Below are 226,639 nucleotides of genomic sequence, written 5' to 3' on the forward strand. Positions count from 1 at the left end.
GACGAGCGGCATCCCGACGCCGAGTCCGTGCTGCTCTTCATCGACCGCGCCACCGCCGCGGGCACCCGGCTGAGCCAGGCGAGCCTGGGCGACGTCATACGGCTGTGCCGGGCGCTCGACGGGCTGCCGCTCGCGCTGGAGCTGGCCGCGGCCCGCACCAGCCTGCTCAGCCCCGGGCAGATCGTTGATCGGATCGACGGCCGCTTCTCGTTGCTCACCACCGGCGGCCGTACGGCGCCGCCCAGGCAGCGCACGCTGCTGGCCGCGGTCGAATGGAGCTACGACCTGCTCTCGGCCAAGGAGCAGGTGCTGCTGCGCAGACTGTCGGTGTTCGCCGGGTCCTTCGACCTCGAACTCGCCGAGCAGATCTGCGCCGACCGGCCCATCTCCGAGGCGGAGATCGTCGACCTGCTCGGCGCCCTGGTCGACAAGTCCCTCGTGCTGTGCGACGAGGAGCGCAGGCGCTACCGGCTGCTGGAGACCATCAAGCACTACGCGGCCGAGCGGCTGGCGGAGGCGGCCGAGCGGGAGGTGCTGCGCGACCGGCACCTGGAGGTGCTGTGCGAGCTCCAGCTGCGCCACTTCGGCACGGAGATGGTCGAGCCCGACCTGCCGTGGCCGGTGCGGCTGGCCGCGCTGACCGCCAGCAGGAGCCTGGTGGACGACCAGCGGGCCGCGCTCGACTGGGCGATCGAGTCCGGTAACGCGCCGCTGGGCCTGCGCCTGTGCGCCTACAGCACCAGCCTGCTCCCGGTCAGCAGCGTCAACCCGGCCGAGATCGTCGGCTGGGTGGAACGCCTGCTGGCCCTCGACCTGACCCAGGTGCCCGACGAGCAGATCGCGCATGCCCACGCGTACCTGGCCTACGGCCTGGAGGGCCGCGACGAGCTGGCCCGTTCGCTGGAGTACGCCACGGCCAGCCTGACGGGCCTGGGCGCCGACAACGTCTTCACCAGCTGCGTCATGCACAGCCTGTCGGTCGTGGTGCTGCTGCGCATCGGACGAGGCGACGAGGCGCTGCACCACGCCGAGACCGGCCTGGCCCTGGCCATCGCCTCCGGCGACCAGTGGAACCAGGCGGCCGGGCTGGCCGGCCTGTCGGCGGTCGCGCTCACCCGCGGCCGGCTGCGCGAGGCCCAGTGTCACGGCGAGGAGGCAGTGGCCAAGGCCCGCCAGCACGGGCACCGCTGGCTGCTGGCCAGGACCGCGACACAGCTCGGCGCGGTCGCCGAGGCGCGCGGCGATCTGGTGAAGGCGATGGCCCAGTACGAGCTGGCGGTCCCGTGGCTGGAGGAGCTCGACGGCACCATCGAGCTGGCCCGCTGCCTGGCCAGGATCGGCCGGGTCGCGGCGCTGCTGCACGAGTTCGAGGTGGCCAGGGAGCGGCTGGCCGCGAGCCTGACGCTGAGCAGGCAGACCGGGCAGCGTCAGAGCGTGGCCCGCTGCCTGGTGAGCCTGTCGGTGCTGGCGGAGGCCGAAGGGGACCTGGAGAGCTCCGTACTGGCCGCCGCCTCGGCCACCGCGCTGCGCGAGTCGATGGGCCAGCACTCCGCCACGATCCGCATCGAGGAGCTGCTCACCCGCGCCCGCGCCAAGCTCGGCGAAGGTCGCACCGCGACGCTCTGGTCACGGGGCAGGACGATGAGCCCCGACGACGCCGCCCGCCAGGTCCTCGCGGGCGAGCGGCCGGTCCCGGCCGGTCCGGTCCCAGACGGGCCGGTGGTGGCCGAGCCCGTCAGGCACTCGCTGCTGACCGCCCGCGAGCAGGAGATCGCGGTCCTGCTGACCAGGGGCCTGTCCAACCGGGCCATCGCCGAGGAGCTCGTCATCAGCCCCGCGACCGTGGCCAGACACATCGCCAACATCATGGAGAAGCTGGGCTACACCTCGCGCGCTCAGATCGCCGTGTGGGCGGCCGAGCAGCCGCGCGGTTCTGCATAGCGATCTGCATATTCCTCCCCATGTGTGCATGAGATGCCCTCCATAGCGTGGGCGCCATGGAGGAGCGCATCGTGATGGTGGACTCTGGCACCGGTCTGTGTCTCACCGAGGGGCAACTGGACGAGAGGTCGGCCGCCGCGACCGTCCAGCTGCGGCGCCGGGGCGTGCGCGCGGGCGACACGGTGCTCATCTGCCTGACCGTCGGTCCCGATCTGCTCGTGGCGACCGACGCGGTGATAGCCGTCGGCGGGATCGCCTGGCCGGTCCCGGCGGAGCTCGACGAGGGCAGACTACGGGATCGGATCATGGCCAGCCGGGCCCGCTTGATGATCTCCGACCTGCCGCGGGCGATGAACGCGGCGCGAGAGTCACGGGTACGCATGGTGGTGAGCGTCGCGGAGCTACATTCGTATCCGGTCAGTCACGAGATCTGCACGGAAAGTGATCCCACCGGGCGGCGAACCAAGGGAGACTGTGAGGGAGTGTGATCCTCCCGCCAACACTTGGACCTCTTTCATGACTGCGCAAGTCCAGCACAACCTCCCCGCCGAACCCAACCGCTTCGTCGGACGGGCGCGCGACGTGGCCGAGCTGTGCGCGCTGGTCCGCGGCGAGCGCGTGGTCACGCTCAGCGGGGTGGGCGGCATCGGCAAGACCCGCCTGTCGCTGCGGGTCGCGGCCAGCGCCCTGCCCGGCTTCACCGACGGCGTGTGGCTGGTCCAGCTCGCCCGCGTCAGCGACCCCGAGCTGATCGTGAAGGAGATGGCCGACGTGCTCGGCGTCCGCGAGGAAGGCTCCGAACGGCTGCTCGACGGGCTCCGGATCCGGCTGCGCGGCACCAGGACGCTGCTCCTGCTCGACAACTGCGAGCACCTCGTCGAGCCGTGCGCCGAGCTGGTCGCCGGCCTGCTCGCCGACTGCCCCGAGCTGAGATTCCTGCTCACCAGCCGCGAGCCGCTGCGCATCCCCGGCGAGCTGATCTGGCGGGTGCCGCCGCTCGACCTGCCCGACGAGCGGCATCCCGACGCCGAGTCGGTGCTGTTCTTCGTCGAGCGGGCGGCCGCGGCCGGAGCCCGCGCCGTGACCGACAGCATGCCCGACGTCATCCGGCTGTGCCGGGCGCTCGACGGCCTGCCGCTCGCGCTGGAACTGGCCGCGGCCCGCAGCAGCCTGCTCAGCCCGGGGCGCATCGCCGACCGGATCGGTGACCGGTTCAAGCTGCTGACCACCGGCGACCGCACCGCCCACGCCCGCCAGCGCACGCTGCTGGCCACGGTCGAGTGGAGTCACGACCTGCTCGCCCGCAAGGAGCGGGTGCTGCTGCGGCGGCTGTCGGTGTTCGCCGGGCGCTTCGACCTCGACCTGGCCGAGCAGGTGTGCGCCGACGGCGACCTGCTCGGCCGCGGCGAGGTGCTCGACGTGCTCAGCGGCCTGGTCGACAAGTCACTGGTGCTCCACCACGGCGACGGCGGCCGCTACCACCTGCTCGACACCATCAGGCACTACGCCGCCGAGCGATTGCGCGAGGCGGGCGAGGAGGCGCGGCTGCGCGGCGGCCACCTCAAGGTGATCTGCGCCGAGATGGAGCGCTGCCACGAGGCCGGTCCGCTCGGCCGCCGGCTGTCGTGGCCGGCCCGCGCCGTCCACTTCGCCAGGGGGCGCCGCCTGCTCGACGACTGCCGGGCGGCGATCGACTGGGCCGCCGAGTCCGGCAGTGCCGAGCTGGGGCTGCGGCTGGCTCACGCGGCGCTGACCATCCTGGCGGTGCGCGGCGATCTGGGGGAGGGCGTCGGCTGGTACGAACGGCTGCTCGGCCTCGACCTGGCGGGCGTGCCCGACCAGCTGATCGGCGTGGCCAAGGGCGGCCTCGCCTACGGGCTCGAAACGCGCGACGAGCTGGAGCGGGCCGCGGCGCTCATCGAGGAGAGCATCGAGGAGCAGCGGCGGCACCCCTATACGCACTGGCTCGGCGTCACCTACGGCGTGGCCCTGACCGTCTTCTTCCGCACCGGCCAGACCGGCACGGCCCTGCGCTACCTGCGCGAGCTCGAAGTGGCGGCCGCCGAGCACGACGACCTGTTCAACCTGACGACCGCCCGCATCGCCCGGCTCAACCTGGCGCTCTTCCAGGGGCAGCCGCGCCAGGCGCAGCGCTTCGGCGAGGAGGCGCTGGCCCTGGCCGTGGAGACCGGCCACCACTGGACCCTGGCCAGGGCCCTGACCCACCTGGGCGCGGTGGCCGAGGCCAGGGGCGACCTGGCGGCCGCCATGCGGCACCACACGGCGGCGCTGCCCATCCTCGAGGAGCTCGACAACCGGGTCGAGCTGGCCCGCTGCCAGGCCAAGGTCGGCAGGGTGGCGGCCAGGCTGCACGACTTCCCCGCCGCCCGGCGCAGCCTGGCCGCCAGCCTGGTGCTGAGCACGCAGACCGGCCGGCGCAGCGGCGTCGTCCGCGCACTGGTCGCCCTGTCCGTGCTGGCGCAGGCCGAGGGCGATCTGGACGGGGCCGTCGTCGCGGCCGCGGCGGCGAGCGCGTTGCGCGAGTCGATCGGCCAGCACGACGCCCCGGCCCGCACCCAGGAGCTGCTCTCACTCGCCCGCGACAAGCTCGGCGAGGGCCGGGTGGCGCTGCTCTGGGCCAGTGGGATCGCACAGGAGCCCGGTGCGGTGGCCCGGTGGATCCTCGACCAGAAGGCCGATGCCGGCGACGTTCGCGAGCCCGCCGCCCTGCTCCCGTCCCTGCCCGCCACGCTGTTCGTGTCCTCGCCGGGCCCGGCCGTCCGCGAGCCGCGCTACGCGACGCTGACGGCGCGCGAGCGGGAGATCGCCGGGCTGCTGACCGAGGGCCTGAGCAACCGGGCCGTCGCGGCGCAGCTGGTGATCAGTCCCGCCACGGTCGCCAGGCACGTGGCCAACATCATGGAGAAGCTCGGCTTCGGTTCGCGCGCCCAGATCGCGGTATGGGCCGCCGAACACGGCCTCGACAACCGGTGACCATAAGCGCGGTATGGGCGGCCGAACACGGCCTCGACAACCGGTGACCATAAGCGCGGTATGGGCGGCCGAACACGGCCTCGACAACCGGTGACCATAAGCTCGGGAACATGCCGCTCGCTCCAAACTTCCCGGTCATGCTCCGTACCGAGGACGGCGTCCGCATCGACGCCGCGCACACCCCGTCCACCCACTCCGGCCTCGCCATCGTGGTGGCGCACGGGTTCACCGGCTCGTGGCGCGACCCGGCCACGCGGCGCATCGCGCATGTGCTGAGCGGCTACGGCGGCGTGCTCGCGTTGGACTTCCGGGGGCACGGCCGGTCCGGTGGCGAGTCCACCGTGGGGGACAAGGAGATCCTCGACGTCGACGCCGCCGTACGGCACGCGCGGGTGATCGGCTATTCCAAGGTCGCCGTGGTCGGCTTCTCCATGGGGGCCGCCGTGGCCGTACGCCACGCGGGACTGCTCGGCGGTATCGACGCGGTGGTGTCGGTGAGCGGCCCGGCCCGCTGGCACTACCGCGGCACCAAGCCGATGCGCCAGGTGCACTGGGCCATCGAGCAGCCGATCGGCCGGTGGGCGGCCAGGATGGCCAAGCGCACCAGGATCGCCCGCGGCGCGTGGAACCCGATTCCGGTGCCGCCCCACGAGGCCGCCGCGCTGATCTCCCCGACGCCGCTGCTGATCGTCCACGGCGACGCCGACGCCTTCTTCCCGCTCGAACACGCGCACCAGCTCTACGCGGGCGCCCGCGAGCCCAAGAGGCTCTGGATCGAGCGGGGCTACGGCCACGCGGAGTCCGCCGCGACCCCGGAACTCATCCGCCGAATCGGAAAGTGGATCAGTACGAACCTTTTCTGAGTAATAGACGTCTATCTAGGGCGTAAGGAAGAAATCCACCGGGAGAAAGTCCTACGGGAAGGAAACCGTCGAGGCGGTGGACGTAGGACATACTTCGTGGAGTAGCGGAGAGCACACCAAGCGTTGCGGGGGCGCGCTGGGTGGGGGGCTCCGCGAGCGGGGCTCCGGTACGCCGTACCGGAGCCCTGTTCTCAGCCCAGGCGCGCGATCGTCTTGTACTCCAGGTAGCTGCTGAGGCCCTCGGGGCCCAGCTCACGGCCCACGCCGCTGGCCTTGTAGCCGCCGAAGGGCGCGTTCGACTCCAGCATGAAGCAGTTGATCCCGTAGGTGCCGGTGCGGACCTGGCGGGCCACCTCCATGCCGTGGTCGGCGTCGGCCGTCCAGACCGTGCCGGCCAGGCCGTAGTCGCTGTCGTTGGCGATGCGGATCGCGTCCGCCTCGTCCTCGTACGGGATCACCGACAGCACCGGGCCGAAGATCTCCTCGCGGGCGATGCGCATCTCGTTGGTGACGCCCGCGAAGACGGTCGGGGAGACGTACCAGCCGTGGTCCATCGGCCGGTCCAGGCCGCCGACGACGAGCTTGGCGCCCTCGTCCATGCCGGCCTGGATGTAGCCCTCGACGCGCTCCTGCTGCCGCTTGGCGACCAGCGGGCCGATGCCGGTGCCCGGGTCGGCGGGGTCGCCGACGGGCTGGGAGGTGACCATGTTCGCGACCGCGTCCACGACCTCGTCGTAGCGGGTCCGCGAGGCCAGGATGCGGGTCTGGGCGACGCACGCCTGGCCGTTGTTCATCAGCGAGGCGATCGCCAGCATGCCCATGCTGGAGGGCAGGTCGGCGTCGTCGAGGATGATCGCCGCCGACTTGCCGCCGAGCTCCAGGCTGACCCGCTTGAGCTGCTCGCCGCAGATGGCGGCGATGCGGCGGCCCGCGGCGGTCGAGCCGGTGAAGGCCACCTTGTCCACGCCCGGGTGGGAGACCAGGTGCTCGCCGGCCTCGCGGCCCGCGGGCACGATGTTGAGCACGCCGGCCGGGATCCCGGCCTCGGCCACCATCTCGGCCAGCAGGTACGCGTCGAGCGGCGTCTCCGGCGCGGGCTTGAGCACGATCGCGCAGCCGGCCAGCAGCGCGGGCGCGATCTTGGTCATGGCGACGAACTGCGGGACGTTCCACGGGACGATGGCCGCCACCACGCCCACCGGCTCCCGCCGCACGGTCGTCGGCCCGAACAGGCCGGGCCGCTGCTCCTCCTGGGCGAAGGTCTTGCCGAGGTCGGCGTAGTACTGCAGCATGCCGAGCGGCTGCGGCGCCTGCGCCAGGTTGGAGAAGGTGATCGGCGAACCCATCTCCTCGGTGATGAGCGCGGCCATCTCGCCCTGCCGGCTGGCGTAGATCTCGGCCAGCCTGCCGATCACCTCGGCCCGCTCGGCGAACGTCATGCGCGGCCACGGACCGTGGTCGAACGCCTGCCGTGCCGCGGCCACCGCGCGATCCATGTCCTCGGGGGTGCCGTCGGGCACGCGGCCCACGACCTCTTCGGTGTGGGGGGAGATGACGTCGATGGTGCCGGTCCCGGCCGGGGCCACCCATTCGCCCCCGATGAACAGCGTGTCGTGCTGGCGCATGTCGTGAGCCTCCTGCTTGACCGAATGCCTTCTTAGCCAAATGCTTTCTTAGCCGAATGCTTGCTTGGCTGCCCTGCTCCTCAAGGTGACCGAACCATGTTCTGTCTACGCGCGCAAGAGGGGTCCGGCACGCGCGTACAGGTGCCGGACCCCTCAGGGTCGATCAGCCGAGCAGGTGCCGCAAGGACCGCTTGACCAGGTCCGTGCGCATGGCCTGGGTCGTCAGGCTCTCCACGCCGAAGCCTAGGTAGACGGTGTCCTTGGTGGCGATGCCGCCGCCCTCCTCGAACACCTGGTCCGTGCGGGCCCAGTTGTTGATCGAGGGTGAGGTGCCCTCAGGAGGCGCCGCCGCGCTCCAGCCGCCCAGGTCGCTCTCGAACGAGGTCTGCTCCGCCGTCGCGCCGTTCAGCGTGATGGTGAAGTCGTCGAGGAAGACGCCCGCGCCCTGGGTGCTCCAGTCGCTGATGTACGAGACGGACAGCTCCACCTTCTTGCCCGCGTACGGGGTCAGGTCGACCTTCCACTGCTGCCAGCCGGCCGAGTTGCCCGAGGCCGCGTTCCACGAGCCGGAGGTGCCGGTCGGCGCGCAGTCAGGGCCCTGGTAGCGCTGGGTGAACGGGTGGAGCGCGCGCCAGCCCTCGCCGCCGCTGGGCGGGTCGCAGCTGCTGCCGGTGCTCTGCGTGGTGTGACCGTTGACGTCCGGCAGCGTGGTCCAGTCGTCGCCGCCCGCGGTGTGCGCCTCGACGGTCAGGAAGTCCCAGTCGGCCTCGGTGTCGTAGGAGGTCCAGAACGACAGGTCGCCGCCGGTCTTGCCGGTCAGGTCGACGGTCTTGGTCAGCCGCTTCCAGGAGGCGTCGGCGATGCCGCTGTAGACGTCCCAGGAACCGGTGTGCGGGTCGAAAGGTCCGCCAGGCCGTGCCCACTTGACCGGTGCGGAGCTGGCGAACTGCGGGAACTGGGCGGCCGGCAGAATCGCCGAGGTCGCCACGAACGAGTTGGTGTGGCTCGGCTCCAGCGTGCCGGTGAAGCCCTTGAACCGGCCGCTCGCGCCCTGCAGCGCGTACGGAAGGCCCGTGTCCTGGTTGGTGCCCGAGTCGTCGAAGAAGACGTAGGCGCCCAGCCAGTACTGCTGGAAGTCGTTGAACACCTGGATGCACGGCGGGTCGTTGGGATCGGCGCATTCGGGCTGGGCCGGTTGGTCGGGCTGGTAGTAGTAGGCGCCGTTGTTGTTGGCCGTGTACGACGGGTACTTGCCCGTGTGCAGGAGCTTGCCGCCCTCGTTCAGGTAGTCGCGCACGGCCAGCTCGGTGTCGACGCCGCCCTTGGAGGTGGTGCCGGCCACCTGGCCGACCGATCTCGGGATGATGTCGTCGCCCGTCTCCCAGACCACCGCCTTGTAGTGGCTGAGCACGCCGAGCGGATGGGGCGCCTTGCGGCCCATCTTGTCCATGTCGTAGACGTCGGAGCTGTAACCGGCCTCGTCCAGCGCCTTGACGTAGTCGTCGGCGTACTTGGCCTCGGTCACGCCCTGGACGGGGCTGAGACCCGTCACGTCCTCGGTGGCCAGCACCAGCACCTTGCCGCCGATGTCACTGGAGACTTGGTAGGTGAAGTCCCCGCTCTTCCTGCCGATCGAGCTGAACCAGACCTTGACCTTGTCCCCGGGCCCGGTGCCGGTGATCTTGCCGCGCATCCAGTGGTAGTAGGTGTCGTAGCCCTTGCCGTAGCGCTCGCCGCCCCGCCACTCGCCCGTCGGTACGGTCTTGGTCCGGCCGCCGTTGACCTGGTAGTTCAGGAAGATCGGGCCGAGCTTGCGCTTGGCGTCCACCTGGACCACCTGGTCCCTGCCGTAGCTGACCTCGAACGGGTCGAGCACGAAGTCGGCCGTCGCGTTGCCGAGGTGGTTGACCGGCTCGGACCAGTTGGTGGCCGACTTGGCCACGTCCAGGGCGAACGGGATGTTCTTCTCGAACTCCGCCTGGACCAGCGCCTCGTCGTCGGGGAAGACGAACCCGCAGCCGTCACAGCCCTCGTCGAGCTCCGGCGTCCAGGCCAGCGTGCCGTACGAGGCGTGGGCGTGGTCGGTCGTCTCGCCGTTGGTGGTGTAGAGCTCCGCCGACAGGTCCGGGTCGAAGCCCGGGATGGCCGGCTTGGCGTCGTTTCCGGAGATGGCCTCGTAGATCGGGTTGTCCGCGGTCTTGGTGGCGACCTGCCAGCCGATCGGGTAGAGCAGCAGTGGGCCGAAGGAGTGGTAGTTCACCTGGCCCTTGAACCTGATCCGCCTGAGCAGCCCGTCGAGCGCCCGGGTCTCGGGCTCGCTGGCGGGCGCCGCGCCCCGGTAGGTCTCGCTGCTCGGGATCGACGAGGAGCCCTCCTCGTCGTAGTGGAAGTTGGTGGGGTAGTTGCGGTTCGGGTCGACGCCGTCGCCGGTGGTGATCCGCCCGTCGCCGTCGTTGTCGCGCAGGTTCTTGCGCCACAGGCGGTTGCCCTCGGTGAAGGTGAAGTCGTAGCCGTCGGGGTTGGCGACCGGCACGAACCAGAGCTCGGTCCTGTTCAGCAGGTCCTTGAGCGCGGACCTGTTGGCGATCACGTGCTTCAGCAGCCGCATGTCGACCTCGGTGGAGATCCACTCGCGGGCGTGCTGCGTCGCCGAGTACAGCGTCGCCGGCTTGATGCCGTCGGGCAGCACCCTGGCCAGGGCGGTGACCTTGACGGCGAGGATGTCCTGGCCCTTCAGCGTCTTGCCGAGGGACTCGATCTTCACTATGTCCTTGTTCGCGTTGGCGATGGCCTTGAGCTGGTCGGCGATGCCGCCGGGCGCGGAGTAGGACTTCCAGACGGTGTAGCCGCCGGCGGCCTGCGCCTTGGCGGCCTCCAACTGGGTCTGGCCCTGCGGGTTGCGTACGGGCTCCGGCCGGTAGCCGAGCTTGCGCAGGCCGTCGAGGTCGGTCTGGGCGGCGGTCACCTCGACGTGCTCCTTGCCGCCCGCGGTGTCCTGCTGGACGACGTCGAAGCCCTTCTCCTTCAGGGCCTGCCCGGTGCCGGGCGTGCTCTCCAGCTGGTAGAGCTCGATCCTGTCACGGGGTGGCAGGGGGTCCACCGACGCCTGGGCCTCCAGGGCGACGAGGGACGTGCCGAGGCCGAGGACGACGGCGGTGGACAGGGTCAGTAATCGAGACACGAGGTCTGCCCCTTCGCAGAGACCAGTTTCGTCGCCATCTCAGACCGTTCCGCCGCGCTCGGCAAGGCCCAATCTTTATCTCTGTCTTAGATCGGACAATCCTCAGATAATTCGCCAAAGGGGCGCGACTTGCCGCGTTCAGGTGACAATATTCAAGATCATCTTCTATAGTTTCGGTCCGTCTATGAGGGGAGGACGGACGTGAAAATCAGTCGCTTCGCCCTATTCGCCATCGTCCTGGTGGGGCTCTTCGCGTTCCCTCTCCCGGTCTTCGCGGATCCCAACCCGGCCGAGCTGCGCAAGCTGACCAAGCAGGCGTCCCAGCTCAACGAGCTCTATCGGGGCCAGATCCAGAGCCTGGAGGAGGTCCGGATCCAGGCCAAGAACGCCACCGACAACTCCGGCGACCTGGAGGCCCGGCTCGCCAGGGCCAAGGCCGAGGTGTCCTCGATCGCCCAGAGCACCTACATCGCGGGATCGCTTGACGGCACCCAGCTGTTCAGCCTGAGCGGCGACCCCTCCATCGCGCTCGGCCAGGCGGCGAACATGACCTATCTGGCCAACGAGCGCGTCAACAAGGTCAAGAGCATTCAGACGTTGATCGACAAGTCGGCGGAGGCCAAGCGGACCGTCGCCGAGAAGATCAGCAAGCTGAAGAAAGAGATCAAGACCATGCAGGGCAAGCGCCGCCAGATCGAGCGGCTCCTCGCCAAGTACGGTTTCCAGCAGCCGGGCGGCTCCTCGGGGCTCACGCCGCGCCTGATCGCGGTGCGCGCCGAGATCATGCGGAACTTCCCCATGCCGTACGGGGTGGGCTGCCTGCGTCCTGGTGACCCCGGCGAGCACGGCAAGGGGCGGGCCTGCGACTTCATGATGTCGAGCGGTGGCCGGGCGGCCTCGGGGGCCGACGCCGACCGGGGTGACGCGCTGGCCGAATGGCTGATCAAGAACGGGCCCCGGATCGGGGTGATGTACATCATCTGGAAGCAGCGCTACTACGACATCCGGTCGGGCGGCGGCTGGGACCCCATGTCAGACCGGGGCGGGGTCACCGCCAACCACTACGACCACGTGCACGTGTCGGTGTTCTAGCGCTTGGCCGCCAGGAGGTCGCGGAGCCAGGTGTATGACGCCTTCGGGGTGCGGCGCTGGGTGGCGAAGTCCACATGCACCAGGCCGAAGCGCTGGTGGTAGCCCTCGGCCCACTCGAAGTTGTCCAGCAGCGACCAGACGAAGTAGCCCCGCACGTCGACGCCCTCCGCCGCCGCCTGCTCCACCGCCCTGATGTGGCCGTCCAGGAAGGCGATGCGGCCCTGGTCGTCGATCGTGCCGTCCGGGCCGGGGACGTCGTCCTGGGAGCAGCCGTTCTCGGTGACGTACACCGGCGGCAGTGCGGTGCCGTACCTGGCGCGCAGGCCCGTCAGGAGCTCGCGCAGGCCGTCGGGGACGACCGGCCAGCCGAAGGCGGTGGTGGGGTAGCCGGTGATGCCGTGATCGGTGAAGGGCAGGCCGTCGTCCGTGGGCGCGCCGACGCGGGTGGGATTGTAGTAGTTGATGCCCAGGCCGTCCAGGGGTGTGGAGATGACGGCCAGGTCGCCGTCGCGGACCACGTCCATGGCGCCGATGGCCTTCAGGTCCGGATACTCGCCCAGCAGGATCGGGTCGTTGAACAGGCGGTTGTGCAGGGTGTCGTACGCGTCGGCCGCCGCCAGGTCCGCGGCCTCCTCCGAGACGGGCCAGACGGGGGTGCAGTTGTTCGTGATCAGCACCTGCCGCGCGCCGGCCGCGCGCAGCGCCTGTACGGCCAGGCCGTGGCCGAGCAGCTGGTGGTGGGCGACGGGCAGGGCGTCGAACAGCAGGGCCTGGCCGGGAGCGTGGACGCCCATGCCGTACCCGAAGGCCATGTGCACGAACGGCTCGTTCAGCGTGATCCACATGGGCACGCGGTCGGCGAGGCGCTCGGCCACTATCGCCGCGTAATCGGCGAAGTAGTAGGAAATATCACGGTTCATCCACCCGCCCATGTCCTGCAGCGCCTGCGGCAGGTCCCAGTGGAACAGGGTCGGCACCGGAGTGATCCCCGCCGCCAGCAGGCCGTCGACCAGCCGGTCGTAGAAGTCGAGGCCCCTCGGCTCCACCCGGCCCGTGCCCAGCGGCAGCACGCGGGGCCAGGCGATCGAGAAGCGGTAGGCGTTGACGCCCAGGTCGGCCATGAGCGCGACGTCCTCGGGCCAGCGGTGGTAGTGGTCGCACGCGACGTCCCCGGTGCGCCCGTCCCGGATGCGTCCCGGCTCGTGGGCGAAGGTGTCCCAGACGGAGGCGCCCCTGCCGTCATCCTTGACGGCGCCCTCGATCTGGTAGCCGGCCGTGGCCGTACCCCACAGGAACATGCGCACTCCTAAGCGATCATCCGAGTGGCACTCATGTTAACTCGCGGAGGCTCGGGGAACCCTACCTGGCGGTAATACGCCAAGATGGGGGGCATGACGAGTACCCTGCGTCGGCGTCCAGCCCAACGCCGCAGCGTGGAGCGAGTCGAACGGATGCTCGACGAGTGCGCACACCTGCTCGACGAGGTCGGTTACGAGGCGCTGACCACCAAAGAGGTCGCGCGCCGGGCCGAGGTGCCGATAGGCACGTTCTACCAGTTCTTCTCCGACAAGCAGGGCCTGGTGCGAGCGCTGGCCCTGCGCAACCTCGACGCCTTCCTGCGGCGCATCACCGAGCGGCTCACGGAGCGGATCGCCGAGTCCGGCCTCGACCACTGGACCGACCTGGTCGACCTGGCCATCGACGAGTTCGTGGTGATGAAGCGGACCACCGCGGGGTTCGCGGTGGTCGACTTCGGAGAGGTGCTGACGGCGCCGGGCGGGCCGGCGCTCAAGGGCACCAACCGGATGCTCGACGCCGCGCTGGAGAACAACGTCGTGGTCGCCGACCGGCTGCGGGCCCTCACGGTCGACCTGCTCGACGCGCCTGTCGGGCCGGGGCTCGACCGCGCCCTGCTGGTGGCGGTCGAGGCTACCGACGCGGTGCTCAAGCTGGCGTTCCGGGTGCGTCCCGACGGCGACTCCGACCTGATCGCCGAGTGCAAGCAGCTGGTCCACCGTTACCTGGCCGACCACCTGCCCTGACCGGCTCGCCGAGTGCGAGCAGCTGGTCCACCGTTACCTGGCCGACCACCTGCCCTGACCGGCTCGCCGGGTCGTGGTGCCGGTCTCAGGACGCCGCGTCCAGCCGGGCGCGCAGTTCGTCGTCCAGCCGTACATCGGCCGCGCCCAGGGCCTCGTCGAGCTGGGCCATCGTGGAGACGCCGACGATCGGGACGTGCCCGTCGGCCAGCAGCCAGGCCAGCACCACCTGGTTGGGCGTCGCCCCCACCTCCGCCGCCACCTCTTGCAGGACCGCGAGCCGCCGGGTCGTACCCGGATGGTGGTAGATGTCGGGGATCGGGCGATCGGTCCGTGTGTAGGCGCCCGCCATCAGCGTGTTGTACGCCCACAGCGTCACGTCGGGCTCGGCGCGTACATAATCCAGCGTCTCGTCCGTCGCCAGCGCGTGGCCCGCCTCGGCCAGCCGGGTGAGCGGTCGCGGGCGCAGGTAGGTGTGCCGGAGCTGCAGGCAGGTGTAGGGCAGCCAGCCCCGCGCCGCCGACAGGTTCCTGGCCCGCTCGGCCCGCCAGGCGGCCAGGTTGCTGGCCCCTGCGCTGCGGATCCTGCCCTGCCGGGCCAGGTCGTCGAATGCCCCCAGGGTCTCCTCCAGGGGTACGGAGCGGTCCTCGATGTGCGACCAATACACATCGATGTAGTCCGTCCGCAATCTCCGCAGGCTGCCCTCGATCGCCTTGCCGATGGCGGCGGCCGACAGCCCCTCCGCCGAGGCGAGCGTGTCGTCGCCGGGGACGGTGGGCCGGGCGCCGGTCTTCGTGCTCAGGAACATCCGCTCCCGGTTGCCGCGCGCCGCGAGCCAGGAGCCGATGGCCAGCTCGCTCTCGTCGCCCGTGCACCCCGGCACCCAGAACGGATAGTTGTTGGACGTGTCCAGCATGGTGCCCCCGGCCTCGGCGAACCGGTCCAGAATGGCGAAAGTGTCCTTCTCGTCGACCGCGGTGCCGAACGGGATCGTGCCCAGTGCGATGTTCATGGTGGTGATCGTGAAAGCTGGAGTGCGCTCCATGTCAAGCCGGCCTTTCCAGCCGGTGCTACCGCGAACTGGTTGACCTGGAGTCGGCTCCAGGTGCGATGCTTCTGCCGTGAGCGTCTACACACCCGCGGAAGTGGTCGAGGAGACCGGCTTCACCCTGGACACGTTGCGCTACTACGAGAAGATCGGCCTGCTGGAGCCCGTCGGCCGCAACGCCGCAGGTCAGCGCAGGTTCACCGAGGAGGACGTGGGCTGGCTCGGCACGATCCGCTGCCTGCGTGACACCGGCATGCCGATCGCCGAGATGCTCCGTTTCGCCGACCTGGTCCGGCAGGGCGACCACACGATCGCCGACCGCATCAAGCTGCTGGAGGAGCATGACGGCCGCGTCCAGGACCAGATCGCCAACCTCACCGAGCGCCAGCGCTACATCCACGACAAGATTTCCTACTACCGCAGAGTCGTCTAGCCCTGTCTTTGGGGTCCGGTTGTTAGACCGGGACCATGGCCGGACCCAGGGCGAAACGGATCAACATCCCCCTGCGCCGCGTCGCCAAGGGGTGCGCGATGCTGCTGTTCGCGGTGCTGGCCAACATCACGGTGATCCAGGGGTTCGGGGGGCGGGGACTCAACGCGGATCCGCGCAACCAGCGCTCGGCCATCGCCAGGTTCGACCATCCGCGCGGCGACATCCTCACCTACGACGGCACGACCGTCGCGACGAGCCGGGCGACGGCCCACGGGCCGTACGCGTATCGCCGCGCCTACCCCGAGGGCGAGCGGTACGCCCCCGTGACCGGGACGGCGTCGCTCAGCCGGACCACGGGCATCGAGGGGGCCGCGGACGACGTCCTGTCCGGCGACGACCCGAGGATCGAGGTCCGCTCGCTCGTCAGGCACGGCAAGGCCCGCGGCGCCGACGTCCGGCTGACGATCATCGACCGCGCGCAGGCGGCCGCGTACGAGGGCCTCAAGGCGGCGGGCCGGCCGGGCGCCGCGGTCGCCCTCAACCCGGCGACCGGTGCGATCCTCGCCCTGGCCAGCTACCCGTCGTACGACCCCAACGCCTACACCACCACCAACCCCACCGAGCTGGCCAAGACGGACCGGCGCCTGCGCGGTGACCCCACCGGGCCGCTGCTCAACCGGGCGGTCAGCCTGAGATATCCGCCCGGCTCCGCGTTCAAGCTGGTCACCGCGGCCGCCGCGCTGTCGTCGGGCGAGTACTCGCCCACCTCGCGGGTCAACGCCCCCGCCCGGCTGCGGCTGCCCGGCAGCACGGCCTACCTGCCCGACACGGGCGGGCACTGCGGCGATACCCATCCGACACTGCCGGACGCCTTCCGGTCCTCCTGCGACACCGCCTTCGCCGGCATCGGCCTCCAGCTGGGGCAGGACATCCTGCGCGACCAGGCGGAGGCGTTCGGCTTCAACGACCGCGGCCTCACGATTCCGTTGCAGGTCATCGCCAGCACCTATCCCCCGAACATGGACCGGGCCCAGACCGCCCTGTCGGCCATCGGGCGGCATGACGTCCGGGTCACCCCGCTGATGATCGCCATGCTGTCGGCCGCCGTCGCCAACCACGGCGTCCTCATGCGGCCGTACCTGGTGGAGGACGTCCGCCTTCCGGACGGCTCGCTCATCGACCGGGCCGACCCGGCGCCGTACCGGGTGACCATGCCCGCCGCCCTGGCCGGCCAGCTCACGTCGATGATGCTCACGGTCACCGGCGCCGGCGGTTCCGGTACGGCGGCCGCCATCCCGGGGGTGGAGGTGGCGGCCAAGTCGGGGGCCGGGGAGGATCACGCGCTCTTCACGGCGTTCGCCCCGGCGGACACGCCGGAGGTGGCCGTGGGCGTGGTCCTGGAGCACGCCGCCCCGTCGACCGCCGCCCTCATCGCCCGCGCCGTCCTGGAGGCGGCACTGTCCTGAAGGCGGCACTGTCCTGAAGGCGGAACTGTCCTGAAGGCCCCTCATGGGTACGCCGGCGCGCTCACCGGAGTGACCTCGGCACCCTACATAGCGGGCTGCGCAGACCTCTCTACACATCTCCGGGGTCGAACGGTTACATCCTCGAATGGCCATCTCGACGCATGCGGCATCCGGTCCGCATGTCTAACGTTCTGCATGTGATCGACCGCACCTTGCGATCTCGCCTCTCAGTCAGGGGGCGTCGTGGCTCGATCCAATGGGGCGTCGCGTGTCCAGGCGGAGCTTGGCCTCCTCGGAGGGGTGGGGGTCTGGTTCCGGACGCGTGACAGCGGGCTCGAGCCGCGCAGGGCTCGGGCCCGCCCACCACCTGCTGGTCGTCGCGCCTATGCGGACCTGTTACCAGCACATGCCTTGACGGCTCCAAGTGCGAAGTGGGTTGATGGCCCTACTGACAACGTTGTCAACCTTCACCACTCGGGGTTTCGAAGGGACGGTGTGCGATGCGACGACGGTGGTTGGCGGCCGTCGCGATCACTATGGCGAGCGTGCTCGGCCTGGCCGGCTGCGGTGGTAGCGGCGGCGGCGCAACGGCGAGCCCGCAGGCCACGGGTGGCGGCGAGAAGAAGCAGGTCGAGGTGTTCTCGTGGTGGACCGGGCCGGGTGAGGCCGACGGTCTGAAGGCGATGCGGGAGATCTTCGAGAAGCAGAACCCGAACTACACCTTCTTCGACGCGGCGGTCGCGGGCGGCTCCGGCGACAAGGCCAAGGCGCTGCTGCAGTCGAAATTGCAGGCGGACACCCCGCCGGACACCTTCCAGGGTCACGCGGGCGCCGAATTGCAGGGCTACATCAAGGCGGGCGACCTGGAGGACCTCAACTCCCTCTATGACGAGTTGAAGCTGAAGGACGTCTTCCCCTCCCAGCTGATCGACCAGATCAGCGTGGACGGCAAGATCTATTCGGTGCCGGTCAACATCCACCGCTCGAACGTGCTGTGGTTCAACCCGAAGCTGCTTAAGGACGCGGGGATCGCGGCCGCGCCCAAGTCGGTCGACGAGTTCATCGCCGATCTGGGCAAGGTCAAGGCCAAGGGCAAGATCCCGCTGTCCATCGGCTCGGAGTGGACCGTGGTGCACCTGATGGAGAGCGTGCTGCTCGGCTCGCTCGGCACCGACGCCTACAACGCGCTGTTCAAGCCGGGCGCCAACTGGGGCAGCCCCGAGGTGAAGAAGGCGCTGGAGAGCTTCAAGACGATCATGTCCTACGCGGGCGACCCGCAGGACGACTGGCAGCCCGCGGCCAAGCAGGTGGCCGACGGCGAGGCCGCGTTCAACGTCATGGGCGACTGGGCCTACGGCTACTTCCACAACCCGCCGGACGGCGGCCTGGGCAAGAAGTCGAAGGAGGACTTCGACTGGGCGCCCTCTCCCGGAACCGAGGGCACCTACCTGTGGCTGTCCGACAGCTTCACGCTGCCCAAGGGCGCCAAGAACCGTGACGGGGCCATCGCCTGGCTCAAGGTCGCGGCCAGCAAGGAGGGACAGGACGCCTTCAACCCGAAGAAGGGCTCCATCCCCGCCCGTAAGGACGCCGACCAGTCGCTTTACACCGACTACCTGGCGGACGCGCTGAAGGACTGGTCGAGCAACAAGCTGGCCGGCTCCATCCAGCACGGGGTGTCGGTGAACCAGCCGTGGCTGGCCTCGATCACCGAGGCGGTCGGCCTGTTCATCGGCAGCAAGGACGTCGCGGCCCTGCAGAAGGGGCTCGTCGACGCGGCAGCGGCCAACGCGCAGTAAGTGCGGTCACCCGGGTACGGCAGGCGTTTCGCGCCTGCCGTACCTCTTGGAGGGACCTTCGGGAGAGGAATGTTGTGAGGCGGGCACGTACCTGGCTGCCTGGGTTACTCCTCGTCACGCCGTCCATCATCGCGATCGGCGTGTTCGTGTACGGCATGCTGGGCTGGAACTTCCAGCTGGCCATGACCGACAAGCACGACGAGGTGTCCGAGGGCAAGTTCGTCGGGCTGAAGAACTTCGTCGACATCTGGGACCTGCCGCGATGGCACCTCTCGGTGCAGCACGCGATCATGTTCACGCTCGTGTTCGTGCTGGGCGCGCTGGTGCTCGGCTGGTTCCTGGCCTTTCTCATGGAGAAGGGGATCAGGGGCGAGGGGACGTTCCGGGCGATCTATCTGTTCCCGATGGCCATCTCGTTCGTCGCGACCGGCATCGTGTGGCGGTGGCTGATGAACTCGGGGATGGAGCAGCGGGCGGTCGGGCTCAACCGGCTCTTCGACTGGATCGGGCTGCCGCAGTGGCAGTGGTTCCGGGATCCGGACTGGGGGATGGCCGCGATGGCCCTTCCGGCAGTCTGGCAAATGTCCGGATATGTCATGGCACTGTTCCTGGCGGGGTTCCGTGGCGTGCCGGAGGAGCTGCGCGAGGCGGCGCGGGTCGACGGGTGCAACGAGTGGGGCGTCTACCGGTACGTCGTGCTGCCGATGCTCCGGCCCGTGACACTGTCGGCGCTGATCATCCTCGGGCACATCTCGCTCAAGGTGTTCGACCTGATCGTGGCGGTGTCGGGCAAGCAGATCATCACCGACGTGCCCGCCGTGTTCATGTGGGTGGCGGTGTTCGACTCCCACGACCCGGCCAAGGGCGCCACCATCGCCTCGTACATCGTGCTGAGCGTGGCCATCTTCGTCATCCCGTACCTGATCTGGTCCGTGCGTAAGGAGAGGCGTTCATGACCGCGGTGATCGGGCGCCGGCGGGTGTCCAGCGGGGTGCGGCTCGTCCTGCTGATCGCCTTCGTGGTGATCTTCCTGATCCCGATCTACGTCCTGCTGGTCACCAGCTTCAAGCCGCTCACCGAGGCGGATCCCGGCCAGGCGTGGAACCTGCCGCGGACCTGGACCTTCGAGGCGTGGCGCGTGGCGTGGGAGAAGCTGGCCCCCGGCCTGTGGAACTCCGTCCTGCTGGCCGTGCCGGGCTCGCTGCTGTCCTGCGTGCTGGGCTCCATGAACGGCTATGTGCTGTCGAAATGGCGCTTCCCGGGCGCCGACCTGCTGTTCACGCTGTTCCTGTTCGGCATGTTCATCCCCTACCAGGGGGTGATGATCCCGCTGGTGCAGCTCCTGGTGAAGCTCAACGAGGTGACCGGGCTGCAGGGCGTCTTCTACGGCGGCATCCCCGGGCTGACGCTGGCGCATGTGGTCTACGGCATCCCGATCTGCACGCTGATCTTCCGCAACTACTACGTCACCATCCCGGACGAGCTCATCGAGGCCTCGCGGGTGGACGGCGCGGGGATGCTGCGTACGTACTGGTCAGTAGTGCTGCCGGTGTCCGCGCCGGCGATCGCGGTGGTGATCATCTGGCAGTTCACCTCGATGTGGAACGACTTCCTGTTCGCCGTCTTCCTCACCGGGCCGACGAGCTGGCCGACGACCGTCATGCTCAACAACATCGCCGGCGCCCAGGCCACGCCGTACAGCCAGCAGATGGCGGCGGCGATCCTGGCGTCCGTGCCGACGATGCTGATCTACGTGCTGCTCGGCCGGTTCTTCATGCGCGGGCTGATGGCGGGCGCGCTCAAGGGATGAGTTCTAAGGGATGAGCGCCCCGGGGTTGGCCCAGTGCTTGAGCGGTTCCTTGCGGACGTAGCGGGCCACGTCCTCGGCGACGATCGCGGCGGCGTTCATGGCCGTCTCCTTGCTGGCGCCGGCCAGGTGCGGGGTCATCACCAGGTTCGGGGTCGTGAGGAGCCGCGACCCCGCCGGGATGGGCTCCTCGGGGAAGACGTCCACCGCCGCGCCGAACAGGTGACCCGACTCCAGCGCGTCGCACAGGGCGTCGTAGTCGAGCAGCGAGCCGCGCGCGCAGTTGACGATGACCGACCCCCGGGGCATCGCGGCGATCTGCGGGGCGCCGATCATGCCGATGGTCTCGGGGGTGGCTCGCGCGTGCAGGGAGAGGAACTGGGAGCGTTCGAGCAGCTCGTCCAACTCCACCTGTCCTGAAATTTCCACGTAAGGGTCGTAGACCAGGACCTCCGCCCCGAAGCCCTCCAGCATGCGGGCCACCCGGCGGCCGATCGCGCCGTAGCCGACCAGACCCGCCGTGGAGCCCTCCAGCTCGGGCCCGACGTTGTCATAGGTGTAGTAGTCGCCCCGCCAGAGGCCCCCCGCCAGGTCGGCGTGCGTCTGGGGGATGCGGCGGGTGGCGGCGAGGAGCATGGCCAGGGTGTGCTCGGCGGTGGCCACGGCGTTGCGTCCCGGCGCGAACGTGACCGCGACCCCCGCCTCGGTGGCCGCGTCCAGGTTGGCGTTGACCGGGCCGCCCCGGCTGACACAGAACAGCTTGAGCTCCGGGCACGCGTCCAGCACCCGCTTCGTCAGGGGGGCCATCTGGGTCACGCAGATCTCGACGCCGCGCAGCGCCTCGATCAGCTCGTCCTCCACATCGGAGGCCTCGTCCACCTCGCTCACCCGGCCGAAGGGCACCTCCGGCCACGGCAGCGTCAGCTCGCTGATCTCCACGTCACCGGGAACCGCGTGCCGGAGCGCGTCGATGAAGAGGCGGTTCTGGACGAAGTGGTCGCCGGCGGCGAGGACTCGGATGGTCAACGAAGAGCTCCAATCGGGGAGTTGTACCGCAGGATCGCCACCTGGCCGTCCCGCGGGCGGATCTCGGTGATGGCGCAGTTGTCCAGCTTCGGGAAGAGCCGCCGGTACTCGTCCAGTGGCACGCCCATGAGCCGGCACAGCGCGATCCTGATGACGGTCGTGTGGGCGACGACCATCACCCGGCTGTCCGGCTGGGCCGCGGCGATGTCCCGCAGGCACTCGGTGAACCGGTCGGCCGCCAGCTTGGGGTCCTCGCCGCCCGGCAGCGGGTTCGTGGCGGGCCCGGCCTCGAAGGCGGCGCGGGCCTCGGGGAACCGCTCGCGCATCTCCGCCGCGGTCAGCCCGTCGGCCTGGCCGAAGTCGAGCTCCCGCAGCCGCTCGTCCACCCGCAGCTCGACACCCGCCGCCTCGGCGCTGGCGATGGCGGTGACGCGGGCCCTGCTCAGGGTGGACGCCCAGACGGCCGACAGCCCGGCCCGACCGGCCCAGGAGGCCAGCTGCCCGGCCTGGTCGAGGCCGCGCGGGGTCAGCTCGATGTCGCTGAGCCCGGCGTAGCGGTTCTCGGCATGCCAGACGGACTCGCCATGGCGCACCAGTGCGATGTGGGTCATGGCGCGGTCCTCTCACGGGCGTGGTCGGCGGCGCTCGCGGGCAGCCAGCCGCGTCCTTCCAGTTCGGTGACGAAGCGTAGGTAGGTCTCGTCCATGCGGGGTCCGGCCGGGTCCACGACCGCGCGGGTGCGGATCATCCCGGCCGCGTCGCCCTTGTCTCCCGCGGCCAGTACGGCCATGCCGAGCGCCGGCTCGGCGTTCTCCCGCAGCGTGACGGGACGTCCGAGGACGTCGGCGCGCAGCTGGGTCCAGTAGGCGCTCCTGGTGGCTCCGCCGGTCAGCACGATCTCCCCGTCCGCCGGGGCGCCCAGCAGGTCGAGATAGTCGAAGCAGAGCCGCTCGACGAACGCCGCGCCGCGCAGGATCGCCACGTAGCGCTCGACGTCGTCGGCGGGCCGGCCGAGCGTGAACCCCTCGGCCTCGGGCGCCACGAACGGGAACCGCTCGCCGCGCGACACCAGCGGATAGGTGACCACCGGCTCCGTGGCGGTGACGACCGGCTCCCCGGCGCCGCCGGTGGTGGTGGGGCCGAAGCGGGAGATGGAGCCGTAGCGGGCGGCGGCCTGGGCGCTCAGCGCGTCGAGGTCCTGCCCGGCGAACTCGCGGGTCAGCACCCCCGCGCCCGTGCTCGACGCGCCCCCCGGCAGCCACGAGCCGTCCGGCGCGCGGTGGGAGTAGACGACGCCCAGCGGGTCGTGGATCAGCTCCCTGGTGACGCCCTTGAGCACCAGGGTGGTGCCCATGACGGAGTTCCAGCTGCCCGGCGTCATGGCCCCGGCGCCGAGCTGCGCCGCGCACCCGTCGGTGGTCCCGGCGATCACCGGGGTGCCGAGCGGGATGCCGGTGCTCGCGGCGGCCTCGGCGCAGACCGTGCCGAGCGTGGTGCCGGGCCGTACGACGTCGGGCAGCGCCTCGGCGGGCACCCCCAGCTCGTCGAACACCTCGTACGGCCACCGCTCCTCGATCAGGTCCACGCCGGTCTTGAGCGCGTTGCTCAGGTCGGTGGCCACGTCGCGCCCGACCAGGCGCCGGTTCACGAAGTCGTTCTGGTGGGCCAGCCGGGCACCGGGCGGGGCGTCAGGCAGCAGCCACAGCAGCTTGGGCAGCGCCCAGTTGGCCTGCATGCGCTGGTAGCCGAGCCGCTGCCAGACGGCCGCGCCGACCGAGTCGATCCGCGCCACCTCGGCCGCCGCCCGCCGGTCGTCGTACATCAGACCAGGGGTCAGCGGGGCGCCGTCGGGGCCGGTCAGCAGGATCGTGCCGGAGGTCGCGGCCACGGCGACGCCGCGGATCCGCTCCGGCGGCACGTCGCGCAGCGCCTCGCGGGTGGCGGCGGCGAGCTGCCGCCACCACTCCTCAGGGTCCTGCTCGTGCCGGGGCCCGTCGCGGTGGCTGGTCAGCGGCCTGCTCGCCGCGCCGAGCACCTCGCCGCCGTCCGTGACGGCCATCGCCCGGACGCTCTGCGTGCCCAGGTCCACACCGATCCAGACGCTCACGAGCGCCCCCGCATCTCGGCGAGCAGCGGCCATGATCGGGCGCTGGTCTCGCGCAGGGACAGGAAGTCCTGGTACGCCGTGCCGTACGCGCCGGACTCGGGTCGTACGGCATCCCGTAGCCGGACGAACCGGTCCGCCGCGGCCTCGATGCTCGTGGCCGCGCCCGTGGCTACCAGGCCGACCAGGAAGGCGCCCCTGGCGCCGACCTCGGCGTCACCCGATCGGAAGACCGGCAGGCCGGTGACGTCGGAGATCATCCGCAGCCACAGCGCGCTGGCCGAGCCGCCGCCGCACACCCGCAGCTCGTGCGGCCCCTCGCCGGAGGCGGCCAGGCAGTCCTGGATGACCAGCGTGAGCCCTTCGAGCACGGCCCGGGCGACGTGCTCGCGCCCGTGCTCGAAGGACAGGCCGAGGAAGGCGCCCCTGGCCAGCGGATCGGAGAACGGCGCGCGCTCACCGGCCGGGGAGAAGTAGGGCTGGAAGGACAGTCCGCCCGCGCCCGGCGGGCCGGTGGCGGCCAGCTCACTCAGCTCGGCCGGGCCGTCCAGGCCGAGCAGCCGGCAGGCCCACTGGAGGACTTCGGTCCCGGCGAAGGTGGGGAAGGCGCGCAGGTAGCCGTCGGGCATCGCGATCGTGATGCCGACGGGCTCGCCGTCCAGGTCGGGCCGCTCGACGACGGTCTCCGTGCACAGCGTGGTGCCCAGGATGCTGCACGCCTGACCGGGGCCCACGGTGCCGGCGCCGATCGCGGTGGCGGCGATGTCGTAGGGCGCCATCACGACCGGTGTCCCGGCGGGCAGCCCGAGGAGCTCGGCGGCCTCGCGCGTCAGGGCGCCCACGCGGCGCGTGTCGTCGCGCAGTTCGGGCAGCAGGTGTCCGGCCCACTCCAGGCCGAACATGGCCAGGAGCGCGGGGGAGTAGGCGCGGGTGCGCAGGTCCATGAAGGGGGCCGAGCCGTCGGACTCGTCGGCGGCCAGTTCGCCGGTCAGCCGGGAGAAGATCCAGCCGCCGCACGACAGGTTGGCCGCCGAGCGGGCCAGCCGGTCGGGATCGTGCTCGTTCAGCCAGGTCAGGATCGCGTGGGGGAGACCGGAGGCGGCGGAGGAGCCGTTGACGCGGAAGGCGTCGGTGGCCAGCCCCGAGCGGTTCCAGCGGTCGACCGTCGCGGCGGCCCGGCCGTCGTTCCACAGGATCGCCGGACCGGTGGGCCGGCCCGCCGCGTCGACCAGCCAGCAGCCGTCTCCCTGCGCGGTCACGGCGACGAAGTCCGGCGCGGTGCCGAGCCGGGAGGCCACTTCACGGACCGTGCCGGCGACCGCGTCCCAGACGGAGTCCATGTCCTGCTCGGCCTGGCCGGGTGCGGGCCTGGAGACGGTGGTGCCGTGCCGGGCGACGGCCGTCTCGGTGCCTGTCTCGTCGTACCCGACGGCCTTGATGACCGTGGTCCCCGCATCGACGCAGATGACCGCCATCAGGCGCGTCCGTGGGAGGTCCGCGACTTGCGGGCGATCGAGTCGACCACGACCGCGAGCAGCAGGACGATGCCCGTGACCACGAAGCGGATGGAGGAGTCGAGGTTGAGCAGGGTCAGCCCGCTGGAGATCGACTGGATGACGATGATGCCGAGCAGCGCGCCGAAGGCCGTGCCGCGCCCGCCGAACAGGCTCGTCCCGCCGATCACGGCCGCCGCGATGGCGTTGAGGTTGACGTCGCCCGAGCCGCTGCTCTGGTTCGCCGCGGCCAGCCTGGCCGCCGCGAGGATGCCGCCCACCGCCGCGAACGACGAGCAGAGCACGAACACCGAGGTGTAGACGGCCTTGACGTTGATGCCCGCGCGGCGCGCGGCCTCGACGTTGCCGCCGACCGCGTAGACGGCCCGTCCCCACTTGGTACGCGACAGCATGTAGTGCATGATCAGCACCAGCGCCACGAAGAAGATGAACATCCAGCCGACGCCGCGGGTCTGCCCGAGGTAGTAGACCACGAAGGCCAGCACGGCCAGCAGCGCCGCGCTCCTGATGAGCAGCATGGACAGGCTCCTGGCCGACAGCCCGGCCCGCCGCCGCTCCTGGGCGTGCAGGTAGCCGCTGGCGAACAGCCAGACCGCCGCGATCACCGCGAAGCAGTACGACAGCCACGCCGGTACGAAGTCGAGCTGCGCGAAGTTCACCAGGCCCGAGTCGAACGGCAGGTTGATCGAGCCCTTGGTGCCCAGCACGTAGAGCTGCAGTCCGAGGAAGGCCAGCAGCCCGGCCATCGTGATGACGAAGCTCGGCACCCCGAACCGGTTGAACAGCTGCGCGTACACCCAGCCGATCACCGCGCCCATGATGACCGCGGCCAGGATGGCCACCCATATCGGCAGCCCGTTGCTCACGAAGAGCACGGCGAGCACGGCGCCCGACAGGCCGCTGACCGAGCCGACCGACAGGTCGATCTGGCCGACCAGCAGCACGCAGACGATGCCCAGCGCGATGATGCCGGTCGCGGCCGACTCCAGCGTGAGGTTCACCAGGTTCGCGCTGGACAGGAAGATCGGGTTGAGGATCTGCAGCACCGTCCAGATGACGATGAGCCCCACCACGACGGGGATCACACCCAGGTCGCCGCCACGGGCCCGCTCGAGCACGTCGGCGATCGCGCCGCGCAGCCCTTCGTTCCCGCTCAGCCGCTCGTCCTGGCGGTCCGTGGTGAGCGTGCTGTTCATGAGGGCAGACCTTCCTTGCGGCGCGCCTGGCGCTGGGAGACCGCATTGTCGGTGGCGCCGGTGATGGCGGCGATGATCTCTTCGGTGGAGACCGCGCCCACGTCGAACACCCCGTTGTTGCGGCCGAGCCGGAGCACGGCCACGGTGTCGGCCACGGCCTGCACGTCGGCCATGTTGTGGCTGATCATGATGACGCCGAGGCCGTTCTCGCGGAGTCGCTCGACCAGGTTGAGCACCTCCGCCGTCTGGGCGACGCCCAGGGCGGCGGTCGGCTCGTCGAGGATGATCACCTTGGGGTCGCCGAGCAGCGACCTGGCGATGGCCACCGTCTGCCGCTGGCCGCCGGAGAGCGCGGCCACCGGCACGCGGACACTCGGGATCTTCGCCGACAGCTGGCGCAGCAGGTCCCAGGAACGGGTCTCCATCGCCACGTCGTTCAGCCGGAGCGGGCGGACCTCCTGGCCCAGGAACAGGTTCTGGATCACGTTGAGGTTCTCGCACAGGGCGAGGTCCTGGAACACGGTGGCGATGCCGAGCTTGTGCGCCGCCGCCGGCGTCGGGATGTGGATGTCCCGCGACTCGAAGGTGATCGTCCCCGAATCGGGCGGATGCACCCCCGACAGGATCTTGACCAGCGTCGACTTGCCCGCGCCGTTGTCACCGACGATGGCCATGACCTGGCCCGCCGCGACATCGAGGTCGATGTCGGTGAGCGCGGCGACCGCTCCGAACGTCTTGCTGATCCCCCGCAGGGACAGAACGCTGTCCGCTTGCTGTGTGGGCGACAAGGCCGCTCCTCCCTAGCCTTACTTGATGCCGAGCTCGGCGCAGCCCTTGGCGTATTCGCCGGTGCACACTTCGCCGGCCTTCATGATGCCGCTGTCGAACAGGACCGCCTTGATGTTCTCCTTGGTCACGACCGTGGGGACGAACAGCTGGGACGGAGTGTTGTAGAGCGTGGTCTTGCCCGCGGGCTTCTTGCCCTGCATGAACTGGTAGGCGACGTCGGCCGACGCCTCCGCCACGATCTTGATCGGCTTGGAGATCGTGTTGTACTGGTCGCCCGCGATGATCCGCTGGGCTGCGGCCGGCTCGGCGTCGTTGCCCGTGACCGGCGGTACCTTCACGCCGGCCGCCTTGAACGCGGCGATCGAGCCGCCGCCGGTGCCGTCATTGGCCGCGACCACGCCGGCGATCTGGTCCTTGAACTGCGTGATCTGGCCGCTGACCCAGGTCTGGGCCTTCTCCGGCTGCCAGTCGGGGGTGTCGTACTCGGCCAGCAGCTTGAAGCCGCTCGGGTCGATCGCGCTGTGGATGCCCTTCTTGATCAGGCCGGCCGCCGCGTCCGTGGGCGAGCCGTTGACCTCCAGGAGGCCGCCCTGGATGTTCTCCTTCTTGAGGTGGTCGACCAGGGACTGGGCGATCATGTTGCCGATCTTCTCGTTGTCGAACGAGATGTAGTAGTCGGCGGGCGTGGCCGGGATCGGCCGGTCGTAGGCGATGACCGCCACACCCTGCGACTGCGCCGTCTTGACCATCGTGGCCGCGGCGGCCGAGTCGACCGGGTCGAGCACGATGGCCTTGACGCCCTGCGCCATGGCCGAGTTCGCCTGTTGCTGCTGCTTGGCCGCATCGGAGTCGGCGTTCTGGTAGATGACCGTGCAACTCGGGCAGAGCTGCTTCATCTTGGCCTCGAACAGCGGCTTGTCCTGCAGTTCGTACCTGGTGGAGGCGAGGTCGGGCATGAGGAAGGCCACCTTGGCGTTCTCCGCGCCGCCGCCCGCCTTGGTGCCGCTGGAGCCGCTGTCACCACCGGTGGAACCGGAGCCGCAGGCGGCCAGCGCCGACCCTGCGATGACTACAACCGCGGCGAACGCGGAGGTCCGCATCTGAACTCTCTTCACGGGTTCTTTCCTCACTCACTACGTCCTCACGGACTCGCTGATCGCGTCGCTCCCCCGAAAACGCCACGGGAGACAAGCCGCTCACAACCGGCCACGTCCTGTGGTGCGGCTCACGCTAGCGCGAGGTCTGAATAATTGTCCAGCAAAAGTGTTCAGGGGCTGAGCCTGGTTTTAGTCAAGAAGTGGTCGTTTGGGGTTCGTTCCCGGTTTGTCGGCTGTTTATCAGGGACGTCGTTGTCAGGAGCGTCGGGCGGCGGCGAGGAGGCCCTCGGCGGTCAGGACGTCGGTGACCAGCTGGTTGAAGTAGCCGCCCCTGGCGCCCGCGATGATGGACAGCACCTTCTCGGCGCCCACCGCGACGGCGATCGAGGACGGGATGCGGCGTAGTTCGTGCAGGCCGGGGGCCACCAGGCGCTCGCTGCCCGGGTAGGAGACCGGCTCGCCGGCGCGGTCGTAGACGCGCATGCAGACGTCGCCCACGGCCTCGCGCAGGCTCTCCGCGTCGCGCGGCATGAAGGCGGGCACGACCTGCCGCATCAGCGGCGCGGAGCCGACGCCGACGATGGCGCACTTGGCGTGCGCCCACAGGTCCATGACCTTGCGCACCGACGGCTCGTGCTGGAGCGAGTAGAACAGCTCGGGCCCCGGCAGCGCGGGTGCGTACAGGTAGCTGGGCACACCGCCGACGCGTTCGGCCAGGATGCGGGTGGTCTCGTTGGTCTGGAACCACGGCTGCGGCTCCTCCTGCCCGCCCACGGCCGGTGCGATGGTGACGCCGGGGAACTGCCCGAGCCCTTCGCGCGCGCACTCGTACACCGTGCTGCCGGACGAGACCAGTACCACGTCGCCCGACTCCAGCCCGACCCCGGCCAGGGCACGGGCCAGCGCCGGAGCCAGCCAGGGGCCCAGCGCCGGGCCGCTTACCTTGGGGACCAGATGGACGCGCCGCAGCCGCAGCGCCTCGGCCACGCTGGCGGCCAGAGGGCCGTCCTCGAGGGTGGCGGGCCGGTGCACCTTGATCTCGACGATGCCCTGGCGGCGGGCCTCGGTGAGCAGCCGGCTCACGGTCGCCCTGCTGACGCCCAGCCGCTTGGCGATGTCGGCCTGGGTGGCGTCCTCGAGGTAGTACTGGGTCGCTGCCGCGTACATGAGATCGTGCGGGAACCGGGCCTGCGCCTCTGGCGCGACATCGGCGGCCTTCATGCGCGCGCTCCCTCGGGCCTGAACACTTGTGCTGGACGGATGTGACTATACCTTCGTGCCCTCGGGGCAAGGGGGTATCGAGTCCGCCGAACTATCATCGGTCCTCGCGCGCGTCCCGAATACCGCGGATCACCTCACGCCTCCGGGCCCGCGCTTCCGGCGCCTCCGATACCTGCGGCGCTTCCCATGACGAGGGCGTCGCCGAGTGAGGTGCGGGCGTAGAGGACGGCGCGGCCGGTGCGGGTGCCCGCGATGAGGCCGGTGCGGCGCAGGGCGGCCAGATGGCCGCCGGTGGTGCCGAGGCTGTGCCCGAGCAGGGCGGCGAGGTGGGTGGTCGTGGCGGGCACGGCGAGTTCGGCGAGGATGCGGGCCCGGGTCCGGCCGATCAGCCCCGCCAGGCCCGCTCCCGCGCCCGTCACGGGCGCCTCGACGGCCGTGCCGCGGGCCGGGTACGTGAGCGCGTACGGCCAGGCGTCCTCCAGGTAGGCGCCCACGGCGGGTACGAACGCCGACGGCAGGAACAGCAGCCCCTTGCCGCCGAGCCGGTGCCGCTCGTCGCTCCGGCCCATCCGGACCTCGATGTACCCGTCGCCGTGCCACCGGACCTGCTCGCTCAGGTCGTCGAGCGCGGCCGCCCAGCCGTAGGCCGCGAGCCGGCCCGCCCGCTGCACCACGTCGCGCTCCAGGATCGCCTGGAAGCGCGGCCAGTCCGCGGAGAGGATCTCCGTCCACAGCACCTCGTAGGCGTCGGCCAGCACCTGGACTACGTCGGGTCCGAGCAGCAACTCCCTGGTCCACTCCGGCACGGGCGGCCGCTGGGCCAGGACGGAAGCGATCTCGCCGTGCGCCTGTTCGACCGGAGTCGTGCGCATGGCCGCCAGTTCGGTCTCGAACGGCACGCTCATCCCGGCGGGCGGCGGCGCGATGAAGTCGACGTTGTCGCTGCCCTTGTTACCGGTGATCGCCGCCATGGCGCGCAGGGCGGGGTGACGGCCGGCGAGCTCCTTGTACCGCTCGCGCCACCTGTCCACCCAGCGCCGGTGCGCGCCCGCCCTGGTACGGCCTTCGAGCACCCACTGCGCGTGCATGGTCTCGATCAGCGGCGAGATGGCGAACCGGCTGGCCACCAGGTCCTGCGGGGTGACCTCGATCCTGAACACCTTTCGTTTATATCCGAAAGCTTCGCCTTCGCCGGGCATGGTCGCGCAGCATCGTGACCGGCGATTCCGAGACCTCCCTCCGGAGCCGCCCTTTCGATGTGGGGGTGCGGGTTGACCGAGCGTGGGGCCACCTTCGGGCAGGTGTTCGCGGTACGGGAGTTCCGGGTGCTGTTCGGCAGCTTCGCGCTGCTGATCTCCGGGGACTCGATCAAGATGCTGGCGCTGTCGGTGCTGGTGTACGCGGAGACGGGGTCGCCTGGGCTCTCGGCCGCCGCGTACATGGCCGGGTGGCTGCCGTACATCCTGGGCGGGATGTTCCTGCTCTCGCTGGCCGATCGGCTGCCCCCTCGGGCGGTGATGGTCGTGGGCGAGCTGGTCAGGGTGGTGGTGTGCCTGCTGCTGGCCTTCGCCGGACTGCCGGTGCCGGTGATGCTCGGGCTGGTGCTGGTGACGGGGCTGTTCGCGCCGGTGTTCGGGGCGGCGCGCAGTGCGTTGCTGCCCGACATACTGCCCGGGGACGCGTTCGTGCTGGCGCGGTCGCTGATGGGGGTCACCTCGGCGGGCGCCCAGATCGCGGGGCTGGCCGTGGGGGGTGCCTTCCTGGCGGTCACGGGGCCGCGCGGGGCGCTGGCGGTCACGGCGGCGCTCTCGGCGGTGGCCGCCCTGGTGCTCCGGTACGGCCTGCCTCACCGTCCCGGCCGGAGCGCGGCTGCCAGTGGTACGGCGGCTGCCGGTAGTACGGCGGCTGGTGGCGCGGCGGTGGGTGGTGCGGAGGCGGCTCGCGGCGCGGGCGGTGGGGCCGTGCGGGTGACTCTGCGGGTGAATCGGTCGCTGATGGTCGATCGGCGGGTGCGGGGGCTGGTGCTGGCGAGTTGGCTGCCGATCATGTGCCTGGCCGGGGCCGAGGCGATGGTCGTGCCCTATCTGGGTGGTCAGGGGCAGGCGGGGGTGGTGCTGGCGGCGGCGGCCGGCGGGATGGCGGTCGGGGAGTTCACTGTGGGGCGGTTCGCGGCTCCGGCGGTCAGGGAGCGGCTGTCGCTGCCGTTGGCGGTGCTGATCGGGCTGCCGTGGCTGGCCTTCCTGATGGCGCCTGGCGTGGCGTGGGCGGCGGTGCTGGCCGCCGTGTCCGCCGCCGGGGTGTCCTACCAGCTCGGGTTGCAGCGGCGCTTCGTGGACGCGGTGCCGGAGGAGGTGCGCGGCCAGGCGTTCGGGCTGCTGTCGGCCGGGCTGATGACCGGGCAGGCGATCGGCGCGGCGGTGATCGGCGTCCTGAGTGAGGCGATCGGCCCGGGACCGGCGATCTTCGCGGCGGGCATCGCGGGCGTCCTCGTCGCCCTGGCCCTGTCAGGCGCACTACGCCCGGAAGCTCGCCCGGCCGGAGACCTCAGCCCGGCTCCGGCTGGAGATCTCCGCCCCGCCGCCGCCGCCGGAGACGCGACGCCAGGGCGGGCGTCCCCGCCTCCGCCGGAGACGCCCGCCCTGGCGTCGGCGGAGACGCTGGTCCCGAGGCGGGTCCGGAGGTCACGGAGGTAGTTCGCCCGAGCCGCGGGGGATGAGGCGCACCGGCAGCTCGACGTGCTCCGACGGCCCTCCGTCCCCTGCCAGGCGGCGGAACAGCAGCTCGGCGGCCACCCGGCCCATCCCGGCCGGGTCCTGGGCCACCACCGTCACCCCGGGCGTCAGCAGGTCGGCCAGTTCGAAGTCGTCGAACCCGACCAGCCCCATCCGCCGCCCGCCCAGGACGCGCAGCGCGGTCACGGTGAGCCGCCCGTTGCCGGTGAACAGGGCGGTCGGCGGCGAGTCCAGCGCCAGCATGCGCTCCAGGTCGTCCCGGACCGTATCGGGCGCGGGCCCGCGCATCGCCACCAGCCGGGGGTCGAAGAGCGGGCCGAGGGCCGCGCGGTAACCCGCCAGCCGCTCGGCCGCCGTGAAGATCGACGGATGGTCGCCGAGCATGGCGATCCGGCGGTGACCGTGCGCCAGGAGGTGGCCGACGGCCTCCCTGGCGCCGCCCGCGTTGTCGCTGAGCACGGTGTCGACGTCCAGCCCGGGCCCGGGCGGTCGGTCCGCGAACACCGCGGGCGTCCCGGCGTCGAGCTCGGCACGCAGGTAGGAGTGGTCGTCACCGGCGGGCACCACGATCAGACCGTCGACCCGGCGGGCGCAGAAGGTGCGCACCAGCTCGCGCTCCCTGGCCGGCTTCTCGCCGGACGAGCCGCTCAACAGCAGGCAGCCCTCAACGATGACCACCTCCTCCACCGCCCGGCTCAGCCCCGCGTAGAACGGGTCGGCGACGTCCTCGATGACCAGCCCGACGGTCGAGGTGCGGCCCCTGCGCAGCACTCTGGCGCTCTCGTTGCGGCTGTAGCCCAGCCGGTCGATGGCCTCGCGCACCCGTTGGGCCGTCGCCGGGTTGACGCCCGGCTCGCCGTTCACGACGCGCGAGACGGTCTTGAGTGCCACCCCGGCTGCCAGGGCGACATCCTTCATCGTCGGTCTCACCCTTGGATCCTTTCCCAAGTAGGACGCCTAGACAACGTTGTCAAAGGGTTATGGGAGAGTAGAGGTTCTATGTCGTTGAGATCCGCACTCCTCATCGCCGGGTTCGTGCTGGCCGCGCTGAACCTGCGGCCCGCGATCGCCGGCGTCTCCCCGCTCCTCGACGAGATCATGAACGACGTCGGCCTCACGCCCGCCGCCGGCGGCGGGATCACCACGGTGATGGTGGTCTGCCTGGGCGTGTTCGGGCCGATCGCGCCGCTGCTCGCGCGCCGGATCGGGCTGGACCGTACGCTGCTCGCCGGGCTCCTCGTGCTGGCCGCCGGCGTGGTGCTGCGCGGCCTCGACGGCGTCCCCGCGCTGTATGTGGGCTCGGCGATCGCGGCCACCGCCATCGCCGTGATGAACGTGGCCATGCCCGGCATCACCAAGGAGTACTTCCCCGACCGGGTCAACCTGATGACCGGCGTCTACAGCTCCGCGATCGTCGGCGGCGCCGCGTCCGCCTCGGCGCTGGTGATCCCCATTGAGCATGCCACGGGCTACGGCTGGCGGGGGGTGTCGGCGCTGATGGCCGTGCCCGCGCTGCTGGCCGCGCTGCTCTGGCTGCCGCAGGCGCTGCGCGGGCAGGCCGGGCCGCAGGGCGGGCCGCGGCCGTTCGGGGTGGTGCTGCGCAGCCGGGTCACCTGGTACGTGACCGCGCTGATGGGTCTGCAGTCGTTCACCTTCTACGTGCTGCTGGCCTGGCTGCCGACGATCTTCCATGACGCCGGCCTGCCCGCCGACCAGGCCGGCTACCTGCTCAGCGTGACGAACCTGGTCCAGGTGGGCGCCACGCTGGCCGTGCCGGTCCTGGCCGGGCGGCGGCCGTCGCAGGTGCCGTTCGTGATCGGGGCGGGGCTGCTGACTGTGGCCGGGTACCTCGGCATGTTGCTGGCCCCGGTCGCCGCGCCGTGGCTGCCGTGGCTGTGGATGGTCGTGCTCGGGGTCGGGCAGGGGGGCTCGTTCGCGCTGGCGCTGCTGCTGATCGCGCTGCGTGCGCCCGACCCGGCGTCGGTGACCGCGCTGTCGTCGGTCGCCCAGTCGGTGGGGTACGCGGTGGCCGCGCTGGGGCCGGTGCTGTTCGGGCTGCTCAGGCAGGTCTCCGGCGGGTGGACGGTGCCCTTGCTGACAGGGCTCGGGGTGCTGGGGGCGCAGCTCCTGGCCGGCTGGTTCGCGGGGCGCCCTGCTACGTTGGACAAGGCTTACCGGTAGCGGAAGGACTCACGTGCTGACGGAGGCGCTGCAGCGGTTGGCCGACGAGCGCGGCGGGGTGATCGGGGTCGAACCCGGCCTGGTCATCACGCCGGACGAGACCTGGACGGCCGCCTCGGAGCTGCTGCGCCCGCCGTACACACTGCTGGCGGAGCTGGTCGACGAGACGGCGGCGCGCTGGAGCGCTCCGCGCCACGTCGGTGCCGCGCTGTTCTGGAAGACCTACGGCTATTGGCACACGATGCCGATGGCGCTCGGCTGGGCGCTCGATGGGCGGGTGCCGACCATGCGGCCGGCCGACACGTACTTCAAGGTGTCCGGGGCGGGGGTGACGATCGCGGCCTCCCGCGTGAGCTGGGGCTCCGGCGTCGCGCCGATCAGGCAGGCGCTGGCCGAGTCGCAGGAGCCGCTCGTACGCGTGCTCAGCCGGATGGCCAGAGTGGGTGAGCGGACGCTCTGGGGCTCGACCGCGGAGGCGTTCGCCCACCCGTTGACGCAGTTCGTGGCGGGTGACTACATGGCGCTGCTGGCCGAGATCGGCAAGCCGGTCGACGGGCTGATCGAGCCCGCCGACGACGGCTATTTCCGCAAAACCTGCTGCCTGTGGATCGCGCTGCCCGACGTGGAGCCCTGCGCGAGCTGCTGCGTGCTCAGGCCACGACCGCGTCGTCCATCGGACGAAGCTCGTCGGCGTAGCTGACCGAGACGCGGCGCATGACGCCGGTGTCGTCGATGGAGTACTGGCCGAGCCGCCACAACGGCGGCGAGTAGGCGTGGATCGAGACGCTGTTGTCCACGGTGCCGTTGAGCCGGTGGATGTGGTCCGGGCCGAAGGAGAACGACTGGCCCTCCGACACCACGGTCTCCAGGTGCTCGCCGCCGATGCGCGGGTTGCACTCCAGCAGCGCGCCCTGAACCACGTGGACCGCGCCCGAGGAGATGTCGTGGTCGTGCCAGCCGGTGTCGTCCTCGGGCCGCCAGCACAGCAGCCAGACGTCGACGTAGGCGTCACGGTAGAGCGAGGCGTAGTGCCGGCCGCCGTCGGCGGGGAACTCCACCTGGTCGCGCCACTCGGCCGGGTCGGCTGCCAGGTCGTTCACCAGCTTGCGCAGCTCGCGCCGGTCCAGTGTGCGCTCCGGGAGCCGAGCACAGGCACCCCCGTCCTGGGTTCGATTCATGCCGGGGTGCTCGAGGACTTGCTCGCTCACGTACGGGTCTCCTTTCGGCCGAGTAGACGACGGGGGTTGGTGACCCGGATGGCGTGGGCGGCTGCCTCGCCGAGTCCCGGGTCGGGTGCGGTGGCGTAGGGGGCGTCGGAGCCGTTGACCACGACGTCGACGCCGAGCTCGCGGACGATCGCGTCGATCGCGCGCGGGCCGTACGAGGAGGTCTCCACGAAGCAGCCGGGGTCCACCAGGCCGCGGCCCGTCCCGCCCCTCGCGATCAGTCGCTCCGAGTGGAGCGGGGCCAGCCCGGCCAGCAGCGCGAAGCACACGCGCAGCCTGGGATGGCGCGGCCGGACGACCGCGTGGAAGTAGTGCCACGACGCGTGCATCTGCTGGACGTACGGCACGAGCGCGGGCCACCAGGACGGTGTGCCGGGCGTGGCGGCGGCCGGGCCCGGATGGATGAACAGCGGCAGGTCCCGGTCCGTGAGCACGCCCAGCAGGCGGTCGTCGGGCAGGGCCGTCGCGGGGATCTGCAGCCCGGCGAACCCGCGGTCGAGGTCCTTGGCCAGGCGGTCGGGGTCGGGCTCGCTGTGGCAGGTCGAGGCCCATGCGCCGAACGGCTCGGGCAGCCCGAGCGCGCCCTCGTGGTAGGCGTCGAGCAGCGGCCACGCCTCCTCCGGAGGCAGGAACTCGATGCCGAGCGGGCTGGACAGCGAGACCAGGGCCAGCTCCAGCCCGGTGACGTCCCGGTCGGTGTGGTCGGCGGGGTCGACCTCGTAGGGCGGCTCGCCGTCGAGGATCAGCGTCCAGCCGTCGAGGTAGGGGGGCGTGGTCCGGGCGCGGAGCGCTTCGACGAATGTTCCGGTCCACAAATGCTGATGGATGTCGATGATCACGACCACACCTCCCTCTATTTCCTACTAGTATTGCAGGTAAACCTATCACGCTGGAACTTCAAGGTTGTGAACCGTTTCAGTGATACGGTTCAGTGAACCGCTTCACCGGACAAATGTCAACGGTTGGCCGCATGCCCCCCGAGGGGGACGAACCCCGCCGGCGGTCTCTTCGGCATGCGAGCTTCTGTCGGTGCCACGCAATAGGCTGGCTGGATGCCGCGGAAGAGAGCGACGATCCGGGAAGTGGCCCAGGCGACCGGTCTGTCGCCGGCCGCTGTCTCCTACGCGCTGCGTGGCATGCAGGTCTCCGAGGAGACCATGGAGCGGGTCCGCGCCGCCGCCGCGGAGCTCGGCTACGAGGCCGACCCCATCGCCAGGGCCCTGGCCAGCGGGCGCACCAACATGATCGGGCTGCTCTGCGGCTCACTCGAGGACCTGTGGCAGCAGTCGCTGGCCGTCGGCATCAGCAGGGGCCTGCGGGAGAAGGACCGCTACGCGCTGATCCTCGACGCGGTCGGCGACCCGGCCCGCGAGCGGGCGCTGGCCCAGCAGCTGCGCGACCAGCGGGTCGACGGCATGATCGTGCAGCCCGTCGACCCGGCGGCGCCGTTCTGGTCGGAGCTGTGCGAGTCGCTGCCGGTGGTGGCGATCGGCGACTCACTGGCGGGCACGGCCGGCGAAGTGGTCTTCGACAACCGCCGCGGCGTCACCCTCGCGCTCGAACACCTCCATGCCCTGGGCCATCGGCGGATCGCCCTCCTGACGCCGACCATGACCAGCACCCCCGACCGTCCGGCCGACGTGCTCGTCACCGCCGAAGCCGACCGCCTCGGCCTCGACATCGTGGTGGCCACCGCGCCCCACGGCCTGGCGGCGGCCACCGACGCGGCCCACCGCATCCTCGACGCCCACCGGCCGAGCGCGGTGTTCTGCTTCGCCGACTCGATCGCCTACGGCGTCTACGCGGCGGCGGCGGAGCTGGGGCTGTCGATCCCGGGCGACGTCTCGGTCATGGGTTACGACAACCACCCGATGTCGGGCCTGCTCACGCCGGGGCTCACGACGGTCGACTGGGACATCGACGGCATCGTGCGAGCGGCCGTACGCCTCATGTCGGCGGCGGCCGACGGGGGGACACGGCGCCGCCGGGTCGTGCAGCAGCCGACACTCCGCGAACGCGGCTCGGTGGGGCGCCTGCCGGGCGTGGGCGGGCCGTAACGGCGGGCGGTGTGTGTTCCGCGGGCCGTAACGGCGGGCGGTGTGTGTGTTCCGCGGGCCGTAACGGCGGGACGTCTGTGCCGGTCAGCGGCCGTCTTCCTGGAGGTCCTCAGCCCCGTGCGGTGGGTGGCGGGTTCCCACCGCTTGCCGTACAAGATCGAAAAGGTTGTGAGAGCAGCGCCCGTGCGGCGTCGAGGTCATCCGAGAGGGGACGGTCGGGGACATCGGGGCCCCTTGTGGCGGCGACGCGCTCGCAGGCGAGCACGATCTCCAGCGGCTCCACGCAGCGCAGGGCATAGCGCGCGGCCTGCGTCGCGAACCCCGCGTGATCCTCTGTCCCCCGGGAGATGACGGCGGTCGCGGCCGTGACCGGGTTCGCGAGGTGGCGCAGCTCGGCCAGCGCGTCCTGAGCCACATACTCTAGGATCAACGCCCCCGACCCGCCCGGCCGCGCCGCCAGGAACGGCAGCCGCCCCGTGTAGGCGGGCTCCATGAGCGTGGCCAGCCTGGCCACGCTGAGCTGGGCCGTCGGCACCAGCGCCGCGCGCAGCGCGTCGAGGGCCAGCGCGACCGGGGCCGAGTGGAAGTTTCCGTTGTGCCAGGCCAGCGAGTCGGCGATGAGCGGGTTCTCGGTGGCGGCGTTGAGGTCGGTCTCGACGACGCTCCCGGCGCGGCCGAGCGCGTCCAGCGCGGCACCGTGCACCTGGGCGAACGCGCGGTAGCCGTACGGGTCCTGGATGCGCGCGGCGAGCTCCCGCGAGAGCAGCCCGCGCAGGCGGGCGGCCGTGGTGGCCTGGCCGGGGTGCGGCCGGGCCTCCTGTACGGCGGCGGCCAGCGGCTCGGCCGAGGCCGACACCGCGACGAAGCTGAACGCCGCCACGTCGACGGCGGCGTCCAGCAGGACGCGCAGCCGGTGCACGGCGATGGCGGCGTCGGCCAGCGTCGCGGCCCCGGAGCTGATGAACGGCAACGCGTCACCGGACGCCAGCGGATAACGGGGCCCGCCCACCGGAGCCGTCGTTCCTTCCCCGGCGGCCGGTACGTCCGTGGCCTTCGGTCCCGGTCCGGCCGTCGGTTCCTGCCGAGACATTGGTCCAGACATTGGTTCCTGCGGAGAGGTTGGCCCAGACATTGATCCCTGCGGAGACGTTGGTCCCTGCCAGGACATTTCTCCCAGGAGGCACAGCGCGGTGGTGGCGAGGGCGGTCAGGTCGCCGGTGCCGATGGCGCCGTAGGTACGGATCGGGGGCGTGAAGCCGTCGTTGATCGCCTCCGCCAGCACCGGCAGCACGCCAGGATCGACGCCCGAGCCGCCCGCCAGCAGCTGGTTGAGCCGTACCACCAGCATCGCCCTGGCCCGCTCTGGCGCCACGAGTGGCCCGGCTCCGCCCGCGTGGCTGCGCAGCAGGTCGAGCCCGCCCTCCTCGACGCCCACGTCCTTGTTGGCGCCGACCCCGGTGCTCTGGCCGTAGACGGGGCCGGTCAGCCCCTGGGCGGCACCCCACGCCGCCCGGGCCCGATCCAGTGAGGAGATCGTGACCCGGGCCGCGCCGTACGCCACCGCATGGACCTGCGCGCAGGTCAGACCGGCACCGTCGAGTTCCATCGGGCTCAATCGTTGTCGGGGATGAACAGGCCGAGCAACCAGCTGACGACGCTGATGATGATCGCGCCCCAGAAGGCGGCCGGATAGAAGTTGGCGACATGGAAGGGGATGTCGAGCTGGCCGGAGATCCAGCTCGTCAACAGCAGCATGGCCGCGTTGATCACGAGGAGGAACAACCCCAGCGTCAGCACGATCAGGGCACAGCCCAGCGATTTGATGATCGGCTTCACGATGGCGTTGATCAGGCCGAAGATCAGGGCGACGATGAGCAGGGTGCCCCAGTATTTGGGGGTGTTCGCGCCGGCGAGCTGGATGCCAGGGACGAACTGGATGGCGACCCAGAGGGCGACCGCGGCCGCCAGGGTTCTGATGATGAATCTCACGCTGGTTGATCCTCCCATTACCGATCGGTGCTCCGATAGAGGCACAGCATGATGAGCGGATATGTGCCGCCCGGCCACCCACTGTGCCAGCCGTCTCGACAGGCGTTACCGAGAGGCGTTACCGAGAGGCGTTACCGAGGGGCAACGCTGGGAAGAGGCAGTCGGGGGAAGGGAGCGAGATGGACTCGGATGGATTCGAATCGCTGTCGGCCAGCGAGTTGCACGATCGCGCGGTCAGCTACGCCGTGCGCCACGGCGATCTGGGCTTTCTGTGGAACCTGTTGCGCGTGATCCCGGCGGCCGAGGCCGCCAGCGGGCACGACACCGAGACCGCCAACGACCTCAGCCGAGTGTCCGCGCTGCTCAGCGATGCCCTGGCGGCCGGCGAAGGCGAGCTCGGCGAGGCCCTGCGGCCGGTCTACATCGAATATCTGAGCAAGCATCCCGAGGCCTAGCGCTTCCACCCCACAGCTGCTCTGTTCCGCGGCTGCTCTGTTCCGCGGCCGCTCTGCTCCGCGCCGCCCGAAAGGCGCCTCAGCCCGCCAGGCGGGCTTCCGGGCCTCCGTAGGCGGCGAAGCCGGGCGTGCTGACCTCCTGGTCGTCACGGCTGATGATCATGGTCTCGTACGGCCCGGCCGCCGCCAGTTCCATGGAGAAGCGCCTGGCCAGCACCGGCCCCATGGCGTACATCGCCGTCGCGTAGGCGTCGGCGGCGCTCAGGTCGGGGCCGAGCACGGTGACCGACCCGAGGCTGTTCTGCTTGATTCCGGTGCGCGGATCGACGACCTTCGCGCCGCCCGTGGTGGCGATGCCCAGGTCGTGGGTGAACACGACCCGGCGCACCAGGTCGGTACGCGGATCACGGATGCCGATCTGCCAGCGCTTGCCGGGGGCGGCCGAGCCGCGCACCCTGATGTCCCCGGCGGCGTTGATGCGGTGATCGACGGCGCCGGCGTTGGTCAGCGCGCGGGAGAGCCGTTCGAGCGCCCAGCCCTTGATATAGCCGGAGGCGTCTATGACGCCGTTGATGCGGGACTCGAACCACCCGCCCGTCGCCTCGCTGAGCTCGTCGCAGCGGTGCAGCACCTCGATGAGCTCCGGGATCTGCCGGATGGTCCCACCGCGGTTCAGTGCGCTGATCTGGCTGTCCTCCTTGGCGGGGTTGAACGTCTCGTCCACCCAGCGCAGCCAGGCGAAGGCGTCGTCGAGTACGGGGGCCAGCTCACGCCGCGGCAGGGCGGTACGGATGTCCACGCTGACCGGTATGCCCATGACCATTTCGACACGGGCGCTTCCGGGGAAAGTCGTCACCTTGCCTCCTCGTTCGCAGCAACCGTCCCACGGCGCGCGTAATGCCTGGTTAAACCCTAGGCTTGGGTTTGAAACGAGTTGTCCTGACCTGCGCCCTTGGTACGGATAGCCGGGTCAGGGCGCCCCGGACGTACCTCTGGAAGGGCCGGGGTCCGGCGACGATCACGGTGCGTTCGGCGATGTCGGGCACCTGGCGGCGCAGCCCCGAGGCGCTGAGCCGTTCCTTGGCCCGGGGGTCGTGCTCCTCGCCGGCGACGAGCACCAGGCCGTGCTCGGCCTCCAGCTCGCGCAGTTCGTCGGTCACCCGGTCGGTCCGGTAGACCGTCACGGTGTCGCCCGTGCGGGTGGCGAGCAGGTCGCGCAGCCCGGCGGGTTCGAGGTCGGTGACGATGAGCAGGGAGCCCCTTGTCGTGGCCCGTACGCCGTGGTGCCAGACGGCCATCACGGCCGCGATGCCGTACAGGAGGAGCGAGCCGGTGCGGCTGGCGCTGGTCACATAGGCGGTCGAGCTGAGCTGGTGCGTCACCAGCAGCGTGCCCGCCACGTACCCGGCCAGGCGCAGGCGCCGCCTGACCTGCTCCGAACGCAGGAGTTCCGGCGCCCTGGCGGACAGCAGCCCGAGCGTCACCAGTAGTGCGGCGACGGCCCACGCGGACGGGCGCCACGGGTAGCCGAACCCCGGGTGGATCGCCCCGAACTCCGCGACCGCCACACCGCACCAGAACACGATGAGAGGCTGATTAGCCTTTGCCTCGCTAGCCATGGGATAGACGATGCGCGCCGAACATGAGAGCCGTCTGAGTAGTGTCTGAAACATGGCTAACGTACGTGTTGAGCGGACCGAAGAGGGCGGGTTCCGGGCGACGAACGCCCGTGGCGCGGAGGTACGGATCGGGAGCGGCGACGAGGAGGGCGTGTTCACGCCCGTCGAGCTGCTGCTCGCGGCGGTGGGCGGGTGCAACATCGTGTCCGTGGAGCCCCTGACCGCCAAGCGTGGGCAAAGGCTGATCCGCCTGGCGATGAGCGTCGAATCGGAGAAGATCGAGCCGAACCTGCTGGGTCCCGTCACGGTGACCTATGACGTCGAAGTCCCCTCTGAGCAGGCGGACGAGGTCTTCCGGGCGGTGGCGGAGCGGGTGCACGCGAAGTACTGCACGGTCAGCCGCTCCCTCCAGGAGGGCACGGAGGTCCGTTTGGTAATCCCGTAACTGGATTAGGCGGACATTCGACCCCCCTATGGCACGTTCGTTGCATTCGCCTCGGTAGTGTCGAGGCAGGTCAAGAGTCCTGCGACTGACTTGCAGACTTTTACCGAAGAGCGGACGCGGAGGGGGACCGTCGTTCGCAGTGCGGGACCGCCGGCGTTTTTGGGGGAAAGCGCTGGCCTGGACCGCCCTCGGTCGGGGCCGGACAGTTGGGGGACTGTCCGGCCCCGATTCATGCGTATTGTTCGGTTATGTGACAAAGGTCCTCATTGACTGCGATCCCGGCATCGACGACGCGCTCGCCCTGGCGCTGGTAGCGGGCACCCCGGCCCTGGAACTCGTGGGCATCACCACGGTCGGCGGCAACGTCGACCTCGCGCTGACCACGGCCAACGCGCTGGCGCTCAGGGAGTTCCTCGACCTCGGCGATGTTCCGGTCGTTCCGGGCAGCGCGGGCGCGCTGGTGTGCCCCACGGTCCGCGCCGCCGACGTCCACGGCTTCTCCGGCCTCGGCGACGCCGTCCTCCCACCGGCGACCCGCCCTGTTTTCGACGGCCACGCCGTGGACTTCATCATTGAGACCCTGCGGACCGCTCCGGGCGAGATCACGCTGGTCGCCATCGGCCCGCTGACCAACATCGCGCTGGCCGTACGCCGGGAGCCACGCGTCGTGGAGTGGGCCCGCGACTTCGTGATCATGGGTGGCTCCTTCACCCGCGGCAACACCACTCCCGCGGCGGAGTTCAACATGAAGGCCGACCCGGAGGCGGCCGCCATCGTCTTCGACGCCGGCTGGACGGTGAAGATGCTCGGCCTCGACGTGACCCTCACGGCCGAGGTGACCACCGAGGTCCTGGACCGGATGCGCCCGCTCGGCCGGCTGTCCGACCTGCTGGTCCCGGCCGCCCAGTCCTACGGCAAGGTCACGGCCGAGTCCGGACCGGCCATCCATGACGCGTGCGCGGTGGCGTACGTGCTCGAGCCCGCGCTCTTCACCTGCGTACCGGCACGGGTGGACGTGGAGACGGTCGGCCGGTACACCTCGGGAATGACGGTCACCGACTTCAAACTCCGTGACGCGCGGCCGAACGCGCTGGTGGCCACATCGCTGGATGTGAAGCGGTTCTGGGAGACGGTGCTGGGGGCCTACGAGGGGCTGGGCGAGCGGCTCGGATGATGTGCTGGGTGGTGTGCGGTGGCTGCTACAGTTACTTCTGTTGCGGGCGCCGCTAGCTCAGTTGGTTAGAGCAGCTGACTCTTAATCAGCGGGTCCGGGGTTCGAGTCCCTGGCGGCGCACCATCTTCAACTGGCCGTTCTCCTGTCATGGGGGAACGGCCAGTGGTGTTTGTGGGCTACTGGGGATCCCGACGGGCTTCAGGGGCGCCTTCGAGGGTTTCCGGCGTGATCAGTTTCACCTCGTTCTCCTTCAGCGCCTCCAGAAGATCCGGCGGTGGGGTGGAGTCGGTGACGAGGTAGTCGGCGCCCCCGAGCTCGGCCACCTGGGCGAAGAGCCGGCGACCGAACTTGGAGGAGTCGGCCAGGATCGCCACGCGCGCCGCCCGAGAGATCATCTCTCGCATCATCGCCGCCTCGGCGAGGTTGCTCGTCGTGTAACCGGCGGCCGCTGAAACGGCGCCGACCCCGATCAACGCCAGATCGCAGCTGATGTCCAGCTCGCTTCCGCCGGACGCCCGGAAACTGACGGGGCCGACGGTGGCCAGCGTGAGAGTGCGGACCGCGCCGCCGACGACGTACACGTCGCGGACGGCTGAGGACGGCAGCGCCGGGGGGACGAGCAGACTGTTCGTCACCACTGTCAGGTCGCGATGGTTGCGCAGGTTCCGGGCCACGGCAAGAGTGGTCGTGCCGCCGTTGATCATGACGATCGACCCGTCTTCGACCAGCGACCCGGCAAGTACGGCGATCTTCTCCTTCTCGCGTTCCTCCATCTTGAGCCGCACGTCCACGGCCCGGTCGACCCGGGAAAGGGTCGACTGACTGACCGCTCCGCCATAGGTGCGGACCAGGACGCCGTCGGCGCTGAGCTGGTCCAGGTCCCGCCGGATCGTGTCGATGGAGACGCCGAAGCGCTCTGCGAGCGCGCTGACCGTGACCTGCCCGGTCTCCGCGACGTATGCCGCCAGCTGGGCTTTACGTCCTGCGGGTAGACGACGCTGCCGGTCCTCTTCGTCAAGGGTCACTGACCCTCCCATCTCTGCGGTAGTTGCGCTATGGATCAACGCAACAGAGGAGTGATACAGGTCCTAGAACCGCAGACTACCGCATAACGCTGCCTCTTCAGGGCAACATGCTGCTTACTTCCGACGGCCCGACGCCCCGATCGCCCTGCCAGAGGCGCACCTCTCTCCTTTTCTTTGCCGAACTGTGCGGTTTCTAGCTGTATTTTGCGGTTGCTAGGTCTTGTGGGCCGCGTCACGCGTTGTTAATGTGGCGGAAATCGGCAAAGAGCGGTAACACCTGTACAGCAAGGAGGGTCGCGATGACCGGAGGCAGCACCCGGTTGCAGGGCCGGACGAGGCGACTACTCGGGGTGATGGCGGTGGCGGTGCTCAGCGCCACCGCCGTGGGGTGTGGTTCCACCTCGGGATCAAGCGCGGGATCAAGCGGGAACGGCCCCGTCACGCTGGAGTTCGCGCAGTGGTGGGCGCCGGAGCTCCCGGCGGGGTCGTTCGACAAGCTCATGACGGAATTCACGGCCCAGAACCCGAACATCAAGGTCAAGCTGCTGAGCGGCCCTTACGCGTCCACCAAGCAGCAACTGGTGTCCGGAGCGGCGTCGCGGACGCTGCCCGATGTCGTGGGCCTCGACGGCGCCTGGGTGAGCGACTTCGCCAAGCAGGGTGCCATCGCCGACCTGTCCGAGCTCATGGCGAGCGCGAAGTACGACTCGAGCCAGCTCGCGAGCCAGATCCAGGTCAAGGGCAAGACCTACATGATCCCCGTGGTGAACTTCGTCTACCCCCTGTTCGTCAACAACGATCTGCTCAAGAAGGCGGGGGTCAAGAAGCCGCCGAGCACGCGCACGGAGTTCCTGGAGGCGGCCAAGAAGGTCAGCGCGCTCGGCGGCAACGTCAAGGGCTGGGCTCTGCCGCTCGACACCGCCGTTCCCAACGGCATCCAGAATGACGTGATGTCATGGCTGTGGGCATCGGGCGGCAGCATGCTCACCAAGGACGGCAAGCCCGACCTGACCGGCCAAGGCGTCAAGAGCACCGTTGAATACGTCAAGAGCCTGAACGACGCGGGCGTCATCGCCCCCGGATCGCTCACCATGAAAGAGCAGGACAAGGTCGAGAAGTTCGCCACCGGCCAGGTCGGCATGATGATCGATTCCTTGGCTCACATCACGCTGATCAAGAAGAACAATCCCAAGCTGAACTTCACCGTGGTGCCGATCCCGGCCACGGACGGCTACACCGGCAAGCGCGGCATCCCGTACGCGTCCTGGGGCATCGGCGTCGCCGACTCCTCGGAGCACAAGGCCGAGGCGTTCAAGCTGGTCCAGTTCTTGATGAGCAAGCAGGAGAACGCGCAGCTGAGCACGTTGGCGAAGGGCTTCCCCGGCAACAAGACGGCCGAGCCCGACTTCAGCACGAGTGACCCGCTGTTCAAGACGGCCTTCGACATCTACAAGGAGGGCTATCCCGCCAACCAGTTCGTGGGATTGCCGAAGGCCGAAGACCTCATGCGCAGCTTTGACGAGCAGTTGCAGCTCCTGCTCACCGGGAAGCAGAGCATCGACGACACGCTCAACAAGGCGCAGCAGGCCTGGGCGCCGGTGCTCTGACCTTCCGTACTTCGCGGGCCGCGCCGACCGTGCGGCGCGGCCCCGAACCAAGGAGACATCGATGGAAACCGCGAAACTCGATCCCGCGGCCTCCCCGGGAGCCCCACAACCGGCATCGGAATCCGCCGCGGGCCGACGGAGAAGTACGCGGCCTTTCCCCGTGCAGCGTGTCGTCCCGTTCGCCTATCTCTCGCCGACGCTCATCTTGATCTTTGTGCTGATGATCATCCCTATCGCGATGGTGGTCAGCTATTCGTTCAAGGACAACGTGATCGTCGAGCAGAATCCGGTCTTCGCCGGTCTGGCCAACTACACCACGGTGCTCACCGATCCCAACTTCCTGGCAGCGCTGAAGAACACGTTCATCTTCATCACTCTGAGCACCGTCGCGCACCTCGGCCTCGGGCTGGCCTTCGCGACGATGCTCAACACGCCCTTGCTGGGCGGAGTAACGAAAGCCATCTTCCGCATCATCTACATCCTGCCCTGGCTGTTCACGGTCGCTGTGATCGCGGTCATCTGGCGGCTCATGCTGGACCCGTCCGGGGTGGTCAACTACATCCTGACCACGATCGGCGTGCTGCGCGCGGAAGTGAGCTGGCTCTCCGACCCGAACATGGCGCTCTGGGCGTTGACCTTCATCAACATCTGGGCCGGCTTCCCCTTCTTCATGATCAGCATCCTCGCCGGGTTGCAGGGAATCTCGCCCGTTCTGTACGAGGCGGCCTCCGTGGACGGCGCGACCGCCTTCCGCAAGTTTCGCAATGTGACGATTCCCCAGCTGAAGCCGGTGCTCCTCAGCATGGCGGTGCTCGATCTCATCTGGACCTCTCAGCAGTTCGCCCTCATCTGGATGACCACCGGTGGTGGCCCGCTGAATGTCACCGAGATGCTCAGCACCTACACCTACAAGCAGGCCTTCAGCAGTTACGAGTTCGCCTCCGCCTCCGCCGCCGCCGTCATAGTCCTGCTGCTCACGATGATCCTGGCGGTCTTCTACGTTCGCCTGCAAAAGGAGAGGTGATCACCCGTGCTCACCCGCAAAAGGCGGCGCCTCTACGCGAAGATCGCCGTGCTCGCAGGTCTGTGCGTGGGCGCGGCCTTCGCCGGCCTGCCGGTCCTGTGGATGCTGTCGACGTCGTTCAAGACCAATGGGGAGGTCTTCCAGGTTCCGCCGCGGCTGGTCACCGAGAACTTCTCGTTCGACGCCTACGCGAAGATCCTGGGTGACGCGACCGAGTTGCGGTTTTTCATCAACAGTTACATCGTCGCGCTTTCGGTGACGGTGCTGACATTGTTCGTGGCGATTCTCGCGGCCTATGGATTCAGCCGGTACAACTTCCCGCTGAAGCGGTCCGTCAATGCCGTGATCGTCACTGTTCAGGCTGTGCCGCCCATCACACTCGTCATTCCCTACTTTGGTCTCGTGGTGGGGCTCGGCCTGTATAATACTTATGCGGGGCTGATTCTCACGCACATGGTGTTCACCTTGCCCTACGCGATCATCATGATGACCGCGTACTTCAATACCCTGCCCCGGGAATTGGATGAGTCCGTCAAGGTGGACGGGGCGTCGAGCTGGACGGCTCTCTGGCGGATCCTGGTGCCCATTTCGGTTCCCGGGCTGGTCGCGGTCGGCGTCTACACCTTCATGATCTCGTGGAACGAGTACCTGTTCGCGCTGACCCTCACTCGTACCGACGACATGCGAACCGTGCCCATCGGTATTCAACTGTTGATGGGCCAGCACTCCTACGAGTGGAATCAGATGATGGCCATGAGCATTCTGGGGTCCATCCCGGTGCTCCTGCTGTTCCTCCTCTTCCAGCGGCGATTCATCGGCGGCCTCACCTCCGGCGCCGTCAAGGCCTGACGCATCATGCCCGTCCCGCACGACAATCACTATTCAGAAGGAGAAATACAGTAATGCTGACGACCGGCAAGGTGCTCTTGGCTGTCGCGAACGAAAGAAACTTCGCGGTGCCCGCCTTCAACATCAGCGACTACGCCATGTTCAACGGCATCGTGGACATCAGCGAAGAGACGAACGCGCCGCTCATCGTCGGGATCCATCCAGACGAGGTACGGCACCTCGGAGTGGACGTGATCGCCGCGATCACCCAGCGAGCCCACCGCTCGTCCGTGCCGATCGCGATTCACTGGGACCATGGCGCGACCTATGAGGAGATGCTGACCGCGATCCGGATCGGCTTCACCTCGGTGATGATCGATGCCTCGATGAAGTCCTTCGCGGACAACATCGCGATCTCCAAGAAGGTCGCCGACACCGCGCACGCGGTCGGCCTGTCGGTCGAGGCGGAGCTGGGCACGATCGGCAAAACCGACAACGAGGCCGAAGACGGCAGCGACGCGATCATCTACACCGACCCGGCGGACGCCGTGACCTTCGTGCGGGAGACCGGGGTGGACAGCCTCGCCGTGGCCATCGGCACCTATCACGGCATCTACCCGAAGACCCTGAAGCCGGAGCTCAAGCTCGACCTGCTGAAGGAGATCAAGGATCGGGTCAAGATCCCACTCGTGCTGCACGGCGGCTCGGGCAATCCCGACGACGAGATCGCGGAATCGGTCAAGCTCGGCATCAACAAGATCAACATCTCCAGCGACATCAAGCTGGCCTACCACACGAAGATGCGCGAAGTCCTGGCCGATGAGAGCCTGCGTGAACCGAACTCCATCCAGCCGCCGTGCATCGACGCGATGAAGGTGGTGGCCGCGCAGAAGATCGAGCTCTTCGAAGCGGCCGGCAAGGCATCTCTCTACTGACATGACCAGCCATGTGGTCCTGGGCTTGGGGGGATGCGTCGACTACGAGCTCAAGCTGTCCTCGTCGATCTTGGAGCGGCTGGTCGGCGAGTACGAGATCCACGGTGCCGAGCTGACGTCGTCGGTCACGGTGACCAACGAGCGCGAGCTGGTCATCTCCATTCTCACCTACCTCAAAAAGGGCGGAGGAGGCGAGCACTTCGTCGCCTCCTCCGAATCCCTGAGCGCGTTCGCCGGGCGGTTCCCCAAACGAACGACTCTGGGCGGAACCTCCGTCCGGGCGGCGATGGAGATGAGCCGGCTCGGCGTACCCTCCACCCTGCACCTGGTCAGTCTCAACGACATCGTCCGCCGCCTGCTGCCGGCGAGCTGCGACTACATCTGCAGCGGCGACCGGGACACCCTCTATCCGCACCTGATCGTGCAGTACGACCAGGACCTGCGGGTTCGAGCAGGTGACATCGACATCCGGGCGCCGTTCCCGAACAGATTGATCTACGTCAACGACCCGGCGAACGAGTCCATGCTGTTGAGCGACGAGCTGGGCTCGTTGCTTGGCGACGCACGGGTCTTTCTGATCTCGGGATTCAACGCGATACGGGACCAGCGACTACTTGACCTGCGTCTGTCCACGCTGAGAAGCCATATGAGGCACCTTCCGGCCGAGGCGGTCGTCTACTACGAGGATGCCGGATTCCACGAGCCGGGCCACAGCCAACTGGTCCGTGACGCGCTTCTGGAAGTCATCGACGTCTACGGACTGAACGAAGACGAGCTGCAGTCGTACCTGGGCTACGCCGTCGAGCTGCTCTCCGTGACGGAGGTGGCCCGCGCCCTCGAATCGCTGCGAGCGCTCATCCCCGTGCCGACCCTGGTCGTGCATACGAAGTACTGGTCGGCGGCAGTCGGCGAGAGAGCCGGCGACTACGCGGAGCCGCTGAACGAGGGCATCGTGATCGCCAGCACCCGCTACAGCCACGGCGATGGGTATACGGAGCACCAGTACGAACTCATGCGGAACCGGCCGAGGCGAACGGAGGCGGTGGAGTTCGCCGCGGCTCTGGAAGGCCGCATGGGCGGAGTCGTTCGCTGCCTGCCCGGCTTCGATCTCGATGTCGCCGCGCCCACGACCATCGGGCTCGGCGACGCGTTCGTCGGCGGTTTCCTGGCCGCGGTCGCCCAGGGCCGGTCAAGCACATGAGCTGACCCGCACCCGCAGCTACGAAGTTGCGGCCAGCGCGTCCCGTACGGACATCAGGCCGAAGCCGAGGAGGTTCAGGCCCTGCCAGGTCGCCGGGGAGGCGGCGCGCTCGTCGTCGGCGGTCAGGCCGATGCCCCAGATTCGGTCGCGGGGGCTGGCCTCGACCAGGACCCGGTTCCGGGTGCCGAGCAGGAAGGCGGCCAGTTCGGGGTGCTGGGCGAACTTGGCGAGGTTGCCGCGGACCACGATGTCGAAGCGGTGGGCGTTCCAGACGTCCTCCTCGAAGTCGCGCACGGTCCGGCCGAGTTTCTTGGCCTCGCCGGGATGGTCCGCGGAGAGGATCTTGGTGGCGGTCTGGTGGTCATCGAACAGCCACGCCTTGTGGGCCATCATGTAATGCTCGGCGGAGGCGAAGGTGTGGCCGTCCTCGGTGAACGTGACCGGCCACCACTGGGACAGGCAGCCGGGGCCGACGCCGCCGTCGCGGGCCGGGCGGTGGCCCCAGAAGAAGAGGTAGCGCAGAACCTGGCCCGCCTGCTCGGCGGCGATCGCCTCGGCCACGGTCTGGGGAAGTGGGGTGCGGGGTCTGTCGGACACGCTCACACCGTGCCACAGACGTGCTCGGGTCCGCCAACGGCCGAGGCGTGCCGCGTGCGGACGCTTCCCTTGGAGCGTCTGAAAAGCCCGGGGAAGATCGTGCTCTGTTGACGGGGCTTTACCGCATGGATCGAGGGGATGTTTGCGATGATGGCTCGGCAAGGGGTGAGCTCTCGATCGGAACAAGGGAGGTGAAGCTGATGTCCTACAGCCCTAAGCTCGCGGCGGCGTTGTCGGGTGCCACGCTTCGCCAGCTTGTGCACTGGCGTAAGGCCAGCGCTGGTCGGGGAGCTGTGCTTGTCCCAGAAATCTCCGAAACCCGGCCGATTCTCTACTCCTTTCGCGACGTGGTGGCGTTGCGGACCTGCGTGAAGCTGCGTAACGACGCCTCCCTGCAGAAGATCCGGCGGGCTCTGGACACGCTCCGTGCCGATCTGCGGGAGCGTGAGCACTTGTCGGCCTACCAGTTGGTGGCCGATGGCTCGACCATCTATCTTGTGGAACCCGGTCAGGCGACTGATCTGGTGCATCGCACGGCAAACGTCGTCATACACGAACTCGTCGACGTGTTGCGGCCGTTCTACCGCGATGGCCGCCATATCCCGGATCTCCTTCAACCACGTGATCACGTCACCGTGGATCCTGCCGTCAGGGGCGGAATGCCGGTGATCGAAGGCACTCGCGTGCCCTACGACGAGGTCGCCGCATTGCTGCGGGACGGTGTTCCAGTCGAGCGGATCTCCGATTACTTTCCCAGCGTGACTGCCTCAGCGGCGCTCGACGCAGTCGACTTCGCCGACTATGTCGACAGCTATGAACCCCCCGGGGAATCGCGTGCGGCTGCTGCTGGATGAGAATGTCCCCAAACCCCTCCACCAGGTTCTCAGCGCGTTCATTCTGAACCATGAGATCACTCATCTGCTCGATCTTGAGGGTTGGTCGGGAACGCGTGATGAGAGTCTCTACCCGCGGGCGGCTGCCGAGGGGTTCGATGTCATATTGACCAACGACGGTCGGCAGATGCAGCGTCCACGAGAGGTGGCGGCCATCGCCGCCGCCAAGCTGCATCGGATCGAATACCCGCACAAGCATCCCGGACTGGTCGGGATGGGCATCGCGATCGCGACGGTCACCGCTGGACTTCCCAGTGCGCTGGCCTTGTTGGCGGAAAGTGATGGCCAGCGATTGATCACTTTTCGTGGAGTTGACCCGACGGCGGCAAGCCGCTTGCTTCTGGTCGATCCAGTGATTTCCCCGCCAAAGTTCTGGCCTACGGGCGGGTAGCGGACGCTGTCCCGGCGCAGCCAGTCGGTGGCTTTGGAGACCGCGCGAAGTGGCCGGGAGGTCAGGCCGGAGTTTGGGACTGCCGTACGCCGCGGCGCCACACGTCGGCGATGGCGCGTGTGGCGGTGATGTCGCGAGTCGGGTCGCCGTCGACGAGCAGTAGGTCGGCGCGGAGGCCCGGGGTGATGCGGCCGCGGTCGGTGAGTCCGAAGCAGCGGGCCGGGACGCTGGTGGCCGCGGCGAGCGCCTGCTCGGCCGTCAGCCCGGCCCTGGTGAGCGTCAGCAGCTCGTGGTGCAGGCCGGCGCCGTGCGGAGGGCCGAAGGGCGTGCAGTCGGTGCCTGCCAGCATGGGGACCCCGGCGCGGAAGAGGGCCAGGGCGGCGTGCGAGGCGTTGGTCGCGCCTGTGGAATGCAGGGGAATGTCGCTGAACTCCCGGTTCAAGGTGGCCTTCGACCGCTCCGACATCCGGGACGCGACCCGCTCGTCCCGGAGGAGCTCCGTGCCGCCGGGGGTCGCCGGTGACGGCTTCGATGTACGTGATCGTGCTGATGGTGAACGCGTCGTACGCGGCGATCCGGGCGGCGATCTCCTCGACCATGGCGGGATCGGTGTCGGCGAAGAGGTGCGCCAGCCCCTCGACGCCCGCGTCCAGGGCGATGATCGCCTCCCGCGCGGTGATCGTGTGCGCGATGGTCTTGAGCCCGGCGGCGTGCGCGGCCTCGACCAGGACGGCGGCGAGCTCCGGGCTGAGCACGGGCAGGCGCATGCCGCCCGAGGAGCCGTCGTCGACCGCGATCTTCGGGTAGTCGGCGCCCTCCGCCAGCCGGGCCTCCACGAACGCCTTGGCCTGGCCGGAGTCGGCGACCGTGTCGATCGTGGCGTCCGTGCCCAGAGCCTTCAGTCGCCCGAAATCAGATTTGATGTCGAACTATCTCAATAGGGAATAGTAAGACGTCGAACTATACGATGTCTAGGAGATGATGGCGCTCTGTTTCCCCGCCACCGCCGCCATCACATAGCGATCGAGAAGCGGCAGACGGGCCAGGTGGAGGGCGGCTCTGCGGGCCACCAGCTGCCAGCGCGCCTCCGGCACGAACCAGCGGACGCCCTTGCGCGCCACCTGCTGCTTGTCCGCCACCACCGGGCGCAGCACCCGCTCGTACTCGGCCAGGGCGGAGTCGATCGACGGTGCCGTCGAGAGGCGGTCGGCCAGGACGTAGGCGCCCGCGATCGCGAGCGAGGCGCCCTGACCGGCCACCACCGACACCGCCTGGCAGGCATCGCCGATGAGCGTCACCCGGTCGCGGCTCCACCGTGGCAGCTCCACCTGAGCGACCTGGTCGTAGTACATCTGCGCTGCGGGCGGGCAGGCGGCCAGGGCGCGAGGGGCGAGCCAGCCCAGTGACGCGTACTCCTGGCGGACTCGCTCGCGGGGGTCGGCGGGCAGGGTGGGGTCGTCCGTGCGGTGGACGGCGAAGACGGCGACCTGGTCGCCGCGCAGGGCGTAGAAGCCGAGTTGCCTGGTCATCGTGTCGGTCAGTGTCAACTGCCCGGCCACCTCCGCCCGGACCTCCGGGTCGGTGAAGATCCACGCGGCCGTGTGGAAGCCGAGATGGCGCAGGAAGTCGCGCTCCTCACCGAACACCAGGCCACGGACCGTCGAGTGGATGCCGTCCGCGCCCACCAGGAGGTCGGCCTCCAGCGTGGCGCCGTCGACGGTCACCCGGACGCTGTCCGGGTGGTTCTCGACGCCGGTGAGCGCGGCGCCGTAGCGGAGGTCGACGCGGTCGGAGAGGTGTTCGCGCAGGGATCGTTCGAGGTCGGGGCGCATGATGCTGATCAGGCGGCCGTCCACGACCTTGGCGAACTGGTCGAAGCCGAGTCCGGCGCGGCGGCGGCCCTCCTGGTCGCGGTAGGTCATCTCCGTCACCACATAGCCCACCTCGCGTAGGCGAGGCAGTACGCCCATGGCCTCCGCGGCGTCGAATCCGGGGCCGAAGAAGTCGATCATGTAGCCCTGGGTGCGGGGGCCGGGGGACCGCTCCAGCACCACCACGTCCCAGCCGATGGTGTCGAGGCGCTGGGCCAGGGCCAGTCCGCCGATGCCGGCACCGCAGATCACGGCCTTCATGTCAGTTCCCTTCCGTCGAGGAGTCGTCTGAGTACGGGGGCGAGGGCTGGGGCGGTCAGGCCGGGAGTGAAGGCCCGGTGCAGCATGAGGCCGTCGATCGCGGCGGCCACCACCGCCGCCGTCTGGTCCGGCGCCGCCACGCCCTGGGCGGCCAGCCGCCGCGACAGCCGGTCGCGGAAGGCGGTGACCACCTCGGCCAGCGACCGGCGCAGCGTCTCGTCGCGGGCGGCCGCCAAGTACGTCTCGGCGAACAGCAGCGACATGGGGTCGCGGCCGTCGTGCTCGTCCAGCGCGGCGAGCATGAGGTCCAGCGCCTCCTCGGCCGTGCCGGCCTGCTCCAGCAGCGGGCCCAGCCCTTCGACCAGGCCCCGCATCGTGCCGATGGCGGCCTCCGTGAGCAGGGCGTGCACCGAGGAGAAGTGGTAGTGCACCAGGCCGGGCGTCACCCCGGCGCGCTCGGCCAGCAGTCGCGTGCTCACCGCCGACCAGCCGCGCTCGGCGATCAGCTCCGCGGCCACGCGCAGCAGCCGCCCGCGCACCTCACGGCCCTGGTCCGCCGCCTTGGGTCCGGGCATGGGCTTCCTTTCGGTTGGACGTACGCCCTGGGCGATTGACCAAGGCGATTGTCCAGAGGATAGCATCCGAGGCGTGACTGAGATCTTCACGAGCTGGAAAACCTGGCCGGACGCCGAGAAACCGCTGGCCGCGGCGCTGCCGGGGGAGACGGTCGCGGTGCTGGAGGAGGCCGTGACCTTCGCCGTACTCCAGCACGGGGATCAGTTGCGGCCGACCGGCGTGCCCTACCTGGAGCATCTGCTGGAGGCGCTGGAGATCGCGGTGCGCGGGGCGGCGGTGCGCGACCCGGACGTGCTGGTGGCGATCGTGCTGCACGACGTGGTCGAGGACACCCCGTGCACGTGCGCGGAGATCGCCGAGCGGTTCGGAGCGCACGTCGCCGAGCTGGTCGCTTGGGTGACCAAGCCTGATGTGGCCGCCCCGCAGGACAAGGCGGGCGTGGCCGCCGGGCAGGGCGAGCCGGGCTTGGTCGCCGGGCAGGACAAGGCGGCGGTGAAGGCGGCGGTGAAGGCGGCCTACCTGCGGGCGCTGGCGGGAGCGCCGCCGCAGGCCGTGCTGGTCAAGCTGGCCGACCGGGTGAGCAACGTACAGGAGCTGCACCGGATGCCGGTGGACTTCCAGCGGCGATACCACCGGGAGACGGTGGAGCACATCGTGCCGCTGGCGGCGACGTCACCGTGGTTCGCCCGCTGGTTCGCCGGCTGGCGGGACGACTGGCGGGCCTTGGAATCTCCCGAGTAGACCCCGAGTAGACCCCGAGTAGACCCCGTCAGCGGGTGTGCAGGCGGGCCAACCGGTTGCGGACGCCGTCGAAGTGGGCGAAGACCGCCGCCACAGCTGCGGTCTTGTCTCCGGCCTGTACGGCCGTGTAGATGTCGCGATGTCGCTTGGCCACGTCCGCCGGGGGCTCGTCGGGCGTGCCGAGCCGGTCGCGCAGCTGGTGGTACACATCCCAGAACGCCCCGAGTAGCTGGCTGACCAGCGGGTTGCCGAGCGGGCGGTAGAGCAGGTCGTGGAAGAGCCGGTCCGTCTCCGGTGACACGTCGCCGACCAGCGCCTCGCTCTCCATGCGGGCCATCACGTCGGCCACCGGGGTCAGGTCGGCCTCGGGGCCCAGGTCGATGAGCCGCTGGACCAGGCCGGCCTCCAGGATCTCGCGGATCTCGGTGAGGTGGGTGAGGTGGCTCTTGCCGTCCTGGAGGGTGATGCGGCTGTGGAAGGCCAGCTCGTCGACCAGCCCGGCCAGCGACATCCGGCCCACGAACATGCCGAAGCCGTGACGGATGTCGACGATCCCGACGGCCTGGAGCGCCTTGAGCGCCTCACGGACGGAGTTGCGGCTGACCCGGAGCTCTTCCATGAGCTCGGTTTCGGTGGGCAGGGGATCACCCGCCACGAGCCCGCGCCGCAGGATGAGCTCTTTGACGCCCTCCTGGGCCTCGACGGCACGGCTGGGCCGCGGGCGCGGGACAGTGGTCATGAAAAATCCCTTCGTCGTAAGCGCTTAGGTAACATTCCGGAAATCTCCTGTTGACCTCAACCGGGTCCGGCCCATAGCGTCCACCCTACGCACAACATAGGACATGGGATGTCCCACGTTCTACATTAGGACCGCATACCGCGGCCTAATGCGGATCGCAGGATCTGCACCAACCCCCAGGAGGCATCCGTGAGCTCTGAGTTCAGCCGCCGTGACTTCCTGCGCTACAGCGGGGCCACGGGTGCGGCGGCGTTCATCGCCACCACCCTCTCCGCCTGCTCGGGTGGCCCGGCCTCGACCGGTTCGGTCGGCGCCGGATCCAACAAGGACCTGATCACCGCCGTCATCGGCTATGGCAACGACCAGAGCTGGGACCCGACGCAGACGGCCTCGGCCTTCGCGATGGCCGGCATCCAGCACGTCTACGAGGGCCTGCTCGACACCGACCCGATCACCCGCGAGCCGTTCCCGGCTCTGGCGACCGCGCTGCCGACGGACCTGAACGCCACCTCGTGGAAGTTCACCCTCCGCGACGGCGCGAAGTGGCACGACGGTCAGCCGGTGACCGCCGACGACGTGGTCTTCACCTTCCAGCGCATCCTCGACCCGGAAGCCAACGTGCTGACCGGTAACTTCTTCAAGTCCTGGCTCCAGGAAGTGAAGAAGATCGACGACAAGAACGTCGAGCTGGTCTTCAAGTTCGCCTTCCCCGACGCGGCGCCCAGGCTGACCATCGCCAAGATCATGCCCAAGCACGTCTTCAGCCAGCCGGGCGCCTGGGACCAGGCCAAGACCGGTAAGGCCGTCGGCTCGGGGCCGTACAAGCAGACCGCGCACAACCCCAAGAGCAACACCACCTTCGAGGCGTTCGCCGATTACAACGGGCCGCGCCCGGCGACCGTCAAGAAGATGAACTGGCTGACGATCGTGGACGCGGCGGCTCGCGTCGCGAAGATCTCCGGCGGCTCGGCCGAGGCGCAGATCGCCGACAACATCCCGTACGCCAACGTCGAGCAGCTCAAGCAGCAGGGGCTGAGCGTCGAGGGCGGCGCGGGGATGAACCACATGTTCCTGATGTTCAACACCGGGACCAAGCCGTTCGACGACGTCCGCGTACGCCAGGCGCTGCACTACGCCATCGACAAGAAGAAGCTGATCGACGTGGCCCTCAAGGGGCACGGCACCGCCTCCAGCTCCTTCCTCAACGAGGGCCACCCCGACCACAAGCGGGCCTCGGTCGTCTACGACTTCGACCAGGAGAAGGCCAAGGCGCTGCTCAAAGAGGCGGGCGTGACCAACCTGACGGTCAACCTGATGGCCGTCAACGTGAGCTGGATCGCCGACTGCCTGCCGACCATCGCCGCCTCCTGGGAGGCGATCGGCGTCAAGACGACGCTGGAGCCGCAGGACACGGCCGCGCTGTTCGCCAAGATGGACCAGTTCCAGGACTACCAGGTGGTCGCGGCGGCCTCGAACCCCAACCAGTTCGGCATGGACGCCGACCTGATCATGCGCTACAACTTCGTGGCCGGCGGCCTGTGGATGAAGTACAGCCACTGGGGCGACAGCAAGGACGCCAAGACCCTGTTCGCCCAGATGGACGAGGCCACCAAAGAGCCCGACAAGGCGGCCAAGACTGCGAAGGTCCAGAAATATCTGGATCTCATCGCCGAGCAGGCGGTCCTCTACCCCGTCGTCCACACCGAGCTGATGACCGCCTGGGATCCGAAGAAGCTGACCGGCATCCGCGCGCAGGCGTACCCGGGCATCAACGTGCTCCAGGCCAAGCGCACCTGAGCCCATGGCCTTCATCGTCAGAATGCTCCTCCGGCGGATCCTCGTTCTGGTTCCGCTGGTGCTCGGGGTCGCCGCGTTCGTGTTCATCGTGATGCGCTTCTCCAACAGCAAGCCGGAGTACGCCTACTTCCAGGGCGCGAACCCGACCCCCGAGCAGATCCACCAGTTCCAGGTCGAGAACGGCCTGCTCGACCCGCTGCCGCTGCGCTACCTGCGCTTCGTCGGCGACCTGGTCCGCGGCGACCTGGGCACCAGCGTGCTCACCAAGAAGCCGGTGCTCGAGTCGGTCACGACCGCGCTGCCGCTGACGCTCCAGCTCACGCTGCTCGGCCTGCTCGTCGCGGTCGTGCTGGCGCTGATCTTCGGCGTCACCGGGGCGCTGTTCCGCGACCGCTGGCCCGACCAGGTCATCCGCATCGTGTCCCTGGTCGGGGTCGCGGCTCCGGCCTTCTGGCTGGCGCTGCTGATGATCCAGTGGCTCGCGGTGGGGGAGGGGCTGTTCCCGACCGGCGGCTACATCAACCCCGCCGACTCGACGAGTGGCTGGCTGCGCTCGATGACGCTGCCCGCGCTGTCGCTGTCGCTGCCGGTCGCGGCCCAGCTCACCAGGATCATCCGCACCTCGATGGTGGAGGAGCTCGACCGCGACTACGTACGCACCGCGATCGGCAGCGGGCTGCCGCCGATCGTGGTGGTGGGCCGCAACGTGTTGCGTAACGCGCTGATCAACCCGCTGACCGTGCTCGGCCTGCGCATCGGCTACCTGATCGGCGGCGCGGTGGTCATCGAGCAGATCTACGGCCTGCCGGGCATGGGTCAGCTCATGATCAACGCGGTGCGCGACGGCGACCCCGCGGTCGTGCAGGGCGTCGTACTGACCGTCGCGGTCGGCTTCATGGTCGTCAACCTGCTGGTCGACGTCCTGTACCTGCTGGTCAACCCCAGGCTCAGGAGCGCCACCTGATGAGACGTGGACTGACCGAACGCCTCGCCAAGCCGGGCGTCGTCTTCAGACGGCTCCGGCCGATGTCGTGGATCGCCGTGGGCATCCTCGCCCTGATCGTGCTGGCCGCGCTGCTCGCGCCGATGATCGCGCCGCATTCGCCGTACTTCCAGGAGGTCGCCGGCGGCGGCCCGTCCGCGAGTCACTGGATGGGCCTGGACAGCGCCAACCGCGACATCCTGTCCAGGCTCCTGTACGGCGCCCGCTGGTCGCTGCTCATCGGCCTCGGCGCGACCGTCCTGGCCCTGGTCGTGGGGGCCGTCATCGGCGCCGCCGCGGCCACCTCCCGCCGGGCCGTCGACGAGACGATCATGCGTCTGCTCGACGTGATCATGGCCTTCCCCGGCATCGCGCTGGCCGCGGTGCTGGTGGCGGTGTTCGGCGGCAGCATCCCGGTGCTGGTGATGGCGATGGCCTTCCTCTACATGCCTTCGGTGGCGCGGGTCGTACGGGCCAACGTGATCGCCCAGTACGGCGAGGACTACGTCGCGGCCGAGCGGATCATCGGAGCCCGCACCCCGCACATCCTGATCCGGCACATCGCCATCAACTGCGCCGCGCCGGTGCTGGTGTTCTGCACGGTGATGGTGGCCGACGTGATCGTGTTCGAGGCGTCGCTGTCGTTCATCGGCGCCGGAGTACGCCCGCCGAACCCGTCGTGGGGCAGCGTCATCGCCGACGGCAGGAACATGGTGCTGCTCGGCGGCTGGTGGGCCACGGTCTTCCCCGGCCTGCTCATCCTGATCACCGTGCTCGCCCTGAACATCCTGTCCGAGGGCATCTCCGACGCCTGGGCCGCGCCCGCCACCCGCAAGGCCGCCATCAAGAAGGACGACGCGTTCGAGGCGGCCCGGCCGGGCTCCGGCGAGATCGTCGAGCTGCCGGGACTGGCCGAAGCCGCCCGCCGACTGGCGGAACGGGCCCGCCCCCTGCCCACGGGCCCGCCGATCCTCGCGGTGGAGCGGCTGCGGATCGGCTTCGCCGAGGGCGTGGACATCGTCGACGGCATCGCCTTCGAGGTACGGCCGGGCGAGGTGCTCGGACTGGTCGGCGAGTCGGGCTGCGGCAAGTCGCTGACCGCGCTGACCATCATGGGCCTGCAGCCCCGCGACGCCCGCGTCAGCGGCCACGTACGCTTCGACCAGCAAGAGCTCCTCTCGCTGCCGCGCCGCGCCCGCCGCCGCCTGCTCGGCCACGAGATGGCGATGATCTACCAGGACGCGCTCTCCTCGCTGAACCCGGCCATGACCATCAAGGCCCAGCTCAAGCAGGTCACCCGCCGTGGCGGCCGCCGGACACCGGCCGAACTGCTCGAACTGGTCGGCCTGGACGCCCGCCGTACCCTGTCCTCCTACCCGCACGAGCTGTCCGGCGGGCAGCGGCAGCGGGTGCTGATCGCGATGGCGCTGTCGCGCGAGCCCAAGCTGATCGTCGCCGACGAGCCCACCACCGCGCTCGACGTGACCGTCCAGGCACAGGTCATCGAGCTGCTGCTGGAACTGCGCGCGGAGCTCGGGTTCGCGCTGATCCTCGTCTCGCACGACCTCGCGCTGATCGCCGACGTCACCGACCGCGTGGTCGTCATGTACGGCGGGCAGATCGTGGAGACCGGCGCCACGGCGACCCTGGTCGGCGCGCCCGCCCACCATTACGCGCGCGGGCTGCTCGGCTCGGTGCTGTCGCTGGAGTCGGGGGCCGAGCGGCTGACGCAGATCCCCGGCGTGGTGCCCGCGGCGGCGGACTTCCCGGCCGGCTGCCGCTTCGCCGACCGGTGCCCGATGGCCACGGACGTATGCCGTACCGACGCTCCGGCGCTGGAGGGGGACACCCAGCGGCACGCCGTGGCGTGCCACCATCCCGCCGTCGTCCTCGTGGGGAGTGATCAGCGTGCTTGACCTCAAGGACGTGCACGTCGTGCACAAGGCCCGCTCGGGCGGGGTGTTCTCGCGGGACCGCGTCTACGCGCTGACCGAGGCGAACCTCTCGGTCAGCCCCGGCGAGACGGTCGGCGTCGTGGGGGAGTCGGGCTGCGGCAAGTCCACGCTGGCCAAGGTGCTGGTCGGCCTGCAACGGCCGACCTCGGGCACCGTGACCTTCCGGGGCAAGGACCTGTGGGCGCTCAAGGAGACGGAGCGGCGGGGGCTGATCGGCTCCAGCGTCGGGATGATATTTCAGGACCCGTCCACGGCGCTGAACCGGCGGCTGCCCGTCAGCAAGGTGCTGCGCGACCCGCTCAACGTGCACGGGCGCGGCACCCCGGCCGAGCGGGACGCCCGGGTCCGCGAGCTCCTCGACCTGGTCGGCCTGCCCGCCGGGGCGGCCGATCTGCTGCCCGGCCAGCTGTCCGGCGGGCAGCGGCAGCGCGTGGCCATCGCCAGGGCGCTGGCCCTCGAACCCGACCTGCTCATCGCCGACGAGCCGACCAGCGCCCTTGACGTCTCCGTACGGGCGCAGATACTCAACCTGCTGCTCGATCTGAAGGAGCGGCTCGGACTGGCGCTGGTGTTCGTCTCGCACGACATCCAGACGGTCCGGCGGATGAGCGACCGGGTGGTGACCATGTACCTGGGCAGGATCGTCGAGCAGACGCCCGCGCACGCCGTACCCCTGAACGCCCGGCACCCCTACACGCGGGCGCTGTTCTCCGCCACGCCGGGACTGATCTCCCCGATCAACCCGATCCCGCTGGTCGGCGTCGTGCCCTCGGCCACCAGGCCGCCGAGCGGCTGCCCGTTCCGCACCCGATGCTGGCGGGCGGACGAGGAGTGCGGCGCGGCCTGGCCCGCGGCGCGGACCGACGCCGACCACCTCTTCCACTGCTACCACCCGGTGGCGCCGGGAGCGACCGACCTCGAACTGATCCAGGAGCACGCATGACATTGACCGGTGTGATCCCCCCGGTGTGCACCCCGATGACCGCCGACGGCCAGGTGGACGCCGCGTCGCTGATCCGGCTGGTGGACCACCTGCTCGACGGCGGGGTGGACGGGCTGTTCGTGCTCGGGTCGTCGTCGGAGGTGGCCTACCTGCCCGACGCCCAGCGCCGGGTGGTGCTCGACACCGTGGTCGGTCATGTGGGCGGACGGGTGCCGGTGCTGGCGGGGGTGATCGACATGACCACGCCGCGGGTGCTCGAACACGTGCGGGTCGCGGTCGAGGCCGGGGTGTCGGGGCTGGTGGCGACGGCGCCGTTCTACACGCGCACCCATCCCACCGAGATTCAGACACATTTCCGGACCATCAGCGCTGAGAGCGGATTGCCGGTCTACGCCTATGACCTGCCGGTCGCCGTGCACACCAAGCTGACCGCCGAGCTGCTGCTGGGACTGGCCGCCGAGGGAGTGCTGGCCGGGGTCAAGGATTCGAGCGGGGACGACGGCGGCCTGCGGCAGGTGATCCTGGGCCGTGAGGCGCCGTTCAGCGTGCTGACCGGGTCCGAGGTGACGGTGGACTCCGCCCTGTGGATGGGCGCCGACGGGGTGGTGCCCGGCCTGGGCAATGTGGATCCCCACGGGTACGTCCGGCTCTACCAGGCGGCGCGACAGGGCGACTGGGAGGCGGCCCGGCTGGAGCAGGAGCGGCTGGTACGGCTGTTCGAGATCGTCACGGTCGGCGGCGGCCGGATGGGCGGCAGCTCGTCGGGGCTCGGCGCCTTCAAGGCCGCGCTGCACCTGCGCGGCGTCATCGACCACCCGGCCACCGCGCTGCCGCAGGTCCCGCTGAACGACGAGGAGACCGGCCGCGTCGGCAAGCACCTGGCCGCGGCGGGCCTGCTGTAACAGCAGGCCCCATGGCTTGGATCAGTGGTCAATCGGATGGCAATCGGCGCCCCGCATCCTGTCCTGGTGACTACTGACAACGCCCCTGCCATCTGGGAGATGGTGGTCGTCCACCGCGCGTTCCGGCGCGAGTTCAGGCTGGCTCCCGAGCTGGTCCGGCAGGTGGCCCCCGGCGACACCGAGCGGGCCGCCACGCTGGCCGCCTACCTGGGCGAGATCCTGGTCGGCCTGCACCACCACCACGAGGCCGAGGACAAGCTGCTCTGGCCGGTGCTCCTGCGCCGCGTACAGCTGGAGAGCGTCCTCATCCGCACGATGGAGGAGCAGCACGAGCGTGTCGCCGACCACATCTCCGTGCTGGAGGAGCTGCTGCCCGCCTGGCGGGCCGAGGCCGACGCCGACCGGAGAGACCGGCTCGCCGACACGCTGACGCTGCTCCACGACGAGCTGCTCGTCCACCTCGACCAGGAGGAGGAGCACATCCTGCCGCTCGTCGCCGCGCACCTGACCAAGGCCGAATGGGACACGCTCTCGGAGTACGCCCGCGCCCAGCTGCCCAAGGACCGGCTGCTGATCAACCTTGGCGCGCTGCTGGAGGACGCCACGCCATGGGAGCGCGAGGCATTCCTCCGCCTGATGCCGATGGCCGCCCGTGTCCTGTGGAGGTTGATCGGCCAGCGGCAATACCGGCGCGAATGCCAGAAAGTCCGGCTTAGAACTTTTGGTGTGGTGCACGCGTCAAAAAGCCCATGAAGACGTTCAGGATCGCCGCACTCGTGAGCGGGTTGCTGCTGGTCGGCGGTGCCGCGCCCGCGCTGGCCCAGGAGACCGCACAGCAGGCCGGGGCCCCGGGGCGCTGCTCCGCGCCGCAGCTTCAGGTGCGGCTGGGCAGGGTGGATGCCGGGGCGGGCAACCGCAACGCGCCGCTGGTGTTCACCAACCGGTCGCGGGCCGCGTGCACCCTGCAGGGCTATCCGGGGCTGGTGATGTTCGACAAGCAGGGTGACGCCCTGCGGACCCGCGTCCGCCGGACACCGGGAGCGCGGCCGAAGGTGACGCTCAAGCCTGGCGGCAGCGCCCGCGCCGTCCTCCACTGGACGGTCGTGGAGACCGGCACCGAGACCGCCTGTCCAGGTGCCGCCCGGCTCATGGTCATCCCGCCGGACGAGCGTGCGCACACCGAGATCGCGTTCGCCGTCGACCGCGTGTGCGATCAGGGCCGACTCGACGTCACACCGATCAAGTGACCGACTGGCGGCCCTGATGGCATGCCGTCAGGTGTCCGACCGGCGCAGGCGCGGTCGTGCCGGGGTGGGGTGACTAGCGGCTGACCCCGTCGGCGGGCCGCTGGAGCAGGTTCAGGTCGGCCCGGCTGGGCAGGCTCTCCCAGTCGCCCTGCGAGGTCACCGCGAAGGCCCCGGCCGCGCACGCCGTGCGCAGCCGCCGGTCGGCGTCCGCGCCGGCCAGCCAGTCGGCGAGCCACCCGGCCGCGAACGCGTCCCCGGCGCCGACCGGATCCACCTCCGTCACCCGGAACGGCTGAGCCTGCCGTACGGAGCCGCCGGAGAACTCCAGGGCCCCCTCGGCGCCCGACTTCACCAGCACATGGGCGGGACCGAGCGAGGCGAGCGCCTTGGCCAGGTCGGCGCCGCCTTCGACGTCGGTGACCAGCCGGCCTTCCGCCTCGGTCGCGAACAGCACGTCCACGTCGCCGATCGTCTCGCGCAGCCAGGCGCCGGCCTCCTCGGCCGTCCACAGCGCCCGGCGGTAGTTGACGTCCAGCGACACGAACACCCCGGCGGCGCGGGCCACGGCGATCGCCTGCCGTACGGTCTCGCGGGCGGACGCCGACAGCGCCGGGGTGATCGCGGAGACGTGCAGCACCCGGGCGGCTTGGATGAGCGCGGGGTCGACGTCTTCGGGCGTGATCCGGGAGGCGGCACTCCTCGCCCGGTAGTAGCGGACGTCGACGAGGTCGGCCGTCCGCCGGCCCTTGATCATCAGGCCGGTCGGCGCCTCCGGATCCGTGACGGTCCGGACGTCGACGCCCTCGCCCCGGAGCGTGAAGCGGATCAGCTCGCCGAACTCGTCGGCGCCGACCCGGCTGATCCAGGTGGCGCTGTGACCCAGGCGGCTGACACCGATGGCCACGTTCGACTCGGCGCCGCCGACACCCAGGTCGAAGTCGCGGGCGAAGCGCAGCGGACCGGTGCGCCGGGCCGCGAACAGCGCCATGGTCTCACCGAAGGTCACCAGATCGGTCATCGAGTCGAGCTCCCAGCCATTCGAAGATGCGTGGTGCCGTCGCGGGGGACGTTCGGCCGCCCCACAGGCTACCCGCCGGCAATGGGAACTGTTGTTGGATTTCTCTGGCTCGATCTGTTGCGACGGATGGTAATCGTGCGGGAATTTTCTGTCACAGCCGGGTGCCTGACTGGCGCTCGGTCCCCGCCCCCGTTGGTGTCCGCATCAACGGGAAAGCGTCCGGCGGGGCGGGGGCCCAAGAGGCGCACTTCCTCCAGGAGCGCGCAGTCAGGCCCCGACAACGCGGTTCTCAAACCACGGTCCGCCCGGCTTGCCGGACGGACGCGGCTTCGGCTTGTACCGGATCACTGCCCGGCCCCGGCCGGGTGCGACGAGACTACGCCGATGTCCGCTTTACCTAGGTAAACACAGGGAACCGAAGACGCTACCCGCCGACCAGGAGCGGCATCACGCTGGCGCCGGTGAAGTGCCGGGCCAGCCAAGCGCTTGGTTAGCCCGGCGCCCGGGCTAGCCGAAGATCTGACGCTCGCGCCGGGTGTAGCCCGGCCTCGTGGCGGCCGCCAGCAGACGAAGCGGCCGGCCCGCCCTCGTGAGCAGGCGCGCGGCCTCCTCGGGCGTGGCGTGGCGGAGCAGCCACGGAGTGGTGAAGGCCAGTTCTCGCAGGGTGGCCCGCCTGGCGACCTGCCGCTCCACCCGTACATAGGCGTCGAACGGCACGAACCGGAAGACGATCGGGAACAGCTCCGACTCCTCCTCGGTGAGGTGCTCCTCGAGCGGCGCCAGCAGCTCGCCCAGCTCCCGGCCGAGCGCGCCCGGGTCGCCGGTCAGCGCGCCGCGGCAGCGGTCCAGCAGCGGGCCGAACGCCTGGTGGCCGGCGCCGTAGGGGGTCAGGTCGACGGACTGGCCCGCGGCGCGCTGGATGGCCGGCCACAGCAGGTCGCGCTCGTTGGCGTGGTGGTGGTCGACCTGGGTCAGCAGCGAGGCCGCGTAGCCGCGCACCGCCCTGCCCCTGGCCGCGCCGAGCTCGGCGGACCCGGTCAGCAGCTCGGCGAGCCGCCGCAGGTCGGTCAGCATGGCGCGATGGACGACGTACATCGAGGTGAGGTCCGGCATCGAGGTGAGACCGGGCGCCGGGGTCGGGTCCGGCGTCGAGGTGAGACCGGGCGCCGAGGTCGGGTCCGGCGTCGAGGTGAGACCGGGCATCGAGGCCGGGTCCGGCATCGGGACGGGGTCGGTCCGGGGCGCGCCGTGTTCGCGAGCGGAGGCCGCCCGCCGGGCCGCCGGGCCGTTCGTCCGCCGGGCCGGCGCGTCGCCTGAGCGGCGGCTCGCCGCGTCGTGCGCCGCCCAGTCGCGCAGCCGGGGCCAGGCGCGGAAGAGCGCGGCGCTGGCCGGGACGACCCGGTCGTCACTGATCGCCACCAGCTTGCCCACCTCGGTCGTGATGGGCTCGACCCGGACGCTGAGCCGTACCAGCAGACCGGCGGCGACCAGACGGGTCAGCACGCCCCGCTCGTCGCCGTCGTCCTTGACCTCCTCGCCGTCGAGCAGGCGCAGCAGCAGGCCGGGCAGCTCACCCTGCTGCGCCGGGGTGAGCGAGGCGTACACCTCCTCGGCCACCTCGCCGAGCGAGCGCGGGCCGGTCAGCCCGGCGGGCGGACGCAGCTCGGCCGGACCGGCACCGAGCACTTGCCCGGCGCGTCCGCCGCCGCCGCGCGCCGGCAGCTCCGTGGCGGCGGGGCGGTCGGCCGGGTTCTTCGCCAGGGCGCGTGCCACCAGGTCGCGCAGCCGCGGCGGCAGCTCGCCGAGGTCCGGGTCGACGGTCAGCAGCCGGTGCATGATCGCGCCGAGGCTCTCGCCCTGGAACGGGTCGCGGCCGGTGGCCGCGTAGAGCACGACCGCGCCCCAGGCGAACACGTCGGCCGCCGTCCCGGCCCGCTGTCCGGTGAGCACCTCGGGCGCCAGGTAGGTGTGCCGCACGCCGACCGGGTCGCCGGCCGCCATGCCGTAGTCGATCACTCGCGGGCCGTCGGGGGCGAGCAGGACGTTCTCGGGCTTCAGGTCGCGATGGGTGATGCCCGCCTCGTGCAGCGTCCTGAGCGCGGTCGCCAGGGCGAGCGCGAGCGCGAGCAGCTCGTCACCCGCGTACGGCCCGTGGACGGCCACCGCCTGCCGCAGATCGGGCCCGTCGGCGAACTCGCTGACGATGTAGGGTCGCTCGCTGTCGAGGCCGACGCCGACCACCCGGGCCAGGTGGCGCGGCTTGATCAGGCCGACGGCCTCGGCGAGCTGCCTGGTGACCTCGCCCCGAGGCACCTTGATCGCGAACCGGCGGCCTTCGTCGTTGCAGGCGTCGTAGACCACCCCGCGCCCGCCCGCGCCAAGCCGCCCGGCCAGCCAGTAGCCGCCAAGTCTCTCGGGGTCACCGGGCACCAAGCGCATAGTCACTGCTGCTTAGATGCACGAAATCGTGATTTGGTTGCAAGACGTCACAGGTCCCCCGCGCGCCCCGGAGGACCCGTGCGTCATGATCATTATGTCAGGCTTTCGGATCTTGGCCGCCATTCGGTCCGCAGCACCGACATGGTGATGGCGTCGTGCCACCGGCCGTCCCAGAGCAGCGCGTCACGTTGCACGCCCTCTTCGACGAATCCCACCTTCTTGTAGACGTGCCGGGCGCGGTCGTTGAAGGCGAAGACCTCCAGGCCGATCCGGTGCAGCGGCGTCGTCGTGAAGGCGTGGCCGAGCAGCAGCTCGATGGCCTGCGTGCCGTAGCCCTTGCCGAACGCGCGAGCGCCGATCAGCGCGATCCGCATGCTGCACGCGAGGTTGCCCTCGTCGAGCTCGTTGAGCACGATCTCGCCCACGAAGCGGCCTTCCGCGATGATCGCCAGGTCGAGGCGGTCGGCGTGCTGGCTCCGCGTCGCGTACCAGTGGCGGCTGGCCTCCCGGTCGAACTCGCCGTGCGAGCCGGTGAGCCGCCGCACCTCGGGGTCGGTGACCAGCTCGAACAGATCGTCGGCGTATTCGGGGCCGACCGGGCGCAGGGTCACTCGATCGCCCTGGAGAGTGGGCTTGTCAGCGAACATCCCCCCTCACTATCAAGCCTGCTCAGCAGGGGCAAACTCGACCTGGCCATGACCGCTGGTTTGTTTTTCGACATGGGGATAGAGGTTCATCTTGTCAAGGAGGTAGAAAACATGACCATCGCCGGAAGCATCATCCTCATCATGCTCGGTGCGATTCTCACCTGGGCCGTCGAATTCGATCTTGCCGGAATCGACATCAACGTGGTCGGCGTCATCCTCATGCTGGGTGGTGTGGCCGGCCTGCTGTTCGGGATCTACCGGATCAGCGTGACCCGCAGGGCCGTGGCCCCCATCGACGAGCCGGTGGTCCGTCACGACGTCTACGAGGAGCCCGAGGCTCGCCGGACCACCGTGTACGAGGAACGTCGCCGCTATGACGAGCCGCCCTTGTAGATCCAGAAGGCCAACCCGCGGGCCGGCGCCAAGGCCCGCGGCTTACCCCACACCCCATCTCACAGCACCCGCTTGACCGCCTCGGCTATCGCGTGGCGGTCTATGCGGGCGTCTGCCAGCTGTTCCTGCGGCGTCGCCGACCCGGGCAGCTCCCGTACCGCCAGCTTCACCACCCGCGGCCCGAGCTCGCCGACGGCGTCCTGCACGGCGTCGCCCAGCCCGCCCTCAGGCCGGTGGTCCTCCACGGTGATGAGGGTTCCCGTGGTGGTGGCCGCCTCCATCAGCGCGGCCGTGTCGATCGGCTTGATCGAGTACATGTCGAGCACGCCCACGGGGATCCCCTCGCGGCTCAGCTCGTCGGCCGCCGCGAGCGCCTCGTGCACGGTCACCCCGGCCGCCACGATGGTGGCCCGATCCGCCGCCGACTGCCGCAGCACGGAGGAGCCGCCCACGGGGAAGCGCTCGCCCGGCTCGTAGATCACCGGCAGTCCGCCGCGGCTGGTGCGCAGGTACGACACCCCTGAGATGTCGGCCATCGCGGCCGTCAGCGCGGCGGCCTGGTTGGCGTCGCACGGGTAGAGCACCGTGCTGCCGTACACCGCGCGCATCATGGCCAGGTCCTCCAGCCCCATCTGCGACGGGCCGTCCTCGCCGATCGACACGCCGGAGTGCGAGCCGACCAGCCTGATCGACGCGTGGCTCACCCCGGCCATCCTGATGAAGTCGTACGCCCTGGTCAGGAAGGCCGCGAAAGTGGCGGCGTAAGGGATCCAGCCGCGCACCTGCAGGCCGATCGCCATCGCGACCAGCTGCTGCTCGGCGATGTAGCACTCGATGAAGCGCTCGGGGAACTCCTTGGCGAAGTCCTCGGTCCTGGTCGAGTCGGCCACCTCGCCGTCGACCACGACCACCTCGCCACGGGCCGCGCCCAGCGCGACCAGCGCCGCGCCGAACCCGTCCCTGGTGGCGACCTCGTCACCGGTCTTGTACGCGGGCAGCACCAGCTCCCCGCTGTGGAAGCGGAACGGCTCGCCGGTGGGCTCGGGCGGCCGCACCTCGACCCGCACGTCCCGCTCGCCGCCCAGCTCGCCGATGGCCTTGTCCGGGTCCTTGAGCGCCTTGCCGTGGGCGCCCTCGCGGTTCTCCACCTCCAGGACGCCCTCGCCCTTGCGCGTCTTGGCGAGGATCACGGTCGGCCGCCGGCGCGTGTTGCAGGCGTCGTTCAGCGCGAAGTCGATCTGTCCTGGATCGTGCCCGTCGATCTCGATCGTGTGCCAGCCGAACGCCCCGAACCTGCGGGCGTACGCGCCGGTGTCCCAGCCATGCCTGGTCGGGCCACGCTGCCCCAGCCGGTTGATGTCCACCAGCAACGTCAGGTTCGCCAGCCCCTCGGCTCCCGCCTGCTCGGCGGCCTCCCAAATGGACCCTTCGGCCAGCTCGCTGTCACCGCAGAGCACCCACACCTGGTACGGCAGGCGCTCCAGCCGCCCGGCCGTCGCCACCCCCACCCCGATGGGCAACCCTTGCCCGAGCGAGCCGGTGGCGACGTCCACCCAGGGCAGCTTGGGCGTCGGATGGCCCTCCAAACGGCTGCCGCGCTTCCTGAACGACAGCAGCTCCTCGTCGGTGATCGCGCCCGCGGCCTTGTACAGCGAGTAGAGCAGCGGCGAGGCGTGACCCTTGGAGAAGATGAGATGGTCGTTGGCGGGGTCGCCGGGATTCTGGAAGTCATAGCGCAAGTGGCAGGCGAACAACACCGCCATCAGGTCGGCCGCCGACATCGACGACGTCGGATGGCCGGAGCCGGCGGCGGCCGAGCCGCGTACGGAGTCCACACGCAACTGCGCGGCGAGTTCGGACAGGAAACGCAGATCGCGTTCAGGCATCAGGTCCCTCCTCGTGGTTGCCCCGCCGCCTACCCCTCATGGCCTGCTTAACGCTGGCCGGCCTGAGGCTTCCTCAGCTTCTGGCCCGGCCGAGGGCCGCGAGGCCGGTCGCCGTGGCGGCGGCGGCCAGCGTGAGGAGCACCGCGCGCCGGTGCTGCGAGAGCCAGAGCTGCGGACTGCGGGGGTGCGAGCGCTTGTCGAAGCTGCCGTGCGCGCCGTAGTCGCGATCGTCGTCCACGGGTTCCCAGAGGTTGGCCGCACCGCTGGGCGGCTTCTCGTCCGTCACCTGGGAGTCCACGCCGGTCCGCGCCAGGTAGCGGTCCACCAGGGCGGGGGCGATCCGCTGCGCGACCAGGGTGGCCGCGGTCGTGGCGCCGACCCAGTACTCCTTGCGCTCCGGGTGCTCGGCGGCGTACACGATGCCGCGGGCCGCGACCTCGGGCTGGTAGATCGGCGGCACCGGCTGGGGATGGCGGCGCAGCTTGCTGAGCACCCAGTCGAACTGGGGCGTGTTGACCGCCGGCAGCTGCACCATGGTGATCTTGACGTTGCTGCGGGCCGCCAGGAGCTCGACCCGTACCGACTCGGTGAAGCCCTTGATCGCGTGCTTGGCCCCGCAGTACGCCGACTGCAGCGGGATCCCCCGATACGACAGGGCCGAGCCGGTCTGGACGATGACGCCCCTGTTGCGGGGCCGCATCAGCTCAAGCGCCACCCGCGTGCCCCAGACGTAGCCGAGGTAGGTGACCCTGGTCGTCCGCTCGAACTCCTCCGGCGTGACGTCGGAGAACCTGGCGAACACCGAGGAGAACGCCACGTTGATCCACACGTCGATCGGGCCGATCTCCGCTTCTATGCGCTCGGCCGCCTGGCGTACCTGGTCGTACTCGGCCACGTCCGCCTCATAGACCTGCCCGCTCCCGCCGGCGACGGCCACGTCCACGGCGGCGGCGCCCAGGCCGGTCGTCCCGCGGGCGATCAGCGCAACCTTGGCGCCCTTCGCGCCGAGCTCGCGCACCACCGCGCGGCCCACGCCGCCGCTCGCGCCCGTCACCACGACCACGCGGCCGCGCAGGTCGTCCGTAATATCCGTCTTTGTCGTGAGATTCTCGGCACTCTGTGGCGCCATGAAGGTCAACCCGCCTCTCCTGATCTACCGCGGTGCTGCCGCCGGACGGCCAGCACCATGTCAATGACCGTGGCGATCGCCGCCACGACCGCGATGCCGGTCATCACCGGGGCCCTGGCGATGACACCGAGCACGGCGAACGCGAACAGGAACACCAAGATGAAGGAGCCCACCCTGATGTGCGCCACATCGCGCGGTGTCGCGGGGACCATCGCGTGGGATCGCTCATCCCGGCTCTCTTCCCAACCGTTGTTCTCAGGCATCTTGTCCTCAGGCATATGGCCCACCTGCCCCCGCCGTTTGCCGCTTAACGTCGCGGGTAGCCGCGCTGGCGTGCCTGAACTACGGCCGAGTGACCAGAACGAGCCGGGGATCGCGCGCCGCCGACGCGGTCGCGGGTTCAGCTACCACCGACCCGACGGCGGCGCGGTGCGCGACGCCGGGACGCTGAGCCGGATCAGGGCGCTGGCCATCCCGCCGGCCTGGACCGACGTGTGGATCTGCGCCTCGCCGGACGGGCACCTCCAGGCCGTCGGCACCGACGCCGCCGGGCGCCGGCAGTACCGCTATCACGACGTCTGGCGTGAGCAGCAGGACCGGGAGAAGTTCGACCGGGTACTGGAGCTGGCCGAGCGGCTGCCCGCCTTCCGCGAGACCGTCGAGCAGCAGCTCTCCGGGCGCGGACTGACCAAGGAGCGGGTGCTCGCCGCCGCCGCGCGGCTGCTCGACGTGGGCTTCTTCCGGGTCGGCGGTGAGAGCTACGACTCCTACGGCCTGGCGACGCTCAAGATGGAGCACGTGTCCTGCGGCAAGGGCGTGATCACCTGCTCGTACCCCGCCAAGGGCGACATCTCCCGCGAGATCGAGGTGGCCGACCCGGGGGCGTGCGCGGTGATCAGATCGCTCAAGAGGCTCAGGGCCGAGGGTGAGCTGCTGCGCTACCGGCACAACGGCGGCTGGGCCGACGTGCGCAGCGAGGACATCAACGACTTCCTGCGCGAGACGATCGGCTACGAGGTGACCGCGAAGGACTTCCGCACCTGGCACGCGACCGTGCTGGCGGCCGTGGGGCTGGCGGTCTCCATCCACGCCGGGACCGGCAAGCGGGCGGTCACGCGGGTGATGAAGGAGGTGTCCGAGTATCTCGGCAACACCCCCACGGTCGCTCGCGAGTCCTACGTCGACCCGCGGGTGGTCGAGGCGTACGAGCGGGGCAAGACGATCGCGGGGGCGCTGACCGAGCTCGGCGCCGACGCCGGCTTCGGCCAACTGGCCACGCGTGGCCCGGTGGAACGGGCGGTCATCGGCCTGGTACGCGCCGTTTGAGCGGTTTCCCGCTGGGCATGCGGCGTCTGGAGAAGGAGGAAGTTGCGATGGAAGCTCCGCAGTACGTCGCGGCCAGGGTCCAGCGGGCGCTGGCCGAGGATGCGCGCACGCACGAGCTCGGCATCCGGGTCGACATCAGAGGCGATCAGCTGTTCCTGCGCGGCCAGGTGGACGGCGCCGAACAGCGCGAGCGGCTCGGGACGGTGGCCCACGAGACGGCGCCGGCCCTCCACCTGCACAACGAGATCAAGATCGTGGACATCATCGAGCCCGGAGAGGATGAGCACCTTGACTGACCTGCGAATAGCGGCCGTAGGGGACGTTCACCTGGGCGAGGACAGTCGGGGCCACTACCGGAAGCACCTGGAGGGCATCGAGGAGCGCGCCGACGTGCTGATGCTGGCGGGCGACCTGACCCGCCACGGCACGCTGGAGGAGGGCCGGGTGGTCGCCGACGAGTTCCGTGACCTGCCTGTCACCGTCGTGGCCGTGCTCGGCAACCATGACTACCACTCCGACCAGCAGTACGAGATCGCTTCGGAGCTCCGCGGCGCCGGGGTGACGGTGCTCGACGACGACGGCGCCGTGCTCCAGTGCGGCGAGACGAAGCTGGGCGTGGTCGGCGGCAAGGGCTTCGGCGGCGGGTTCGCGGGCAAGAGCGCGAGCGAGTTCGGCGAGCGGGAGATCAAGAACTTCGTGGCGCACACCCGGCACATCGCCGAGGCGTGGAAGGTGGCGCTGAAGGAGGTTCAGGCCGATCACCGCCTGGTGCTGTCGCACTATTCGCCGATCAAGGAGACGCTGGAGGGCGAGCCGCCCGAGATCTACCCGTTTCTCGGCAGCTACCTGCTGGCCGAGGCGGTCGACACCGCCGGGGCGGACCTCTTCGTGCACGGGCACGCGCACAAGGGCACCGAGAAGGGCATGACGCCCGGCGGGATCAGGGTGCGCAACGTGGCCCTGCCGGTGCTCGGCCGGGCGTACGGGGTCTACTGCCTCGACGACTGCGACTGAGACGACTGGGACTGAGACGACTGGGACTGAGACGACTGGGACTGAGACGGCTGCGACTGAGACGACTGCGACTGAGACGACTGCGACTGATCGAGGCGGGACCGATCGAGGCGGGACCGATCACAGAACGCGGGCGGCGACGATGCAGACGTCGTCGTCCGTGGCCCGGCCGCCCAGGTGCGACAGCACGCAGTCGATCATCTTCTCCGGCTCGTCGCCGACGCACTGGCTCCCGGCCTGGGCGAGGGCGGCGATCCCGGCGTCGAGGTCCTGGCTGCGCCGTTCGATGACGCCGTCGGTGTAGAGCACCAGGGTGTCGTCGGCTTCCAGTTGCGTGGTGGCCAGGCCGTACTGGGCGGCCTCGAAGGCGCCCAGCATGGTGCCGGGTACGCCTTCGAGCAGCTCGGCGTGGCCGTTCCTGACCAGGATCGGCGGCGGATGGCCGGCGTTCGTCCAGGTCAGCGTGCGGTCCATGGGGTCGAAGTGGCCGATGATCGCGGTGCCGGTCACGGTCACACCCTCGTTGGAGTGGACGAGCAGGTCGTTCAGCCAGGTGGTGAGCTGGTTGGCGGGCGCGTGCGTGTAGGCCAGGCCGGCCAGCGCCGAGCGCATCTGCAGCATGAGGCTGGCCGCCGCCAGCCCGTGGCCCATCGCGTCGCCGATCGCCAGCAGCACCCTGCCGTCGGGGATGGGACGGGCCTTGAACCAGTCGCCGCCCAGCCGGGACAGCTCCTCGCCGGGCAGGTAGCGCACCCCGATGGACAGGCCGGGCAGCTGCATCAGCCCCCGGCGTACCGGCAGGATCGTGTTCTGGAGCTGGACCGTGACGCGGTGCTCCTCCTCGGCGCGCTCCCGCTGCCGGGAGGCCTGCGCGTGGGCCACGGCCAGGGCGCGCTCCCTGCGGCGGTTCTTGGTCACGTCCTGGACGAGGAAGCGCACCTTGACGGGCAGCCCGTCGGTGTCGAGCACCGGCTCGCTGACCACGCTGAGGTGTCGTAGCCCGTGCCGGTGCTGGATGCGGAACTCCGTCTCGACCGCCTCGCTGTGCTCCAGGAGTGTGCGCAACTGGTCGTCCACGATGGACAGGTCCTCGGGCACCACCACGAGGGGCAGCTCTTCCAGGGGCAACGGTCCCTCGCCGTGTTCCCTGCCGAACATCTCGTACATCTGCGGCGTCCACAGCGTCCGTTCGGTGGCCAGGTTCCATTCGCCCCAGCCCAGCTCGGCCAGCCGCTGGGCCCGTTCCCAGCCGGCGACCAGCACTTCCTCATCGTCGAGCGCGCGCCAGGTGACCAGCAGGCCGTTGTCCATGCGCACCGCGCGGACGGTCATCGTGGCCGGCCAGAGCATGTGGTCCCGCGCCTCGGCGAACTCCAGCGGCCCCCGGTGCAGCGTCACACCGGTCTCCAGGACGTTCAGGAGGTCGTCGAACAGCCCCGAGCTGGCCGCGCCGGGGCTGGTCTCGATGAGGCGGTGCCCGCGCAGTTCCTCTGGTGTCCGACCGGCCGGCTCGCCGGCTTGCTGGTTGGCGGCCGCGATCAGGAAGTCCACCACGCGGCCCGTGGCGTCGCGCACGGGCGTGAGGAAACAGGCCGGGATGTGCACGCTTTCGAGGACTCCGGTGACCCAGCCGGGCAGCTTGGGCGGCTCGACGGGCTTGTCGGGCGGCCGATCGACCCCCATGGCGACCTCGACCAGCGGAATCCCACTGTCGTGGGCCATCCGTGACAGCTCGTCGGCCGCTTCCGCGGGCCTGATGTTCAGCCGTATCGCCAGCCGGGCGGTGGCCTCGTCGACGATCGCCTCGTTACGCATACGGCGACGCAGCCGCGTCAGCAGCTCGCGAATCCCGGCGGCCGCCGCGCCACAGTCGTAGCGGCCGCCGAACGGCGGGTAATTGCTCACATCCTTCCCATTCCCTACCAGAGGACGGGAAAGAGGTGTATACGTGGCGATATTTCAGCAAAGAGTGGACAGTCCACTGGGCCGGACTCGGAGACCGGCCCAGTGGAGGGGACGGTGTGGCGGGGCGTCACGCCCCTTACACATTGAAGATGCTGACACCGCCGGGACCCACCAGGAAGCCGAGTACGATCAGCACGATTCCCCAGAGAAGGTCGCGCCGGGCCAGGATCACGTAGATCCCGGAGATGACGAGTATGACGGCGATGATCCAGAGCAAAGTAGCCATGAGCCGCCTCTGCCCTCAGCGATCGGCCTTTAACATGCTTTTCTCCGAACCACCAGGTAGAAAGGTGTATAGCCCATTTTCTTGGGCTGCGAAGGGGCTCGTTAATCGGTCGCCTTGATGAGCTTGGCGTAACCCAGCTGGAGCCAGTCGGCGACGGCCACCGCGGTCATCGTCGCTCCCGCCAGCCGGGTGAACCGGGGCGCGAAGACCATCCCGGCCGCGTACGCCGTCGCCGCCCACTGGGCGATGCAGAACGGGCAGCCGAGCAGCTCCCCGATCGCGTTGCGGGGCGTCTCCTTCAGCTCGGCGGGCCCGCTCACTCCCTCGTAGCGGGTGAAGGGCGCGCGTATCGGGCTGGTCACCGGATCCTTGGCGACCAGCCGCGCCACCTTGTGCGTGCAGGCGGCCATCAGCGCCACGTCCATGAACCCGACGTGCTCGGGCGGCCGCCGCCCGGTGAGCGCGGCGGCCGCCACCGCCGTCGCCACCGCGCCGCCGTAGACGGCCATGATCCGTGCGTAGGTGCCGAGTGGCCGGTCGTGCTCGCCCTCGTAGTCCCGTTCGGTCTGCTCCAGGAAGTCGGTCATAGGGGCTGGCGCTACCCTCTGCCTCCGGCTCTACTCCGCTGCGCGGGTAACGCCTACTTGTCGATCGTCCGGGTAGCCCGATCCCATGAGCAGCCATGGTCACGCGGTCACTGATGCCATTCTCGACACACTCAAGCGCGCCAGTTCGGGATTGAAGGACGCTGGGGTGAAGTTCGCCCTGGCGGGCGGCTGCGCGGCCTATGCCAGGGGTGCGGCTCCCTCGTTGCACGACGTCGACTTCGTGCTGACCGAGCACGACGTGCCGGCCGCGCTGGAGGCCCTGCGGGGGATCGGTTTCAAGACCGCCAAACCCCCGGAGGACTGGCTGGTCAAGGCCTTCGACGAGGACCGGCTGGTCGATCTGATCTTCCGGGTGTCCGACCAGGCGATCACGGACGAGCTCCTCGACCGGGCCGAGCCGATGACGGCGTCGGCGGTCATCGTGCCCGTGCTGGAGGCGACCGACCTGGTGATCTCGTGGCTGTTGCCGCTGTCGGAGCACGCCTGCGACTACGGGGCGCTGCTGCCCCAGGTGCGGGCCCTGCGCGAGCAGGTCGACTGGCCTCGGGCGGCCGCCGTGGTCGCCGGATCGCCGTACGCCACCACGTTCATCACCCTGCTCGAACGCCTGTCCGTACTGGAAGCGCCGGTGCGGGCGAACGGCGACCCGCACTGGCCGTGACCGTGCGACGCGACGGCGGCCGAGATGGCGGCCGCCGTCGGCGGCTGAGACGGCGGGCATGACGGTGGCCGTGAGACGGCGAGAGCCGCGCCCGGGGTCGGGCGCGGCTCTCGACTCGTGCGCGGAGCTTAGTGCGGGAAGTGGCTGTAGTAGTCGCCCAGCCGCGTCCTGTACTCGGGCTCCTTGAAGCTGCCCTCGTCGAACTCGGGCGCGTCCTTGATCTCGGCCTTGGTACGCGAGACGTAGACGTTGCGCTCCTGCGGGTCGATACGTGTGACGACCTTGGCGGGGAGCATCACCTTCTTGCCGAAGATCCACGGACCGGTGTCGACGATGATGTAGCTCTCGCCGACCTCGTACGTGGCGTCATCGACGGACCCGATCTTCCCGTCCGTCGCCTGGACGTGGTAACCCACGAGGTCCAGACTCTGGCCGCGGTTGTAGACGTCAGGCTGATAGTCCCAGAGCTCCATGGCTCATCCTCTCTCCGTCTTTCGTCTTTTCTCGGGCAGGCCCTCCGCTACCCCGCCTATGGCGGCTAAACACCGCGCGTTCAAGCGCCTGACGGCTCCCTGGCGGCGTCCCGTCGACCTGGCCAGCAGTTTCGGAATGGCCGGGCACCGGATAACATCCGCGTCACAGCTGGGTGAAAGGGGACAGGTGACTCTCGGGTCCGAGTGGGCGCCTCCCGGCGTGGACAGCACCACGCCGAGTGTCGCGCGCGTGCACGACGCCCTCCTGGGCGGCACCGAGAACTTCGCCGCCGACCGGGCCATCGCCCGCCGCCTGAAAGAGGCGGTGCCCGAGGTGGTGAACCTCGTCTGGTGCGACCGCGCGTTCGTCGGCCGGGTGGTCGACTTCTTCGTCCGTGAGGCCGGGATCCGGCAGATCATCGACCTGGGGTCCGGGCTGCCCACGATCGAGAACACCCACGAGGTCGCCCAGTTCGCCGACCCCTCCGTGCGGGTCGTGTACGTCGACTCCGACCCCATGGTCGAGCCGCACGCGCGGGCGATCCTCAACGGGAACGAGAACGCGCTGGCGATCACCGAGGACGCCAGGGACGCGGCGGCCGTGCTGCGGCATCCGCGGCTGACCCGGCTCATCGACCTCTCGCAGCCCGTCGGGCTGATGGCGATCGGGCTGCTGCACCTGTTCCCCGACAGGGACGATCCGCACGGGCTGGTCAAGAGGTACATGGACGCCCTGGCGCCGGGGAGCTACCTGGCGGCCTCCAACATGCTGGCCTCGGCCAGCCCGCAGGCCCAGGCGCTGGAAGCGATGCTGCACGCGACGATGGGGACGGGCTACTTCCGGTCGCGGGAGGAGGTCGAGCGCTTCTTCGACGGGCTGGTGCTGGAGGCGCCCGGGGTGGTGCACTTCCCGGAGTGGCGTCCTGACGAGCGGTTGCCGGGGCCGTTGGCCACGTGGGAGGCGCTCCTGCTGGGCGGCGTGGCGCGCAAACCCGCCTCGGCTGTCCGCTGATGTCCGGGAACCGGCCGTCGACGCCCAGGAACCTGGCTGAATCGCGGTGGATTGCCGGCGCTAGAGTGGTCGTCGTGCCGCGTCGACTGATCTGTTCCCCTCCGCCCGCCGAGTAGCGGGCGGCTTTTCCCGATTTTTCCGGATCTGACCAGATCTGGGGGTGGCTGCTGCCCGCACGCCGGGCCCACTTCCACCACTCCATCCGGAGAGATCAGTCATGTCCCATGTCTCCGCGCGGCGGGGCGTCTTCTTCATGTCCGTGGCCGCGACCGCCTGGGGAACCGGCGGCGCCGCCGGCTCCCTGCTCTTCCAGACGGGCGAACTCGGCCCCGTCGACGTCTCGTTCTGGCGCTACCTTCTGGGCGCTGCCTTCCTGTACGTCACCACCCGCCTCACCGCGACCGCCGTTCGGCCGGGTGATGTCGGCGGGCGTCGGTCTTCCCTGCTGGGGGCGCGTTTCGACCGGCGGGTCCTGGTCGTCGGGGTCGGGATGGCCGTCTATCAGACGGCCTATTTCGGCGCGATCGCCCAGTCCGGCGTGGCCATCGCCACGGTGGTCACGATGGGCGCCACACCGCTGTTCACCGCGCTGGGCGGCCGCTTCCTCCTGCGGGAGCGCATCGGCCGCGCCACGCTCGCCGCGCTGGCCGCGGCGCTGGGCGGCCTGCTCCTCCTCACCGGGGAGAGCGCCTTCGCCGGTGCGAGCGTCCTCTCCGGGGAGAGCGCCGTCTCTTTCGGGAGCGTCGGCGCCGGGCGGCCGGCCGGGATCGTGCTGGCTCTGGTGTCCGCGGCCGGGTACGCCGGTGTGACCCTCTATTCGCGCCACCATCGCGACGACTCCCAGCGCACGGCCATGGGCGGGTTCGCCGTCGCGGCCGCCTGCCTCGCCCCGTTCGCCCTGGTCGATGGCGTGCTGCCGGCGGCCGGGGTGGTCCCTGTCGCTGTGCTGCTCTACCTGGGCGCCGTGCCGACCGCGCTCGCGTACGGGCTGTTCTTCCGCGCCCTGACCGCGCTCAACGCCACGACCGTCTCCATCATCTCGCTCGGCGAGGCGGTCGGCGCGGCCGTGCTCGGCGTGGTGCTGTTCGGTGAGCGGCTCACGCCCATGGCATGGTGCGGATGCGCGTCGCTGCTCGCGGCGGTGGTGGTTCCGGCCGTACAAGCAGGCCGTACTACAGACAAGGATTAGTGGTCGCGGAGCGGAGTGGCGATTGCGGCCCTCCTATGAGTTAGGGTCCGGTACGGCGATGCTTGCCGTACCGTCGCTCCGCTCCCGATTGAGCGCACTTGACACTAAATGGGAACGGCGCTGACAAAGCATGCGTTGGAGGGATTGTGGCGTCGATTTCCGGAATAGTGAGAAACCTCCTGGATCGTCCAGGCGGGGTGAACCTCAGTCCGTACAAAAAGATCGTCAAGGCGGCGGGCGAACGAGCCGAGCGCATCGGCGCGCTCGAAGAGTTGCCCGAGCCCACAATGGATGATCTGGCGGAGTTCTGTGCCGTGGCGCGGGAGGCCGCCGACCGGACGCTCGGGCTCAGGCCGTACGACGTGCAGCTTCTGGGCACGCTCGCTCTCCTCGACGGGCAGATCGCCGAGATGGCGACCGGTGAGGGCAAGACGCTGTCGGGGGCGATGGCCGCGGCCGGCTACGCGCTGCAGGGCAAGCGGGTGCACGTGATGTCCGTCAACGACTACCTGGCCAGGCGCGACGCCGAGTGGATGACGCCGTTCTACGAGGCGATGGGCGTCACGGTGGGCTGGATCGACCAGAACTCCACGCCCGACGAGCGGCGCGCGGCCTATGCGAAGGACGTCACGTACGGACCCGTCAGCGAGATGGGCTTCGACGTGCTGCGCGACCGGCTGCGCACCGACGCGGCCGAGATCATCGTGCCCGCGCCCGAGGTGGCGCTGGTCGACGAGGCCGACTCGGTGCTCGTGGACGAGGCGCGGGTGCCGCTGGTCATGGCGGGGGCGGCGGACGAGGGCAGCGCGGTGCCGGAGATGGCCGCGCTGGTCAGGCAGCTGATCCGGGGCTACCACTACGAGATCGACGACCAGGCGCGCAACGTCTACCTGACGACCAAGGGCGCCGACAGCGTCGAGGGCATGCTGGACGTCGAGCTGTACGACGAGAACGAGCCCGGCACGCTGATCGAGCTCAACCTCGCCCTGCACGCCCATGCCCTGCTCACCCGCGACGTCGACTACATCGTGCGCGATGGCAAGGTCCAGCTCATCAACCCGTCACGCGGCCGGGTGGCCGTGCTCCAGCGCTGGCCCGACGGCCTGCAGGCGGCCGTGGAGGCCAAGGAGACGCTGCCGCCCAGCGAGAAGGGCGAGATCCTCGACTCGATCACCGTCCAGGGCCTGATCCGGCGTTATCCGCAGATTTCCGGCATGACGGGCACGGCGGTCGCCGTCAGCGAGCAGCTCGGCGAGTTCTACGGGCTCAAGGTCGCGGTGATCCCGCCCAACCGGCCGTGCGTCAGGAAGGACGAGCCGGACCGCATCTATCCGACCGTCCCGGACAAGGACGCCGCGCTGGTCGAGGAGATCCAGGAGGCGCACGCCACCGGCCGGCCCATCCTCATCGGCACGCTGGACGTGGCGGAATCGGAGAACCTGGCCAAGCTCCTGCAGCGGCGCGGCATGGAGCCCGTCGTGCTCAACGCCAAGAACGACGCGGAAGAGGCCGCGATCATCGCCAAGGCCGGCGAGCGCGGCGCGATCACCGTCTCCACCCAGATGGCGGGCCGCGGCACCGACATCCGGCTCGGTGACGGCGTCGCCGAGCTGGGCGGCCTGTACGTGATCGGCTCGGGCCGCCACGCGAGCAGCCGCCTGGACGACCAGCTGCGCGGGCGCGCGGGCCGTCAGGGCGATCCCGGTGCCTCGGTGTTCTTCGTCAGCATGCTGGACGACCTCATCACCCAGTTCGTCCCCGACGAGCGCCCCCCCGCGGCCGACGCCGACGGCCTGGTACGCCACCGCCGCGGCCCCTACCTCGTGGCCCACGCCCAGCGGGTCGCCGAGGGCGTGAACCTGGAGATCCACCGCAACACCTGGCGCTACACCCGCCTGCTGGAGCAGCAGCGCGAGCTCATCCTGGAGTGGCGCGACAAGGTCCTGCACGGCGACTCGGCGGCCAAGGCGCTGGCCGAGGCAGACCCCGAGCGCTGGGCGGCGCTGCCGGAGGACACCCGCGACGAGAGGGCCAGGCAGATCGTGCTGCACGCGATCGACCGCTGCTGGACCGAGCACCTGGCGTTCCTGACCGACCTGCGCGAGGGCATCCACCTGCGGGCGCTCGGCCGGATGAACCCGATCGACGAGTTCCACCGGGAGGCCGTGGCGGAGTACAAGTCGCTGCTGACGGAGGTCGAACGCCGTTCGGTCGAATCGTTCGAGGCGCCGGAGCCCGACCTCAAGCGGCCCACCGCGACCTGGACGTATCTGGTGCAGGACAACCCATTCGGTACGGAGTGGGACAGGATCCTCAAGCGTGTGACATCGGCCACGCGTCGCGGCTAGGCGTACCTGACAGAAGATGGCAGGTATGGCTGCGACCCTTCAACCATGACAACTCACGCGAAGCTCATCGCCTTCACCATCGACTGCGCCGAGCCCAAGAAGCTGGCGGAGTTCTGGCACCAGGTGACCGGGCTGGACATCCAATATTCCGAGGACGAGTACGCCGCGGTGGGCGACGGGACGACGAACATCTACTTCGGCCGCGTCGCCGACCGCAAGCCGGTGGAGTGGCCCAGCCCGGACAAGCAGTTCCATCTCGACTTCCGGGTGCCGGATGTGGAGCGAGCGGTGGCGGAGTACATCGCGCTCGGGGCGACGAAGCCCGCGTTCCAGCCCGGCATCACGGAGGAAAAGGTGGGATGGGTCGTCATGCAGGACCCGGAGGGGCACCTGTTCTGCGTGTGCCCTGAGCAGTCCTGACTCCCGTTGGATCCGCCGTGCGGAAGCCCGGGTCGGCACGGCGGATACGTCCCTGATGGGGAGCCTTTTGGCCTAAAGGATGATTGCAGCACTTAGCTTCCCTCATAAGCTGGTGCAATGCTCTTGGAAGGATCCCTGTCCCTGCGTGGGCGACGATGACCTGGGTCGGCCTCGTGATCGCGCTGGCGGGGGCGCTCGGATACGCGTTCGGTGCGGCGCTGCAACAGTACGAAGCCGTAGCGGAGGGCGCCTCCTTCAGACTGGTGAAGCGCCCCCGCTGGTGGATCGGCGGCATCATCGGCTTCACCGGCGCGTGCCTGCACGCCGTGGCGCTGAGCTTGGCGCCACTGGTCGCCGTGCAACCGATCAGCGTGGCCACTCTGGTGTTCGCGGTGCCGCTGGCCGCGCTGATGTACGGCCGCCGCCCGTACAAGGCGGAAATCCTCGGTTCCATCGCGGTGGCGGTCGGGCTGCTCTGGCTCATGGTGCTGCTTCCGGCGCACAACGTGACGCCGAGTCTCGGCGACGGGGCCGCCGTCGGGTTCATCGTCGTGATCGGCCTGATCGTGCTGGCCGCCGAGCTGATCGCCAACCGGCTGAGCGGACCCAACAAGGCCCTCATCCTCTCCGTGGGCGCCGGCGCGGTGACCGCGAGCGTGTCCACGTTCGTCCGGGCGGTCGGCGGCAGCATGCAGGGGGACTGGGGCAGGCTGTTGCACTGGTTCACACTCGCCATCCCCGTGTTGCTGGTCTGCGCGGTCGTGCTGCTGCAACGCTCGTACGCGGTGGGCTACTTCGGCATCGCGTACGCGGGCGTGCAGGTCGTGGACCCGATCACCTCGGTGCTCGCGGGAGCGATCCTCCTCGGCGAACCCCTCCCGGCCAACCCCTCCACCGCGATCCCGGCCGTGCTGGCCGCCGCGCTCACCATCGGCGGGACGATCACCCTCGGGCGGCTGGCCCCTGACCACTCCAAGCAGGTCCCGGTGGACGCCACGCGAGAATCTCGTTCATTGACCACGACCTCATCAGATCTGGTGTGACTCCGAGCTAGCACACCGGTCGATACGGCACCTCGGACAGATAGCGGTCCCAATCAGTCGGGGACGGCCCTCCGTACCGGCCGCAGAATGCGGGGCCGTACGCCGCGAACACCAGCAGCCTGCCCCAATCCCGCACATCGCCGGGCGGCCCGCTCCCGTCAGCCGCGGTCCCGAGCCCGACGAGCCGCGGCCCCTCGCCCCCCAGGACGACCCGGTCCGGCGTCAGCCCCCCGTGCACCGCCCCGGCCTCGTGGATCGCCGCCAGCGCCGTCGCCGTGGCCGCCGCCAGCCGATACAGGTCGTCCCCGCCGTAGGGCCCCCGCCGCCCGACCACCTCCGCCAGCGTCGGCCCGGGGACGTACTCGCTGACCAGATACGGCGCGTCCCCGTCGAGGCAGGCGTCCACCACCCGCGCCACGCACAGCGACCGCACCCGCAGGGCCGCCTTGACATGGCCCGGGGGCCGCGCGGGGAGGAGGGTGAGCGCATATCGAGTGCCCGACTCGTCGTAAGCGTCATGGACGGCACCGCCGAGCCGGGAGCCTAACCAGTAGCCCCCCAGCCGGTCAGTCATGCGGCCCTTTCGGCTAACGGATCAGGCGAGCTCGGTGGTCCGGCCACTCCTCTTCGAGGATGCCGAAACAGACCGTGTCACGCCAGGTGCCGTCCGGCCTCCTGCGCTGGCGGCGCAGCGTCCCCTCGTGCACACCGCCGATGCGCTTGATGGCGTTCTGCGAACGTAGGTTGAGGACGTCCGTCTTGAGCAAGACGCGGTTGTAGCCCAGCTTGTCGAAAGCGTGGTCGATGAGCAACACCTTGCAGGCGGTGTTGACAGCCGTACGCCAGACCGTCCGGCCGTACCAGGTCCAGCCGATCTCGATGCTCTCCTCGAACCCGGGCACGTCGCCGTACGTGGTCCAGCCGACGGCCAGTCCCGACGACCTGAGCACGACCGCGAACGGGATGTGCCTGTCATCCGAGATGAGGCCCTGGGCGAGCTCCGCCAGCTCCGGCTCCGCCCGCGGCGGCTTGGCGGGCATCCAGCGCCAGACCTCCTCATCCCCGCCGCCGGCCAGGAACAGGTCGGGAATGTGCGCCATGGTCAGCGGCTCAAGGCGGACGACGTCGTTCTCGAGCACCACAGGGGAGGGCAGGTTCGCGGTCATAGCGGTCACCCTAAAAGAAGATCCGGATCGTCTTTATGGCCACCTGCGCCGGTTTATCGGCGACCACCTGTCGACACTCATACCGGCCGGTCGGTAGGCTCCGAGGTATGGACTTCGCCTTCGACAGCGTCACCGAGGACCTGCGTGAGCGCCTGCTGCTCTTCATGGACGAATGCGTCTATCCGGCCGAAGCCGCCTTCGAGGAGCAGGCCGCGACCAGCGGATGGAGCTCACCGCCGCTCGTCGCCGACCTCAAGGACGAGGCCAGGAAGCGCGGCCTGTGGAACCTGTTCCTGCCGGGAGAGCACGGCGGAGGGCTGACGAACCTGCAGTACGCGCCGCTGGCCGAGATCATGGGCCGCAGCCCCAACCTCGCCCCGGTGGCCACCAACTGCGCCGCGCCCGACACCGGCAACATGGAGGTCCTCTCCATGTTCGGCAACGAGTGGCAGCGCAAGGAGTGGCTGCGGCCGCTGCTCGACGGGGAGATCCGCTCGGCGTTCGCGATGACCGAGCCCGACGTGGCCTCCTCCGACGCCACGAACATCGCCACCTCCATCGCCCGCGACGGCAACGAGTACGTCATCAACGGCCGCAAGTGGTTCATCTCCGGCGCGATGAACCCCGACTGCAAGATCTTCATCCTCATGGGCAAGACCAACCCCGATGCGCCCAAGCACCGCCAGCAGAGCATGGTCCTGGTGCCGCGTGACACGCCCGGTATGCGGATCGAGCGCGGCATGCACGTGTTCGGCTACAGCGACGCCGACCACGGCGGCCACGCCGAGATCGTCTTCGAGGACGTTCGGGTGCCGGTCGACAACCTGATCGGTGAGGAGGGCGGCGGCTTCGCGATCGCCCAGGCCAGGCTCGGGCCGGGCCGCATCCACCACTGCATGCGGCTGATCGGCATGGCCGAGCGCGCCGTCGAGCTGATGTGCCGCCGCGCGCTGGCACGTACGACGTTCGGCAAGCCCCTCGCCCAGCAGGGCGTGATCCAGGAGTGGATCGCCGAGTCCCGCATCCGGATCGAGCAACTGCGGTTGCTCGTGCTCAAGACGGCCTGGCTCATGGACACCGTCGGCAACCAGGGCGCCCACACCGAGATCCAGGCCATCAAGATCTCGACCCCGATCGCCGTGGAATGGATCCTGGACAAGGCGATCCAGGTGCACGGCGCGGGCGGTGTCTCGCAGGACTTCCCCCTGGCGGGGCTCTGGGCGGGGGCCAGGTCGCTGCGCCTGGCCGACGGGCCCGACGAGGTGCACAAGCGCTCACTCGCCTACCGCGAACTGAAGAGGTACATGTGAACGAGGCGGAGATCAAGGACCGCGTAGCCGCCCTCCTGGGCGCGAACGACCCCCGTGGCGACCGGCTGGAGTTCCTGCGGGCCAGGTTCGACGCCGGGCTGGCGTGGGTGTGGTTCCCCGAAGGGCTCGGCGGGCTGGGCGTGTCGCGTGACCTGCAGCAGGTCGTCGAGCGGGAGCTCGCCGACACACCGCAGCTCAACACCGGCGTGCAGGGCATCGGCCTGGGCATGGCGGCGCCGACGGTCCTGGCGTTCGGCACCGAGGAGCAGCGGCGCCGCTTCCTGCGGCCGCTGTGGACGGGCGAGGAGATCTGGTGCCAGCTCTTCAGCGAGCCGGGCGCCGGGTCCGACCTGGCGACGCTGGCCACGCGGGCGGTCAGGGACGGCGAGGAGTGGGTCGTCGACGGCCAGAAGGTCTGGACCTCCGGCGCGCACCACGCCCGGTGGGCGATCCTCGTCACCCGTACCGACCCGGACGTGCCCAAGCACCGCGGCATGACGTACTTCATCTGCGACATGCACGCGCCGGGCGTCGAGGTGCGCCCGCTGCGGCAGATCACGGGGGAGGCCGAGTTCAACGAGGTGTTCCTGACCGGCGTGCGGCTCTCCGACGACCTGCGGCTCGGTGAGGTCGGCGACGGCTGGCGGGTCGCCCAGACCACGCTGATGAACGAGCGCGTCGCGATCGGCGGCGCTCCCGTACGACGCGGCGGCGGCATGATCGGGCCCGTGCTCGACACCTGGCGCGAGCACCCCGAGCTGCGCACGCACGACCTGCACCAGCGGCTGCTGTCGCTGTGGGTCGAGGCAGAAGTGACCCGCCTGTCCGGAGTACGGCTGCGCGAACAGCTCGTCGCCGGCCACCCCGGTCCCGAGGGGTCGGGCATGAAGCTGTCGTTCGCCAAGCTGAACCAGGAGCTGTCGGGCCTCGACATCGAGCTCAGACGCGACCTCGGCTACGACGACTGGACCTTCCGCCGATCGGAGGACCTCGACTTCTACGGGCGTGGCGCCGGCTACCGCTATCTGCGCGCCAAGGGCAACTCGATCGAGGGCGGCACCTCGGAGATCCTGCGCAACATCATCTCCGAACGGGTGCTCGGCCTGCCCTCAGAACCCCGCGTCGACAAGGACGTCCCTTGGAAGGACCTGCCACGATGACCCTGCTGTACTCGGAGGTCGAGGAGGAACTGCGCGCCGCCGTGCGCGGGGTGCTCGCCGACCGCTGTCCGCCGGCCGCGGTGCTCAAGCGGGTGGAGTCCGACCCCTACGACCTCGACCTGTGGAAGACGCTCGCGGGGGAGATCGGGGTGGCGGGCCTGCTGGTCCCCGAGCAGTACGGCGGGGCGGGCGCGTCGGCCCGTGAGGTCGGTGTCGTGCTGGAGGAGCTCGGCCGGGGTGTCGCGCCGGTGCCGTTCTTCACCAGCGCCGTGCTGGCCACCCGGGCGCTGCTGGCGACGGATCCGGCGGACCGGCTGGGCGAGCTGGCCACGGGGTCGGCCGACCTGCTGGGCGGACTGGCGGAGGGCCGGACGACCGCGGCCCTGGTGGTGTCGTTCGCCGCCTCGCCGTACCGGCCGGGGCGGGGCTCGTCGGTGAGCCTGGACGGCGGGCGGCTGTCCGGGACCGTGTCCGCGGTCGCGGGGGCGGAGGTGGCCGACGTGCTGCTGGTGCCGGTCGGCGGCGAGCTGTACGCGGTCGAGGCCGCCGACGCCGCCGTCCAGGTCGTACCGTCGCTGGACCTGACCCGTCCGGTCGCGACGGTCACCTTCTCGGCGGCGCCCGCGCGGTCGCTGGGCCCGTGCGACCTGGCCGAGGTGCTGCGATCCGGCGCCGGGCTGCTCGCCTCCGAGCAGCTCGGGGTGGCGGAGTGGTGCCTGGACACCACGCTCGCCTACGTCAAGGAACGCCACCAGTTCGCCCGTCCGGTCGGCTCGTTCCAGGCGATCAAGCATCGGCTGGCGGATCTCTGGCTCGACGTGGTCAGGGCGCGGGCCGCCGCCCGTGCCGCGGCCGGTGACGGCTCGGCCGTGACGGTCGCCGTGGCCCAGGCGTGGAACGCTGGTGTGGCCGTACACGCGGCTGAGGAGGCCCTGCAGCTGCACGGCGGGATCGGGATGACCTGGGAGCATCCCCTGCACCTCTACCTCAAGCGCGCCAAAGCCACAGAGACGGCGCTCGGCACACCCGGCGACCACCGGGAGGCGCTGGCCTCACTCGCCGACGTGCCCGGCCCCGAGGGAGTGTAGGCGCCTCACCCGCCAAGGTCCCCGGGGCACCGGCCTCACTCGCCGAGGTGCCCGGGGCGCCGGGCCTCATTCGCCGAGGTGCCCGGCCCCGAGCGAGGTCAGCAGGAGGTCGGCGAAGTGCTTGCCCACCTGGGCGCCGGTGAGCGGTCCGTCCGTGTGGAACCAGCTGCCCAGGTGGTGCACCGAGCCGAAGAAGTAGTCGACGACCAGCTCGGCCGGGACGCGTTCGCTGAACAGCCCCTCGCGCTGGCCCTCGATCACCAGGTCGCGGAAGCGCTCGTGGTAGCGGCGGCGCTCGGCGCGTACGGTCTTGCGTGTCTCGGGCGCGAGCAGGTGCATCGAACGGAAGAAGATCTTGGAGTCGTCCAGGTTCGCGGTGGTGGTCTCGACGACGTCGGCCGCCGCCGCGTGCAGCCGCTCGGCGACTGTTCCTGGGCCGTCGGCGATCTGGGCCAGGCGCTCCATCTGCATGCGCAGCACACGCGCGTAGATCTCGTGGAGGAGATCATCCTTGGAGTCGAAATAGTGGTACATGGCGCCCTTGGTGACGCCGGCGGCCACGACGATCTCCTGCACGGAGGCGCCCTCGAAGCCCCGCTCCGCGAACAGCCGGGTCGCCTCGCTCAGCAGCCTCCTGCGTACCGGTTCTTCCTTCACGTGTCACAGCATACCGACTGGTCGGTTGATGGACTTCCGGCAGGTGCTATTTCCGTCACCTTAGGGTCCCCTTGCTTCCGTTGGGGCTAGGTGGGGTATTAATTGACTCAGCGAGGGATCTTCGGCGTGGCAGATCCTGATGGTTCAGCGACTCATTGGGGGAGTTAGCCGTGCCTGGTGGCTCGATCTACGTGCAGCAGGACGAGAAGTTCACTGGGGCCTCGCCTCAGTGGTACTACGAGAAGTTCTGGCGGGAGGACGCCAACAACCGCAAGCGGTCAAGGATGATCAAGGCGGGCGTGGGCCTCGTGGCCGGCATCGGCCTGGCGCTCCGGTTCGATTTGGCGCTCACCGCCTTCTACGGCGTCGCCGTCGCGGGGATCGTGGCCGGCGTCGACTGGTATCTCGCCTGGCGCTCCTTCCACGCGACCGCGGTCTGGCGAGGCCGGCGGCGCGGTGAGGTGATCACCGGACGGATGCTCCGCCGCTCCCTCGGCAAGCTCGGCTACAGCGTCCTGGACGGCCGGGCCATCAGAGATCAGGCCTCCATCGACCACCTGGTGATCGGTCCCGGCGGCCTGTGGGCCATCGACAACGAGTCGTGGAGCCCTGACACCGAGATCGCCACCTACAACGGGCGGCTGTTCTTCGGCGAGAAGTACGGCACCAAGGTGGCCAAGTCTCTCGCCGAGACCTCCAACGCCTTCGCCGAGCTGCTGACCCGCGAGACCGGCATCCCGGTGACGATCACACCGCTGCTCGCCGTGCACTGCGGCCTGCTGCCGCGCGGCGGCCAGGTCACGGCGGAGGGCCTCACGCTGCTCAAGCCGAGCCTGGCGGCCCGGCGCATCAAGGCGACCGCCGGCCAGGTGCTCGACGAGCAGCAGATCGAGCTGCTCACCCGCACCGCCGCCCGGGAGCTCCAGCGTGCCTGATCCCGTTTCGGGCCTGCTTAGGCCAGATCCTGGATGAACGCGCTGAGCTGGGCGACGTTGCGGCACTCGTACATGGGCACGACCGCGTCGTAGTCGGTGGCGATGGAGTCGCCCGTGTCCCACTGCTGCCGGGGCTCGGGGTTGAGCCAGTAGGCGTGGCGGGCCTTCGCGGCCAGGGCGCGCAGGGTGTCGAGGGCGGCCGGCTGGTAGTTGGAGCGGGCGTCGCCCAGGATCAGCAGCGAGGTCTTGGGGCCGATCGCGTCGCCGTAGCGCTCGGCGAAGCGCTCGAAGGAGTGGCCGTAGTTCGTCCGCCCGAAGCGCACCATGTCCGCCTCGTTGGCCAGCCGGGTCATCGCCTCCACCACGTCCGCGCCGGGGACGAAGAAGCGGGTGATCTCGTCGACGGTGTCCACGAACCCGAACGCCCGTACCTTGGTGAACTGCTCCCGCAGCGCGTACGTGAGCAGCAGCGTGAAGTGCGCGAACGACGAGACCGAGTCGCTGGTGTCGCAGAGGATCACCAGCTCGGGCTTGTGCGGCCGGGGCGGCTTGAAATGGGTGGTCAGCGGGACGCCGCCGCTCTGCAGCGAGGCCCGCATGGTGCGGCGGAAGTCGAGCCGGCCGCGCCGGCCCTTCCTGTGCTTGATCGTCAGCCTGGCCGCCAGGCGCCTGGCCAGCGGGTAGACCTCGCGGCGCAGCCTGGCCAGGTCCGCCTTGGTGATGCGCAGGAAGTCGAGCTGGTCGAGCGGGGGGCGCACGGCCGAGCGGGCGATGCGTTCGACGCCGGAGTCCTCGGCGATCCGGCGGCGTACGTCGGTGGCGACCGCCTCCTCGAAGCGCTTGATGCCGGTGTTCACCCGCTGGCGGGCGGTCTTCTCGGCCAGGCCGCCGCGCTCCTGGCCGGCCAGGACCTCCTGGAGGATCCGGGCCATGAGCGTCTCCGGGGACAGGGCGCGCAGGACGCTGTAGGAGAACCAGTTCTGGCGGCCGGGACCCGCCGGCTGGCGGCCGAAGCGGCCGACCATGGCCCTGGCGAACTCCCGCATCTCGGCCTCGCCGCTACTGGTGAGCAGCCGGGCCAGCTGGTCGCGCAGCTCACCGACCTCGGCCGTGTCCTCATTTATTGTGCTTACTTGGTAAAGGCCGGACGTCGATGACGGGAACCACAGGTCGAACAGCATGTCGAACCCGGGACGGTACCCCGGCTTCTTGACCAGCGTCGCCGCGTAGGCGGCGCGCAGCGACTCGCGCTCGGTCAGGTCGATCACCCGCAGCGCCCGCGCCGCGTCGAGCCCCTCGGCCAGCGACACGGGCAGCCCCGCCTCGCGCAGCGCGTGCACGAACCCGACATGCCTGTCGACCAGCGAGGTGTCACTCATGAGGGCAGCCCGAGCTCCTTGACCGCGCGTGCATGGTCGGAGGCGTGCTTGAGCACCACGCCCAGCGTGCCCGCCACCGTCGGCTCGTCCAGCTCGTCACGCCCGAGCGCGAGCAGCGTGTTGGCCCAGTCGACCGTCTCCGCCACCGACGGCGCCTTCTTCAGCTCCATGGCCCGCAGCGTGGCGACGGTCCTGGCCAGCTGCTCGGCCAGGTCCGCGCGGATCGTCGGCACCTGGCTGAGCACGATGTCGCGCTCGCGTTCGGGCGTCGGGTACTCGATGTGCAGATACAGGCAGCGCCGCTTGAGCGCCTCGGACAGCTCGCGGGTCGCGTTCGAGGTCAGCACGACGTACGGCTTGCGGACCGCGCTGATCGTGCCCAGCTCCGGGATCGTCACCTGGAAGTCCGACAGGAGCTCCAGCAGCAGCCCCTCGACCTCCACATCCGCCTTGTCCGTCTCGTCGATGAGCAGCACGGTCGGCACCCCGGCCCTGATCGCCTTGAGCAGCGGCCGCTCCAGCAGGAACTCCTCGCTGAAGATGTCGTCATCGGCGCTCGTGGCCTGGATGCGCAGGAGTTGCTTCTTGTAGTTCCACTCGTACAGGGCCCTGGCCTCGTCGAGCCCTTCGTAGCACTGCAACCTGACCAGCTGGGCGCCGGTCGCCTGCGCCACGGCCTTGGCCAGCTGCGTCTTGCCCACCCCCGCGGGCCCTTCGACCAGCAGCGGCTTGCCGAGGGCGGCGGCGAGGAACACCGAGGTGGAGATGGCGTCGTCGGAGAGATAGTCAACGGCGGCGAGCCGCTCGGTCACGTCGGCGGGCGAGTCGAACATCGATGCTCCTGTCTGCTTGCCGAACTTTATTCTAGCGGCTGGCAGGCGGGTGATACCGATTCGACCAGGATGCGGAGTGCCGGTATATTCCTCTCTGCAAGCGCCGCTAGCTCAGTTGGTTAGAGCAGCTGACTCTTAATCAGCGGGTCCGGGGTTCGAGTCCCTGGCGGCGCACTGCACGGAAACCCCGGCTCACTTTCCTGAGCTGGGGTTTCTCGTTTTTCACATGGCTCTGGCCGAGCCGAGGCGCTCTCGTGGATGCTCTCCGGCACGTGGTGTCCGGCAGTGACCGCGACGGCGAAATCTGGAGATTCCGCTACGCCGGCAGCTGATCCGTCCAAGCCTGTGATCTCCCGGCTCCCTGGAACGGGGAGCCGGGAGCTCGGCAGGCGTCTCAGCGAACGGCGCGATGCTGAGTGTGGCGACGGGCGTCCGCGAGCGGCTTGGACGGGATGACCAGTGTGGGCCTGCCCGAGGTGTGGACCACATGGGTGGAGGTGCTTCCGGCGACAAGTGCCCGTAGTCCTTGCCGGCCTCGTGAGCCGATCACGATGAGCGAGGCGTCGATCTCCTCCGCGACATCGGCGATGGCGTCGGCGACGGTCTCCTCGGGGATCGAGGCGACCCGCGGTTCGGCCTTCAGCCCGAGTCCGCGGGCGAGATCCGCGCCTTCGGTGGCCAGTCGTTCGGAGGCGTCGAGGGTCTTGTCGTCGAAGTCGCGCAGCTCTTCCAGGGCGGGGTGGCCTTCCAGGTGTGCGGCGAGGCTCTCCAGTGGCTGCCGGGCGTAGAGGACCACGGCGGGGGCGCCGGGGAAGAGCCGGGCGGTCTCTTCGAGCGCATGGCGGGCGCCGGATGAGCCGTCGTAAGCGATGAGGATCGGTGCGGCGGTCATGGGTTACTCCTTGAAAGCGGGGCTCACAGAGCAAGGTGGTCAGTGGCCGCTGTGCGTGGTGGCGGGCTCGGCCGCGGCCGGCTCGGTGCGGTGGGAACGCAGCGTCAGCCCGGCGAGCAGGGCGCCGATGGCGGCGATGCCGGCGGCGCCGATGAAGGCGGAGGAGAAGCCGTTGGTCAGGGCGGGCAGGTTGCCGAGTTGTCCGGCGCCGTTGGCGGCGGCGACGGCGGTCATGGCGGCCAGGCCGAGGGCCGAGCCGACCTGGTAGCTGGTGTTGACGATGCCGGAGGCCAGGCCGCCTTCCTCGGGGCGGGCGGAGGAGATGGCGGTGCCGAGGGAGGGGATGAAGGCCAGGGACATGCCGAGGGCGGCGACGAGGCTGGCGGGCAGCACGTCGGCGGCGAAGCTGCCGTTCGGGCTGATCAGTGACAACCACCCCATGCCTGCGGCGAGCAGGGCCAGGCCGGTCACGGTGGTCGCCTTGGGGCCGAAGCGGCCGATCGCGCGGGGCGCCAGGACGATCATGCCGACCATGATGAGGACGGTCATCGGCACCAGCGCCGCGCCGCTCGGGAAGGCGCTGTAGCCGAGGACCTGCTGCAGGTAGAGGTTGAGGAAGAACCACATAGGGATCCACGCGCCGCCGAGCAGCAGTTGGGTCAGGTTGGCGGCGGAGAGGTTCGGGGCGCGGAAGATCGACAGTCGCATGAGTGGTTCGCGGCGGCGGGCCTGGATCGCGACGAAGCCGCCGAGCAGGGCCACGGCGCCGGCCAGCACGAGCCAGGTCTGCGCGGAACCCCAGCCGATCTCGGGCGCCCGAACGATGGCGTACACGGCGGAGGCGAGGCCGGCGGTGACGGTCAGCGCGCCGACCACGTCGATGGAGCCGCGCTGGGACTGTACGGCGGGCATCAGCGGCTTGTTGGCCAGCAGGACCACGATGGCGATCGGGATGTTGATGTAGAAGATCCAGGGCCAGCTCAGGTATTCGGTGATGACGCCGCCGAGGAAGACGCCGGCGGTGCCGCCCGCCGGGGCGGCGGCGCCGTACAGGGCCATGGCCTTGGTGAGCTCCTTGGGGTCGTGGCCGAAGAGCATCATGAGCAGGGTGAGGGCGGATGGCGCGATCAGGGCGGCGCCGGCGCCCTGGATCACGCGGCCGGCCAGCTCGACCCACACCTCGGGGGCGATGCCGGCGACGAGCGAGCCGGCCAGCAGGATGACCCAGCCGGCGCCGAACACGCGGCGGGCGCCGAACAGGTCGGACAGGCGGCCGCCGAGCAGCAGCAGGCCGCCGAAGGCGACGACGTAGGCGTTGAAGACCCACGACAGGTTCTCCTGGGAGAAGCCGAGGTCTTCCTGGATGCGGGGAAGGGCCACGCCGATGATCGACGTGTCCATGATGACGATGAACTGGGCCAGGGCGATCAGCGCCAGGGCGGCCCAGCGCCGGGGAGATGGTGCGGACATCAGCAGTTCTCCATGCGATACGGGGGTAGGGTATGCGAGTCGCAAACGTTTCCGCGAAAGGCGGGTTCGTGTGCGACACGGGGTGTTGGTGGCTTAATGAATACCACCGGGGGGTATCTGTCAAGTGCTGCCGGCCCGCTTCTTACCGACGTCGAAGTGAGGCGAGGGCGATCACCGCTGATGGAAGCACCAGGGCGAAGCCGATGGCCATGCCCACCGTGAGTCCGACAAGTTCCTGGATCCAGCCGAGTGCCACGTACAGCGCGCCCCCGAGGGCGGCCGACATGCCCAGGACCATGCCGGCCGCGGTCGCCGGTGACTCCGGAGCCAGGTCTTGTGCGATCACCACGTTGATCGGACTGCTCACGTACAGGAGCGCGCATGCCAGGGCGGCTGTCGGGTCCCGTCGAGCACGCCCGGCCTGCGCATCACATGTGGCATCTCATCCTCCCGGATTTCGTCAGCCCTGTTGGGCTTCTGTTGTCCCGGAATACTATAGGGGGGTATGGTGTTGTTCCCGGCGACGAAGGATGGGAGGTCCGGACATGGCCGGATACGGCGGAACCAAGAAGGATCACGCGATGCGGTTGCGCCGCGTCGAGGGCCAGGTCCGCGGCCTGCAGCGCATGGTCGAAGACGACAAGTACTGCATCGACATCCTCACTCAGGTGTCCGCGGCGACCAGCGCGCTGAAGTCGTTCTCCCTGTTGCTGCTGGAGGAGCACCTGGCCCACTGCGTCGCCGAGGCCACGCGGAAGGGTGGCCCGGAGGCCGATGCGAAGGTCAAGGAAGCCACCGACGCCATCGCCAGACTTGTCCGTTCCTGATCGACCTTGAGGAGAGACCGATATGAGCACTGCCACCTACACCGTCAAGGGCATGACCTGCGGCCACTGCGTCAGCTCGGTCAAAGAAGAGGTCAGCGAAGTGGACGGCGTGACCAACGTCGAAGTGGACCTGGCCACCGGATTGCTGACTGTTGACAGCGAGAGCTCCATTGAACCGGCGAAGATCGTCGCCGCGGTCGAGGAAGCCGGATACGAAGTGGCGAATCAGTCATGAACACCGCAGCCAAGCTCGGCGCCTACGTCCTGGGGCTGGCGGTCGTCTTCGGCGGCGCCCTCGGGGCGGGCAAGGCGGTAGGGCCGGTCGGGACGCCCCCGGCCGAGGATCACAGCGCCATGGCGGCGCCCACCGCGAGCGCGGGTCACGACCAGCACGCCACCCAGCAGGCCAGAAGCGATACCCCTGGGGGGCTCCAAGTGTCCGAGAACGGTTACACCCTCGTCCCACTCACCGAGGCACTCAAGCCCGGTGAGCCGGCAGACTTCCAATTCACCGTGACCGGTCCCGACGGCAAGCCGGTCACCGACTACAAGGTCGAGCACGACAAGAAACTCCACTTCATCGTGGTCTCCCGCGACCTGGGCAGCTTCCAGCACCTGCACCCCACCGAGGCGGGCGACGGCGTGTGGTCGGTCAAGCTGACGCTGCCGGACGCGGGCACGTACCGAGCCTTCGCCGACTTCTCACCGACCGGCGGTGAAGCCCTGACACTGGGCACCGACCTGACGGCGGCGGGCGACTACGAGCCCAAGGCTCTGCCCCAGGAGAGCCGCACCGTGACGGTCGACGGATACACCGTCACCCTTGACGGAGACCTGGCCCCCGGGCAGTCGAGCAAGCTCACGTTGAAGGTCGCCAAGGACGGCAAGCCGATCACCGACCTGCAGCCCTACCTCGGCGCCTACGGTCACCTGGTGGCCCTGCGCGCCAAGGACCTGGCCTACCTTCACGTCCACCCGGACGGTGAGCCCGGCGACGGCAAGACCCCGGCGGGCCCCGAGATCGTCTTCTACGCCGAGGTGCCCAGCACCGGCGACTACCGGCTGTTCCTGGACTTCCAGCACAACGGCAAGGTCCGTACCGCGGACTTCACCCTTCGCGCCGGCGAGCAGTCCGCCCTCCTCAAAGCGACTCCGACGGCCACCCCCAGCGGCCACAGCGCTGATGGCCACAGCCACTGAGCGAGAGAGCGGAGTGAGAGAGCGGAGTGAGAGAGCGGAGTGAGAGAGCGGAGCGAGAGAAAGGAGCACGGTGATGACTTCGGTCACCGATGACCGGCAGAACGCGGTCGAACTCTCGATCGGCGGCATGACCTGCGCCTCGTGCGCCAACCGCATCGAGCGCAAGCTCAACAAAATGGACGGCGTGACCGCCACGGTCAACTACGCCACGGAGAAGGCGAAGGTGACCTTCCCCGATGGCATGGAGCCGCAGCAGTTGATCGCGGAGGTGGAGAAGACCGGCTACACGGCCGCGCTCCCCGCCCCACCCAAGACGGAGGCGGCGCAGGCGGCTGCCCAAGAGCCGGAGGACGAACTCCGGCCCCTGCGCGACCGCCTCATCACCTCCGTGGTGCTGGCTGTGCCCGTGATCGCGATGGCGATGATCCCGCCGCTGCAGTTCACCAACTGGCAGTGGCTGTCGCTGGTGCTGGCCGCGCCGGTGGTCGTCTACGCGGGCTGGCCCTTCCACAAGGCCGCCTGGACCAATCTCCGGCACGGCGCCGCCACGATGGACACGCTGATCTCCATCGGTACGCTGGCCGCGCTCGGGTGGTCGCTGTGGGCGCTGTTCTTCGGCACGGCCGGCACGCCGGGCATGACGCACCCGTTCGCGTTCACCATCGAGCGCACCGACGGCACCGGCAACATCTACCTCGAGGCCGCAGCGGGGGTCACGGCGTTCATCCTGGCGGGACGCTATTTCGAGTCCCGCTCCAAGCGGCGGGCCGGGGCGGCGCTGCGGGCGCTGCTGGAGCTCGGTGCCAAGGACGTCGCGGTGTTGCGCGACGGCGTGGAGATCCGGATTCCCGCCGACCAGCTGACGGCCGGGGACCGGTTCGTCGTACGGCCGGGCGAGAAGATCGCCACGGACGGCGTCATCGAGGAGGGCACGTCGGCGGTCGACGCCTCCATGCTGACCGGTGAGTCCGTGCCGGTCGAGGTTCGGGTGGGCGACGCGGTCACCGGCGCCACCGTGAACGCCGGCGGCCGGCTCCTCATACGGGCGACCCGGGTGGGCGCCGACACCCAACTCGCCCAGATGGCCAAGCTGGTGGAGGAGGCCCAGACCGGCAAGGCGGCCGTGCAACGGCTGGCCGACCGCATCTCCGGCATCTTCGTCCCGATCGTGATCGCGCTGGCCATCGGCACGCTCGGCTTCTGGCTGGGCACCGGCGACGGCGTGGGCGCGGCCTTCACCGCCGCGGTCGCGGTGCTGATCATCGCCTGCCCGTGCGCGCTCGGCCTGGCCACCCCGACCGCCCTGCTGGTCGGCACCGGCCGGGGCGCCCAGCTCGGGATCCTGATCAAGGGTCCGGAAGTGCTGGAGTCCACCCGCAAGATCGACACCGTGGTGCTGGACAAGACCGGCACAGTCACCGAGGGCCGCATGACCCTCACCGATGTCCACGTCGCCGACGGCGAGGACGAGGCCAAGGTGCTGCGCCTGGCCGGGGCGCTGGAGCACGCCTCCGAGCACCCGATCGCCCAGGCCGTCGCCAAGGGCGCCGCGGCCCGGGTCGGCGAACTGCCCACGCCGGAAGACTTCGCCAATGTCGAAGGACTCGGCGTGCAGGGCATCGTGGACGGTCACGCGGTGCTGGTCGGCCGGCCCCGGCTGCTGGAGGAGTGGTCCCAGCACCTGCCCGCCGATCTGGAGCGGGAGCTGCACGCCGCACAGGCCGCCGGTCGCACGGCCGTCGCGGTCGGGTGGGACGGACAGGCCCGTGCCGTGCTGGTGGTGGCCGACGTGGTCAAGTCGACCAGCAAGGAGGCCATCACCCAGCTCCGCGCGCTCGGTCTCACGCCTGTCCTGCTGACCGGTGACAACGAGGCCGTGGCCAGGACGGTGGCGGCCGAGGTGGGCATCGACGAGGTGATCGCCGAGGTGCTGCCCGCCGACAAGGTGGACGTGGTCAAGAAGCTGCAGGCCGAGGGCCGGGTCGTGGCCATGGTCGGCGACGGGGTCAACGACGCCGCCGCGCTGGCCCAGGCCGACCTCGGGCTGGCGATGGGCACCGGCACCGACGCCGCGATCGAGGCGAGCGACCTCACGCTGGTACGCGGCGACCTGCGGGTGGCCGCCGACGCGATCCGGTTGTCCCGGCGCACGTTGTCCACCATCAAGGGCAACCTGTTCTGGGCCTTCGCCTACAACGTGGCCGCACTTCCGCTGGCGGCGCTGGGTCTGCTCAACCCGATGATCGCCGGCGCCGCGATGGCGTTCTCCAGCGTCTTCGTGGTCAGCAACAGCCTCCGGCTGCGCCGCTTCAAGTAAGAACCAGTCCAAATGGCTCCGAGCAGCGCAGCTCGGAGCCATTCCGGACGGTGGCTCGACGCATGTCCGGTGGTGTGAGGGGAGGGTGAAGCGACCTCACCCTTCTACTCGATTTACCGACCGGCCTGGCTGTGCCCAGGGAGGTGGCCTGTCTCGCGCGGCCGAGATCGCTTGCGGGGTGGGCCGTCCGGCAGACTGCGGAACCCTTTCGAGTGGTATTCCCAACGCCTCCGCCCAACGACGACGCCAGGAGAGCTGTCGTTGGGCCCTGCGCTCCACACGGGTTTGAGCCTTGCGGCGGCGGCGCTCGACCTCGGCGAGGGCCACGCTCTCCGACCGGAGCCAGGGCGGCGGATTTCGCAGCAGACCTGCCACATGCTGGGCCGACCAGCGGCCGTTACCGGGACGTAGCTGCCGGATCACATCGACCGGCAGGCTGAACAGCTCGGCCACCGATGCGTCGGAGAGCCGGCTGGCCGCGCGGCTGGCCGCGTCGACGGCTGCCTGCTCGGCGCGGTGGCGCCTGGACGCGTCCGCCACGGCACGGCTTGCCGCCGCTTGGGCGGCTCGGCGTAGCTCCTCATCGGCTCGGGCGTGCAGGAACCAGGCAGGTGGTGAGGAAAGCAGCTCACGCAGGGCCGGAGCGAACAGGTGGTCGCCGAGGCGAGGAAAATCGGCGGGGAACGCATCAACAGGCACGCCGAGGGCATCCGTCGGCGCGGTCAGCAGGGTGACCGCCTCGCTCGCGAGGGGGAGGAGCGAGCCGAGCATGGCATCGAGCTCAGGGCGGGACAGCCGGGCCGTGCGCAGCGTCGCGAGGAGCTCGGTGATACGAGGGTCATGAAGACAGGCGAGGCGACGAAGCGGACCCGGTCTGGTGCCCGAGGCCTCCATGAGCGCGGCCGCCCAGACGAGCACCTGGATCGGGTCCCCGTCGTGACCGGGCATGGCCCGTTGCAGGAGGGCACGCGCTGCAACCGCCGCCTCCCTGTTGAGCTTGCGGGTCGCGGCTGCCTTGCGCGCTGCTTCGGACCGCGAAAGGGTCCGGGCCGCGGCGCGCAGTTCGGTGTCGGCTCGGGCGAGGTCGGCGAGCGCGTCGACGTCGGCGGCGCGGTAGTAGCGGATGGTGAGTGTCCGGCCGTACTTCTGGATTTCATCGACGGCGACGGGCGCTAGACGCTCGGCGAGGCATGTGAAACGTTGGGGTGAGATGCCCAGCCTGAGGGCCGCCTTGGTGGCGTTACAGCGATGTTCGGCGGCGAGCAGGCGTTGGAAGCGCTCGGCGTCCGCCTTCGCCGCATTGACCGAGACGGGGTCGAATGTCCGGTCCGGCAGGCGGCGGAGGAGGCCGGTCTCGACCGCGAGCTCGACTTCCCAGACGGCGAGGCCGAGCTCCTCGCGCACCTTCTTCAAGCCCAGACCGCGTGCCATGGACAACAGTGTGCCGACGGCCTGCGACAGTTTCCCAGCGGCTCGCGCGCGGGTGATCAGTGCGCTTGTAGCCAGGGATCCACCGCGGCAATTTACGGCATACGGCGTGAAAGCGAGGGTGGTTCCTTCCCTGCCGTGCAATCGAAGCGCGCGACAGGTGGGTAACCATTACTGTACAGAGAGTGAAGTCCTTTAACACGACGGGTCCGTGTCGGTCGGGCAAGCACTTCATGCTGCCCCCGATTCCCCGGATCTCCGAGGCGCGGGAGCTGATCGACGAGGAGAAATACTTCGTCATTCGCGGGCCACGCCAGAGCGGCAAGACGACCTCGCTTCAGGCCTTGGCCGCCGAATTGCTGGACGAGGGCAAGTACGCGGCGGTGTACATCTCCTGCGAGAGTGCCTCCACCAGGGCCGATCAGGCCGCCTCGGCGGAGGTGCGGATTCTCTCCGAGATCGCGGCCATGGCACGGGCGACGGGGCTTCCAGAGGATTGTCTGCCGCCGGAGCCCTGGCCGGAGGCGCCTGGAGCGACCCGGCTGCTCAGAGGGCTTTCCGCATGGGCTCGCCGCTGCCCGCGCCCCATCGTGCTGCTCCTGGACGAGATCGACTCGATCCATGGCGATGAGTTGATCAGCGTTCTCCGGCAGCTCCGCCAGGGATACAACAGCTTCCCAGTGCCGTTCCCGCAGAGTGTTGCGCTGTGCGGGATGCGTGACGTGCGCGACTACAAGGCAGCCTCGGGCGGCGACCCGTCAAGGCTGGTCGGCCCCTCGCCGTTCAACATCCTCGCCGAGTCGATGCGGCTGGCGGACTTCACCTTCGAGCAGGTGGCCGAGCTGTATGGTCAGCACACCGACGCCACCGGCCAGGAGTTCACCGCGCACGCGATCCAGCGCGCCTTCCACGCCAGTCAGGGGCAGCCGTGGCTGGTCAACGCCCTCGCCCGCGAGATCATCCGCAAGATGCGCATCCCGGAAAGCCAGTCGATCACCGACGAGCACATGAACCAGGCGGTCGAGCGGCTCATCGTCGCCCGCGCCGTCCACCTGGACTCCCTGGCCGCCAAGCTACGTGAGGACCGCGTCCAGCGCATCATCGAGCCGCTCCTCACGGGCGAAGTGCGGGAGAACGTCTATGACGATGACCTCGCCTACGTCCGCGATCTCGGCCTCGTCACCCAGAAACCGCCGGTCCAGGTCGCCAACCCGATTTATCAGGAAGTCATCGTGCGTGTCCTCAGCCAGGACGTCGAGGCTGAGATCCTGCTCGACCGCTCAGCCTTCCTCGCCCCGGACGGGCGGCTCGACATGCCCGCGATCCTGCAGGGGTTCCTCACCTTCTGGCGGCGTAACGGCGAGATCCTGCATAGCCGCGAGACCTACCATGAGGCCGCCTGCCACCTGATCTTCATGGCTTGGCTGCACCGGGTGGTCAACGGCGGCGGTGTGATCGACCGTGAGTACGCCCTGGGTCGTGGTCGCATCGACATCTGCGTCCAATGGCCCTACACAGACGCTGATGGCAAGCGCGGCTGGCAGTGGGAGGCCATCGAACTCAAGGTCCACCACCCCAGACAGCCCGACCCCGTCGAAGATGGCCTGCACCAGCTCGACGGCTACCTCGATCACCTCGACCTGAGCCACGGCATCCTCATCGTCTTCGACCGCCGGCCCACCGCCCCACCCCTCCTGGAGCGCACTGCCATCGAACAGGTCACCAGCCCGCGCGGTCACGCCGTCACCCTCGTCCGGGCATGAAGGGTCACACGCTGAGATCCAGTGGATCACCGTTTTTGCGCAGGAGGTCGAACCTCTCGGGCCGGCATTGCGGCGGTGCTGCTCTAGTGTGACGCGCGGGCCTGCAGGAGGTCGGCCAGGAGGTGGAGCAGGGCCGCTGCCGTGGTCGCGGACGTGATGGCCTGCTCGCTGATCAGCCGCTGGATGCCCAGCACCGGCAGCCACTCAGCCCGTTCTCGTTCGTGGGCCTGGGCGCCGGTCGGTGTGACGATGGGAGCGGCCTGGTAGGCGACGAAGATCACGTGGTCGCTGTCGGCGACGTCCTCGGCGGTGCGGATCCGGATCAGCGGCGTCAGGGGTCCGGGCCGCCAGCCGGTCTGCTCCGCCACGAGACGGGCCGCGGCACTCTCGGGGTCCTCGTCCGGGCCGATTTCGCCGAGCGGGATCTCCCATCCCCACGTGTCGGTGACAGGGCGGTGGCGCCACAGCAACAGAGCGCGTCCGTCGTGAAAGACCACCGCTCCGGCGGCTTGGGGTGTGCGGACGAAGGGTTGCTCCACGTGCTCGCCGTCGGTGAGTTCGAGGTCCACGACGCGAAGATCAACCCCGTTCGCCGCGTAGAGCAGCCTTTCCGACCGACGCATGGGATGCTCCTCACCGATTCGCCGGGACCTGCTCCTTCACGAAGCCGGGGACCTGCTCCTTCACGAAGCCGGGGACTCGCTCCATCGAGAAGCCGGGGACTTGCTTCTTCGAGAATACGCACGGGGCGAGCCGGCATCCCGGGCGCATGGACGTCGGCGGGGGAGATTAGCCTGGTAAAGGCCGGGGTCAGTTCGACCTGGATGTCATCGATGTCCCGACGTCTGACCGGAGGGAAGCGATCGTGGGGTCTTTCGCGGGCGGAGAGTTGCCTTCGGATGACGTCATCGTTCCGGCCCTGCGCGCGGGCGATGAGGCGATGTTCGCGGCGCTGCTCGACACCTGGTCCCGAGGCATGCTCCGCGTGGCCAGGTCGTACGTGCCCACCGACCACTCCGCGGAAGAGGTCGTCCAGGACACCTGGCTGGCGGTGATCGGCGGGATCGACGACTTCGAGGGTCGTTCGTCGGTCAAGACGTGGGTTTTCCGCATTCTGGTCAACACGGCGAAGAAGCGCGGCGTACGCGAGAGGCGCACGCTGCCGTGGAGCGCCGTCAAGGACGACGGCGGCACGATCGCGGGCCAGAGCCTCGACCTGGTGCAGCCGGGCGGTTGGCGGGATCCGCCCGCGGCCTGGCCGACGCCCGAGAAAGAGGTGCTGGCCTCGGAGGTGCGCGGTCTGATCGGCGAGGTCCTGACCAGGCTGCCGCCCCGGCAGCGGATCGTGATCACCCTGCGGGACGTGGAGGGCTGCACCTCCGACGAGGTGTGCGAGATCCTGAAGATCTCCGCCGCCAACCAGCGGGTCCTGCTGCATCGCGCCCGCGTCGCGGTACGCGGCTGGCTGGCGGACTACTTCGAGGTCGTGAGACAGCCGGACTGACCTCTTCCGCTTCGTGCGGCGATCCGCTCCGTGCGGCGATCCGCTCCGTGCGGCGGTCCGCTCCGTGCGGCGGCACAATAGGTGAAACGGTTCATTCAGCAGACAAGGGCGGTCAACGTCGTGAAGCGCTTCACGTGCGACGAGCTGGTGGAACTCCTCACCGCCTACCTTGACGACGCCCTTGATCCGCCCGAGCGCGAGGGTGTACACGCCCACCTGGCCGGCTGCGATGGGTGCGGCCGCTACTTAGAACAGTTCCGCGCGACCATCGTCGTCCTGGGCGACCCGCCCCCGGAGAAACTCCCCGCCGACCTGCGAAACCGGCTCATGTCCGCGTTCCGCGAGCGGCGACGGTCATGAGGCCCGAGCCCTCCACGTGACCTAGTTCATCCATTTCCCGAAATCCGCGTGTAACGCTCGCGCGGCTCGTGGGTCTGTAGATGGGGCCACCGTTGCCTGCGGTGGACCGCTGGACCATCAGAGACCCATGCGCCACGCGAAGGGGAAACGATGATCGGGCTTACAGCCGAGAGTCCGCCGTTGCAGGACGCCTCGGAGGTGGTGGACTTCGCGCGTCGCTGCTTTTGTCCCGCCGCCGCGGACCTGGTCGGCGTGGAGCTGGAATTCCTGATCTTCGACCGTACGGCGGCAACGAGGCATGTCCCGCTGGCCAGGATCGAGCGGGCCATGCCCGAACTGCCCGGTGGCAGCCGGTTGACCTTCGAACCGGGCGGACAGCTCGAACTGTCCGGACCGACGGGCCCGCTGCCGGAGTCGCTGGCCCGCCTGGCCGCCGACGTGGCCGCCGTACGCGCCGCCTTGCGAGCGTCCGGGCTGGTGCTGGCCGGTGTCGGTCTCGATCCTGTACGGCCGGCCCGGCGCCAGCTGCGTCTGCCCCGGTACGACGCGATGGCCGAGTTCCTCGGCGTGCCGTACGGACAGCTCATGATGTGCTCGACCGCGTCGATCCAGGTCAACCTGGACCTGGGCGAGCGGCCGGTGGCGCGCTGGGAACGGGCGCACGCGCTCGGCCCGGTGCTGATGGCGGCCTTCGCCAACTCGCCGCTGCGCGATGGCCGGCCGTGCGGCTGGATGTCGGGCCGCCAGGCCGTCTGGGATCACCTCGACCGCACCAGGACCTCGCCCGTGCCCGCCTCGGATGATCCTGTGGCGGACTGGGCCGAATACCTGCTGGATGCCCGGCTCATGCTGGTGCGAGAGGACGAGCAGAGCTATCGCACCGTCCGTGACGGCTCCAGGTTCCGCGACTGGCTGAACGCCGACGGCCGGCGGCGGCCCACCGCCGAGGACCTGGCCTACCACGCCACGACGGTGTTTCCGCCGGTGCGGCCCCGAGGCTGGCTGGAGATCCGTTACCTCGACGCCCAGCACCCGACGATCTGGCCGATCTGTGTGGCCGTGACCCATGCCCTCGTCACCGACGACCGCGCCGCTGACGCCGCGATGGCCGCGGCGGAGCCGTACCGCCGGCTCTGGGGGGTGGCGGCGCGGTGCGGGCTGGCCGACCCGGGCCTGCGCCGGGCCGCCGAGGCGTGCTTCCGTGCCGCGCTGGAGGCGCTGCCGCGCTGCGGCGCGGGTCCCGGCCTGGTCGGCGAGGTGGCCGCGTTCGCCGACCGGCACGTGAGCACGGGCCGCTCACCGGCTTCCTACCTGCTGGATCTGCCGAACTGGCCGAGCGATGAAGGATGGGAATGAACGACATCAAGGAACGTATCGCGGCCGAGCTCATCGCGGTGCGCGACCGGTCACTCACCTACACGGCGGCGGAGGACGAGCTGCTGGTGCGCCAGCACTCCCCGCTGATGTCGCCGCTGGTGTGGGACCTGGCGCACGTGGGCAACTACGAGGAGCTCTGGGTGCTGCGCGAGGCCGGGGGCATCGACCCGCTCCGGCCCGAGATCGACGACATCTACGACGCGTTCAAGACGCCGCGCAAGGATCGCCCCAGTCTGCCCTTCCTGGGTCCGGCCGAGGCCCGCCGCTACATCGAGGGCGTACGCGGGCGGGTGCTCGACGTCCTCGACGCGATCGACCTGGACGGACCGGCCCCGCTGCACCGCGACGGCTTCGTGTTCGGCCTGGTGATCCAGCACGAGCATCAGCACGACGAGACCATGCTCGCCACCCTGCAACTGTCCGGGCAGCCCGGGTTGGTGCGCGACGGCGACCTTCCGCCGGGCCGGAACGAGGGTCCGGAAGAGGTCTTCGTGCCCGCGGGCTCCTTCCTCATGGGCACCGACACGCTGCCCTGGGCCTACGACAACGAGCGGCCGGCTCACCGGGTGGACCTGCCCGCGTACTCGATCGACCGGCTGCCTGTCGGCAACCGCGCCTACGCGGCGTTCATCGAGGACGGCGGCTACGACGACTCGCGCTGGTGGTCCGCGGAAGGCTGGGAGTGGCGGCAGCGGAGTGGAGCCTTCGCCCCGCTGTTCTGGGTCAGGGATGCAGACGCCTGGTGGCGTACCCGCTTCGGCCGTACCGAGCCGGTCCCGATGGACGAGCCGGTCCAGCACGTGTCCTGGTACGAGGCCGACGCCTACGCCCGCTGGGCCGGCAAGCGGCTGCCCACCGAGGCCGAATGGGAGAAGGCCTGCGGCTGGGACCCGGTGTCCGGGAAGGCGCGCCGCTACCCCTGGGGTGAGGACGCCCCCAGCTCCGAGCGGGCGAACCTCGGACATCGCGCCGCCCATCCCGCGCCGTTGGGCGCCTACCCGGCCGCGGCCGGCGCCTATGGGGCCGAGCAGATGGTGGGAGACGTATGGGAATGGACCGCCTCCTGGTTCCAGCCCTACCCGGGCTTCCGCACTTTCCCGTACAAGGAGTACAGCGAGGTGTTCTTCGGTCAGGAGTACCGGGTGCTGCGCGGCGGCTCCTGGGCGGCCGATCCGGCGGCGGTGCGGACCACGTTCAGGAACTGGGACTACCCGATCCGCCGGCAGATCTTCAGCGGCTTCCGCTGCGCCCGTTCGGAGCTGGTCTGAGGTGTGCAGGCACGCGGCCTGGCTGGGCGCCCCCCGCCCGCTCGCCTCACTCATTCACGAACCGGAATACGGCCTGTTGAAGCAGTCGTACGCGCCGCGGCGGCAGCGTTACGGCATGATCAACGCCGACGGGTACGGCATGGGCTGGTACGAATCGGAGAGCTCCGTGCGTTATCGCCGTTCCGTGCCCATGTGGGCCGACGCCAACCTGCCCGGGCTCGCCCGGATCGCCCGCTCGACCTGCCTGCTGGCGGCCGTACGCTCGGCCACCGTCGGCATGCCGATCGAGGAGAGCGCCACCGCGCCGTTCACCGACGGGCGGTGGCTGCTCAGCCACAACGGGCGCGTCGAGCGGGACGCGGTCAGGGACCTGGCCGACAGCGCGGAAAGCGCGTGCGACGCCGCCTGGGTCGCCGCCGCCGTGTTCCAGCGCGGGCACGCCGGGCTGGGCCTGGGCGAGGCGCTGGCCGAGGTCGTCGTCCGCGCCGGGGAGAAGGACCCCGGCGCCCGCCTGAACCTGCTCGCCTGCGACGGCGCGTCGATCGCCGCGACCGTCTGGGGCGACACCCTCTTCCATCACCGACTCCACGACGGCGTGCTGGTGGCCAGCGAGCCGCTCGACGACCTGCCCGGATGGCAGGCCGTACCCGAGCGCAGCCTGCTGACCGTCACCCGCGACGACGTACGCGTCCAGCCGTTGTAACCCACTTCAGGAGGCATCGTGCCTGTCAGCCAGTCGACCGTGCAGATGATCAACTATCTTGACCGCGACTATCTGCGCCAGGCGCTCGAACACGATGTCAGGGCCGGGCTGACAGCCGTGCCCAAGTGGCTGCCGCCCAAGTGGTTCTACGACGCCGCGGGCAGCGAGCTGTTCTCCCGCATCACCCGGCTGCCCGAGTACTATCCGACCCGGCGCGAGCTGGCCATCCTGCGCGCGCGGGCCGCGGACCTGGCCGCCGCCAGCGGCGCGGACACCCTGGTCGAGCTCGGCTCGGGCACCAGCGAGAAGACCGTCCTGCTGCTCGAGGCGCTCGCCGCGCGCGTCTACACGCCGGTGGACGTCGACGCGGTCACCCTCACGGCGGCGGCGCAACGGCTGGCCGGGCGCTTCCCCGGGCTACAGGTGAAGGCGGTGTGCGCCGACTTCGAACGCCATCTGGCGTTGCTGCCGCGTACCGGGCGGCGGATGGTCGCCTTCCTCGGCGGCACGATCGGCAACCTCGAACCGGCCGCCCGCGAGGTGTTCATGAAAGACCTGCGGGCCACGCTCCAGCCCGGGGACACCTTCCTGCTCGGTGCGGACCTGGTGAAGGACCCCGCGCGGCTGGTGGCGGCCTATGACGACCCGGCCGGGGTGACGGCCGCCTTCAACAGGAACGTGCTGCGGGTGATCAACCGGGAGCTGGCGGCCGACTTCGCCCCCGAGGCGTTCGAGCACGTGGCGCTGTATGACGAGCGGCAGGAATGGATCGAGATGCGGTTGCGGGCAACCCGCGACATGCGGGTGCGGATCGGCGGGCTGGGGTTGGTCACCGAGTTCGTGGAGGGGGAGGAGATACGGACCGAGATCAGCGCGAAGTTCCGGCCGGAGGGGCTGTGGGCGGAGCTCGTGGGCGCGGGGTTCAAGGTACGCCGTCGCTACACGGACCCGGCCGGGGACTTCACCCTGGTCCTGGCCGAACTCGGCTGAAACTTTCAGCAGCGTTCCCGGCCTTGTACAAGGTCGGCGTAGGTGCGGCGCTCTCGGGCGTTGGGACCCTCTTGCTAGGGGAAGCGGGGCGACAGATCGTTGGGAGCGCTCCCAATCGTCGGAGTCGCTGCTTGGCCGCTTCGAGGAAGCGGTGTCCATCGCTTTCGTCACGGAGGGCTTCCATGCCGATCGTGTTACGCAGGGCCTTGACGGCCGCGGTCGCTGTAGTGCTGGCCGCATTCGGCCTCGCCACCGTCCAGACCGCCGCCAATGCCGCCGTGTCGTGTACGGCCACCTACACCAAGAGCTGGGACAACGGCAGCGGGTTCGGCGCCACCATCGCGGTGACCAACACCGGCGACGCGTTGACCAGCTGGTCGTTGAGCTTCGACTTCCCCAACAACCAGGTGATCACCCAGATGTGGGAGGGCGTGCCCACTCCGGCGACCCCCACCCCGGCGGGTGCGGCCATCACCGTCAACCCGACCCCCTACAACGCGGCCAAGGGCGCCGGGGCGACCTGGAGCCTCGGCTTCAACGGCACCTACACCGGTGGCGCCAACACCAACCCCAGCGTCTCCTGCACAGGGACCGGGGCCGGAGGAACGCAACAGGGTCTGGTGGTCTCCGCCACCAGCGTGAGCGTGCCCGAGGGCGGGACCGGCGGCTACACGGTCCGCCTGCGGTCCCAGCCGACCGGCAACGTGACGGTCACCAGCACCGCGGGCACCGGTGACACCAACATCACGGTGACCGGCGGAGCCTCCCTGACCTTCACCACCTCCAACTGGAACACCCCGCAGACGGTGACGTTGAGCGCCGCGGAGGACAGCGACACCACGAACGGCACCCGCCCGATCACCGTGGCCTCCAGCGGCTTGACGTCGGTGACGGTGAACGCCACCGAGGCCGACAACGACGGCAGTACGGGAGGCGCGGCACCCGCCCTGCACGTCTCGGGGAACCGGCTGGTCACCGCCGCCGGCGCCACCTACCGTCTGCTGGGCGTCAACCGGGCCAGCGGCGAGTTCGCCTGTGTACAGGGCAAGGGCATGTGGGACAGCGGCCCGGTCGATCAGGCCTCGGTCGACGCGATGAAGGCGTGGAACATCCACACGGTCCGGATCCCGCTGAACGAGGAGTGCTGGAACGGCACCAACGGCACGCCCAGCGGCCCCGCCTACCAGCAGAACGTCAAGGACTACGTGAACCTGCTGGTCGCCAACGGCATCACGCCGATCGTGGAGATGCACTGGAACTACGGCCAGTACACCGGTCAGGGCGCCGGTTGCTCCGACATCACGGCGACCTGCCAGAAGCCGATGCCCGACGCCCAGTACGCCCCGACGTTCTGGACCGGGGTCGCCAACGCCTTCAAGGGCAACAACGCGGTCGTCTTCGACCTGTTCAACGAGCCCTACCCGGACGCGGCCGCGAACTGGGACGCCACGCTCGCCTGGACGTGCTGGCGCGACGGCGGCACCTGCACCGGGATCGGCTACCAGGTGGCCGGCATGCAGTCGCTGGTCAACACGGTGCGCGCCACCGGCGCCACCAATGTGATCATGCTCGGCGGCCTGGCCTGGTCCAACGACCTGAGCCAGTGGCTGACGTACAAGCCGACCGATCCGACCGGCAACCTGATGGCCGCCTGGCACACCTACAACTTCAACACCTGCTCCAACACCGCCTGCTGGAACAGCCAGGTCGGCGCCGTCGCGGCCCAGGTGCCGGTGCAGGCAGGTGAGATCGGCCAGAACTCCTGCGCGCACGACTACATCGACCAGGTGATGAGCTGGGCCGACGCGCACGGCGTCGGGTACACGGCCTGGACCTGGAACCCGTGGGGCTGCAGCCAGGGCAACGTGCTCATCACCGACTACAACGGCACCCCCACCAGCACCTACGGCGAGGGCTTCAAGGCGCACCTGCTCAACCAGAACCCCCTCTCGTAGCAGCACTCGACCGGGTCCGTCATCGGGCGGGCCCGGGTCTCTCCCTGGAGCCGCTCATGCGTCGCAGATCCCACCTGTACGCCGTCCTCGTCGCGCTCCTCGTGGCGGCCGCGTTCGGCGTCGCCCTGCCCGCGCTGTCGGCGACCGCCCCCGTCCGGATCATGCCGCTCGGCGACTCCATCACCGCCGGCCCCGGCTGCTGGCGCGCCCAGCTCTGGCACCACTTGCAGACCGCCGGATACACGAACATCGATTTCGTCGGCAGCGTCCCCGACGGCGGCTGCAACTACGGGTACTCCTACGACGGCGACAACGAGGGCCACGGCGGCTACGCCGCCACCGGTATCGCCGACCAGAACCAACTGCCGCCGTGGCTGGACGCGGCCAAACCCGACATCGTCCTCATGCACCTGGGCACCAACGACATGTGGGGCGGCTTCATCCCCACCAGCACCGTCCTCGCCGCGTACACCAAGCTGGTCGGTCAGATGCGGGCGAACAACCCGAACATGAAGATCATCGTGGCGCAGATCATCCCCATGAACCCGTCCGGCTGCCCCACCTGCGCGGCCAGTGTGGTGGCGCTCGACAACGCGATCCCGGGCTGGGCCGCCGGCCTCACGACCGCACAGTCGCCCATCGTCGTCGCCGACCTGTGGACCGGCTTCAACACGGCCACCGACACCGGCGACGGAGTCCACCCCAACGACACCGGCTTCCAGAAGATGGCCGACCGCTGGTACCCGCCGCTCGCGCAGATGCTCAACAGGGTGACCCCGCCGGTGACTCCTCCGGTGACTCCTCCGCCTGCCGATACCCGGTGTACCGCCACCTACAAGGTGATCTCCCAGTGGGGCGGCGCCTTCCAGGGCGAGATCACGGTGAAGAACGACTCCGCAACCGCCTCCTCCGCGTGGACGACCACCTTCACCTTCGCCAACGGCCAGCAGATCAGCCAATCCTGGAACACCACACTCACCCAGAACGCAGCCACCGTCACAGCACGCAACGCCGGCTACAACGGCACCCTGTCGGTCGGCGCGGCCACGACCTTCGGCTTCACCGCCACCTGGAACAACACCACCAACGCGCTACCCCAAGTGAGCTGCTCACTCAGCTGAGCACGTCGTGGGGCCGGCGAGACTCGGACAGCGGAACTCCCCGTTTGACGCGGAGGACATGAGGGACACTTGACCCCATGTCCTCGCCGCCCCAAGAGCCTCAGCCTTTCGCGCATCTGAGTGCGCCGAACGCCGCCCTCTACCGGGACGTGCTGCGTACGTTCGTCAGCGCCAAAGAGCGGTTCATCGTGCACCTGCGGCCCGAGGACGTGGCCGTCGAGCTGCGGCGCGACAGTGACGAGCAGTTGGCCGGCGCGCTGGACAAGCTCGTGGAGTGGGGCAATCTGCGGGCCGACGCCGACACCGGCCGGGTCACCACGGTGGAGGAGTTCCACCGCAAACGCCTGCTGTTCCAGCTCACCCCTGCCGGTCAGGCCGCCGAGCAGGCCATCGCGTTCTACGAGGAGGCGATCGGCCGGCGTGGCTCGCTGCAGTCGGTGGCGCTGGCCGACATCGCCGAGCAGTTGCGGTCGCTGGCCCTGCTCGCTGGGGAGGACCAGCCCGATCCCGCCAGGGTGCACCTGCTGTTGCTGTCGCTGGCCGAGCGGTTCTCCTCGCTGGCCGACAACGCGCAGGCGTTCATGGCGTCGCTACGGCGGGCCATCGACTTCTCCGACGGTGACGTGGACGGGTTCGTCGCCTACAAGGAGCGGCTGATCGACTACATCAACCGGTTCATCGCCGACCTGGCCAACTCGGGGGCGCGCATCGCGGCGCTGCTCGTCGAGCTGGAGGGCAGCGGCCACGAGCGGCTGCTGGTGCTGGCCGCCCGGCGCGAGGCCGCCGACGCGGTGCCGGACGGCGAGGACCAAGAGCGGGCACAGGAGAAGGCGCTCGGCTCGTGGCGGAACCGCTGGCGCGGGCTGACGGACTGGTTCGTCTCCCAGGACACCGGTCACCCTTCGCAGGCCCGGCTGCTGCGGCAGGCGGCGGTGACCGCGATCAAGCAGCTCATCGACACGGTCGGGCTGCTCAACGAGCGGCGGGCGGGCCGCTCCGACCGCACGGCCGACTTCCGTACGCTGGCCCGCTGGTTCGCCGAGGCGCCCGACGAGGCGTCGATGCACCGGCTGTGGCGGGCGGCGTTCGGGCTGAGCTCGGCTCGGCACCTGAGCGTCACCGCGTCCACGCTGGACGAATGGCAGGACGTCCCGGTCGCCACGCCCTGGGCGCAGGCGCCGCCGATCAGGATCTCGCCGCAGTTGCGCCGTACCGGCTCCTACGAGCGGCGGGGCAAGCCGAACAAGGTGGCCGACCGTACGCGGGCCCGCCGGTTGCTGCTCGAGCACGCCGAACGCGAGGCGGCCGAGACCGCCGCGGCGCGGGCGCGGCTGCGCACGGACGGCCCGGTGCTGCTGTCGGAGCTGGACGTGCTGGACCCGCGCGCGTTCCGGCTCTTCCTGGGCCTGCTGGGCGACGCGCTGGCCGCGCGGCACCCGGACGACCTCGAGGTGAAGACCGTGACGAGCGACGGCTCTCTCGAAGTACGGCTGGCGCTGGTCCCCGGCGGCGGCCAGGTCGAGATCCGTACCGACGACGGCGTCCTGGCCGGGCCGGAGCACGTCGTCGAGATCACCGACCTGATGGTGGCGCCGTGACACCGGAGGAGGAGCTGGCCCAGCGGCGTACGGCGCTGCGTGCCCTGCTGGCCGCCCCACTGCTGCGCGACCCGGACAAGCTGGTGCTGGTCCGGCGCCATCTGAGCGAGCTGCGCGACTGGCTGACCCGTGAGACGGGCTGGCGGCTGGTCGTCGACTCCGAGAGCGCGCGGCTGTTCAAGACGGCGCCGGACCCGTCCGACGCCACCCATCCCGCGCGCGGCAAGGCCGGCGAACCGTACGGAAGGCGGCGGTATGTGGTGCTCTGCCTGGCCCTGGCCATGCTGGAGCGGGCCGACGCGCAGACCACGCTCGGCGGACTCGCCGAGGAAGTGCTGAACGCGGCGGCCGAGCCGGAGCTGGACTTCGCCTTCACCCTGGACAGCCGCCAGGAGCGCGCCGACCTGGTGGCCGTGGTGCGCACACTCATCGACTGGGGCGTGCTGCGCAAGGTCGCGGGCGACGAGGACGCCTACCTGTCGGCCACCGGTGACGTCCTGTACGACGTGCGCAGACCGGTGCTGGCCGCCCTGCTCACCGGCACCCGCGGCCCGTCCACGATCACCGCCGAGTCCTTCGGCGAGCGGATCGCGGAGCTGGCGGCCGAGCCGGTCGCCGACACCGACGACCTGCGCAACCAGGCGCTGCGCCGCCGTCTCACCCGGCGGCTCCTGGAGGATCCCGTCGTCTACTACACCGAGCTGGACGAAGCCGAGCGCGCCTACCTGACCTCCCAGCGGCACGCGATCACCCGCCGGATCGAGGAGGCCACCGGTCTGGTCGCCGAGGTCCGCGCCGAGGGCATCGCGATGGCCGACCCGGACGACGAGCTGACCGACGTACGGATGCCCGAGCAGCGTACCGACGGCCATGCCACGTTGCTGGTGGCCGAGCTGCTCGCCGCGCGCGGCGAGCAGAGCATGGAAGAGCTCAGGAGCTTCGTCCGGCGGGCCGCCCGCGAGCACACGTCCTTCTGGCGCAAGGGCGTGACCGAGCCGGGCGCCGAGGACGGCCTGCTGGCCACGGCGCTGGGCAAGCTGACCGCGCTGCGCCTGGCCGAAGTCCGCCACGACACCGTCGCCGGGCTCCCGGCGATCGCCCGCTACGCGCTCGACACCCCCGTCGTCAAAGGATCCTGATGCTCCCCGAGCCCACCTCAGAGCGCTGGAAGCCGCTGCGCGCCGGCCTGGTCGACCTGTTCTACTACGACGTGGAGGAGTTCCACTTCCACGACGGGCGGTTGCTGCTGCGCGGCAACAACGGCACGGGCAAGTCCAAGGTGCTGGCCCTGACTCTGCCCTTCCTGCTGGACGGCGAGCTGGCCCCGCACCGGGTCGAACCCGACGGCGACCGGCAGAAACGGATGGAGTGGAACCTCCTGCTCGGCGGCAAACACCCACACGCCGAGCGGCTGGGCTACGCCTGGCTGGAGTTCGGCCGCCGCGCCGCCGACGGCACCCGCGAGTTCCGTACGATCGGCTGCGGGCTCAAGGCGGTCAAGGACCGTGGCATCGTCCGGCACTGGTTCTTCGTCACCCCCCAGCGGCCCGGCCTCGACCTGCACCTGCTGTCCGCCACCGGAGTGGTGCTGACCAGGGAGAAGCTGCGCGAGGCGGTCGAGGGCCACGGCATGGTGTACGACCGGGCCGCCGACTACCGGCGGGCGGTGGACGAGGCGATGTTCGGACTCGGCGAATACCGCTACGAGGCGCTGGTCAACCTGCTCATCCAGCTGCGCCAGCCCCAGCTGTCCAAGAAGCCGGACGAGAAGCTGCTGTCCAGGGCCCTCACCGAGGCGCTGCCGCCGCTCAGCCCCGCCCTCATCGCCACCGTCGCCGAAGCCTTCCGTGGCCTCGACGAGGAGCGCGACGCCCTGCGCGGCCTGGAGGAGGCGCGCGCCGCCGCGTCCGCGTTCCTCACCCATTACCGCCGGTACGCCACCATCGCCGCCAAGCGCAAGGCGGCCGGCCCCCGCCTGGCGCACAGCCGGTACGAGCACCTGGGCCGCGACCTGGGCGAGGCGGAAACCCGGCAGAGCGCGGCCGAGACCAGGCTGGAGCAACTCGACGACCTGCTCTCGGACCTGGCCACCCGCCAGAACCAGCTGGAGGCCCGCCGCAACGCCCTCCAGGAGAGCCCGGAGATGCGCTCCGCCGAGCGGCTCAAGCAGGCCGGCGAGGAGGCCCGCCGGCTGGCCGAGCACGCGAGCCGCGCCGACCGCGATCGCGACCGCCTGACCTGGCAGGTCGACAAGATGCGCGGGCGGGCGGACACGACCCGGCTCAAGGCCGACCAGGCGGTGGCGGGGCTGACGGCCGCCCAGGAGCGGACGGCGCGGGCGGCGCGCCAGGCCAGGTTGCCCGGCGATTCACCCGGAGCCGGGTTGTCTGGCGAGCCGCGCGGAGCCGGGTTGCCCGGCGAGTCACGCGGAGCCAGATTGCCCGGCGAGCCATGGGAAGCCGGGTTGCCCGGTGAGCCGCTGGACCGGCCGGCCGCCGAGGCGCTCGCCACTCGGCAGGAACACGCCGTGGCCGAGCTCGAACGGCTGCTCCACGCCGTCGCTCAGGCCGAGGCCCGGCTGGCCGCGGCCCGCACGGAGGTGGACCGGCTGACGGGCGAGCTCCAGGCGTCCGCCGTACGCATCGCCGCCGCCGAAGAGTCCACGGCCACCAGGATCACCGAGCTGGTCCAGGCGTACACGCTCTACCTGGCCGGACTGACCGAGCTGCGGCTGGCCGACTCCGACGGCGTGCTCGCCGCACTGGCCGGCTGGGCGAACACCGCAGATGGGGCCAATCCTGCCGAAGCCGCCGTCAACGACGCCGTCCGCGCCGCCACCGCCGCACTCGGCCGTCGCGGCGCCGAGCTGGACGCGGCGCTGGCCGCGGCTCGCCGGCGGGCCCGGGAGCTGGTGGAGGAGATCGTCAGGCTGGAGGCGGGCGGTCACGACGCCCCGCCCGTGCCGCACACCCGTGGCGCCGCCCGCGACGGCCGCCCGGGCGCGCCCCTGTGGCGGGCAGTCGACTTCGCCGACGCGGTACCCGCCGAGCACCGGGCCGGGCTGGAGGCCGCGCTGGAGGCGGCGGGCATCCTCGACGCCTGGCTGACCCCCGCCGGAACCCTCCTGGCCGAGGACGACACGACCATCGTGGCGGGGGCGCCGGTGTCCGGTCCGTCCTGCGCCGTCGTACTGCGTCCCGCCGTGGACCGGGCCGACCCGCGCGCCGCCGCGCTGCCGGACGCCGCCGTGGACGCCGTACTGGCGGCGATCGGGCTGGGGCCGGGCGCGGCGACGTGGGTCGCGGTCGACGGGCGGTGGGGCAACGGGGTGCTGGCCGGATCCTGGCACAAGGTCAGCGCCGACTACATCGGCGAAGGCGCGCGGGAAGCGGCCCGGCGGGCCAGGCTGACCGCGCTCCGGGCCGAACTCGCCGAGGTCGACGGGCAGATCACCGCGTTGGGCGACGAACTGGCCGCCCTGGTCGTACGCCAGGATGACCTGGCCGCGGAGCAGCGGGCGTTGCCGCCGGACGCGGCCGTTCGCGAGGTGCACGTCAAGCTGGCGGCCGAGCACGAGCGGCGCGGCCAGTTGGCGACCGAGCACGGCGTGGCCGAGCGGCTGGCGCAGGACCGGCAGGGTGAGCTGGGCGTCGCGCGTGAGCGGGCGGCGGAGTTCGCGGGCGACGTCGGCCTGCCCGTCGCCGCCGTGGAACTGGCCGAAGTGAAGGCGGGCCTGGCCTCGTACCGGCTGGCGCTGGCCGAGCTGTGGCCCGCCGCGCAGGCGGCGCGGACGGCCGAGGAGGCCGCGCGGGAGGCCACCGACGACCTCGCGCAGGCCCGCGAATCACTGACGGAGGCGGCCGTGGTGGCGGCCGAGGCGCGCGAGCAGGAGCAGGCCGCCGCCGAGACCTACCGGGAGCTGACCGCGACGGCCGGCGCCGCCGTGGAAGAGCTGTTCCGCCGCCTCGAAGAGGTACGCCTGCAGCTGCGCGAACGGGCGAAACACGAACAGCAGGCCCGAACCGACCAGCAGCAGGCACTAACCGAGCGGGGCCGGGCCGAAGCCACCAGCGCGAGCCTGCGCCGCCAGATCAAGGAGGCGGCCGACACGCGCGACGACGAGGTGCGCGAGTTCCGCGCGTTCGCCGCGACCGGGCTGATGGGGGTCGCGCTGCCCGAGCTCGACCTCCCCGATCCGGCCGCCGAATGGGCGGCCACCCCTGCCGTACACCTGGCCAGGACCGTCAACGCCGAGCTTGAGAGCGTCGACGATGGGGAGGGCCCCTGGGACCGGGTGCAGAAGAAGGTCGCGGAGGAACACAAGCTGCTCTCCGACGCCATGGCCAGGCACGGCCACTCGGTCGGGCTGACCCTGCGCGAAGGCGTCATGGTGGTGGACGTGCACTTCCAGGGCCGTACCCGGGAGGTGCCCGGCCTGGTGGCGGCCCTGGGCGAGGAGACCGAACACCGCGCCCGGCTGCTGTCGGCCAAAGAACGCGAGATCCTGGAGAACCACCTGCTCAACGAGGTCGCCGGCACGCTGCAGGAGCTGATCACCGCGGCCGAGGCCGAGGTCCACGAGATGAACGCCGAGCTGGCCGCCCGCCCCACATCCACCGGCATGCGGCTGCGGCTGCTGTGGAAGCAGGCCAGGAACGCCCCGGAAGGGCTCGACCGGGTACGGGACAAGTTGCGGCAGATCGTCGATGCCTGGTCGCTGGAGGATCGGGCGGCGGTCGGGGCGTTCCTGCAGGAGCGGATCGCCCGTGAGCACGCCGACAACCCGGCGGCGGGCTGGACCGAGGCGCTGACCAGGGCGTTGGACTATCGGACCTGGCATGAGTTCGCCATCCAGCGGCTCCAGGACGGGCAGTGGCGGCCGGCCACCGGGCCCGCCTCGGGTGGTGAGCGGGTGCTGGCCGCGTCCGTTCCGTTGTTCGCCGCCGCGTCGGCGCACTACAAGTCGGCGGGTAATCCCTACACTCCGCGGTTGGTCGCGCTGGATGAGGCTTTCGCCGGGGTGGACGATGATTCGCGGGCCAAGTGCTTGGGGTTGCTGGCCACGTTCGACATGGATGTGGTGATGACCAGCGAGCGTGAGTGGGGCTGTTACCCGTCGGTGCCGGGGCTGGCGATCTGCCAGCTGACCAGGCGGGACGGTATCGATGCCGTCCTGGTGACGCCGTGGCGGTGGGACGGGCGTGAGCGGACCCGGGCCGAACGGCCGCAGGCGATGGCCGCCGCCCTCGCCGATCCCGGGACTGAGCCCGCCTCCGCCGCCGTGCAGGACAGCCTGCTTTGACGGGCGGGGTGATGGACGGAGATGCGGTGGGCCGGGGTTTGACCGGCAACGGGTTGACGGGTGGGGCTTTGACAGGGGACGAGCGGTTGCGGCGGCTGTTGGGGGGTGAGGAGATCGCCTGGCTCGTCGACCGCGCCCGGCAGCGGCTCGAACGCGGCCGGCCGCTCACGGGCACGGTCACCCTCGGCACCGCCTCCGCGGCGCAGCGGCGCGCGGCCGAACTGTTGCTCGGCCGCCGCGCGGGCGCCGGCGCCTCGCTGTCGGTCTCCCTGGAGGAGGTGGACCGGGTCCTGCGCGCCAGCGGCGCCGCTCCGGAGGGGCTCCAAGACGCGGTGGTACGCCTGCGCGGCCCTCTGCGCGACCTGGCCGGGGAACGGGAGGCGTCGGCGTCGGCCTGGCGGGAGGCGTTCGGAAACCTTGACGCCATGACAGCGGCTCGCCCCGAGCTGGCCGGATGGCGGGCCTGGCTGGAGTCCACCGGCCTGGTCAGACGCCTCGCCCCGGACCCGGCCCAGGCACGGCCCTTGCTCGACCAGCTGGCCCAGGTGGTGGCGCGACTGCCGTCACCCGGCCTGCCCATCGGCCGCCTGGCCGCGCAGACCTCCGGCGACGCGCACGCTCTCGACGAGGGACGTCCGCTGGGGACGCTCGCGCTGTCGGCGGCCAAGGCGCTCACCGGCCGCGCCTACCCCGGAGAAGGCGGCGCGGACGCCCGCCGCGCCGCTTGGGCAGCCGTCGGCGTACACCTCGATGACCTGTCCTCGCTGGTGCTCTGCCTCGGCCTGCCGGGAGACGATCGGACGCCGACCGGGCGCATGCTGGCAGCGGCCCGTGCCGCAGGGGAGCCCTGCGTGCTGACTTTGCGCCAGCTCCGCCGTCACGACGGGCCCCTGTCCTCTGCCGGGCTGGTGCGCATCTGCGAGAACCCCGTCGTTGTGGCGGCCGCCGCCGACGAACTGGGCCCGTCGTGCCCGCCGCTGGTCTGCGGGGGCGGCCGGCCGTCGGCGGCCGTGTGGCGGCTGCTCGATCTGCTGTCGGAGGGCGGCGGGCGGTTCGCGTACCACGGGGACTTCGACTGGGGCGGCGTCGCCATCGCGGCCGCCGTCCACGAGCGGTACGGCTTCGAGCCCTGGCGCTTCGACGCCGCCGCCTACGAGGCGGCGCTGTCTTCGACGGCGCTGTCTTCGGCGGAGTCTTTCGAGGCGGCGGGCTCCCACACGGCAACCTCCCAGGCACTGCACTCCCAGTCAGCGGCTTCCCAGGTAGTGCTGGCTGGACGGTCGTGTCCGACGCCGTGGGATCCCGCCCTGGCCGAGGCGATGGCGCGCCGCGCGGTGCGAGTGGAGGAGGAGCTCGTCCTGCCCGGCCTGCTCAGCGACCTGTCGTCCAGAGATCGAGGTACGTGGTGAGGGGATGGCTCTCTCGCAGACGGGCCGGCTCCGCAGGTTGTTCTCCTGCATCGTGATTCTCAGCGCGCTTGACCCGGCAGGATCTGTTGGAAGAGGCAGTCGGCGGTAGCCGTGAGCAGCCCGCAACCTGAGCGGAGCACCGCCTGCGTGCTCGTCCGCTCTATCGTCATCCGATTTGAAGATCAATTCGACTTCCTCGCCTGCCTCGGTGACTCTGAGACGGACTACGAATCGCTGCTGGTGTGTTCCGGCAACGAAGTGTCGGGCGGGGCCTTGGCGTGAGAGAGTGCGGTGCATGTCTACGAACAATCAGCGAACTGGCGTGCTTGGCGTCGGCTACCAGGGATGTGACCTCGACGGTTTCATCCGGCAGTTGGGCCGCGAGGGCGTGACCATGCTGGTCGATGTTCGTCTCACTCCGATCTCCCGTAAGCGGGGGTTCAGCAAGACGGCGCTGTCCGCCGCCCTTGCCGATGCGGGGATCATCTACCAGCACATGCGCGAGCTAGGGAACCCGAAGTGGAACCGTGCAGCCTTCGGGGGCAGTCCCGCAGAGCTCGGGACCGCTCGTGGTATTTACGGTCAGTTGCTCTATGACGACGACGCTCGTGACTGCCTTGAGCGCATTGCCCTTGTCGCCCGAGAGCAGCGAGTAGCGGTGATGTGTTTCGAGGCCGATGAGGTTCGCTGTCATCGAGACTTGGTCTTGGAAGCGCTACGTGAACGGTTCAGCTACGCGATCTCGGCGTAGCGCGTTCGGGATAGACGACGCCCAAGACGATGAAGCTCCGCGGATGTGCCTGTTGGTTGCCGACGTAGAAAATCGTGTCGCGGCTCGGCGAGCACATCATGTCCCAGAACTTGTCATGAATGACCTGCTTCAGGCCGTCATCGTCGCGATCGTTGAATCGACGCTGCAGGGCGACGAGCTCCCAGTCATAGATTCCCTGGCGATGTGTACCGCAACTGGCTGAATGGCACCGGTAGCGGTACCACGCCTTGAATCGGGGAGCTTGCAGGGATGTGCGAGGTCCCGAGTCGAGAAGATCAAGCTGCTGTACGTACCGGTCGATCTTCGCTTGTTCCTCGGGCGTCCAGCCGGGATGCGGTCTGATGTCGAGCCCGATGATTTCCTTTGGCCGGATCGCAGCGAGCGAGCGGGCTTCGGGCCTGTCACGGACGGCGTTGACGAGATCGCACATCGAGCCTTCGACGTAGTCATTGACATAGGACATCCGGCGATCCCAGCCCTTGACCTGCGTTTCAACCGCGAAACTATCTGCGCGGGGGCGCCAACTCTCGGCCCGTGGATCGCTCGTGTTGGGTTTGGCTTCCAAGGTGATGATGTCGTACTTCTTGAACTTGGCGTCCCCGTCCAGCTCCCGGAAGTTGATCGGGTAGAGCCGTATCCAGCCGGGCTTGTCGAGGTCTAGGCGGAGCGCTGCGACGCATACCGTCTCTCCGTAGGTCTCGGAGGGATTCGGTGCGGCCTTCACCGTGATCAGCACCCTGAGTCGCTGAAATCGAGAGTCTCTCGGCTTCGACTGGATCGTGCCAAAATCTGGACCAAATAGGGAATGCTGCCCCACTGCGGATCCTTCGTCGTGAGTGCCCATGCAGAGGTTGATGCCGTCACCTGGAAGCGTAGCTTTGGAAATCTTCGAAGGCGGCCTATCCATCGAGGTTTCCTGCCTCGTACGAGGCTTGCGCATAGGTTTGTCATGACCGGTGATTTAATGCGGATGCCCCGCGAGAGGCGGCCCGACAGCCTCGCGCAGGCCCGCGAATCGCTGACGGAGGCGGCCGTGGTGTCAGCCGAGGCGCGCGAGCAGTGGGAGGCCGCCGCTGAGACTTGCCGGGAGCCGACCAGCAGCATGCACTGACCGAGCGGGCAGGGCCTTTGTCCCAACTCAGCCAACGCCATGAGGCTTATCCAGATGGTCGAATTCGCCGTCCTTGGCCCCGTCTAACCATGCTTCTGCCACTCCGCGAGAGTGAAGACGAGTGTCTCAACAGTGGGGGAGAGGCGCATTGCGACGTGTCCGCTGGCGAACGCGACCAACAGATGGGCGCCCGACTGACCGGAGGTGTGTAGCCATTCGGCACTGATCGGATTGAGATCCGCGGGTGTCGGTTCTGCGGCAGTTGGCCGGTGCGAACCTGGGAGGTGTCCTCGGCCCCCTTCCATTGCCGGCTGGAAATTCCAGGGATACTCACCCGGCCGTTTTGATACCGTCGGGCCCATGGAGGTCTCCAAGTGCACTCTCGCCGCAGCCGCACGAGCTACCAGCTCGTCGGTTGCCGCTGCCTGACCTCTTCTTCATCGCCGGCGACCGGGAACGGCCGCCAGCGCGTCGTCTGACTCTTGTTCGCAGCCTGTGCTCGTGGCCCTTTCCGGTCCCTTATGACCGCGAAGGGCCCACTGCCATGAACGTCGACCAGACCGTCAGCACCTTCCTTGACTTCTTCCGGGAGCGTGGCCATCAACGCGTCACCGGAAGCTCGCTCCTGCCGCCATCCGGAGATTCGGTGCTGTTCACCACCTCCGGCATGCACCCGCTCACCCCGTACCTCGAAGGTCGCCCGCACCCGCTCGGGCGGCGCCTGGTCAACCTGCAACGTTGCCTGCGCACCACCGACCTGGATGAGGTCGGTGACCGGACCCACCTGACGGTGTTCGAGATGCTGGGCTCCTGGTCGCTGGGTGACTACGACCACCAGCAGAGCCTTCGATGGGGTTACGAGCTGCTGCGCGACGGCTTCGGCATCCGCCCCGAACGGCTGTACGTCACAGTCTTCGGTGGCGACGAGCAGGTCGGGCCCGACACCGAGTCGCTGCGGACATGGGGCGGGGTGGGCGTGCCGGTGGAGCTGACAAGTGAGGACAACTGGTGGTCCAACGGGCCGACTGGTCCGTGTGGTCCTGACTCGGAGATCTTCGTGTGGACCGGGGAGGGCCCGCCCCAGGGCACCCCGACCAGTGACCAGCGCTGGGTGGAGGTGTGGAACCACGTGCGGATGCGCTACCACCGCCACGAGGACGGCAGCCTGGAACCCCTGCCGCAATCCGGGATCGACACGGGGATGGGGCTCGAACGGCTTCTCACGATCCTGCAAGACAAGCCGTCGGTCTTCGAGACCGACGTGTTCCAGCCGTGGATGAAGACCATCCCGCCCCTGTGGAGCACGGACGAGTCGTCGCTACGCGTCATCGTGGACCACCTGCGTTCCGGCATCGTGGTCATCGGCGACGGGGTCAGGCCGTCCACCACTGGGCGAGGCTATGTGCTGCGCCGGCTCACCCGGCGGGTGCTCACCACTCTGTGGCGCGATGACCCCTCCCGCATCTTGTCTGACCTTCCTCGTGAGCTCATTGAGTACACGCTGGAGCACTTCCGGCAATCGTGCGAGGTCAGCCATGTGCGTGAGGTGTTGCTCGATGAGGAGCGACGGTTCTCCACGCTCCTCAGGCGAGGCCGGCAGGTGCTGACCCGAGAGGGTTTCATCGGGAAGTTGAGCGAGGAGGACTACGACTACCTGCACCAGACCCATGGCCTGCCGCGCGACCTCGTTGTCGGCCTGCTCACCGAGGGCGGACCAGGGCCATCCACTCCCACGTCCGGCTCTCGGCCGTAGAGAGTATCTGGCCATCTGTGTGAGTGATCCGATCTCCGCAGATCTGATCCGGGACGCCATCTTCCTGGTCGCCGACGCTCGACCCGCGTAGCGACGCCGAGCGTGAGGCGGGCCAGCTGGCGGCGCGGGCTCGTCGGGAGGCATACCAGAGTGGCTGTCAGTTGAGCGAAATGCGCACGGCCATGGGGGTCACACAGGCCGATCCGCCGTCGTTGCCGGGTGGTGCGGGAGGTCGATGGTGATGTCGAGGCCGCCGCCGGTGCGGGCGGTGACCGCGATGCGTCCCTGGTGGGCGAGGGTGATCGCGCGGACGATCGTCAGTCCCAGCCCCAGGCCGTGGGTGCGGACGCGGGTGCCTTGCCCGTGCACGAACGGTTCCAGCAGCGTTCCCGCCTCTTCGGGCGGGATCTGCCGGCCGGTGTTGGAGATCCGCAGGACGGCGCGTCCGCCTGCGGTGTCGGTGTCGGTGTCGACGGTCAGGTGCCCACCCGCCCGGTTGTAGCGGATCGCGTTGTCGACCAGGTTGCCGATCATCCGTTCCAGCAGGATGGGTTCGCCGGTGACCGGTGCCGGCCGGAGCCGAGGTCGTACCGTGACGTCGGCGGCGGCCGCTCGCGCCTGGGCGGCGTCGAGGGCGGCGGCCGCGATGGCGGTCAGGTCGGCCGGTTGCCGCGATGCGCGGCCGGCTTGGCTGCGGGCCAGCAGGAGCAGCCCGTTCAGGACGCGCTGCATGTGCTCGACGGCGTCGCGTACGTCGCCGGCCATGGCGAGCAGTTCGGCGCGGCTGGGGTGTCCGTCGAGTGTGACATCGATCGCGGCGCGGGCGGTGGTCAGCGGGGTGCGCAGCTCGTGGGCGGCGTTGGCGGTGAACAGCCGCTGGCTGTCCAGGATCCGGTCCCGCTCGGCGATGCCGCGCTGGATGCGGTCCAGCATGTCGTTGACCGTGCCCGCCAGCGCCGACAGCTCGTCGGCGGGGGTGGTGACCGGGACCCGTTCGGTGAGGTTCTCGGCTGACAGGCGCCGGGCGGCGGAGGAGATCGCGCGGATCGGCCGCAGCACCCGTCCGGCCACCGCCCAGCTCAATACGGCGGCCAGCGCGGTCACCATGACGAGCGCCAGACCGGCCTGGGGCAGCAGCGCCGACAGAGTGTCGGCCTGCGCCCGGTCGGCAACGGCGTGCAGATCCTCGACCCCCGGTGGGTCGGAGCCGGTCGGGTCCAGGTAGGTGAAGACCGCGCGGCGCCGCATCAGCAGGTAGGTCAGCCCGGTCAGCGCGGCGCCGGCGATCAGCACGAGGGCGGTCTGCAGCAGCGCGAGCCTGGCCCGAGCGGTCAGCCGGACCATCCTCACCCGCCGATCCGGTAGCCGGCGCCGATGACGGTCTCGATCAGCGGCGGGTCGCCGAGCTTGCGGCGCAGCGTGCCGACGGTGATCCGGACCGCGTTGGTGAACGGGTCCGCGTACTCGTCCCACACCTTCTCCAGCAGCGTTTCCGCGCTGACCACGTCACCGCCGGCGGCCAGCAGCCGCTCCAGTACCCCGAACTCCTTGGGTGTCAGGCGCAGCAGCCGCCCGTCCCGCTCGGCGCTGCGCCGGGCCGGATCCAGGACCACGCCGGCGGCGCGCAGCACCGGCGGGCGGGCCTGTGCGCTGCGCCGTACCAGGGCGTGCACCCGGGCGACCAACTCGGAGAACGCGAACGGCTTGCCCAGGTAGTCGTCCGCGCCCAGCATCAGCCCGCCGACCCGGTCCTCCACCGCGTCGGACGCGGTCAGCATCAGCACCCGCGCCCCGCCCCGCTGGACGAGCCGGCGGCACACCGCGTCGCCGTGCACGACGGGCAGGTCCCGGTCCAGGACCACGACCTCGTACGGGGTCATTTCGCACTTGTCCAGCGCGCTCTGGCCGTCCAGGGCGACGTCCACGGTGAAGCCGTGCTTACGCAGCCCGGCCTGGATGTAGCCGGCGAGGGGCTGCTCGTCTTCGACCAGGAGCACACGCATCCGGGCAGTATCGCAACGCCCGCATATGGAACACATATGGTCCGCCGATCGCCCGCCGATATGCGCCGGCCGGTAGATGTGATCACCCTCGAAGTCCCGTGGAAAGGATCACCAGAAATGAACCGTGCACGAATGGTCGGCATGACCGGGCTGGCCTCCGCCATGCTGGCGTTGAGTCTCCAAGCACCCGCGACCGCCGCCGACCAGGTCACGCTGAGCGCGGCCGACAAGGTCACGCTGACCGCCGCCGACAAGGTCACGCTGGGAGACGTTCAGCAGGCGATGGAGAACGTGGCGAAGACCGCCGGCGTGGTGGGCGCCATCGGCGAGGTGTACGCCGACGGCAAACGGGTGGGCCAGGGGACGGCGGGGTCGCGCCTGCTCGATGGCAAGGGCGGTCGCATCCCCCCGACTTCCCGTTACCGCATCGCATCCCAGACCAAGCTCATGGAGGCCACGGTCATCCTGCAGTTGGTCGGGGAAGGCAAGCTCAAGCTGGATGACAAGCTCAGCGCTGTCCTGCCCGAGATGGCCGAACGCGACTATGTGGATCGGGCCGATGAGATCACCGTGCAGCAGCTGATCCGCCACACCTCGGGCATCCCCGACTTCATGGAGAGCGGGAAGTTCGACGTCTTCGACTTCACCACCGCCTACAAGCTGATCGACCTGGTGAAGGCCGCACGGACCGTCCCCCGCAAGGGCGAGCCGGGACAGTACCTCTACTCCACCACCAACTACGTCCTCCTCGGCATGATCATCGAGAAGTTGACCGGCCACGACCGGGCCACCGAGCTCAAGCGGCGGCTGTTCAGCCCGCTCGGCATGAAGCACACCTATCTGGCCACCAAGGTCTCCGACCAGATCAAGGGTCCGCACGGACACGGCTACTACCCCGACGCCAAGGGCAGGCCACGCGACGTCGACCGGCTCAACGCCACCATCGGCGCCCAAGGAGTGATCTCCACCGCGCACGACCTCAGCGCCTACTACCGCGCGCTCAACCAGGGCAAGCTGCTGCCGGCGGACCTGCAACGACAGATGCCACGGCCCTTCCCCGAACTGTGCGGCGGAACGGTCTCCTCGGCCTCGGGCAGCATGCCCGGAATCAGCTCCACCACCTTCTCCTCGACCGACGGCCGGATTCAGTTCGCGGTGGCCGCCACGCTGAAGATCGATAACGAGCAGGCCATGGCCGTCGGTGACGCCGTCACCCAGGCCGCGAAAGCCGTCCTCTGCCCCGGCCAATAGCCGGAGCCAGCCGCTTGAGTGCCCCCGAAAGAGAGAATCATGACAAAGACCCGTGAGAGAACGATGGGCATGGCCGGGCTGGCAGGCGCGGTGCTGGCATTGAGCCTCCCCGCACCCGCAACCGCCGCCGAGCGGGCCGGCCCGAGCGCCCTGGCGAACTCCGGTGCGTCGTCCGTACAGTGGAAATCCTGCCCGTCCTACTCCGATGAGGTGATCCGGAGCCTGCGCGTGACGCGGGAGCAGGTTCCGGCCTTCCGTACGCTGATGAAACGTCTGGAGTGCGGGACGGTTGGCGTCCCGCTGAACCACCGCGACCCCGGCGGGCGGAAGATCGACATCGCCCTGACCCGGCTGGCCGCCACCGACAAGGCACACCGGCTCGGCGCCCTCGCCGTCCTGCCGGGAGGGCCTGGCCAAAGCGGCTATCTGGACCCGGTGCGGTCCGTGCTCAACAAGGAGACGGCAGCGCTCAACGAGCGATACGACTTCATCGGCTTCGATCCGCGCGGGGTGGGCTACAGCACCAAGGTCGCCTGCCCCTTCTCGCCAGGAGCCCCGCAGGAGCCGGGCGCGCTGGCCAAGGAGGCGGCCAGGAAGATGTACGACGCCCAGATCGCGGCCAACCAGAAGTGCGCACGCTCCGACCCCGCATTCCTCGGCCAGCTCACCACCGACAACGCGGCCAAGGACCTGGACCTGGTGCGGACCGCTCTGGGTGAACGGCAGCTCAATCTGCTCGGTCTGTCCTGGGGCACCTCTTTGGGCATGGCCTACCGCAGCCTGTTCCCCGGACACACCGGACGGGCCTTCCTGGACAGCGTGGCGCCGCCGTGGACCGATCTCATGAAGCACACCAAGGGCAGCGCGCAGGCGGCCGACCGCAACTTCGGGCGCATGGCCACCTGGCTGAGCCGCCGCGACGACACCTACGGCCTCGGCGCCACCGCCCGGCAGGTGCGTGAGCAGGTGGCCAAGCTGGTCCGCGACTACGACAAGAGCCCCAAGACCTACACCGACCTGCCACGCCCCATCGACGGCTCGGCCGTCGCCGACCTGGCCAAGCGCATCTCGACGGAGTGGGCACGCGCGGGCAAGGCGCTGGCCGAACTGCGGACGGCGACGGGCACCACGGCTCCGCCCACCGTCAAGGAGATGCTCAGCGGCGGTCAGATGATGGGCACTCCCGTGCCCGGCGCGCCCGAAACGCTGAACATGACCATGAACTGGGCGGTCAAGTGCAACGAGGACGGCAGCCGGCCCGCGTTCGACACCGCCTGGCGTGCCTACCAGCAGCTCGTGAAGCGCCATCCGGCGACCGGCCGGTCCTGGGGGTTCGGGGGTGCCATGTGCCAGGGGTGGCCGCTGCCCGTGCGGCAGCCCACGTTGAAGCGGGGCAGCGGGTCGCTGGTGCTGGCGGGGCACCTGTATGAGTTCATGTCCGCCTACGACTGGGTGCTGCAGGCGCGGCGCGCCATCGGCGGCACCGTCTACACGGTCGCCGACGACGTGCACGTCTCGTCCATTCGGGTGCCCGAGTGCGCCGCCGACGTGGTGAAGTACTTCGAGACGGGCCGGATCGACGCAGGTTGTCAGGGCAGCGGAACCCCGAACTGACCCCCGCGACTCGCTGACGCGGCCGGCGGACAGGTCGTCCGGCCGCCAGGCGCTCCGGCTCGGGGGACCGCACGGTTACCCGGTACTGTCCCAGCGATCGAGGTACGTGGTGACGGGATGGCGCTCGCACAGCCGGGCCTGCTCCTCCTCCGTCAGCGAGGCCGTACTGGGAAAGGTGTCACCCACCTTCCAGCCCGCGTGGAGCACGGCTTCCTTGAGCGCCGTGACGGGGTTCCGGGTGGCGAGCCAGCCGTGCAGGAAAGACGCGAACAGCGCGTCTCCCGCCCCGGCGGTGCTCAGTACGCCGCGCGGCGCGACGGCCGCGGCCTTGACCAGGGTGCCGTCGCGCAGCCCCATGAGGCAGCCGCGCCCGCCGAGGCCGGCGGCGGCGATCGCGCAGCCGGGATAGCGCTCGAAGACGCTCGCCACCCACTGTTCCGGTGGGCCGGCCAGCCGTTCGTGGCTGCAGAAGACGATGTCGGCGATGTGGCACGCGGCCCCGGACACCTCGGCCCGCATCCGGTCAAGGAACGGAGCGAGCTACACAAGATCCTTGAGCGCGAGACCTGGATCTTCGGCGACGCCTACGCGCTGATGGTCAGCGACCAGAGCCTGGATACGATCCTCGTTCGCCACCTCCAAGAGCTCGGCCGGGAGCCAGAAGAAGGCAAGCTCAATCCGGTCCGTCGGGAGGACGGCCGTACGGGGATCGTCGACCTCCTACTGGGGCGTGCTCACCGGGCTACTGGGGCGTGCTCACCGGGGAAGCTCCGGGCGAGAACACCTCATAGTCGAGCTCAAAGCTCCCAAGGTCAAGATCGGCCAGGCGGAGGTCGCCCAGATCAAGAGCTATGCGGAGGCGATCGTCAGCGATCCACAGTTCCGCGATACCCGCGTTTCCTGGGACTTCTGGGTCGTGTCCACCGAGATGGCGGAGATCGTCAGACGTGATGCCAGCGCGCCGAACCGCCCGCCAGGCTGCATCGCCGAGTGGGAGGGAGGGGTTCGTATCTGGGCCCGAACGTGGAGCGAAATCATCGATGATTGCGAGGATCGGCTCCATTTCTACCGGGACCGGCTGAACCATGACCCGGCCACAGAACACGCTGTGGAATACCTTCAGCGAGTGCATGGGGGAGGTCGTACTCGCCGACGGATGACGGCTAAATGTCGGTGAGGTCCGATATGAATCGGCCGTGGGTACATGGGATGTGGGTCCGTTCGACAACGACTCGGCCGCCGACTGGTGCGGCGATCTAGACAAGGCAGCCCCTAAGCGGCGTCCGGCTATGGTCCGCAAGGCGCTCAAAGCCGCTGCGGGTCGTACGAAATATCTGGACAGCGATGAGGCGTCGGAGGCCGTCGCGGCAGCGGCCATCGTTGCCTCTCAACGCAGCGGCGTGCCGATCACCTCGCCTTATGCGCCGGACTTCCTGCTGGAGGGCGGCAGGGTGGAGATCGATGACGCACTCGTGGCGCTGGCCGTGCGGGCGTTGAACCGGGTGATGGGCGAGGACTCGGAGTGGCTGGAGCTCTGGGAGGAGAGCGGCTCCTCTCCGGAAGCCATGGCCGTCATAGAAGGCATTCGCGGTGCTCTCTAGAACGGCCCCGGTCCACATGGATGGACCGGGGCCGTTCGTCGTCACCGGGCTTGGTCTACCTCGCCTTGGGAGGCTGCGGGTCACAGACTGCGTGCGGTGATGTCGCCGTTGGAAGTGGTGGCGTGGATATCGAGTTCGGCGGTGCCGTTGTTCTTGAGGGCGTTGGTGATGCGGCCGTGGGTGGTGCCGGCGTCCAGGGCGGCCGAGACGCCGGCGGCGGCGGCGATCGTGATGTCGCCGGACTGGGTGCGGAGGACGACCTTGCCGCCGGTGGCCTCGGCGATCTGGATGTCGCCGCGTGCGGTGCTGATCTCCGCGGGGCCGCCCAGCCGGCCGACCTCGACGTCGCCGTCGGTCGCGGTCAGGCGCAGGCTCGCGATCTCGTCCAGCTTGATCTGGTGGTAGGCGCCTTCGAAGGCGACGTCGCCGAGGCGGCCGACGGTCCGGAGTTCGGCGCTGGCCGTCTTCGCCTGGACTTGGGAGCCGGCGGGCAGGTTGACCGTCACCTTTATGGCTCCGGTGGGGCCGAGGTACTGGTTCTTCGTCGCGGTCTGGATCCGCAGGACGCCGTCGGCGTATTCGACCGTGGTCTGCTCGGCCGCCTTCACGTCACGGCTCTTGGAGGTGTTCGCGGGCTGGACCTCGACGGTGGTGTCGGCCCGGTCGGCGGCGATGAACTGGACGCGTCCGGCGGGGATGTCCAGGACGGCGGTGATCGGGGCGAGGGTGTCGAACGTGTGCATCATGTGCTCCTTGTGCGGTGTGCTTTCGATGTCCACCATCGCCAACCGCTCTGATACGGGGCTGTCGCAGTCCTGATGCCGCCGCTGACATACGGCGGAGTGGCGTGAGGGCGGCACGCATGACAACCGGGGCGCCCCTGGGCCAGGGGCGCTCGCATTGTGTGGGATCCACCCTGCCGAGGTGATGGAACGCGGTGCCGGTGGTGTGGGAGCTCGTCCTGCCCAGCCTGCTCAGCTACCTGTCACCTGTGGATCTTGATGGGGAGAGCGGTGCCGGAGGAGGAACGGCGAGTCCGTCACGGTGAGGGGCGACGGTAAGTGCTCACTCCAGGTCGTAGACGGTCACCGGGATGCCTTTTGCAACGAGCCGGTGGGCGATGAGCGGTTCGATCCGGTCCCAGGTCCCGCCGGCCAGACCGCAGCCGATCCGTGGCATATGCAGGCTCGCGCCAAGTTCGATGGCGTTGCCGGCGACGGCTTCCAGGCCCTGATCGACCGCGTCGTAGCGGATGGGCGGCCCTTCCTTGGTGGGCCGGATGCCGTGCTGGCCGATCATGTTCGCCACCCACAGGGACTCCTCGACCTGCACCAGCTGCACCTGGCCCAGCTCGAATCCCGCAGCAGAGCGGTGCCAGGCGCGGAACTCGGACTCGGGTTCCGGCCAGCGGCGGGAGATGGCGAGGACGAATCCGCGGCCCCAGCCGCCGACGTCATTGCAAATGTGGCAGATGATGCGCGGCTCGTTGCCGGCCGGGTCGGCCGCGTCGCCCGTGCGATAGGTGATCACAGCGTGGACCTTAGGCAGGGAGAGCGACAATTCCTGTCGGACGCGCCTGGCAGGATCTCCAGCGTTGACCCCCGATGGCGTGGAGACCCGATGAACGCCGAGGACTACGCCTGGTTCGACGACCACGACGAGGGCCTCCGACAGGACCATCGTGCTGCTCACGGTCTTCCGCAAGACCAAGCAGCATGATCAACGACAGATCGACAGACGAGATCGAAGGCCTGGAAGAAGGGGGCACGAGACCTACGGTCGCGTTGTTGCGGCATATGGCCGCCGCCCTCGACGCGGATGTGCGGCTGACGTCCGGGCATGATCTCGGTTCGGTGCGGTTCGAAACCCACGCAGCCTGAACGAGGCCGTCGGTTGAAGCGCCCGCGGTAGGAGGCGGATGGTCGGCAGGTCGGGGACCCGCGTCCCGTACACCGCCGGCGGCGTCAGACCGGAAGTCCGTCAGGCCAGAAGGTCAGGCGGTCCCGTCGAATGGCGTGAGTCGTAGCCTCAGGGCTGTCGGGGCCAGGTCCTGCACATAGGACGCGTAGTTCGCGACGTCGTCGAACGGGAATCCGTATGCCTTGTGGTCCCGGGTGTTCTCGTGCAGCACCCGCGCGTAATGGTTGCTGACCGACGTGAGATAGAACGTGCTCCGGTCGGTCGTCGGCTGGTCGGGGTGGTTGTGCAGCGTTGAGCGGTTGAACGCGGCGCCGAGGATCGCCGCGACCGGGCCTGAGGTGCCGCCGGCGTCCAGGGCGCCGTTGCAGTAGAAGATGTCGCGGGTGCTCGGCCGCGCGAACGTCCGGATGCCGTTGTTGAAGACGAGCTGGCCGCCGGACACCCGCCCGGTGTAGGTGGTCCCGCCGACCACCACCCGCAGGTTGGCCGACGCGTAGGTGTTCCAGACCTGAGTGATGTATGGATCGAAGTACGTGGAAGAGAAGATCCCCGAGTCGATGCCGTGTCCCGGAGCGATCACCCGGAGGTTGTCGCCGACGATGAGGAGCCGGAAGGCGGGGTTGGCCGCGATGCCGGCGAAGATGGTGTCGCGGCCGTTGGGGACGAGGGTGCCGATGGTCTGGCTGGACTGCCCGTCGAGCCGGAGCTCCATCGGGATGCTGAACATGTCGACCATGGTGGTGTTGCAGAACATGCCGTCGCTCTTGAACGTGAACTCCATGAAGTCGTGCAGCACGCCGTAGCTGGGGTCCGAGCTCACCCAGCCGGCCGGGTGCTGTAACGCCGCTCGGCCGCTGCCGTCCGTGACCACCCTGAACTTCACTTTCTGGCCGATGGAGACATAGATGCGGCCGGACATCCATGGCAGGTTGAGGCGGGTGTCGCCGTTGGCGGCGAGCGGGATGGACAGGTCGGCGAAACCGTCGGGGCCGTTGAGTGAGGCCGATACCGGCACCCTCGTACCGTCCGCGCGGACGTATACCTGCTGGCCGGTGGCCAGGTCGGTGCCGACGATGTAGAGGAAGATCGCGCTGTTGGCGTACCGGAAGGTGTGGTTGACGACGGTCAGGGGGAGCACCGTGGCGGCCTCGGCTCGGCGGGCGAGGGCCAGCACCGGGGTGGCGGCGGCTACCGCGGCGCCGGCGAGCAGGGTTCGTCTTGTGATCATGGTTCGGCTCCTCACGGTCGTGCCGGCTGCGGGGCCGCCCCTGCCGCTTTCAGGTTAAGAGAGCGCTCTCTCGCAGCATTTGGTTAAGTTTCTTTTCTGTAAAGCGAGCTGTCAAGGGTCCGACGACGGTCGGTTGAGGTGAGATCGTGAATTCGTGAATCTCCTCGACGACGACGCGCTCGAACGTTCCTCCGTCGTGGCCAATTGCCGGATGAACCGCGAACGCCGCCTGCCCGGCTACAACCGCGAGCTGGGCATCGACGTCGTCGACACCCTGCGGGCCCGGCGGCGCGCGGGGGAGCCCGTACGTTGGCTCGATCTGTGCTGTGGAACGGGGTACGCCCTCGGCCAGGCCGCCGACCTTCTCAGCGGCGAGGGCGGCGGGGGCAACAAGGGCGGCGAGGCTGAGATCGTCGGCGTGGATCTGGTCGACTTCTTCGCCCGCACACCGTGCCCGCCGCGCCTGCGGCTGATCACCGCCTCCGTCGTCACGTGGCGCTCCGAGCACCCCTTTGACCTGATCACCTGCGTACACGGGTTGCACTACATCGGTGACAAGCTCGGGTTACTTGCCAGGATCGGCACATGGCTCGCCGATGACGGTCTGTTCATCGCGAACTTCGACGTTCGCGCCATTCGTCTAGAGAACGGCGCACCGGCGGGCCGCCGCCTCACCACGTCGCTGCGCTCGCAGGGCGTGCGGTATGACGGGCGGAGCCGGCGGATCGGCTGGACGGGTCGGCGCCGCATCGACCTGCCGTACCGCTACCGGGGTTCTGACGATCAAGCCGGTCCCAACTACACCGGCCAGCCCGCGGTCGACTCGTACTACGAATACTACGAATACGACGAACGGCAGTCGTACTGAGCTGGGGGGCTTCCCCTTAGCTCGTGAGCAGAGCTAATGGTGAGCCTGCCGTCCTGGCTCAGCCACAGGCTGATGAGCACGCGCGCCATCATCTTTGGCAGGCCCCTCCCGATCGCCATCGCCAACCTGAGCTTCAACCTTGGCGCTTGCGAGATCGCTCCAGATTTCTTATGAACAAGCGCAGCTTGGCCTTGCCAACGATGCTTGTCGTGTTTGGCCCATCGACGGCCCATGCCCCACTTATTGGGATATATGGCGGATTGACCAGCCAGGAGCGCCAGATGTCGGATCCAGCGCTCGGCCAGTCACCGCTTGACCCGGCTGAGCCAGTGGGCGAGCCGGTCCAGCGACAGGTTGATGCCAATGAAGATGGCCGCGATGAGGATGGCCGCTGGAATGACGTTCGAGAAGTTGGCCGCGATCCCGTTCAGCCCCCGGTCCACCAACTCGTCGTAGCCCACGATCAACCCGAGCGCCGAGTCCTTCAGCAGCACCACGAACTGGCTGATCAGGGCCGGCATCATGGCCCGGAACGCCTGCGGCAGCAGCACCAGCCGCATGACCTGCCCCTTGCGCAGTCCGATCGCGTGGGCCGCCTCCGCCTGTCCGCGAGGCAGGCTCAGCACCCCGGCCCGGATGATCTCGGCGATCACCGACCCGTTGTAGAAGGTCAGCCCGAACACCACGGCGGTGAAGGCCGAGACATTGGCCCCCGTAATAACGTAGGACCCGAAGAACGCGAAGAAGATGAGCAGCAGCAGCGGCACGGCCCGGAAGAACTCGACCACGGTCGCCGCCGGCCACCGGATCCACCGGTGGTCCGAGAGGCGGGCCGTCGCGAAGATCAGCCCGAACAGGCCGGCCAGCACGACGCCCGCCAGCGCCGCGGCCAGTGTGCCCGCCAGTCCCGGCAGGATGAAGGTGGTCCACACCTCCGGCCGCAGCAACGGCGTCCACTTGCCGGCCGCCCACTGCTCCTTGGCGTCGAAGCGTACATAGACCACATAGGCCAGCCCGAGCAGGACCATAGCGATGACCCCGGCCAGCACCTGGTTGCGCCGCGCGCCGCGCGGCCCCGGCGTCTCATAAAGGTTGGCGTAGCTCACCGGGCCACCGCCAGGCGCCGTGACAGCCAGCCGAACAGCAGGCCCATGGGCAGGCACAGCAGCACGAAGCCGGCCGCGAACCCGAGGAAGATCTGCATCACCTGGTCTCCGTACGTCTCGATCATCTCCCGCATCCGCACCGACGCCTCGCTCACGCCCACCACGAGCGCGATCGTGGTGTTCTTGGTCAGCGCGATCAGGATGCTGCCCAGCGGCGCGATCACCGCGCGGAACGCCTGCGGCAGCGTGATCAGCCCCAGTGTCTGGAGGAAACCGAGTCCGAGCGAGCGCGCGGCCTCGGCCTGGCCGACCGGCACGGTGTTGATGCCCGCGCGCAGCGCCTCGCAGACGAACGCCGAGGTGTAGGCCGTCAGGCCGATGCAGGCCAGCCAGAAGTTGTTGGTCGCGATGTCGGACGAGAGCTCCACGCCCAGGTTCGCGCCGACGCCGAGGCCGATGAACAGCAGCACCAGCGTCAGCGGGGTGTTACGGGCCACGGCCACGTAGACGCCGGCGGCGCGGCGCAAGGTCGCCAGCGGCGCCACGCGCATGGCCGTCAGCAGCGTGCCGAGCACCAGCGAGCCGAGTGTGCTCACCGTCGTCAGCCGCACGGTCATCCAGAAAGCCGCGACGACGGTGTCCCACTCCAGGAGTAGCGCCTCCATGATCAGTACTGCTCCAGCTTCGGGGCCTCCGGCACGGTGAAGCCGGCTCCGCCGAAGCTGCTCTCCAGCGCCTTCTTCCAGCTACCGTCGGCGAACATCGTGCTCAGCGCCTCGTTGACGGCCTTGCGGCCCGCCGAGTCGTCCTTCTTGAGCCCGATGCCATACTTCTCCGTGCTGAACGGCTTGCCGACCAGCTTGAGCTTGCCGGTGTGCTGGGCGGCGTACCCGGCGAGGATCACGTTGTCCGTGGTGATCGCGTCGAGCTGGCCGCCGAGCACCCGGTCCACGCACGCGGAGTAGGTCCGCTCCTCCTGCAACTGCACCTGCTTGGCGTAGCTCTCCTTGACCTTCTGCGCCGGGGTCGAGCCGGCGACCGAGCACAGCTTCTTGCCGTTCAGCGTGTCGGGCCCGGTCAGCGCCGTGTCGTCCGCCCTGACCAGCAGGTCCTGACCGGCTACGAAGTACGGCCCGGCGAAGGAGACCTTCTGCTTGCGCGCGTCGGTGATGGAGTACGTCGCCACCACCATGTCCACCTGGCCCTGCTGCAGGAACGCCTCCCGGTTGGCCGACACCGTCTCCTTGAACGTGATGTCCTTGGCCTCGACGCCGAGCGACTTGGCCACGTACTTGGCGATCTCGATGTCGAACCCGGAGAAGCCGCCGTCCGGCGTCCGCAGGCCGAGCCCCGGCTGGTCGGCCTTCACCCCGATGACCAGCTTCTTGTCGTTCTTGGCCTTGTCCACGACCGAGTCGTAGGTGTCCTGGCCGCCGCCGCCGCCGCAGGCAGTGGCGGTGGCGGTCAGGGCGACGACGGCGAACACCGCGTAAAGGGATCTTCCAAACATGACGCGTCCTTAGTGAGTGAGGATCTTGGCGAGGAACGACTTGGCACGCTCGCTACACGGGGTGCCGAAGAAGTCGTCGGGGGCGTTCTGCTCGACGATCTCGCCGTCGGCCATGAACACCACGCGGTCCGCGGCCCGGCGGGCGAAGCCCATCTCGTGCGTGACGACGACCATGGTCATGCCCTCGCGGGCCAGCGCCGTCATCACCTCGAGCACCTCGTTGACCATCTCCGGGTCGAGCGCCGAGGTGGGCTCGTCGAACAGGAGCACTTTCGGTTCCATGGCCAGCGCGCGGGCGATCGCGACGCGCTGCTGCTGGCCACCTGACAACTGCGCGGGGAACTTGCCCGCCTGGCCGCCGATGCCGACGCGCTCCAGCAACTCGTACGCCTTCTTCTCGGCGTCCGCCCTGCTCTTCTTCAGCACGTGGACCTGCCCGAGCACGACGTTCTCCAGGACCGTCTTGTGCGCGAAGAGGTTGAACGACTGGAACACCATGCCGACCTCGGCCCGCAACCGGGCCAGTTGCCGCCCCTCCTCGGGAAGTGGCGTGCCGTCGATCGTGATGGTGCCGGAGTCGATGGTCTCCAGCCGGTTGATCGCGCGGCACAGGGTGGACTTGCCGGCGCCCGATGGGCCGATGATCACCACGACCTCGCCCCGCCGTACGCTCAGCTCGACGTCCCTGAGCACGTGATGATCGCCGAAGCGCTTGTTGACCTGGTCGAGGACGACCAGCCCCTGATCGGACACGGGTGATGCTCCTTCCGTCCGCGTTGGCGCAACGGTAGGAGCGGCTTGTGTCACGCAGAGGGTTGTGCGCGTTCTGCTCAGTGATTGACCGGCGTCAGTGATTGACCGGCCGTCAGTGAGTGACGGGCGGCTTGGCCTGTGCGGCGGTCGCGCCGGACAGGCCGATGGTGTCCCTGAACGCCCGATCCCACCGGCCGTCGCGCAGGCAGCGTCCGATCAGCCCGCTGAGGTAGTCGCGGAACACCACGTCCTCCTTGCGGACGCCCATGCCGTACGGTTCGCGGCCGAACGGCCGGCTGACCAGCCTGAGGGCGTCCGGCCGCCGGTTCACCAGGCCGAGCAGGATCGTGTCGTCGGTGCTGATGGCGTCGATGCGGCCGGCTGTGAGGGCGGGCACGCATTCGCTGGAGTTGTCGACCACCACCAGCCGGGCGCCGGGCACGCGCTCCCGCAGCCGGTCCAGGGAAGTGGAGCGGGTGGTCGTGCACACCGCCCGGCCGTCGAGGTCCGCCACGTCGTCGATGCGCTTGTCCCCGGCTCTGACCAGCACGTCCTGCCCGGCTTGGTAATAGGGCTCGGTGAAACCGACGACCTGGCTCCTGGCCGGGGTGATGGAGTACGTCGCAATGACGATGTCCACCACCCCCTGCCGCAGGAAGTCCTCGCGCTGGACCGGCAGGGTCTCGACGAAGCGGACGTTGCGCTCACTGCCGGTCAGGTCCTTGGCGACCATCCTGGCCATCTCCGCGTCGAACCCAGTGATCCGCCCGCTGCCCGGGTCCTTGAACCCGAACAGCGGGTAGTCGAACTTGATCCCCACCGTGAGCAGGCCGTTTCGCTGGACGCGAGCCATGGTGGAGCCCTCGGGGAACGCGGGCTCTCCGGAGGAACCGCAGGCCGCCAGTGCCAGGCAGGCGAGTACGGCGAGCAGCGCCCTGACCGGCTTCACCGCACCCAGTACCGGTGCTGCGGGCGGCCCGTCGGTCCGTACCTCAGCCTGGCCTCGACCTGTCCCCGCTCGACCAGGTGTTCCAGGTAGCGGCGGGCGGTCGCCCTGCTGACGCCGATGACCTCGGCCAGTTCGTGCGCCGACAGGTCGTCCTGGACGGCGGCCAGCCCGTCGAGCACCGCCTGCTCGGTCGCCGCCGAGATGCTCTTCGCCCGAGGAGACGCGTCCAGATGCAGCGAGCGGAAGATCCGGTCGATCTCCTGCTGCTCGACGAACCTGCCGCCCGAGCCCAACTGCTCGACCGTCGCCGCGTACCGCAGCAACGTCTGCTCCAGAATCCCGGCCCTGGTCGGCTTGACCAGGTAGTGCAGGGCGCCGCGCTGCATGGCCGCGCGCACCGCGGCCGACTCCCTATGGCCGGAGATCACGATCACGTCGGTGGGCGGCTGGTCCGGGCGCCGCAGCCGGTGCGCGACCTCCAGCCCGGGCAGGTCGGGCAGGTGCAGGTCCAGCAGCACCAGCCGCGGCGCGAACCGGTGGGCGGCGGCGAGCGCCACCTGTCCGGTGTGCGCGATCCCCACCACCTTGAACCCGGAGACACGGTTCACCTGGGCGTGCAGCGCGGCGGTCACGACCGGGTCGTCGTCCACGATGAGAACGGTGATGTCCGCCGCTCCAGGCATCGCCACACTCCTAGCTCGACTGTGACCGACGCGGGCATCTTAGGGACGTCGTGTTACAACCAATCGCCTTCTGCTCCTTTTGCTCAGTGCGGGGCTTCGCCCCAAGCTCTTCCCTCCTACTGTGTGATGCGTGTCAGCGGCTGGTGAGCCGTGGGGGAGGTGATCACTGGTGAGAGAGCGCGGATGGCTCCTGGCAGTGACAGCGCTGTGGATTCTGCTCGGCCTGCTCCCGCTGGCGCTGCTGACCTCGTCCAGCATCACGCTGTCGGCGGAGGCGGTCGGTGACGAGGTCGGCGACCGGGTGCGAACCACCGCCTCGGTCAGCCGGGTCGTGGTGGAGCAGCAGTTGGGCTCGCTCAAGCAACTCGTCAGCGCGTATGCCCAGCGGCCCGCGGTGCGCGCCGTGGTGACCTCCGGAAAGCCGGTGAGCCGCGACACGATAATCGGGTTCCGCGAGGAACTGGGCAGGATGCGCGCCGGAGTCGGCGGCGTGATCGTGATCGGGCTCCGGGGCGACATCGCCGGCGCCGAGCCGACGAGCGTGCTGCCTCAGGACGTCAGCAGCACCGACTGGTACGTCGCCGTCCGCGATCGCCTGCGGCCCTACATCTCCCAGGCGTACACGCCCACGATGCGTGGCGTGTCGAGGGCCGTCGCCGCGGCCGCCGTGATCCCGAGCGCCGACGGCAAGAGCGTGCTGGGCGTCCTGGCCGTCGTCTACAGCCTGGACGCCATCCAGGACTTCGCCTCGCAGGCCGCCGAGGCGCAAGGGATCCGCCTGCTCATCACCGACCAGTCGGGTGTGCTCGTGGCCGACCCCGGCAGGAAGCTCTACGCCCTCACCTCCCTGCGCGAGGACCCCAGGGTGGACGCGGCGCTGGCCGGTCGTACCCTCTTCACCACCCACCAGGACGCCGACGGGAAGGTGCTGTCGGCGTCGGAGCCCATCCCCGACGTCGGCTGGACGGTCACCGCCGAGGTGCCCGCCGACGCGGCGCTCGCCGCGGCCGAGCAGCTCCGGGTACGGGTGCTGGCGATCGCCGCCGTCCTGGCGTTGCTGATCCTCATCGGGCTGGCCCTGCAGATCCACACCACGCGCGGCCGGCGCCGGGCGCAGCGGACGCTCGCCCGGTACGCGGCCGAACTGGCCGTCGCCCGGGACGAGGCGGTGAGCGCGTCCGGCGCCAAGTCCGAGTTCCTGGCCAAGATCAGCCACGAGATCCGCACCCCGATCAACGGCGTCCTCGGCATGAACTCCCTGCTGCTGGAGACCCGGCTCGACGGTGAGCAGCGCCACTACGCGAGCACGGCGCAGAAGTCCGCGCGGAGCCTGCTCCGGCTGCTCGACGACTTCCTCGACCTGTCGAAGATCGAGGCGGGGCATCTGGAGGTGGAGTCGGTGCCGTTCGACCTGCTCCGGCTCTGCGACGAGGTGGTGGCCCCGTTCGCGCCGCACGCCTACCAGCAGGGGCTCTGGCTGACCTCGCGGCTCGGCGACAGCCTGCCGCAACAGGTGCTCGGCGATCCGGTACGTCTCGGGCAGGTGCTCACCAACGTCGTGGGCAACGCGCTGAAGTTCACCGTCCAGGGCGGCGTCGACCTGGAGGTGACCCTCGACGAAGGCGGTCCCGGCGACGCCCGGGTCACGCTGCGGTTCACGGTGACCGACACCGGTGTGGGCGTCGGGCAGGGCGACCTGGAGCGGGTCTTCGGCATCTTCCGCCAGGTCGACTCCCCGATCACCCGGCGGACCGGCGGGAGCGGCCTCGGCCTGGCCATCAGCAGGCAGCTCACCGAGCTGATGGGCGGTGAGATCGGGCTGGACAGCGTCGAGGGGGTGGGGAGCCGGTTCTGGGTGACGCTGCCGGTGGACGTACTGACGTGGTCGGCCCCGGCCGCGCCCGCGCTGCGCGGACGGCGGGTGCTCGTCGCCGACGCCCGGCCGGAGGACCTCGCGCTGGCCGGGCGCATCCTGGACGATGCCGGTCTGGTGGTGGAGACGGCGTCCGACGGCCCGGCCGCCCTGGCCGCCCTGCGGGCCGCCGCCGCGGCGGGACGTCCGTTCGACCTGGCGGTCATCGACCTCGACCTCGATTTCGCGTTGGCCGACGGGGTGCTGGGCGATCCGCTGTTCCGAGACGCTGGTGTCGTCGTGCTCGTCACACCGGGGCGCCCAGGGCGCGTCTGGCCGATCTCGGTGGCCGAGCGGACCGTGCAGTCGATGACCCGGCCGCTCAGCCGCCGCCGGCTACTGGCCGCCGTGGAGAACGCGCTGACCTTCGCGCAGGGCGCCGGGCTGGGTTCCGTGCCTGCCTCCGCGCAGGGCGTCGCGCAGGAGCCCGCCGCTCTCCCCGTGCAGGGTTCCGCGTCCGTACTCGCACAGGGCGTTGCGCTGGGTCCTGCGCTGGGTCCTGCGGTCGGTTCGGAGGGAACACCGGATGTGCCGGTCGGCGGCGCCGCATCGGCGCGGATCCTGGTGGCCGAGGACGACGAGGTGAGTCGCCAGGTGGCCGAGCTGGTCCTGCGGAGGGCGGGCCACCACGTCGACTCCGTCGCCGACGGGAAGCAGGCCGTGGCGGCGGTGCTCTTGGTCGGGTACGACCTGGTCTTCATGGACTGCCAGTTGCCGGTGCTCGACGGCCTGGCCGCGACCGCCGAGATCAGGCGGCGCGAGGAGCCGCGTACGCCGATCATCGCGATGACCGCCGCCGCGATGCCGGACGACCGGCTCCGTTGCCTGGCGGCGGGCATGGACGACCACCTGGCCAAGCCGGTGGACTGGCAGTACGTCGTGACCCAGGTGCCGCTGTGGGCCGCCATGTCAAAGGCCCCGCCGGAGCTGGCGGGACTGTCGCCGGGGGAGATCGCGGAGATCGCCGAGGTGTTCCTCTCGACGGCCATGGCGATCTATGGCGAGCTCCGCCAAGCCGAACGCGGTCAAGACCTGGCCCGGGTGGCCGCGCTCGCGCACCGGTTGAAGGGTAGCTGCGCGACCGTCGGGCTCACCGAGGCGGCCGAGGTGTGCGAACGGGTCGAGGTGTCGGCCATGCGCGGGGTCACCGAACGGGAATCGGTCGATCGGCTGGGCGGCTTGTTGCGCGAGCTGCCGAATTGGATGTCAGTAAATTAACCCTGGCGACGGATTTATTAACGTATGAGTAATTTTCCGTCACTAGCGTGCCTATGTCATGAATTAACGTATTTGTAATGGGGGAAGGTAAATGGCGGATTCGACCGAGGAGCCCAGTCCCACGGGCACCCCCACCCCCACCCCCACTCCGTCGGACACTCCCACCGCGACACCCACGCCAACGGACACCCCGACACCCACGGATACACCCACCCCGACCCCGACCCCGACCCCGTCGGACACGGCGACCCCGACTCCATCGGACACCCCTTCCCCGTCGGGCACTCCCACGCCGTCGAGCCCGCCGTCCAGCACCCCTCCGGACGCGTCGGCCCCTACGCCGACGCCCACCCCCTCCTACACCCTGACCCCGACGACCGGCCGGCCGCCAGGCGCGTCGGGCCAGGTGCAGATCGACTGGAACTCCATTCGAGAGCTGGCCGGACTCTTCGACAAGCTGGGCGACGACGTCGTGGAGCGCCGGCTGAACTCCTGGAAGCTGGGAACCACCTCCGGCCTCGTCGGCGGCGACGAGGAGGGCATCGATTGGGCCGAGTGGTATCACGCCGGTTACCTGGCCCTGACCCATCACATGGACGCCATAGCCGAGAGGAATTTCACGGCGGCCGGCAATCTGCGCAGCCTCGAGAAACTCTGGGATTACCTGGAGCGGGACATCATCGCGTCCCTGCCCGCGGCCCTGGACCTCCCCGACGCGCCGATCCCCGTGACGCCGCCGGCCAAGGAAGGTGCCTGATGTTCGATCCGTTCCAGGCGCTCGCTTGGTTCGCCGGCGTACACGTGCCCGTGGCCGACGTGTCCAACCTGCGGACGCGCGCGACGGAGTTGCGCGCGTTCGCCAAGGCGATCGGCACGCTCGCGCAGCACACGGAGAGCGGGGTCGCGGGTGTGCTCAAGACGAACGACAGCCGGTCGGTCGACCGCTTCGCGGACGTGTGGCCCGACCAGCTCGCCCCTCGCTACGCCGCCATGGGGGCGGCGCTGAACGAGCTGGCCGACGGCTGCGACGACTACGCCGACGCGGTGGAGGAACACCGGGATCAGCTCAAGATCATCGGTACCCAGCTGGCCGCCATGGCGTTCACCTTGATGTTCGGCTATCTCTACCCGGCGGCCAGGATCGCGGCCGAGGGCGTGTTCAAGTGGCTGGTGGCGCGGGCCAGGCTGGAGAAGACGATCTTCCAGAAGCTGATGAAGACGATCCTGGCCGCGAAGGCGGGCAAGTTCAACGTGGGCACGTACGCGGTACGTGAAGGGCTCGACGCCGTGGCCGACTCGCTCGTGTGGGCCACGGTGAAGACCGGCGTGCACGCGGCCAGCTCCGCCGCCACCGGCCAGCCGATGGGCAACCTGTGGGAGTACGCGGGCAAGCACTTCGTCGCCGAACTGGCCTATGACGGCGGCATCAAGGCCCTGCGCGACGTACGCAAGTTCATCCCGGCCACGAGGTTCACCGAGACCATGCTCGGCACCGGTCCCATGGGCAACTTCTTCCGGCGGACCACGTCGGCGGCGACCCTCTACGCGCTGGTCGCCAACGGGGACATGTCCGTCCAAGGGTCGCTCCGATCCGCTTTGGCGCACGCCCCCCGGGCGTTCATCCTCCACCGATAAGGAGCCGGCATGACCATACCCAGGAGCGGCGATCCGGAGATCGACCGGGCGCTGGCGCAGCTAGCGGCACAGACGGCTCAGTTCGAGGAGGTGGGGCGCCGGCTGGAGTCGGCCAGGGGTCGCGGTGTGGCGGCAGATGGGCAGGTGGCGGTCGAGGTCCTGCCCAGCGGCGGGCTGGCGAGCGTGCACATCGCGCCGCGAGCGATGCGGCTGGGCTCCGAGGCGCTGTCCGAGGCCCTCATGGAGGCGGCCCGGCAGGCCGAGGAGGACGTGACCGCCCAGACCTTCACCGCCACCCAGGCCCTCTTCGAGGAGCCCGGCCGCTGACGTCGAGCCCGGCCGCCGGTGTCGCGGGGTCAGGGACGTGCCGGTGGGGCCGCGATCGGGCTGTAGTGGAGGCCCGCCAGCAGGCGCCGGTCCCCGACCCTGACCGAGATCTGGGTGACGCGGAAGCGCCCGTCGGCCGGCGTGCCCTGGAACGCGGCGCGCTGCGCCAGCACGCCGATGGCCACCGCCGTGTCGCCGTACTCCCGTACGGTGACCTCCGCCCAGCTCATCTCGTGCGTGACCATGCCGCCCCCGCGGTAGCGGGCCAGCCACTGGTCCTTGTTCAGGATGAAGCCGAGCGGCCCCACGAGGGTGAAGTCGGGCACGGCGAGCGCGTCGAGCGCTTCGGCGTCGCCGCGGCGCTCGGCTTCCATCCACTGCCTGCTGAGTCCGTCGAGTCGCTGGTCGATGGTCATGGTCAGATCTCCTGTCTCTCCATGGGCCGGCCCTGGCGGTACACGCGCGGGGGCTTGCCGCCCGCCGCCTGCCCGCCGTCGATGGGCAGGGTCACTCCGGTGATGAACGACGACTGGTCGGAGCAGAGCCACACGACCGCCGCGGCCACCTCTTCTGACCGGCCGACGCGCCGCATGGGCGTCGACAGCCCGGCCAGGCGCTGCGCCTCCTCGCCCGCCGCCTCCAGGTGGTGGGTGAGGATCGGCCCGGGGGCGACAACGTTGACGCGGACGCCCTGGTCGGCGTAGTCGAGCGCGGCCACCTTCGTCAGGCCGATGATTCCGGCCTTGCCCGCCACGTACGCGCTCAGGTTCGCGTGGCCCTGGAGCCCGGCGAGCGAGGCCATGTTGACGATCGACCCGCCACCTGAGGCGAGCATGGCCGGAATCTGGTACTTCATGCCGAGGAAGGTGCCGCGCACGTTCGTGCGGATGCCCCGGTCGAACTCGTCGGGATCGATGTCGGCCAGCGGCGCGGGCATCGGCCCGTCGGTGGCGTTGTTGAAGGCCGCGTCCAGCCGGCCGAAGGTCTCCAGTGCCCGCTGGACCAGCCGCTCGCTCGACGCCGCGTCACCGACGTCGAGGGGCACGGCCAGCGCCTGTCCGCCGTCGAGGCGGATGTCCGCGGCGACCTGTTCGACCGTCTGTGTGTCGCGGGCGCCGAGCACCACGGCGGCGCCGGCCTGGGCCAGGGCGCGAGCAGTGACGGCGCCGATGCCGCGGCTGGCCCCCGCCACGACCGCGACCTTGCCACTGAGGGAAGGGTTTGGCTGCATGTCCTTGACGATAGATATCGAAGCATTAGATGTCAAACGATTAGATGTCACTGCTAAACTCGGCGGCATGATGCCACCCTTCCGGCCGCCGATCGGCCTGCTGCTCACCAGTACCGCCAGGACCGTGAGCCGGACCTTCGACGACGCGCTCGCCTCCGCCGGCGGGTCCGCCCCGGTGTGGCAGATCCTCATCTCGATCAAGTCCCGGCAGCTGGGCAACCAGCGCGAGCTCGCCGAGGCGGTGGGCATCCAGGGGGCGACGCTGACCCACCACCTCAACGCGATGGAGAGCGGCGGCCTGCTGACCCGCCGCCGGGATCCCGCCAACCGGCGCGTCCACGTGGTCGAGCTGACCGAGGAAGGGGAGCGGCTGTTCCACCGGCTGCGCGAGGTGGCGATGGCCTTCGACACCCGCCTGCGCGCGGGGCTCAGCGAGGAGCAGACCGCCTCGTTCGAGGAGATTCTCACCCAGCTGGCGCGGAACATCCGCGACTAGACAGGCGGCCAGACCGGGCTCAGCCTGCCCCGCGTCGACCTCACCTCCGCACCATGGGGAGGATGGGTTCATGAACACACGATCTATTGGCCATGCCCGTGTCGGCGCCATCGGGCTCGGCGCCATGCCCATGTCCGTCGCGGGTCACATGCCCGACGAAGCACAGTCGATCAAGACCATCCACGCGGCGCTCGACGCGGGAGTCACCCTCATCGACACCGCCGACGCCTACACGCCGTCGGCCGACCAGGTGGGTCACAACGAGCGGATCGTGGCCAAGGCCCTGGCGAGCTGGAGCGGCGACACCGGCGACGTACTCGTGGCCACCAAGGGCGGCCACACCCGCCTGCCGGACGGCGGCTGGCAGGTCAATGGCCGGCCGGACTACCTGGCCGAGGCGTGCGAGCGCTCCTTGAAGGCACTGGGAGTGGAGGCGATCGGGCTCTATCAGCATCACCGGCCCGACCCCGCCGTGCCGTACGAGGAGACGCTCGGCGGCCTGCGCGACCTGCTCGACGCGGGGAAGATCCGGATGGCGGGCATCTCCAACGCGAACCCGGAGCAGATCAGGCTCGCCCACGAGATCCTGGGCGGGCGGCTGGCCAGTGTGCAGAACGAGTACTCGCCGAAGTTCCGCTCCAGCGAGCCGGAGATCGACCTGTGCGAGGAGCTCGGGGTGGCGTTCCTGCCGTGGTCGCCGCTGGGCGGCATCAGCTCGGCGTCGGAGCTCGGTGGTAAGCACGCGGCGTTCGGCACGGTGGCGGCGGCGCGGGGCGTGTCGCCGCAGCAGGTCTGCCTCGCCTGGGAGCTGGCGCGCAGCCCGGTGATGATCCCCATCCCCGGGGCCAGCAGGCCGGAGAGCATCGTCGACTCGGTCGCCGCGGCCGACCTCGTCCTCACCGCCGAGGAGCTGTTCCTGCTTTCCTAGCTGAACGCTTTCCTCACTGAACGCTTTCCTCACTGAACGCTTTCCTGGCTCGACTTCAGGTGGCTGGGGCCGGCTGGTCGCCCTGATCGCCATGCCCGGGCACGGATCGACCGGGAAACCCCGCAGTCCAAGGTCGAGGCCAGTTTCGCGTCCTGAGCGCCGTCATGCGAAGCTGTCCTTGTCCCCAACACCAGGAGGTCCTCATGGCGGAAACACCGGAGCCGGAAGTCGACGAAACTCCCGAGGACGAGATGAAGCGCAAGTTCCGCGAGGCGCTGGAGCGCAAGCGTAACCAGCACGCCGACTCGAGCGCGGGTGGCAGGGGCAATGACCCTTCCAAGATTCACGGCGCTCACGGGCCCGCCGCCAGCAAGCGTTCTTTCAGGCGGAAGAGCGGCGGTTGACCTGGGCTTTTCTGGGGGTACGGCATGCCGTACCCCCTTTTTTCTTGACCTCCTAGGTAGATCTTCGCCCGTTTCATGGCCTTATGTTTGCCTTTGTCCGGTTTGGTATCTATAGTTCATGGAGTTACCAGCCGGTGACTTTGGGGCTTCAACAGGGGAGTACCAACCGGCAGGCGCCGAATCCCGCTCGCGGGAACCGGGGAACCAAACGTTCCTTAGGGGTGAATCCGACCACGGTCGGTAGGGCATCTCCACGTCCGAACCCGTCAGCTAACCCGGTAGGCGAGATGGAGAGGACACCTACCGCATGCGTAACCCCCGCGTAGTGCCGCCAGCCCGCGTGTTGTCATCCGCCGACTGACCGGCACCTTCCCCCCAGCTCTTCCCCGCTCCGCGTAGCGCCCGTTTGGCGTTTTGCCCGGCTACGCACACCTTTCGCGAGCGCAATCCCCTTGTTCCCGTATAAAGGACTTTGCTACTTCATGTCTGTTCGATCTGCCATGCTCACCGCCGCCGTAGTCGGTGCGATCTCCATCGGCGCAGGCACCGCCGCACACGCCGACACCGGCGGCGACAAGAAGGTCCTGCTCAAGGGCTCGACCACCGCGTCCTACTTCTGGGACGACTCCTCCGGCCGCGCCGGGGACACCGGACTGCCGGCCAGCGGCAAGCCCATGCAGAAGGGCCTCGCCGCCAGCCCGAGCTGGCCGCTCATGACCGAAGGCTACGTCGTCTACAAGGGCAAGAAGATGCCCTTCTTCGTCGGCGACCGCGGTCCGGGCGTGCCGTCCTCCAGCGGTGTCATGCTCGACCTCGACGCCAAGACCTTCGCCGCCCTGACCGGTGGCAGCTTCAACTCCAGCACGCTGGGTGTGGACGGCAACGGTGGCGCGGGCCACATCAAGATCCAGTACGTCATCACCAAGTGGGGTAGCGGCCCGGGCAAGAAGAACTACCCGCTGCCCTTCTCGACCGGTTCGTACGCCGTCGTGGACCGCAACCCCGCCAAGCCCCCGACGATCGTGGCCGAGGGCGACAAGCCCGCTTCGGTCAAGCCCGCTCCCGCCAAGGCTGTGCCGGTGGCCGCCAAGAAGGCCGACAAGGCCGGCGCTGTAGAAAAGGCCGGCGCCGTAGAAAAGGCTGAGAAGAAGGTTGTCGAGTCGAACGCCATCGGTGGCGCCGCCGCGGCGGTCGCGCTGGCGGTATTCGGCGGTGGCGTGACGGTCGGCCGCGACCGGATCCGCAAGCTCGTCCGGCGCTGACGGCCGTCAGATCCGAAGACGGTCTTGCTGACGGCCGTCAGATCCGGAGCCGACGATCTCGATGGTCGTCAGGTCCGGGGCTGGCGGTCTTTGCGTCCCGGGAAACAGAATGTCATTCTGACCTCGTGACCACGCTTGCAGCCGCCAACGGCATCGAGATCGCGTACGAGACCTTCGGCTCACCCGGCGGACGTCCCCTGCTCCTGATCATGGGGCTCGGCGCCCAGCTCATCCACTGGGACGACGAGCTCTGCGAGCTCCTGGCGGAACAGGGCCATCACGTCGTCAGATTCGACAACCGGGACGCCGGACTCTCCACACACCTGCACGACGAGGGCGTTCCCGCACTGGGAACGTCCTCTTCGTATCTGCTGGACGACATGGCCGACGACGCCGCCGGGCTGATGGACGCCCTCGGCTGGACCGCCGCCCATGTCGTGGGCGCCTCGATGGGCGGGATGATCGCCCAGACGCTCGCCATCCGGCACCCCGAGCGGGTGCTGACCCTCACCTCGATCATGTCGACACCCGGCCCGGACGTGGCCCCGCCCACGCCGGAGGCCAGCGCGGTGCTGCTCGCCGCGCCCCCCACCGATCGGGACGCCGTGCTCGCCCAGTCCTTGAAAACCTGGTCCGTGATCGGCTCGCCCGGCTTCGACCTGGACCGGGAACGCATCCTCCGGCTGTCCGGCCAGGCCTACGACCGGTGCTTCGACCCGCCGGGCACGACCCGGCAGCTGGCCGCCATCCTGGCCTCCGGCGACCGCACGGAGCGGCTCGGCACGCTGGGGGTGCCCGCCCTGGTCATCCACGGCGAGGCAGACGCGCTCGTCCCGGTCGCCGCCGGCCACGCGACGGCGGCGGCGATTCCGGGTGCCACGCTGCTGACGTTCCCCGGCATGGGCCACGACCTGCCTCGGCCGCTCTGGCCGGACATCGTCGGCGCCATCACCAAGCTCACCACGAGCTGACGCTCACCACGAGCTGACGCTCACCACGAGCTGACGCTCACCACGAGCTGACGCTCACCACGAGCTGACGCTCACCACGAGTTGACGTACCAGGGATCGGTGGAGGTCGGTGGCTCGTGTCCGCCGCGCCCGGACGCGAGCCACCGGATCTCTCAGATCTCCAGCTTCTCCTCGATACCGCGGAGCTGGTGCCGGGCGAGCGCCAGGTTGGCCCGCGCCCGGTCCAGGGCGAGATAGAGGAAGAGCCCCTTGCCGCCGCGGCCGGTGATCGGCCGGATGATGTGGTACTGGCCGCCGAGCGTGATCAGGATGTCCTCGATGGAGTCCTTGAGCCCCAGCGAGTCCATCGTGCGCAGCTTGGCCTTGACCACCTCCGTGTTCCCCGCCGCCGCGACCTGGAGATCCAGGTCCTTGGAGCCGCCGAGCGCCCCCAGCGCCATGCCGCTGCCATGATCGACGATCACCGCGCCCAGCGAGCCGTCGATCGTCATCATCTCCTTGAGAGAGACGTCCATGCTGGCCATGCCTTCCTCCGTTCAAGCTCAGTGAATCCGTGCTGAGATGGCGGCCACGCTGGCCGCCGTCTTGCGTCCCTCCAGCCGGAGCAGCCCGAGATTGGTGCCGGGCTCAGCCAGGACTGCGAGGACGATGGTGGGGCCCGCCGCGTAGAAGGCGGCGAAGCCGGCGGTGCCGGAGATGAGCGTCTCCTCCAGTACGCCCTGGCCCGTCATGATCGTCATTCGCCTGCTCAGCGCGAGCAGTGCCGCGGACAGCGCGGCGACCTGCTCGCCACTGCCGTCGGCGTTGTCGCAGGCGATGCTCATGCCGTCGACCGTGCAGGCGACGCTGCCGCTGATGTCCGGGGTGCGTTCGCGCAGGAGAACCATCTCCCTGAGCACCTCTTCACGCAGCTCCACCGGTGGCCTCCTTTGCGGGCGGGGGAACCTCATGTCAGCTCCTCCAGCGCCTTCTTCAGGCGCATCAGCAGGGCCAGGTCCGTGGGGTCCGCCGTGACCGGCGGGCCGAGCGGCAGGCCCGGGGCACGGGGATCGTGCGGCGGGCGTTGACCGACCGCTCCGCGTTCCCGCTGCGGCAGCGCGCCCTGCCCCTCTCCGGCGATCTTCGCTGCGCTCTCTTCCGGGGCTCGCGACGTGCCGTCCCTGGGAGCGCGCGTGTGGGCGCCCTTGGACGGGCCGTCGTGGGCGCGCGTGGTGGTCGTCTCCACTGGGGGTGCCAGCAGCCCGGCGGCCGCCATCCTCCGTACGGCCAGCAGCACCGAATAGCCGGACCTGCCGATCCGTCTGGCCAGGTCGAGCGGTGTCGCCTCGGCCCCGGCCCCGGTGACGACCTCCCACTGGACCGAATCCAGAGTCACCCCGCTACCCGGCAGCCATGGCGCCGGCCGTACCGGAGCCATGTCCAGCTGGGCGGACGGCCAGATCTGCGCGAGATAGGCGCGGCGGCGCGCGCACTCCCGCACCAGGCCCGCCACGTCGAAGAACCACTGCCCGCCCAGCCAGTGCTGCTCGCCCGGCCGGAACTTCGGCCGCGTCCCGCCTACCGGCAGCAGGAAGAACGCGGCGTCCAGGACGGCCCCGAGCACGCAGTACTGCAGCTCGCCCAGCGTGACGGGCCCCTCCTCCAGCAGGCGCGCGCAGCCCCCGCCGGCCTGCAGCCTGCGCAGCGCGGTCTCCGGCAGCCGCCCGCGCGCCGCCAGCAGCCGCTCGACGCCGGGCGTCTGGGCGCACTCCATGTACGTGACCCGGCCCTCGCTGAGGAAGATCGTCCCGGCTCGGCCCACGCGGAGCGCGCCCGTGGCCCGTTCACGGGCGAGACCGGCCAGAAGCGTGTCCAGCGGTGCCATGGCTCAGGTGAGCAATTGGCGGGAGATGTTCAGCAGGCGGTAGCGCGCCAAGGCGAGATTCGACCGTTCCAGGTCGAGGCGCAGGTAAATGACGAGCGGCCCCTCGAATACCGTTTCGAGGAATCTCAGTAAATGATGGCCTTTGTCGGTAGTGACCAGCATGTCGTCGATGCGGATCGTTTCGCCGGGGCAGGAGCGGGCCAGGCCGTCCATGGTCGCGCGCAGTGTCTCGGTCAGGGCGGCGGCGGAGCTCTCAGCGTCCACACCCTGCGGTGGCCCGCTGATAGCCACGGCCATGCCGCTCGTCTGGTCCACCAGCATCGCGTCCAACGCCCCTGGTATCGCCATGACCTCGGTCAGGCAGTCATCCAGTCCCAGCACGTGACCCTCCCACGCCGTCATGAGGACTGGGACAGCGTAGGAGCGGCGGATGACGGCTGGGCGATCGGATAAAGCGAGATATGTATGAGGTTAAAGATGTCTACGGCCAAGGTAGAGAAAAACCTAACCGCGACGGAGATTTTCCGATTAGGGGTATTGCTGACGGCATTTAAGAGTTTTGCTCACATTATTCTCGGCCCAGCTTTCCGGTATCCAACGGATACTCTGGAGAATATGAAGATCCTTCTCTTTGGCGCGACCGGCATGGTCGGTCAGCGCATCGCCGCCGAGCTGGCGGCCCGCGGCCACGAGGTGACCGGTGTCAGCAGGTCGGGACCGGTCAAGGGAGATGTGCGCGACGCCGCCACGCTGGGCCGCGGCCACGACGCGGTGATCTGCGCGATCGCTCCGCCCCGCGACGGGAGCGAGCCCGAGGGGCCGTTCCTCGACGCCCATCGCGCCCTCATCGACGGCGTCCGCGCCGCCGGGGTCAGCCGGCTCGTCGTCGTCGGCGGCGCCGGCGGCCTGGAGGTGGCGCCCGGTGTCGACCTGGTCGACACGCCCGGCTTCCCGGAGATGTACAAGAAGGAGGCGCTGGCCCAGCGGAGCGCTCTCGGCCTCTACCGCGAGGTCGACGACCTCGACTGGACCTACGTCTCCCCGGCCGCGGAGATCGCGCCCGGAGAGCGCACCGGACACTTCCGTGTCGGTGGCGACCAGCTTCTCGCGGACGCCGAGGGCAACAGCCGCATCTCCGCCGAGGACTACGCGATCGCGATCGCCGACGAGGTGGAGAAGGGCGCGCACCCGCGCCGGCGCATCACGGTGGCCTACTGAACCCCGCCCCGCGCCGGCGCATCACGGTGGCCTACTGAACCCCGCCCGCCCCGGCGCATCACGGTCGCCTACTGAACCCCGCCCCGCTCCTCCACCAGGTCGTCCGGCTCTTCGAGCAGGCCGCCCGGCTCCTCGGGCAGGAGCGCCTTCTCGTCGGGCTTGTGGACGAGCACGTTGTCCACGTACGACTTCACGGCGGCCGGGAGGCCCACGTCGGCCCCGGCCGCCTCCGACAGGTACCACCGGTGGTCCAGCACCTCGTGGAACAGCTGCGCGGGCTCCAGCTTCACGCGCAGCCGGGCCGGAATGCCCTCGACCGTCGGCTGGAACACCTCCGCCAGCCACCGGTGCGCCACGATCGCCTCGTCCTCGTGCCGCAGGCCCTTGGCGACCCGGAAGCCGTCGAGGTCGTTCAGCAGCCGCCTGGCCTGGTTCTCCTCGACGTCGAGCCCGGTGAGCCGGAGCAGCCGCCGCTGGTGGTGCCCCGCGTCGACCACCTTGGGCCGGACGATGAGCCGCCCGGTGCCGACCTTGCGCCGCACCATCATCTCGGCCACGTCGAAGCCGAGCAGGTTGAGCCGCCTGATCCGCTGCTCCACCCGGTGCCAGTCGACCTCTTCGATGATCTCGTCCTGGGTGATCTCGTTCCACAGCCGGTGGTAGCGGGTCACGATGTCCTCGGCGGTGTCCATGGGGTCGATCGACGGGTGCAGCAGCCCGCCCGCCTCCAGGTCGAGCATCTCGCCGAAGATGTTCATGTGCGCGGCCTCGATGTCGGCGAGCCGCTGGCCCTCGCTGAGCATCGGGTGCATCTCGCCGGTCTCCGCGTCCACGAGGTAGGCGGCGAACGCGCCCGCGTCCCTGCGGAACAGCGTGTTCGACAGCGAGCAGTCGCCCCAGTAGAAGCCGGTCAGGTGCAGCCGCACCAGCAGCACGGCCAGCGCGTCGAGCAGCCGGGTGAGCGTGTCGGGCCGCAGCGTCCCGGACATGACCGCGCGGTACGGGAGCGAGAACTGCAGGTGCCGGGTGACCAGCGCCGCGTCGAGCCCCTCGTCCCGGCCGGTGACGTAGGCGATCGGCTCGACCGACGGCGCGTCGAGCCTGGCCAGGTCCCACAGCAGCTGGTACTCCCGCCTGGCGTACCGCTCGCTGATCTCCTTGATCGCGTACACGTTGCCGGACAGCCGCACGAACCGCACCACGTGCCGCGAGATACCACGCGGCAGGTCGACTATGTGATGCGTCGGCCAGTCGGAGAGAGGGACCTCCCAAGGCAGGCGGATCAGGTCGGGGTTGCCGAGCGCGCCGGTGATCTGAAGGGGCATATGCCCAGGATATTGTGCGGACGTGGACGAGTTTCTCAAGTGGTACTTTTCCGGTCGCCCCGTCGTCGCCAGCACCCTGGGAGCCGACGGTTACGATCACACGCTCGGTGACTTCACCGCCGCCGCGTTCGCCGCCCGTGAGCGGGAAGAGAACGTCTGGCTGGACCGGCTCTCCAGGCTGGAGACGGCGGCACCGGACGACGCGATCGACAGGGATCTCGTCCTGTCTCAGCTGAGGGGTTCCATCGCCCTGGCCTCCTGGCCGGACTGGCGGCGTGACCCGGCCGTCTACCTGTCGGCGATCTTCACCTCCATGTTCACGCCGTTCCAGCGGCGGCTCAAGCCCGAGCCTGAGCTGGTGGCCGCCGCCGTCTCCCGGCTGGCCGAGGTGCCGGACGTGCTGGCCGCCTGCCGGGCCAACCTCGACGCCGAGCTCGCGGCGCCGCTGCTCGTCCAGCGCGGCCTCGGGCAGGCGCGCACCGGGCGCAACTTCCTCACCAAGACCATCCCCTCGATGGTGACGGACCCGGAACTGCGCGCGCGGCTCGCGTCCGCCGCCGAGCCGGCCGCCGCTGCTTTCGACGCTTTCGTCACCTTCCTCGACGAGTTCGAGTGCGGCGGCACCTGGCGGATGGGGGAGCGGCTCTACTCGACGCTGCTGCGCGAGCGCGAACTGCTCGGGTACGGCGCCGCCGAACTGCACGAAAAGGGCGAAGCGGCCTGGGCGTCGCTGGACGCGCGGATGCGCGAGGTCACCAGGAGACTCAACGGCACCGAGGACTGGCGCGCCGCGATGGAGTCCTTGATGGACGACCATCCCGCCACGCTGGCCGACATGCGGGCCGAGTACGAGGCCGAGACCCGGCGGGCCCGCGAGTTCGTCAAGGACCGCGACCTGGTGACCTTCCCCGAGGGGGAGGAGTGCCTGGTGCTGCCCTCCGCCGAATACACCAGGCCGATCCTGGCCGTGGCCCACTACCTGTCGCCGCCGCCGCTGAGCAGCTCGCGTACCGGCGTGTTCTTCGTGCCGTACACGCCTGACGGCTTCACCGAGGAGCAGGTACGGCAGCGCCTGCGGACTAACTCGCGGGCCCAGATGCCGTCGATCGCCGTCCACGAGGCCTATCCCGGCCACCACTGGCACCTGTCGCACATGGCGAGCAACACCCGGACCGTGCGCAACGTGTTCCGCACCCCGTACTTCACCGAGGGCTGGGCCCTCTACGTCGAGAAGGTGCTGCACGAGCAGGGCTACTTCGACACGCTCGCCACCGAGCTGGCGCACCTGGACTGCCGCATCTTCCGCGCGGCCCGCATCGTGGTGGACACGGCGCTGCACTGCGAGGACATGTCGATCGAGGAGGCGGAGACGTTCATGGCGACGAAGGCGTCACTGTCGCCCGGAACGGCGCAGGGGGAGGTCAACCGCTACTGCGCCTGGCCTACGCAGGCGCCGTCCTACCTGACGGGCGCGATCGAGATCGACCGGATCAGGGAGTCGTACGACGGGTCGCTGAAGTCGTTCCACGACAAGATCGCGGGCTCGGGCGGCCTGCCGCTGGGACTGGCCGAACAGGCGGCCCACCTGTAGCCCCTCAGGACCTGTAGCTCTTCAGGACGCGCGGCGGGGGAAGGCGGGTGGGTTGAGCGAGCGGTCGATCACGGCCGCGAGCTGCTCGTCGGTAAGGATCGTGGGCTTGCCGACGCTCAGCCCCCGCACGTACACCTCACACAGCCATTCCAGCAGCCGGGTGGCCTCGAAGGCCTGTTCCAGCGTGGCGCCGATGGTGACGCCGCCGTGGTTGGCCATGAGCGCCGCCTGCTTGCCGTCGAGCGCCGCCCGGACGTTGGCCGCCAGCTCCGGCGTCCCGTACGTCGCGTACTCGGCCACGCGCACCACCCCGCCCAGCAGCAGCGCGTTGTAGTGGACCGGCGGCAGCTCGGTCATCGTGCTGGCCACGACGGTCCCGAACACCGAGTGCGTGTGGACGATGGCCCGCGCGGCGGTGGTCTCGTAGACGGCCAGGTGCATCGGCGTCTCCGAGGACGGCTGTAAGTCGCCTTCGACCAGGTAGCCCTCGATGTCCACGATCGGGCACATCTCCGGCGTCAGCCGGTCGAGCGCGGCCCCCGAGGGGGTGACCGCGACCAGGTCGCCATCGCGCATGCTCAGGTTGCCCGACGTGCCGATGACCAGGCCCAGCTCGACGGCTCTCCGTCCGTACTCGCACAACTGCTCGCGCAGGCTCATGGCGGGCAATGTAGTCGGTCGTCCGAAATGCGGCAATGCTACTGAGGGCCGCGTGGTCGGCTCGCTCATCGTGGCCGCCTTCCGGCGCGCTCAGAGATGGTCGAGAGTGGAGAGCATCAGGCGTTCCATGTCCACGCGGGCAAGGCGGCCGGGATAGAGCAGCAGGTGCAGGCTGAGCCCGTCGACCAGCGCCAGGAGGCGCTCCGTGATGTCGTCGAGGTTCTCGTCGGTGGTGAGCTCGCCCGCCGCCCGAGCCTCGCCGAGCAGCGTCCGTACGGCGTCGCGGAGCTCGGCGGCCTCGGCGCGCTGGACCTCGGCCAGGCGCTCGGAGGCCAGGCTGCGGCTCCAGAAGCTGACCTCCAGCCGCGTCTCCTGGGTACGCTCCGCGTCGAGGGGCAGGTTGTCCAGCAGCAGCTCGCGCAGGGCGGCCAGGCCGGTGGCGCCCTCGGTCTTGCGCGTCAGGCGCTCGCGGATGCGCTGGTGGGACTGCCGCAGCGCCGACAGCAGGATCTCGTCCTTGTCGGCGAAGTAGTGCGCCAGCACGCCGTTGGAGTAGCCCGCCTCCTTCGCGATGGCACGGGTCGTGGCGGCGTCGATGCCGTCCCTGACGATCACCCGGCGGGCGGCTGAGAGCACCTCGCGCCTGCGCTCGTCATGGTCAACGATCTTCGGCATCCGGTGGCCCCCTTCTTGGTGCTGTCCCGAGCATATTGACTTTTTATTCGGACGTCTGTCTATTTAGACCCATGACCGTCGCCACGGTCGGCGTGCACATCGTCGACATCCTCGCCAGGCCCGTCGAGTACATCCCCGAAGGGCAGGACACCGCTCTGGTGGACCAGATCCGGCTGACCGCTGCCGGGTCCGCGGCCGGGACGGCGGTCGACCTGGTCAAACTGGGCAACGAGGTCGTCTCCATGGGCGCGATCGGGGACGACGAGCTCGGGGACTTCCTGGTGGCGGTGATGGGCAAGCGCGGCGTGGACGTCTCCCTGCTCGTCCGCAAGGCCGGCGAGCAGACGGCGGCGTCTATCCTCCCGATCAGGCCCGACGGCGGGCGCCCCAGCTTCCACGTCCCCGGGGCGAACCTCGCGGTCACGCCGGCGGACCTGGACGAGGCGCGGCTGCGTGGCGTGCGGGCCGTCCACCTGGGCGGGATGGACGTGACGTTCGGGCTGGGGGATCCGGCGTTCTTCGCGCTGCTGGACTCGCTCCGGGCAGCCGGGGTGATCGTGACGATGGACCTGCTGTCGGAAATGCCGGACCTGCTGGGGATGGCACGGGCGTTCCTCCCGCACGTGGACTATGTCCTCCCGAACGACTCCCAGGCGCTCCTCATGGCGGCCGGCCTCACCGCCGGCTCCGGTTCGTCGGCGGGAGAGGGGGATTCGCCTTCGTCCCCTTCCGTGGCGGAGGTGTCGGCGGCGGCCCTGGCGTTGCTGGCGGAGGGGCCGCGCGGGGTGCTGGTCACCATGGGGGCCGAGGGAAGCCTGGTGGTGACCGAGGCGGGGATCGAGCAGGTGCCCGCGCTCAAGGTCGAGGTCAGCGACACGACCGGCTGCGGGGACGCGTACTGCGCCGGGTTCATCACCGGGCTGCTGCACGGACAGGACGTGGTGGGCGCCGCCCGCTGGGGGACGGCCGCCGCCGCCCAGGTCGCCACCGGACTCGGCTCGGACGCGGGCCTCACCGACCTCGAATCCATCCTCGCCCTCCTGGCGTGACTTCGACCTTGCAGAGAGGGATGTCAGATGACAGACGCTGAGCTTCGTCAGCGGGCGTTGAAGGTCGTGCCCGGCGGCATGTACGGGCACCTCAACGCCGCGATCTTCGCCCCCGGATACCCGCAGTTCTTCGAGCGGGGCGAAGGGTGCCGTCAGTGGGACGTGGACGGCCGCGAGTACATCGACTTCATGTGCAGCTGGGGCCCGGTGGTGCTCGGGCACCGGCATCCGCGCGTGGAGGAGGCGGCCGCCCGGCAGCTGGCTCTCGGCGACTGCCTCAACGGGCCGGGGCCGATCATGGTCGAGCTGGCCGAGCTGCTGGTCGACACCGTGCCCAGCGCGGACTGGGCGATGTTCTCCAAGAACGGCACCGACGCCACCACCCAGGCCCTCATGGTCGCCAGAGCGGCCACCGGGCGGACGAAGGTGCTGATGGCCCACGGCGCCTACCACGGTGCCGACCCCTGGTGCACGCCGTCGCTCGCCGGGACGACGCCGAACGAGCGGGCCGACCTGGTGGAGTTCGACTACAACTCGATCGAGTCGCTGGAGGCCGCGGCCGCCACGGTCGAGGGGGAGGTCGCGGCGATCATCGTGACGCCGTTCAAGCACGACTCCTTCGAGGACCAGGAGCTGGTGGAGCCCGCTTTCGCGCGGGCCGCGCGGGCGCTGGCCGACCGGATCGGGGCCGCGCTGGTGATCGACGACGTCCGGGCGGGGTTCAGGATCGACCTGCGGGGGTCGTGGGAGCCCTATGGCGTACGGCCGGACCTGACGGCGTGGTCCAAGGCCATGGCGAACGGCTACGCCATAGCCGCCGTGACCGGCACGGACGCGTTGCGCGGCCCGGCTCAGACGCTGTATTCGACGGGCTCGTTCTGGTTCTCGGCCGTGGCGATGGCGGCGGCGAAGGCGACGATCGAGACGCTGCGCGACACCGACGGCATCGCGGCCATGGAACGGGCCGGGACGCAGTTGCGTGACGGGCTGTACGGGCAGGCCAAGGCGCACGGGTTCGTGGTGAACCAGACCGGGCCCGTGACGATCCCGTGGCTGAGCTTCGACGGCGACGCCGACCTGTCGACCGCCATGTACTGGAGCGACGCCTGCCTGCGGCACGGCGTGTACATCCACCCGTGGCACAACTGGTTCATGTCGGCGGCGCACACGGAGGAGGACGTGGCACGGGCCCTGGAGAGCACCGACCTGGCCTTCGCCGAGACCCGGGCGCACTTCGGCTGACGATGGGTGGCCGTTTGGGTGGTAGACATCTACTGTCCATTCTGAAAGGGATCACGGCAAAGGTGTTACGGCTCGATTGCGCCCCTTGACGGGTGTGCCCGGCCGTTCGTACCTTCGGGCAAACGGTTAGGAAACTTTCCTAATTCGTCCTCTTCAGGAGCCCCCATGACCCACCCGGGAGAGATCACTCGGCGTCAGCTGCTGCGCCGCATCGGCCTGACCGCGTTCGTCGCCGGCCCCGGCGCGGGCCTGCTGAGCGCCTGCGCCACCAGCGGCGCCGGCGACGAGCCCACCTCGACGCCGACCGGCTCGATCGCCGTCTCCGCCGACCCGAAGAACCCCTTCGGTGTCGACGCCAAGAAGCCGCTGGAGGTCACGATCTTCAGCGGTGGCTACGGCGACGCCTACGCCAAAGACCTGCACGAGAAGATGTACGAGAAGAGGTTCCCCGGAGCGACGGTCAAGCACAACGCGACCCAGCAGATCGGCACCCAGCTGCGCCCGCGCTTCGTCAGCGGCGACGTGCCCGACGTGGTCAACAACTCGGGCCCCGAGGCGCTCGACCTGGCCGCCATGGCCGGCGAGGGCCAGCTGGCCGACCTGACCGCGCTGTTCGACGCGCCTTCCTTGGACGACCCGTCCAAGAAGGTCCGCGACACCGTGACGCCGGCGGTGCTGGACAACGCGAAGATCGACGACAAGGACCTGGTCCTCAACTACACCGTCTCCCACCGCGCGCTCTGGTACAACGCCAAGCTCTTCGCGGACAAGGGATGGGCGCTCCCGAAGACGTGGGCGGAGTTCAAGGCGCTCGGCGAGACGGCGAAGAAGGAAGGCATCCTGCTGTTCGCCTATCCCGGGCAGAAGGGCCCCTACTACCAGCTCTGGAACGCCCTGTACACGGCCGCCAAGATCGGCGGCAACCAGGTCCTCGTCGACATCGACAACCTGGTCGACAACGCCTGGAACGCCGAGCCGGTGAAGCAGTCGGTGACCGCCTGGGTGGAGATCCAGACGCTTTATGGCGATAAAGCGTACTTCGGCCTCGACCACACCCAGACCCAGGTCAAGCAGCTCCAGAACAAGCTGCTCTTCTACCCGGTCGGCTCGTGGATCGAGAACGAGATGGCCAAGGACACGCCCAAGGACTTCGAGTACGCCATCGCCCCGATCCCCGACGTCACCGCCGCCGACAAGATGCCGTACGGGGCCATCCAGGTGGGGGTCGGCGAGAACTTCTTCATCTCCGCCAAGGGCAAGAACCCGCAGGGCGGCCTGGAGTATCTCCGCATCATGCTGTCGAAGGAAGGGGCCAAGGGCTTCACCGAGAAGACCCTGAACCTCACCGTGGTCAACGGCGCGGCCGAGGGACTGGACCTCACCCCTGGCCTCAAGAGCGCGGCCAAGGCGCAGGACGCCGCCGGCCAGAACATCATCACCGACGCCCGTTTCGAGGGCTGGTACAAGGAGTTGTTCGACTACGGCACCCAGCAGATAAACGTGGTCATGGCCGGGCGCATCACTCCCGAGAAGTTCTGCCAGAACATGCAGAAGAAGGCGGACGCCATCAAGAAGGACCCGGCCGTCGTCAAGCAGACGCGGAGCAACTAGCACATGGAGCGGTTGCGCAAGTACGGGTTCGTCGCCGCGTTTCTCGCCGTTCCTGTCGCTCTCTACTCGGTGTTCGTGATCAGCCCCTATATCCAGGCGTTCCAGATCTCCCTGACGGACTGGAACGGCTACAGGTCGAGGCTGCACTACATCGGGCTGGACAACTTCACCCGCCTATTCGGGGACGAGGTCTTCTGGCGGGCCCTGCGCAATCACGGAATCCTGCTGCTCGTGCTGCCACTCGTGACCGTCGCCATCGCGTTGTTCTTCGCGTTCCTGCTGAACCTGGGCGGGGGAACGCGCGGCGCGGGAAAGAAGGGGATCTGGGGATCGAGGTTCTATCGGGTGGTGTTCTTCTTCCCCCAGGTGCTCGCCGTGGCCGTGGTCGGAGTGCTGTTCAAGGCCGTCTACCGGCCCGACGAGAGCGGCGTGATCAACGGAGTCCTGGTCAAGCTGGGCCTCGATCCCGTCGGCTGGCTCGTCGAGCCGGACCTGGCCCTCTGGGCGATTCTGGCGGTGATGATCTGGCAGGCCGTCGGATTCTATGTGGTGCTCTTCTCGGCGGGAATGGCCGCCATTCCGAAGGACTACTTCGAGGCGGCGGCGCTCGACGGGGCGGGGCGGGCGCGGCTGTTCTTCTCGATAACGCTGCCGCTGCTGCGCGACACCATCCAGGTGGGCTGGGTGTATTTGGGGATCGCGGCGTTCGACGGGTTCGCGCTGATCCTCGTACTCGCCGGGGACAAAGGAGAGCCCGACGGGGCCACGACCGTGCTGCCCGTGGAGATATGGAAGACCGCGTTCACCTATTCCAAGGTCGGCTACGCCTCGGCGATGGGGGTCGTGCTGTTCTTTCTCACCGTGACGTTCGCGGTGCTGACCCTGCGCACCACGAGGCGCGAGAGGATCGAGCTCTGACATGGCATCGACCTCCTCTGACATGGCCACGCCTCGTCCGGCCGGCACGCCTCGTGCGGCCAGGCCGCGGCCCGGGGTGCTCGGCGGCCTTTCGCATCTGGCGCTCTTCATCTGGGCGCTGCTGATCATCCTGCCGCTGCTCTGGACGTTCCTCGCGTCGTTCAAGAACAACACGGAGATCTTCGGGGACGCGCTTCAACTGCCCGGGCAGTTGCGGCTCGACGCCTGGGGGAGGGCCTGGGACAAGGCCCACGTGGGGCAGTACATGCTCAACACCGTCATCGTCGTATTTTTCAGCACTTTGGGGACGATGCTGTTCGGCTCGATGGCTGCGTATGTGCTGGCGCGCTACCAGTTTTTCGGCAACAGGGTGATTTATTACTTCTTTGTGGCGGGGATGGCGTTCCCGATCTTCCTGGCGCTGGGGCCGCTGTTCTTCGTCGTCCTCCAGCTCGGGCTGCTGAACTCCCACATCGGGCTCATCCTGGTCTACATCGCCTACTCGCTGCCGTTCACGGTCTTCTTCTTGGCCGCATTTTTCCGTACATTGCCGGACACCGTGGCCGAAGCGGCGGCGATCGACGGCGCCTCCCACACCCGCACGTTCTTCCAGATCATGCTCCCCATGGCCAAGCCCGGCCTGATCAGCATCACCATCTTCAACGTGCTCGGCCAGTGGAACCAGTACCTGCTGCCCCTGGTCCTGCTCACCGACGACAAGGACAAGTGGGTCATCACCCAGGGCATCGCCGACATCTCCACCATCGCCGGGTACGAGGCGGACTGGCCGAGCCTGTTCGCCGCCCTCTGTATGGCGATCATCCCGGTGATGATCGTCTACATCATCTTCCAACGCCAGATCCAGTCCGGCCTCGGCGCGGGGGCGCTGAAGTAACGTGAGCTCATGGACGTCGACAGCAAGCTCAACGACCTGCCCGAATGGCGCAGGGAGGGCGAGGAGATCCGGCGCACGATCAGCGCGCCCGACTTCCCCACGGCCATCCGGATCGTCGACGAGATCGCGGTCCAGGCAGAAGAGATGAACCACCATCCCGACATCGACATCCGGTGGCGCAAACTGCACCTCACGCTGACCACCCACGACAAGGGGCGTCTCACGGAGAACGACTTCACCCTGGCCGCCCTCATCGACGGGATCGCCGCCAAACACGGTGCGTAGTGGGTCGGTTACTGGTTAGAGTGGTGGCCCCGTGAGCCTGGCCAGGGCTCGTCACCGCTTTGGGGGTTCCCATGCGCCTGCCCATGCCCACCATCGCATCCGTCCGCTCACTGAGGGCACGCGCGTCCGACTGCGCGCTGCTGAGCCCCGGATACCCCGACTTCGTCATCGTGGAGCAGTCCGCCGCCCCCGACGGCACCGACTCCGGGACTGCCCGCGACATCGTCGGCGGGACCGCTCGTTCGAGCGATACCGCCCATGGGGCCGCTCGTTCGAGCGACACCGCACGTGGGGCCGCTCGCCCGCTGAGGGCGCGGTCGGCCGCGTTGCTGCTCGCCCTGGCGGTCGCGGGCTGCGCGCAGAGCCCGGCCGATCCCGAGGCTGACGCGCCCGTGGGAAACGCCGTCCACAGCTCCGATGCCGCCGCGGCGCCCACCACGCTCACGGGCGCCGGAGTGTTCAAGCCGCGCACCACGATGGCCATCGTCTACAACCGCAAGCTGGTGCCCAAGGGGGCTCAGGCGAGCGTGACCGCCGAGTCCACGGGCGGCAAGACGGTGACCTCGCTGGTGGTGGAGGGCCTGGTGCCCAACCACCGATACGGCGCCCACCTCCACGTCGCGCCCTGCGGGAAGGGTCCCGCCGCGGCGGGGGCGCACTTCCAGCACATAGCCGGCCGAGCCGATGCCACCAGCGAGGTGTGGCTGGACCTGAAGACGGACGGCTCCGGCGCCGGGCGCGCCACCGCCCGCCACGACTGGCCGCTTACGGGCGCCATGCCCCACTCCCTGGTCCTCCACGCCCGGCCGACCGCCCCCTCCGACCCGCCCGCCCCGCGCATCGCCTGCCTCACGCTCAACTGAGCACCCGCTTTCACTGGCGCTCGTCACGGCGGATGCTGAGCACCTGCTGACACTGGCGCTCATCACGGCGGATGCTGAGCACCTGCTGACACTGGCGCTCATCACGGCGGATGCTGAGCGCCCGCTTTCACAGGCGCCCGTCACGGCAGATGCTGGGCGGTCGCGGCGCTCGCCCAGCATCTGCCGTTGCCGGCCTCCGTCATGGATCACCCTTACGAGCTGACCACGACGTCGATCGTCATCTCCTCATCGCCCGGCGTGCCGGAGACCTCGATGGTCACGCCGGTCCATCCGCCCCCGGGCAGATCGAGCGGGGGCCTGGTGTCCCGGCCGATGCTCGCGTTGCCCAGGTAGGGATACAGATCGTTGGCGTCGCCCCTGTTCCCCAGGCTGCCGATCCGGGCGAGCTGGCGCAGGCCGTCGGCCTGCATCAGCTCGATCGCCAGCCGCCGCTCGTCGTCGACGTTGGGAATGGCCTCGTCCACGACGTAGACCGCGATGCCCTGGTCGGGCAGGAACTCGTCCTGGCCCCGCTTGCGGCGGTATTCCACGACGATGTACTGCGAGTCCTTCATCGTCCGATCGTTACGGATGATGACGAAGTCACCGCCCTCGGCCACCGGCCGGAGCGTGATGCCGTGAGTGGTCTCGGTGACCAGCCGCGGGGTGACCCAGTCGTGGAACATCCGCAGCATGCTGGTCGGGAACACGGGCGTGACGCCGCGGTTGCCCCACGACCCGGCCGCCATCAGGCAGAAGTTGCCCAGCCCGTGCGACTTGGCGCCGGTCTGCGCCCGGTCGGTGTCGTAGTAGTCGGCCCAGCGCGCCGCCAGGTGCCCCCACTCGTGGGCGCAGACGCCGACGTTGCAGTCCTCGGGCACGGTCAGGAAGGTGCCCACCTCCAGGTCGGGCCCGACCGTGATGGGCTCGTCGCCGACGGTCCACTTCAGGCTCCAGATGTACTGGAGTCCTTCGGCCTCGGCGAAGGTCTCCGCGCCCGGGCCGGCGTGCACGACGAACAGCGCGGTGACCTGGTGCTCGTCGAGTACGTCGTAGGAGGGATCGAACCCGACACCCGCCGCCAGAGCGGCCTGCACGGCGTCGCGAGCCATACCCTGGGCGTTGCGCGGGAAGTGGTCCTCGTCCAGCCCCGACTTGTTGTTGGCGTAGAAGGCCAGCGTCTGCGGCAGCCGGAACCAGCCGAACACCTCGCCCTGCACATCGATACCGTGGTCATCGCTGAAGCCGCTGACCTTCCGGTAGAAGTCGCGCATGCTGCCCGGCTGAGTGCCGAACAGCAACTGCCTGAAGTGCTCCGCGTCGTGAGCCGGATCATGCGGCCGGTCCGCGAAGTCGACCAGCAGCACCAGCGTCTTGATGACGCCCTTGAGCTTCTTCGGCGGCCGGTTGATCAGGCTCACGTCGGGAGCCTGCGGGGTGACGTTGCCGTCATCCAGGCCTGCCGAACGCGGCCCACGCCGCTCGGAACGCCACATCGCGTAGTAGTCCTCGAACGTCAGGTGCTCGGGCAGGAGCCCGGCCGCCTTCAGTTCGTAGAAGCGGGTCTCCAGCTTGGCCAGCGCATCCGGCGCTAATGGAACGAAGTGCATGGTGTCCCCCCATCGTCCGTCCTTTCGTGAAGGTAGGACGGACGATGGGTTCTGTCCTGAGTACCCCCTACTCAACCGATGCGCACCAGACCTCCAGGGCGACATAATTACACGATTACAAATGGGAGGTATCGGTGAGCAGGAGTTGGCAGCCGCCTAGGTTACGGCTGTTCGAGGGAACGCAGCGACGGGCCACCTGGTTGGAGCTGCTCTATGACCTGGTGTTCGTCGTGGCCGTGGCCGAGTTGGCCGATGTGCTGGCCGAGGGGACCGAATCAGGACGGATTCTGGCGTTCATCGGGCTCTTCGTTCCCCTCTGGTGGGCCTGGGCGGGGTACGTGTTCTACGCGAACCGTTTCGACACCGATGATGTGAGCCATCGGCTGCTCGTACTGCCCCAAATCCTTGCCGTAGGGACGATGGCCGCGAGCGTGGGCGACATCGGGCAGCGTTCCGCGTTGTTCGCGCTCTCCTATGTGGCGGTCCGGATCCTGCTCATCGTGGCCTACCTGCGCGCCGGGCGGCATGTGCCCGAAGGGCGGCCGTTGACCAGCAGGTATGTGGCCGGGTTCACGGTGTCGGTGGTCATCTGGACGGCGTCGCTGGCCGTCGAGCCGCCGCTGCGCTATGTCCTGTGGGCCGTCGCCATGGCGATCGACCTGGCCACGCCGCTCCTGGCGCGGCGGCACCAGGGCGCGCTGCCGCCGCAGAGCGAGCACCTGCCCGAGCGGTTCGGACTGTTCGTGGTGATCGTGCTGGGCGAGGTCGTCGCCGCGGTGGTGGTCGGGCTGAAGAGTCACGCGGTCACGCCCGGCACGCTGCTGATCGCCCTCGCGGGCATCGCGATCGCCATGGCGTTCTGGTGGCTGTATTTCGGCCACATAGACGAGTCCGTGGTGCTGCGTACCCAGCTGGCGGGACAGGTCTGGGTCTACTCCCATCTGCCGCTGTCGCTGGGACTGATCGCGTTCGGCATCGGGATCGAGCACGCGATCGCCCACCCGGGAACGGGCTGGGCCGTCGGGGTGCCCGCCGCGGTGGTGTTCGCCATCCTCGGCCTCCAGCACCTGTGCTCCGGCGACCGGCTCGCGACCGGCATCCGCGTGGCGGCCGCCGCGCTCACGCTCGTCACCTCCGCGCTCCCGGCCGCGTTGGCGCTCCCCTTGATTCTCTTGTACGGCGGGGCGCAGGTCGCCTACGATCTTCGCCGTCCCCTGCCCGGAGGAGAGGCATGACCGTCATGGAGCTGTTCGACCGCCAGCTGGCCGCGATCGCGGACCGGGACCTGGAGGCGCTGCTGGCGCAGTACCACGAGGAGGCCATGGTCGTCCGCTTCGACCGCGTGGCCAGGGGGGCGGCGGAGATCCGTGAGCTGTTCGGCACCTATCTGGCCGCCGAGCCGCAGGTCGTCGAGGTGATGTCGGTCCAGGCGGTGGACGATGTCATCTTCTACAACGCCCTCATGACCGTCGCCGGCAACAAGGTCACCACGTTCGGCACGCTGGTGATCAAGGACGGCAGGATCTGGCGCCAGACCGCCGCCGCCCTGCCGTCCCCCTGACTCCGCCCAGCCTCTTGACCGCGCCCAGCCCCTTGGCCGGCGCCCAGTTCGTCAGCTGAGCTCAGCTCGTCGGCTCAGCTCGTCGGCCCAGCTCGTCGGCCCAGCTCGTCGGCCCAGCTCGGCCGGTCAGCTCGGCCGGTCAGCTCGGCTCAGACCATCAGCTGCCTCATCGGCTGCCACGGCGTGGCGTCGAAGATCAGCATGATGGAGACGATCCGGCCGTCGACGAGCTGGAAGTGCTCGGCGGTGCGCTGGGTGCCCACCGGCGTGGCGGTGTGCACGTCGTAGACGAGCGTGGCCTCCGACTCGCCGTAGAGCTCGCTGATCAGGTCGACGCCGGTGACCACCTGGACGAAGCCGGTGATCCCGGCCAGGTGGCCGGTGGCGTCGTCGGAGCTCATGAGCGGGCTCCGGAAGCTGAATCCGTCACCGATGAGCGCGGCCGCCGTGGCCACGTCGCCGCGGAAGCGCGCCTCGTGGTAGCCACGTACGACCTCACGCGTCTGGCTCTCGCCGCTCATGAGGCACCTTCCAGGTACTGCGCGAGCCGGTGCTGATTGTCGGCCACCCGCAGGCACAGGTCCCGGAACCGGGTCACATCGTCGGCCGAGAAGTCCCTGAACATCGCCGTCATCGCCCGCTGCGACGGCTCGCTGAACGCCTTGATCCAATCCCGTCCCGCCGCCGTGATCTGGGCCAGGACCGAGCGCCGATCCTGCTGGTCGGGGACCCGCCGCACCAGACCCTCACGCTCCAGCGTGTCGACCAGCCCCGTCACGTTGCGGGAACTGACACCCGCGGACTGGGCCAGCTCCCCGATGCTCACTCCATCTTCATGGGCGGCACCGAGCCGCATCAGCAGGTCCATCGCGCCGGAGCTCAACCCCCTGCCCTGGCTGCCATGAGCGCGCATCCGCTCGATGGCGTGGAAGGCGGTGCGAACGGCGGCCGCGGCCTCCAGCGCGGCGGTGTCGCCTCCGCCGGTGAACTGCCGCATGGCGGCTCTGGTCGCGGGATCGAAGAGGCTTCCGTCGGGGTCAGCGTCGAAGTCTGATTTATATACGTCCTTCATGATGAAGCGGCACATTAGTACGTACTTCAAGACTTGTCCACCGGCCGGAGCCGGGATGACCGGGGCTCCCGGACGGCCCTCGTCGCGCCCGGCCGGTCCGGCCGCCCTCGACGGGCACGCCGAAATCGGCTCGCACTTCTTATGAACTTTGCCGCCGATGTCGTCGTCATTCCTACGGAAATGCAAAACGACAGGGGGCATTGTGGAAAAGCTGTTACTCGTCACTGCCATCGCCGGACTGGCGCTCGCCACCGTGGGCACCACCGCCGCTTCGGCCACCGCTCGGGCGATTCCCCGCGCATCTCTGAGCGACGGGCACGGGGGCGTGCTCGCCGAAGTCGAATTGGAGAGCGACACGAGAATCATCGTCTGCGACCGGAACACCGACCACCGTTACGCGATGGCCAAGGTCAGGTACCAGGGGCACACCTACCAGTACGCCAACTACTACAAGAACCAGGACTGCCTCGAGCAGCGGACCAGGCGCATGTCAAACGGCAAGATCGAGCTCTGGGCCTGCGTGAGCAAGCCGTACAAGGTGAAATTCGACCACTGCGGGCCGAAGAAGACGGTGGTCCGCCCGTGACGGCGTCGCCCTTTTAAGCGCAATGGGCCGCCGTGAATCACGGCGGCCCAACTCCAACGACCTATTCGAACGACCCGCTCAACAGCGGACTGCTTGATCGCAGAACCCGCTTAATAGCGGGCCGCTCAATGCGATTCCCGCAATCAGGCGGCGGGAATGGAGCCCAGGCGGCCCGCCTGATAGTCCTCGAAAGCCTGGGCCAGCTCGGCGCGGGTGTTCATGACGAACGGGCCGTAATGGGCCACCGGCTCGCCGATCGGCTGACCGCCCAGGACGATGACCTCCATGGTGTCCTTCGCCGACAGCGTGATCGTCTCGCCCGACGTGGTCTTCCCGGGGCGGTCGCCGAAGCCGTCGAACACGGCCAGCTGGCCGCTGACCAGCGGGCGCCGTTCGGTCCCGACCGTGCCGCGACCCGACAGGACGTACGCGAGGGCGTTGAAGTCCCTGCGCCACGGCATCGTCAGCCGCGCACCCGGGCTGATCGTGGCGTGCAGCAGGGTGATCGGCGTCTGGGTGCTGCCGGGGCCGGTGTTCCCGGCCAGGTCGCCCGCGATAAGGCGGACCAGGGCGCCGCCGTCGTGGCTGCTGAGCAGCGCGACGCTGGTGCTTCCGATGTCCTGATATTTCGGGGCGATCATCTTCTTGGCGCCCGGCAGGTTCACCCACAGCTGGATGCCGTGGAACAGCCCGCCCTGCTGCACCAGCCACTCCGGCGGCGCCTCCTTGTGCAAGATGCCGGCGCCGGCGGTCATCCACTGGGTGTCACCGTTGGTGATCGTGCCACCGCCTCCGTTGGAGTCGAGATGCTCCATCACGCCGTCGATCATGTACGTGACGGTCTCGAAGCCGCGGTGCGGGTGCCACGGGGTGCCCTTGGGCTCGCCGGCCGCGTAGTCGACCTCTCCCATCTGGTCCATCATCACGAACGGGTCCAGGTATTCAGGCTTGATCGCGGCCAGGGCACGGCGGACCGGGAAGCCCTCGCCCTCGAAGCCGCTCGGCGCGGTCTCCACGGCGAGCACCTTGCGGTCCTGCGCCTCGGCCAGCGGCTCCGGCAGGCGGGGCAGGCTGAGCGGGTTCTCTACGGTGACGGCGGGCATGTCGGGCTCCCTTCGGCGGAATCTGCTGTGCTCAACCAAGTTGAGATTTCAACTATTCCAGGCCGCAGGTCCCGGCCCGCGGGAGCCCGGGGCTCAGGACGACTTGAGCATGGCGAAGGCGCCCCGCGAGAGCGCGACGAGCTCCTCGTAGACCTGGTCCTCCTGGAGGGCGGAGGACGGGTCGGAGGCCATGGCCGTGACCATGAAGGTGCGCCCGGACGGCGTGCGGGCCAGGTAGCTCAGGTCGAGCACGCCCTGCTCGGAGCCGCCCTTGAACCAGACGGTGGGCCATTCTTTGGCCGGCAGTTTGATCCCACCGGTGCTCTGCGACATGACCTCGCCGACCCGCTTGTCGCGGCTCTTCGCCAGCCCCGCGTACGCGCGGCAGATGTCGGCCGGGGAGCCGAACCACTCCACGGTGTCCAGCTCACGCGGCTCGGCCCACGGGATGATGCTGGACAGCGGAAGTTTGCCGACGACCGCCGACAGGTAGTCACGCCGACCGGCCGTGTCGCGCGACAGATACTCCTTGGAGTATCGCGGGTAGTCGGCACCCTTGAGCGTGAACAGCTCCCTGGTGGTCAGGAACGGCGTGTTCCGCTTCACCTGGCCGCGCCAGGCCCGTACGCGGTCCTCGACCGCCGTTCGGCCGGCCTGGTGGAGCAGCAGGTCCGCGCCCGTGTTGTCGCTGATGCCGATCATCAGCTTGGCCGCCTCCAGGACCGGCACCTGGCTGTTGTCGGGGCGGCCTTCAAGCTGGCCGCCGGGGCTCTTCAGCTCGGGCTTGATCGTCATCGCGGTGTCCCACGAGAACCTGCCCTGCTTGATCTTCTTGGCGACGGCCCCGAGGACGTACAGCTTGAACATGGAGCCGAGCGGGCGCGCCTGCCCGCCGGCGATGGCGTGCACCGGGCGGCAGGTGCCATCGGGCTTGACCTCGGCGGCGAGGAAGCCCACGCGGGCCGCCGCCTTGGCCGCCCGCCGATCCAGCTCGTCCCAGCTCGTGGGGGAGGGCTGAGGAGTGGCCGGTTCGGTGAACAGCATGCCGTCGATCTTGCCCTTGGCGTCCACCGAGAACGTCAGTTTGTACGTGTGGGCGCCGACCAGCACATGCGCGATCAGATCGGTGGGCGCGGCCCCGATGATCTTCTGCAACTGGATCCCGCGCAGCCCGGCCAGGGTCTGGTTGAACTTGTCCGCCGGGATCTGCTCCAGGAACGCCGGGGCGAGGTGCTCGGCCAGCTCGGCCTGCCCGATCGGCGCCCTGGCGGGGGCGTCGAGCAGCCAGCGCAACTGCTGCCCGATGGGCGTATTGGGAATCTCCACGGGCGGCGCGGTGGTCGCTGAGGAGGTGCCTGGAACGTTCCTGCCGGCGGCGGAGATCGTGAGCAGACCTGCGGCGGCCCCAGGCGAGTTCGCGTCGCCCACAGGCCGGTTCGCGGCAACCCCGGACAGGCTGGTAACGGCCGCAGGCCGGTTCGCGGCCACCCCGGGCGGGCTGGTGGTGGACCCTGCCGCGCAGGCGGTCAGTGACACGGTCACGGCGGCGGCCGCGACGGCGAGTGCGGGTTTCGAGGGGGAGGATTTCGAGGGGGAGGATTTCGAGGGGGAGGGCTTCGAGGGGGAGGGCTTTGAGGGGGAGGACAATGGTGGCTCCTTCGACTTCACGTTCGACTTCGACTTGGATTTCGACTCAGCCCCAGGTGGAACACGCGCCTCCCACTCAACAGACCTCGTCCTACATATCCCACCTGGTGAACCGCCGTCTTGAGTCTGCGGATAACCGCACCGGATGTGCGGTTATCCGCATAGACGCAGCCCACCGCCCCCGCGACGATGGGACCTTATGAGTTCCAGGTTGGTGGCCGGGCTGCTCGCGGCGATCGCGGCCGCGGGTGTGACGGCGGGCGCGCTGATGGAAAGCGGCCTGCCCGCCCCTCCGACGCAGTGGGCGTTCATCGTCATCGGTCTGGTCCTGCCGGCACTCGGCTGGCTGCTGGCGGTCCGCCGCCCGCGGATCCGCTATGTCTGGCTGCTCCTGGCCACGGCGGTCTGCCTGGGTGTGAGCACCTTCGGTGTCGGCCTGAGCAGGCTCGACGGGGCACCGGCGGTCGCCCCCGTGCTGATCGCGGTCTCCGCCGTCTACTACGGTCTGTTGTGGATCTTCGTCCCGCTGCTGTTCCCCGAGGGCCGGCTGCCGTCGCGCCGCTGGCGGCCCGTCGCGTGGATCGGGGCCGTGGCGATCGCCGTCCACTTCACGGGCAACCTCATGATCGGCCCCATCTCCTCCGCCACGCCCGGCGAGCTGGTGCCGGCCAGCTCGGCGGACCTGGTCGCCTGGCTCGTGTCCGCGGTCGGCCAGTTCGTCACCTGGATCATCACCCTCGTCGTGCTCGGCGGGCTGGTGGCCCGCTGGCGGCGGAGCGGAAGGGGCGAGCGCGGCCAGTACGCCTGGATGGTCGCGGGCTTGACCGTCAACCTCGCCGGGTTCGTGCTGCTCTCCTCCTTCGTCTTCGGGCGCGCCACGCCGCTGGCCGGGGTGGTCGGCGTGCTGGTCGTGCTGGGGTCGCTGCCCGTGGCGATCACGGTCGCGGTCGTCAGGCACCGGCTGCTCGACGTCATGATCGGGATCAGGGGCTCGCGGCTCCACGTGGTGTTCGACGTCCGGCCGACCGTGGGCGAGATGCTGACGAGCCTGGGCACGGCGTTAGAGGAGACGCCGGAGCCGGTGGAGCAGCTCGGCAGGCTCGCGGCGGCCGTACGCGATGGGTTGGAGGTCAGGTGGGCGGCGGTCAGGCTCGCCGACGGCACCCGCGTGGTCGCCGGGCGGGAGGAGGGCGCCGCGGCGCTGACGCTGCCCGTGCGGGGCGGTCTGGGGCGGATCGAGTGCGGGCCCAGGGACGGCGACCGCCTCACCGCCGCCGACCGGCGGCTCCTGGAGGCGCTGGCCGTGCCCGCGGGGCTCGCCATCCAGAGCGCCGGGCTGGCCGGACGCCTGGTCAACGCCCAGGAGGCCGAACGCCGGCGCATCGAGCGCAACATCCACGACGGCGTACAGCAGCAACTCGTCGCGCTCATCGCCGGGCTGGAGCTGGCCCGCGCCACCGGCGGCGGCCCCGACATGCTCGCCGAGCTGCGCGAGCAGGCCCGCCAGACGCTCAACGACCTGCGGGAGCTGGCCGCCGGCATCCATCCAAGCTCGCTCAGCCAGGGCGGCCTGGTGGAGGCCGTGGAGGAGCGCTGCGCCCGGTTGCCGGTGCCGACCACGGTCGCCGCGAGCAGGGAGCTGCGCGCCCAGCGCTTCCCCGACGAGGTGGAGGGCGCGATGTACTTCACGGTGAGCGAGGCGGTGGCCAACGCGCTCAAGCACGCTGGCGCCACCAAGATAGAGGTACGCCTGGCGCGGGCGGACGGTCGCTTGCGTGCCACCGTGGCGGACGACGGGCGGGGCTTCGATCCGCAGACCGTCGGCCGCCGGGGGCTGGGTACGCTCGCCGACCGGCTCGACGCGCTCGGCGGCGGGCTTGATCTCGACAGCGGGCAAGGAGAGGGGACACGGATGAACGCCTGGGTGCCGGTCGATGCCTGAGCGGATCCGCACGATCGTGGCCGACGACCACTACCTGGTGCGTGAGGGCACCCGGCGGTTGCTGGAGACCTCGGGCGAGGTCCTGGTCGTCGGCGCGGTGGGCAACGCCGACGAGCTGGTCGACGCCACACGCAGGCTTGGCCCCGACGTGGTGATCACCGACATCCGGATGCCGGGAGGGGACTGGCGCCAGGGGTTCGAGGGCATCGACGCCGCCCACCGCGTCCACGCCGACCATCCGGGCGTCGGGGTCGTGGTGCTGTCGCAGTTCTCCGACGCGCTGTTCGCCTTCGAGCTGTTCAAGCACGGCACCGAGGGGTTCGCCTACCTGCTCAAGGACAGGGTGGGCGACCTCGACGAGCTGCTCGGCGCGATCAGGGCCGTCGCCTCCGGCGGCTCGGTCATCGACCCCAAGGTGGTCGAAGGGCTGCTGGCCAGGCGCGATGTGCGGGGCGAGCAGGAGGCGCTGACGCCGCGCGAGCGCGATGTGCTGCGTGAGATGGCACATGGCCGGTCCAACGGCGCCATCGCCAGGGCCCTGCACCTGTCGGTCTCGTCGGTGGAGAAGAACGTCAACTCCATCTTCGCCAAGCTCGGCCTGGAGAACAGCGGCGACGTCCACCGCCGCGTCGCCGCGGTCCTGGCCTACCTGGGGCCTGAGCAGGGAGCCGGGACTGGGGCCTGAGCGACGGGCCTGAGCGCGGACCGGCCTGAGGCCTGAGCGAGGGGCCGGGACTGGGGCCTGAGCGACGGGCTGGCCTTGGGCCTTGAGCGCGGAGCCGGCCCGGGTCCTGAGCGCGGGCCTCAGCCGAAGACGGCCGGGGGTGGCACCGGGGCCAGCACCGCGTCGCCGTCCTTGATCGGGTGGGCGCCCGCGACGAAGTTCGTCAGCGCCTCCCCGTACACGCACCTGGCCTGGGTGAGGCCGCCGGCCGCGCGGCGGGTCAGCTGGTCGATCGGCAGTTCGGCACGCGAGGCGGCGACGATGAGGTTGCCGAAGCGGCGCCCGCGCATGACACCCGGCTCCGCCAGCAGCGCGACATGCGGAAACGTCCCCTGGACCGTCGCCACGAGCCGCCTGGCGAAGGCCAGGCCCTTGCCGTCGGCCATGTTGATCAGCAGCGTGCCCGACGGGCGCAGCACTCTGGCGATGTCGCCCATGTACTCCGTCGTGGCCAGCTCGACCGGCATGGTGGCGCCGGAGAAGGCGTCGAGGACCAGCAGGTCGGCCGAGTCGTCCCAGACCTTGGCGGTGCCCTCGCGCCCACCCTGCACGATCACCTTCAGCCGTGGCACGGAGCGCAGGTCGAGCTGCTCGCGGATCAGGTTGACCAGGAGCCCGTCGGGTTCGAGGACGATGTGCCTGGACCCTGACCGGGTGGCCGCGACATAGCGCGGAATCGTGCACGCCCCGCCGCCCACGTGGACGCAGGCGAGCGCGCCTTCCGGAAGAAGGTCGATCACGTCCGCCATAAGCCGTACGTACTCGAATTCCAGATATGTAGGGTCTTGTAAGTCAACGTACGACTGAGGTACGCCATCCTTGGACAGTACCCAGCCGTCCTGCCTGTCCAGGTCCCGGAGCAGTTCGATCTCGCCGAACGTCACCGGGTAGAGGCCGGGCATCGGCTCCCGCTGTCCTCGTGCCACGATGATCCCCTCCTGGGAGTAACCGTATGCGACGACGAAGACTGATTGTGCTGGTTATCGCCGTTGTTGCGGTAGTAGGTGCAGGTGTCTTCGCGACGGTGGTGGCCAATCGGGTCAAGGGCAGCGCCGCGCAGACCTCGGCCGCCTACTTCACGGCATGGCAGCGGGGCGACCTGCGGGCCATGGCCACCCTGGTCTATCAGCCGCCCGCGGACTTTGTCCCCCGGCACCGGTCGTTCTCGGACGACCTGCACGTTCAGGACATCCAGTTGCGGCCCGGGACCGTGAAGAGCACGGGGGAGACCTCGGCCGAGGTGCCGTTCACCGGGAGCAGGACGCTGAGCGAGTTCGGGGCGTGGCCGTTCAGCGGCACGTTGCGGCTGGCCGTGCGCGACCGGACCTGGAAGGTGCTCTGGGCGCCGGAGACGCTGGACCCCCGGCTCAAGGACGGGGGCACGGTGCGGCTGGCCGAGTTCGACGGGCCCGCGGTCGAGCTGGTGACCAGCGAGGGTGACAAGATCCCCAACGACAGCTACGCCGAGTCCTATCTCGCCGAGCTCAAGCCCGAGTTCGACGAGGTGGGCCAGGGGTGGGCGCTGGAGTCGGCGCTGCCGGGACAGCGGGCGCGGCGGCTCATGACCGTCGAGCCCAAGGTGAACCAGGAGCGTACGACGCTGTCGCGCTCGGTGCAGGCGGCGGCCGCGCGGGCGCTCGACGGGGTGCGGGACGCGTCGATCATCGCGATCCGGCCCAGCACCGGCGAGGTGCTCGCGGTGGCCGATCGGCTGGAGGGCAACTACAGCGCGGTTCGCGACTTCTTCCCGCCCGGGTCCACGTTCAAGACGGTTACGGCGGCGGCGCTGCTGGAGGCGGGCCTGGATCCGGCGGCGGAGGTGGACTGCCCGGCCAGGTACACGATCCCGAACTTCAGTTCGGTCAAGAACGCGGGCGAGCAGGCGCACGGCCGCGTGACGTTCGCCGACGCGTTCGCGTACTCCTGCAACACCACGTTCGTGCGCGAGACCGTCGGCCGATTATCGGGTGACGATCTTGTCGAGACCGCCGCGAAGTGGGGGTTCAACGGCGCCGATCTGGCTACGGGCCTGGGTGGCAAGTGCGGCCGGATGGACCCGCCCGACGGCGTGGACGAGCTGGCGGCCGACTCCTACGGCCAGGGCTCGGTGGAGGCGACCCCGCTGTGCATGGCGATGGTCGCGGCGGCGGTCGAGAGCGGCACACTGCGCGTGCCGCGCATCCTGTCCAAGGCCGCCGCCGAGCGGATCGACGGCCCGGCGGCCAAACCGGTCGAACTCGACGAGGGGACGGTCGCGGCGCTGCGGGAGATGATGGCCGCCGTCGTCGACCACGGTACGGCCGCCGACGCCGGGCTGCCCGCGGGCGTGTCCGGCAAGACAGGCACGGCCGAGGCCGGTGGCGGGCGGGAGCACGGCTGGTTCATCGGCTACCGCGACGACCTGGCCTTCAGCGTCTTCGTGCGCAACGGCGGCTCGGGCCGGAGCGCCGCGCTGCCGGTCGCGGCCCGCTTCCTCAACGGGATATGACGGTCGTCTTCCCCGTGATATGACCTTCGTCTCGTCGACGGTCCACACCCTCAACGCGGCCATAACCTACGGTACCGTAGGTTATATGACGACCATCACCGCGAAGCCGAGGCTACGAGGCTGGTTGCACACAGGAGCGCTGCCCGTGACGCTGGTCGCCGGGTTCGTGCTCGTGGCGCTCGGCCCCACTCTCCAGGCCCGTCTCGCGTCGGCCATCTACGCGATCACCTCGGGTCTGCTCTTCGGCATCTCGGCCACCTACCACCGGGGCACGCTGGGCCCCCGCCTGGCGGAGGTGCTGCGGCGCTTCGACCACGCCAACATCTATTTGATCATCGCGGGCACCTACACACCCTTCGCCCTCCTCGCGCTCGACGGGGCCGCCCGCGTGGCCGTCCTGGCGGTCACCTGGGGCGGCGCGCTGTCGGGGGTGCTCTTCCGGGTGTTCTGGATGGGCGCGCCGCGCTGGCTCTACACGATCCTCTACCTGGCGCTCGGCTGGACCGCGATCTTCGTGTTGCCGCAGTTGCTCGCGGGCGCGGGCGTGGCCGCCGTCGTGCTGGTCGCCGTCGGCGGCGTCTTCTACAGCGCCGGAGCCATCGTGTACGGTCTGCGCCGCCCGGACCCGGCACCCGGCTGGTTCGGCTACCACGAGGTGTTCCACGCGTTCACGATCGCCGCCTACCTGGTCCAGTACATCGCGGTGTCGATCGTGGTGTACTCCCACGTCTAAGGCCTGCTCGGTGAGGTGATTTCGCCCCGGCCGTGGCGCGGTTGATGGCGGGTTACCGAGTTTTGACCGCGCTGTGGTCTGCTTTCGTGATCGATCGGGAGATCACACCAGTATGGAGCAAATCGCACGCAACTGGTGGCTCGTCCTGATCCGCGGCATTCTGGCGGTGATCTTCGGCATCCTGGCGCTGATCTGGCCCGCGATCACGCTGCTCGTGCTCGTGATCTTCTTCGGCTCGTACGCCATCGTCAGCGGGATCGTCTCGGTGTTCTCCGCCTTCCGGCATGGAACAGACTCCCGCGTCTGGCTCATCATCTCCGGAATTCTCGGGATCCTGGCGGGGATCATAGCTTTCGTCTGGCCGGGCAAGACCTCGCTGATCCTGCTCTTCGTGATCGCGTTCTGGGCGATCCTCAGCGGAGCGTCGGAGATCGTCGCGGGCGTGCAGATGCGCAAGGTGATCGAGAACGAGTGGATGCTCATCATCGGCGGGATCCTGTCCATCGTCTTCGGCGTCCTGCTGCTCATCTGGCCCGGCGCGGGACTCCTCACTCTCGTCTGGCTGGTCGGGATCTTCGCCATCCTGTACGGCATCGCGATGATCGTGCTGTCGTTCGAGGTAAAGAAATTCGCCCATGCCTCCTGAATTCCGGAAATTTTCCGCATAGACATAGGTTCGGCTGGGAAATGTATGCCATGTCTGGCTTCAACGTGGAGGTGACATGGACGTACACGACCGCCTTGCCCGCCATCTGCTCGTCGACGGTTACCGGCTCGTGCTCGATCTGGAGCACAGCCAAGGCTCCTGGCTCGTCGACGCCGGTAACGGCCGCCGATACCTTGACTTCTACACGTTTTTCGCCAGCGCGCCGCTCGGTGTGAACCCGCCCTTCGAGCCGGAGTTCGTCCGGCTTCTCGGTGAGGTGGCTCGCAACAAGCCCGCCAACTCCGACATGTACACCGGCCACCTGGCGGACTTCGTCGAGACCTTCTCCCGCGTCCTCGGCGACCCCGAGCTGCCCCACCTGTTCTTCGTCGAAGGTGGTGCGATGGCCGTCGAGAACGCCCTCAAGACCGCCTTCGACTGGAAGAGCCGCCGCAACGAGGCGGCGGGCCGCTCCCGCGACCTCGGCACCCAGGTCATGCACCTGACGAAGGCGTTTCACGGCCGCAGTGGCTACACCTTGAGCCTGACCAATACCGAACCAGGCAAGACCGACCGTTTTCCCCAGTTCCGCTGGCCGCGCATCGACGTACCCGCCGTACACCTGGGAGACGTCGAGGCAGCCGAGGAGCACGCGCTCGCCCAGGCGCGCGCCGCCTTCGAGGCGCACCCGCACGACATCGCCTGCTTCATCGCCGAGCCCATCCAGGGCGAGGGCGGCGACAACCACATGCGCCCGCAGTTCCTGCAGGCGATGCAGCGGCTGTGTCACGAGTACGACGCGCTGTTCATCCTCGACGAGGTGCAGACAGGCGGCGGCACCACGGGCACCCCCTGGGCCTACCAGCAGCTCGGCCTGGCACCGGACATCGTGGCCTTCGCGAAGAAGGTTCAGGTGGGCGGCATCATGGCCGGCCGCCGCGTGGACCTGGTCCCCGACAACGTCTTCCAGGTCAGCGGCCGGATCAACTCGACCTGGGGCGGCGGGCTGGTGGACATGGTCCGCTCACGCGGCCTCCTGGAGATCGTCGAACGCGACGGCCTCATCCCGCGCGCCGCCACCCTCGGCACCCTCCTCGTCGAACGCCTCGTCAAGCTGCAGGCCGAACACCCGGACCTGGTCTCCAACGCCCGGGGGCGCGGCCTGATGTGCGCGTTCGACCTGCCCGACGGGGCCGCGCGCGACGCGCTGGTCACGCGGCTGCGCGACGAGGCGGGGGTGCTGCTCCTGGCCTGCGGGCCGCGTTCGGTACGGCTCAGGCCCGCGCTCAACATCCCGGAATCCGACCTGGAACACGGCCTCACGGCCATCGCGGCGACCCTCCCACTGATGGCACGGGCTTAGACCGACGAGCCCCTGGTACGCGGCGACGTCCACACGGGCGTCGCCGCCTGACCGAAGCTGTCACCGGCACTGTGCTCCTGCCCGGCTGTGGCCTGCTCCACTGCGACGCTGCCCAGCTGCGACGCCTGCCCAGCTGCGACGCCTGCTTGCGTGGTGGCCGGAAGGGAAGTCAGTGGGGGCGGCGGGACCGCAGGAAGGCCGCTGTGGCGGCGTCGGCGGGCAGGAACGCCTCCAGCTTGAGCTCGGCCAGCGTGACGTCCACCGCGGTGGCGAAGGACGTGAGCGTGGTCAGCAGCCGCAGCTCGGCATCGCCCGTACGCAGTCGCAGCGGCACCGCGAACCCGAGATGATCGCTCCCCGGCACCGCGTCGGGCACGTAGGACTCCAGTTCGGCGATGAACACGTCGAGCCGCGGATCCAGGCTGCGGAGGAGCTCGGCCCGCAGGCTCTCGATGATGTGCCGGCCCCAGTCCGCGAGGTTGACCACCCGAGGGCCCATGCCCTTGGGATGCAGGGCGAGCCGCAGCACGTTGACCGGCGGCTCCAGCAGCTCGGGCGCCGCCCCCTCGGTGAGCACGTCAAAGGCCGCGTTGGCCGCCACCAGCTCACCGTAGGGCCGCACGACGACCGCCGGATACGGCAGGTGCCCGTCGAGGATGCTATCCAGAGCCTCGCGTACCGGGCGCAGCATGGCGTCGTCCAGACTTGACTCGGGGAACACGGGAGCGTAGCCGGCCGCCAGCAGCAGGCCGTTGCGTTCACGCAGCGACAGCTCCAGCGACTCGGCCAGGCGCACGACGATGGCCCGCCCGGGGCGGGAACGTCCTTGCTCGATGAAGCTGAGGTGACGCTGGGTGGTGCCGGCCCGGTTGGCGAGCTCCAACTGGCTCACCCGCCGACTGCTACGCCATCGCCGCAGCTCGCTCGCGAATCGTTCCACGCCTCCCTTTCTAGCCCACACACGTGACGGAGCACGATTCCCCGCAGGGAATCACCAGGATCCCCGCAGGCGTCACCAGAGGGTCGGCTCGGGCTACGCGAGATAGCCCACCACGCGAGGGGGCCGGGTCAGGGCAGGTTGGGACGAGATCGCCAGAGGCCGATCGCGGTCACGCGCGAGTCCACGCCGAGTTTGGCGTAGATGCGGTTGACATGGTTCTTGACCGTTTTCTCGCTGAGAAACAGCCGCTGCGCGATCTGCCCATTCGACTGCCCAGTGGCGATCAGGTCCATGACCTCGGTTTCGCGCTTGCTCAGGGACGTGAACACGCTATCGAACGCTGCGTCTTCGACTCTCATCCGGCCTCCGGGGGCGCGCGCAGACGGTCAGATCGCCGAGCCCCCCGCGCATCCGGCGTAAGCGGTAGACAGCGAGCATAACTCGCAATGTCATGTTTTGGGGACGTTGCCGTAGAAAAACGACAACGGCCGGTCCCGAAGGACCGGCCGTGTGCATGGGGTGAGTGAAGGGACTTGAACCCTCGACATCCAGGACCACAACCTGGCGCTCTACCACCTGAGCTACACCCACCATTGACCGCCGACGTGGCGGCACAGGAAAAGTGTAGCGGTCTTCGGGAGTCTTTACGCCACTCGATTAGCCGCTGACACGCTCGGCGACCGCTCTGGCGGTGGCCGAATCGGGGCCGGGCTGGCCGACGAAGATGGCCGCCCGGTAGTAGCGCAGCTCCCTGATGCTCTCCGTGATGTCGGCCAGCGCGCGGTGTCCGCCCTGCTTTTCCGGGGCCGCGAAGTAGACCCGGGGGTACCAGCGGCGGACCAGCTCCTTGATCGACGACACGTCGATCATCCGGTAGTGCAGATAGCCGTCGACCACGGGCATGTCGCGCGCGATGAACGTGCGGTCGGTGCCGATGGAGTTGCCGCAGAGCGGCGCCTTCTTCGGCTCGGGGATGTGACGGCGGATGTAGTCGAGCACGAGCGACTCCGCCTCCGCCAATGTCACCCCGCTCGCCATCTCGGGCAGCAGCCCCGAGGCGGTGTGCATCTCGCGGACCACCTGCGACATCTGCTCCAGCGACTCGGGCGGCGGCTTGATGACCACGTCGACGCCTTCGTCCAGCTGGTTGAGCTCACTGTCGGTGATGATGCACGCCACCTCGACGAGCGCATCGCGACCCAGGTCGAGCCCGGTCATCTCGCAGTCGATCCAGACCAGCAAGTCACTCATTCGATCTCCTCGCCCAAGCGGCTCGGAGCCATCCGCCCGCCTGAATACCCCACCAGCCTAGTGCCACCGGTTACGCGGGCTTGAGCGAGCTGAGAACCTTCTCGACCACGTCGGTGCCCAGATTGTCCGGAACTGACACGTATATGAGCGCTGGGCTCTGGCCCGCGCCGCGATCCATCACCACGATCGCGCCGTTTTCCTTGTTCCACTTGTAACCTTTGGCCTTCGACTCCTTCGAGAAGTCGAGCTGGAACTGGAGCACCCAGGCGGACTTATCGCCGATTTTGAGTGCTTTGTCCTGAACGATCTTGTTGGTGTGAGTGACCGGGTAGTACTGGGCGAAGTCCACGAACACCGTCTTGGCCGTGTCACCCAGCCCCGTCGTCCCGGTGTAAGGGTATTTCTTGCTGAGCAGGCCCGTGTAGACGTTGCCGCTCCAGTCGTCCGTGCCGTTGTACTTCTCCTGCGAGGTCATCCCCACGCCACTCGACCAGGCCTGCTGGGACGGGTCGCTGCCGTTCAGGGAGCCGGCGGCCGGCACCTTCCAGCCTTCGGGCACCTGGTACGACAGGTTCGCCTGCGGGTCGGTGATGCGGCCGTCCTGGGGCTGTGGCAGCTCTGTGATGGCCGGGGGCGGCTCGGTGGTCTCCTGCTGCTGCGGCAACTGCTCCGTCTCGCTGGGCGTCGGCGACGAGGCGAGGGTGCCGTCGGTGTTGCGGTTGACGAAGAAGATCCCGGCCACCACGATCAGGCCGACCACCACCAGCGCCGCCAGGCCGCCGAACACCCACGGCAGCGGGTTGCTCTCCTTCGGCGGCGGACCGTAGCCGGGGCCGGGCAGCGGCGTGTCACCCCACTGGCTCTGCCCGTAGGGGGCCGAGCCCTGGCCGGGCTGCCCATAAGAGCCCTGCGCGGGCTGGCTATGAGAAGGCTGGCCGTACGCGGGCTGATCCTGCGCCGGTTGCCCGTACGCGGCCTGGCCATATGTCGGCTGCCCGAACTGCCGCGTCGGGTTCGCCGGCGTGGCGGACCAGTCGGGGCCCGACTGCTGCTGCGGTCCGGAAGGCGGTTGCTGGTGCGGTGACGCCCCCTGCTCCAGCGGGTGGGTGGCGTCCGTCCACTGGCCGCCGTCCCACCAACGGAGTTGGGGCGATCCGTACGGGTCGGGGTACCAGCCCGCGGGGGTCTGCGTGGTCATGTTCGTCAGCGTAGTAACAACAGCTTTGATATGCATTGCTGGCTCGGCATCAATGCACCGCATCAACGCACCGCATCAACGCACCGCATCAACGCTCGGCATCAGCACTTGTACGTGAAGCTCGCCTTGTCCGTCCTGAGGGGGCCCGGAGACAGCACCCGCAGCGTGGCCGTGGCCTTGACGGTGCTCTTGCCCTTGAGCGTCCAGCGGAGCGGCACGGTGTAGGAGGTCTGGTCGGCGGTCGTCCGGAGCGTCTGCCTGACGACCTCCTTGTCCAGGTTCTTGCGCCACTCGTAGCTGATCTCGCCCGCCTCACCATTGGTGACGATCTTGCCCGTGACGACGACGGCGCTGTCGCAGCCCTGCGTCTTCTTCGGGGCGACGACGTCGATCGATCTGATCGCCAGCTCCGGCGCGCCGCTCAGCTTGAGCCAGGCCAGGATCGCGCCGCCCATGATGACCGCGAACAGCACCGCCGAGAGGATGGTCCGGCGCCGCCTCGCCCGTGCCGCCTTACCTGGCTTGCCGCCGCGCTGGACCGTTCCGAACCGCTCCCGGCCCTCGCGCCAGATCCGTTCGGCCGTGGTGCCGGCCGGCGGCGACTCCGTACTCACTCCTGAGCTCACGTCTGAGCTGACGTCCGAGCTGACCCCTGAGCTCACGCCGGGCCCGAAGTGCACCGGCGCCTGATGAGGGCTGGGGACGGCGAGCAGCGTGACGATGTCGCCCTCGTCGAGCGGCGGCTGCGCCGCCACGGGAGGATGCGCGAACGCCGACCTGCCGCGGGCCGCCTGGGCCAGCGCCTCGTGCCTGATCGCCCCGCCAGGCAGCGCCGTGGGCTCGGAGAGCACGACGGACCTGGCGGTGCCCAGGCCGTGCGTCGTCGTGGTGACCGCGGCCCGCTCGAACAGGGCCGCCGCGCGCGGGGCGCTCCGCGTGACCGAGGCGGCCAGCGCCCGCGCCAGGGACGCCCACGCCGCCACGTCCCGCTCCGGCGGGGAGACCTGGCCGCGGATGGCGTCGGATAAGCCGCGTTCCGACAGCAGCGCCGCGCCGTCGGCGGTGATGACCACCGAGCCGGGATGCACCGAACCGTGGGTGACCCCGGCCGCGTGCAGCGCGAGGAGGGTCTGGGCCGTCTCCGCCAGTACGGCCGCCGCGCCGCTCGCGTCGATCGCCCCCGAGGCGAGCAGGTCCGACAGCGTCGGGCTCACGGCCTGCGCGGTGAGCAGCCAGACCTGCTCGCCCGCCGCGACGACGTCGGCGACGGGGATCAGCCCGGCCAGCCCGCCCAGGACCAGCCGCTGGTCGGTCAGGACCGTCGCCACGACGCGCTCGCGCACCCCGGGCAGCCCGATGATCTTCGGGTCGAACAGCAGGGCACCGGCCCGGCGTCCGTCGGGCGAGATCGCGTCGATCCAGTTGCCCAGTTCGGTGTTCCAGGTGTGCTCGGTGAGCCGGAAGCCGGCGATACCGTTTCTCGGGTTGTCCATCGCCGTAGCCCCCCGAAGCCTTTCTAGTGCTTTCTCCGATGTCGTCCCGCCATACGGCGCTTAACCGCAAGTGTGACCGGAAGAGCGCCGGACGTCACGAGCACGAGCCCCAGGAGGGCGCCGTCCTGCGGCGACGGAGTCCGCGTGGATCCTTCCCCGCTGCCCTCGCCCGGGGAGCTGGGTGTGCTCGGCGGGTCGGAGGAGGGGGGCGGGCTGCTGAGGGTACGCGTCGGGCGGACGGTCGGGGGCGCGGTCGTGGGCGGCTTCGTGGTGGCCGACGTGGCCCCCGGCGGCGGGTCGTCGACCGTGCCGGTGAACTCGGGTTCGGACGACTCGACCGGGGGCGGGGTCCTGATGGTGGTCTTCGACGGCCGGGGCTGCACGGTCCTGGTGGGCTTGCGGGTCGGCGTGGGCGTGGGCGTCGGCTTCGGCTTCGGGGTGGCGCTGGTGACGGGCGGTGGCGCGGTGCTCGCCGTCGGCGTCGGCTCCGGCGTCGTCTCCTTCACCGTCGGCGTCGGCTCCTCGGAAGGCTCCTCCTCCTCCTCCTCGGCCGCCGCGGACGGCTCCGGCGCCGTCGTGGTGGGCGTCACCTGCGTGGTCTGCGCCTGCAGGGCGGGCTCGTCGGACATCGTCTTCACCAGGACGACGGCCACGCCGATCAGCAGGCCCGTGCAGGCGGTGCCGACCAGGATCTTCGTGGAGAGCCTGCTCAGCAGTCCGCGCGGCTCGGTGAAACGGGTCTCGGCGAGCGAGGTCCGCACCTCGGCGGGAACCTCGGGCGGGCTGGGGAACAGCATGAGCAGCAGGCCGGACAACCGGGCCAGGCGGCGCCTGCCGCGCTCCTCCCAGTCGGACCCGTACGCCCTGGCCGCGACCGCTTCGAGCTCCGTCAGGAACGCCTCGGCGGACGGCGGGCGGTCGAGGGCGTTCTTGGCCAGGCCGCGCTCGACCAGGTTCCGCAGCGGGCCGGGCACCTCCTCGATGGGCGGTGGCGAGCTCTGGTGCTGGCGGGCCAGCGCCGCGAGGTTGGGTGAGCGAAAGGGGCGGGCGCCGGTCAGGCACTCGAAGAACACGATGGTGGCGGCGTACACGTCGGTGGCCGGGGCGGCGGAGGCGCCCGACCACTGCTCGGGCGCCATGTACGGCGGAGTGCCGGCGGCGCTCGCGTCCTCGCCGGTCCTGACCGCGATGCCGAAGTCGACGAGCTTGCTGGAGCCGTCGCCCTGGACCATGACGTTCTCGGGCTTGAAGTCGCGGTGCACGACACCGATCGCGTGGGCCGCGGCCAGGCCCTGCAACGAGCCCTTGAGCACCAGCAGCGCCGCCTCCGGGCCCGTGGGACCCTCCGACCTGAGCAACTCCCGTAAGGAGACCCCGTTGACGAGCTCCATGACGATGGCCGCGCCCGCGCCGCTCTCGACATAGTCGATCAGGCGGGCGTTGTGCGGGCTGCGCATGGTGCCCAGCAGCCGGGCCTCGTGCCGGAAGCGGGCCACGAATCCGACGTCGGACCGGAGCTCGTCGGACAGGTACTTGACGGCCACCTCCAAGCCGTCATGGTCCCGCCGGGCCAGCACGACCCGCCCGGCGGATCCCGCGCCGAGTTCGCGAATCTCGGAGTAGCCCGGGACCCCCCACTGACCATGGTCGTCGTACATGCGGTCTCCCTCTACGGTCCTCTGGGCCCCCACCCTCATCAGAGGGACCGTAGCTTAACCAGAGGCGACCGCTTTCCCACAGTTAATGTCCGGACACAGTATGAATCCGGAGGTCAATCGATGGCTCCCGAATCGTCGGACGAAGGGGTGTCGGGGGCCGGGGTCTTCGGTCCGTCCTTGGTGGGGTCGTCCTTCGGCGGGTCGACCTTGGGTGGGTCGTCGTCCGTGGGCGGGTCCTCCTGGCAGGCCGCGGTCGTGCCGCCCGAACTGTCGCCGCCGCTGTCCGCCGCGGGCCGGGTGGCGGCCGTCACGAGCCAGGAGGTGCCGCACGGCACCTTGTCGAAGGTGTAGCTCACGGTCCTGGTGTAGGAGGTGTCGCCGGACAGGGTCAGGGTCTCCGTGTGCGCGATCCGGCCGCCGAGGGAGAAGGCGACGCTGAGCCGTACGGGCTGACCGTTGCCGGTGGTCACGGCGACGACCGCGGTGGCCGGGCCGCGCGGGCTGAGCGAGGCCCGCACGATCGACACCTTCCGCACGCTCGCCGGGCAGGTCACCCTGGTCCGGGCGGTGGCCGTCCGGTCGCCGGCGCGGACCACGACGGAGACGGTCTTGCCGCACGGGCGCTCGTCCGCGGTGTAGCTGAGCGCGCGATCATAAGACCGGTCGCCGCTCAGCCGCAGGGTCTGGCCGCGGACGCCGACGCCCCCCACGGACCAGGCGGCGGTCGCCGTGACCGGTCCCGTGCCGGTGGTGCGGATGGACAGGGAGGCCCCGGCCACGTTGTCGTCGTTGAACGTCAGCCCGCCGAGCGTGAGCCCCGCGACCGAGGTCACCGGGGCCGGCGTCGGCGTCACCGTCACCGTCGGCGTGGTCACGGTGACGACGGGCGTCGGCGTGATGGTCTTGGGCGGCTTAGGCGTCTTGGTCGGCGTGGGCTTGCCGGGTTTGGTGGCTGTTGGCGTCGGTTTGACAGGCTTGGTGACCGTGGGTGTGGGTTTGACAGGCTTGGTGACAGTGACCTTGGGAGTGGGCGCGGGCTCGGTTGTCGGTGGCGTGGTGGCCGCCACGGGCTCGGCGGTGTGCGGCTTGGGGCTGGGCGACGGTACGGCCAGCGCGGTCGGCTCCTCGCGGGGCAGGCCGATCGGGGACTCCTCGGGCGGCTGGCTCAACGTGACCGGCGTGGCCGGCGGGGAGCCCTCCTCGGCCGGGCCCTGCGACTGCGAGGGCCTCGCCAGGGCCACTTCCACGGCCCGGTCGCGGCTCGACAGCACGACGATCACGGCGATGGTCGCGACCGCGACCACCCCCACGCCCATGGCCAGCCGGGCCGCGTTGTGCTTGGCCGTACGCAGCGTCGTACGGAAGACGGTCTGCGCCAGCGAGGTCGTGACCTCGGCGGGAGGCGTCTGGGGCACGGGCAGGAGCAGGGCGAGCAGGGCCACCAGCCCGGCCAGCCGCCGCCTGCCGCGCTCCTCCCAGTCCTCGCCGTACGCGGCCCGCGCCGCCGCCTCCAGTTCGATGACGAACGCGGCGGCGCTGACGGGCCGCACGGCCGGGTCCTTGGCCATTCCACGGGTGATCAGCTCGCGCACCGGCTCGGGCGCGTCGTGGACCGGGATCGGCGCGTGCATGTGCTGGTAGCCGAGCACGCTCGGCTCGGTCGACCGGTAGGGCCGGTGCCCGGTCAGGCACTCGAAGAACACCGCCGTCGCCGCGTACACGTCGGTGGCGGGCGAGGCGGGCATGTTCTCCCACAGCTCGGGCGCCATGTACGGGGGCGTGCCCTCGGCCCGCGAGGCGGTCCCCTGCTGGACCGCGATGCCGAAGTCGACCAGCTTGCTGGCCCCGTCGTCACGGACGATCACGTTCTCGGGCTTGTAGTCCTTGTGCACCAGTCCGTGCGAGTGGGCCCGGGCCAGGCCGAGCAGCGAGCCCTTGAGCACGGCCAGAGCCGCCTCCGGGCCCGTCGTCCCGTGCTCGCGCAGCAGCGCCCGCAGGGACACGCCGTTGACCAGCTCCATCACGATGGCCGCGCCGTAGCCGTCCTGGATGTACTCCCACAGCGTGGCGATGTGCTGGTCGCGCAGCGTGGTCAGCAGCCGCGCCTCCGACTGGAACCGGGCCAGGGCCACCGGGTCGCCGAGTAACCGCTGCGAGAGGTACTTGATCGCGACCTTGACGCCTGTCTCATCGTGCACCGCGAGCACGACTCGGCCGCTGCCGCCCGCCCCGAGCTGCTTGATCTCCGTATAACCAGGAGCGTTCCACTCCATCGCCATCCCCCATCAGGAGTTGGGCCCACCTGATGAGACGTGTGATCAAGGAGAGAAGTTTGCCAGGTGGTTCCTGATTTATGGAACTACCTCCGGCCGCCGATGTGAACAGGTACATCGATACCTTCTGGGAGTGCCGGATCCGGCTGGGGCTCTCCCCAGGACGTCACGAGCGGCAGAACCCCGGCCCAGACGGGCAGCTCATAGTCCTCCTCCTCGTCCAGGGGGCCGCCGCGCCGCATCTTCACCGACGCCTCTTCGAGCGACAGGGCCAGCACGGCCGTCGCGGCCAGCTCCTTGGGCGACGGCTGCCTGACGTAGTCCCACTGGCCGGGGGCGAGCTGCTCGGACACGGCGCGGAGCCCGGCCAGCCGCTCTTCCGGGTCCGTCAGCAGCCTGGCGCGGCCGTAGATGATCGCGGAGCGGTAGTTGACGGAGTGGTGGAAGATCGACCGGGCCAGCACGATGCCGTCGAGGTGGGTGACGGTGACGCACACATCCGTGCCCTCGCTCGCGCGTAGCGACCGAGCCCCGGTGGAGCCGTGCAGGTAGAGGGTCTCGCCCAGGCGCCCGTATCCGGTGGGCACCACCATGGGGTGGCCGTCGACCACCACACCCAGATGGCAGATGAGCCCGGCGTCGAGCACCTCGTACAGGTCGTTCCTGTCGCTGCTGCCACGCTCCTTCGAGCGGCCGAGCTTGGTGCGGGGTGTGGTGGAGAGCATGGGGCCACGGTAATGAGAAAGTGGACATAGCCTGTAGGGCCACTAATGACCGCTTCCCGGAGACCACTTTCTTGCGCACCCTCGTCGACCTGCCCGTATCCCTGTCCAGGGGGTCGGACGTCCCGCTCTCGGCACAGCTCACCGGCTGGCTGCGCCAGGCCATGCTCGCCGGGACGCTCCCGCCGGGGGAGCGCCTGCCGTCCTCGCGCGGGCTCGCGGAGCAGCTCGGCGTGAGCAGGACCGTGGTCACGGAGGCGTACCAGCAGCTGTACGCGGAGGGGTGGCTGGAGGGGCGGCACGGCTCCGGCACCTTCGTGGCCGCGCTGGAGACGTCACACCTGGCCGTCGAGCCGCCGGCCGCGCCCGAGCCGCCGCCGCCCCCACCGGCCGAGCGGACGATCGACCTGACCCCCGGCACTCCCTGGGTGCGCGACTACGACCACGCGGCCTGGAAGCGGGCCTGGCGCAGGGCCGCCGACCTGCCTCCTGGCGACCACCCGGACCCGTACGGCCTGCCGTACCTGCGCGAGCTGCTCGCCGACCACCTGCGGCGGGCCAGAGCCGTGACGGTCGGCCCCGAGAACGTCCTGGTCACCAGGGGCACCGGTAACGGCCTCGACCTGTGCGCGCTCGCGCTGCTGCGTGAGGGCGGCCGGGCAGGCGTCGAGGATCCCGGCTATCACGTGGCGCGCACGGTGTTCGGGGCCAGGGGGGCGAAGGTCGTGCCGTGCCCCGTCGACGAGGAGGGCGTGATCGTCGAGGCGCTCCCCGACGACCTCCGTGTCCTCTACACCACGCCCGCCCACCAGTACCCGCTCGGCGGGCGCCTGCCGATCCCGCGCAGGGAACGGCTGCTCGCCTGGGCCAGGAGCACCGGCGCGATCATCGTGGAGGACGACTACGACGCCGAGTTCCGCTACGACGTCGCGCCCCTGCCCGCCCTCTACGGCCTCGACCCGTCGCGCGTCGTCCTGCTCGGCACGCTGTCCAAGACGCTCACCCCCGACATCGGCGTCGGCTGGCTGGTGGGCCCGCCCGAGCTGCTCGACAGGATCGCCGCCATCCGCGTCTCGATGTCCGACCGCACCAGCGGCCCGGTCCAGCAGGCCGTCGCCACCCTCCTGGAGCGCGGCGACCTCGACCGCCACCTGCGCAGGATGCGCCTGGAGTACGCCCGCAGGCGCGGCGCGATCGTCGAGATCCTGGGCCCGGTGTGCCGCCTGCGCGGCGACACGGCCGGCCTGCACCTGCTGGCGGAGCTGCCGCTCGAAACGGTCCCCGGGCTGGTCGCCGCCGCGCGGGAGCAAGGGGTGCTGCTCGACTCCACCGCCCGCCACCACTACGGCCCCGAGCGCCTGCACGGCCTGGTGATCGGGTACGGCTCGGCCACGCTGGCCGAGGTCAGACGCGGCTGCCGGACAGTGGCCGAGCTGATCCGCGCAGCCACCGGCGCGTAGCTGGGCCACCGGCGCATAGCCGCAGCAGCCACCGGCGCGCAGCCCGGCCATCGGCGCGGAGCCGTCTCAGGCGGGTTCGAGCTCGCGCAGGATCGGCAGGGAGCGGGCGGCGTAGAGCGGGTCGACGGGCAGGGCGTGGCGGGCCCACCAGCGGGCCGGGGCCGGATCGGGGGAGGGGTCGGTGAAGGCGGGCGCGTAGTCGTCGTACGGCGGGTCATAGAGGTAGCCCGTCACCACCCCGCGCCGCTCCAGCGCGGCGATCGCCGCGTCCCGGTCGCGCACCAGCAGCGGCACCCGGAACAACGGCTGGCCGACATGATCCCGTACGCCCGCCGCCACCGAGGGCAGCTCCGCCAGTGAGCGCACCCCCGCCAACCGGCGGGCCCGCTCCCCGGGCACCTTGCCCAGCCGCCTCGACTGGTACCAGCGGGCGAGCGCCCCTCTCCGGGCGCGGTAGTCGTGCAGGTCGGCACGGACCCACGGATCGAACGGGGGCAGCGACGGCACCTGCTTCATGGCCGCCGCGAGCTCGTCGGGCCGCAGCGGGATGCGGTAGCCCTCGCGCGACTCCTCCATGCCCAGCATGCGGGAGAGCCGGAGGGCGGGCCGGACCAGGTCGAGCCGGAGGGCGGCCTGGCGGGCCATCGAGGTGGTCACGGCCAGCAGCTCGGCGCGGAAGGCGCCCGGCTCCAGCAGCGCGTCGCGGGCCCGTTCGAGCGCGCGCAGGTCCGCCAGGTGCTCCACCGCGAGGACCCCGCCCGAGCCGGCGCCCGGGTGCTTGGACAGGCTGAACACTCCGGCCTGGCCGAACGTGCCGAGGGGGCGGCCGGCGACGCTGGTCTCCATGGCGTGGGCGACATCCTCGATCAGGATTTTTCCCGTGAAGGCGGACACGGCGTCCGGCAGGCCGTACAGGTTGGTGGTCAGGACGGCGTCCACCTGGCCGAGGTTGACGCGGGTGGCGTCGATGTTGCCGTCACGGCGCGACAGCGGCGCGATCACCGGGCGCAGGCCCGCCGCCAGCACCAGGAAGAGGATCTCGTCGGCGGAGATCGGTGACATGAGCAGCCGCTGGCCCGGCGTACACCAGTGACGCAGCGCGAGGTAGAGGCCGAGGCGGTTCGAGGGGAGCAGCAGGCAGTGACGGCCGGTGCGCTCGGCGATCCCCTTGACTACCCCCTCTGTCACGACTGGAAGGCCGTGCGCAGTCGCCCGAACGTCTTCAGCGCCTGGTCGGCGGTCCTGTGCAGCAGCGGGTTGGCCAGCACGGTGGCCCGGGTCTTGCGCACGGGCACCCGCAGCAGCCAGTGGACGGCCGAGGCAGCACCGATCGTGGCGACCCGGCCCTCGGCCACCTGGAACTCGCCGTTCTTGAGCTTCTCTTTGTACTCCTTCTCGCCCCGGCCCATGTCGATCACCTGGATGCCGGAACCGGCGGCCTGCTCGGCCATCGCCAGGTGATGGATGAGGCCGGGGGAGTATTTGGCGTAGTGGGTGTCGTAGGCCGGGAACCAGCCCGCGAGCGTGGTGCGCGTGCGGAGCCCGAAATGCCCGGCCATCGGCAGGTCGTTCACGTAGATCATGTCGAGCACCCCGGCGAAGCCTTCGGTCTGCGTGGCCAGCAGCCGCTCGACCAGCTCGACGATCCACTGCTGCGCGAACCGGTCGGTACGCCCCGTGCGCCGGTATTGGTCGGTCTTCCAGCCGAGCAGCGTGTGCAGCGGCGCCGGGTCGGTGGTCGCGTAGTCGTGGCGGATCGGCCCGACATCGCGCTGGAGCTTGCGCGACTTGGCCAGGGTCGTCTTGTACGTCTTGCTGGAGTGCAGGCGCAGGAACTCGGTGTAGGGGCCGTGCCCCTCACGCAGGTCGATGATCGGCGACGGGTGGCGCTCGTGCCGCCCGGCGATCAGCGGCTGGCCCGCGACCAGGTGATCGAACTCGTAGACCGACAGCCCGCACTGTTTGATCAACCGGCGCGGGTCGATCTCCAGGTCCTTGGCGTGGACCAGGCCCTGCGCGTCGGTGAGCCCGGCGGCCACCGGCTTGCCGATGCCCATCGGATGGCGCTCGAACGGGAAGAACCCCACAATGTCGGGCCCGTCGTAGAGCACGGCGACGCGCACCATGTCTCGCAGCTCACCAACCGTGATCGTGAACTCGGGAGACAGGAACGGGTTGTCGAAGGCCGCGTGTCCCTCCTGGAGAGCCCGCCATCGGCTCAGCTCAGGTGGCCCCAGCTCGCGAGGGTGAGCAAGTGTGACGCGCATGGGCTCCTACGTTCGGCATACCTTCAGTTAGTTTGGAGGTAGCTGTATATACACAGGGTAAATGCTCTCGCATGATGGTCGTCTCCGCAGCTCCGGAACGTTACACAACTCTCAGCTAGCGTTCAGGACAGAGTGACGTTCTAATGTGTGTGCATGACCGTACCTGGGATTGACCGGCCCCGGCTGTTCGGCTGGATGGGCGCGAACGTGCCCGACGCGGGCGAGCCCCTGTCCGTCTCCCTGATCTCCGGCGGCAGGTCGAACCTCACGTACCTCATCGAGACCCGCGAACGCCGGGTGGTGCTGCGCCGGCCGCCCCTCGGTCACGTGCTGCCCACCGCGCACGACATGCGGCGCGAGTGGCGGGTCATCTCCGCGCTCGCCGGGACGCCGGTCCCGGTGCCGGAGCCGGTCGCGTTCTGCGCCGACGAGGAGGTCGTCGGAGCGCCGTTCTACCTGATGGGGTACGTGGACGGCCTGGCCGCCAGGACCCGCGAGCAGCTCGGCGAGCCCTCGGCCGCCGAGACGCGGCGGCTGGCGGAGCGGCTCGCCGAGGTGCTGGCCGCCATCCACGCGGTCGACTACCAGGAGGTCGGGCTCGGCGACTTCGGCCGCCCGGACGGCTACCTGGCCAGGCAGCTCGACCGGTGGTGCCAGCAGTGGGACCGCTCGAAGACGGCCGACCTGCCGGAGTACGACCGCCTGGTCACGCGGCTGCGCGCGGGAATGCCGGCCCGCTCGGCCAGCACGCTCGTGCACGGTGACTATCGCCTCGACAACACGCTCGTACGGCTGGCGCCCGGTCCGCCCGAGATCCTGGCCGTGGTCGACTGGGAGATGTCCACCCTCGGCGACCCGCTGGCCGATCTGGGGCTCACGCTCACCTACTGGCAGGACTCCGGTGACGAGGAGCGGGCGGGGATCCCGGTGGCCGGAGACGTGACGATCGCCCCCGGGTTCCTCAACGCCGCCGAGTTCGCCGCCCACTACACGAAGGTCTCCGGCCGCGACATCTCGGATCTTCCGTTCTACGTGGCGTTCGGGAACTTCAAGCTCGCGGTCATAGTGGAAGGCATCCACGCCCGTTTCCGCCAGGGTAAGACCGTGGGTGAGGGCTTCGAGAACATCGGCTCCGCCGTACCCACGCTCATCGCCCGCGCGCACCGCGTGCTCGACCAGCCCGTGAACCCCTGAGCGTGAACGCCCGACCGTGAACCGCCCGAGCATGAGCTCCTGAGGAGCGCACGGCAGGGGCAGGCGCCGACGAACCGGGCATGCTCCTCATCGTGCAGCCGGGGAGGCAGCCAGTGCCGTACCGTTATGCGGGAGTCCCCGGACGGCTGGAGGGCAGCGCCCGCCAGCCCCTTGATCGATGGCAAGTCCCTTGCAAGTACTGATATATACCGTGAGAAGGGCTGGGAGAGGCGTCCCGGCCCTTGTCCACGCGCGAGGGTGGAGGCACCGTGATTCCCACCGATGGCAAACACGCACGCAGACGACCGCCATGGCCGATCGCGCTGGGCGTGGGCATCCTCGCGATCGCGCTCGTCGCGGCGATCATGGTGTACGCGGGCACGCGGAGCGGCCCCCGCGACGAGTACAAGGGCGGCGAGGTCGCCCAGAACCAGCCGAGTGAGCCGCCCCCCACGCTGGAGCCGCCGCCGTCCCTGGAGGACTGGCCGCGCTGGGGCGTCACCCACACCCAGTACAGCGCCGACAACGTGCCCCGCGAGATCACCGAGCAGGCCAAGAACATCCTCGGCCGCGTCCCCCTGCTGCAGAACCAGCACATCATGGGCTGGGGCGTGGGCAACCCGGAGCCGAGCCCGGACCAGTACAACTTACGGGACCTCAACCGGCGGCTGAAGCTCATGGCCTCCTCACGAGCCGTCCCGGTCATCACGCTGTGCTGCGCGCCCGACTGGATGAAGGGCGGCCAGCCCGGCCGTACGGACTGGTCCAAGAACCACACGGTCGCCCCCAAGCGGGAGCATTACGACGACTACGCCAATCTCGCCGTGCGGATCGCCAAGCAGTATCCGACGGTGAAGTACTTCATGGTGTGGAACGAGTTCAAGGGCTTCTGGAACCCCTCCACGAACCGCTGGGACGCCGAGGGCTATACCGAGCTCTACAACAAGGTCTACGCGGCGCTGAAGAAGGTGAACGGCGACATCCAGGTCGGCGGACCGTACATCCCGGTCGAGACCAACTCCGGCACCGCCCCCTCGGAGCTCAGCGGCCCCTGGGGCACGGTCGACCAGCGCGCGCTCGACGCGGTCGAATACTGGATCGAGCACAAGAAGGGCGCCGACTTCATCGTGGTCGACGGCGCCTCGATGACCAACGACAAGGCCAACATCCCGAACGACTTCGCGGCCCAGGCCAAGTTCAGTGCGGTCACCACCTGGCTCAGGCAGAAGAGCAACGACATGCCGGTGTGGTGGGCCGAGTGGTACGTCGAGCCCACCAACTCCGGCTGGAGCGAGGACAAGCGCACCGCCGTACAGGCCACGACGCTGATGGAGTTCGCCAGGAGTGGCGTGACGTCGGCGCTCTACTGGAACCCCGAGCAGAAGGACGGGACGGCGTGCCCCGGCTGCCTCTGGTCGTCCGCCACGGGCCAGGAGATGCCGATGGCGGGGCTGCTGAGCGGGTTCGCGAAGTGGTTCCCCGCCGGGGTGAAACTGGAGTCGGTCGCCACCTCCGACCAGCGGATCAAGACGCTGGGCCAGGAGCGGCAGATGGTCATGGTCAACACGGCCGACACGAGCGTCACCGCCACCGTGGACGGCAAGCGGGTGACCTTGAAACCGTACGAGATCCAGTGGGCGGGACGCGGCGCCTGACGCCCGTCAAGGGCTCTGTTCGTCTGCTCGGTCGGCCGGGCTGAGCCCTTCTCTCACCATTCTTCGGAACAACCATTGCCGTCCCCCGGAATTCCATTGCCTACGGCGACTTGCGGGGGACGGAGAAACGTCAAACCGCTTTTCCACTTCTGTGGTGATCGATGCGGCGGCTTGGGTTTGCCCAGGTCCCAGCGGGGTTCCAGTATGGGGCGCGATGTATGCGCTTTACCGCTGATTTACATATCACACATGCGCAGATCTTTTCCATGAGCACCGGTCAAATCAGATCAAAGAACGCCCCCAAGCCCTGATTTTTCACCATTTGGGTGCTAGCGTCCTATTTTGAAAGCCGAAATAGTGCTACTGGCACAGGGGGGAATCATGACTCTCGGTAAGCTCTTCCCGGCTCACGGTAGTGACTGGTGGGGATGGGGTCGTCGCGGCGGTGGTTGCGGTCGGCGTCGCTGGGGTGGATGCGGCGGTGGCTGCGGCGGCGGTGGATGGCGCAGGCGGTGGTGGTGGTAGCAGAGGTGCCACCTGAGAGCCGTCGGGTCTCCCAACGGCTCTCACTCTCCGCCCAGCCCCTGGCGCCGACGGTGTCCATCCGGAACACCTTCCGGGCATTCTGGCCGGACACCCGCGGCGTCAGGGCGCTGTTCGCGGCCGGGATCGTGTTCGCGATCCTGGCCGCTCTGTGTGAGGTCGCCGCGATCGCCCTGTTCGGTTACATCACCGACAAGGTCCTCAGCGAACGGGACCTGGGCGCCTTCTGGGCCCCCGCGGCCGCCTGGCTCGGCCTGGCGATTCTGGCCGGTCTCGTCTCCTTCGCCGGCGCGTACGTCACCGCCGCGGGCGCGGAACGCTTCCTCCTCAAGCTCCGCGACCGCGTCTTCGGCCACGTCCAGACCCTCACACCCGACTTCTTCGAGAACCGCCGCACGGGCGACCTGATGGCCAGGCTCACTGACGACATCGAGGCCATCGAGGAAATGGTCGGCTCCGGCCTGGTCAAGGTATTCACCACAGTGGCCAGCGTGATCTTCTTCGCCGGCGCGGCGTTCGTCATCAGATGGGACCTGGCGCTGGTCACGTTCGCGCTGATCCCGGCGTTCCTGGTGGTCTCCAAGGTCTTCGCGTCCCGGTTCAGGAACGCGGCCGCCCGCGAGCGGACCAGCAACGGCACCATGAACAGCGTCATCGAGGAGAGCCTGTCCAACCAGTCGCTCGTCCAGGCCTACAACCAGCAGGAGACCGAGGCCAGGCACCTGCACCGCGAAGGCCGCACCTGGCTGCGCGCGAATCTGTCCCAGGCGTGGCTCTCCGGCCTCTACGGCCCCGCCGTACAGGTGCTGGAGACCATCTGCCTGATCGTCATCCTGGGCTTCGGCGCCTGGGAGATCACCCAAGGCCGCCTCACGCTCGGTGGCCTGCTCGCCTTCGCCGCCTACCTCGCCTATCTGTACCCCGCCGTCCAGGGTCTGGGCCAGCTCGCCCTGACCGTCTCGGAGGCCGCCGCCGGCTCGGACCGCGTCATGGAGGTCCTCTCCGTACGCCCGTCCGTCGTCGACCGCCCCACCGCCGTACCGGTGCTGGGGCGCAGCAAGGGACGGATCGAGTTCTCGCGGGTCGGCTTCACGTACCCCAAGCGGATCAGGGCGACACTGCGCGAGCTGTCGTTCGTGATCGAACCGGGGGAACTCGTCGTCTGCACCGGCGCCAGCGGTGCGGGCAAATCCACGCTCGCCAAGCTGCTCCTGCGTTTCTACGACCCGAACACCGGCCGCATCCTCCTGGACGGGGTGGACCTGCGCGACCTGACCCGATCGTCACTGCGCGACACCATCACGCTCCTGCACCAGGAGAACCTCCTGTTCTCCGGCACGGTGCGCGACAACATCGCCTACGGCTCTCCGGGTGCCGACGACGCCGCCGTGGTGCTGGCGGCCGAGCTGGCCGACGTACACGACTTCATCCAGACATTGCCTCAGAAGTACGACACGCCCATCGGTCAGCGGGGCCGCCTCATGTCCGGCGGCCAGCGCCAGCGCCTCGCCATCGCCCGCGCGATCCTGCGTGACACGCCGGTGCTGGTGCTGGACGAGCCGATGACCGGACTGGACGTGGTCACGGCCGAGCGGGTGATGGAGCCGTTGCGCCGGTTGATGGAGGGGCGGACGACGCTGCTCATCACCCATGATCTGCGGCATGTGCCGGAGGGGGTGCGGCGGATCGACCTGGAACCGGTACGACGTTCGGACCGGATCCGGCTCCGGCCGAAACGAAGCGACCTCGGAGTGCACGGGGTGTCCTGACACAACTCACCGGCCTGGGCGGGAAACCGCCCAGGCCCTGTCATGTGAACGCCACCCTCGCCCCGGCCGCTGTGCCATGATCAACAACGCCGCCGATGTCGAAGGGGCCTCGTTCGGTAGCCGAGGGCGTACTAATCCGGCATACTTCACACCGAGCAAGATCCATTGTCAGATCCGGCGCCCCACGCTCAAGGAGATCGATCATTGGATACCGGCAGCCCCGGGATGGTGGTGGCGAAGGGACTCGTGCGCTACACCGGCCACGCCCTCCGCGAAGAGCTCACCCGCCGGCGCGCCACCCACCTCGCCCACGTCCCCGTACGGACCAGGGAAGTCACCAGCGAATGGCTGACCGCCGCCCTCTGCGCCGGCCACCCCGGGGTGGCGGTGGCGTCGTACGACATACAGGACGTGAGCAGCGGTACGTCGAGCCGCTGGCGGGCCACGGTCACCTACAACGAAGCCGGCACCGGCCTGCCCACCGAGCTGTTCGCCAAGACGAGCCGGAGCTGGACCCAGCGCCTCCTGCTGGGCATGGCCGACGTCCTCACGGGTGAGCCCGGTTTCTACCCGCACATCCGTCCACACCTGGACATCGAGGCTCCCCACGGCTATCACGGAGCGGTCAATCCGGCGTCGGGGCGGTCCATCGCGTTGATGGAGGACGTCACCGCCACCAAAGCGGCGACCTTCTGCACGCCCCAGACGCCGATCTCCCGCGCGGAGATGGAGGACCTGCTCACCGGCATGGCCACCTGGCACGGCCGCTACTGGGACGACGCCGAGCTGGACCGGCACGCGTTCCTGCGGAAGACGCCGGAGACGTTCGTCGGCAACCTGGCCAAGTTCGCCGGGCTGAAGAAGCGGAGCCTCGTCGGCGTCCAGCGGGCCAGGGCCGTCGTGCCCGACGCCATCGTGCCGCTTCATGAGGACCTCTACCAGGCGCTCTTCCGCGCGCTGGAGCTGGCGGGGCGGGGCCCGTTGACCCTCCTGCACGGGGACTCGCACATCGGCAACGTCTACAAGACCCGCGATGGCCGGTTGGGGTTCGGCGACTGGCAGGTCGTCATGCGCGGCAACTGGGCCTACGACGTGTCGTACACCATCGCGACCGGCCTGTCCGTACAGGACCGGCGTGACTGGGAGCGCGACCTGCTGGTCTTCTACCTGGAGCGGCTCGCGGCGGCCGGGGGCGCGGTGCCGGACTTCGAGAGCGCGTGGCTCGCCTACCGGCAGCAGATGCTGTGGGCCTACTTCGGCTGGCTGCTGTCCATCGGGCGCAGCGCGATCCAGCCGAAGTTTCAGCCTGATTCGATCAGTCTTGGCATGCTCGAACGCGCCTCGAACGCCATCCTTGACCTGGACACACTCGGCGCCGTCAAGAGCGCGGGCGCGAGAACAACGGGCAACAATGGCCGCAACTGGTGACCAAGTGCCCACGTAAAGCGAAGATTCCACTACAATCCGATCAAGACTTCCAGGCCGTATGTTTCTGACCTCCGACGAGGAACCGCTTGATGTCAGCAACTCATATACCTGTTCACCGTCGGGCCCTGCTCGTACCGCTTGGCGTCGCCGTAGTGGCCGGCGTCGCGTGCGTATGGGCCGTGGCCGAGGCGCCGGTCGAGGGGCGGACGCTCGTGGCCTGGTGCCTGGGCATAGCCGCCCTGCTGCTGTGCGCGGCGATCACCTATGGCCTGTACGGCAGGCAGCAGGCGAGCCTGCTGCGCGACCGGCTCGCCATGAGAGAGGCGGACCTCGCCCAACTGGCCGACCACACGCTGCCCGCGCTGGTGAAGAGGTTGCGTGAGGGGGCCTCGGTCGACACCGCGCTCGCCGAGGTGCCCAGGCCCGCCGACCTGGCTCAGCAACGCATCCTGTGGACACTGGCGCAGGAGGTCGGCAGAGGTGACCGGATGCGCGCCGCCGCGATGTCGGCCTGCGCCAACGCCGCCGGCCGGGTCCAAGCACTGGCGACCAGCATGCTGGCCGACCTCCGGGAGATGGAGGACCGGCATGACGAGAAGGTCCTCGGGGACCTGCTGAGGCTGGACCACAGCACCGCCCAGGCGGGCCGGCTGGCGGACAGCATCGCCGTGCTGACCGGTGCGCGTTCCGGGCGGCGCTGGACCAAGCCGATCGTGATGGAGAGCATCATGCGCGGCGCGGTGGGCCGGATCAGCGCCTACCAGCGGGTCCGGGTGCACTCGGCCAGCACCGTCGCGATCGCCGGGCATGCCGCCGAGGGCGTCATGCACGCCCTCGCGGAGCTGATGGACAACGCCACCAGCTTCTCGCCTCCGTCCGAGGAGGTGCACGTGTACGTCGAAGAGGTGAGCACGGGCATCGTGATCACCATCGAGGACTGCGGTCTGGTCATGAGCGCCGTGGCGCTGACCCGCGCGCGGCAGGCCGTCTCGTCCGAGCCCCTGGACCTGACGACGCTGTCCGGTACGCGCCTGGGCCTGGCGGTCGTGGGCTGCCTGGCTCGCAAGCACGGTCTGACCGTCTCCTTCAGGCCCTCCTCACGCGGGGGCACCGGAGTGGTGGTCATGATCCCGCAGAAACTGGTCACCCAGCCCGCGCCGGCTCCCCAGGTGGAGGCCCCGCGTCCGCCGAGCGTTCCGGCCGCGCGCCGGGCCCCGTCGGCTCCTGTCACCGCGCAGGCCGACCCCGTCGCGGATGGCGAGCTGCCCAGGCGCCGGCGCGGCCAGACGCTCGCGGCGGCGACGTCCGCGGCCCCCGTGCCCGAGCAGGCGCCGGCGCGGCCCAGGCCGTCTGTCTCCGAGGCCGGAGCGAGATTCAGCGCCTTCCGCCAGGCCAGCCGCGGGGCCGGCGCCGGCGCGGCAGGTAAGGGAGTGGAGCACCCGCAAGCAGAGGGCCCAGCGGCAGAAGGCCCGAAAGACGACACCCGGTGACCAACTTACAGATTGGAGGGAGGGCTGCTCGTCCGGCGACGCCGGATGACCGTCCCAGAATCTCGATGAGAACCTCAGACCGCGACCTCGCCTGGCTGCTGGAGAACCTCCTGGAGAGGACACCGCAGACCCGGCACGTCTTGGTGCTGTCGAAGGACGGCCTCAAGCTCTCCCACACCCACGGGCTGTCGGTGGACCGGGCCGACCAACTGGCCGCCATCGCCTCGGGCATCCAGAGCCTGGCCCACGGGGCGTCGATGGAGTTCGGCGACGGTTCCGGCGGGCTGCGTCAGTCGATGACGGAGTTCCACGGCGGGCTGCTGTTCATCGTGGAAGCGGGAGAAGGCGCCCATCTCGCCGTCGTGGCGAGCGACGACGCCGACCCCGGCATCATCGGTCACAACATGAACGAACTGGTCGAGCAGATCGGGGAGTACTTGACCGCTCCGCCGCGCGAACCTCAGCAGAGCAGCCGATCGCTATGATCTCGCGGCGAGTGGCCAGCGAGAACCCGGACCGGCTGTACACGGTCACCGGGGGGCGCAGTCGCGCGGACGAGAGTGCCATGGACGTGGTCACGCTGATCGTGAGCGAATGCGACCCCACCCCCGGCATGCAGTCCGAGCACGTCAGGATCCTCCAGATGTGCCGTCAGCCGATGGCGGTCGTGGAGATCTCCTCGGAGCTGAGACTGCCCGTCAGCGTCGTACGGATCCTGCTGTGCGACCTGCTGGACACCGGACGCATCACCGCCCGCCATCCGCCCAAGGCTCCGGCCAGGGCGCAACTGCCCGATCCCGAAATCCTGGAGCAGGTGCTTGTTGGACTTCAGAACCTCTGACCCACCGGCCCGTACACCGCTACGGAGCACGATGACCACCGGTCTCAAGATCGTGGTCGTCGGCGGGTTCGGCGTGGGCAAGACGACCATGGTCCGCTCGGTCAGCGAGATCCGGCCGCTGAGCACCGAAGAGACGATGACCCAGGCAGGCATGGGGATCGACGACGCGAGCGGCGTACAGACCAAGACCACGACCACGGTGGCCTTCGACTTCGGCCGCATCAGCCTGAACGAGCAGATGGTGCTCTACCTGTTCGGGGCGCCCGGCCAGGACCGGTTCTGGTTCCTGTGGGACCGGCTGTTCTCCGGGACGCTGGGAGCGGTCGTCCTGGTGGACGCCCGCCGCCTGGCCGACTCGTGGTACGCCATCGACCGGCTCGAACACCACGGAATGCCGTTCATCGTCGCGCGCAACAACTTCGACGAGCCGAAGCATCCCCTGGAGCGGATCCGGGAGGCGCTGGACCTGTCCGAAGAGGTTCCGCTGATCGACTGTGACGCCCGTCAACGTGACTCGAGCAAGGCCGTGCTGATCGCCCTCGTCAACCACCTCCACGCGATGTCCTCCGCCCGGGGGGTTACCCGATGACCGACGTCCACTACACACCCGAGCCTGTCCGGATGTACGGGCCCCAGTTCCAGCGGGATCCGGAGCAGCTGTACCGGGAGATGCGCAAGTTGCACGGGCCGGTCGTCCCGGTCCTGCTCGAAGGCGATATACCCGCCTGGCTGGTGGTCGGCTACCGCGAGCTGCGCTATGTCCTGAGCAATCCGCAGCTCTTCGCCCGCGACTCCCGCCGGTGGAACGCCTGGGATCGCATCCCGCCGGACTGGCCGCTGATGGCGTTCGTCGGCTACCAGCCGTCCATTCTGTTCACCGAAGGCGCCGAGCATCAGCGGCGGGCCGGTGCCCTCAGCGACGCCCTCGCCGCCGTCGACCAGTTCGAGCTGAGATCCCGGACCGAGAGGGCCGCCGACGGCCTGATCGACGCGTTCACCGGCCACGGCCGGGCCGACCTGATCGCGCAGTACTCCCAGCCGATGCCGCTGCTGTCCATCTCCACGCTGTTCGGCCTGCCCGACGCCGAGACGCCACGCCTGGTGGCGGACGTGACCGAGTTGCTGAACACCGGCCCGGGCGTCGTGGAGGCGCATCAGCGAGTCCAGGCCACAATGAAGCGGCTGCTCGACATCAAGCGCGAGCGCCCCGGCCCGGACCTGCCCTCACGCCTGCTGGCTCATCCCGCGGGGCTCACTGACGAAGAGCTCGTCCAGGACCTGGTCGTGCTGATGAGCGGGGGCCAGGAACCGACCGCCAACTGGATCGGCAACACCCTGCGGCTGATGCTGACCGACGAACGGTTCGCCGTGACCCTGTCGGGCGGCCGCCGCAGTGCCGGCCAGGCGCTGAACGAGGTCATGTGGGAGGAGTCGCCCGCCCAGAACAGCCTGGGCCGTTGGGCGGTTCATGACACCCAGCTGGGCGGGCAGCGCATCCGGGCCGGCGACGCGCTCGTCGTCGGCCTCGCCGCCGCGAACGCCGACCCGCAGGTACGGCCGGATTCCTACGGCGGCTCCGCCGGGAACCACGCGCACATGTCCTTCGGCCACGGCGAGCACGGCTGCCCGCACCCGGCGCCGGAGCTCGCCGAGGTCATCGCCTACACGGCTGTCGAGGTGCTTCTGGACCGGCTCCCGGACATGGCGCTGTCGGTGCCCGCCGACCAGCTCGTCTGGCGGCCGTCCTTCCGGCTGCGCGCCCTGACCACCCTGCCGGTCGAGTTCTCGCCCGGCTACCTCAGAGGAACCGGCTAGGACTGCCGAAGTGGTGTGTCCCCTGACACGTCAGAGGACACACCACCGCTCAGCTCGCCGTCAGTGGACCGGGCGGCCCGTGATGGACAGCGGGGAGTCCTGCGGGGACAGCGCCGTCACGGGCGGTTCCGTCGGGAACTGCGTGGCGCAGTGCGTGCCCGCCGCGGGCATGGTGCGGTTGATCAGGTACTTCTCGATGTAGTCGCGCGCACAGGTGCTGTTGCGGAACTGGCCGTGGCCGACGCCGTCGTACTCCAGGACGACCGAGCGCGGGATCTGCCGTGCGGCGGCGTAGTTCCAGGCCGCCGGGGTGGCCACGTCATCCTTCGCCTTGACGACCAGGATCGGCGGGGTGCCGCTGATCTTGAGGCGGTGCTGCGGGTTGGACGTCTTGCCCTGCCAGTTGAGGCAGGTCAGGACGTCGGTCCAGAACGGGGAGAGCTCGGTGTGCGGGGCGATGGCCTTGAGGCGGCGCTTGTAGGCGTCGAGTTCGGCGAAGCCGCTGACGTTCCACTGCCAGTCGGAGCACCAGATGGCCGGGTAGGCGTAGTTGACGCCCTCGGCGGCCGGCGTCGAAGCCTCGGCCGAGGCCCTGGCCGTCGTCTTCGCCTCCGCCGACTCCGACGCCACCGGCTTGTCCGCGGCCTGCTGGGCCGCCTGGCCGGCCGCCAGTGCCTTCAGCCGCTCGGCCAGCGGGAAGAAGCCCGTCCACGGCCGGTACATCGGCTCGAACGCCTCGATCCGGAGCTCCTCGTCCGAGATCACGGCGCCGGTCTCCGGGTCCTTCAGGGTGCCGGCCCTGGCCTTGGCCAGCAGGCCGTCCAGGACCGCCGTGGCGTCCTGGCCGTGCAGCGCGCAGGCCGCCGTCTCGCCGCACCACTTCGCGAACGCCAGGTAGGAGCCTTCGAGGTCCTCGGTGGCGGTCTTCATGTACTGGTAGGCCGAGGTGATGCTGTGGTCCATGTTGGAGTCGATGGCCATCGCGCGCAGGTTCTTCGGGAACATCTCGGCGTACTGCTGGCCGACCTGCGTGCCGTAGGAGATCGCGAAGAAGCTGATTTGGCGCTCGCCGAGCGCCGCGCGGATCGAGTCCACGTCGCGCACCACGTTGGTGGTGCCGACATGGTCGAACAGCGGGCCCGTGCGCTCGCGGCAGTCCTTCGACAGTTTGGCGTTGAAGGTCAGCCAGTTCTGATACTCCGCCTCATTGGCCGGATAGGTGAACGGGGTCTCGTTGACCACGTCCTCACCGCACAGGATGGGCGTGCTGCGGCCGACGCCGCGGGGGTCCACGCTGACGATGTCGAAGTACTGGCGCAGCGGGCTGTCGTCGGGGATGCCGCGGCCCATGATGTAGGCGTTGAGGCCGGACCCACCGGGACCACCCGGGTGCACGAACAACACGCCCTGCCGCTTGGCCGGGTCGAGAGCCTTCAACCGGCCGATGGCCAGGTCGATCGTCGCGCCATGGGGCTTGGCGTAGTCCATCGGCACCTTGATGGTCGCGCACTCGCCCTTGTATGTGGTGCCACATTCCGCCCAGTCGATCGCGGTCGATGTGGCTGACTGGGCTGATGCCACTCCGGCGAGCTGGGTCACCAGTGCGGCACCAGCCAGTGCCGCCGTGAACAGTCTTAACCTCACTATCGCTCCTTCCTGATGTGTCAAGCGGACACATCGGCGGCATTTACCTGGCAAGCCAGGTAAATGCCGCCGATGTACCCCTTGATCATCCTGATGGACGACAGTGCGGTTTGCGGGACTTTACGGAGTTTGTTGGTGAAATATGAGCGCTAGACGTAGTAGCCCTCGACCGGCACCCGCGCCTCGTCGTACAGAGCCGGTCCGTCGAGTCGCGCCCCGGCGTTCCCGGCGGGTGGCTTGAGGCCGCCGAGTTGCTCGCTGGACAACGCGAACACCACCCGCCCGAGCCCCGACCGCTCGATGGCGCCCGTGCACATGCCGCAGGGCTGGCAACTGGTGTACATGACGGTGCTCGCCGCGGCCTCGGGGCTGAGCTCACGGGCCGCCCAGCGGGCCAGCTTCAGCTCGGGGTGCGCGGTGATGTCGGCGTCGCTGATGGAGGTGTTGACGTCCTCGGCGAGCACGGTGCCGTCCGGCCCCACCAGAAGCGACCCGAAGGGCGGGTTGCCCGCCTCCCTCGCCTTGGCGGCCAGCCCGATGGCCCTGCGCAGGAACTGCTCGTCGTCGTGTGTCATGGCTGCTCCGTTCATGAGTGGTTCGTGTGGAGATCCCAGGAGGCGGCCACGGCCGCGAGGGCGTGCCAGGCCACCTCGGGGTGACACGTCTCCTTCGGGTCGCCGCCGAAGGGGTCGAGGACGACGGTGTCCGCGCCGAGGAGGCGTAGCTGTTCTAGGTCGTCCACGATCTGCTCGATCGTGCCCTCACCGGCGCGCCTGTCGGGATCAGTGATCGGGGACGTGGTGAGCCTGAGGACGATGCGGGGCGCCTGGGCGGGCACCGGGCGGCCCTGCTCGTCGGCAAGGGATTTGAGGCGGCCGAATGCCTCGCGCAGCCAGGGCAGGGTGTTGCGCAACGGGTGCCAGGTCTCGCCGAGGCGCACCGCGCGGCGCAGGCCGGCCTCGCTGTTGCCGCCGATCCAGATCGGCACCGGCCCGCCGCGGTAGTCCTCGCCGTCCGCCCAGGCGGTGCGCAGCGCGTCGAGGTAGTCGTCGGTCAGCGCCCCGCGCCGGTGGAACGGCACGCCGAGCGCCTCGAACTCCTGCCGCGCCCACCCCACGCCCACGCCGAGGACCAGCCGCCCGCCGCTGAGGTCGTTGAGGTTGGCGGCCATCCGGGCGACGAGCAGCGGATGCCGGTACGGCATGATCAGCACCGTGGTCCCGAGCCTGATCCGCTCGGTGCTGCCCGCCAGCCAGGACAGCGTGGTGAAGGGCTCGTAGAACGGCGCCGGATACTGCTGGGCCACGTCGGGTGTCACTGCCACGTGATCAGAGAGCATGAGCAGGTCGAAGCCGAGGCCCTCCACCGTGCGCGCCCAGCGGCGCAGCACGTCGGGGTTGGTGCCTGGTCCGAAGTTCGGGACATTCACGCCTATTCGCACCCGTGCAGGCTAGCCAATCGCTCATGTCGGCCGGAAGGGAGCTCCCCCTGCGTACGGGACGATTGGCCGGGGAATTGCCGGTATTTTGGGCCGATGACCGAGAGCCTTGACGCAACGGACTGGGCGATCATCGCTGAGCTCCAGAGAGACGGGCGCGTCGCGCTCACTGAGCTTGGGCGGCGGGTCAACCTGAGCCCCTCCGCGACGACCGAGCGGGTCAAGCGGCTGGAGGCGGTCGGCGTCATCACCGGCTACCGAGCCGAGGTCGATCTGGAGAAGGTCGGCTACGCCGTGCTCGCCGTGGTGCGGCTCAAGTATCCCGGGAGCAGGCACGAGCCGCTGCATCGGCTCCTAGGTGAGCGCTCCGAGATCCTCGAATGCCTGCGCACCACCGGCGATGACTGCTACCTGCTGAAGGTCGCCGCGGCCTCCATGGCCCATCTCGAACGGGTCGTCGACGAGCTCGCTCAGTTCGGCAGCACCACCACCAACCTGGTCTACAGCCGGACGCTGTCCTATCGGGGGCCTCAGGCACGCGCCGACTTCTGATGCGCGCCCCGGCCGCCCGGCCGGCTCCAGTACGTCACGGCGCGCAGCAGCCATTCCACCGGCCCGTACCGGTGCCCACGCAGCCACCAATGGCTGAGGAAGACCTGCCCGACGAAGACGACCAGCGCGATCACCACCTCCACCGGCGGGCTGACGCGGTCCACGAGCGCCAGGCCGTACCCCGTGAAGATCAGCGAGCAGATGAGCGACTGCCCCAGATAGTTGGACAGCGCCATCCGGCCCGGCGCCGCCAGTGCCCGCCCGATGCGCGGCAGGTGCGGCAGCAGTCGCAGGAACGTCGCCGCGTAGGCGGCGGCGAGCAGGGGAGCCGTGACCAGGTCCACGGCCTCGCCGAGGAACTTGTTCACGCTGCCGTGCCAGGCCGACAGCGTGTAGACGAACGCGCCGCTCAGCCCGACGGTGAAGCCGAGCCACTGCAGCCTGCGGAGCGTGGCCGTGTGCGCGGACACGTCGCGCAGCACGCCCAGCTTGCCGACCGCCAGGCCGATCAGGCAGGCGGCCAGTACGGCCGGACCCTGGAAGAGCACGCGCAGCACGACGATGAGGGAGAGCTTGCGCAGGTGCTCGTCGATGATCTGGATACCCGAGCCGCGCAGCGCCGCGTCGGAGTGCACCGCCTCCGTCACCCCGTGCGAGACCGTCCCGGCCGTGTCCAGACCCACCATCGCGAGGACAGCCAGCAGCACGAAGCCCAGGGCCAGCATGGAGGTCAGGGCGATCGCGAGCATGACCGCGGTCCTGGGCGAGATCTTGCGGAGCAGCAGCAGGGCCAGGCCGACCGCGGCGTAGGTGGTGAGGATGTCACCCGGGAACAGAAGCACCGCATGGGCCAGCCCGAGCAGGAACAGCCCGGCCAGGCGGCGCAGGAACATCGGCACGAACGCCTTGCCCCGCCGTACGGCCGAGTCGACCTGCAGCGTGAAGCTGTAGCCGAACAGGAAGGAGAACAATAAGTAGAACTTGTTCTCCATGAACAGGGTCACGGTCCACCGCACCGCCCAGTCGAGCGGCGAGATGAACGCGGGCTCCGCCATTCCGGCCATCCGGTAGCCGGAGGCCAGGAAGGCGATGTTCACGACGAGAATGCCGAGCAGCGAGAAGCCGCGCAGGGCATCGACCGAGGTGATGCGTGATGCCATGGATCGCCCAGGTGAAATGGCGGGATGTGTCCTCATCAGCGAACATCATTCCGCAAAACCTGAGAGTTGCCTGTGAATCTAGGTATTTGATGCGATATAGATAAATCGCTCGATGATCACGCCCACGGCCACGGCGAAGGCCGGTATGGCCACCCACAGCAACCGCCGGCGCGCCTTGACCGCCCGGTTCGGCCCGTTGAGCCGGATCACCTCGTAGCCGAACAGGGTCACCCAGGTCAGAGCCAGGGCCGCGAGGCCGACCGGCGTCCAGGGCGAGGTGGGGTCGCCGGGTCCCATGTACGACCGGGGCTCCGGGATCTCGGTGCCCTTGACGAACTTCTTCCAGGTGTACAGGGCGGCGTCGTTGTTGGAGTAGACCCGCTTGATGTCCGGCGAGGCGTCCAGCGCGGCCCTGAACCTGGGGCCCCAGTCTGCCGGGAAGCCCTCATTGAGCTGCAGGTAGGCGACCTGGCCGGTGCTGACGGCGAGATAGGTGTTGCGCGGGCTCTCCTTGAGTTTCGCGACCGCCTTGGCGATGTTCGTCGGATCCGGGTAGACGAGCGCCTGGCGGTCGAAGTTGACCAGCTCGATGTCCTTCTCGCCCCACGGCAGCGTCGGCGTGACCTCGGGGCCCTCCTTGGCCGTCAGGTAGATGACCTTGGCGCTCGGCTTGTCGTGCGCGTAGATGTAGTGCATCGCGGCGACCTCGCCGGTCGTCACCCGCTCGAACTTCTCGTTGCCGTAGCGGGCGATCAGGAACGCCCCCGCGAACACCACCGCGAAGCAGGCCGCGAGCACGACCGACAGCTTCCTGGTCAGCTCGGGGTTGAAGCGGACATTCCGCTTGCGCATGGGCACGGTCTCTTCGCGCACGTCCGCGCTGTCGGCCGGCAGGTTCGGGAAGAACGCGTACGCGGCCAGCAGGCAGGCGCCGGGCAGCGCGAACATGTAGATGCGCAGCCCGATCTCGCCGCCGTAGCTCTGCAGCCCCAGCGCCAGCACCGGCACACAGAGCAGGATCAGCGCCGCCCGGTCGACCACCCCGCGCCGCAGCCGCCTGAGCAGGCCGGTCGCCGCCAGGGCGAGGATCACGACCAGGATGCCCAGCCGCGCCTGCAGCACCATCGCGTGCGCCGGGTCGCTGCCCGCGATGCGGTCGCCGGTGTTGCGCTGCAGGTTCGTCAGGATCCGGCCCAGGCCGCCGAAGATCGCGTCGATCTGGCCCGCCCAGAAGCCCACGGTCTCGTAGCTGATCCAGGCCAGCACGGCCAGGCCGAGGAAGAACGGCAGCGCCCAGGTCAGCTTGGTCCGCTTGAAGATGAGGAAGGCCGTCACCACGCCGAGCATCATGAACGGCGTGATCTGGTGCGAGGCCGTCGCCGCGAAGAACAGCGCGAGCAGCATCAACAGCATCAGCAGCCGGTCGGCCCGGAACGTGCCGGTGTTGGCGATCTCGCCCGGCGTCATCGCGTCGAGGCGGCCGAGCAGCTTGCGCAGCCCCTTCGGCGCGATCGGCTTGGTGCGCGGCTCCACCCGCCCGAACCAGCGCAACAGGATCGCGACGAAGGCCAGATAGAGCGCGAAGGTAAAGCCCTGCGGCGAGAAGTAGTCCTGCCCGATCCACTGCACCAGCACGAACAGCAGCGCCGCGTACCAGCGCGCCCGCGTGGTGGCCACCACCTGGCGCAGGATCAGCACGAACGGCAGCAGGTAGAGCAGGTTGGTCAGCAGCGGTGTCCACTGGAGGATCGTGGTCATGTCGCTGATGCCGGCGGCCTTCGTCACGAACGCGAACAGCGCGAAGTAGCCCGGCCAGCCCATACGGGCGTCGATGCTGATCGCGGTCTCACCGGTGCGGCCGATGAAGTCGACGAAGCCCGCGTGGATGTACGCCGTGGGGAACCTGGGCTCGCTGGCCACCAGCGAACCGGCGCCGTGCAGGGCGAAGGTGATGACGGCGATCTGGAACAGCAGGAGGAACTTACGGTCCGTGCTCTGGGCGACGGTGACGAAGAACGACACCAGCATGATCAGGATCGCGGCGAACGCGCTGGCCGGGAGGGCGGCGATCAGGCCGAGACCGTTGATGTCGGCCGGGTTCACGCCGCGCAGCGGGCCCGGGGCGACGCGCAGGGCGAGGACGTACATGATCAGGCCCTCGACCGTGAGCAGCGCGGGCAGCCACATGGGCGCGCTGCGCCCCAGCCGCCGCATCCGCTCGCCCAGGCCCGTCGCCTTGGCGGGGGCGGCCTTGGCGGGGGCGGGTTCGGTAGCGGCGGGCTTGGCGGCGGCGGGTGCTTTGGCCGGGGTCTTGGTGGGGGTTGTGGCGGGGGTCTCGATGGGGGGCTCGACGGGCGCTTTCGCGGGAGCCGGAGCCGGGGGTGCTTCCACGGCCAGGCTCGCGACCGGGGCGTCCGCCACCTTTGTCGGCACGGTCCCGGCGGCGTCGTCGTCCGCGGCGGACGCCGCCTCGTCCGTGCCCGGACCCTTGGTCCCCTTCGGTTCCTTGGTGCCCTTCGGTTCCTTGGTGCCCTTCGGCTCCTTCGGGGCCTTGGGCTCCTCCGGGTCCTTGGGTTTCTCCGGGTCGGGCTCCGTCGGGTTTTTGGGCTCCGCCGGGGCCTTGGTGCCCTCTGTGTCCTGGGTCTTCTCGGGGGCTTGTGGCGGCGTGCCGATGTGGAGGGTGGCGGGCAGGCGGATGGCGGGCAGGGTGCCCGTCTCCGCCTCGTCGTCACCGTCACCGTCGTCGTAAGCGTCGGTGACGTCCGGCGCGGTGACGTCCGGCGAGGGGGCGGCCGGGCCCTCCCGGACCGGCAGTCGGGGGATGACGCCCGTGGCGTCCGGATCGAAGGGCACGCCTGTTTCCCCCTCTGCCTCGGTGCCGTCCGTGGAGTCGCCCACGTGCTCGGAGGAGCCCGTGATCCCCGTTGTCATGCCATCGCCGTCGCGTTGCCTCACGTTGACCATCATGCGGCCCCGGACGACCCCTGAGTGACGGGAGTCCGCCGTGTATCGCCAAGAATGAGTATTTTGCGAAGAGATTTGAAGATCAAAAGTGCCATCAAAGTCTCGCTGAGCAACAAGCCGTACCCAACGGCGTTGACTCCGGCGAACGGGAAGAGCGCCAGGATCGACACGAGAACGAGCACCGCGAGCCCGATCTGCACGATGGCCAGCCGCCGCGCGTCACTCTGTGCCCGCAGCACGCTCAGATAGACCTCGATCAGTACTCGGGGCAGCACGGCCAGCGCCATGAGCCGCAGCAGCGTCGTACCCTCCGCCGCGAAGCCTTCCCCGAAGATGCTCAGGATGAGGGGTGCGCCCGCGATCACCACGACGATGATCGGCACGATGATCATGAAGGCTCGCTGCAGCGCCCGGCGGCAGTTCGCGGCCAGCTGCGACCGGTCGAAGGAGCCCTCGACGGTCAGCGACACGGCCATGTTCATGGCCAGCAGCTCGATCATGCTGGCCAGCGTGTGCGCCATCGAGAAGCGCCCGAACGTGGCCTCGCCCACCCGGGTCGCGACGACGGTGGGCACGAGATAGACGATGGCGAGGATGGACAGCGTGCCGGGGAAGTCGCCGGCCAGGAACCTGCCGATCTCGCGCAGCCGCGGCGGCTGCTGGACGGTCTCGGTCCGCTTCATGTGCCGGGGTACGACGACGCCGAAGATCAGCCAGTTGACCGGGATCAGCGCGAGCGCCGTCGGCACCATCCAGGAGGTGAAGATGCCGCCGTCGGGCAGCGCGCCGGCCATCGCGACCAGCAACCCCATCTTGGCCAGGCCGAAGACCAGGTTGTTGAGCGGCACCCAGGTGGCCTTGCGCAGTCCGGTCAGCACCACGTCCTGCAACGTGAACACCGACCAGACCAGCACCGAGCCGAGGAAGAACAGGCCGGGCCCGAACGCGCCGAGCACCGAGTAGGTCCGCCCCCACAGCGGCAGGGTCAGCAGGAAGCCGAGCGCCGCCACGCCGCCGGTCGCCGCCGCCAGGCCGTACCCCCGCAGGATGAGCTCGGGGATGCGGCGGCCCGCCAGCGGGAGGAAGCGGGAAAGCGCGCCCACCAGGCCCAGTGCGGTCAGCGACGCGAACAGCCGCATCGCGGTGATCATCGCCTGGCCGCGGCCGAACTCCTCGGGCGTGTAGAAGTGGGCGGCCAGCAGCCAGTAGCCCATGCCGAGCGTCGCGGTGATCGCCGTGTTGGCCATCAGCGCGTAGCCGTTGCGGAACAGAGGGCTACGAAGATCGTGCAGCACCCTCCCCCAGAGGCTAGACATTTCCACGCACCCGCTGCAGGCCGTACTTCGTGCGTCTGACGATCGCGTAGCCCTTGGTGAGGACCCGCTCCTTCAGGTAGATCAGAGGCACGCCGGTGCCCTCGACGGCGCGCTTGAACATGCTGATGGACGTGTGCCGCGCCACGGTCAGCCGGGGGATGGCCAGCATGTCGTGACGGTCGGCGGCGATCGAGTTGTTCACCGCGCAGGCGGCGAAGTAGCCGGCCTTGCGTACCTCGCGGCGCACGCGGGCGCTGGAGTAGCCATAGGGGTAGGCCATGGTCGCGACCGGTGCGCCGATCTTCTCCTCCAGCAGGCCCTTGTTCTTGCGCAGTTCCTGGCGCAGCTCGTCGATGTGGAGCTGGTCGAGCTGCGGGTGGCTGTGGCTGTGGCCACCGATCTCCATGCCGGCCTGGGCGGTTTCGCGGGCCTGGCCCCAGGTCAGCATGTCGTCCAGCGGCCGGCCGGCGGCGTCGTCGCCGGCGTCCGCCACCCAGCCACTGGTCAGGAAGACCGTGGCCGGGAACTTGTAGCGGTCGAGCAGCGGCAGCGCGCGGCTGTGGAAGTCGGCGTAGCCGTCGTCGAAGGTCAGGACGATGGGTTTGTCCGGCATGCACCTGCCGTTGTTCTTGTTCAGTGAGGCCACCAGATCGCCCAGCGTGAGCGGGGTGAACCCGCTCTCCGACAGGTAGGCGAGCTGCTCGTCCAGGTCCGACGGCCGTACCGAGTGAGGAAGTGTCTCCTCGTTCGGATCGTCGGCCACAGAGTGGTACATCAATATCGGTACGCGGATCATCAGCGCACTGCCTTCAGTCGTGCCGAGCCGATCAGGTAACCCCAGGTGGTCCAGGCCAGGCCGACCACGATCGCGGCGGCCCGGCCGAGCCCGCCGACGTCGCCCCGGAACGCCTCCCCGACGCCCCGCAGCGCGCCGAGCGGCAGCGTCTTCAGCGCGTGCGCCCGCTCGCTGGCCAGCCCGTCCTGGGTGCCCACCTCCTGCGTGACCAGGGCCTTGGACAGTCCCTCCGCGTAACACCTGGATCTGAAGTAGGCGAACCGCTCGCGCTGCCGCGACACCTTGTGCCCGATCAGCGCGCGCGGCTCGAACAGCATGACCGAGCCGGGCTTGCGCTGGCTCAGCCTGATGCAGAACTCGGTCTCCTCGCAGCCCAGCGGCCGGCTCTTGCGGCCCTGCACGCTGCGCCCGATGCCGCTGTGGAAGCCGCCCACCTCGGAGACGACCTCGCGCAGGAAGGCGGCGTTGCCGCCCATCACGTTGCGGATCGGCGACCTGACCGCGGGCATGCCGCGGTAGGAGCAGCCGACCGTCCAGTCGAACTCGTAGGGGAACCAGCGCGGCCGGCGCTGGGACGCCCACAGTGGCTCGGTACGACCGCCCACGCCGACGACACCCGGTTCCTGGAAGCCCTCCTCCAAAGCCTCCAGCCAGCCGGGGTCGGCGACCGCGTCGTCGTCGAGGTACGCGACGATGTCACCGGTGGCCGTGGCCACGCCGGTGTTCTTGCCGCCGGACAGCCCCTTCTCGTGCGTGTTCTCCACCACAATGGCCTGTGGGTAAGCACGCTTGAGCTTCAGGTGCAGGTCCGGGTTGTAGTCCACGACCAGGATCAGCTCGTAGGGCCGGCGCCGCTGATTCTCGACCGACTCGACGGCTTGCCTGATGTCCTCCCACCGCTCGTCGGTGTATACGCAGATGACAACAGACGTCTTCACAACGGACCTTCTTACGCGACACCCCGGTCCGCGGCCGGAGCAGTGGCTGGCTTGGGCAGCGGAGGTGCGGGCTGGCGGCGCCACTCTCGCAGGATCGTCTTCAGCACACGCATGCCGTCACGCACGACGCGCAGGTTGCTCTCGCCGTGGATCCGGTTGTGCTCATGGCTCGGCACCTCGTGCACCTTCAGTCCGGCCTTGGCGGCGCGGACGTTCAGCAGCGTCTCCACCTCGAAACCGTCGCAATCGAGGTCGAGCACCTCGAGGTGGCGGGCCCAGAAGGCGTTGTAGCCGTAGCACAAGTCGGTGTACTGCGTGCCGTACATCAGATTGACTATGCCGGTGAGGACCTTGTTGCCCAACCTGCGGCCGAAAGTCAGGTCGTCGCTGCCGCCACCGGCGGCGTAGCGGGAGCCCTTGACGAAGTCGGCGCCGGTCACCAGCGCACCGACGAACGTGATGATCTCGTGGCCGTCGGTGGAGCCGTCGGCGTCGATCATCACGATGATGTCGCCGCTGGCAGCGGCGAAGCCGGCGGCCAAGGCGTCGCCCTTGCCCTTGCCGGTCTGGGTGACCACCTTCAGGTTGGGCCGCAGGCGTCTGGCCACCGCCACGGTGTCGTCGACGGAGTTGCCGTCGACCAGGATGATCTCGTCGATCCACTGGGGCAGCGTGGCGAAGACATGGGGCAGGTTGTCCGCCTCGTTCATGGCCGGAACCACGACGCTCACCGTGGGAGAGATGGCCAGGTGAGGTGTAACCGGTGTGAACCGCTCAATAGGTGGCATCGATCGCAGGGGCGCGATCTGCACTTTGCCGTTGTGCTTGGTGATGTCGGGACTCATGGTGAGGGAATTCCTTCCGAGACCCAGCACACTGGCCGGACGCAGCCACTCCTGGGTGCAGGAGGAATGGCGGTGCTGCGAACGGTGCATGAAGGGTCCAGTGGGAGCGAGGGTTGCGCGGGGCTTGCTGGCGTTACGGGGTGGGAGCGCTAGCGCGCTCCCGTTGGTTCCTTGACGACTGCGTTGGATGACTCCTGGTGCAAGGAGCTGCGCACCCGACCGAAACCCTTCAGGACTCTGTCGGCTGCCCTATAGAGAGACGGCCGGTCCATGACAATTGTTCGGGCTTTGTTGAAAGGAGTTCTGCCCATCCAGTGCACCGCCGCCGACGCGGAGGGTCTGGAGACCCGGCCCTCGGCGACATACAGCTCCCCGCTCTTGAGCCAGTCCTTGTATTCCTTGCCGCCCTTACCCATGTCCACCATGTGCAGCCCGGCCGCGGCGGCGGCCTCTGCCATTTGCAGATGGTGCACGATGCCCGGTGAGTACCGGGCGAACTCGGTGTCGTAAGCGGGGAACCACCCGACGAGCGTGGTGGCCGTGCGCAGTCCGAAATGGCCGGCGACTGGCACGTCTCCCGCGTACAGCATGGTAAGGACGCCCGAGAAGTCAGCCGACTTCTCGGCGAACATCAGGTCGATCAGCTCGACGATCCAGGGCTGGGCGAACCGGTCGACCCGGCCCGTCCGTCTGTACTGGTCGGACTTCCACGCGAGCAGGGTGCGCAGCTCCTCCGGATCGGCCGAAGCCCATTCGAAGCGCAGCCCACCGTGCTCCCTGCCGAACTTGCGCTCCTTGTAGCGCACGGTCTTCAGGTTCTTGGGGGAGTTGGTCTTCACCTGCTGGAGCCAGGCGTCGAAGCCCTGGGTGAAGTCCATGACCGGCGCCGGGCGCACGTCGCTCTCGTAAGGCGCGAACGTCGGCTGCCCCGCGACCAGGTGGTCGAAGTCGAAGACGCTGAGCTTGCAGGCCCTCAGCAGCGCGCGAGCCTCTAACTTCAGGTTCGGCTCGGAGATCAGGCCATGGCACGTGGTGAGGAAGCCGCCGAGCGGCTTGCCGATGCCGAAGCTGTGGCGCTCGTAGGGGAAGAAGCCGGCGATGCCGCTCTCGTCCTGGATGACCGCGACCCGCACCCGATCCCGCAGGCGGTCCATGGCCAAGGCGAACTCGACGGAGAGGAATGGATTGTCCAGGCTCGGGTCCGCCTTCTGGAGCGCGCGCCACCGGGCCCGCTCGGGCTCTCCGAGATCTCCGGGGCGAACTACTGTGATGTTCACCTTGCCCTGGCCCCCTGTTCGGTCTGCATGTTCTTCCCCCGGTACAACACGCGAAGCACGTACATGAAGCCTCCGAGCACGGCGACCGTTGCCACACCGGCCCGAGGCGACCATGCGTTGAACTGCAGCATGGCTTGGGCGAGGAGCACGTTAAGCACGAGACTTGCCGCAGCTCCTACTGATAGTGCGGCAAGCGGGTCACGATCACGCAACAGTCCTACGACTGCGGCTCCTGGCACCACCAGAAGGAACAGAGAGATGAGGAGCGGGCGCAGCGGTGTCTGGATGTCGAACAGCGCGATCACCGCTCCCGCGATGCAGGCGAGCGCGAGGAGCCACGTCAGCGCTCTGCGGTGCTTGAGCATCTACTGTCTTCTCTCCTGGGGCCTAGCTGGGTAAAGGCGCGATTGATCGCATTTCATGGGACCAATGCACCCGTGGACACGTCAATGCCGACGCTTGGCGACGCGCTCCGGTTTACCGGCAGGCAGATATTCTTCGTGTGTTTTTGAACACACGGTCAGACTCCGGCCTCCGTTGCGGTCCCCAAACCACAAGGATGCCCTACTTGCGGCAAGATCTTCGAGCAATGGCCCGTTTTATCCCCACTTGTCACGTAAGTGTACTCCGGGCTCAGAGGCCACTGGCGTGGGGGAGGTCCATTTGACGACCGGGGGTCAGAATTTCTCGCCTTATCAGGCGGAATGTCATCCAGGGTAACCATGTCACACGTCAGGAGTCGTGGGGCGGGTCCACCTGGAAGTTGTCCACGGATGTGCTCTGTGTCGGCCCGCTGGGCGTCTCGCTCGGCTCGGGACCGCTCGTCGGCTGGTCCGTGGGCGGCTCCGGGGTCTGCTGCGTGCCACCGTGCCACGACAGCGAGCATTTGGCGCCGCCGCCGTTGGAGCTGAAGGACACCGACCCGCTGCCACCGCTGGTGGGGTCGTCGACCGTGACCCAGATCGCCATCGAGCCGCCCGCCTTGATCGACCCGCTCGCGGGGTACACCTCCAGCCCCGCCGACGCGGTCGCGCGCCAGGCGACAGTGGCGTTGCGCGCGCTCAGCCCGATCTTCGCCGCGCCCTCGACACCGTCCGGACAGGAGGTGGCGAACCGGGCGCCGCGCACGGTCTGCCGTCGGGTGGCCGTCGGGGCGGCCGCGGGCTTGGTGGTGGCGGGCCTGGTGCTCGGCACACCGCTACGGGACGACGTGGGGGACGGATCAGGCGTGGGCGTGGTGTCGTCCTCCGGCGCGGGCTCCGGCGTGGTGCCGGTCAGGTCGTCAGGAGAGGCGTCGTCAGGAGAGCTGTCGTCAGGAGAGCTGTCGTCAGGGGAGAGGGAGGCCGAGGGGGCGGGGGCTACGTGCAGCGCGGTCTTGGCGGGGTCCCCACCGTTGATCGCGACCATGGCGCCGGTCGCCGCGAGCACCGCCGCGCCGGCCAGCAGCACGGGCCCGAGGCGGCGCGGCCGGCGGCGGCGCGAGCGCCGCTCGACCGCCACCGGAAATCCCGTACGGTCGAAGCTGTCGCCCCGGTCGGTGATCAGCGTCCGGGTCTGGTCCCGCTCCGGGTCGAGGCAGGTGTCGACCACCCTGCGGCGCAGCGAAATGGGGGGATAGGCCACCGGCACCATGTCGAGCAGCCGGGTGGCCGCCACCTGCCGATGCCGCCCCTCGGTACACACCTCGCACCCTGAGATGTGTCCCGACAACCGCCGCCGCAGCAACGGGGTGAGCGGCCCTTCCCACGAGTCCAGCATCGCCGACAGGTCAGGACAGTGCGCCCGTCCGGTCCTGGCCAGGATCACGGCGGCGGCGGCGTTCTCCAAATGATCACGGGCCCGGCCGAGCCGGGCGGCGGCCTGGCGGGAGGTCAGCCCGAGCACCGCCCCGACCTCGGCCGGAGTGAGCCCGTGACGCAGCGACAGCTCCAGGACCTCGCGCTCGTTCCCGCGCAGCTCCCCGAGCGCCTCGTGCACCAGCGCGGCGAGCTCGGGATCCGCCGGCTCGTCGAAGACCGGCAACGGCAGGCTGCCGGACTTGGCCGAGCCGCTCCTGTGGGCCAGCCGGGCGACAGCCTGGAATCTGGTCAGCGCGTACAACCAGGCTCTCAGCCGGCCGGTCTCCTTCAAGCGCGAGACACACCCGTGCGCGGTGACCAGCGCGTCATGTACGGAGTCGGCCGCGGCATCGCGCTCCCCGGTGAGAGAGCAGGCGTAGTCGTGCAACCGCTCGGCATAAGCGTCATAGAGCTTGGCCGCGCCTTCGACGGCACCCGTCCGAAGCGCGTCGACGATCTGCTGATCGTCACCGCGGTCAACAGTCGGCCATCCAGACACGTTTCCTCCCCCGCTGGTCGAAGGCGAAAGCCTCCACGGCGGGTAGGACGCCTCCCCGTTCGGGCGGGGTTACCACAGCGGCTCAGCTCATGCCTAACTGGCATGAGCTGGGAAAACAGTGCCAGATGTGACTAATGGGGTCAGCCATCGCAGCGCGGCGCGCAGAGGCGGCGCTGCATGCCCTGGAGGAAGAAGTCGCGTACCTGCAGCACGTTCTTGGCGATGTAGGCCTCGCCACCGGTCGCCTGCGCGAGCGCGTCCATCTGCTGCTTGCCCTTGGGAGCGTCCGGGCCGAAGGCGATGAGGAGGATGCTGACCGGGCGCTTGGGGTTATACGTCTTCTTGAGATAGTTCAGGATCTGCTTGTTGTTGAGGCCGCCGTCCGGATCGTCGTTGCCGGCGCCGTCGGTGAGGATCACGATCGTGTTGATCTTGTCTTCCTGGTACGACTTCGTCATCTCCGCATAAGCGGCCTTGAGCGTGTCGTTCAACCCCGTGTCACCCGTGGCCTTGGCCTGGGCGGTCCCCAGCTGCCGGCTCAAGGCGTCCTTGCGGAGCACGCCATTGACGCTCTCGCTGAGCGGCCCGACCGAGACCACCTCGCGCCAGTCCTTGCCCTGCCCGTCGAGGTGGGTGGAGAACGCCCAAACCCCGATCTCCGCGTCGGCGGGGAACAGTCCGAGCCCCTCGACGGCGATCTTGCCGATGGTCTGCATGCGGGTCAGCTTCGTACCGGGGACGGGCAGCGCCATCGTGCCCGAGACGTCGAGCAGGGTGAGCAGGCGGGTGCCGAGGTTCAACCGGGACCAGGTCTGCGCCATGCTCACCACCGTCTTGTCGTCCGGGGCGGGCAGCGGCGTGGGCGGGGCCGGGGTGAAGCCCTTGTCCTTGGACAGGGCGTCGCCGGCCTTGCCGTCGGGCGTACGAAAGCCCTGCTCGCGCAGCGTCCGGTGGGCCGACTCGGTGCCGAGCTCCTGCTTGAACGCCGCGGCGGCCTTCTGCGCCGCCGCGTCCTTGGTGACGATCACGAGCGGGTAGTCGAGGCTGAGCGTGCCTTCGGCCGGGTAGAGCGGCACCACCGGGCTGTCAGGCTTTTTCGTGTTGTGGAGGTAGATGGTCTGTTCGGAGGTGACGCCGATCGGGACCTTGCTCCCGGACTTCACGGTCAGGCTGGCCAGCAGCGCGGTCGGGTCGGCGACGAGCTGACCCGACAGCTCCTTGAGCGCGCCCACCAGCGCCTTGCTCTGACCGGCCTGCTGGGCTGAGCCGGCGGCGGCTAGCAGCGCGGCCATCCCGGCCGAGTTCTTCTGCGGGTCGAGGGCCAGTACGCGGACCTTCTTGCCGGGTCCGTCCGGATTGGCGACGTTCGCCGCCGCGATGACGCCCGCCCAGCTCGGCTGGAGGCTGCTGGCCAGCTTGGCCGCCGCGGCCTTGGCGGCCACCAGCACGACCGGCGAGTTGGCGACCGAGCCGGCGGACTCCGGCAGGGCGGCGCCCGCGGCCTGGCCGCGGAGCCTGGACACGACGAGGCTGGAGTCGGCCACCCACAGATCAGCGTTGATCTTGCCGGCGGCCAGCGCGTTCGCGGTCCGCGCCGCGGACTCCTTGGCCACCGTCACCTCGACGCAGCGGCTGTCGATCGAGTGCATGGCCTTGTTGTAGTTGCCGGCGATCTTGTTCAGCGCGGGCTGGATGTCCGGGCTCGCGACGACGCGCAGCGGCAACTTGCCGTTCGAGCAGTCGTGGTCGCGGTTGAAGATCACGAACGCCGCGACGCCCAGCAGCACAGCGAGTGCGACCGCCCCGGCGAGCGGGACGAACACCTTGCCGCGGCCACCACCGTTCCCACGCTTACGGGGAGTCGGTTCCTGAGCCTGGTAGCCGCCGTCGAGCTCGTCTGTGCGGTGTCGCCCCACGATGTCCTCTTCGGTGTGTCGGGACCTTTCGGAGACCCTAGCGGGAGATGCTCCGCAATACTTCCGGAACGATACTCGGTGCGCTTACTGTGGCAAAACAGCCCTTTTGGTGCGACGATTACCTGGTGTGACGGTCAATGGCAGCATGAGTGACCGCGCCAGGCCCGAGTTCCCTCCCTTGTCGCGACCGCCGCCAGAGCCACCGCCACCGCCGGGTCGACCCACCACCAGCCGAGCGTGTTCAGCCACAACCCCATCAGAACGCCCGCGGCCGTCGCGGCGCAGATGAGGTTCTGGGTGCCTTCTCCCGAGGTCGCGGCGGACCCGAGCCGCCGGCCGAGCCGCCGCTTGACCAACCCCAGCGCCGGCATGCCGGCCAGGCTGACCGCGGTCACCACGATGCCGAGCGCGGTCGGCACGGCCCGGTGGCCGGCGTCGAGATCGTGGGCGACGTGGACGACCAGATAGGGCGCCAGCAACCAGAAGCTCACCGCGACCGCCCGCCCCGCCCGGCGCTCCGCGCTCGGCGACAGGGTGCGCGAGCCGGTGAACCGCCACACCACGATCAGGCTCGCCGCCGCCTCCACGAGAGCCGACAGCCCCCAGCCGATCAGCGCCACCGAATCCGCCGCCAAGCCCGCGGCCAGGCCGAGCGTGCTCTCCACTGCCAGCCACACGAGGGTGAACACCGAAAGGGAGCGAGCCACGCGCGCAGCGCGCAACCACTCGGCTGACGCGGCCGGATGAGCGTGAACTCGCTGTTCAGGCACCTTGAACCTCCGAATCCCGACTCCGGCCGTCGACAGCGATAAGTAAGCTACCCATTACTAATGGTGACTTTAGGGCGTACGAGCAAAGCTTGTTCAAGGTTCGCGAGGTAATCTTCGAAGATCAGCTACGGGGGAGGGGTTGGGGCCGATGCCGTTCACGCCCAGTCACATCGCGGCGGTGCTTCCCCTGGTGTCGTCGCCCCTGTTCCGCAGGCTGGCCAACCCGTGGGCGCTGGCGATCGGCGCGATGGTCCCCGACCTGCCGATCTTCCTGCCGTTCCTGCCCGACTACACCAACTGGCACTCCTGGCACGGCGTCGTCACCATCGACCTGGCCGCCGTCCTCATCCTGCTGGCCACGTTCCACCTCTTCTTCCGTGAGCCGCTGATCTCCCTGCTCCCACCCGCCCTCGCGGGCCGCGCCGCGACCCTGCTCCCGCCGCGCCTCCGCGACCTGCCGGCCGTCCTGGCCGGCGCCCTGATCGGCGCCGGCTCCCACGTCCTGTGGGACTCCTTCACCCACTCCACCGGCCCCGCCGAGTGGGGCGCATGGCTGGAGGTGTCGGTGTTCGGGGTGATCCGGCTGTTCCGTCTGCTCCAGTACACCTCCTCGGTGGTGGGCCTGGCCATCGTCGTGTGGTGGGCCTGGCGCGGCCTCACCCGGATGGGCGCCGCGACCGTCCCCGACCGGCTGCGGCTCCACGCGGGCGTACGACGGGCGGTCCTGGCCCTGTGCACGGCCGGCACCGTCGCGGGCGCCTTCCTATGGCCCATGGTCGACGAGCCCGTACCCAAACTCGGCATGGCCAGCGTCATCACCAAGGTGGGCGCGGGCACCCTCGTGGGTCTCTGCCTGGTGCTCAGCTGCTATGCGGCGGTCTGGCAGGTCAAGCGCCTCGTGGCAGTATCTGAAGGTGCCTGACTACGTAACGGACCCCGCCGACCCACGCCTGACCGACTACACCCGGCTCAGGGACGTGGACCTGCGCAAGAGCCTGGAGGCGGAGCGCGGCCTGTTCGTGGCCGAGGGCGAGAAGGTGATCAGACGCGCGATCGGCGCCGGCTACCCGATCAGATCGGTCCTGACGACCGCGCGCTGGCTGGAACCGCTGGCGGACGTGCTCGGGGACGCGACGGTGTACGTGGTGAGCGACGAGACCATGCTGGGCGTCGCCGGGTTCCAGGTGCACCGGGGAGCGCTGGCGTCGATGGAGCGCCTGCCGCTGCCTTCGGTGGAGCGGGTGCTGGCGGGCACCTCACGCACGGTGGTCCTGGAGGACCTCGTGGACCACTCGAACGTCGGCGCGATCTTCAGGTGCGCCGCCGCGCTGGGAGTGGATGGGGTCATCCTGTCCCCTCGGTGCGCTGATCCGCTGTATCGGCGGTCGGTGAAGGTCTCGATGGGCGCGGTGTTCTCCATCCCGTACGCGCGGATGGACAACTGGTACACCGGGCTGGAGCAGATGCGTGACGCGGGCTATCAGCTGCTCGCGCTGACCCCTGATCAGAGCGCCACGCCTCTGGACGCGGTCAAGATGACGGATCGGGTGGCGTTGCTGCTGGGCTCGGAAGGCGACGGCCTGTCCTCGCGGTGGTCGCAAGAGGCTGATGAGCCCGTGTGCATTCCCATGAGTCCCGCGGCCATGGCGGCCGGCGTGGACTCGCTGAACGTGGTGGCGGCGGCCGCCATCGCCTGCCACGGCCTCATGCGCAGCGGCGCCCGGCTCTAGGGACTGGCCCTCTCGGGCGCTCTGACCAGGGCTGATCGAAAGATCGGTATGGCTACCGATGCACATACGTATTTGCACGCCTGATCGCAGCGCTTAGCGTCTGGCGGCAGCAAGGTCAACGGTTCGGCGCTCAAACCGCTCCCTCACCCACCCCCCTTTCCCGGTCGGTTCCGCGGCCCAGGCGATCCCTGAGGCGGCGTGGTCGGCGTGCGCGCGCACGCCGCGGCGGCCGGGAAACGCCGAAAGGAGCATCACGCGTGAAACGCACTGCCTTAGCCGCCGCGGCCGTGGGACTCGCCACAGCCGCGTCCATGGCTCTCGCCGTCCCCACCGCGTACGCCGCCCCACCCGGAGCCGGCAAGGAAGACTCCGGCGCGCAGGCACGAGCGGCGGCCGACCCGGCCTCGCTCGCGGCGGCGGTCGCCGACAAGGCCGTCTCCAGCGGCCTCGACAAACTGGCCAAGGGACCTGACGAGGCGTACAGCCGCGTGTCGGTCACCCGCGGCACCAGCGACATGTACTTCGTCGGCTACGAACGCTCCTACAAGGGACTGCCGGTGGTCGGCGGGGACGCGGTCGTCGTCACCGACTCGGCGGGGCACGTCCGCGACACCGTCGCGGCGGCCGGGCCAAGCGCCCAGAAGGTGCGGACCACGGCCACGATCAGCGCGGAGCGGGCGACGGAGGTGGCGAAGACCCGGCTCTCGCGCGTCGACGACTCCGCCGCCCCGCGCCTGGTGGTGCTCGCCTGGACCGGCAAGCCCACGCTGAGCTGGGAAGCCGTCGTCAGCGGCCTGGTCAAGGGCCGCCCGAGCATCCAGCACGTGTTCGTGGACGCCCGGACCGGCAAGATCGCCGACTCCTACGACCTGGTGCGTGAGGGCAGTGGCAACGGCTACTACTACGGCCAGGTCACCATCAACACGAGCGGCTCCGGCAGCTCGTACTCGATGACCGACACGACCAGGCCCGGCCTCCAGTGCGGCGGGCAGGGCGGCACCGCCTACACCGGCACCGACGACGCGTGGGGCACCGGCAGCGGCACCAACCTGGAGACCGGCTGCGTCGACGCGCTCTACTCCGTCCAGCGCGAGTGGGACATGCTGCGTGACTGGCTCGGCCGCGACGGCATCAACGGCAGCGGCAGGGGCTTCCCCGCCCGCGTCGGCCTGGCCGACGTCAACGCCTACTGGAACGGCAGCTACACCAACTTCGGCCACAGCCAGGACAACGCCCGGCAGGCCACCAACATCGATGTGGTGGCGCACGAGTTCGGGCACGCCATCTTCCAGACCACGCCCGGCGGGGCCGGTTCCGGAAACGAGAACGGCGGCATCAACGAGGGTACCGGTGACATCTTCGGCGCCCTGACCGAGCACTACGCCAACAACCCCAACGACCCGCCGGACTACCTGGTCGGCGAAGAGGTGGACCTCGTCGGCGACGGGCCGATCCGCAACATGTACAACCCGAGCGCGCTCGGCGACCCGAACTGCTACTCCTCCTCGATCCCCAGCACCGAGGTGCACGCGGCGGCCGGTCCGCTGAACCACTGGTTCTACCTGCTGGCCGAGGGCAACAACCCCGGCGGCGGCAAGCCGACCAGCCCGATCTGCTCCGGTGGCCCGTCATCGGTGACCGGCGTCGGCGTGCAGAAGGCCGGCCAGATCTACCTGGGCGCCCTGAACCGCAAGACCTCCAGCTGGCGCTACACCAACGCCCGCGCGGCCTCCGTCGCGGCCGCGATCGAGCTGTTCGGCGCCAACAGCGCCGAGTGCAACACCACCAAGGCGGCGTGGAGCGCGGTGAGCGTGGCGGCGGCGTCAGGCGAGCCCGCCTGCGGCACTCCCGGCAACGACTTCTCGCTCTCGCTCAACCCGTCGACCGGCAGCGCGCAGCCCGGCCAGCAGGTGACCGCCACGGTCAACACCCAGACCACGTCCGGCAGCGCCCAGACGGTCAACCTGACCGCCTCCGGGCAGCCCAGTGGCGTGACGGCGAGCTTCAGCCCGTCGTCGGTCACCTCCGGCAACTCCTCGACACTGACCCTGTCCGTCGGCTCCTCGGTGGCTCAGGGCTCGTACCCGATCACCGTCACCGGCGCGGGGTCGGCCACGCACACCGCTGTCTACACCCTCCAGGTCGGCACCGCGACGCGCGACTTCTCGATCTCGGCCAACCCGGCGTCTGGCACGGTGCAGGCCGGCTCCTCGGCCACGACCACGATCGGCACCACCACGACGGCCGGCACCGCGCAGGCCGTCAACCTGGCCGCGAGCGGTCTCCCCACGGGCGCCTCGGCCGCCTTCGACCCGGCCTCGGTGACCTCGGGCGGGTCGTCCACCCTGACGATCTCGACCGCGCCGACCACGCCCGCCGGCTCGTACACGGTGACCGTGACCGGCACCGGCGTGACGGCGACGCACACCACGACCTACGCGCTCACGGTGCAGGGCACCTCGGGCGGCAGGACGTTCACCAACGGCACCGACTACGCCATCAACGACTTCGCCACCATACAGAGCCCGATCACCTCCACGGCGACGGGCACGGCGGTCTCGCCGGTCAAGCTGTCGGTCACCATCGCGCACACCTGCGCGGAGGATCTCGACATCCGGCTCCGCGGGCCGAACGGTACGTGGTACTCGGTCGACGGTTCCGGCGGCACCAGCTGCACCTCGTACGGCACCAGGACGTACTCGATCCCGGTGAGCCAGCAGGCGGCGGGCACCTGGGTGCTCGAAGTCACCGACGACTACTTCCTTGACACCGGGCGCCTGGACACCTGGAGCATCACCCTCTGACGCACGGCACCACACCACAGCCCCGGCCGGTCATCCGGCCGGGGCTTGGCTCATGGAGGGAGAGCCACCTCGTTACGGGTGCGGACGCCGAGTTTCTGCAGCACCCGCGCCACATGGGTGTCGACCGTGCGACGTGACAGGAACAGCACTTCGGCGATCTCCCTGTTGGTCCGGCCGAGCACGACCAGCCTGGCCACCTCGCTCTCCCTGGGCGACAGCACCCCGCCGGCCGCCTTCCGTCCCCGGCGTGGCCGACCGCCCATGCCGATCTCCCGCAGCAGATGGCGGCAGCGCGCCGCGTCGTGGGTGGCGCCGAGCGCGGTGTAGTGCTCGTCCGCGTGCGCGAGGACCTCCGCGGCGGCCGCCCTGTCGCCGAGCGCGAGCCGCGCGCCCGCCTCGGCCTCCGCCGCCCGAGCCGCCCCGTACGGCCTGGGCATCGCCTCGTAGGCGGCCCGTGCCCGGCCGTAGTAGCGGGCGGCCTCCTCGAACCGGCCGCCCGCCCCGGCCAGCGCGCCGCGCGCCGACTCCAGCGCCGCCTCGGCCGCCGGCGCGGTCGTGCCCTCGACGCCCGCCGCGAACTCGGCCACCAGCTCGGCGGCCTGGGCGGGCTGCTCTGCCCTGAGCAGCGCGGTGACGGCCACCGGCACCACCTGCTCGCCCCACACCCACACGCCCTTGTGCCGCAGCCTGGTCACCGCGCTGTCGGCCTCCGACAGCGCGTCGTCCACGCAGTCGTGGGTCAGGTGCAGCTCGACCAGCCCGCCGGACGCGGCGGCCGCGACCGGGAGGAAGGCCGAGTCCGGCTCGCGCGGACCGGCCGCCTCCAGGTGCTCGCCGGCCTCCTGCCACTCGCCCCTGGCCAGCGCCAGCATGCCCAGTACCAGGCGGGCGTCCACACTGAGCAGCGGCGTATCGGGGGTCATCTCGACCGCCGCGAGCGCCCGCTCCCGCAGGCCGTCCCAGCGTCCGGTCAGCCAGTCGAGCTTGATCGACGACACTTCCACCAGGTAGGCGGGGTACAGGGCGCCGGTCTCCCCGGCGATCCGCCTGCCCTCGCGTGCGAACCGGCCGGCCGGGCCGTAGTGGCCGAGCGCGGTCGCCGCGTCGCACAGGTTGGAGTAGCCGCGCGCGGCCTGCCTGCGTACCGCCGCCGACGGATCACTCACGGGCAGCGTGTCGGCCAGCGCGAAGGCGTCGGGCGCGCCCACGAGCATGGCGAAGGTGACCTTGTTGACGTACACCGTCGCCGTCAGCTCGGGGTCCTCATCGGCGACTGCGACGAGGAGGCTCTCGGCCTGGTCCATCCACTTCTTGTGGGTGGCGATCGGCTCGCCGCCCCAGGCGGGCATCGCCAGCAGGGCCAGCCCTCTGGCGGCGATGCCGGGCCGGCCCGCCAGGTCGGGGAGCGCGGCGAGGACCTCCTGGCGTCCCGCCGCTATGTCGCCCGCCTGGTTGGCCAGCAGTACGCCCAGGTTCAGCCGGGCCTCGCCGCGAACGGCCCCGGCCAGAAAGTCGTCCGACAGCAGGCGGCGGAGCATCCG

General features: G+C 69.6%; 217 protein-coding genes, 3 tRNA genes and 1 riboswitch (2 of these 221 running past the window's edge). Of the genes, 118 read left to right on the forward strand and 102 right to left on the reverse strand.

Features of this window, described 5'->3' with window-relative positions; translation table 11 throughout:
• The 4 genes from AB0H88_RS13005 to AB0H88_RS13020 all read left to right on the forward strand — a co-directional run.
• Positions 1–1,941 carry the 3' portion of a LuxR C-terminal-related transcriptional regulator gene (locus tag AB0H88_RS13005; RefSeq protein WP_357643784.1) on the forward strand. It extends 492 nt beyond the left edge of the window, so the window shows 1,941 of its 2,433 coding nt (coding positions 493–2,433); its start codon lies off the left edge, out of view; the stop codon is at positions 1,939–1,941.
• A gap of 56 nt (positions 1,942–1,997) precedes the next feature.
• Positions 1,998–2,429, forward strand: a complete 432-nt coding sequence (locus AB0H88_RS13010) for an AMP-binding protein (RefSeq protein WP_357643786.1) — start codon at positions 1,998–2,000, stop codon at positions 2,427–2,429.
• Between the two features lie 28 nt (positions 2,430–2,457).
• On the forward strand, positions 2,458–4,935 hold the full coding sequence (locus AB0H88_RS13015) for a LuxR C-terminal-related transcriptional regulator (RefSeq protein ID WP_357643788.1): 2,478 nt from the start codon (positions 2,458–2,460) through the stop codon (positions 4,933–4,935).
• 110 nt (positions 4,936–5,045) lie between these two features.
• Complete coding sequence (locus tag AB0H88_RS13020) at positions 5,046–5,798, forward strand: alpha/beta fold hydrolase (protein WP_357643790.1); 753 nt, start codon at positions 5,046–5,048, stop codon at positions 5,796–5,798.
• Between the two features lie 191 nt (positions 5,799–5,989).
• Here the strand turns inward: AB0H88_RS13020 and AB0H88_RS13025 are convergent, their stop codons facing one another.
• The gene (locus AB0H88_RS13025; RefSeq protein WP_357643792.1) at positions 5,990–7,423 is read right to left on the reverse strand and encodes an aldehyde dehydrogenase; all 1,434 of its coding nucleotides are present in this window, start codon (positions 7,421–7,423) and stop codon (positions 5,990–5,992) included.
• A 163-nt stretch (positions 7,424–7,586) separates the two neighbouring features.
• Positions 7,587–10,604, reverse strand: a complete 3,018-nt coding sequence (locus AB0H88_RS13030) for a M14 family zinc carboxypeptidase (RefSeq protein ID WP_357643794.1) — start codon at positions 10,602–10,604, stop codon at positions 7,587–7,589.
• A gap of 201 nt (positions 10,605–10,805) precedes the next feature.
• Here AB0H88_RS13030 and AB0H88_RS13035 point away from each other — a divergent pair, with 201 nt between their 5' ends.
• Positions 10,806–11,696 (forward strand): hypothetical protein, encoded by an 891-nt coding sequence (locus AB0H88_RS13035; protein ID WP_357643796.1) that lies wholly within the window; start codon positions 10,806–10,808, stop codon positions 11,694–11,696.
• Here AB0H88_RS13035 and AB0H88_RS13040 read toward each other — a convergent pair.
• On the reverse strand, positions 11,693–12,994 hold the full coding sequence (locus tag AB0H88_RS13040; protein WP_357643798.1) for a GH1 family beta-glucosidase: 1,302 nt from the start codon (positions 12,992–12,994) through the stop codon (positions 11,693–11,695). The genes AB0H88_RS13035 and AB0H88_RS13040 overlap by 4 nt on opposite strands.
• Positions 12,995–13,087: 93 nt before the next feature.
• Between AB0H88_RS13040 and AB0H88_RS13045 the strand changes: the two genes are divergently transcribed.
• Positions 13,088–13,738 (forward strand): TetR family transcriptional regulator, encoded by a 651-nt coding sequence (locus AB0H88_RS13045; RefSeq protein ID WP_357643800.1) that lies wholly within the window; start codon positions 13,088–13,090, stop codon positions 13,736–13,738.
• A gap of 85 nt (positions 13,739–13,823) precedes the next feature.
• Here the strand turns inward: AB0H88_RS13045 and AB0H88_RS13050 are convergent, their stop codons facing one another.
• Positions 13,824–14,747, reverse strand: coding sequence for an aldo/keto reductase (locus AB0H88_RS13050; protein ID WP_357643802.1), 924 nt, complete (start codon positions 14,745–14,747; stop codon positions 13,824–13,826).
• 109 nt (positions 14,748–14,856) lie between these two features.
• Between AB0H88_RS13050 and AB0H88_RS13055 the strand changes: the two genes are divergently transcribed.
• From AB0H88_RS13055 to AB0H88_RS13075, 5 genes are all read left to right on the forward strand, one after another.
• Positions 14,857–15,216 (forward strand): MerR family transcriptional regulator, encoded by a 360-nt coding sequence (locus tag AB0H88_RS13055; RefSeq protein WP_357643804.1) that lies wholly within the window; start codon positions 14,857–14,859, stop codon positions 15,214–15,216.
• Positions 15,217–15,251: 35 nt separating this feature from the next.
• Positions 15,252–16,682 carry a penicillin-binding transpeptidase domain-containing protein gene (locus tag AB0H88_RS13060; RefSeq protein ID WP_357643806.1) on the forward strand — a complete coding sequence of 477 codons (1,431 nt, stop codon included), beginning with the start codon at positions 15,252–15,254 and terminating at the stop codon, positions 16,680–16,682.
• Positions 16,683–17,182: 500 nt separating this feature from the next.
• Positions 17,183–18,481: an ABC transporter substrate-binding protein gene (locus AB0H88_RS13065; RefSeq protein ID WP_357643808.1), complete on the forward strand. Its 1,299-nt coding sequence runs from the start codon at positions 17,183–17,185 to the stop codon at positions 18,479–18,481.
• A gap of 74 nt (positions 18,482–18,555) precedes the next feature.
• On the forward strand, positions 18,556–19,437 hold the full coding sequence (locus tag AB0H88_RS13070; RefSeq protein WP_357643810.1) for a sugar ABC transporter permease: 882 nt from the start codon (positions 18,556–18,558) through the stop codon (positions 19,435–19,437).
• Positions 19,434–20,291, forward strand: a complete 858-nt coding sequence (locus AB0H88_RS13075; protein WP_357643812.1) for a carbohydrate ABC transporter permease — start codon at positions 19,434–19,436, stop codon at positions 20,289–20,291. The genes AB0H88_RS13070 and AB0H88_RS13075 overlap by 4 nt, the downstream gene beginning before the upstream one ends.
• A 3-nt stretch (positions 20,292–20,294) precedes the next feature.
• Here AB0H88_RS13075 and AB0H88_RS13080 read toward each other — a convergent pair whose 3' ends face one another.
• The 9 genes from AB0H88_RS13080 to AB0H88_RS13120 form a co-directional block, all read right to left on the reverse strand.
• A complete protein-coding gene (locus tag AB0H88_RS13080; RefSeq protein ID WP_357643814.1) occupies positions 20,295–21,314 on the reverse strand; it encodes a 2-hydroxyacid dehydrogenase in 1,020 nt (339 codons plus the stop codon).
• Entirely contained in the window at positions 21,311–21,925 is a 615-nt protein-coding gene (locus AB0H88_RS13085) for a histidine phosphatase family protein (RefSeq protein ID WP_357643816.1), read from the reverse strand. Before AB0H88_RS13085 ends, AB0H88_RS13080 begins: the two co-directional genes overlap by 4 nt.
• Positions 21,922–23,421 (reverse strand): FGGY family carbohydrate kinase, encoded by a 1,500-nt coding sequence (locus AB0H88_RS13090; protein WP_357643818.1) that lies wholly within the window; start codon positions 23,419–23,421, stop codon positions 21,922–21,924. Before AB0H88_RS13090 ends, AB0H88_RS13085 begins: the two co-directional genes overlap by 4 nt.
• Positions 23,418–24,893 (reverse strand): FGGY-family carbohydrate kinase, encoded by a 1,476-nt coding sequence (locus AB0H88_RS13095; RefSeq protein WP_357643820.1) that lies wholly within the window; start codon positions 24,891–24,893, stop codon positions 23,418–23,420. Before AB0H88_RS13095 ends, AB0H88_RS13090 begins: the two co-directional genes overlap by 4 nt.
• On the reverse strand, positions 24,893–26,128 hold the full coding sequence (locus AB0H88_RS13100) for a sugar ABC transporter permease (RefSeq protein WP_357643822.1): 1,236 nt from the start codon (positions 26,126–26,128) through the stop codon (positions 24,893–24,895). The genes AB0H88_RS13095 and AB0H88_RS13100 overlap by 1 nt, the downstream gene beginning before the upstream one ends.
• The gene (locus AB0H88_RS13105; RefSeq protein WP_225291926.1) at positions 26,125–26,916 is read right to left on the reverse strand and encodes an ATP-binding cassette domain-containing protein; all 792 of its coding nucleotides are present in this window, start codon (positions 26,914–26,916) and stop codon (positions 26,125–26,127) included. The genes AB0H88_RS13100 and AB0H88_RS13105 overlap by 4 nt, the downstream gene beginning before the upstream one ends.
• A gap of 18 nt (positions 26,917–26,934) precedes the next feature.
• Complete coding sequence (locus AB0H88_RS13110) at positions 26,935–28,032, reverse strand: sugar ABC transporter substrate-binding protein (RefSeq protein ID WP_357643824.1); 1,098 nt, start codon at positions 28,030–28,032, stop codon at positions 26,935–26,937.
• A gap of 237 nt (positions 28,033–28,269) precedes the next feature.
• On the reverse strand, positions 28,270–29,235 hold the full coding sequence (locus tag AB0H88_RS13115; protein ID WP_357643826.1) for a sugar-binding domain-containing protein: 966 nt from the start codon (positions 29,233–29,235) through the stop codon (positions 28,270–28,272).
• Between the two features lie 134 nt (positions 29,236–29,369).
• Positions 29,370–30,395: a winged helix-turn-helix domain-containing protein gene (locus tag AB0H88_RS13120; RefSeq protein ID WP_357643828.1), complete on the reverse strand. Its 1,026-nt coding sequence runs from the start codon at positions 30,393–30,395 to the stop codon at positions 29,370–29,372.
• A 111-nt stretch (positions 30,396–30,506) separates the two neighbouring features.
• On the opposite strand from AB0H88_RS13120, the gene AB0H88_RS13125 reads away from it, so the two are divergent.
• Positions 30,507–31,928, forward strand: a complete 1,422-nt coding sequence (locus AB0H88_RS13125; protein WP_357643830.1) for an MFS transporter — start codon at positions 30,507–30,509, stop codon at positions 31,926–31,928.
• Here AB0H88_RS13125 and AB0H88_RS13130 read toward each other — a convergent pair.
• Positions 31,917–32,885 carry a LacI family DNA-binding transcriptional regulator gene (locus AB0H88_RS13130; protein WP_357643832.1) on the reverse strand — a complete coding sequence of 323 codons (969 nt, stop codon included), beginning with the start codon at positions 32,883–32,885 and terminating at the stop codon, positions 31,917–31,919. The genes AB0H88_RS13125 and AB0H88_RS13130 overlap by 12 nt on opposite strands.
• Positions 32,886–32,966: 81 nt before the next feature.
• On the opposite strand from AB0H88_RS13130, the gene AB0H88_RS13135 reads away from it, so the two are divergent.
• The gene (locus AB0H88_RS13135; protein WP_357643834.1) at positions 32,967–34,148 is read left to right on the forward strand and encodes an MFS transporter; all 1,182 of its coding nucleotides are present in this window, start codon (positions 32,967–32,969) and stop codon (positions 34,146–34,148) included.
• Positions 34,149–34,161: 13 nt separating this feature from the next.
• Positions 34,162–34,848, forward strand: a complete 687-nt coding sequence (locus AB0H88_RS13140; protein WP_357643836.1) for a hypothetical protein — start codon at positions 34,162–34,164, stop codon at positions 34,846–34,848.
• Here AB0H88_RS13140 and AB0H88_RS13145 read toward each other — a convergent pair.
• Complete coding sequence (locus AB0H88_RS13145) at positions 34,799–35,356, reverse strand: cysteine dioxygenase family protein (protein ID WP_357643838.1); 558 nt, start codon at positions 35,354–35,356, stop codon at positions 34,799–34,801. The genes AB0H88_RS13140 and AB0H88_RS13145 overlap by 50 nt on opposite strands.
• The gene (locus AB0H88_RS13150) at positions 35,353–36,213 is read right to left on the reverse strand and encodes an amidohydrolase (protein ID WP_357643840.1); all 861 of its coding nucleotides are present in this window, start codon (positions 36,211–36,213) and stop codon (positions 35,353–35,355) included. Before AB0H88_RS13150 ends, AB0H88_RS13145 begins: the two co-directional genes overlap by 4 nt.
• A gap of 213 nt (positions 36,214–36,426) precedes the next feature.
• Between AB0H88_RS13150 and AB0H88_RS13155 the strand changes: the two genes are divergently transcribed.
• Entirely contained in the window at positions 36,427–37,431 is a 1,005-nt protein-coding gene (locus AB0H88_RS13155; protein WP_357643842.1) for a LacI family DNA-binding transcriptional regulator, read from the forward strand.
• 109 nt (positions 37,432–37,540) lie between these two features.
• On the opposite strand, the gene AB0H88_RS13160 is transcribed toward AB0H88_RS13155, so the two are convergent.
• Positions 37,541–39,037: an aromatic amino acid ammonia-lyase gene (locus AB0H88_RS13160; RefSeq protein WP_357643844.1), complete on the reverse strand. Its 1,497-nt coding sequence runs from the start codon at positions 39,035–39,037 to the stop codon at positions 37,541–37,543.
• A gap of 5 nt (positions 39,038–39,042) precedes the next feature.
• Positions 39,043–39,420, reverse strand: a complete 378-nt coding sequence (locus AB0H88_RS13165; protein ID WP_357643846.1) for a phage holin family protein — start codon at positions 39,418–39,420, stop codon at positions 39,043–39,045.
• A gap of 179 nt (positions 39,421–39,599) precedes the next feature.
• Between AB0H88_RS13165 and AB0H88_RS13170 the strand changes: the two genes are divergently transcribed.
• Entirely contained in the window at positions 39,600–39,875 is a 276-nt protein-coding gene (locus AB0H88_RS13170; protein ID WP_225291914.1) for a hypothetical protein, read from the forward strand.
• Between the two features lie 79 nt (positions 39,876–39,954).
• Here the strand turns inward: AB0H88_RS13170 and AB0H88_RS13175 are convergent, their stop codons facing one another.
• Positions 39,955–40,731: an FAD:protein FMN transferase gene (locus tag AB0H88_RS13175; RefSeq protein WP_357643848.1), complete on the reverse strand. Its 777-nt coding sequence runs from the start codon at positions 40,729–40,731 to the stop codon at positions 39,955–39,957.
• Between the two features lie 49 nt (positions 40,732–40,780).
• A complete protein-coding gene (locus AB0H88_RS13180) occupies positions 40,781–41,494 on the reverse strand; it encodes a hypothetical protein (protein WP_357643849.1) in 714 nt (237 codons plus the stop codon).
• Positions 41,495–41,546: 52 nt separating this feature from the next.
• Between AB0H88_RS13180 and AB0H88_RS13185 the strand changes: the two genes are divergently transcribed.
• The 3 genes from AB0H88_RS13185 to AB0H88_RS13195 all read left to right on the forward strand — a co-directional run bounded on the left by AB0H88_RS13185 (position 41,547) and on the right by AB0H88_RS13195 (position 43,236).
• Positions 41,547–41,939 (forward strand): OsmC family protein, encoded by a 393-nt coding sequence (locus AB0H88_RS13185; RefSeq protein WP_357643851.1) that lies wholly within the window; start codon positions 41,547–41,549, stop codon positions 41,937–41,939.
• Positions 41,940–42,189: 250 nt separating this feature from the next.
• Positions 42,190–43,113, forward strand: coding sequence for a nucleoside hydrolase (locus AB0H88_RS13190; protein ID WP_357643853.1), 924 nt, complete (start codon positions 42,190–42,192; stop codon positions 43,111–43,113).
• Between the two features lie 46 nt (positions 43,114–43,159).
• A tRNA-Lys gene (locus AB0H88_RS13195) sits at positions 43,160–43,236 on the forward strand.
• Positions 43,237–43,289: 53 nt separating this feature from the next.
• On the opposite strand, the gene AB0H88_RS13200 is transcribed toward AB0H88_RS13195, so the two are convergent.
• On the reverse strand, positions 43,290–44,138 hold the full coding sequence (locus AB0H88_RS13200) for a DeoR/GlpR family DNA-binding transcription regulator (protein WP_357643854.1): 849 nt from the start codon (positions 44,136–44,138) through the stop codon (positions 43,290–43,292).
• Positions 44,139–44,437: 299 nt separating this feature from the next.
• Here AB0H88_RS13200 and AB0H88_RS13205 point away from each other — a divergent pair, with 299 nt between their 5' ends.
• The 5 genes from AB0H88_RS13205 (at position 44,438) to AB0H88_RS13225 (ending at position 49,733) form a co-directional block, all read left to right on the forward strand.
• Positions 44,438–45,745, forward strand: a complete 1,308-nt coding sequence (locus AB0H88_RS13205; protein WP_357643855.1) for a sugar ABC transporter substrate-binding protein — start codon at positions 44,438–44,440, stop codon at positions 45,743–45,745.
• A 220-nt stretch (positions 45,746–45,965) separates the two neighbouring features.
• On the forward strand, positions 45,966–46,769 hold the full coding sequence (locus tag AB0H88_RS13210) for a sugar ABC transporter permease (RefSeq protein WP_357643857.1): 804 nt from the start codon (positions 45,966–45,968) through the stop codon (positions 46,767–46,769).
• 6 nt (positions 46,770–46,775) lie between these two features.
• On the forward strand, positions 46,776–47,618 hold the full coding sequence (locus AB0H88_RS13215; RefSeq protein WP_357643859.1) for a carbohydrate ABC transporter permease: 843 nt from the start codon (positions 46,776–46,778) through the stop codon (positions 47,616–47,618).
• A gap of 53 nt (positions 47,619–47,671) precedes the next feature.
• On the forward strand, positions 47,672–48,532 hold the full coding sequence (locus AB0H88_RS13220; RefSeq protein WP_357643861.1) for a ketose-bisphosphate aldolase: 861 nt from the start codon (positions 47,672–47,674) through the stop codon (positions 48,530–48,532).
• 1 nt (position 48,533) lies between these two features.
• Positions 48,534–49,733: an ADP-dependent glucokinase/phosphofructokinase gene (locus tag AB0H88_RS13225; RefSeq protein ID WP_357643863.1), complete on the forward strand. Its 1,200-nt coding sequence runs from the start codon at positions 48,534–48,536 to the stop codon at positions 49,731–49,733.
• An 18-nt stretch (positions 49,734–49,751) separates the two neighbouring features.
• On the opposite strand, the gene AB0H88_RS13230 is transcribed toward AB0H88_RS13225, so the two are convergent.
• Positions 49,752–50,330: an NADAR family protein gene (locus tag AB0H88_RS13230; protein WP_357643865.1), complete on the reverse strand. Its 579-nt coding sequence runs from the start codon at positions 50,328–50,330 to the stop codon at positions 49,752–49,754.
• 200 nt (positions 50,331–50,530) lie between these two features.
• On the opposite strand from AB0H88_RS13230, the gene AB0H88_RS13235 reads away from it, so the two are divergent.
• Positions 50,531–51,184 (forward strand): DUF433 domain-containing protein, encoded by a 654-nt coding sequence (locus AB0H88_RS13235; RefSeq protein WP_357643867.1) that lies wholly within the window; start codon positions 50,531–50,533, stop codon positions 51,182–51,184.
• The gene (locus AB0H88_RS13240) at positions 51,165–51,614 is read left to right on the forward strand and encodes a hypothetical protein (RefSeq protein WP_357643869.1); all 450 of its coding nucleotides are present in this window, start codon (positions 51,165–51,167) and stop codon (positions 51,612–51,614) included. The genes AB0H88_RS13235 and AB0H88_RS13240 overlap by 20 nt, the downstream gene beginning before the upstream one ends.
• A gap of 61 nt (positions 51,615–51,675) precedes the next feature.
• Here the strand turns inward: AB0H88_RS13240 and AB0H88_RS13245 are convergent, their stop codons facing one another.
• Positions 51,676–52,080 (reverse strand): amidohydrolase family protein, encoded by a 405-nt coding sequence (locus AB0H88_RS13245; RefSeq protein ID WP_357643871.1) that lies wholly within the window; start codon positions 52,078–52,080, stop codon positions 51,676–51,678.
• Positions 52,081–52,133: 53 nt separating this feature from the next.
• Here AB0H88_RS13245 and AB0H88_RS13250 point away from each other — a divergent pair, with 53 nt between their 5' ends.
• Entirely contained in the window at positions 52,134–52,421 is a 288-nt protein-coding gene (locus tag AB0H88_RS13250) for a hypothetical protein (RefSeq protein WP_357643873.1), read from the forward strand.
• 164 nt (positions 52,422–52,585) lie between these two features.
• On the opposite strand, the gene AB0H88_RS13255 is transcribed toward AB0H88_RS13250, so the two are convergent.
• Complete coding sequence (locus AB0H88_RS13255; protein WP_357643875.1) at positions 52,586–53,746, reverse strand: FAD-dependent monooxygenase; 1,161 nt, start codon at positions 53,744–53,746, stop codon at positions 52,586–52,588.
• Entirely contained in the window at positions 53,743–54,321 is a 579-nt protein-coding gene (locus AB0H88_RS13260) for a TetR family transcriptional regulator (protein ID WP_357643877.1), read from the reverse strand. Before AB0H88_RS13260 ends, AB0H88_RS13255 begins: the two co-directional genes overlap by 4 nt.
• A gap of 73 nt (positions 54,322–54,394) precedes the next feature.
• Between AB0H88_RS13260 and AB0H88_RS13265 the strand changes: the two genes are divergently transcribed.
• On the forward strand, positions 54,395–55,063 hold the full coding sequence (locus AB0H88_RS13265; protein ID WP_357643879.1) for an HD domain-containing protein: 669 nt from the start codon (positions 54,395–54,397) through the stop codon (positions 55,061–55,063).
• Between the two features lie 28 nt (positions 55,064–55,091).
• On the opposite strand, the gene AB0H88_RS13270 is transcribed toward AB0H88_RS13265, so the two are convergent.
• On the reverse strand, positions 55,092–55,802 hold the full coding sequence (locus AB0H88_RS13270; RefSeq protein WP_357643880.1) for an FCD domain-containing protein: 711 nt from the start codon (positions 55,800–55,802) through the stop codon (positions 55,092–55,094).
• Positions 55,803–55,991: 189 nt separating this feature from the next.
• Between AB0H88_RS13270 and AB0H88_RS13275 the strand changes: the two genes are divergently transcribed.
• The 7 genes from AB0H88_RS13275 (at position 55,992) to AB0H88_RS13305 (ending at position 63,628) form a co-directional block, all read left to right on the forward strand.
• Positions 55,992–57,599 (forward strand): ABC transporter substrate-binding protein, encoded by a 1,608-nt coding sequence (locus tag AB0H88_RS13275; protein WP_357643882.1) that lies wholly within the window; start codon positions 55,992–55,994, stop codon positions 57,597–57,599.
• 4 nt (positions 57,600–57,603) lie between these two features.
• Positions 57,604–58,563 (forward strand): ABC transporter permease, encoded by a 960-nt coding sequence (locus AB0H88_RS13280; RefSeq protein WP_357643883.1) that lies wholly within the window; start codon positions 57,604–57,606, stop codon positions 58,561–58,563.
• Entirely contained in the window at positions 58,563–60,497 is a 1,935-nt protein-coding gene (locus tag AB0H88_RS13285; RefSeq protein WP_357643885.1) for a dipeptide/oligopeptide/nickel ABC transporter permease/ATP-binding protein, read from the forward strand. The genes AB0H88_RS13280 and AB0H88_RS13285 overlap by 1 nt, the downstream gene beginning before the upstream one ends.
• On the forward strand, positions 60,490–61,479 hold the full coding sequence (locus AB0H88_RS13290; RefSeq protein ID WP_357643887.1) for an ABC transporter ATP-binding protein: 990 nt from the start codon (positions 60,490–60,492) through the stop codon (positions 61,477–61,479). The genes AB0H88_RS13285 and AB0H88_RS13290 overlap by 8 nt, the downstream gene beginning before the upstream one ends.
• A complete protein-coding gene (locus AB0H88_RS13295) occupies positions 61,476–62,381 on the forward strand; it encodes a dihydrodipicolinate synthase family protein (RefSeq protein ID WP_357643889.1) in 906 nt (301 codons plus the stop codon). Before AB0H88_RS13290 ends, AB0H88_RS13295 begins: the two co-directional genes overlap by 4 nt.
• A gap of 66 nt (positions 62,382–62,447) precedes the next feature.
• Positions 62,448–63,134, forward strand: coding sequence for a hemerythrin domain-containing protein (locus tag AB0H88_RS13300; protein ID WP_357643891.1), 687 nt, complete (start codon positions 62,448–62,450; stop codon positions 63,132–63,134).
• Complete coding sequence (locus AB0H88_RS13305; protein WP_357643893.1) at positions 63,131–63,628, forward strand: DUF4232 domain-containing protein; 498 nt, start codon at positions 63,131–63,133, stop codon at positions 63,626–63,628. Before AB0H88_RS13300 ends, AB0H88_RS13305 begins: the two co-directional genes overlap by 4 nt.
• A gap of 73 nt (positions 63,629–63,701) precedes the next feature.
• Here AB0H88_RS13305 and AB0H88_RS13310 read toward each other — a convergent pair whose 3' ends face one another.
• The 3 genes from AB0H88_RS13310 to AB0H88_RS13320 all read right to left on the reverse strand — a co-directional run bounded on the left by AB0H88_RS13310 (position 63,702) and on the right by AB0H88_RS13320 (position 67,732).
• Positions 63,702–64,646: a sugar kinase gene (locus AB0H88_RS13310; protein ID WP_357643895.1), complete on the reverse strand. Its 945-nt coding sequence runs from the start codon at positions 64,644–64,646 to the stop codon at positions 63,702–63,704.
• A 507-nt stretch (positions 64,647–65,153) separates the two neighbouring features.
• The gene (locus AB0H88_RS13315) at positions 65,154–67,085 is read right to left on the reverse strand and encodes a protein kinase (RefSeq protein WP_357643896.1); all 1,932 of its coding nucleotides are present in this window, start codon (positions 67,083–67,085) and stop codon (positions 65,154–65,156) included.
• 92 nt (positions 67,086–67,177) lie between these two features.
• Positions 67,178–67,732: a GNAT family protein gene (locus tag AB0H88_RS13320; protein WP_357643898.1), complete on the reverse strand. Its 555-nt coding sequence runs from the start codon at positions 67,730–67,732 to the stop codon at positions 67,178–67,180.
• A 111-nt stretch (positions 67,733–67,843) separates the two neighbouring features.
• On the opposite strand from AB0H88_RS13320, the gene AB0H88_RS13325 reads away from it, so the two are divergent.
• On the forward strand, positions 67,844–68,125 hold the full coding sequence (locus tag AB0H88_RS13325) for a hypothetical protein (protein WP_357643900.1): 282 nt from the start codon (positions 67,844–67,846) through the stop codon (positions 68,123–68,125).
• Positions 68,126–68,184: 59 nt separating this feature from the next.
• On the opposite strand, the gene AB0H88_RS13330 is transcribed toward AB0H88_RS13325, so the two are convergent.
• From AB0H88_RS13330 to AB0H88_RS13340, 3 genes are all read right to left on the reverse strand, one after another.
• Positions 68,185–70,011 carry a transketolase gene (locus AB0H88_RS13330; protein ID WP_357643902.1) on the reverse strand — a complete coding sequence of 609 codons (1,827 nt, stop codon included), beginning with the start codon at positions 70,009–70,011 and terminating at the stop codon, positions 68,185–68,187.
• Between the two features lie 73 nt (positions 70,012–70,084).
• Positions 70,085–71,140, reverse strand: coding sequence for an SDR family oxidoreductase (locus tag AB0H88_RS13335; protein ID WP_357643904.1), 1,056 nt, complete (start codon positions 71,138–71,140; stop codon positions 70,085–70,087).
• A gap of 5 nt (positions 71,141–71,145) precedes the next feature.
• Positions 71,146–71,418 (reverse strand): hypothetical protein, encoded by a 273-nt coding sequence (locus tag AB0H88_RS13340; RefSeq protein ID WP_357643905.1) that lies wholly within the window; start codon positions 71,416–71,418, stop codon positions 71,146–71,148.
• 55 nt (positions 71,419–71,473) lie between these two features.
• Here AB0H88_RS13340 and AB0H88_RS13345 point away from each other — a divergent pair, with 55 nt between their 5' ends.
• From AB0H88_RS13345 to AB0H88_RS13355, 3 genes are read left to right on the forward strand one after another with little or no spacing between them, the layout of a single operon-like run.
• Positions 71,474–72,466: a DNA topoisomerase IB gene (locus tag AB0H88_RS13345; RefSeq protein WP_357643907.1), complete on the forward strand. Its 993-nt coding sequence runs from the start codon at positions 71,474–71,476 to the stop codon at positions 72,464–72,466.
• Positions 72,467–72,513: 47 nt separating this feature from the next.
• A complete protein-coding gene (locus AB0H88_RS13350; RefSeq protein WP_357643909.1) occupies positions 72,514–72,762 on the forward strand; it encodes a BON domain-containing protein in 249 nt (82 codons plus the stop codon).
• A complete protein-coding gene (locus AB0H88_RS13355; RefSeq protein WP_357643911.1) occupies positions 72,755–73,480 on the forward strand; it encodes a metallophosphoesterase in 726 nt (241 codons plus the stop codon). The genes AB0H88_RS13350 and AB0H88_RS13355 overlap by 8 nt, the downstream gene beginning before the upstream one ends.
• A 120-nt stretch (positions 73,481–73,600) precedes the next feature.
• Here AB0H88_RS13355 and AB0H88_RS13360 read toward each other — a convergent pair whose 3' ends face one another.
• From AB0H88_RS13360 to AB0H88_RS13370, 3 genes are all read right to left on the reverse strand, one after another.
• Positions 73,601–75,385 carry a SpoIIE family protein phosphatase gene (locus AB0H88_RS13360; RefSeq protein WP_357643913.1) on the reverse strand — a complete coding sequence of 595 codons (1,785 nt, stop codon included), beginning with the start codon at positions 75,383–75,385 and terminating at the stop codon, positions 73,601–73,603.
• 136 nt (positions 75,386–75,521) lie between these two features.
• Positions 75,522–75,671, reverse strand: coding sequence for a GPGG-motif small membrane protein (locus tag AB0H88_RS13365; RefSeq protein WP_165959640.1), 150 nt, complete (start codon positions 75,669–75,671; stop codon positions 75,522–75,524).
• 101 nt (positions 75,672–75,772) lie between these two features.
• Entirely contained in the window at positions 75,773–76,258 is a 486-nt protein-coding gene (locus AB0H88_RS13370) for a DUF1360 domain-containing protein (RefSeq protein ID WP_357643916.1), read from the reverse strand.
• Positions 76,259–76,343: 85 nt separating this feature from the next.
• Between AB0H88_RS13370 and AB0H88_RS13375 the strand changes: the two genes are divergently transcribed.
• Complete coding sequence (locus AB0H88_RS13375; protein ID WP_357643918.1) at positions 76,344–76,940, forward strand: nucleotidyltransferase; 597 nt, start codon at positions 76,344–76,346, stop codon at positions 76,938–76,940.
• Positions 76,941–77,068: 128 nt separating this feature from the next.
• Here AB0H88_RS13375 and AB0H88_RS13380 read toward each other — a convergent pair whose 3' ends face one another.
• Positions 77,069–77,413, reverse strand: a complete 345-nt coding sequence (locus AB0H88_RS13380; RefSeq protein WP_357643920.1) for a PRC-barrel domain-containing protein — start codon at positions 77,411–77,413, stop codon at positions 77,069–77,071.
• A gap of 187 nt (positions 77,414–77,600) precedes the next feature.
• Here AB0H88_RS13380 and AB0H88_RS13385 point away from each other — a divergent pair, with 187 nt between their 5' ends.
• The 5 genes from AB0H88_RS13385 (at position 77,601) to AB0H88_RS13405 (ending at position 83,425) form a co-directional block, all read left to right on the forward strand.
• Complete coding sequence (locus AB0H88_RS13385; RefSeq protein ID WP_357643922.1) at positions 77,601–78,425, forward strand: SAM-dependent methyltransferase; 825 nt, start codon at positions 77,601–77,603, stop codon at positions 78,423–78,425.
• A 217-nt stretch (positions 78,426–78,642) separates the two neighbouring features.
• Entirely contained in the window at positions 78,643–79,614 is a 972-nt protein-coding gene (locus AB0H88_RS13390; protein WP_357643924.1) for an EamA family transporter, read from the forward strand.
• A 155-nt stretch (positions 79,615–79,769) separates the two neighbouring features.
• On the forward strand, positions 79,770–81,962 hold the full coding sequence (gene secA2 / locus AB0H88_RS13395) for an accessory Sec system translocase SecA2 (RefSeq protein ID WP_357644764.1): 2,193 nt from the start codon (positions 79,770–79,772) through the stop codon (positions 81,960–81,962).
• A gap of 45 nt (positions 81,963–82,007) precedes the next feature.
• Positions 82,008–82,382 (forward strand): VOC family protein, encoded by a 375-nt coding sequence (locus tag AB0H88_RS13400; RefSeq protein WP_357643926.1) that lies wholly within the window; start codon positions 82,008–82,010, stop codon positions 82,380–82,382.
• 155 nt (positions 82,383–82,537) lie between these two features.
• Positions 82,538–83,425 carry a DMT family transporter gene (locus tag AB0H88_RS13405; RefSeq protein ID WP_357643928.1) on the forward strand — a complete coding sequence of 296 codons (888 nt, stop codon included), beginning with the start codon at positions 82,538–82,540 and terminating at the stop codon, positions 83,423–83,425.
• Positions 83,426–83,432: 7 nt separating this feature from the next.
• Here AB0H88_RS13405 and AB0H88_RS13410 read toward each other — a convergent pair whose 3' ends face one another.
• The gene (locus AB0H88_RS13410; protein ID WP_357643930.1) at positions 83,433–83,999 is read right to left on the reverse strand and encodes a hypothetical protein; all 567 of its coding nucleotides are present in this window, start codon (positions 83,997–83,999) and stop codon (positions 83,433–83,435) included.
• A gap of 13 nt (positions 84,000–84,012) precedes the next feature.
• The gene (locus tag AB0H88_RS13415; protein ID WP_357643932.1) at positions 84,013–84,591 is read right to left on the reverse strand and encodes a GNAT family protein; all 579 of its coding nucleotides are present in this window, start codon (positions 84,589–84,591) and stop codon (positions 84,013–84,015) included.
• A gap of 107 nt (positions 84,592–84,698) precedes the next feature.
• Here AB0H88_RS13415 and AB0H88_RS13420 point away from each other — a divergent pair, with 107 nt between their 5' ends.
• Genes AB0H88_RS13420 through AB0H88_RS13430 form a run of 3 tightly spaced genes read left to right on the forward strand, consistent with a single transcriptional unit; the run spans position 84,699 to position 88,149 of the window.
• The gene (locus AB0H88_RS13420) at positions 84,699–85,901 is read left to right on the forward strand and encodes an acyl-CoA dehydrogenase family protein (RefSeq protein WP_357643934.1); all 1,203 of its coding nucleotides are present in this window, start codon (positions 84,699–84,701) and stop codon (positions 85,899–85,901) included.
• The gene (locus AB0H88_RS13425; RefSeq protein ID WP_357643936.1) at positions 85,898–87,061 is read left to right on the forward strand and encodes an acyl-CoA dehydrogenase family protein; all 1,164 of its coding nucleotides are present in this window, start codon (positions 85,898–85,900) and stop codon (positions 87,059–87,061) included. The genes AB0H88_RS13420 and AB0H88_RS13425 overlap by 4 nt, the downstream gene beginning before the upstream one ends.
• Complete coding sequence (locus AB0H88_RS13430) at positions 87,058–88,149, forward strand: acyl-CoA dehydrogenase family protein (RefSeq protein WP_357643937.1); 1,092 nt, start codon at positions 87,058–87,060, stop codon at positions 88,147–88,149. Before AB0H88_RS13425 ends, AB0H88_RS13430 begins: the two co-directional genes overlap by 4 nt.
• 66 nt (positions 88,150–88,215) lie before the next feature.
• Here AB0H88_RS13430 and AB0H88_RS13435 read toward each other — a convergent pair whose 3' ends face one another.
• Positions 88,216–88,806: a TetR/AcrR family transcriptional regulator gene (locus AB0H88_RS13435; RefSeq protein WP_357643939.1), complete on the reverse strand. Its 591-nt coding sequence runs from the start codon at positions 88,804–88,806 to the stop codon at positions 88,216–88,218.
• A gap of 170 nt (positions 88,807–88,976) precedes the next feature.
• Between AB0H88_RS13435 and AB0H88_RS13440 the strand changes: the two genes are divergently transcribed.
• Positions 88,977–89,741, forward strand: a complete 765-nt coding sequence (locus AB0H88_RS13440) for a nuclease-related domain-containing protein (protein ID WP_357643941.1) — start codon at positions 88,977–88,979, stop codon at positions 89,739–89,741.
• Between the two features lie 17 nt (positions 89,742–89,758).
• On the opposite strand, the gene AB0H88_RS13445 is transcribed toward AB0H88_RS13440, so the two are convergent.
• The gene (locus AB0H88_RS13445; RefSeq protein WP_357643943.1) at positions 89,759–91,120 is read right to left on the reverse strand and encodes a VWA domain-containing protein; all 1,362 of its coding nucleotides are present in this window, start codon (positions 91,118–91,120) and stop codon (positions 89,759–89,761) included.
• The gene (locus tag AB0H88_RS13450) at positions 91,117–91,953 is read right to left on the reverse strand and encodes a MoxR family ATPase (RefSeq protein WP_357643945.1); all 837 of its coding nucleotides are present in this window, start codon (positions 91,951–91,953) and stop codon (positions 91,117–91,119) included. The genes AB0H88_RS13445 and AB0H88_RS13450 overlap by 4 nt, the downstream gene beginning before the upstream one ends.
• Before the next feature lie 100 nt (positions 91,954–92,053).
• Between AB0H88_RS13450 and AB0H88_RS13455 the strand changes: the two genes are divergently transcribed.
• A tRNA-Lys gene (locus AB0H88_RS13455) sits at positions 92,054–92,127 on the forward strand.
• Between the two features lie 220 nt (positions 92,128–92,347).
• Here AB0H88_RS13455 and AB0H88_RS13460 read toward each other — a convergent pair.
• The 3 genes from AB0H88_RS13460 to AB0H88_RS13470 all read right to left on the reverse strand — a co-directional run bounded on the left by AB0H88_RS13460 (position 92,348) and on the right by AB0H88_RS13470 (position 94,682).
• Positions 92,348–92,845: a universal stress protein gene (locus tag AB0H88_RS13460; RefSeq protein WP_357643948.1), complete on the reverse strand. Its 498-nt coding sequence runs from the start codon at positions 92,843–92,845 to the stop codon at positions 92,348–92,350.
• Between the two features lie 39 nt (positions 92,846–92,884).
• Positions 92,885–94,315, reverse strand: a complete 1,431-nt coding sequence (locus tag AB0H88_RS13465; protein WP_357643950.1) for an MFS transporter — start codon at positions 94,313–94,315, stop codon at positions 92,885–92,887.
• Positions 94,316–94,457: 142 nt separating this feature from the next.
• Entirely contained in the window at positions 94,458–94,682 is a 225-nt protein-coding gene (locus AB0H88_RS13470; RefSeq protein ID WP_357643952.1) for a hypothetical protein, read from the reverse strand.
• A 178-nt stretch (positions 94,683–94,860) separates the two neighbouring features.
• Here AB0H88_RS13470 and AB0H88_RS13475 point away from each other — a divergent pair, with 178 nt between their 5' ends.
• From AB0H88_RS13475 to AB0H88_RS13490, 4 genes are all read left to right on the forward strand, one after another.
• Positions 94,861–95,142: a metal-sensitive transcriptional regulator gene (locus AB0H88_RS13475; protein WP_357643954.1), complete on the forward strand. Its 282-nt coding sequence runs from the start codon at positions 94,861–94,863 to the stop codon at positions 95,140–95,142.
• Positions 95,143–95,164: 22 nt separating this feature from the next.
• Positions 95,165–95,377, forward strand: coding sequence for a cation transporter (locus AB0H88_RS13480; protein WP_357643956.1), 213 nt, complete (start codon positions 95,165–95,167; stop codon positions 95,375–95,377).
• Positions 95,374–96,342, forward strand: coding sequence for a hypothetical protein (locus AB0H88_RS13485; RefSeq protein WP_357643958.1), 969 nt, complete (start codon positions 95,374–95,376; stop codon positions 96,340–96,342). Before AB0H88_RS13480 ends, AB0H88_RS13485 begins: the two co-directional genes overlap by 4 nt.
• A 73-nt stretch (positions 96,343–96,415) precedes the next feature.
• Complete coding sequence (locus AB0H88_RS13490) at positions 96,416–98,659, forward strand: heavy metal translocating P-type ATPase (protein WP_357643960.1); 2,244 nt, start codon at positions 96,416–96,418, stop codon at positions 98,657–98,659.
• A gap of 96 nt (positions 98,660–98,755) precedes the next feature.
• Here the strand turns inward: AB0H88_RS13490 and AB0H88_RS13495 are convergent, their stop codons facing one another.
• Positions 98,756–100,090 (reverse strand): hypothetical protein, encoded by a 1,335-nt coding sequence (locus tag AB0H88_RS13495; protein ID WP_357643962.1) that lies wholly within the window; start codon positions 100,088–100,090, stop codon positions 98,756–98,758.
• Between the two features lie 182 nt (positions 100,091–100,272).
• On the opposite strand from AB0H88_RS13495, the gene AB0H88_RS13500 reads away from it, so the two are divergent.
• Complete coding sequence (locus AB0H88_RS13500; RefSeq protein ID WP_357643964.1) at positions 100,273–101,850, forward strand: ATP-binding protein; 1,578 nt, start codon at positions 100,273–100,275, stop codon at positions 101,848–101,850.
• Positions 101,851–101,933: 83 nt separating this feature from the next.
• Here AB0H88_RS13500 and AB0H88_RS13505 read toward each other — a convergent pair whose 3' ends face one another.
• A complete protein-coding gene (locus AB0H88_RS13505; RefSeq protein ID WP_357643966.1) occupies positions 101,934–102,473 on the reverse strand; it encodes an NUDIX hydrolase in 540 nt (179 codons plus the stop codon).
• Between the two features lie 242 nt (positions 102,474–102,715).
• On the opposite strand from AB0H88_RS13505, the gene AB0H88_RS13510 reads away from it, so the two are divergent.
• From AB0H88_RS13510 to AB0H88_RS13570, 13 genes are all read left to right on the forward strand, one after another.
• Positions 102,716–103,354, forward strand: coding sequence for a sigma-70 family RNA polymerase sigma factor (locus AB0H88_RS13510; RefSeq protein WP_357643968.1), 639 nt, complete (start codon positions 102,716–102,718; stop codon positions 103,352–103,354).
• 120 nt (positions 103,355–103,474) lie between these two features.
• Positions 103,475–103,714, forward strand: a complete 240-nt coding sequence (locus AB0H88_RS13515; protein WP_357643970.1) for a zf-HC2 domain-containing protein — start codon at positions 103,475–103,477, stop codon at positions 103,712–103,714.
• A 150-nt stretch (positions 103,715–103,864) separates the two neighbouring features.
• Positions 103,865–105,070: an ergothioneine biosynthesis glutamate--cysteine ligase EgtA gene (egtA, locus tag AB0H88_RS13520; protein WP_357643972.1), complete on the forward strand. Its 1,206-nt coding sequence runs from the start codon at positions 103,865–103,867 to the stop codon at positions 105,068–105,070.
• Positions 105,067–106,359: an ergothioneine biosynthesis protein EgtB gene (gene egtB, locus AB0H88_RS13525; RefSeq protein WP_357643974.1), complete on the forward strand. Its 1,293-nt coding sequence runs from the start codon at positions 105,067–105,069 to the stop codon at positions 106,357–106,359. Before egtA ends, egtB begins: the two co-directional genes overlap by 4 nt.
• 1 nt (position 106,360) lies before the next feature.
• Complete coding sequence (egtC, locus tag AB0H88_RS13530) at positions 106,361–107,062, forward strand: ergothioneine biosynthesis protein EgtC (protein ID WP_357643975.1); 702 nt, start codon at positions 106,361–106,363, stop codon at positions 107,060–107,062.
• Between the two features lie 45 nt (positions 107,063–107,107).
• Positions 107,108–108,052, forward strand: a complete 945-nt coding sequence (gene egtD / locus AB0H88_RS13535) for an L-histidine N(alpha)-methyltransferase (RefSeq protein ID WP_357644766.1) — start codon at positions 107,108–107,110, stop codon at positions 108,050–108,052.
• Positions 108,053–108,234: 182 nt separating this feature from the next.
• Positions 108,235–110,007 (forward strand): cellulase family glycosylhydrolase, encoded by a 1,773-nt coding sequence (locus AB0H88_RS13540; protein ID WP_357643977.1) that lies wholly within the window; start codon positions 108,235–108,237, stop codon positions 110,005–110,007.
• A 56-nt stretch (positions 110,008–110,063) separates the two neighbouring features.
• On the forward strand, positions 110,064–111,128 hold the full coding sequence (locus AB0H88_RS13545; protein ID WP_357643979.1) for a cellulose binding domain-containing protein: 1,065 nt from the start codon (positions 110,064–110,066) through the stop codon (positions 111,126–111,128).
• 77 nt (positions 111,129–111,205) lie between these two features.
• A complete protein-coding gene (locus AB0H88_RS13550) occupies positions 111,206–112,726 on the forward strand; it encodes a TIGR02677 family protein (protein WP_357643981.1) in 1,521 nt (506 codons plus the stop codon).
• The gene (locus AB0H88_RS13555; protein WP_357643983.1) at positions 112,723–113,865 is read left to right on the forward strand and encodes a TIGR02678 family protein; all 1,143 of its coding nucleotides are present in this window, start codon (positions 112,723–112,725) and stop codon (positions 113,863–113,865) included. Before AB0H88_RS13550 ends, AB0H88_RS13555 begins: the two co-directional genes overlap by 4 nt.
• Positions 113,865–118,028: a TIGR02680 family protein gene (locus AB0H88_RS13560; protein WP_357643985.1), complete on the forward strand. Its 4,164-nt coding sequence runs from the start codon at positions 113,865–113,867 to the stop codon at positions 118,026–118,028. The genes AB0H88_RS13555 and AB0H88_RS13560 overlap by 1 nt, the downstream gene beginning before the upstream one ends.
• Before the next feature lie 68 nt (positions 118,029–118,096).
• Positions 118,097–119,437 (forward strand): TIGR02679 family protein, encoded by a 1,341-nt coding sequence (locus tag AB0H88_RS13565; RefSeq protein WP_357643987.1) that lies wholly within the window; start codon positions 118,097–118,099, stop codon positions 119,435–119,437.
• Between the two features lie 295 nt (positions 119,438–119,732).
• Positions 119,733–120,188, forward strand: coding sequence for a DUF488 domain-containing protein (locus AB0H88_RS13570; RefSeq protein ID WP_357643988.1), 456 nt, complete (start codon positions 119,733–119,735; stop codon positions 120,186–120,188).
• Here the strand turns inward: AB0H88_RS13570 and AB0H88_RS13575 are convergent.
• Positions 120,166–120,945: a hypothetical protein gene (locus AB0H88_RS13575; protein WP_357643990.1), complete on the reverse strand. Its 780-nt coding sequence runs from the start codon at positions 120,943–120,945 to the stop codon at positions 120,166–120,168. The two genes, AB0H88_RS13570 and AB0H88_RS13575, sit on opposite strands and share 23 nt — an antisense overlap.
• Before the next feature lie 213 nt (positions 120,946–121,158).
• Here AB0H88_RS13575 and AB0H88_RS13580 point away from each other — a divergent pair, with 213 nt between their 5' ends.
• Both AB0H88_RS13580 and AB0H88_RS13585 read left to right on the forward strand, forming a co-directional pair.
• Positions 121,159–121,320: a hypothetical protein gene (locus tag AB0H88_RS13580; protein ID WP_357643991.1), complete on the forward strand. Its 162-nt coding sequence runs from the start codon at positions 121,159–121,161 to the stop codon at positions 121,318–121,320.
• Positions 121,321–121,864: 544 nt separating this feature from the next.
• The gene (locus AB0H88_RS13585; protein WP_357643993.1) at positions 121,865–123,073 is read left to right on the forward strand and encodes an alanine--tRNA ligase-related protein; all 1,209 of its coding nucleotides are present in this window, start codon (positions 121,865–121,867) and stop codon (positions 123,071–123,073) included.
• A gap of 189 nt (positions 123,074–123,262) precedes the next feature.
• Here AB0H88_RS13585 and AB0H88_RS13590 read toward each other — a convergent pair whose 3' ends face one another.
• Positions 123,263–124,417, reverse strand: a complete 1,155-nt coding sequence (locus tag AB0H88_RS13590; RefSeq protein ID WP_357644768.1) for a HAMP domain-containing sensor histidine kinase — start codon at positions 124,415–124,417, stop codon at positions 123,263–123,265.
• A gap of 2 nt (positions 124,418–124,419) precedes the next feature.
• Positions 124,420–125,076, reverse strand: a complete 657-nt coding sequence (locus AB0H88_RS13595) for a response regulator transcription factor (RefSeq protein WP_357643995.1) — start codon at positions 125,074–125,076, stop codon at positions 124,420–124,422.
• Positions 125,077–125,193: 117 nt separating this feature from the next.
• On the opposite strand from AB0H88_RS13595, the gene AB0H88_RS13600 reads away from it, so the two are divergent.
• The gene (locus AB0H88_RS13600; protein WP_357643997.1) at positions 125,194–126,327 is read left to right on the forward strand and encodes a serine hydrolase domain-containing protein; all 1,134 of its coding nucleotides are present in this window, start codon (positions 125,194–125,196) and stop codon (positions 126,325–126,327) included.
• A gap of 39 nt (positions 126,328–126,366) precedes the next feature.
• Positions 126,367–127,941, forward strand: coding sequence for an alpha/beta fold hydrolase (locus AB0H88_RS13605; RefSeq protein WP_357643999.1), 1,575 nt, complete (start codon positions 126,367–126,369; stop codon positions 127,939–127,941).
• A 75-nt stretch (positions 127,942–128,016) separates the two neighbouring features.
• On the opposite strand, the gene AB0H88_RS13610 is transcribed toward AB0H88_RS13605, so the two are convergent.
• Complete coding sequence (locus tag AB0H88_RS13610) at positions 128,017–128,460, reverse strand: PfkB family carbohydrate kinase (protein WP_357644001.1); 444 nt, start codon at positions 128,458–128,460, stop codon at positions 128,017–128,019.
• A gap of 211 nt (positions 128,461–128,671) precedes the next feature.
• On the opposite strand from AB0H88_RS13610, the gene AB0H88_RS13615 reads away from it, so the two are divergent.
• Together AB0H88_RS13615 and AB0H88_RS13620 are read left to right on the forward strand one after the other, a co-directional pair.
• Positions 128,672–129,118, forward strand: coding sequence for a hypothetical protein (locus AB0H88_RS13615; RefSeq protein WP_357644003.1), 447 nt, complete (start codon positions 128,672–128,674; stop codon positions 129,116–129,118).
• Positions 129,119–129,137: 19 nt separating this feature from the next.
• A complete protein-coding gene (locus AB0H88_RS13620; RefSeq protein WP_357644005.1) occupies positions 129,138–129,542 on the forward strand; it encodes a DUF4259 domain-containing protein in 405 nt (134 codons plus the stop codon).
• Positions 129,543–129,622: 80 nt separating this feature from the next.
• Here AB0H88_RS13620 and AB0H88_RS13625 read toward each other — a convergent pair whose 3' ends face one another.
• Complete coding sequence (locus AB0H88_RS13625; protein ID WP_357644769.1) at positions 129,623–130,285, reverse strand: DUF4097 family beta strand repeat-containing protein; 663 nt, start codon at positions 130,283–130,285, stop codon at positions 129,623–129,625.
• 322 nt (positions 130,286–130,607) lie between these two features.
• Positions 130,608–131,072: a macro domain-containing protein gene (locus AB0H88_RS13630; protein ID WP_357644007.1), complete on the reverse strand. Its 465-nt coding sequence runs from the start codon at positions 131,070–131,072 to the stop codon at positions 130,608–130,610.
• 185 nt (positions 131,073–131,257) lie between these two features.
• Here AB0H88_RS13630 and AB0H88_RS13635 point away from each other — a divergent pair, with 185 nt between their 5' ends.
• On the forward strand, positions 131,258–131,422 hold the full coding sequence (locus tag AB0H88_RS13635) for a hypothetical protein (protein WP_357644009.1): 165 nt from the start codon (positions 131,258–131,260) through the stop codon (positions 131,420–131,422).
• Positions 131,423–131,535: 113 nt separating this feature from the next.
• Here AB0H88_RS13635 and AB0H88_RS13640 read toward each other — a convergent pair whose 3' ends face one another.
• Positions 131,536–132,690, reverse strand: coding sequence for a beta-1,3-glucanase family protein (locus AB0H88_RS13640; RefSeq protein WP_357644011.1), 1,155 nt, complete (start codon positions 132,688–132,690; stop codon positions 131,536–131,538).
• 154 nt (positions 132,691–132,844) lie between these two features.
• Between AB0H88_RS13640 and AB0H88_RS13645 the strand changes: the two genes are divergently transcribed.
• Positions 132,845–133,558 carry a class I SAM-dependent methyltransferase gene (locus AB0H88_RS13645; protein WP_357644013.1) on the forward strand — a complete coding sequence of 238 codons (714 nt, stop codon included), beginning with the start codon at positions 132,845–132,847 and terminating at the stop codon, positions 133,556–133,558.
• Between the two features lie 305 nt (positions 133,559–133,863).
• On the opposite strand, the gene AB0H88_RS13650 is transcribed toward AB0H88_RS13645, so the two are convergent.
• The 6 genes from AB0H88_RS13650 to AB0H88_RS13675 all read right to left on the reverse strand — a co-directional run bounded on the left by AB0H88_RS13650 (position 133,864) and on the right by AB0H88_RS13675 (position 138,559).
• Positions 133,864–134,664: an ABC transporter permease subunit gene (locus tag AB0H88_RS13650; protein WP_357644014.1), complete on the reverse strand. Its 801-nt coding sequence runs from the start codon at positions 134,662–134,664 to the stop codon at positions 133,864–133,866.
• Complete coding sequence (locus tag AB0H88_RS13655; protein ID WP_357644016.1) at positions 134,661–135,329, reverse strand: amino acid ABC transporter permease; 669 nt, start codon at positions 135,327–135,329, stop codon at positions 134,661–134,663. The genes AB0H88_RS13650 and AB0H88_RS13655 overlap by 4 nt, the downstream gene beginning before the upstream one ends.
• Before the next feature lie 2 nt (positions 135,330–135,331).
• The gene (locus AB0H88_RS13660; RefSeq protein ID WP_357644018.1) at positions 135,332–136,174 is read right to left on the reverse strand and encodes a glutamate ABC transporter substrate-binding protein; all 843 of its coding nucleotides are present in this window, start codon (positions 136,172–136,174) and stop codon (positions 135,332–135,334) included.
• 9 nt (positions 136,175–136,183) lie between these two features.
• On the reverse strand, positions 136,184–136,927 hold the full coding sequence (locus AB0H88_RS13665) for an amino acid ABC transporter ATP-binding protein (protein ID WP_357644020.1): 744 nt from the start codon (positions 136,925–136,927) through the stop codon (positions 136,184–136,186).
• 112 nt (positions 136,928–137,039) lie between these two features.
• On the reverse strand, positions 137,040–137,876 hold the full coding sequence (locus AB0H88_RS13670) for a glutamate ABC transporter substrate-binding protein (RefSeq protein WP_357644022.1): 837 nt from the start codon (positions 137,874–137,876) through the stop codon (positions 137,040–137,042).
• On the reverse strand, positions 137,873–138,559 hold the full coding sequence (locus tag AB0H88_RS13675) for a response regulator (RefSeq protein WP_357644025.1): 687 nt from the start codon (positions 138,557–138,559) through the stop codon (positions 137,873–137,875). The genes AB0H88_RS13670 and AB0H88_RS13675 overlap by 4 nt, the downstream gene beginning before the upstream one ends.
• 169 nt (positions 138,560–138,728) lie before the next feature.
• Between AB0H88_RS13675 and AB0H88_RS13680 the strand changes: the two genes are divergently transcribed.
• On the forward strand, positions 138,729–141,689 hold the full coding sequence (locus AB0H88_RS13680) for a response regulator (protein WP_357644027.1): 2,961 nt from the start codon (positions 138,729–138,731) through the stop codon (positions 141,687–141,689).
• A gap of 63 nt (positions 141,690–141,752) precedes the next feature.
• Here AB0H88_RS13680 and AB0H88_RS13685 read toward each other — a convergent pair whose 3' ends face one another.
• Positions 141,753–142,040, reverse strand: a complete 288-nt coding sequence (locus AB0H88_RS13685; RefSeq protein WP_357644029.1) for a hypothetical protein — start codon at positions 142,038–142,040, stop codon at positions 141,753–141,755.
• 55 nt (positions 142,041–142,095) lie between these two features.
• Between AB0H88_RS13685 and AB0H88_RS13690 the strand changes: the two genes are divergently transcribed.
• The 3 genes from AB0H88_RS13690 to AB0H88_RS13700 are packed head-to-tail and all read left to right on the forward strand — an operon-like array spanning position 142,096 to position 143,651.
• Entirely contained in the window at positions 142,096–142,446 is a 351-nt protein-coding gene (locus AB0H88_RS13690; protein ID WP_357644031.1) for a hypothetical protein, read from the forward strand.
• Positions 142,446–143,324 carry a hypothetical protein gene (locus AB0H88_RS13695; RefSeq protein ID WP_357644033.1) on the forward strand — a complete coding sequence of 293 codons (879 nt, stop codon included), beginning with the start codon at positions 142,446–142,448 and terminating at the stop codon, positions 143,322–143,324. The genes AB0H88_RS13690 and AB0H88_RS13695 overlap by 1 nt, the downstream gene beginning before the upstream one ends.
• 9 nt (positions 143,325–143,333) lie before the next feature.
• Positions 143,334–143,651 (forward strand): YbaB/EbfC family nucleoid-associated protein, encoded by a 318-nt coding sequence (locus AB0H88_RS13700; protein WP_357644034.1) that lies wholly within the window; start codon positions 143,334–143,336, stop codon positions 143,649–143,651.
• 29 nt (positions 143,652–143,680) lie between these two features.
• Here the strand turns inward: AB0H88_RS13700 and AB0H88_RS13705 are convergent, their stop codons facing one another.
• Together AB0H88_RS13705 and AB0H88_RS13710 are read right to left on the reverse strand one after the other, a co-directional pair.
• Positions 143,681–144,067: a nuclear transport factor 2 family protein gene (locus AB0H88_RS13705; protein WP_357644036.1), complete on the reverse strand. Its 387-nt coding sequence runs from the start codon at positions 144,065–144,067 to the stop codon at positions 143,681–143,683.
• Between the two features lie 2 nt (positions 144,068–144,069).
• Positions 144,070–144,882, reverse strand: coding sequence for a glucose 1-dehydrogenase (locus AB0H88_RS13710; protein ID WP_357644038.1), 813 nt, complete (start codon positions 144,880–144,882; stop codon positions 144,070–144,072).
• Positions 144,883–144,949: 67 nt separating this feature from the next.
• Here AB0H88_RS13710 and AB0H88_RS13715 point away from each other — a divergent pair, with 67 nt between their 5' ends.
• From AB0H88_RS13715 to AB0H88_RS13735, 5 genes are all read left to right on the forward strand, one after another.
• The gene (locus tag AB0H88_RS13715; RefSeq protein WP_357644040.1) at positions 144,950–145,378 is read left to right on the forward strand and encodes a MarR family winged helix-turn-helix transcriptional regulator; all 429 of its coding nucleotides are present in this window, start codon (positions 144,950–144,952) and stop codon (positions 145,376–145,378) included.
• Positions 145,379–145,448: 70 nt separating this feature from the next.
• Positions 145,449–146,306, forward strand: a complete 858-nt coding sequence (locus AB0H88_RS13720; RefSeq protein WP_357644042.1) for an aldo/keto reductase — start codon at positions 145,449–145,451, stop codon at positions 146,304–146,306.
• Positions 146,307–146,509: 203 nt separating this feature from the next.
• Entirely contained in the window at positions 146,510–146,710 is a 201-nt protein-coding gene (locus AB0H88_RS13725; protein ID WP_357644044.1) for a DUF5302 domain-containing protein, read from the forward strand.
• A gap of 164 nt (positions 146,711–146,874) precedes the next feature.
• Positions 146,875–147,010, forward strand: a riboswitch (cyclic di-AMP (ydaO/yuaA leader).
• Between the two features lie 182 nt (positions 147,011–147,192).
• Positions 147,193–147,972 carry a hypothetical protein gene (locus tag AB0H88_RS13730; RefSeq protein WP_357644046.1) on the forward strand — a complete coding sequence of 260 codons (780 nt, stop codon included), beginning with the start codon at positions 147,193–147,195 and terminating at the stop codon, positions 147,970–147,972.
• A 125-nt stretch (positions 147,973–148,097) separates the two neighbouring features.
• A complete protein-coding gene (locus tag AB0H88_RS13735) occupies positions 148,098–148,943 on the forward strand; it encodes an alpha/beta hydrolase (protein WP_357644048.1) in 846 nt (281 codons plus the stop codon).
• Between the two features lie 152 nt (positions 148,944–149,095).
• On the opposite strand, the gene AB0H88_RS13740 is transcribed toward AB0H88_RS13735, so the two are convergent.
• Genes AB0H88_RS13740 through AB0H88_RS13755 form a run of 4 tightly spaced genes read right to left on the reverse strand, consistent with a single transcriptional unit; the run spans position 149,096 to position 151,188 of the window.
• Positions 149,096–149,467 (reverse strand): hypothetical protein, encoded by a 372-nt coding sequence (locus AB0H88_RS13740; protein ID WP_357644050.1) that lies wholly within the window; start codon positions 149,465–149,467, stop codon positions 149,096–149,098.
• A gap of 18 nt (positions 149,468–149,485) precedes the next feature.
• Positions 149,486–149,860, reverse strand: coding sequence for a roadblock/LC7 domain-containing protein (locus tag AB0H88_RS13745; protein ID WP_225292286.1), 375 nt, complete (start codon positions 149,858–149,860; stop codon positions 149,486–149,488).
• 29 nt (positions 149,861–149,889) lie between these two features.
• Complete coding sequence (locus AB0H88_RS13750; RefSeq protein WP_357644053.1) at positions 149,890–150,807, reverse strand: hypothetical protein; 918 nt, start codon at positions 150,805–150,807, stop codon at positions 149,890–149,892.
• 3 nt (positions 150,808–150,810) lie between these two features.
• Positions 150,811–151,188 (reverse strand): roadblock/LC7 domain-containing protein, encoded by a 378-nt coding sequence (locus AB0H88_RS13755; RefSeq protein ID WP_357644054.1) that lies wholly within the window; start codon positions 151,186–151,188, stop codon positions 150,811–150,813.
• A gap of 234 nt (positions 151,189–151,422) precedes the next feature.
• Here AB0H88_RS13755 and AB0H88_RS13760 point away from each other — a divergent pair, with 234 nt between their 5' ends.
• On the forward strand, positions 151,423–152,025 hold the full coding sequence (locus AB0H88_RS13760; RefSeq protein WP_357644056.1) for an NAD(P)-dependent oxidoreductase: 603 nt from the start codon (positions 151,423–151,425) through the stop codon (positions 152,023–152,025).
• 68 nt (positions 152,026–152,093) lie between these two features.
• On the opposite strand, the gene AB0H88_RS13765 is transcribed toward AB0H88_RS13760, so the two are convergent.
• Positions 152,094–153,350, reverse strand: coding sequence for a DUF4032 domain-containing protein (locus AB0H88_RS13765; RefSeq protein ID WP_357644058.1), 1,257 nt, complete (start codon positions 153,348–153,350; stop codon positions 152,094–152,096).
• A 22-nt stretch (positions 153,351–153,372) separates the two neighbouring features.
• On the opposite strand from AB0H88_RS13765, the gene AB0H88_RS13770 reads away from it, so the two are divergent.
• Positions 153,373–154,941 carry a DUF885 domain-containing protein gene (locus AB0H88_RS13770; RefSeq protein ID WP_357644060.1) on the forward strand — a complete coding sequence of 523 codons (1,569 nt, stop codon included), beginning with the start codon at positions 153,373–153,375 and terminating at the stop codon, positions 154,939–154,941.
• 21 nt (positions 154,942–154,962) lie between these two features.
• Here AB0H88_RS13770 and AB0H88_RS13775 read toward each other — a convergent pair whose 3' ends face one another.
• Together AB0H88_RS13775 and AB0H88_RS13780 are read right to left on the reverse strand one after the other, a co-directional pair.
• Entirely contained in the window at positions 154,963–155,601 is a 639-nt protein-coding gene (locus AB0H88_RS13775) for a class II aldolase/adducin family protein (protein WP_357644062.1), read from the reverse strand.
• A gap of 90 nt (positions 155,602–155,691) precedes the next feature.
• A complete protein-coding gene (locus AB0H88_RS13780; protein WP_357644064.1) occupies positions 155,692–156,276 on the reverse strand; it encodes a TetR/AcrR family transcriptional regulator in 585 nt (194 codons plus the stop codon).
• 71 nt (positions 156,277–156,347) lie between these two features.
• Here AB0H88_RS13780 and AB0H88_RS13785 point away from each other — a divergent pair, with 71 nt between their 5' ends.
• The 7 genes from AB0H88_RS13785 (at position 156,348) to AB0H88_RS13815 (ending at position 163,139) form a co-directional block, all read left to right on the forward strand.
• A complete protein-coding gene (locus AB0H88_RS13785) occupies positions 156,348–157,325 on the forward strand; it encodes a PfkB family carbohydrate kinase (RefSeq protein ID WP_357644066.1) in 978 nt (325 codons plus the stop codon).
• Positions 157,326–157,352: 27 nt separating this feature from the next.
• The gene (locus tag AB0H88_RS13790) at positions 157,353–158,567 is read left to right on the forward strand and encodes an aminotransferase class III-fold pyridoxal phosphate-dependent enzyme (RefSeq protein ID WP_357644068.1); all 1,215 of its coding nucleotides are present in this window, start codon (positions 157,353–157,355) and stop codon (positions 158,565–158,567) included.
• A 165-nt stretch (positions 158,568–158,732) separates the two neighbouring features.
• Positions 158,733–160,178: an N-acetylglucosamine/diacetylchitobiose ABC transporter substrate-binding protein gene (gene ngcE / locus AB0H88_RS13795; protein ID WP_357644070.1), complete on the forward strand. Its 1,446-nt coding sequence runs from the start codon at positions 158,733–158,735 to the stop codon at positions 160,176–160,178.
• Between the two features lie 3 nt (positions 160,179–160,181).
• Positions 160,182–161,096 (forward strand): sugar ABC transporter permease, encoded by a 915-nt coding sequence (locus AB0H88_RS13800; RefSeq protein ID WP_357644072.1) that lies wholly within the window; start codon positions 160,182–160,184, stop codon positions 161,094–161,096.
• 1 nt (position 161,097) lies between these two features.
• Positions 161,098–161,991: a carbohydrate ABC transporter permease gene (locus AB0H88_RS13805; RefSeq protein ID WP_357644074.1), complete on the forward strand. Its 894-nt coding sequence runs from the start codon at positions 161,098–161,100 to the stop codon at positions 161,989–161,991.
• 9 nt (positions 161,992–162,000) lie between these two features.
• Positions 162,001–162,276 carry a 4a-hydroxytetrahydrobiopterin dehydratase gene (locus tag AB0H88_RS13810; protein WP_357644076.1) on the forward strand — a complete coding sequence of 92 codons (276 nt, stop codon included), beginning with the start codon at positions 162,001–162,003 and terminating at the stop codon, positions 162,274–162,276.
• 83 nt (positions 162,277–162,359) lie between these two features.
• Complete coding sequence (locus tag AB0H88_RS13815) at positions 162,360–163,139, forward strand: hypothetical protein (protein ID WP_357644078.1); 780 nt, start codon at positions 162,360–162,362, stop codon at positions 163,137–163,139.
• A 212-nt stretch (positions 163,140–163,351) separates the two neighbouring features.
• On the opposite strand, the gene AB0H88_RS13820 is transcribed toward AB0H88_RS13815, so the two are convergent.
• Complete coding sequence (locus AB0H88_RS13820; protein WP_357644080.1) at positions 163,352–164,749, reverse strand: M6 family metalloprotease domain-containing protein; 1,398 nt, start codon at positions 164,747–164,749, stop codon at positions 163,352–163,354.
• 134 nt (positions 164,750–164,883) lie between these two features.
• Here AB0H88_RS13820 and AB0H88_RS13825 point away from each other — a divergent pair, with 134 nt between their 5' ends.
• Both AB0H88_RS13825 and AB0H88_RS13830 read left to right on the forward strand, forming a co-directional pair.
• Positions 164,884–165,984, forward strand: coding sequence for a low temperature requirement protein A (locus AB0H88_RS13825; RefSeq protein ID WP_357644082.1), 1,101 nt, complete (start codon positions 164,884–164,886; stop codon positions 165,982–165,984).
• Positions 165,981–166,310 (forward strand): nuclear transport factor 2 family protein, encoded by a 330-nt coding sequence (locus AB0H88_RS13830; protein ID WP_357644084.1) that lies wholly within the window; start codon positions 165,981–165,983, stop codon positions 166,308–166,310. The genes AB0H88_RS13825 and AB0H88_RS13830 overlap by 4 nt, the downstream gene beginning before the upstream one ends.
• A 149-nt stretch (positions 166,311–166,459) precedes the next feature.
• On the opposite strand, the gene AB0H88_RS13835 is transcribed toward AB0H88_RS13830, so the two are convergent.
• Entirely contained in the window at positions 166,460–166,831 is a 372-nt protein-coding gene (locus AB0H88_RS13835) for a hypothetical protein (protein ID WP_357644086.1), read from the reverse strand.
• A complete protein-coding gene (locus tag AB0H88_RS13840) occupies positions 166,828–167,382 on the reverse strand; it encodes a MarR family transcriptional regulator (protein ID WP_357644088.1) in 555 nt (184 codons plus the stop codon). The genes AB0H88_RS13835 and AB0H88_RS13840 overlap by 4 nt, the downstream gene beginning before the upstream one ends.
• A gap of 202 nt (positions 167,383–167,584) precedes the next feature.
• On the opposite strand from AB0H88_RS13840, the gene AB0H88_RS13845 reads away from it, so the two are divergent.
• Complete coding sequence (locus AB0H88_RS13845) at positions 167,585–167,968, forward strand: hypothetical protein (protein ID WP_357644090.1); 384 nt, start codon at positions 167,585–167,587, stop codon at positions 167,966–167,968.
• 143 nt (positions 167,969–168,111) lie between these two features.
• Here AB0H88_RS13845 and AB0H88_RS13850 read toward each other — a convergent pair whose 3' ends face one another.
• On the reverse strand, positions 168,112–169,071 hold the full coding sequence (locus AB0H88_RS13850; protein WP_357644092.1) for a pirin family protein: 960 nt from the start codon (positions 169,069–169,071) through the stop codon (positions 168,112–168,114).
• 93 nt (positions 169,072–169,164) lie between these two features.
• Positions 169,165–170,397 carry a serine hydrolase gene (locus AB0H88_RS13855; protein WP_357644094.1) on the reverse strand — a complete coding sequence of 411 codons (1,233 nt, stop codon included), beginning with the start codon at positions 170,395–170,397 and terminating at the stop codon, positions 169,165–169,167.
• A 10-nt stretch (positions 170,398–170,407) separates the two neighbouring features.
• Between AB0H88_RS13855 and AB0H88_RS13860 the strand changes: the two genes are divergently transcribed.
• From AB0H88_RS13860 to AB0H88_RS13870, 3 genes are all read left to right on the forward strand, one after another.
• A complete protein-coding gene (locus tag AB0H88_RS13860) occupies positions 170,408–170,842 on the forward strand; it encodes a hypothetical protein (protein WP_357644096.1) in 435 nt (144 codons plus the stop codon).
• A gap of 75 nt (positions 170,843–170,917) precedes the next feature.
• Positions 170,918–172,660, forward strand: a complete 1,743-nt coding sequence (locus tag AB0H88_RS13865) for a histidine kinase (protein ID WP_357644098.1) — start codon at positions 170,918–170,920, stop codon at positions 172,658–172,660.
• Positions 172,653–173,345 (forward strand): response regulator transcription factor, encoded by a 693-nt coding sequence (locus AB0H88_RS13870; protein WP_357644100.1) that lies wholly within the window; start codon positions 172,653–172,655, stop codon positions 173,343–173,345. The genes AB0H88_RS13865 and AB0H88_RS13870 overlap by 8 nt, the downstream gene beginning before the upstream one ends.
• 119 nt (positions 173,346–173,464) lie before the next feature.
• Here the strand turns inward: AB0H88_RS13870 and AB0H88_RS13875 are convergent, their stop codons facing one another.
• Positions 173,465–174,310, reverse strand: coding sequence for a fused MFS/spermidine synthase (locus tag AB0H88_RS13875; protein WP_357644102.1), 846 nt, complete (start codon positions 174,308–174,310; stop codon positions 173,465–173,467).
• A gap of 98 nt (positions 174,311–174,408) precedes the next feature.
• On the opposite strand from AB0H88_RS13875, the gene AB0H88_RS13880 reads away from it, so the two are divergent.
• The 4 genes from AB0H88_RS13880 (at position 174,409) to lat (ending at position 178,614) form a co-directional block, all read left to right on the forward strand.
• A complete protein-coding gene (locus AB0H88_RS13880) occupies positions 174,409–175,872 on the forward strand; it encodes a penicillin-binding transpeptidase domain-containing protein (protein ID WP_357644104.1) in 1,464 nt (487 codons plus the stop codon).
• Between the two features lie 85 nt (positions 175,873–175,957).
• Entirely contained in the window at positions 175,958–176,605 is a 648-nt protein-coding gene (locus AB0H88_RS13885) for a hemolysin III family protein (RefSeq protein ID WP_357644106.1), read from the forward strand.
• A 112-nt stretch (positions 176,606–176,717) separates the two neighbouring features.
• Entirely contained in the window at positions 176,718–177,251 is a 534-nt protein-coding gene (locus AB0H88_RS13890; protein ID WP_357644107.1) for an HdeD family acid-resistance protein, read from the forward strand.
• 76 nt (positions 177,252–177,327) lie between these two features.
• The gene (gene lat, locus AB0H88_RS13895; protein ID WP_357644109.1) at positions 177,328–178,614 is read left to right on the forward strand and encodes an L-lysine 6-transaminase; all 1,287 of its coding nucleotides are present in this window, start codon (positions 177,328–177,330) and stop codon (positions 178,612–178,614) included.
• Between the two features lie 169 nt (positions 178,615–178,783).
• On the opposite strand, the gene AB0H88_RS13900 is transcribed toward lat, so the two are convergent.
• The 9 genes from AB0H88_RS13900 to AB0H88_RS13940 form a co-directional block, all read right to left on the reverse strand.
• Positions 178,784–179,554 carry a helix-turn-helix transcriptional regulator gene (locus AB0H88_RS13900; protein ID WP_357644111.1) on the reverse strand — a complete coding sequence of 257 codons (771 nt, stop codon included), beginning with the start codon at positions 179,552–179,554 and terminating at the stop codon, positions 178,784–178,786.
• A 128-nt stretch (positions 179,555–179,682) separates the two neighbouring features.
• Positions 179,683–179,913, reverse strand: coding sequence for a response regulator transcription factor (locus AB0H88_RS13905; protein WP_225292318.1), 231 nt, complete (start codon positions 179,911–179,913; stop codon positions 179,683–179,685).
• 156 nt (positions 179,914–180,069) lie between these two features.
• Positions 180,070–180,145, reverse strand: a tRNA-His gene (locus tag AB0H88_RS13910).
• A gap of 66 nt (positions 180,146–180,211) precedes the next feature.
• The gene (gene orn, locus AB0H88_RS13915) at positions 180,212–180,805 is read right to left on the reverse strand and encodes an oligoribonuclease (RefSeq protein ID WP_357644114.1); all 594 of its coding nucleotides are present in this window, start codon (positions 180,803–180,805) and stop codon (positions 180,212–180,214) included.
• A 70-nt stretch (positions 180,806–180,875) separates the two neighbouring features.
• Positions 180,876–182,003, reverse strand: a complete 1,128-nt coding sequence (locus AB0H88_RS13920) for a DUF2510 domain-containing protein (protein WP_357644116.1) — start codon at positions 182,001–182,003, stop codon at positions 180,876–180,878.
• Positions 182,004–182,104: 101 nt separating this feature from the next.
• Positions 182,105–183,496 (reverse strand): hypothetical protein, encoded by a 1,392-nt coding sequence (locus AB0H88_RS13925; protein ID WP_357644118.1) that lies wholly within the window; start codon positions 183,494–183,496, stop codon positions 182,105–182,107.
• Between the two features lie 23 nt (positions 183,497–183,519).
• Positions 183,520–185,154 carry a serine/threonine-protein kinase gene (locus AB0H88_RS13930; protein WP_357644120.1) on the reverse strand — a complete coding sequence of 545 codons (1,635 nt, stop codon included), beginning with the start codon at positions 185,152–185,154 and terminating at the stop codon, positions 183,520–183,522.
• 113 nt (positions 185,155–185,267) lie between these two features.
• Positions 185,268–187,427 carry a protein kinase gene (locus AB0H88_RS13935; RefSeq protein ID WP_357644122.1) on the reverse strand — a complete coding sequence of 720 codons (2,160 nt, stop codon included), beginning with the start codon at positions 187,425–187,427 and terminating at the stop codon, positions 185,268–185,270.
• An 86-nt stretch (positions 187,428–187,513) separates the two neighbouring features.
• A complete protein-coding gene (locus AB0H88_RS13940; protein ID WP_357644124.1) occupies positions 187,514–188,152 on the reverse strand; it encodes a pyridoxamine 5'-phosphate oxidase family protein in 639 nt (212 codons plus the stop codon).
• Between the two features lie 71 nt (positions 188,153–188,223).
• Between AB0H88_RS13940 and AB0H88_RS13945 the strand changes: the two genes are divergently transcribed.
• Positions 188,224–189,609: a PLP-dependent aminotransferase family protein gene (locus AB0H88_RS13945; protein ID WP_357644126.1), complete on the forward strand. Its 1,386-nt coding sequence runs from the start codon at positions 188,224–188,226 to the stop codon at positions 189,607–189,609.
• 66 nt (positions 189,610–189,675) lie between these two features.
• Here the strand turns inward: AB0H88_RS13945 and AB0H88_RS13950 are convergent, their stop codons facing one another.
• On the reverse strand, positions 189,676–190,797 hold the full coding sequence (locus tag AB0H88_RS13950; protein ID WP_357644128.1) for a DegT/DnrJ/EryC1/StrS family aminotransferase: 1,122 nt from the start codon (positions 190,795–190,797) through the stop codon (positions 189,676–189,678).
• Positions 190,794–191,876 (reverse strand): GNAT family N-acetyltransferase, encoded by a 1,083-nt coding sequence (locus tag AB0H88_RS13955; protein ID WP_357644130.1) that lies wholly within the window; start codon positions 191,874–191,876, stop codon positions 190,794–190,796. The genes AB0H88_RS13950 and AB0H88_RS13955 overlap by 4 nt, the downstream gene beginning before the upstream one ends.
• A 153-nt stretch (positions 191,877–192,029) precedes the next feature.
• Here AB0H88_RS13955 and AB0H88_RS13960 point away from each other — a divergent pair, with 153 nt between their 5' ends.
• Positions 192,030–193,070 (forward strand): phosphotransferase family protein, encoded by a 1,041-nt coding sequence (locus AB0H88_RS13960; RefSeq protein WP_357644132.1) that lies wholly within the window; start codon positions 192,030–192,032, stop codon positions 193,068–193,070.
• Positions 193,071–193,339: 269 nt separating this feature from the next.
• Positions 193,340–194,725 (forward strand): xylan 1,4-beta-xylosidase, encoded by a 1,386-nt coding sequence (locus AB0H88_RS13965; RefSeq protein WP_357644134.1) that lies wholly within the window; start codon positions 193,340–193,342, stop codon positions 194,723–194,725.
• Positions 194,726–195,104: 379 nt separating this feature from the next.
• Here the strand turns inward: AB0H88_RS13965 and AB0H88_RS13970 are convergent, their stop codons facing one another.
• Entirely contained in the window at positions 195,105–195,329 is a 225-nt protein-coding gene (locus tag AB0H88_RS13970) for a hypothetical protein (protein WP_357644136.1), read from the reverse strand.
• Here AB0H88_RS13970 and AB0H88_RS13975 point away from each other — a divergent pair.
• The 7 genes from AB0H88_RS13975 (at position 195,322) to AB0H88_RS14005 (ending at position 202,611) form a co-directional block, all read left to right on the forward strand.
• Positions 195,322–197,037 carry an ABC transporter ATP-binding protein gene (locus AB0H88_RS13975; protein ID WP_357644138.1) on the forward strand — a complete coding sequence of 572 codons (1,716 nt, stop codon included), beginning with the start codon at positions 195,322–195,324 and terminating at the stop codon, positions 197,035–197,037. The two genes, AB0H88_RS13970 and AB0H88_RS13975, sit on opposite strands and share 8 nt — an antisense overlap.
• A gap of 204 nt (positions 197,038–197,241) precedes the next feature.
• Positions 197,242–198,465, forward strand: a complete 1,224-nt coding sequence (locus AB0H88_RS13980) for a phosphotransferase (protein ID WP_357644140.1) — start codon at positions 197,242–197,244, stop codon at positions 198,463–198,465.
• A 152-nt stretch (positions 198,466–198,617) separates the two neighbouring features.
• Entirely contained in the window at positions 198,618–199,955 is a 1,338-nt protein-coding gene (locus AB0H88_RS13985; protein WP_357644142.1) for an ATP-binding protein, read from the forward strand.
• A 65-nt stretch (positions 199,956–200,020) separates the two neighbouring features.
• Entirely contained in the window at positions 200,021–200,440 is a 420-nt protein-coding gene (locus tag AB0H88_RS13990; protein ID WP_225292333.1) for a roadblock/LC7 domain-containing protein, read from the forward strand.
• Positions 200,437–200,796, forward strand: a complete 360-nt coding sequence (locus AB0H88_RS13995; protein ID WP_357644144.1) for a DUF742 domain-containing protein — start codon at positions 200,437–200,439, stop codon at positions 200,794–200,796. The genes AB0H88_RS13990 and AB0H88_RS13995 overlap by 4 nt, the downstream gene beginning before the upstream one ends.
• A 31-nt stretch (positions 200,797–200,827) precedes the next feature.
• Entirely contained in the window at positions 200,828–201,385 is a 558-nt protein-coding gene (locus tag AB0H88_RS14000; protein ID WP_225292335.1) for an ATP/GTP-binding protein, read from the forward strand.
• The gene (locus AB0H88_RS14005; RefSeq protein ID WP_357644147.1) at positions 201,382–202,611 is read left to right on the forward strand and encodes a cytochrome P450; all 1,230 of its coding nucleotides are present in this window, start codon (positions 201,382–201,384) and stop codon (positions 202,609–202,611) included. The genes AB0H88_RS14000 and AB0H88_RS14005 overlap by 4 nt, the downstream gene beginning before the upstream one ends.
• A 60-nt stretch (positions 202,612–202,671) precedes the next feature.
• Here the strand turns inward: AB0H88_RS14005 and AB0H88_RS14010 are convergent, their stop codons facing one another.
• From AB0H88_RS14010 to AB0H88_RS14020, 3 genes are all read right to left on the reverse strand, one after another.
• Positions 202,672–204,255, reverse strand: coding sequence for an alpha/beta hydrolase (locus AB0H88_RS14010; RefSeq protein WP_357644149.1), 1,584 nt, complete (start codon positions 204,253–204,255; stop codon positions 202,672–202,674).
• Between the two features lie 149 nt (positions 204,256–204,404).
• Complete coding sequence (locus tag AB0H88_RS14015) at positions 204,405–204,830, reverse strand: nucleoside deaminase (RefSeq protein ID WP_357644151.1); 426 nt, start codon at positions 204,828–204,830, stop codon at positions 204,405–204,407.
• A gap of 11 nt (positions 204,831–204,841) precedes the next feature.
• Positions 204,842–205,696, reverse strand: coding sequence for an LLM class flavin-dependent oxidoreductase (locus AB0H88_RS14020; RefSeq protein ID WP_357644153.1), 855 nt, complete (start codon positions 205,694–205,696; stop codon positions 204,842–204,844).
• A 93-nt stretch (positions 205,697–205,789) separates the two neighbouring features.
• Between AB0H88_RS14020 and AB0H88_RS14025 the strand changes: the two genes are divergently transcribed.
• Positions 205,790–206,245, forward strand: a complete 456-nt coding sequence (locus AB0H88_RS14025) for an Lrp/AsnC family transcriptional regulator (RefSeq protein WP_357644155.1) — start codon at positions 205,790–205,792, stop codon at positions 206,243–206,245.
• On the opposite strand, the gene AB0H88_RS14030 is transcribed toward AB0H88_RS14025, so the two are convergent.
• The 11 genes from AB0H88_RS14030 to AB0H88_RS14080 all read right to left on the reverse strand — a co-directional run bounded on the left by AB0H88_RS14030 (position 206,224) and on the right by AB0H88_RS14080 (position 220,501).
• On the reverse strand, positions 206,224–207,405 hold the full coding sequence (locus tag AB0H88_RS14030) for a DUF418 domain-containing protein (protein WP_357644157.1): 1,182 nt from the start codon (positions 207,403–207,405) through the stop codon (positions 206,224–206,226). The genes AB0H88_RS14025 and AB0H88_RS14030 overlap by 22 nt on opposite strands.
• Before the next feature lie 78 nt (positions 207,406–207,483).
• On the reverse strand, positions 207,484–210,360 hold the full coding sequence (locus tag AB0H88_RS14035) for a hypothetical protein (protein WP_357644158.1): 2,877 nt from the start codon (positions 210,358–210,360) through the stop codon (positions 207,484–207,486).
• 8 nt (positions 210,361–210,368) lie between these two features.
• Positions 210,369–211,685 (reverse strand): hypothetical protein, encoded by a 1,317-nt coding sequence (locus AB0H88_RS14040; protein ID WP_357644160.1) that lies wholly within the window; start codon positions 211,683–211,685, stop codon positions 210,369–210,371.
• Positions 211,678–212,481, reverse strand: coding sequence for a polysaccharide deacetylase family protein (locus AB0H88_RS14045; protein ID WP_357644162.1), 804 nt, complete (start codon positions 212,479–212,481; stop codon positions 211,678–211,680). Before AB0H88_RS14045 ends, AB0H88_RS14040 begins: the two co-directional genes overlap by 8 nt.
• Positions 212,481–213,419, reverse strand: coding sequence for a glycosyltransferase family 2 protein (locus AB0H88_RS14050; protein ID WP_357644164.1), 939 nt, complete (start codon positions 213,417–213,419; stop codon positions 212,481–212,483). The genes AB0H88_RS14045 and AB0H88_RS14050 overlap by 1 nt, the downstream gene beginning before the upstream one ends.
• 11 nt (positions 213,420–213,430) lie before the next feature.
• Positions 213,431–214,264, reverse strand: coding sequence for a glycosyltransferase family 2 protein (locus AB0H88_RS14055; protein ID WP_357644166.1), 834 nt, complete (start codon positions 214,262–214,264; stop codon positions 213,431–213,433).
• A 149-nt stretch (positions 214,265–214,413) separates the two neighbouring features.
• Positions 214,414–215,541, reverse strand: coding sequence for a GNAT family N-acetyltransferase (locus tag AB0H88_RS14060; RefSeq protein ID WP_357644168.1), 1,128 nt, complete (start codon positions 215,539–215,541; stop codon positions 214,414–214,416).
• Positions 215,538–215,906 carry a hypothetical protein gene (locus AB0H88_RS14065; RefSeq protein ID WP_357644170.1) on the reverse strand — a complete coding sequence of 123 codons (369 nt, stop codon included), beginning with the start codon at positions 215,904–215,906 and terminating at the stop codon, positions 215,538–215,540. Before AB0H88_RS14065 ends, AB0H88_RS14060 begins: the two co-directional genes overlap by 4 nt.
• Positions 215,907–216,273: 367 nt before the next feature.
• Entirely contained in the window at positions 216,274–217,878 is a 1,605-nt protein-coding gene (locus tag AB0H88_RS14070; RefSeq protein WP_357644172.1) for a sigma-70 family RNA polymerase sigma factor, read from the reverse strand.
• A gap of 140 nt (positions 217,879–218,018) precedes the next feature.
• Positions 218,019–219,794 (reverse strand): substrate-binding domain-containing protein, encoded by a 1,776-nt coding sequence (locus tag AB0H88_RS14075; protein ID WP_357644174.1) that lies wholly within the window; start codon positions 219,792–219,794, stop codon positions 218,019–218,021.
• A 134-nt stretch (positions 219,795–219,928) separates the two neighbouring features.
• Entirely contained in the window at positions 219,929–220,501 is a 573-nt protein-coding gene (locus AB0H88_RS14080; protein ID WP_357644176.1) for a cation transporter, read from the reverse strand.
• A gap of 211 nt (positions 220,502–220,712) precedes the next feature.
• Here AB0H88_RS14080 and AB0H88_RS14085 point away from each other — a divergent pair, with 211 nt between their 5' ends.
• The 3 genes from AB0H88_RS14085 (at position 220,713) to AB0H88_RS14095 (ending at position 225,098) form a co-directional block, all read left to right on the forward strand.
• Positions 220,713–221,486 carry a DUF4184 family protein gene (locus AB0H88_RS14085; protein ID WP_357644178.1) on the forward strand — a complete coding sequence of 258 codons (774 nt, stop codon included), beginning with the start codon at positions 220,713–220,715 and terminating at the stop codon, positions 221,484–221,486.
• Positions 221,434–222,294: an RNA methyltransferase gene (locus tag AB0H88_RS14090; protein WP_357644180.1), complete on the forward strand. Its 861-nt coding sequence runs from the start codon at positions 221,434–221,436 to the stop codon at positions 222,292–222,294. The genes AB0H88_RS14085 and AB0H88_RS14090 overlap by 53 nt, the downstream gene beginning before the upstream one ends.
• A gap of 257 nt (positions 222,295–222,551) precedes the next feature.
• Positions 222,552–225,098: a M4 family metallopeptidase gene (locus AB0H88_RS14095; RefSeq protein ID WP_357644182.1), complete on the forward strand. Its 2,547-nt coding sequence runs from the start codon at positions 222,552–222,554 to the stop codon at positions 225,096–225,098.
• 50 nt (positions 225,099–225,148) lie between these two features.
• On the opposite strand, the gene AB0H88_RS14100 is transcribed toward AB0H88_RS14095, so the two are convergent.
• Positions 225,149–226,639 carry the 3' portion of an AAA family ATPase gene (locus AB0H88_RS14100; RefSeq protein WP_357644184.1) on the reverse strand. It continues 1,422 nt past the right edge of the window, so only the last 1,491 of its 2,913 coding nucleotides appear in the window; its start codon lies beyond the right edge, outside the window; it ends in the stop codon at positions 225,149–225,151.

It is taken from the genome of Nonomuraea sp. NPDC050680 (assembly GCF_040654555.1).
Taxonomy (GTDB): Bacteria; Actinomycetota; Actinomycetes; order Streptosporangiales; family Streptosporangiaceae; genus Nonomuraea.

Coding starts and splice junctions, on each gene's coding strand:
- AB0H88_RS13160 (WP_357643844.1), bottom strand. CDS start 39,037: ATGGAACTCGACGGTGCCGGTCTGACCTGCGCGCAGGTCCATGCGGTG.
- AB0H88_RS13315 (WP_357643896.1), bottom strand. CDS start 67,085: ATGCGCTTGGTGCCCGGTGACCCCGAGAGACTTGGCGGCTACTGGCTG.
- AB0H88_RS13155 (WP_357643842.1), top strand. CDS start 36,427: ATGCCGCGGAAGAGAGCGACGATCCGGGAAGTGGCCCAGGCGACCGGT.
- AB0H88_RS13890 (WP_357644107.1), top strand. CDS start 176,718: ATGGAGCAAATCGCACGCAACTGGTGGCTCGTCCTGATCCGCGGCATT.
- AB0H88_RS13935 (WP_357644122.1), bottom strand. CDS start 187,427: ATGGAGTGGAACGCTCCTGGTTATACGGAGATCAAGCAGCTCGGGGCG.
- AB0H88_RS13370 (WP_357643916.1), bottom strand. CDS start 76,258: ATGACCGACTTCCTGGAGCAGACCGAACGGGACTACGAGGGCGAGCAC.
- AB0H88_RS13505 (WP_357643966.1), bottom strand. CDS start 102,473: ATGCGTCGGTCGGAAAGGCTGCTCTACGCGGCGAACGGGGTTGATCTT.
- AB0H88_RS13610 (WP_357644001.1), bottom strand. CDS start 128,460: ATGCGGGCCGAGGTGTCCGGGGCCGCGTGCCACATCGCCGACATCGTC.
- AB0H88_RS13920 (WP_357644116.1), bottom strand. CDS start 182,003: ATGACCACGCAGACCCCCGCGGGCTGGTACCCCGACCCGTACGGATCG.
- AB0H88_RS13655 (WP_357644016.1), bottom strand. CDS start 135,329: ATGGAGGCGCTACTCCTGGAGTGGGACACCGTCGTCGCGGCTTTCTGG.
- AB0H88_RS13820 (WP_357644080.1), bottom strand. CDS start 164,749: ATGCACTTCGTTCCATTAGCGCCGGATGCGCTGGCCAAGCTGGAGACC.
- AB0H88_RS13310 (WP_357643895.1), bottom strand. CDS start 64,646: ATGACCGATCTGGTGACCTTCGGTGAGACCATGGCGCTGTTCGCGGCC.
- AB0H88_RS13995 (WP_357644144.1), top strand. CDS start 200,437: ATGATCTCGCGGCGAGTGGCCAGCGAGAACCCGGACCGGCTGTACACG.
- AB0H88_RS13045 (WP_357643800.1), top strand. CDS start 13,088: ATGACGAGTACCCTGCGTCGGCGTCCAGCCCAACGCCGCAGCGTGGAG.
- AB0H88_RS13695 (WP_357644033.1), top strand. CDS start 142,446: ATGTTCGATCCGTTCCAGGCGCTCGCTTGGTTCGCCGGCGTACACGTG.
- AB0H88_RS13885 (WP_357644106.1), top strand. CDS start 175,958: ATGACGACCATCACCGCGAAGCCGAGGCTACGAGGCTGGTTGCACACA.
- AB0H88_RS13605 (WP_357643999.1), top strand. CDS start 126,367: ATGACAAAGACCCGTGAGAGAACGATGGGCATGGCCGGGCTGGCAGGC.
- AB0H88_RS13210 (WP_357643857.1), top strand. CDS start 45,966: ATGATCATCCCTATCGCGATGGTGGTCAGCTATTCGTTCAAGGACAAC.
- AB0H88_RS13170 (WP_225291914.1), top strand. CDS start 39,600: ATGGACTCGGATGGATTCGAATCGCTGTCGGCCAGCGAGTTGCACGAT.
- AB0H88_RS13700 (WP_357644034.1), top strand. CDS start 143,334: ATGACCATACCCAGGAGCGGCGATCCGGAGATCGACCGGGCGCTGGCG.
- AB0H88_RS13925 (WP_357644118.1), bottom strand. CDS start 183,496: ATGGACAACCCGAGAAACGGTATCGCCGGCTTCCGGCTCACCGAGCAC.
- AB0H88_RS13225 (WP_357643863.1), top strand. CDS start 48,534: ATGACCAGCCATGTGGTCCTGGGCTTGGGGGGATGCGTCGACTACGAG.
- AB0H88_RS13405 (WP_357643928.1), top strand. CDS start 82,538: ATGACCTGGGTCGGCCTCGTGATCGCGCTGGCGGGGGCGCTCGGATAC.
- AB0H88_RS14040 (WP_357644160.1), bottom strand. CDS start 211,685: ATGTCTAGCCTCTGGGGGAGGGTGCTGCACGATCTTCGTAGCCCTCTG.
- AB0H88_RS13185 (WP_357643851.1), top strand. CDS start 41,547: ATGGCTAACGTACGTGTTGAGCGGACCGAAGAGGGCGGGTTCCGGGCG.
- AB0H88_RS13775 (WP_357644062.1), bottom strand. CDS start 155,601: ATGAGCCTGCGCGAGCAGTTGTGCGAGTACGGACGGAGAGCCGTCGAG.
- AB0H88_RS13445 (WP_357643943.1), bottom strand. CDS start 91,120: ATGAGTGACACCTCGCTGGTCGACAGGCATGTCGGGTTCGTGCACGCG.
- AB0H88_RS13025 (WP_357643792.1), bottom strand. CDS start 7,423: ATGCGCCAGCACGACACGCTGTTCATCGGGGGCGAATGGGTGGCCCCG.
- AB0H88_RS14025 (WP_357644155.1), top strand. CDS start 205,790: ATGACCGAGAGCCTTGACGCAACGGACTGGGCGATCATCGCTGAGCTC.
- AB0H88_RS13765 (WP_357644058.1), bottom strand. CDS start 153,350: ATGCCCCTTCAGATCACCGGCGCGCTCGGCAACCCCGACCTGATCCGC.
- AB0H88_RS14030 (WP_357644157.1), bottom strand. CDS start 207,405: ATGGCATCACGCATCACCTCGGTCGATGCCCTGCGCGGCTTCTCGCTG.
- AB0H88_RS14090 (WP_357644180.1), top strand. CDS start 221,434: ATGCGGCGGTCTGGCAGGTCAAGCGCCTCGTGGCAGTATCTGAAGGTG.
- AB0H88_RS13715 (WP_357644040.1), top strand. CDS start 144,950: ATGATGCCACCCTTCCGGCCGCCGATCGGCCTGCTGCTCACCAGTACC.
- AB0H88_RS13295 (WP_357643889.1), top strand. CDS start 61,476: ATGACATTGACCGGTGTGATCCCCCCGGTGTGCACCCCGATGACCGCC.
- AB0H88_RS13065 (WP_357643808.1), top strand. CDS start 17,183: ATGCGACGACGGTGGTTGGCGGCCGTCGCGATCACTATGGCGAGCGTG.
- AB0H88_RS13010 (WP_357643786.1), top strand. CDS start 1,998: ATGGAGGAGCGCATCGTGATGGTGGACTCTGGCACCGGTCTGTGTCTC.
- AB0H88_RS13380 (WP_357643920.1), bottom strand. CDS start 77,413: ATGGAGCTCTGGGACTATCAGCCTGACGTCTACAACCGCGGCCAGAGT.
- ngcE (WP_357644070.1), top strand. CDS start 158,733: ATGACCCACCCGGGAGAGATCACTCGGCGTCAGCTGCTGCGCCGCATC.
- AB0H88_RS13580 (WP_357643991.1), top strand. CDS start 121,159: ATGACCGGTGATTTAATGCGGATGCCCCGCGAGAGGCGGCCCGACAGC.
- AB0H88_RS13340 (WP_357643905.1), bottom strand. CDS start 71,418: ATGCCTGAGGACAAGATGCCTGAGAACAACGGTTGGGAAGAGAGCCGG.
- AB0H88_RS13050 (WP_357643802.1), bottom strand. CDS start 14,747: ATGAACATCGCACTGGGCACGATCCCGTTCGGCACCGCGGTCGACGAG.
- AB0H88_RS13205 (WP_357643855.1), top strand. CDS start 44,438: ATGACCGGAGGCAGCACCCGGTTGCAGGGCCGGACGAGGCGACTACTC.
- AB0H88_RS13375 (WP_357643918.1), top strand. CDS start 76,344: ATGAGCAGCCATGGTCACGCGGTCACTGATGCCATTCTCGACACACTC.
- AB0H88_RS13465 (WP_357643950.1), bottom strand. CDS start 94,315: ATGTCCGCACCATCTCCCCGGCGCTGGGCCGCCCTGGCGCTGATCGCC.
- AB0H88_RS13870 (WP_357644100.1), top strand. CDS start 172,653: ATGCCTGAGCGGATCCGCACGATCGTGGCCGACGACCACTACCTGGTG.
- AB0H88_RS13805 (WP_357644074.1), top strand. CDS start 161,098: ATGGCATCGACCTCCTCTGACATGGCCACGCCTCGTCCGGCCGGCACG.
- AB0H88_RS13330 (WP_357643902.1), bottom strand. CDS start 70,011: ATGCCTGAACGCGATCTGCGTTTCCTGTCCGAACTCGCCGCGCAGTTG.
- AB0H88_RS14005 (WP_357644147.1), top strand. CDS start 201,382: ATGACCGACGTCCACTACACACCCGAGCCTGTCCGGATGTACGGGCCC.
- AB0H88_RS13750 (WP_357644053.1), bottom strand. CDS start 150,807: ATGGCACCGCTGGACACGCTTCTGGCCGGTCTCGCCCGTGAACGGGCC.
- AB0H88_RS13705 (WP_357644036.1), bottom strand. CDS start 144,067: ATGACCATCGACCAGCGACTCGACGGACTCAGCAGGCAGTGGATGGAA.
- AB0H88_RS13180 (WP_357643849.1), bottom strand. CDS start 41,494: ATGGCTAGCGAGGCAAAGGCTAATCAGCCTCTCATCGTGTTCTGGTGC.
- AB0H88_RS13730 (WP_357644046.1), top strand. CDS start 147,193: ATGTCTGTTCGATCTGCCATGCTCACCGCCGCCGTAGTCGGTGCGATC.
- AB0H88_RS13595 (WP_357643995.1), bottom strand. CDS start 125,076: ATGCGTGTGCTCCTGGTCGAAGACGAGCAGCCCCTCGCCGGCTACATC.
- AB0H88_RS13590 (WP_357644768.1), bottom strand. CDS start 124,417: ATGGTCCGGCTGACCGCTCGGGCCAGGCTCGCGCTGCTGCAGACCGCC.
- AB0H88_RS13020 (WP_357643790.1), top strand. CDS start 5,046: ATGCCGCTCGCTCCAAACTTCCCGGTCATGCTCCGTACCGAGGACGGC.
- AB0H88_RS14065 (WP_357644170.1), bottom strand. CDS start 215,906: ATGCTCAAGCACCGCAGAGCGCTGACGTGGCTCCTCGCGCTCGCCTGC.
- AB0H88_RS13135 (WP_357643834.1), top strand. CDS start 32,967: ATGTCGTTGAGATCCGCACTCCTCATCGCCGGGTTCGTGCTGGCCGCG.
- AB0H88_RS13100 (WP_357643822.1), bottom strand. CDS start 26,128: ATGAACAGCACGCTCACCACGGACCGCCAGGACGAGCGGCTGAGCGGG.
- AB0H88_RS13115 (WP_357643826.1), bottom strand. CDS start 29,235: ATGAAGGCCGCCGATGTCGCGCCAGAGGCGCAGGCCCGGTTCCCGCAC.
- AB0H88_RS13835 (WP_357644086.1), bottom strand. CDS start 166,831: ATGAGCGGCGAGAGCCAGACGCGTGAGGTCGTACGTGGCTACCACGAG.
- AB0H88_RS13785 (WP_357644066.1), top strand. CDS start 156,348: ATGACCGTCGCCACGGTCGGCGTGCACATCGTCGACATCCTCGCCAGG.
- AB0H88_RS13280 (WP_357643883.1), top strand. CDS start 57,604: ATGGCCTTCATCGTCAGAATGCTCCTCCGGCGGATCCTCGTTCTGGTT.
- egtB (WP_357643974.1), top strand. CDS start 105,067: ATGAACGACATCAAGGAACGTATCGCGGCCGAGCTCATCGCGGTGCGC.
- AB0H88_RS13660 (WP_357644018.1), bottom strand. CDS start 136,174: ATGTTTGGAAGATCCCTTTACGCGGTGTTCGCCGTCGTCGCCCTGACC.
- AB0H88_RS13675 (WP_357644025.1), bottom strand. CDS start 138,559: ATGCCTGGAGCGGCGGACATCACCGTTCTCATCGTGGACGACGACCCG.
- AB0H88_RS13570 (WP_357643988.1), top strand. CDS start 119,733: ATGTCTACGAACAATCAGCGAACTGGCGTGCTTGGCGTCGGCTACCAG.
- AB0H88_RS13420 (WP_357643934.1), top strand. CDS start 84,699: ATGGACTTCGCCTTCGACAGCGTCACCGAGGACCTGCGTGAGCGCCTG.
- AB0H88_RS13625 (WP_357644769.1), bottom strand. CDS start 130,285: ATGCACACGTTCGACACCCTCGCCCCGATCACCGCCGTCCTGGACATC.
- AB0H88_RS13640 (WP_357644011.1), bottom strand. CDS start 132,690: ATGATCACAAGACGAACCCTGCTCGCCGGCGCCGCGGTAGCCGCCGCC.
- AB0H88_RS13410 (WP_357643930.1), bottom strand. CDS start 83,999: ATGACTGACCGGCTGGGGGGCTACTGGTTAGGCTCCCGGCTCGGCGGT.
- AB0H88_RS13550 (WP_357643981.1), top strand. CDS start 111,206: ATGTCCTCGCCGCCCCAAGAGCCTCAGCCTTTCGCGCATCTGAGTGCG.
- AB0H88_RS14055 (WP_357644166.1), bottom strand. CDS start 214,264: ATGAGTCCCGACATCACCAAGCACAACGGCAAAGTGCAGATCGCGCCC.
- AB0H88_RS13840 (WP_357644088.1), bottom strand. CDS start 167,382: ATGAAGGACGTATATAAATCAGACTTCGACGCTGACCCCGACGGAAGC.
- AB0H88_RS13305 (WP_357643893.1), top strand. CDS start 63,131: ATGAAGACGTTCAGGATCGCCGCACTCGTGAGCGGGTTGCTGCTGGTC.
- AB0H88_RS13350 (WP_357643909.1), top strand. CDS start 72,514: ATGGAAGCTCCGCAGTACGTCGCGGCCAGGGTCCAGCGGGCGCTGGCC.
- AB0H88_RS13810 (WP_357644076.1), top strand. CDS start 162,001: ATGGACGTCGACAGCAAGCTCAACGACCTGCCCGAATGGCGCAGGGAG.
- AB0H88_RS14045 (WP_357644162.1), bottom strand. CDS start 212,481: ATGATCCGCGTACCGATATTGATGTACCACTCTGTGGCCGACGATCCG.
- AB0H88_RS13245 (WP_357643871.1), bottom strand. CDS start 52,080: ATGTCGGAGCGGTCGAAGGCCACCTTGAACCGGGAGTTCAGCGACATT.
- AB0H88_RS13040 (WP_357643798.1), bottom strand. CDS start 12,994: ATGTTCCTGTGGGGTACGGCCACGGCCGGCTACCAGATCGAGGGCGCC.
- AB0H88_RS13725 (WP_357644044.1), top strand. CDS start 146,510: ATGGCGGAAACACCGGAGCCGGAAGTCGACGAAACTCCCGAGGACGAG.
- AB0H88_RS13740 (WP_357644050.1), bottom strand. CDS start 149,467: ATGGCCAGCATGGACGTCTCTCTCAAGGAGATGATGACGATCGACGGC.
- AB0H88_RS13850 (WP_357644092.1), bottom strand. CDS start 169,071: ATGCCCGCCGTCACCGTAGAGAACCCGCTCAGCCTGCCCCGCCTGCCG.
- AB0H88_RS13480 (WP_357643956.1), top strand. CDS start 95,165: ATGAGCACTGCCACCTACACCGTCAAGGGCATGACCTGCGGCCACTGC.
- AB0H88_RS13485 (WP_357643958.1), top strand. CDS start 95,374: ATGAACACCGCAGCCAAGCTCGGCGCCTACGTCCTGGGGCTGGCGGTC.
- AB0H88_RS13335 (WP_357643904.1), bottom strand. CDS start 71,140: ATGGCGCCACAGAGTGCCGAGAATCTCACGACAAAGACGGATATTACG.
- AB0H88_RS13815 (WP_357644078.1), top strand. CDS start 162,360: ATGCCCACCATCGCATCCGTCCGCTCACTGAGGGCACGCGCGTCCGAC.
- AB0H88_RS13430 (WP_357643937.1), top strand. CDS start 87,058: ATGACCCTGCTGTACTCGGAGGTCGAGGAGGAACTGCGCGCCGCCGTG.
- AB0H88_RS13270 (WP_357643880.1), bottom strand. CDS start 55,802: ATGACCACTGTCCCGCGCCCGCGGCCCAGCCGTGCCGTCGAGGCCCAG.
- AB0H88_RS13960 (WP_357644132.1), top strand. CDS start 192,030: ATGACCGTACCTGGGATTGACCGGCCCCGGCTGTTCGGCTGGATGGGC.
- AB0H88_RS13830 (WP_357644084.1), top strand. CDS start 165,981: ATGACCGTCATGGAGCTGTTCGACCGCCAGCTGGCCGCGATCGCGGAC.
- AB0H88_RS13490 (WP_357643960.1), top strand. CDS start 96,416: ATGACTTCGGTCACCGATGACCGGCAGAACGCGGTCGAACTCTCGATC.
- AB0H88_RS13760 (WP_357644056.1), top strand. CDS start 151,423: ATGAAGATCCTTCTCTTTGGCGCGACCGGCATGGTCGGTCAGCGCATC.
- AB0H88_RS13365 (WP_165959640.1), bottom strand. CDS start 75,671: ATGGCTACTTTGCTCTGGATCATCGCCGTCATACTCGTCATCTCCGGG.
- AB0H88_RS13495 (WP_357643962.1), bottom strand. CDS start 100,090: ATGGCACGCGGTCTGGGCTTGAAGAAGGTGCGCGAGGAGCTCGGCCTC.
- AB0H88_RS13780 (WP_357644064.1), bottom strand. CDS start 156,276: ATGCCGAAGATCGTTGACCATGACGAGCGCAGGCGCGAGGTGCTCTCA.
- AB0H88_RS13635 (WP_357644009.1), top strand. CDS start 131,258: ATGATCAACGACAGATCGACAGACGAGATCGAAGGCCTGGAAGAAGGG.
- egtD (WP_357644766.1), top strand. CDS start 107,108: ATGATCAACTATCTTGACCGCGACTATCTGCGCCAGGCGCTCGAACAC.
- AB0H88_RS13260 (WP_357643877.1), bottom strand. CDS start 54,321: ATGCCCGGACCCAAGGCGGCGGACCAGGGCCGTGAGGTGCGCGGGCGG.
- AB0H88_RS13800 (WP_357644072.1), top strand. CDS start 160,182: ATGGAGCGGTTGCGCAAGTACGGGTTCGTCGCCGCGTTTCTCGCCGTT.
- lat (WP_357644109.1), top strand. CDS start 177,328: ATGGACGTACACGACCGCCTTGCCCGCCATCTGCTCGTCGACGGTTAC.
- AB0H88_RS13460 (WP_357643948.1), bottom strand. CDS start 92,845: ATGACCGCCGCACCGATCCTCATCGCTTACGACGGCTCATCCGGCGCC.
- AB0H88_RS13970 (WP_357644136.1), bottom strand. CDS start 195,329: ATGGACACCGTCGGCGCCAGGGGCTGGGCGGAGAGTGAGAGCCGTTGG.
- AB0H88_RS13325 (WP_357643900.1), top strand. CDS start 67,844: ATGACCATCGCCGGAAGCATCATCCTCATCATGCTCGGTGCGATTCTC.
- AB0H88_RS13255 (WP_357643875.1), bottom strand. CDS start 53,746: ATGAAGGCCGTGATCTGCGGTGCCGGCATCGGCGGACTGGCCCTGGCC.
- AB0H88_RS13710 (WP_357644038.1), bottom strand. CDS start 144,882: ATGCAGCCAAACCCTTCCCTCAGTGGCAAGGTCGCGGTCGTGGCGGGG.
- AB0H88_RS13390 (WP_357643924.1), top strand. CDS start 78,643: ATGTCCCATGTCTCCGCGCGGCGGGGCGTCTTCTTCATGTCCGTGGCC.
- AB0H88_RS13285 (WP_357643885.1), top strand. CDS start 58,563: ATGAGACGTGGACTGACCGAACGCCTCGCCAAGCCGGGCGTCGTCTTC.
- AB0H88_RS13955 (WP_357644130.1), bottom strand. CDS start 191,876: ATGCGCGTCACACTTGCTCACCCTCGCGAGCTGGGGCCACCTGAGCTG.
- orn (WP_357644114.1), bottom strand. CDS start 180,805: ATGAGTGACTTGCTGGTCTGGATCGACTGCGAGATGACCGGGCTCGAC.
- AB0H88_RS13790 (WP_357644068.1), top strand. CDS start 157,353: ATGACAGACGCTGAGCTTCGTCAGCGGGCGTTGAAGGTCGTGCCCGGC.
- AB0H88_RS13905 (WP_225292318.1), bottom strand. CDS start 179,913: ATGAGAGTCGAAGACGCAGCGTTCGATAGCGTGTTCACGTCCCTGAGC.
- AB0H88_RS13545 (WP_357643979.1), top strand. CDS start 110,064: ATGCGTCGCAGATCCCACCTGTACGCCGTCCTCGTCGCGCTCCTCGTG.
- AB0H88_RS13720 (WP_357644042.1), top strand. CDS start 145,449: ATGAACACACGATCTATTGGCCATGCCCGTGTCGGCGCCATCGGGCTC.
- AB0H88_RS13415 (WP_357643932.1), bottom strand. CDS start 84,591: ATGACCGCGAACCTGCCCTCCCCTGTGGTGCTCGAGAACGACGTCGTC.
- AB0H88_RS13475 (WP_357643954.1), top strand. CDS start 94,861: ATGGCCGGATACGGCGGAACCAAGAAGGATCACGCGATGCGGTTGCGC.
- AB0H88_RS14000 (WP_225292335.1), top strand. CDS start 200,828: ATGACCACCGGTCTCAAGATCGTGGTCGTCGGCGGGTTCGGCGTGGGC.
- AB0H88_RS13095 (WP_357643820.1), bottom strand. CDS start 24,893: ATGGCGGTCATCTGCGTCGATGCGGGGACCACGGTCATCAAGGCCGTC.
- AB0H88_RS13940 (WP_357644124.1), bottom strand. CDS start 188,152: ATGCTCTCCACCACACCCCGCACCAAGCTCGGCCGCTCGAAGGAGCGT.
- AB0H88_RS13930 (WP_357644120.1), bottom strand. CDS start 185,154: ATGTACGACGACCATGGTCAGTGGGGGGTCCCGGGCTACTCCGAGATT.
- AB0H88_RS13560 (WP_357643985.1), top strand. CDS start 113,865: ATGCTCCCCGAGCCCACCTCAGAGCGCTGGAAGCCGCTGCGCGCCGGC.
- AB0H88_RS13130 (WP_357643832.1), bottom strand. CDS start 32,885: ATGAAGGATGTCGCCCTGGCAGCCGGGGTGGCACTCAAGACCGTCTCG.
- AB0H88_RS13400 (WP_357643926.1), top strand. CDS start 82,008: ATGACAACTCACGCGAAGCTCATCGCCTTCACCATCGACTGCGCCGAG.
- egtA (WP_357643972.1), top strand. CDS start 103,865: ATGATCGGGCTTACAGCCGAGAGTCCGCCGTTGCAGGACGCCTCGGAG.
- AB0H88_RS13320 (WP_357643898.1), bottom strand. CDS start 67,732: ATGTTCGCTGACAAGCCCACTCTCCAGGGCGATCGAGTGACCCTGCGC.
- AB0H88_RS14015 (WP_357644151.1), bottom strand. CDS start 204,830: ATGACACACGACGACGAGCAGTTCCTGCGCAGGGCCATCGGGCTGGCC.
- AB0H88_RS13075 (WP_357643812.1), top strand. CDS start 19,434: ATGACCGCGGTGATCGGGCGCCGGCGGGTGTCCAGCGGGGTGCGGCTC.
- AB0H88_RS13865 (WP_357644098.1), top strand. CDS start 170,918: ATGAGTTCCAGGTTGGTGGCCGGGCTGCTCGCGGCGATCGCGGCCGCG.
- AB0H88_RS13015 (WP_357643788.1), top strand. CDS start 2,458: ATGACTGCGCAAGTCCAGCACAACCTCCCCGCCGAACCCAACCGCTTC.
- AB0H88_RS13450 (WP_357643945.1), bottom strand. CDS start 91,953: ATGTTCGACTCGCCCGCCGACGTGACCGAGCGGCTCGCCGCCGTTGAC.
- AB0H88_RS13990 (WP_225292333.1), top strand. CDS start 200,021: ATGAGAACCTCAGACCGCGACCTCGCCTGGCTGCTGGAGAACCTCCTG.
- AB0H88_RS14085 (WP_357644178.1), top strand. CDS start 220,713: ATGCCGTTCACGCCCAGTCACATCGCGGCGGTGCTTCCCCTGGTGTCG.
- AB0H88_RS13585 (WP_357643993.1), top strand. CDS start 121,865: ATGAACGTCGACCAGACCGTCAGCACCTTCCTTGACTTCTTCCGGGAG.
- AB0H88_RS13540 (WP_357643977.1), top strand. CDS start 108,235: ATGCCGATCGTGTTACGCAGGGCCTTGACGGCCGCGGTCGCTGTAGTG.
- AB0H88_RS13235 (WP_357643867.1), top strand. CDS start 50,531: ATGTCCTACAGCCCTAAGCTCGCGGCGGCGTTGTCGGGTGCCACGCTT.
- AB0H88_RS13085 (WP_357643816.1), bottom strand. CDS start 21,925: ATGACCCACATCGCACTGGTGCGCCATGGCGAGTCCGTCTGGCATGCC.
- AB0H88_RS13600 (WP_357643997.1), top strand. CDS start 125,194: ATGAACCGTGCACGAATGGTCGGCATGACCGGGCTGGCCTCCGCCATG.
- AB0H88_RS13220 (WP_357643861.1), top strand. CDS start 47,672: ATGCTGACGACCGGCAAGGTGCTCTTGGCTGTCGCGAACGAAAGAAAC.
- AB0H88_RS13060 (WP_357643806.1), top strand. CDS start 15,252: ATGGCCGGACCCAGGGCGAAACGGATCAACATCCCCCTGCGCCGCGTC.